Below are 165,830 nucleotides of genomic sequence, written 5' to 3' on the forward strand. Positions count from 1 at the left end.
GCCACAACGGTTATGTGCGATAGCATGGAAGCAATGTTTACCTAGGTCGATACCTAAAATATGAATAGAAGACATATGGTTCACCTCATTCTGAGAGCCTACTCTAAGCTTAAGGGCTTGAGAGTGAGGCGGACCATATAATTAAGCCCTGCTAATTTCGCAAGGCTTTCTCTTATTTCTCATTCTAATTATCTTTGAGAGCTATTTTTCTTCAAAACGCTTCGCTAGTTGATAGAACTCGTTCACTTGCTCTTTCAGCTCTGTTGAATGGTCTTTAACAGAATGCGTCGCAACCAGGTTTTGCTCAGCCGTTGAAGCGATAGACTGCATATGAAGATTTACATCACTCGATAGCTGACGCTGTTTATGCGCAGAGCTTTCTACCGACTGCATCAACTCGTTCATCGATTGCATCAGGTTCTCAACTTCCGATAAACGTTCTGAGCTTACCTTTGCTACATCGCCACACGCGTCTGTCTGTTCTCTGTTAGCCAGAATATCTTTTTGCCAGCCTTCAATCGTTGCGAGCATGGTATCAATGCTCTCTTTGATTTGAACCGTCGCCTTAGATGTTCGACCCGATAACGCCCGCACTTCATCAGCAACAACTGCGAAACCTCGACCTTGTTCGCCCGCTCTCGCCGCTTCTATCGCCGCGTTCAATGCCAACAGGTTGGTTTGCTCGGCAATGCCACCGATCTCTTCCATGATCTTACTGACGCTCTGCGCTTGGTCGCTCAATTGATACGTCGTGTGTGTTGCTTTCTCGGCCTGTGAAGCTAGGTTTTCAAGGTTGCGGTGAGTTTGGTTAATACTCTCTTTAGCACCCACACAGGTTTGTAGAGTCACATCAACAATCTGATGCGCTTCTTCAGTACGAGAAGAAACCTCATTTGCCGTGACTTCAACTTCTTCCGTTGCTTCACGCACTTGTAGAATGTCTTTGGTTTGTTGATCTAACGCTTCTGATACTTCAAATGATGTGGCATTCAGGTTATCAGCCAAATCTTGCAGTGGTTTCGCAGAATCGGTCATACGGCCGAGTACCGTGCGAATTCGAGCTGACAACAACTTTAAGTGAAAATCGGCCACTGAGAATTTGCTGTTACCTGAATAAACGAGGCGGCTCACACTATCAAATTTCGACTGCAGTTTTTTCAGCTGTAAAGGAGTATCAATCAGCTCTTGTCGGAAAAGCAGGGCTAATGCAGAAACAGGCAGCAAGCTAAAAAGCCATTGGGATACTTGCCCTACTTCGACAAGATTTGAAATCAGAGGCGCTGCCAGAGAGCCAAGCAACACGGCATAGCGAACACTATCACTAATCTGTAATGACCATTGGCGGCCAGATTTTTCAGCCTTCAATAACCCTTGGTAGGCCTTATCTGCAATCTGCACCCACTCATTCTTCGGTTTAACACGAACAGACTGATAACCACTCACCTTTCCGCTCTCGTAGATTGGGGTAACGTAAGCATCAACCCAGTAATATCCACCAGATTTAGTCTTATTTTTTACGATCCCGCGCCAAGCCTTACCTTGCTTAAGATTAACCCACATATCGGCAAACGCCGCCTTAGGCATATCACCATGCCTGACAATATTGTGGTGTTGCCCTAGCAATTCCTGCTGGCTGTATTCTGCGATGCGACAAAAAGCATCATTACTATAAGTAATCACGCCCTTAAGGTCGGTCGTCGAGACAAGTTGTTCGTTTTCGCTGAGAAGCGTTTCACGAGATTGAGAAGATGAGCTGACAGTCATTATATTAACTTTTGTTAATTATTATTTTAGGCGAGGAATATATACAATTATTAAAGTTATGACAAAATGTGAACATCACATTTTGTGTAAATGCCTGCTATTTAAACAAAAATAAGCCAGTGACCTCACAAACCTCAATGCATCACATATCTTCAAGCTAACGTTTATGACTCTTCTAAGTTTACTGCGGTACTAAACTTCACCGTTCTCATTGATACAGAGGTGTGGAACTTTCGTATGTTTAAATCTTTACGCAGCACCCGCTCCACAAAATCTTCATAGGCTTGAATATCTTTGACCGTAACAATCAACATGAAATCAAAGCTGCCAGAAATTTGATAACACTGAGTTACTTCCGCAGCCTTCGAAATAGAGTGACGAAATATCTGATAGATGTCCCCTCGATCTCGCTCCATTTCCACAGATACAACCAAAGTCACCTTACTGCCAGTAAGCTCAGGATTGATGATAGACACATCACACACGATCACGCCCTCTTCTCTCAGGCGCTTCACTCGCTTCAAGCAAGCAGGCGGTGATAAGCCAACAATCTCAGCCAGCGCTTGATTAGGAATTCGGTTATTCTTTTGAAGCTCTACCAGTATGCTTCGATCTATACGGTCTATTTCCATAATTTCTTAGAACCATAGTTTTGTGACTTATAATTTCTAATACTACGATAATTAAAAAATCTAACGCAACTTTACAAAGCCATTTCAAAATTACGATCACAACAATCGCGATAAGATCTTCTCATACAACACAATCGAATAATGGTCGTAACAATGAAATTCACTTATCAATTTTTTAAAGAACTCTTTAAAGAGATTTTCGATGTCACCTCGACGCTTTTTCGAATCATGATTCCAATCATTATCGTGATAAAAGTGATCGAAGAGCTCGGCGGTATCGTGATTCTTAGCGAATGGTTAAGCCCTATAATGGAAAGCGTTGGCTTACCAAAAGAGATGGGCTTGGTATGGGCAACCACCATACTCACTAACATCTATGCTGGGTTGATTATTCTCATCAGTTCCGATGTTCCCCTTACTGTCGCTCAAGCCTCCGTATTAGGCAGCATGATGCTTCTCGCCCATTCACTGCCTATCGAAGGTGCAATAGCCAAAAAAGCAGGCGTGAGTTGGTTGGCAACGTTATCAGTCAGAGTCGGCGGCAGCTTGGTATTAGCATGGCTGCTGAACCTCAGTTATCAATATGGTGACTTACTCAACTACCCCGCGACTGTGCTTTGGCAACCGGAAGTATCAACGGATACAAGTTACCTCACCTGGGCCTTGGATCAGATTAAGAGTTTTGCGGTTATCTTCATGGTGATCTCAGCTCTATTGCTGCTACTCAAGATCTTAAAGCTTGTTGGAATTGAAAAACTGATGGCAGTCATGTTGAGACCATTCCTGAGGTTGTTGGGAATCAGCAAAGACGCGACCAACCTAACCATCATAGGGATTACTCTTGGCCTTTCGTTTGGGGGCGGATTATTAATCAATGAAGCGAAAAAGGGACACATCTCCGCAAGAGACGTATTCACAGCGATCATGTTGCTCAACCTACTCCACAGTCTGATAGAGGATACTTTGTTGATCCTACTGATAGGAGCCGATTTCTACACCATATTCTGGGGAAGGCTCGTATTCTCTGTGCTCGTTATTGCTTTAATATCTAACGTCATCAAGCGCATCAACCCAAGTGTTTGTGAGCGTTATTTTTATCGCGATGTATCTCAATCTTAGAAACGCTAAACATTCGTTTACCTATTAAAAAAGAGCCTAAACTTGGGCTCTTTTCTCTCTTCCATCACCCCGTATCACTGTTCAAACGTCAATACCCCTCCGTGAAGTACTTTAAATCATGCTTGAATAATTAATTAATACTATTTCTCGTGAAAATAATTTGCGAATGAGTATTTACTAATCACTCAATTATTACGTGCATTTATTAAACGTGAAAAATAGAACATCACGCTAGTTAATTAATCTCCGATACCTTATATAAAGCACTCTCCGGCATAGTAACCATAAGCCTAACATTGTTATTAATTATTAAGACTATCAACTATTAATGCGTCCAAATTCACTAAATAACTGACAATAAAATAAATAGCCGATCTTGTTTGATATTAACTCTTAATGTTGAAAGCGGAACGGATAATGATTTGTGATAATTATCAGTTTGATTGGTTAATTTTATAAATATATTTTGTTACATAATCAAAACTGATGGCTTGATATAAAAATGTCGCACAAAACAATGGCTTTAATGGTTCTACTTTTTTCCTCACTGTCACAGGCTTCCACCATTGAGAATGATGAACTGTTGCTCAAGTCATTGATTGAACGAGGCGTTATTTGTCCCGGCTTAACCTACGAGGACAACCGCGAAGCTTTACGTATCTATCTCAACGCAAAGCATGTGAAAGGCAGTCAGTTTGATTTGAAAAATAAGCAAGAAATAGAAAGTACCAATGAGTCTGGTAATACAAACGAGATAGAAAGCAAAAACAAGTTAACTAATAAACGTCAGATACCTAAAACACCAAAAGAGTGTATTAAGCCAAACTCGGACAACCATTCTGAATAAGGCGAGTTGATTCTGATATCGACATGGAAATACAAAAAGGAAATGTAATGAAGATAATGAGAAAAACATTGCTAGCTTCAGCAATGCTTACTCTATTTAGCGTCAGTAGTTATGCTAAAACACCGATTGATTTAGGTGTTGTTAATGAAGACAAACTGATTGAAATGCTAGTAAGACAAGGCTTAGTCGAACAAGACGCAAGCGATATTGCAAAACACGATGCTCTTGACCGTTATTTAAAGAACAAGATCAACTCTGGCTTTAAAGGCGATGCTCAATTCGGTAAAAAAGCACTAGAGCAACGAGCGAAAATACTTAAAGCCATCGAAAAAGGGTCTGGCGTAAAAAAAGCGAGCGTATTTGCTTTGGAAGTCGGCACAAAGCGTACCGATAAAGTACTCGCGCTATTAGTCGATTTCCCGGATTTGAACTGGGATGACAACAGGCTAACCGAAGAGCACACACAAATGCTCTACGAGAGCTACAACCCTGAACATTATCAAGAATTGTTGTTTTCAAATTCGGGTTACACAGGGCCGAATGGCGAAAACCTAATCTCGATGCGCCAATATTACCAAAGTGAATCGGGTGACAGTTACAGCGTTGCGGGCCAAGCTGCGGGTTGGTATCGCGCCTCTAAGCCTGCGTCCTTCTATGGTGGCAACTCCCCGACTACCGACAATGACTTGAACGCACAAGAACTGGTTCGCGAAGCGCTCAATCAATTGGCTCAAGATCCGAGCATCAACCTAGCCGATTACGACATCGAAGATCGTTACGATTACGACGGCGATGGAAACTTCCGTGAACCCGATGGCGTGATTGATCACCTAATGGTGTTCCACGCATCTGTTGGCGAAGAAGCCGGTGGTGGTGTGTTAGGCCCTGATGCAATCTGGTCTCACCGATTCAACCTAGGTCGTACACATGTGTTAGAAGGCACCTCTAGCTCGCTTCCAGACCGCTTTAACGGCCAATACGCGGCATTTGATTACACGATTCAACCGATCGATGCCGCAGCCGGTGTTTGTGCTCACGAATATGGTCACGATTTAGGTCTGCCAGACGAGTATGACACGCAATACACAGGCAAAGGTGAACCTGTCTCTTATTGGTCTATCATGTCTTCTGGCAGTTGGGCTGGTCAAATTGGTGGTACTCAACCAACCGCATTCAGTTCTTGGGCAAAACACTTCCTACAGAAGTCGATTGGTGGTCGTTGGATTAACGATGATCAAATCTCAATTGATGACCTAGAAGACAACCCACAGGTTTATACGCTGTTCCAAACCACGGACAACAGCCGTCCGAACATGATTAAAGTGGATCTTCCAGAGAAACAGATCGAGGGTTTAAAACCGTTTGCTGGTGAGTACTCTTTCCACTCACAAAAAGGCGATGACCTTAAAAACAGCATGACTCGTAAGTTGGTGATTCCAGCGGGTGATTCAGCGCTGCTTTCGTTCAAAACTTGGTACGAAATCGAGAAAGATTACGACTTTGCACGCGTACTCGTGAACGGACAATCCATCGCAGGCAACATCACCTCAATGGATGACCCATACAACACGGGTCTAGTCCCTGCGATTGGTGGTGAGTCTGGCGGTTGGGTTGATGCTGAGTTTGACGTTTCACAATGGACAGGCCAAGAAGTAGAGCTTTCGTTTGAGTACATCACAGACGGTGGCTTGGCGATGGAAGGTTTCTATCTGGATAACCTTACCGTGGTTGTTGATGGTAACGTAACCGAGATAGACGATGGTGAAAGCAATTCAACCTTCGCCCTTAATGGCTACAAGCTAAGTAATGGATTCCATCAAGCTCAGCACTACTATCTACTGCAATGGCGCAGCCACATGGACGTTGATGAAGGCCTAGCTAACATCAAACGCATGGGTCAATTGATGTCATTCGATCCGGGTCTGATCATTTGGTATGTAGACGAATCTCTTACCGACAACTGGGTTGGCAAACACCCAGGAGAAGGCTGGTTAGGTGTTGTAGACGCAGACCAAAATGCCATGGTATGGGAAAACTCAGGCGAAGTTGCTCCAACTCGCTACCAAGTTCGTGATGCTGCGTTCTCACTCAAAGATCACACGCCAATGCGACTTGTAAACAGTGACAATGACGTACTCGAAGACACCAGTTTGGTGGGCAATGCCAGCTTCTCTGATGACCAAGATTACACATCACCTCAAGCACCCGATTCAGGGCGTATCCTGACTGAGTTTGGTTTAGCGGTTGATATTGTGAATCAGAGTGACAACAACGAGTACGGTGTGGTGCGCTTATCTAAAGTAAGCCAACACAACATCACGCCTACTGCGAACTTCGAGCTTAACGTTAATGGTCTCAATGTTTCTGCAAGCAACTTCAGTTCTGACCAAGACGGTGAAATTACTCGCTACCTATGGGACTTTGGTAACGGTGCAACAAGCAACGAAATGGCACCAACTTGGTCTTACGAGCAAGCCGGTGATTACACGGTGAGCTTGACTGTTGTCGACGACAAAGGCGCCACTGATTCGTTCAGCTCTGTAGTGAATGTTGAATCTCCAAACGCCCTACCGGAAGCAAGTGCGAAGTACATCCACTTGGGACGTTGGGTAACCATGTGGTCAACAAGCTCAGACAGTGATGGTCGTATCGTTGATACTGAATGGACGCTTCCAAATGGAAAAGTGAAACGAGGTCGCACATACACTTCTATCTTCCCTTCATACGGGAAACATGAGGTGACCTTGAAGGTAATCGATGACCAAGGCGGGATTACGACTAAGACCATTATGGTCGACCTGTAAGTCGCTCCAACCTCAAGTCATTGAAATAAGTACGTAACCAATAACGAGCGTACTGATAAACCAAGCTTAAGTACTGTTGTCATAGGATATAAGCCAAGACAGCAGTTTTAAGAAAACGTTATTATTTAGGCCGTAAGCAAAAGCCCTACCGACATGGTAGGGCTTTTTATTGGCTCCTCAAAACCACCGCCTAGGGCGGTGGTGATTGCTCCTTGAGGCTATAGCCTGAAGAAGTGCCCATGTTAGAAGTAACCTCTTATTCACCACAAGTAAGAGGAAACAACCACATGGGCGATTACAGAAGTTCATCACAGAAGTCATTCGACGATATGTACGGCACCAAGACAAGCAGGACATAGAGTATGAACAACAACTGCAGTTATTGAAGAACTGATAGCGCGGACGCCCCCTTCTAGGGGGTTATAAAGCAAAACCGCCTTCTAAGAAGGCGGATATTTTTTTGTCTGTATTCCAAGGAATCGTAATTTGCTCTCAGCAATAGATTGACTAATTCACACTCGATACTCGTTATACAGGCTGCTTTTGAATGCGTGATTTACGTGCGCTGAACGCGAACAGTAAGATAACCGCTAACACGAATGGTAATACGTAGATATTTAGGTTCTGCCACCCTGCAGTCGATTCTAGCCAACCAGATAGCAATGCCGTAACGGTCACACAACCAAACACAACGAATTCATTAAATGCTTGCGCCTTAGCTTTATTTTGAGACTGATAAGACTGGCTAAACAAGCCTGTCGCAGCGATGAACATAAAGTTCCAACCGACACCAAGTACCACCAACGCCGCTCTGAAGTGCCAGATAGATTCGCCATGAATATTGATAGCAATACAAACAACAAATAATACCCCACCCGCCAAAATCATCATTCGCGAACCGAACTTCTCGATAAGTGAGCCAGTAAAAAATGCCGGAACAAACATACCCAACACGTGCCATTCAATCACACCGGCGGCCTTAGTAAAGTCGAATCCACAGCCGATCATCGCCAATGGTGTCGCCGTCATTAGAATGTTCATCACTGCATAAGCGACCATGGCTGCAAACACAGCACCGATAAAGTTAGGCGCTTTCACAACCACACTCAGAGGATCGGCTTTGGGTGCCTGACTATTAAAAGAGACTTTCGGAAATTGAATGGTTTGTAAGATGAGTAACGCAAGAATGTTCAATCCAATCAAAGAAGCAAAGGCACCAATGTACAAACCATCTTGCGACCACTGCTGAGACATAATCGCTAAGTTCGGCCCCAGTACTGCAGCAAGAACGCCACCAGCCATCGAGATAGAAATGGCTCGATGTCGTGCATTTTCATCACACACTTCGATAGCAGCAAAGCGATAAAGCGTACCAAAGCCAATACCGATACCGAGCAAAAATGTGGCGAAGCAAAACAAGTAAAAATGTTGCTGAGATAACGCGTAAGTAGCAAGGCTTGCCCCTGTAATACCCACGACATTACCAATGCTAAACCCTCTCTTTCGTCCTAGCTTACCCGAAATTAAAGACGCTGGAATCGTGGCTGCCATTAAGCCTAAAAACTGAAGCGCAACAGGCAAAGTAATCATGCTGACGCTGGGTGCAATCTGCTTACCTATCAAGCCAATCACCGAGATCAGTAAGATGTTACCCGTCATCAATAAGGCCTGACACAGTGAAAGCAGCCAAACATTTCTATTCATCTTCGTTCCTAAATATGAGCACAGTTGGTCAATAGACCAAAAATCCAACAAAGTCGCAACACTTTGTTACTTCTGATGAGCTCACGAAAGCACTCAACCAAGCAACCACCAGTCTCAATTTCGAACAGTATTCCACCAAAGATGCAGTGTTCTTCTCGGCTTGACGTTCTGAACGTTGAAATTATCATGACTTAAGATAATAATAATTTTTTGTTATTCATAAGCTTTGTGATTTAGAGGCTCTATTACTTATAAGCCTTTATCCATAGGCATTAGCATTCAAAGGTGAGTATGATTAATCCACTTTGGCTCAATACGTTTAAGACTCTGGTTGAAGTTGGTCATTTCACCCAAACCGCAGAAAAGCTGTATATGACACAGCCAGGCGTGAGCCAACATATCAAAAAGCTTGAGCAAGCTTGCAACTGTGACCTACTCTCTCGGGAAAATAAGAGCTTCGAACTGACCGAACAAGGTCGGATTATGTATCGTTATGCACTCAAGCTAGAGAAAGACCAAGAAGATCTGTTCGAATCTTTGAGCTTCGATAATCCATATTCTGGGCAATGTAACGTCTCATGTTCAGGCTCACTCTCTTTGCGCCTTTATCCAGAGTTTCTTGAACTTCAGCAGCAACACCGAGAGCTAAACATCCACCTCGAAGCGGCACCGAACCAGAAGATATTGAACGACCTGCTGCAAGGCACAACGGATATCGGTATTGTAAGGCACTCACCTAACGACAGTTATTACCAAAGCCAAGTCATAGGCAAAGAAGCCTTGTGTCTTATTGTGCATCACAGCCTTGCTGGTCTAGAAATTACCCCACAAGTTCTGCACGAGATAGGCCTGATTGCTCACCCCGATTCCGCTCACTATCTGTCTTTGTACTTCGATCTCTGCGGGGATAAAGATCTCGCGAACATTAACATCAACGAAATACCGACATCTGGCTATATCAATCAGCTTCACCAGATTCTATTACCTGTTTCTAAGGGGCTGGGGTTCACTGTATTACCCGCAGGAGCCGTTGAGCACTTCGCTGAAAGGGACAAGCTGCACGTTGTGCCGCCGAAGGTGGAAGTGGAAGAAACCTTATATTTGGTTCAAAAGCGAAACCGAAAACTGCCACACCGATACAACACGGTGATTGATCTCATCAAGCAAAATGTCAGCCATTAGTTCAGCACATAGATAAGATTAAAGCCTTTAGTTAATTCGCTGTAAGAGTTAAAGGCTTTAATATTGAAGTGATATGTGTAATCGGCTATTCAGAGGTACTAAGCACTTCATTAGCTCGCTCGAAATCGTAATTCTCTAACGCACTTCGCACCTCTTTCAAGACATCCGAATGTGGATACTCGATGAGCAACTCCGACACGTATTGCGTCGCATCATTATCATAAGCATCCAGCAGTGATAATAACTTACTACGTTGCTCTGAGGTGAGGCTAGATGAGTCAGAACCATCATCAAGACTAATCTCTGCTTTCTCTGTGCATGACGTCTCAAACTCGCTCTCGACCGCTTGAATTAATTCGGCTAACCCAGAGTCTCCTTGTTTAAGGTCATGCTCATCACACGCCTTGTTGTGAGCTTTGCTTTCTAAATCACTGAGTAACTCTGCTAATCGTAACCCACCAATCGAAGCCGCCATGCTTTTCAGCGTATGCAGATTTCGTTCTAAGGTCACCCATTCGAGTTGCGTTAGGTTATCGAACGTTTCTGCCATAATCTCAGGCGCACCTTGGCAGAACCTATTCAGCACCTTGGCTTGTAATTCAACGTCATGATTGGTGAGCTGTTCAAATCGAAGCTTAGAAAAAATAGGCAAACTCGCGCCACCAGAGCCTAATTCAACCTCATGACTTAGTTTCATACCGTCTTTCTGCTGTGGTTTCGCAGATGTATTGGCTGACGGTTTCCCTTCGACCAGTAACTCCGGAACAATGTATTTAGAAATCAAAGAGGTCGCTTTATCAATAATGATCGGCTTATCCAAAAAGTCCGTGACGCCCGCTTCCCTTGCTCTTTGTTTAGAATCGGCAAACACGTTGGCCGACATCGCAATAATAGGCACTTCTTTATTAAACTCACGAATCAATCTTGTCGCTTCAAAGCCATCCATAATCGGCATTTGAAGATCCATAAAGATCATCTCGTAATCATTGTTACGAGCCATCTCTAACCCTTCTCGACCGTTCTGTGCAAGGTCAGCATCTAACTTTGAATTACTGAAGAAAGCCAAAGCAAGGTCTTGGTTGAGTTCATTGTCTTCAACCAGAAGTACCTTTTGCCCTTTGAACTCTATCTGATAATCCAACTGCAGCTCTTGGGCTTTAAACTGCGTTAACTCTTCATGAGTCGCTCTAGGTAATGTCAGCTCGAAAGAGAACTCACTGCCTTGTCCTAGCACACTCTCAACCGTTATTTTGCTTCCCATCGCGTAAACCAATTTCTGGCTGATGTTAAGCCCTAACCCAGTACCGCCAAATCGACGTGTTGTAGTGGTATCCGCTTGGCTAAACGCTTCAAACAGCTTGTGTAGGTTCTCATCTGAGATACCAATACCGGTGTCTGTCACACTCACCTTCATGGTCAAACTGTCTTCGTTTGATCTGACATGAGACACAGTTAACGCCACGCTGCCTTTTGCCGTAAACTTAATCGCATTGCCAATAAGGTTGAGCACAACTTGGAACAGCCTGAGTGGATCGCCTCGAAGGGGTGTGTCTAACTCGGGGTCTATCGACATCGACAAGCTGAGTTGTTTCTCTGTTGCCTTCGAGTCCATCAACTCAATCACATCGTGGAAAGTTGTCAGAGAGTTGAATGGGATATTGTCGATTAAGAGCTGACCTGCTTCTATCTTAGAAAAATCGAGAATGTCATTAATGATGCTTAACAACGAGTGACCTGAACGGTGAACCTTTTCAACATAGGTTCTTGCTACTGGATTAACGATCTCTCCCATCGCGAGATAAGACAAGCCAATAATCGCGTTCATTGGCGTTCTAATTTCATGGCTCATGTTAGCCAAGAATTCCGACTTCGCTTGGCTTGCGAGATCCGCTCTCTCTTTTTCCTCAGCCAACTGCTCATTGAGGTACTTCATTTCTGAGATATCGAACGCCCAAAACAGTGTGGCGATCTCCCCATCGAGTTCAAACAGGTAGTAGCTCACGAGCGCCACGAAGCGAGTGCCATCTGACTTACGCAGCACTAACTCTCTGTTTTCCACCTTACCGTTGAGTTTAAGCTCCTTGTGTACCTCTTCACGTACCGTTAACGAGTCATGAATCGCTGACACGTCAATATCATCGAGCTCTTCGCCTTCTACGACGAACAAGCGTTTTGCGGTATCGTTGGCATAACGAACCTGCTCCTTGAATACCACCGCAGCAGCAATCGGAGAGCTATTGAGCATATTGTAGAGTTGGTTCTGCGCCTTTTTGAGGGCTTCAGTCGCTTCATTAGCAATGCTGATCTGCTTCGCTAACTTACGGTTCCAGAAAATAATAAGCAGAAGGATAACCAGCGAGAAAGCCGAAATGGTGTAAACCAACTGGTAGTCGACTCTCTCTATCGCTTTAGGTGCCGCCCACTTTGCTGAGATCTTCTGATGTTCTTCTGCGGAAATGTTAGCAATTGCCTTATCCAAAATAGAATAAAGCAAAGGTTCTGACTTGGTCACATGTAAGGTCGGAGAAAGGAAAAAGTCCAGTCGCCCGATAATCCCCACCTCTCGGTGACCGTATGAATCAATCAGATAATTGAGGACATCAACAGTATCGATCATGCCGTCCAAGCTCTCATCATCCAGCATGGTAAGGCCTGTGGCGGTGGCGTCGACCAATACCCAGTCAACATTCGGGTATTTATCGACAATCGGATCGGTGTTGGCTGCATTCCTAAGAATACCAATTTTCCACCCCGTCGCTTCCTCAAGCACTAAACTACTCACGTCTCGTCTTGATGCGAGCGCTAAACGGCTTGAAAAGAAGCTCTTAACGGGTTTTACATTGTCTCCCAACGAGCGATTCTCTTGAGCTGCAGAGACGACATCGACTTCATCATGATCGACTAAACTTCGGGTCTCTGACCAATTCGCCACATCGACATGTTGAATTCTCAACCCTGTTTTCTGCTCGACCAAGGTTAAGTAGTCATCAATCATCCCGATGTATTCGCCAGTACTGGATACCGCTTCATAAGGCAGCGAATCCGGATCGATACCAATTCTCACATCCGGATTGTTCTTCACCCACTCTCTTTCAGCTTGGCTTAGGTTTAGGATTTCGCCCGTCAGATTATTTGCTTGATAAATGTCCGCAATGTAACGCTTGGCGGCGTCACCAAACGAACTGAACTGCTCAACAGCGGGGAAATAAACGTGCTTTTTCTCAAGCGACTTAGTATCAAAATAGAAAGTCATTGAGCCAGAATTAGTCGTGCCACCCTTTGTACGATAGCTCGCCACCTTGGTGACAGATGAAAAGTGAGAGGTATTCTTTTTCTCCCCTATATCATCAACAAGGTTACCGATGTACCAAGCTTTAATGGGGCGATTATTATTATCAGCTTGCGCGGTGATCACCTGGAAGGAGCTATCCGTATCGAAGATTTCGAACACCTCGGTCAACTCTTCAAAGCGGTCGTTAACGATGAAATACGCTGATATCTGCGCAATCACGTTCGCTTTCTTAAGCACTTGGCTTAAATCACCCTCAACATGGGTATCAATGATGGTGCTTAATCCATCTTCAGCGAGCTTTAGGTCCTCTATTGCCGCATTAAAACCGTCTCTCAGCTCTTCGGTCTTAAAGTCGACATAGATGGGGTACGTGACTTTATAGCTGTCGTGCAGTTGCAACTCGACCATCTCAATGAAACGAGTGTTAGTGACAAACCACTCCAAGACACGTCTCTCGACCATCAACACATCAACGTTTTGAGCCCGTAGTTGTGAAAACGCCGATTCAAGGCTCTCATAGTCTTCAACACGATCAATATCTAGTTTGTCCCTGAGCGTCTCAACGGATTTTTTTATTGGTGAAGTGTCATCAAATAAAAGTGCGCCTACTGAAAGATCTTTCTGAGATTGAAGCTTGAGATCACGTCGCACGAGAGACACAGGGACAAACTCTACATCAAGGACGCTATCACTTAGGAAGTGCGCTTCAGGATCATCAAACTGAACACCGGAAACAAAAGATATTGAGTTGTTGTTATCGATGGCTTTTCTGGCTGCACTAGGAGGAAGCGTGACAACGTCACCTAACTTGTAGCCCATGTCGTTCAGTGCACGTTGGATAATGTCGTGTTCGAGGCCTACTGCTGTACTGTCTGGGTACATGTACGGAGGGTTACCAAAACCAAATACGCCCTTTAGCGGCACTCGATAAGGGGAGCTGTCCAACCACTTTGATAAAATCTTATTCTTTTTGTCGATATCAAAGGTCGCTACCTGCTTGTTGAGGAGCGTCAGTAGCTCTTCCTCATCCGTTCGCACGACCATTGATGCTTCGAGTCTTTTCCAGTGCTCAAGCACGTAATTGATCGTTAAATCATGAACACCAATATTTTTAGCAAGATCCATGGTCGTAATGGGTTCACCAACGATCCCGTCGACGTCTCCCTCACCTAGGGCGCGCACCGCATCAATAACGTTATCAAAATCGACTCTTTCAATAGAGTTCAATTGAACGCCAGCTTTCTGTAAGTCTATGTTTTCATTGACCATCGCTATGCGGCGTTTGTGAGTCTGGTCTAAGTTAGTATCGATGACGTTGTCGATAGGCACAATCACAGCCACTTGATACGGAACATAAGGATCGCTTGCTAAAAAGCGGCCGCCTTCGCTTGGGTCAAACTGCTGAAAAGGGAACACATCGCCTCGCCCATCGAGTAGTGCGGCTTTTGCTTCTACACGTGAGTTAACGCTGATGAAACGAGCATGGACACCGAATCTGTCTTCAAGATCTATTGCCCAGTCTTTGATGATGCCAGACACTCTTCCATCATCATCGATGAATGAGTAAGGGTAATGGTTAGCCAGTGCGATGAAAGTAATCGTGGGTTTGTTATCGAGCCAGCGGTTTAGCTGAGCGTCTGTCACTTCGGCGGCGCTAACACTCCCGTTGAAGCATAGCCCCGCCAATAACCACATCGTGAATAGGACGACTCTGTTTTTTAACTCCAACACGAATGCACAACGTCTAGTGAAGAGATTAATCATCTTTGAATCTTTCTTTAATGGCTAAAATCTGAGGTAAGTTGTCAAACAACAGCTCTACGATTTTCGGGTCAAAGTGTTTGCCTTTCTGATCTTCAAACAAACTCAACGCTTCATCGACACTCCACGCTTTTTTGTAAGGTCTTTCTGCGGTCAAAGCATCAAATACATCGGCAACCGCAGCGATACGGCCGACTAAAGGAATATCTTCGCCTGCTATCTGATTTGGGTAACCACTGCCGTCCCACTTTTCATGGTGATATTGCGCGACTTGAATGGCTATTTGCATTAGTTTGGAATCACTCTGCCTGCCAAGTATCTCGACACCGAATTCAACGTGTTTCTGCATAATCGTCCATTCGTCAGCATCCAACTTACCCGGCTTAAGTAACACGCTATCAGGAATACCAATCTTGCCAATGTCGTGCATAGGCGCAGCATCACGCAAGGTTTCCGAGTCTTCGTCTGTCATGCCCAAGGCTTTGGCTAAGATCTCGCAATAATGGCTCATGCGCATAACGTGCATGCCCGTTTCATTGTCTTTGAATTCAGCCGCCCTACCCAAGATATTTAAAGTCTCTAGCTTGCCAAGGTTGATCTCTTGGGTTTTCTCTTTGACCTGACTGAACAAAGCGCGTTGTTGGTCATACAACGTAATATGGGTCTTCACACGCTGTAGAGCAATTTCAGGGGTAATAGGTTTCGTTAAATAATCAACAGCGCCTAAAGACAACCCTTTCACTTCAGCTTCAGGATCAATTTTGGCAGTAACAAATATAATCGGTATATGCGCGGTATTCGGCTGTGCTTTTAGCTGACTGCACACCTCGTAGCCATCGATGTCAGGCATCATGATATCGAGAAGGATTAGATCAGGCTGTGGCACCATCTTTGCTATCTTGATGCCAATGGTACCGTTAATGGCTACCTTTACTTGGTAGGTATCTTTGAGTATTGCAGTTAAAACATCCAAGTTACTTGGTGTGTCATCTACGACTAACACTATTGGTTTACGACTCATTGATGCCTCGTATAAAAATCAAACAGTTATAATCATAGTGTAGATGGCTTTTCACACCACTCAACATGAAAATGACAAATGATTGTTAAAAATGAAGAGTAGATCTTCGAGTGACATCAAACTAACGTTGAGCTCATATGCATGCCAGAATTTCGGCGGGCAATGTTTAAACAATTCACTGGTAAATTCAGTTGTTCTCCTTTTATGCAACTCACTTTATTTTGGGTAATCAAGCTTTCGACCATTAAAACGCGTTGGCAAAAGAACCGATAACGAGAAACAAAAAGAGCTCCTCATACGGGAGCTCTTTCCTTTCTGTAGCTAAATACTAATAAGTCTAACGACCCGAATAGTACATACAGATTCGAACGCCATCGAACTCACGAATCTCAAACGGGATCTCGTAGATCGATTCCATCACTGATTTTTCAACTACTTCCGAAACCTTACCCGACTTAACCACTTGGCCCTTTTTCATCGCGACAATGTTATCTGAGTAACAAGAAGCAAAGTTGATGTCGTGAATTACAATCACTACTGCTTTATTAAACTCATGCGCTAAACGACGCAGCGTCTGCATGATCTCTACAGAGTGTTTAATATCTAAGTTGTTCAGAGGTTCATCTAAGAACACATAGTCTGTATCTTGCGCCACAACCATTGCGATGAACGCCATTTGACGCTGACCGCCACTCAACTCATCAAGGTATTTGTTTTGAATATCAGTAATACCAAGGTGCTCTAGTGCAGTATCAACGATCTTATGATCTTCGTCTTTTAAGCGGCCCTGTGAGTGTGGGAAACGACCAAAACACACCAATTCGCGAATCGTAAATCGCATATTGATGTTGTTCGACTGTCTTAATACCGCGAGGTGCTTAGCCAGCTCTTTGGTATCCCATTCAGCCAGTAACTTGTCGCCAATGATCACTTCACCAGCATCACTGTCTGTTAAGCGACTCGCCATTGAAAGCAGTGTACTTTTACCCGCACCATTTGGGCCAATAATAGAAGTCACCTCCCCTTTCGGGAACATAGCGCTGGCATCATCCACCACGAGTGATTTGCCATACTTCTTACTTAAACCTGTTAATTTAATCACTACTTACTACCTTTACTGAATTCTGGTGCGTAACAACAAGAACATAAAATACAAACCGCCGACCAAGTTAATGATCACACTCACTGTGGTTTCAAACGACATCACTTTTTCAATGAACCATTGGCCAGAAACGAGTAACACCACTGCTAATAAGCTACTAGCAATGATAAGAGTACGGTGCTGATAAGATCTGAATATCTGACGAGCCAAACTCACAGTGATCAAGCCAAAGAAAAGCACTGGGCCAACCAAAGCCGTAGATACTGCCACCATTACCGACACAATCACCAAAGTAATCTGAGTCAGTCGCTTGGTGTTCACACCCAAGCTTGTCGCGTTGTCGACACCAAGCCAAAGCACATCGAGCTTAGGCGCCAACACCCATAATCCCAACAAGCTCAAACCTAACGGAACAAGGCTGAGATAAACCAGTTCACCTTTCACGTTATTGAAGCTTGCGAACATCACATTCTGCAGCACCGCAAACTCGTTCGGATCAATCAACATCGCCAAGAAGTTAGACAAGCTCGAGAATACGCTGCCACACACGATACCAATCAGCAGCAATGTGAATACGTTGTTTCGCTTGCTCTTAAAGTAGAAGTGGAACAGAGCAAAAGAGAACAAGATCATCACTGTCACAGACATCGAAAAGTTTGCGATGGAATCAATTACCCAGAAGCTCGTACTGCCAAATACAAACAGAAGCACCGTTTGAACCAGCATGTATAAACTATCAAAGCCCAAGATGGACGGGGTTAAAATTCGATTATTAGTGATGGTTTGAAAAACCAATGACGACGCAGAGATCGCCACCGCAGCCAACACAATCGACAACAGTTTTGGTAGTCGTAAAGACAGGAAGAACTCGTAGTTATCCCACGTAAGTCCCTGCCCCACAAAAACCGCGGTCATACCCAAAGACGCGATAGCCAGAATCGCAATTTTTACTGAATCACGCATTCGACTTATCTCTCATGATTAGGTAGATAAAAATCAAGCCACCAAAGATGCTGATTACCATTGAGATTGGAATCTCATAAGGGAAGATGACGATTCGCGCTAACAAGTCACAAGCCAACACCAAAATCACCCCCCAGTAGGCCGTCCAAGGCAGAATCTTCTTCATGTTATCGCCCATCATTAGCGACACAACATTCGGCACGATAAGGCCAAGGAATGGAATAACGCCAACAATCATAACCACAGAAGAAGCACAGATAGCGACAAGAGCTACACCAATGAAGACGATCTTCTGGTAATTCAAACCGATATTTTTCGCGAAGCTCTCACCGATGCTCGCCGCACTGAACTGGCTCGCAAAGTAATAAGCCAACACACAAGCAGGCACTGCGAGATAAAGAATTTCGTAGCTGCCTTGCAACACGCTCGCAAAGTTCGCCATGGTCCACGCCGACATGGTTTGTACCAAGTCATACTTGTAAGCGATAAATGTCGTCAGTGCGGAAACCACGTTGCCATACATGATGCCAATCAAAGGCACCAATACTGCGTTCTTGAACTTGAGGTGTTGTAGGAAGCGAACCAATAACATGGTGCCGAACACAGCAAACGCGAAGATGAAACCTAAGTAGCTCCATTGCGCAGCATTACCTAGCACTAAAATACCAACGATGTAACCCAACATGGCACAGTCGATCGTTCCCATCGTTGAAGGCGCGGCAAACTTATTTTGAACGATTTGCTGCATGATCAAGCCAGAGACACTCAAACCGGCACCGGCCAGTACAATGGCGAGCAAACGAGGGATTCGACTAACAATATAAATAGAGTTAGCGTGTTGGTTGCCATTGAAGAAGTCACTAAAACTGATTTCAGCGACCCCAATCATCAATGACGCAACGCATAACACAACAAGAAATACAGCAGCTGCAATGGGTTTCAACATAGAAATAATACTAAAGGTAGGTCTCGGATAGCCCGTATGAAAAGTGAAAAAGGGCTTATAAGAACGTTCTTATAAGCCCGAAAATCTAATTATTGGTTACTGTTGAATGGTACGTTCAATGTCACCCAACATTCTGTGAATCGCTGTCACACCGCCACCAGCTAGGTACCAAGCACTTGAATCAAGGTAAACGATGTTGCCTTGCTGTGCTGCAGGTGTTGCTGCTACCAATGGGTTATCAAAGAGTTGTGGTGCACGACCTTCTGACTTACCAATCGCTTTCTCACGGTCTAAGATGTAAAGCACTTCAGGTTTTGCATCTGCAATGTATTCGAAAGAGATAAGGTTACCGTGCGTACCTTTGATTGGTGCTACTGTTGCACTCTTTGATTCAACGTAACCGAAGTCGTCAAAGATGATTGAGAAGCGGCTGCCTTTGTTGAACATCGCAATGTTGTTGCCGTTGTTCATCAGCATCATTGCTGTGGTTTCGTCAGACGTTACTTTGTCGTTTACAGCTGCGATAGAATCTTGAGTTTCTGTGATGATCGCTTCAACTTCAGCCTGCTTATCAAATAGCTGACCTAGTGCACGCCAGTTTTCTTGAGCGTCAGCCCAGTACTTGTCACCTTCGATAGAGAACATGATCGTCGGAGCAATTTGTGCCAACTTGTCGTAAACCTTAAGCATACGGTTTTCAGCGATGATCACGTCAGGCTTCAACATGTAGATAGCTTCAAAATCAGGTTCGCTCAACGAACCAGTGTTTGCTGTCGTTTCTTTGTAAGACTCTAGGTAATCAGGCATAAGGCTATGAGGCGCGCCTACTGGCTTCACACCAATTTTATCTAGCACATCCAAGCTACCAAAACCCAGAACGACGACACGTTGTGGCACTTCATCAAACTGCGCTGTGCCCTTTACGTGTTCAATAGTCACGGTTTCTGCTTGAGCAGTAATCATGAATGATGATGCAAGAACGATAGCAAGCCCGCTCAATAACCGGCGAACTGAATTGATTGTTTTCTTCATGTTTCTTCCTTTGCCATTGAGACAAACCACCACTCATGACAATGAAAGTCTGATTACTCATAGGTGAGTATGGGGCCTACACAACTGCTAAATAACGATAATTTAAAGTCTGTCATTGATTTGACAACAAACTTGTAACGCAAGTGAGAATTATTATCAATTATATTTGCAGTAATTAAGGTACACAACAACTTTATTATTCAGAAACGTAAAAGTGATTATTCACATTTTGCCAAACCACTATCCAAAACGAACATAGCTGAACAGCATTGAAGAACAGAAAGGATAAATAGTAATCAAATGAAGGAAGAAATGAAGGATGAGTAGGCAAGGCTGAAAATTTCAAAGAGTGATATCACCATAAAGTCACAACATACGCGCCTTGAGCCATGAAAGAGCGAGAAATTTACAATGTAAAACTACTATATAACAGCGAGTTAATTACAAATGACAAGATAAGAAGACCGATAGTTCTTGAGGAGAGCTTATGTTCGAACAGCATAGCCAGTGGCACTACTTAAGAAAGAGTAAGTTCGCCACCCATTTCTCTCTTTAGCGCTAAAATTGTGGTGATATTTAAATCAAAATTATTTTAAATTAATTTTAAAATAGGGTTGTAATTCTGAAAACTAGGCGTATAGTTCGCCACCTGGCTCTAATCTATAGAGCTGTTAATGCTAAAGTAAGTCCAAGTTCCACAAAGACAGTTCTCGATTCCTCGTTACACCATCTCTGCGTCAGCTTTCACCCAGATAGTCATTCAATAGCTTCTCAATTAGATCCCACTACCGTTCTATTCGTCATTTGCTTTCTTTTTAGCGAATTCAAAATAGATCGAACACTTAAATATAAATGTAATAAACACAAGGCACAGTTATGTCACGCAGAACAACAAGACAAACCCATTGGTACCAACTATCACGCGAAAAAACAGTCAATAAACTAAAAGGTAATAAATGCTCAAGATCAAAATAGATTTACACAAAGAAGAACTTTCATGGGTCACCGAGATTCGACAGCTCAATAGCGATATACTCCACCGCCACATATTGCCCAAGCTACAACACAACAGTTATCTCATCGACTTTGAATTTAATGAAAGAGACAGCATCGGAACTATCGTTTCGCGCAACGGAAACACCCTAGGACATTTCACACTCCTATAGCATTTCCCAAAGGCGACAAAAAGAAACATCGCCTAGTTCCAAAGATATAAAAGATGTCACCCTCAATTCGCTCTAGCAGAACAAAATAGAGTAGAAGTAAAACAGATCTGAAACCTAGCCCTTTTTGCATTTCACACGCGGCTAACGCTAGCTAGGTTATCGTGCTTCTATTGAAACCAACTTATATCGAACTCTGAATCACCACTGCGTCATTATCAGTGCATTCACGGACTAATAAGTTAACGGCATCGACCTTAACTTCTGATCCAGAGTATATAAGTGTTCTGCAGCTTGCATGTGTTGAGGGTAATCACTGAACTTCTCACGATTCTCCTCATTCATCTTACATGTCTCATCCACCAGCATTAACTTCCAATACAGCTTTGTTGTATGCAGCATTGCCAGTAAAGGTTTGAACACTTCTTTCTCATAAGCTTGAATCAACTCTTCGATCAATTCATCACGCTCGTCTTCACTTGCGATTGAACCATTGGTTGCAGCCAACACTTTTTGATATTTCAGGTTGAGTTGCAGTTTATCCATGACCGTTTGGTTATCTTCCGCCAGTTCGACCAGCTTCGATTTAATGATACTCAGCCAATTTTCTTGGCTAAGAACCGCTTCATCGACACTCGAAAAGTCTTCGCGGATTTGACGTTCAACGTCTTTTTGAGCCTTCTTTAAAACGGCACGCACCTTTTGAAAAGGCAACTGAAATTCCTTACTTAGCTCGATAATCAGTTTATGAAAACCACCATTGGGTAGGTGTAAGTTTTCTTTAAACGTCGCCATTGCGGCTTCTTGCTGTTCTGTAAGGTTGCTCATTCTCTTTCCTATTCTTTATAACTCGCGGTGCTGAGCCCGAGATCATACCATTATTAGCCACGGTTTTTCGGTTACTTCAGGCGCTAACCCTAGGTAGGCGCTTAAATTCGCTCAACACATTCCCATTCGGCTAATTTTTAGACCACATGGCATTAAATGGTAAGTCCCGATCGGCGAATATTCGTACATTACGCACTCAGGGTATACAGCCAGACAGGAGTCTTTACTTATATATGCGAAATAACAGCGAGAAGTGAGAGAACACCATGACTTATTCAGAATACAAAGAATCCGATTTACATAAGTGCGTGAGCATTGCTGGTGAAGCAACAGTCTCTATTGCCAAGTTTATCTTTAAAGCCACCACCCTTTTATTCCGATTTTTCCGTTGGCTTGCGGTGAAGACTTATAACTATGTCATGAAGTAACCGCTGTTATTATCACGACTCTTCCTTTCAAAAAATTAAGCGCGCCCTTTTAGGTCGTGCTTTTTTTATGCCTGTATTTTCTGTAGTTAAGTTCCCCATAGCCAAATTTTGATGCTTCAAATGCGTGACCACTTTATATCGCCAATGGCGTTAAATGGTAAAACTGACCATCGAATAAAAACCATACTACACCTGTTCCAACGAAACAGACTTCTAACTTATACAGGTACTAAAATGAAAAAGATTGCACTTAAAATTGTAGGACTAACGGTTTTGGCTTCTGCGCTAACTGGTTGTATCGGCAGTAACGCCGTAACAGGGAAAGTGATGAAATTTAACGTTGAAGTTGTCGATAACCGCTATGCTCGTGCAGGTGTAAACTTCTTATTAGCGCCTGTGTACGGTATTACCACCGCTGCCGACTACGTAGTATTCAACTCACTTGAATTCTGGACGGGTAAAAACCCAATCAGCGGCGCGCCACACGTGTTCGATACGAAAACAGACACACACTTCAAAGTTAACGATGAACTTGACCCAAGTCTAAAAGAGGCACCTGTCGGCCCAATCTCAAACAACCGCACTATCGAGACTGGTGAGATGATTAAGATCGACGAAAACACGATCCAAATGGATATCGTCTACACCAGTGGTGAAACAGCAACGCTGACTGGTATCAAAGAAGGTCAGAACGTGACTTACTACATGGACGGTCAGTTAGTGTCTCAAACGACTATTGCTGAGCTAGAGAAGACCCAAGGCTCTGAGGCTTAAGGTGTTAGCTCGCACTGAGACCTAAGATTCGAAGCTCATAGCGAGCTCAATCTCAAAGCTACGTTTGACTTTGAATAGCGTAAAACAAAAGAAGCCCGGCGATTGCCGGGCTTCTTTGTATCTTCTCGATTAGGACTGGGATTGAGCTAGTCGAATACTCACCAAACTCGCCACCATAATCGCTAAGTAAAAACTGCCGATAATCGACTCCATAAACACAAAGAACTGAGCAATAGGCAAAGCAGGTGAAATGTCACCATAGCCTACCGTTGTTAGAGTGATGAAGCTGAAATACATCGCATTGAACAAGTTCGTTAGCCAAATTTGCTCTTCTAAGCCATTAAATGCATTGGGAAAGATTTCTAAAATCAACAAGTAGATGGTCGACCACGCAAACCCCAACAACAGATAAATACAGATGGACCCGATGATGTGATTGGGTGTGACGGTTTTAGCTTGTATTACCTGCCTTAAAGCCGAGTAAATATGTGAAAACAGAAAGATGGCCAAGGCAGTTAGTGTAACAATCGATAGGTTGTAGCCTTCTAAGAAAGAAAACACACCCGACACCGATGCGGTGATTAACAACAACCCATACCAAGAGCGATACAAAGAACGCTCTTTATGAATGCCGACAATCGAAACCGCTAAGGTAATAATGATCAAAAATAGAATCGTTTTTTGGCCTTGCGGATAAAACTGCTGCATCACCGCGCAACCAAAAAACAACACCAACAGTGCGTAGAATAAGAAGTAGAAGTTGTCGTCTTTCGAGACTGCCTTCATCTATTTCTCCTCAGTCTCTGCTTTGTTTGTATCTGCTTCTTCTTGGTTTTTCTCTTCAAGCCCAAGCCACGCCATCATTAGCTCATAGGTCAAACTCAGAATCACGGCACCAACAAACAAACCGACGATTCCTGACATCGCCATTCCGCCTAGCGCACCCAATAAAATAACCAGCATTGGAATATGAGAACCTCGGCTCAGTAGTACAGGCTTCAAGATAGCGTCACTACCACTCACCAAAATACACCACACTAAGAACAAGCTTGCCGCTAGCGTCGATTCAACACTGAACATGTAAATGATGGCTGGTAAGAGAGCAAGAATCGGTGGAAGTTGGATGATTGCAATTAACAATACCGCCAGTGCCCAAAACGCAGCCGCAGGCACGCCCGCAATCACCAAACCAATTGCCGACATCATGGATTGAATCACAGCAACACCAATCACACCTTGCACAACACTACGAACGGTCGATTTAGAAAGCTGAACCAATTCTTCACCTTTGCCGTCTGTTAAGCGCGCCACTAAGTGAGTCACACCCGTTTGGCATTTATCGGCGTTACTCATGAACGCACCAGCAATGATGGTCGAGATGATAAATTGAATGAAGCCACCGCCCAATGAACCCAAAACCGACGCTGCTTTGGTCGCGAATATCTTCAGCTCTTCCGCATACTTGATGAACACACTTTCTATATTGGACGAAGCGTGAACCAAGGCCGCGTAGACTTTTTCACCAATCAACGGAATGTCTTGCAAAGATTCTTTCGGTTTAGGCAGAGACAAAGTGCCATCTTGTAGCCCTGTCATTAGATCTGATGCACTGGTGTAAATACCAGATGAAAGCGCCACCAACGGAATCAGTAGCAACAACACACCAATAAAGCTCAGTAATGCACTCGCTTTGCCTTTCGACATCCCCGTTTTATTTGAAATTGCCACTGCCACTGGGTATAGCGCAGTCGCAATGATTGCCCCCCACACTACCAACAGAATGAATGGGCGTAGAATTGAAAAACACCAATAGACGAGCATGGCAATGGCTGCAATTTTTATTGCAGCATCAATCGCCTGTTTTGAAAAATCATCGGTTAACTTCATGAGACGTCCTTGTTAGGGCAAAAATTAGGGCTGATTTTGTAGAAACTTCCAATTCCTGGTTTCAAGGAAGAGTGAAGCCAAAATCATATAAACTCCAATTAACACTAATTGGAATATACGTATGAATGTGTTGCTGTCGATATCGCCTGAGCTCATCAATGTGCTTCCTACTAGTACCAATAAAGTACTGAATGCAGTGGCGAAAATCGGTGCTTTTTCTGGAACGGTATAGATCTTAGTAGCCATGAGAATGGCAATAAGTCCTATAAATAAAGAATAGAAGACAATATTGGGAACGATAGAAAGGATTGAAAAAGCAGCAATCGCCAACAAGCCTCCAATACCGTTACTGATGACAAGAAACGCGCTCAGTTTTACAGACTTTTCCGACGTGATCATTAATGACAACAACGCGATAAACATCATGGTTAGCAGTGCTTCAGATATCTGAAAGATAAAGAAAAAACACACCACAGGATACGAGATAATCATCGCCCTAAAGGCCGCATACCAACGTTGTTTCTTTTCGAGTGGCGCAGCCGCGAAACCTGAAAACTCCGATTTAGGCTCAGGAAAGAACACATGCACCAAAGCAAAGATCATCACTGAAACCACACCCGATGTTGCCAAGCCAGATGCCAGCAATACCGAGACACCCGGATTATCGATGGCCATGAATGGCAGCATCAATACGGCAATCAGCAGTATCGTGGCGAACAGATTCCACTTTGGATCGACAAACAAGTAGTAGCCCCACAGCATCATCAGCCCCACTAAAACCAACAGCGGGATCGGATAATGTGTAATACCACGAGACAGCAACAAACCTAAGGCCATAGTCGCAACCACTGCCAACAACAGTTCGTAGACGGTTTCTTTGTGCAGATTAGGTTTATCGATTAAGAACTTAGCGGTGAACACTGGCGCAACGAACGCAAGTGGCCAGTTAATCCACGCTGCCAAAAATACGGCCAACGTGACCCCGACGGTATACCGCAGGATCCGTTGCTGTGTTTGTTGGTCGAGTACGGGCTTATCGGACATAAGACAACACGCTAATAAATCGAATCCAAAGCTTGCCTATCGCATTGAAAATAAAGTTATCGCCGCTATAAACAATCACATCTGCCTGACCGCCTACACGTAACATACCTTGCATGGTGTCACGCTCAAATTCGATAGTGATTGGAAGCATTTGAGTTTGGCGCAACCAACCCGTCTGTTGGCTAGCTTGAGCAAGTTTACCCGCTTGGTCGTTCTGTCCCCAATCAACACCCCAATCGATGCTGCTGACACGCCCTTTGACAATTTGACCCGGAGCAAAATCGAGCGCGACTTCCACTTCATCACCCACCGCAACATTACCTAAGCTGTTCTCACGGTAGTAAGCTTCGATCCAGATGTCTTCTGTTGAGACAAACGTCATGATAGCTTGGCCTGCCGAAGCATAGAATCCTTCAGAAAGGCTAAAGTTAGACACACCACCTTGAGTCGGCGCTTTGATAACGGTACGTTCAAGGTTTAGCTGAGCCTGTTCCAACGCCAGTAATGCCGCTTTCACTTGGCTGTTCTCTTCACCCTCTTTACCCATCTGTTGCTTGGCACGTTCCAAATCCGCTTCAGCGTTAGTCACGCCTGCACGAGAAGTAGCTAATGCAGCTCTAGCCTCATCAGCGTCCGATTTAGACATCACGCCTTTTTCAGCCATTTCCAGCACACGTTTAGCTTGGAGCTGAGTGTTTTGCTTCTCAACCAGAGCAGAAGTTAATTTGGCTTGTGCAGAAGCGATGTTGGCAGTTTGAGCACCGACATTTTGCCCTGCAATCTCAAGATTTTGCTCTGCTTGTTGAACCGCAATTCGGTAATCAGATTCATCAAGAATCGCAAGTGTGTCACCTTGATTAACCAATTGATTCGGCTTAACTAAGATATCAAGCACTTTGCCTGACACTTCAGGCTTAATAGGAACGATGTAACCCTTCACGCGGGCATTATCGGTGATGGGTATAATTCGATCAGCAACAATACTGAACAGCAGCGTAAACGCCACAAACCCAAGCAGGTAGTTGGTTACCTTTCTTACCTTATCCTTGCCATTCTCTGGTTGGCTACTTTCTTCATTGTCGTCTTGCTTGTTCCCTTTAACTTCAGACATGGAACTCCCTTCTCAATAACTAACATCAACAAAATTAATATCTTAAAAATAAACCTGACCATGGAAAACTCAAGTAAATAGGGTTAGATTTACTAAACAAAGTGTCGTAAATGATATGCACGTCCAATTATGTATCAATGCACAAGGATTGATTGATCATGGCCAACAGCTCTTATCAAGTACCCGTTATACAAACCAGTTACGCCAAGATCTTAGTCCAAATTTTTACTGACTATGGATTAGACCTACACAAACTGCTCGAAGACTCGGGCCTACCACCTGATCTTATTGAGTCAGAGAGTGACTTTGTGCCGTCGGAATCCATCAAACGATTGATTTATCTGACCTCATCACAATTGGGCGTTTCCCGATTTACGGATGTACTTGGTCTTGCATTTAGACGAAGAATCATCCCATACGTCTTGCATCAATTTACCGAGTTCGACACCATTGGCGACTCGTTAAAACACATCAACACGATCTTCTCTTATGACTCGCCCGGCAGTAGTGTCGATTTCGTTGTTGAGCATGGCCAAAGCTGGTTTTGTCGAACATCGCCTGATGAACCCTCATCGATGTTCCAGTGGGGCGAAGTATTTGCCATCACCTACATCATTGAGCTAATCACGATTCTGTCTCACTCACCTTGGCAACCTACCAAGATACGTTTGCAAGGACATGACACCGACATCGTCAAAACGCTGGTTCCAAGCAATTGCCAATTGTTCATCGACCACAGTTCAACAGCTGTGATGATCCCTGATGAGATCCTACAGCTTCCCATTCGCCTCACTGCCAAAGACTTAAGCAATAAGCCCGCGATCATTGAGTGGCACACCAGCTTTACCGACAGTGTTTACGAGTTACTTAAGCCTTACATGAAAGAGCAAGACCTCTCACTTGAAGAGGCCGCAGAGCTGCTTAATTTCTCAGTAAGAACCTTTCAACGTAAGCTTAAAAACGAAAATACCACCTACCGAAAGATCAAAGAGAACCTGATGTTTTCTGTCGCTTGTGAGCTGATGGAAGAAGGCCACACGCTGACTTACATTTCTAGCCAACTGGGTTACACCAACATCTCGCATTTCTCGAGAGCCTTTAAGCGTGTGTCTGGTCTAACGCCGAAGATTTACCAACGATCAATTTCGGCTTAGACATCGTTAAGTTCGTTAGTTAAATAGATTAACCAAGCACAATCGGAGCTAGGGTGCCTGAACTCGAACTACACACCCTATTTCGACCATTCCCTTTGGCACGATAAAGCGCCCTATCCGCACTGCGATAGGTCGCTTCAGCTTGCGCCTGTATTTCAGACACACCGCTGCTCACGGTCAGGTTCAATGTAGTCCCTTTGGTAATCACTTCTTTCAATCGATACATGGCTTCAAACGCATCGGCCAAGTTGGTTTCTGGCATTAAGATGGCAAATTCTTCACCACCAACGCGTGCCACGATATCAGTATCTCGGCTGTTGTTTCTCAATAGTTCTGCGACCTCTTTAAGTGCCGCGTCACCTTGGTCATGGCCATGGTTATCGTTAATGGATTTAAAATGGTCCAAGTCGATCAGCGCGAGACAAGAATGCGTGTAACCGTAACGCTCCGCGAGGTTTGAATAATGGTTGAGATCTTTGTCGAAACGGCGTCGGTTCCAACAGCCTGTTAGCGAGTCTGTTTCCACCAGCATTCTTAATCGACGCTCTAAGATCTTACGTCGGCTGATATCAGTAAAAGTGACCACGTACTTTTCGTTATGCGGCAATAACTCGGTAAGCTTTTCGACAACCACGTTGACCGTAAAATGTTCACCAAGTCGGCTGACACCACTTAACTCACCTTTCCATCTGTGATTTTGTTTAAGCGAAATGGCAATGGTCGATATCAAGCCACTGTTGTTCATAAAGCAGAGGTCTGAAATAGGACGGGCTTCGACTTGGTCGAACGCATAACCAGAGACTCTAGAGAACTGTTGATTAACCTGAATTATTCTTAATTGATTATCGAGGATAATAAATCCGGCAACACCATCAATGATCGCCTCAGACAAGCTGTTTTGGCTCTGAGTCATTTCGTGTCGATACAGGCGTGCGGTGATCAGTGTGCTAAGAAGGAACAACGCGCACACAGAAAAAACCATAGCTGCGGTATAAGCAATGCTCAGCAACCACAAGCTAACCAACGTATTTAGGACAAGTGCAGACACCACGTATAACGGGGCTCTGCGGTCAAAATTCAACTTGTTCATAATGTGCTCGGGTGATGGACAGAGCGCTATGATGACTAAGTTTTATAAACAATATTTACCATTTTACGACACATACAAATTCAAATTATATGAGTACTTTGAAGATCAACAACTTATGCTAGTTATTGAGTAAGAAGAGCAAACTGCCACCACTGAGCGAGCTGCCGTAATTGAAGTTAATCCCGACACCGAAATTATCAAAGAAGTAAGAATCGTAAGGCACATCGAACACTAAACCTGCACCAAACTCATAGTAATAGTGTGTATCGAGTGGATCAGTAAGATCCCCTGCTACGTCGATTCTCCGCAGGTTATAGTGAATCTGAGGGTTCTTTAACGACCAAGCGTCCAATGCCACATTTTGTCTGAATTCAATCTCGTTAATAAAGCGCAAACCTTCAGGGTTACCGATATCGCCATCATTGGCTTCCCCCCAGCCTGTTCCATAGAAATAACGCGCCCTTGATGACACATTCCAACTTCCCCACTCCTGTTTCTGTAGGTATTTGAGTTTGACCGACGGCTCACCAATCAATGCCCATGCAGAAGTGTTCAGCGCGTATCCATCGAGCTGAGATTGAAAGGCTTGAGAGTAGCTATTTTTATATTCGTATTTATTGCGGTAGTAGAGCAAATGAGTGCCTAGACCATAAACGATAGACCAATGTTGGTTTAAATGGCTTTGAGCGCCGAAAAAGCCATACAGGCCCAAAACTGAGTCTTTATTGGGGTTAACTCGACGGTCTGATGTGACATCCGATGAAATCTCAATATCTTGCTCAGAGAGCGCATAAGACCCGCGCACCGACCAAACCAAATCTAGGTCAGGATCATCGGTTTTAATTACAGAAGAATAAGGAATAGAGCCGACACTCACTTGGCTTCGAGTGTCGATGGTTTTATCGGAGCCAAACCCACTGTCGTTTAGATTAATGAATGAGTTAGGGTCAAAATCGACAAAACCAATAGAGACGGCATCGCTGTCTGTAAGCGCAATAGAAACGGCGAATATCTTTTCCAAGCGATGTTGAATCGCTTCATTGGATGCATAGGCCGAGGAAGAAATCAGGCCCGTTAAAAGTAAAGCAATAGAAGGGGGATATAACGATTGGGGTGAAAGCATTAAGTTGACTCCATTCAAACTTATGCTTCAAGTGTAATTGGTAATTTAACTATTTCAATCAGATAGTTAATAGTGTGGTTGATACCCCTCTCAGTTCCGTTTGTAAGAGTGTCGCCAAATCTATTGAGCCCCAAAGCTCTTCTACGTCTTGGATTCTAAAGTGAATAATCATATCTACCTCTGTTTAAATCTTAGGCTCATGCCGAAAACTCATACTGAATCAATCTTGATCGGGATACTTACCATAATGCGCCACGCGCACTTTAAGAGCTGTTTCGCATCCTGAGCAATAAGCGTTTGAATATCCTATATTTATCTCCTAAGTTTTTTATAACCCTTTACTCAGGAAGAAGTAGATGAGCAATATTGAAAAAGTATATGGATTTAATACGCCCCAGCGACTCTTTGTCGGCTACACACTCGCAGTCCTCGTTGATTTAACCGTTCTCAATTTTTTTGATGAATACTGGGACTTCGTTAATATCGAGTCATTCACCATCTCATTTGCTGCCGCGATTTTGCTGCAGCTGTTGCTCAAACTCTCTATCGGCTTAGAACATAAGCTCGCGGATTACTTTAAATCGAAACCGGGCACTGCACCTAAGATCTACAGAGGCTTATCTAGCTACGTAATTCTGGTCGGTTCAAAGTTCGTGATGCTAGAAGCGATCAATATCCTCTTTGGTGACAAGGTCGATTTCACAGGCCCTTGGAACGGTGTGGTCGCCTTCTTTGCCGTGGTATTTACGATTCTGATTGCCGAAGTGATTGTTTCTAAGATCTACTTTGCACTGGATGACACGCAGAAAGCCGAAAAAGCCTAAGTGCTCGATTAGATAAGGTTTAATCGAACTAGAAACAAAAAAGTGAGCCACATGGGCTCACTTTTTACGTTTAGCTGTTAAGTCTAAACAAGGTAATACTTAACGGAATTAGATAAACACTCTCGCTCTAATACCGAATACCCAAGCGCTGCTCTCAGTAGAGAACGCAGGATCTTTGATGTACTGAATATCAGGCGTCACTTGTAGGTGATCACCAAACTGCATGTTGTAGTAGATCTCTGCTGTCCATTGTTCTGTGCTGCCACTTATCGCTTTCGCATCAGCTTCAAAAGAATCACCGTTCACTTCAGCCCAGTTCAGCGCGACACCTAGGTTATTGGTTGGTTTTCCTAACCCGAAATAACCCATACCAACAGAAATTGATTTATCGTAAAGGGCAACATCCCCTTCTGAGAAACCACCGCGAACAAACGGCATCACTTGCGGAGTCATAAACTGACTCCATGAGAAATTAACGCCTGAGCCACCTTCCGCTGCAAGGCTATTACTATGGCGAGTGTCGTCACCAAAGTCCCAGAAAGTCACGTGGAAATTATCGGTATAGATTTGCTCTTGCGAAGCTGTCCAACCTAATTCTAGTGTCGTAAAGTAAGATGCATCGCTACCAAAAGCGGTATCAAAGCCATCAAAAATATCGTCTGACTTACCCTTTGCATCGGCAATACCACCGACCACATAAAAATTCTCGCCCAGCATATGACCCGCAGAAAGAGCAAGCACGCCATCATCTGGCAGTCCCATAGCGCCTGAACCTGTCGAGAACGCTAAATTCGTAAAACCAGACCAAGGACTTGCTAGAGCATAAACATCGGCATAGTTCGTCACATCTTGCCAACCAACAACGATAGTGCCTTTGCCATCGTTGATTTTTTGCTTCCAATTTAAGTCCGTAACTCGAAAACCTTGGTCACTGAAAGCTGGTGCTATCATTCCTATGTAGCCTAGGTTCTCTTTCCCCTGGAAGCCATTGATAAAAGATAAGCTCTTTGGGTCAGTATTGCCATAAGCGTGCCTATGTTCCACCTTCCATACCAAGCTACCTGAGTTCTCTGTGCCATTTCCCAGTAAATGCCATGACCCGTATATTCGTGCGACGCCTGATGAAGCATTAACGTTATCGCCACCAACGCCATCTCCAGAAGTAAGGCCTAAAGCAAAGTAATCCGCGCCAAATGTAAAACCATCCGCAGCAAGCTTTTCACGCCAATCCAGTTGCTGATCTTTTTGTTTTGAAATTGTATTTTCAACCGAATCTGGACCTTCGAAGTTTGCGCTATATACCGCAGTGCTCATTGAGGTTGCTAACACCATCACCGCCATACTTACTTTAGATAATCTTGAATTCATCTTGTCACCAATGCTTTTTGAGTGAGTTCTATTTTATTCATTGCTCACATTGAAAATTGTCATTTGATGACAACCATTAATTTTCTTTCTCGTAATAGTCTTCAATCATCGAAGCTTTCATTTCATAACCCATGGTGAGGTTACTTTTGCCATCGACTAGAAAGACTTCTTCCGTCACTTTGTTCGAGCTAAAGTCACCTTCTACCCATACTGGATACTGAACATTCTGTACCTGAAAGCCTTCAGGAAAAGACACACGCACAATCTGATTTGCTGGCGGAGGTGGCATATGAATACACGCGCCCGCTACTGGCACTAAAAGAAACTCGATTGCGGTCATGCCTTCTGAGAACTCTAAAGGCACGATGAAACCAGGAACTCGGACTTTCTTGCCGTCAAATTCTGTCGTGATAGCTTCAGCGTTCGCCTTCATGGTTTTCATGTATTGGTCACGTAGCGCGATCATTTCGTCTGCATCAACGCCCTGCTCTTTTAGCGTTTTTTTAAGTAATAAAGCCTGTTGTTGAGCTTGCTCTTCCTCTGATGCACTCATTGCTATCACACCTTGTAATCGACGCATTTGCTGATCGGTGAGATCTGGCATTTCTAACTTCATTTCGTGAGATTCTGAATTCAGATCTTGCCACTCAAGATTCATCGCTGTTTCAGCAAAGGTAGGTAAAGCGACGATAGTCAGTGACATCATCGACAGGATAAGAGAAAGCGTTTTTTGCATAAGGACACCTTGAAGAGAGGTGACCTACCGAAGTAGGCCGCCTATTAAAGCTTAATTTTTAACTGAATAGTCGCGCTGTGTTACAGCGTGTTTTTGTAGACTTTGCCATCTTTCATGATGACTTTGATGGTATCGATTTCAGGGCTACGCGGCTCTGCGTCAAACCATTTTTCGTTTGCACCAATCACTGTTAAGTCTTCAAGTGGGTTGCCTTCTACAATGATGATGTCGGCGTATGCACCCGCTTCAATCACGCCCAATCTACCCTCTGGGTATGGGTCCATCACACCAGACAACTTAACGATCTCACCGTTTACTGATGTCATGCCTTTCAGAGTGAAGAAGTTACCAAGCTCTTTACCCGCAAGGTAGATCGTGTGGTCGGTTTGCTTAATACAAGAAACCACGTCACCAACACAGTCTGTGTGGAAGCCCCATTTAGGTTTGTATTTGTTTACGTTCGAGATGTAGTCTTTGAACGCTTTAGTTGCAGATTCCGCTTTGCGTTTAGATGCCGGGTTCGAGTTAATCGCTTCGATCTGTGTTAAGTAAGGCGAGAACGCAGTCATGTTGGTTGTGATGTAAGCGTCTTTGTCTTCCATCTTGTCGGCAATGTCACCATCGAACATAAAGCCGTGCTCAATCGTTTTAACGCCTGCATCCAGGTTACGCATGATCGCTTTTTTGCTGTAGGCATGAGACATCACGTAAGAACCGTACGCATCGGCAATTTCTACCGCCGCTTCAATCTCTTCCGCAGACATCGCATTCAGTTGCCAAGGGTCAAATGATGAAGCTACGCCACCCGATGACATGATCTTAATTTGAGTATTGCCTTGCTTGAAGTTTTGGCGTGCAGCGGCTTTGATTTCAGTAATACCGTCTGCGTTAAAGCTCACGCTATTGCGAGCCATGCTGGTCGTTGAACCGAAGAAGTGTTGGTTAGCCGTGGTTAGGTTACTGAAATCGGCGTGTGAACCCGTTGGTCCAATAAATGCGCCTGATGTGTAGAGTCTTGGCCCCGGCAACATGCCAGAATCGATCGTTTTACGTAAGCCTGTGTTTAAGCCACCAGCATCACGCCATGTAGTAAAGCCTGATTGAAATGCAGCATTAGCGTTGACTGTCGCACGAGCGGCCAGTTCTTCAATCGTACGGTTGTTTTCGTGATCGCTAAGGTTACCGCCATTCAACAACAAGTGACCGTGGCCTTCGATCAAGCCGGGCATTAACGTTTTGCCTGTGCCATCAATCACTTCAGCTTCACCAGCCTCGATCGGGCTTGCAGAGATTTGTTTGATAAGATTGTCTTCAACCAATACATGATGGTCTTCGTACAATTTGTTTTCCGTACCGTTGAACACATCTACGTTAGTAAATAGCGTTGATGCTGCATTTGCAGAGAGAGCAAATGAACACGAGAGCGCAACAACAGAAAGCTTTAAGCCTGAATTATTCATTTTTACACCTTGATTCCGTTTGTTAGTGGCGTCCACTTCCCATAACGATTCCGTAACTACTAATGAGTGTTATGAGGTTTCAAAGGTATTTTTATTGGTCGTAACACTCACGAAAGACTAAATAAAAACAACTTATCCACATTCAATAACTTAGTAGTGATACTGCCAGTCTTCAAGGTTGATAAATGGCCATTTGGTGACAATGATTAATTCTGCGTACGGTCTCCGGTTATCTATTCGATGATTTCATTGATATCTACAGCTTTGACTTATCGACCTTACCTGTGTTCTTTACGGTACTGCCTTGGAGTCATATTCATCTGTCGTTTAAATGCACGAGTGAAATGAGAAGAGTCGGAATAGCCCATCTTTACCCCCACTTGAGTGATCGATAAATCTGGTTGTTTGAGCAAATCCAAAACCTGTTCCAACACCATCTCTTCTATCAAAGCTTTGTACACCACCCCTTCGTTTTCCAAGCGGCGTTGAATGGTTCTGACATGAATATTCAGAATTTCAGATGCCAAGCTAATGGGTAATTTCCCCATGGTGAGATAAGGCTTAATCACTAACTTAAAAGCACTCAGAAATGAGCTAGGTAAAGGGCTGGCGAGTTCGATCTCTTGGGGTGCTTTGGGTAACACAATCGGCTCAAGCATGATCTCTTCAGGTATTTCAAACGCAGTCACAGGCCTGTGCGTGTAAAACTGAGCACCGCCCATTTGCGGAAGAGATTGAAAACAGTCGAGGTCGCCACTTTGAATACCGATCTCCGATGGTTTCCAACGGCCTTGCGTTAACACGGAAAGCAGCTCATTGATAAAGATAACCGAGAACAACTCTGCAAACTTAAACCAAGGCGCATTAGTGAAAGGCTTCTCGCGAACAAACCACCATTTGCCACCAGACTGCTTGGTGTAGAGGTGTGCGCCATTCGAGACTTGCTTTAATTGCTCGGAAAATTGGTCGAGCGCACTTTTTAGCGAATCCTGATTACTCAGTTTAGCGACAAACCTAGGCACATAGGTTTGCTTGCAAAAGCTCCACATAAACAGCGCAAACTCTTCTCGTGACGCCGACTCACCCATAATATTGACCACATTTTTAATGGTGGTCTCAGGGAGGTACTCGTAGTGATCACTGCTGGTGAGAATGTCATTGGGAATTTTGGCACTGCGTAGCAAGGTATAGATTTCGCCGTCGATATTTTTGAAAAGCTCAGCAAAAAGCTCGACTTCTTTCTTGTCTACAACCGTCATTTGAGGGGTATTAGGCATCCTTTCCTCTTAATCTGTTCTTTCACGAACTCAAGTTATCACCTTATTTAAGATAGCAGAATAAATGACGATTGACCTAGGCTTACTAACCGAAAACCTCCGCCAAAATGACGTATAAACAATCGGTTAGTAGCCAAACTAGCGTCTACTGACTTGGTAGATTACTGAACTGCTAGATCGGCTCTGCGCACCCAGAATGCTCGAACATGATCGTAAATCAGGTTGAATACAAACGCGTAAATGGTAATAAAAATGGTCACGCCGATATCCATTAAGAACGCCTGCCATATACCCACGTTAAGTAGGTAAGCCATCACTGGGATAGTCGCTATCAACAGACCAGCTTCGAACAGCACCACGTGAAAAATACGCAATTTCAGCGAACGCTTAGATTTTTCACCCGTGAAGTAGCGATCAAAAATGCGGTTAAAACAGTAGTTCCACATCATCGCGATGGTCGCGACAACTATCATGGTTCCTGATAAGGCATTCACATCGTGATCGGTAAATATCGCCAAGCCGATAATTGAAAGCGTTACGGCCAAAACTTCGAATAATACTGAGTGGAACAATCTTTCTAACGTACTCATACATTCCTCTAAATAATCTAGTATGTGTTGGATTACCTAGGATTATGTCATCGGAAATAATAAGAGAAAGTTAACAGCCATCACGAATAGTGATAGCCTAAACATTATCACCCCAATTTGGTTTTGAGCGAGAGATAGCATGTACAGTTTTGAGCAACTAAAAGTCTTCGTCACTGTGTGTGAAAGTGGCTCTTTTTCGGCGGCGGCACGCAAGCTGAAACGCGCTCAATCCGGCGTCAGCCAGTCCATCGCCAATCTAGAGATTGCCATTGACCAAGAGCTGTTTAACCGAGAGAAAAACATCCCTGTTTTGACCAACACAGGTAAAGCGTTATTGCCTGTCGCTAAGTCGATTCTCGACCAACAAAAGTACTTCGATCAAAAAGTAGAATCTCTGACACAAGAAGATGAGCACGAACTGATCATTGCTGTGGATGAGAGCATCATTGATAAGAACTTCATCAAGATAATCAGCTCACTAGCCGATCAATTTCCAATCACACACTTCGATATTATTACGACCTCAACCTTCGATGTGGAAGACTTAGTGAGGCGCGGAAAAGCTCAGATAGGCATCATCTATGCGGATGGTGAGCTTAAGGTAGATATGGACTTTTTCTTACTTGGCCAAGCACGTTTTCTGACCGTCAGTTCCGCCACACACGAACTCAGCCAAATGCCTGTGGTGCAAGACTCCGATTTAAAACGTTACCGCCAATGCGTGCATCGTAGCTCAAAGCAACGTGAGCTGTGGTTCACCTATGGAATTAGCTCAATGCTCTGGTATGCCAATAACCACAAGACAATTATTGATCTCGTTGAGCAAAACGTTGGCTGGGCCAATGTGCCTGAAATGATGGTGATGGAAGGCATTCAGAAAGGTGACTTAGTTGCTCTGCCAGTGGCACATGAGCATGGAGGCTGGATAACCCCTGTCGGTTGTTTGGTGTCGCGTAGCCACATTAATGGACCAGTGCTAACCAGTTTGATTGAGAAATTAGAAGGGTATTCGCTGCAATACAATCAATGGCAGGCAAACTAGCTCAACACTACATTGCAATATCGGTAGTGCGTTTCTCCGTACTACCGCATTTCTACACGTTTCACCGATAAATATCTTTGTCGTCTGGACAAAACACCCTAGTTGATGTCCCAAAGTGACCTAACTACACTGCGATCCCAACGGGTTAGTCTTTTCAAACGAATGTAGACAGACCCAAATCGCTCTTTAACACCACTGACCTAACTTCAAATCTCCCACATGAGTGTTCTGCATCGCAATCACTGATGACAGCTTCAAATAGATCACTTTTTGAATTTAATTCACCCCAGTTTATGAGCGCTCTTTGAGTGCTTTTCTATATCTAAATGAACCTTTTGGAAAATTTGTCGTGAACGTTTTAAGAAATATTTGCCCTGAGAAAATGGGTAAAGAGCGTAACAAACGAGAGTATGATTTACGCGTACTTAATTGTGTCAGTGAAAGCGAATATGAATCGCGTATGGCGGTTTGGAATAGCCTAGCGTTAACTGCTACTCCGTCTGCTTCGGAAACAAAAGGCTTCATCGATGAGTCTTTCAACAAGCTTCAGCAAGACCTGAAAGACGCTAGCCGTGAGTTATCGATTAACTACACCGACTTCATCGCAATGGCGCACGAAGAGATCAACTACATTAGGATTTTCGTTGCTGATAAAACTGCGCAATACGGCTGGTACGCTGCGATCGTTCTTATGATCATCGGCACCGTTGCTCTATGTATTCAGTAAGTTAGGCCATACTTTTTACTGGCTACTACATCGAGCGCTTTAAGGCGCTCTAACTAGAAAACAAATGACGAGTCTCATTTGTTTTCTAGTCTCTATCCCTTCACTCTCCCATTAGGGACAGCAAATCCTGCGTCGCTTGCTTCGGGTCTTCTGCGTGACATATCGCTGATACCAATGCCAATCCATGAATGCCCGTTTCAGTCAGCTGAGGAATGTTCGATTCGTTGATGCCGCCAATCCCAACAATTGGAAGCTTTGTTGTCTCCAACGCCATTTGAATACCTTCGTAACCCCAATGTTTCTTCAGGTTTGTCTTGGTCGGTGTCGCAAACAGTGCACTAAGGCCAATGTAATCAATCGGCAAACTATCAGCTTCTTGTAGCTGTTGCTCTGTCTCAATCGATAAGCCAAGAATCTTATCCGCGCCAATCAACTTGCGTGCTAACACGGCAGGCATATCCGATTGCCCCAAATGCAAACCATCAGCATCAACGGCTAATGCCACATCGACTCGATCATTAATGATCAAGGGCACACCCGTTCCAGATAAAATCGATTTAACGGCCTCTGCACGTTCAATGAACGCTCTTACGTCCCCATGTTTTTCTCTTACTTGAACCATAGTGGCGCCACCAGCAACCGCTTGTTCAACCACGAACTTAAGCGTTTCTATATCTTGTTGGTCGTCAGTCACCAGATAAAGTTTATAAGGGTTCATCGCGTACCTTTAAAGTCGATTTCTAAAATTGGTTTTCTGCCATTTTACCGACAAATCACATCCTATGCATGGAAGTTAGCACTTAATTCCTTAAGTTAGGCGGGGGAATTCAAATACGCAACTCGTTGAAAGCATATCGAAAAACCTGAATTTTTTAACAAAAGCGTTACTTATTACACAAACTATTCGCTTTAGCATGCCCAGAATGCTGTTTTATGAAATACTCCCCTATGAAGGAATCAGGTAAATATAGGGATAGTTATGCGCCACCTTTCTATAGCGCTCAAGATCAAGCTGGGTTATGCCATCTGCTTGCTCTTTTTCGTCATTTCAGGCCTTGTGAGTTACAAAGGTATTCAAACCTTGTCGAACGGCTTTAGCCAATACAGTGAACTCAGCCACAAGGCGACATTGTCAGGCAACATTCAAGTGCACTTTCTTCAGATGCGTTTAGCCTCTGAACGTTACTTAGAGTCATTGGATGATCAATATGAAGCGAATTATCAATCGAGCAAACTTGCGATTGATGAACTGCTGAACAACTTAATCCAAACCACCACCAATACTGATAGCTTGTCGAGCCTACAATTAGTGCAAGACAGCGTTGCGGCGTTTGATGCGGCTTATGGTTCAATGAAACAGAGCCAACTGCTCATTGACCAGTTAGTTAACGTGGAGATGGTCACACGAGAAACCAACGCACTAAAAGCCGCGCAGAGCTTGTTGTATGAGTCATACAACAACAACGATCCAAACGCGAGCTTGTACGCAGGTATGTTGATGGAGAACTTCCTCGCCGCCAAGATCACTGTGCTGAGTTACTCAAACAACAACGACCTTAAAACCTACGAAGCCGGTAAAGACATTTTTGAATATGCTCTGCCAGGTATCGAAGGCGATATTGAATCTCTAAAATCATCTCCTTATCAAAGTGAACTGATTGCGGACTTCTCTAACCAGCGCGAAGCGTACGCGAAAGGTTTTGAGCAAGTTCATCAGCAGATGATTGAGAACACCCAAAGAACCGCTACCCTCGCCTCTATTGGCGATAGCTTAGCTATTTCGGTAGCCGATGCTCAGAGCATTCTCGAACAACAGAAACAAGCGCTAACACCAGAGCTACAAGCCAGTGAAAAGCGCTCGATTCAGATCATCATCTTGCTCACCGGTGTCGCTTTGGTTATCGGCATGACAAGTGCCGTGTTAGTGACTAGCTCTATCACCAAAGGTATCGCACAGGTTAAACAGATCACTAATGAGCTTTCTCAGGGCAACCTGAATGTTGAAGTAAACATTGAGAGCAAAAACGAGATTGGCGAGCTACTAACCAACATGGAGATCACCATTGAATCTCTGCGCGATATCGTGGGCCAAGTGAACCGCTCTAGTGTGCGCATTGGTGAGATGTCTGAATCACTTAATCAAGTGACCAATAACAGCTCGACCAACGCAACACAGTTGAACAGTGAAATGATGAACATCTCATCCGCGGTTGACCAACTGGCTTCGAGTACATCAGAAATTGCTTCGAGTGCTAACCACGCCTCTCAAGTAGCGAACCAAGCGACCGAGAATGTCGCAATGGGCCTGAAAGAAGTAGATAAGACACTGCATGAAATTGGCAGCGCCGATGAAAGCATGCAGGTCAGCAGCCAGAAAGTAACCGACCTACACAAAGAGTCGATGAACATTGGTGCCATTCTTGAAGTAATCAAAGGCGTTTCTGAGCAGACCAACCTGTTGGCATTGAACGCGGCGATTGAAGCTGCGCGTGCAGGTGAACAAGGTCGCGGATTTGCCGTAGTAGCGGATGAGGTAAGAACGCTCGCTAAGCGTACCCAAGACTCTGCTAGCCAGATTGATGAGCTCATCACCTCGCTGCAGCGTGGCGCTAAAGATGCGTTAGAGTCGATCAAAGAGAGCCACAGCACGGTTTCCGATGCTTCAACTCAGGCACAGCAAGCTTCTCAGAACTTACATGTGATTAATCAACACATCCAAGATCTGAATCAGGCCAACAGCCAAATCGCAGTGTCGGTTGATGAACAAGATCGTCTCACCAAATCACTGGGTGAGAACGCGCAAGGTGCCAATACCATCGCGCAAAGTAACCAAGAGTCAGTCAGCAGCATTTCAGGTGCAGCAAGCGACTTAACTGAAGTTGCGCATCACCTAGAGAGCCAAGTGAATCGTTTTAGAACCTAGCCAGCCAGTCTATACACAGCTGACACAGTTCCAAACCAATAATAAAAAGCCCCCAGCACATAAGTGTCGGGGGCTTTTCTTTATCTAAAGAGATTTAAGTTAGGCTTCTAACTTGTGAGTTAGAGTTAGAGTAACCTTACTGAATCTTCAAACGTTGAATCAGCGTCTCTTCATCTAACTGGTACAACTCATCAAGCAAGTTCATTTGCAAGCTACCCGGGCCGCGTGAGTTTTCAGCTGCGATTTCACCAACCACGCCTAATACCGCCGCTGCTGCCAAACCACTTTCATCTCCAACTGCAGCAAATGCGCCCGTCAATGCCGTTAAGGTACAACCCATGCCAGTGACATAGGGCATCATTGGGTGTCCATTGTTTAACGTCACCACGCTGTCTTTAGTAACAACGTAATCTGTCTCACCAGAAATCACCACATTCGCACCATATTCAGCCACTAAGCACTGTGCAGCACCTAATGCAGCGTCACTGCTATCTAGCGCATCCACACCTTTGCTCTGAGCTTGCTCGCCCGCGAGTGCGATAATCTCAGACGCGTTACCACGAATGATCAACTTATCCGCTAAACGTGCGATTTCACGAGAGGTCTCAGTACGCAGCGTACTTGCGCCACAACCCACAGGGTCAAGAACCACCACCTTGTTGTTCGCATTCGCTTGTTCAACCGCAAAACACATTCTTGGCGTCCAAACACTGTCGAGCGTGCCGATGTTGATCACCAAAGCGCCAGAGAAAGACATCATCTCTGCAAGCTCTTGTTGTGAGTGCGCCATGATAGGTGAAGCACCAATTGCTAATAACGCATTGGCCGTGTTGTTCATCACTACATAGTTGGTGATGTTCACAACCAGTGGCTTTTGCTCTCGTACTGCGCGCAGTGATTGGATGATTTGTTCAGTTAGCATGGGGAAATCCTTATTCGTGAAAGTCGCTTTTAAACCGCTGTTGAGTCATCAAGTGCATTCAGACCTTGCTGCCAGAAAGCCACTTCCATACGTGTTGCCGTTTTAAATATATGAACGATGTTCTGACCGCGCTCGCTGTTGATATCAATTTCAGCCAGTAGCTGATTGAAATACTCAGCACCCGTTGCCACGCCAGACTGGAACTCTTCTCCGCCGTAAAGCTGTAACCAACTCGCGTATGGGTTACCTTCTAAAACAGTATCAGTACTTTCTAACAGCGCTTTACCAATCACGGCATAACCGATTGAGCACGGAGCCAATGCCGCATATAAGTCGACAAGATCACCCGTCATACCCGCATCTAGAACGTAGCGCGTGTAGGCAACAGTGCCGAAATCTTCAGGTTCGTTTTCTAAATCAGATTCCGTTAAACCCCACTGACCACAGTAAGTCACGTGGTGTGAAATTTCAGAATCTAACAGCGCATGAACACTTGGCAATGCACGACGCATATCAGCCAAGGTTTTAGCCTTGTAAATGGCCAATGCATATGCACGAGCATACTGCTTCAAAAACAGAAAATCTTGCTTCAAGTAATGCAGAAAACACGGCTGTGCAAGGGTGCCGTTTGCCAGCGTTTTAACAAAATCATGCTCGGTGTAGTCTTGCCAATCTTGCTGGCAGGCTTGGATTAAGTCTTGGTATTTCATTAGATTCCTTAGTCAAAAGTCGGTACGTAATCTGCGGCTTTTGGTAGTGATTTGATAATGCCTTTGTCGAACATGAACTGCGCGTAATCATCGTAACGCTTCATGTCTACTGCAGAAGGGCGAAGTGCAAAACGAGTCAGTGTGTCGTTCCATGCACGTTGGTTAAGCTCGTTGTTCAACGTATCTGGTGAATACGCCACAAACTCACTCCATGAATCTTGCGGGTGGTTCACGATGTAAGTGGTTGCTTGCTCAAGCGCTTTGTTGAAGGCTTTGATTGCTTCGTCGTCGTGTTTCTTTGCGTTCGCCACAAAGATCAGCTCATCGTAAGCTGGCACACCGTGCTCTTCTGGGAAGAACGCTTTAGCTTTAAAACCTTCAAGCGCTAACTGATTCGTTTCGAAATTACGTAGACCACCCCAAATTGCGTCTACCTTGCCCGATGCCAGTGAAGACGACAGCGCCCAACCGACATTGATGGTTTGAACGTCAGTAAACTCAACATTTTCTTGAGCTAGCATGGTACCGATCGTCGCTTCTTCGTTGCCAGCAATTGCGATACCGATCTTCTTGCCTTTCAGATCCGCTAACGAATCGTTCTTGCCGTTATCCAGCACCATTAGTGTGTTCAGTGGTGTTGCGATAAGGGTTGATGCACGAACGAGAGGCAGGCCTGCCGCCACATCCATGGTTAAACTTGGTTGGTAGGTGACTGCAAGATCGACCTTACCTGCCGCAACCAATTTTGCTGGTGTGCTTGGGTCAGCTGGCTCTTGGATTTCAACCTCTAGGCCTTGGTCAGCAAAGTAGCCACGCTCTTGAGCAATCACAATTGGGCCGTGGTTCGGGTTTACAAACCAATCCAACATCAGTGTCAGTTTCTTTTGTTCAGAATCCGCTAATGCATGACCTGAAACTAGCGAAGCAAGCAGTGCCACTGCACCTACCAATTTGGTGTTTTTCATAGTTAACCTTTCCTTTTGAATATTATTATTGTGTTTGTCGATCTAATTTCTAATGAGGTGTTGTTTAGATAAATAGCCTTGAGCGAAGCTTTATTAAACAAAGAGTTATTGAGCTAACCATCACTGGTTCTCCCAAGGGATAGCTTTTTTGAGTAATTTGTCTGTGATGAAGTAGAGCGAGATAGAGAGCACCGCCAAGATAAACAAGGCCGCAAACATCTCATCAATGATCATGCGTGCGTTGGCTTGCAGCATTAAGTACCCTAGCCCTTCACTCGACCCCACCCACTCGCCGACAACCGCACCAATCGGGGCAATAACCACAGCGACACGAATACCAGACGCTAATGTTGGCAGTGCAGCAGGAAGTTGAATGTGGCGTAGCAGTTGCCATTTTGATGCGCCCATCGTCTTGGCGAGGTCAAGATAACCTGCAGGTGTATTACGCAGGCCGTCATAGCAACAGGTAGTCACAGGGAAGAAGATTATGATTGCTGCCATCACTACCTTTGAGGCGATGCCATAGCCAAGCCACAACATCAGTACTGGCGCGATCGCAAATACAGGAATCGCTTGGCTAGCAATCAAGATAGGCAACAGCCAACGTTTCAACGGATCAAACATCAACATCTGCAAGGCGAAAAACAGCCCCATAGACAAACCTAGTAATAGCCCAAGTAAGATCTCTTGTGCGGTCACCCAAGTGTGTTTGAGTAACACGTCGTAGCGTTCAATAAGCTTGAGAAAGACTTCTGCGGGGGCCGGAAGAATGAAGCTCGGCATTTCGAAAACAACGACCACAAGTTGCCATAAGCCAAGAATCACAACACTGCTGATAAGCAAACGCATGACGGGATTCATCTGACGAGGATGTGTTGTGCTAGTCTTTGCGTTTGTTGAGCGAGCCACAGCTTCACTTCGCGTTAGATCATTCATAATCACGCTCCAACTGATCTAAGATGGCTTGTTGCAACTCGGCACATTCACCGTCTAGCACTCGTGGCGTCGACGTGTGAGGCACAGGTAAAGAGTGAGCGCTCGCAGGCGTGCCTTGCAACACATACAAGTTATCCGCCAAACGCACCGCTTCTTGTGGATCATGGGTAATCAACACAACGGTTTTATCTCTTAACAGTTCACACGCTAAGGTCTGTAACTTGTGTCTTGTTACCGCATCCAGCGCAGAGAAAGGCTCGTCCATCAAAACAACTGGCTTGTCTTGCATTAAGGTTCGAGCCAAAGCAACACGCTGACGCATACCGCCAGACAACTGATCCGGCATAGTATCCGCGTAATCAGCCAGACCAACAGAAGTCAGTAGCTCTAACGCCTGATTTTTATGCTCGATATTTTGATGCTTGTCTGCTGAATTTTGAAAGCGATGGCTCAAACACACATTGTCGATAACCGACAACCACGGCAGTAGCAAATCTTGCTGCGCCATGTATGCGATGCGGTCGGTTAGAGGCAGTTCATCAGACGTTGCCAATGTGCCCTGCCACTCAACTTTGTCATCGAGCAAACCTGCTAGGTATCGCAATACCGTGGTTTTTCCGCAACCACTGCGACCAAGTAGCACAGTCCACTTACCTGCGCTTAAGCTCAGTGACAAACCCGATAAGGTCGCATGCTCGCTATCTCGGTAACGCAGAGTCGCATTGCTGAGTTGAACGCCAATCGTATTAACGGACATTACCGTGCCCAACGAAGAAGTGATTTACCGGGCCGTGACCTTGACCAACTTGAAGTTCGTCAGCATGAGCAATCGCGCGTGAAATGTATTGTTTACCTAGGTCGACAGCCTCTGGAAGCGTGTTGCCTTGAGCCAAGAAAGACGCGATAGCAGAAGAGAGCGTACAACCCGTGCCATGGGTGTTTTTGGTAGGAAAACGCTTCGCGCTAATCAATGCAGATGTGGTTGGCAGAATCAATAAGTCGTTACTATTTTCATCTTTCTCCAAGTGACCGCCTTTCAGCAGGACGGCTTTAGCACCTAACGCACGCAGGTCATCAATCATATCCTGCATTTCCGCTTCGCTTTCAGGCACAGCTTTTCCTGTAAGTGCTGCACCTTCTGGCAAGTTAGGGGTAATGATGTCTGCGAGCGGAATCAGCTCTTGTTTTAGCGTGGTGATAGCCGAGTTTTCTAAAAGAAGGTCGCCACTTGTCGCAACCATTACAGGGTCAATCACTAGGTGTTTAGGCTGGTATTGTTTGATTTTGTCTGCGACGACTTTGATGATTTGCGAATCCGCCAACATGCCAACTTTTACCGCCACGATATTCAAATCGGTAAACACTGCATCTAGCTGGCTAGCGACATGCTCAAGCGGGATTGGAAAAATGGCTGACACGCCTTGGGTATTCTGAGATGTAATCGCGGTAATTACCGAACAAGCGAAACTACCCGTTGCAGACATGGCTTTAATATCCGCTTGAATGCCCGCGCCGCCGCCACTGTCAGAACCCGCGATGGTCAAAACAATCGGAGTATTGATCGAAGAAGATTGGTTTTCTGGTGTTTGAATGCTGCTAGGTGATACTTGAGAATTGGAATGCTGTGTCATGGTCGCTCCTACTGTCTAAAAGACGTAAGAGAACCGAACTTTGGCCGCAAAGAGAGTGTGGAGGTGAAACCAATGAGAGATCATTGTTGAACCACGCCGGCAAAGTAATCATAGTTCCCTACGCCAGTATTAACTGAATCAGGTTCAACGGGTCTCGAATAACGATCTCAGCAAACACCAACTAAGGTATATGCCCCCCGACTATTGATAGCGATAGTAACAGCACTCTTGCAACTGAGATACTCATTTTATTCAATTATAAGAATCACGCATGAATTTAATTCAATAAATCTCGCTTTAACGAATACTTATAACGGCTTTTTAGCAGGCTGAGATTGGATGAATAAACACATCACAATCAAGAACATACCTAGCCATCCAACTAATGGAATAAGCTCACCCACAATACACACGGCCAATACGGCGGCAACAACTGGCTCAAGCAAGGTAATCAAGTTGGCGCTACTCGCGGTGACATGTCGTAACCCAAAACTGAAAGCGATATAGCCCAAACATTGAGGAAGTAACACTAAGTAACTCACCACTAAAATGTTGGTATTCGATGCGAACAGGTTATCCCCTGTAAACCACAGCGTTGGCAGCAACAACATCGCTCCTAGCCCAAATATGCTGCCCATCGCCGCTTGCGACTTGATGCCTTCGTCTATCAGAGCTTTTGTCGCCCACGAATAAATGGCGTAACACAACCCAGCAACCAACCCCAACCCAATGCCCAAAAGCTTCAGGTCATCACCAGATTCACTCACCGATGATGATTCTGAAAATACCAGTAGCCCAATACCAACCACGCCAATGGCAAAGCTCGTTAACCAACGTTTGTTGATATTATTCTTTTTGCTAATAAGACACTCTAAAAGTGCAGAAAAGAACGGAGCAGTAGCGATCGACACCACCGTGCCCATCGCGACACCCGATAACTTCATCGAAGAGTAAAATGCTAAAGGATAGATCGCTAAAGCCAACGCACTCACCGCTAACAGCTTTTTGTTGAGCAAAAGCTTATCAAGTGAAGATAAGATCTTTCGATACGCCAAGGCCGCCTGCATTAAGCCGCCGACACCCATCGAAAATGCGCCAATCGCTAATGGACTGAGATCAGGCGCAAAGCTTGCGGCTGTACCTGTCGTGCCCCATAAAACAGAAGCAAACACGATGGCTAAAGTGCCTGTTTGGAATTCGTTAACGCGATTGATGGCAAGATTCATTGCTATTACCTAGTTTATTTTCATTTCTGAAATAGATAATAGTGAACATATACTAAGTTGAGTTTGCCAAAAGGACGCTATTATTGTTTTGGAAGACTCTCTTTCATCGAACCTAAAAACGCCCTTGGAGACATGCCAAAGTGCTGAGAGAAGCGTCGACTGAATGCAGAGAGATCACTATAACCCACATTCTCTGCGACCAATTGAACGGGTAAATCGGTATGACTTAGCAAGGCTTGTGCCTTCTCCATACGATAGCGAGTGATGTACTTAAGCGCACTGATTCCAATGCACTCTTTAAAGCGTTTCTTAAATTGAGTGGGGCTCAAACATGCCGTTTCTGCAAGCTGAGAAATAGAGAGAGGTTGGGCGTAATTATCCGCAATGAGCCTTTGCACCGCGCGGATACGAGGGTCGATACTTTTACTCACTTCTTGTTGCTCTAACAGCAGTGAAAACACATCCAAGATGGATGATTCAATGCCACTGTCGACTTGATATTCCAGCTGCTTTTCAACAAACAGCAAGAAGCTCATTAAAGGTGGCGTGATAGCAAACACCGAGAGCTCGTGCTCTAGCAAGTGCTGCGGTAACTCCACCATATCTGCAACAATAAACCGTGCTGCTTCATCCGCCTTAAACGCATGCGCAGTGGTGACAGGAATCACCACACATTCACCGACAGAAACCTTGCCAACATACCCCACCATTTCAATACTAATACTCCCCTGAATAGGCAGCACCAGTTGATGATAGCCATCATGGGCATGAGTATTAAATTGCTTGGTGTAAGATCGAATGCTTAAGCTAGATTTCATGAGCAACGCCGGAGTACATTTCGCTAGATTAAAGTAATAGAGACAACGTTACATTATCACTTCCCTAGAGTCACACTCAATGCTCACCAAATTCATGTTAGCTAGGTAACAAGATCAAAAACGGCCTCTAAATGAGAGGCCGTTTCTATGAAAAATCGTTATTCACATCAAAGTTAGAATGACACTTGGCTGTCTTGACCAACAGTGACTTGCACGCTGTTTTGAGCATCATAGATTTCGAACCCTGCGGCTAATGGTGCTGCATTGTCTTCATCACTGTCGTGTTGCGCGGTACAGGTATAACCTAACGAGTAAGTGCCTGGGTCGATGAAACCAAGGGAAAACTCATAGTTGGTCTGTGCTTGATTCATTGCCACTGATGCTGAAGTAATCGGTTTCACTTCATCACTGCCGCCAATCGGAGCCATGTCAGCCTTATCGACGTTGCCTTCATACAAGTACACCGACTGAACGAATGTATTGTCACCACCGTTACAAGTGTCATAAGTAGAAAGAGCAACAGTACCTTCAATGTTTCCTGTCTCAACCGTATTGATAAGGCTCACAGACGCTCTTTGAATGGTGTAATCAGGGAAAGTCGAACTGCTCTTTAGGCCACGTCGAAGGTCAAACTCGACAACAAAATCGTTACTTTGTTGGTTCACATTAAATGAATCATTAAAGTACAGTACGCCAGCGTTATCTTCTTTACCCACACCTTGCGGGCACGCGCCATTACCTTTCACCGTTAACTCACGATTCGTATCATCATTTTCTATCACGTAAGATGGATCTGTTGGGTGATCGCCATCATGAGCAAACACACACAACTTATAGCTACCTACTGGAACTACCTCATTTTCAATCAAAGGGAGCGCATCGCTGCCTTGGTAATCCAACAAATTCACACTTAACGGAATAGGATCTGCGCCATCAGGTAATGGATCGCCGTTCTCATCAACGTAGTCGCCGTTTTCATCCTTTTTATACACGTCATATACTAGTGGTGAACCTCCTTGTTGAGGAAGTAAAGCCACCTTGCTTAATGTCACCGTCACATCTTTAACACCATCGACCGGCGCATCACTCACGCTCAAGGTAATTGGTGTCGTGCTGCTTGATGATCCTGAATCACCGCCACAACCGACAAGCCCAGTAAGCACAAGGCTCGCTAAAGCGGTTTCCTTTAAATACTTCATAACTCATTTCCTATAAATCACTGCTCAATAAAGGACTTAGTTTGTTGCCCTCTTATTCTTTTCCTTAATGTGACTCATAAATAAACAGCGTTTATGCCGAAATCGGTTCCCCCTATTATCTAGGGATTTCTTCATCCAAAAGCACTGTTCATCAAGGTGCACATATCAGGTCGCACATAGGTTAATTAAGTCTAGTAAGTAAATTGTCAATAGTCGCACGTGTTTGGCAAGATTGCTGTCAATTGTGTTGAAATGGTCGGTGTGTATGGAGTCAGATAAGATAATTGAAAGCAACTCAACCAAAGCCCCAAACTACCACCAAGATCAAAAAAGGCCGTTAAGACAGCCTATTGCTGAACTTAAACGACCTTTTCATTGAATTTTGATTAAGCTAAGACGATATCAGCTCAGTCAAACTCACTTATTTCTGAAGTTGCTCTTTAGCGGCTTCAACCTTAGAAAAATCTAGGCCAAGCTCTTCAACTGCTTCTTTGATTAGCGCAGGGTTTTGCATTACCTGACCCATCAGCATTTGAAGCTTATCTTGTGGTAAACCAAGTTGGCTGATCGTCGCCATTGCTGCAAGAGGGTTCTCGGTCAACGTTTTGAATAGCTCGCTGATCTGCTCGTCGCTAATATTGTTCTCTTTCAACATTGCTAAAATCGGGTTCATTTTTTTGCCTTTGAAACACTAAATTAAGTAGGAGCACAGCATACCATCTAGCTGTGCTCGATTGTACTAGCAACTTATACTTTGCCTACGGTGAAGTAACCCTAAGCCTAGCGAGACTCTAATGGGTAAGAGCGGTAGCTCCACATACCATACGTTCTAAGCGCATCGCGGTAGATACCTAGTAGCTCACCATCGCTCGCCTTCTTAAGATCTGCGAGTGGCTTGTCTGGGTAAGAAACCGTATCAAAAGTAATGCCCTGAGGGCCCGTTTGCCAGCTAGCGATTTCAAATAGAGTTTGACCACGACGAACATGGCTTGCCGAGCTAATAATGGTCGCGTGCTTAATATCATGACGAGCAAGTGCATAGCTACTAAACAAGGCATTGCCTACTGTGCTGGTCGCGTAGTTCTCTTCGATGATGCGATCTTTGCTTACCCCTTTCTCGATAAGCCAATCCGCCATTAACTTACCTTCAGTCTTATGGTTCTTCGGCACGCCGCCTGTTAATACAATCATCGCGTCTGGGTTCGCTTTAGCCATCGCCAATGTTGTCTCAAGACGCTCAATCAAAATTTGATGCATCGAGCCGTCTGGGTTAAGCGCGTAGCCCAACGTAACGATCGCGCCATGATCATCGAGCAAGCCTTTATCCGCAGACTCTTTAAGCGGTGTTTCTAATACGCGGTCGACCGTAGCAAAAATGCGTTTGATGTCTTCTGCTTTGCCTTTATTCAGGCTCTCCAGTTTCTCCATGTGCTTATTGGATTCACTTTCATTGCCTTCAAATCTCTGCCAAACCGCAAGGTAAGCATGAAGGTCAACATCATCTGGTGCAACCGTCAGCGCTTGCTCAAACAACTCAATAGCGCGCTCTGCGTTCTTGTTGTAGATCTGAGCGTTCGCAGCCGAGATCAACAAGTCAGTACGGTAAGGTTCTAGCTGATAAGCTTCTAACAATCGGTTAGTCACAATTTCCATGTTACTTGGCATTTTAGCCGTAAAGCCCGCGTGAGAAATTCTTGCCGGAGACTTAAACGCCTGCAACGCATCAAGAAGTAATTGGTCGACAACTTGTCGCTTAGTCACCAACTGCGCGTAATCCGCAGAAGCCTGTACTGCGCCGTCGTTAGCAGCAAAAGAATAAGGTGTTGCGCCAAAAGCCAGCATGCCACCAAGAGCGAGGGCGATAATGTTCTTTTTCATGGAAAGATCCTGTGTCGTTAAGTGTTCACATCAGATTTGCTCACCAATGTAAGTCCCTAAGATTAAAAAACCGTGAAGCACTCCTGAATCTCTAACGTTTATATTCATTTGTTGCATAAGGTGTGGCAGCAGATCACGATTTTGAACTTACCAATAAGCCTGTGTATCCTGATAATTCTGGTTTGAACCAGTGCTCAACGTTTTTGTTGGAATATCTGACTGCGGACTTCATACGCCCTATCCCGCTAAAAACCCCCCATAACAAATCCGAACTCCGCATAAAACAACGTATCAAAGAAGCAGCTTTAAGCTCATTTTTTCAACAACTTAAAACTCTACACACTGAATCGCGCGATGTTAATCCTCTCTCAAATAACGAAGTTTTCAACACATAGATTTAAAGTACGCATCAACCGATTTTCAAATAATCTAAAATCAATTATTGAACGATCGTTCAAGTGGTGCTTTAATGAATTACCAATACAAGGAGTTACCCCATGCTTAAGTTCTATTTTCACCAAACACCAAACCCAATGAAGATCGCTCTGTTTCTAGAAGAGACAGGCCTAGATTTTGAACTCGTTCCCGTTGATACCTTAAAAGGCGAACAACACACGCCGGAATATCGCTTAATTAACCCGAACGGTAAAACGCCAGCCATTGAAGACGAAGGACAACGCGTGTTCGATTCTAACGCAATCCTTCTGTACCTATCAGAGAAAACTGGCAAGCTAGGTGGGCAACCAAAAGACAGAGCCGAACTGCTCTCTTGGATGATGTTTATCGCGAGCGGGCTTGGTCCATACTCTGGTCAATCGGTACACTTCCGTCATGTTGCACCAGCAGGCCTAGACTATGCTGTGAACCGTTACCTACGTGAAGCACAACGTCACTACGAAGTGTTAGAAAAGCATATGGAAGGTCGTGAATTTATCGTCGGAAATGAGTACACCATTGTCGATGTCGCTGCATGGGGTTGGATTGATAAAGCACCTGTCGTGCTTGGTGAAGAAGGCCTAGAACCTTACCCGAACTTGAAGCGCTGGTTTAACGCAATTAACACCCGCCCAGCCGCACTGCGCGCCCGCGAAACCGGCAAAGACGTTGAATTTAAAACCGAACGTGATGAAGAAGCGAAACGAGCACTGTTTCCTTCGAATTATGCGAAGTAGAAAAATGGAAAGTTAACGCTCTACTGAGCGATAGCTAAAACTCAAACATAAAGAGCCGCTAAAAAGCGGCTCTTTATGTTCAAATCATATTGAAACGTCATGATTTTATAATCCACTTATCCAAAACACATTTCTGGACAAACTGTTTCATGGTCTTACTAAATTAGCACTTAACGGATTACCTGAGGTGTAGCAAAGCCTTTAGTCAGTAGGCCGAAATCAGTCACACACGACAGAACGACTGCAACATCTTCTTTATCAAAATGAAATATTGATGTCATCATTGCATATTAATTTAGCGCATAATTTTTATTCCATATATAGAAGGACTTATGAAAAAGACTGGGATTTTTGCCACGATTGGCGCTCTGGCTATCTTCGCTTTACCCACTCACGCAAGCAATGTCTCTGAAGGCGATGTTATTAAGCTTGGTCTCCATGAGTTGAAACCAACTCAACCATCTGTGGGTTATGATCAGATTATGTACAAGCTGGGTCGTTACCAATTTGACCAAGAAAAGATGTTCGATGAAATATGTGAAGCCAATGGCCAAAAAGGCATAGCGAGCATCAAAGACCAAGCACACCCGAATATTCCTTCGACTTTCACCTGTGAAATGGAAACAGGTGCACGTAAACAAGACATGAAGACAGTGGTTATCGCACCCAACGATGAATACTACCTGACTGACGGTCACCATACGTTCAATGTGTTCTACCGTATGTCGCAAGGTGGCGCATCGTTCAATGTGAATGTGGTGGTTGATAAAGATTACCGCAACCTCAAAAACATGGATGCGTTCTGGAACCAAATGGTAAAAGACGGTAATACATGGCTGTTTGATAACAAAGGCGAAGCGATTAGCTATCAACAACTTCCAACCTCTCTTGGGCTAACCAACTTTGCTAACGATCAATATCGCTCACTGATGTACTTTTCTCGTGATGTGGGCTGGAACAAGCCAAATCAGCCAGTCCCGTTCTTAGAGTTCTACTGGTCTAAAGAGGTACGTAAAGCGGTTGATGCTGCAGACTTTGATCTAAATTCTACTGAAGGTTACGCAAAGGTAGTCAATGCGGTCAGCAACCATATCCTATCTATGGATACCAACAACGTTGGTGGCTCAAATCTTTCCGTTAAGCAGATGGGGCAGTTCAGCGCATATAACCAAAAAGGCTTCGATAAACTGTTCAAAGAGCGCGGTAAAGTTGACTATATGCTGCGTTACAAAACAACATCTACCGCCAATGGTTTAAGCTATGACTTAGCAGCGACATCAGCTCCTGCATTAAAGCAATTAGACCAATTTACCCTTGAAGCAAACTCAAGCTTTAATGATTACCCAGCAGCTTCTGCTGATGGCATTGTCAATGCAATTGTAGAGATCCCAACAGGTACTTCCGCTAAGTGGGAACTAAGCAAAGACAATGACAAGCAAGTTATCTGGGAACACAAAAAAGGCGAACCACGCGTAGTTAATTACCTTGGGTACCCAGGTAACTACGGCTCTATCCCACGCACAGCACTTCCAAAAGAGTTTGGTGGTGATGGCGACCCGTTAGATGTGATTGTTCTTGGTCAGTCTGTACCACGTGGTGAAGTTGTTCCTGTACGTCTGATCGGTGTGATGAAAATGCTAGATGATGGCGAGCAAGACGACAAACTCGTTGCCGTTCTCACTAACGATTCACCATTTAAAGATATTGCTTCGCTAAACGAGCTAAACGCAACCTACCCAGGTGTTCAAGACATTGTTGGTCTATGGTTTGAAAACTACAAAGGCCCAAGCGGTGGTATGGAACTGCAAGGCTGGGGCGACGACGTGGAAGCCAACAAGATCCTTGATGCAGCAAGAAAACACTACGCTGTGAATTAAACTTCGATTTGATTATTGGAATTTGATTAAGCCCTCACTGCGTTGCAGTGAGGGCTTTTTCTTGGAGCTGTGGAAATGTAGCTACATATACTGGATTTATGAAGCTTTTGGACAAAAATGAGTTTCGGAGAACTAAGTATTAGCAAATCACGGATTAGCATAAGTATGGGAAGTCACTAAGCTCACTGTCCGGTATTGATGGTGCACATCACTGTCTTGCTATCACACAAATCTGACATTGATTAATGCCATAAGCTATCGATATAAAGTTCAATATATTGTATTATTACATTTGTATTTATACTTATTAGGATTTTCTATGTTGATTCACGAATTTTCGAATAAGGACGTTACCGCTGAGAATGTAATTTTAGCTCAAGCAATACTAGCAGGGACTGCTCAAGGTGATAAAAGTAAAGCACAGCGCTTTATGATTTTTGTAAATGAGATTCCCGATGCGCCGACTGTGCAAAGCCTGATTCCACGCTTTAGTCAATTTATGAAGCGCTTTAAAGCCAGCTGACATCCAGAATACGTTACACTGGGATGTGTAATTAAGATCACCAATTCCCCCCTAACCACTACCTACTTTTAAACTCTATCTGACCCGATGCTCGCTCTATATCTAGTTAATGTTGTCGGAGTACAATAGAGTTTGATCAATTTTAAAAACGTTGCTGGACAAATATGAGTCAGGGGCTTTGCTAAATTAGCATTTAACGGATTACTTTAGATATTGCAAAGCCTCTAACCGACTGGCCAAAATCAATCACCCACTACCAGTGGATGCTCATTGGTGTTAATCGCTGTGGATCGAATTAACAATCGATCGTAAATTCTCCGGATCTTTTTCTGTGTTAAGCAATTTGTTTAGTTCCGGAACTCTGAGGGCTTTTTTTTGCGCTGACAGCGCTGCGATCCCTTCCTTTCTAAACGTTGGGTCACTTGATGTGGCTATCAACGCTGTGACCACGTGAATATCATCGCTGTTAATTTCATGCTTTTTAAAGGCTCGAAACACCTCTTTTCGAACATCATTGTTGGACTCACGATGTAGCATGGTTGATAGCTGGTGATACGCATCGGGTGTACCTAATTGACCTAGAGCGTAAGCTGCATTTCCTCTAACGTAACTTGATTCATCCTTGGTATAAGATTGAATTGTGTAAATGAGCTTTTCTTCTTTTGTGTTGCCCATAGAGATTAGCAGCTGCCCTTTCTTTGCAGGGCTATCTTCGCTGAGAAGTTTGTTTTCTAACGCCGAAATTAACGAGCGTTTATTGTCATCATCAGGCCGTCCCGCGATCACCAATCCGATGACCGGCATAAAACTCCCTCGCAACAGTTCTGAATCTGTTTCAATGTCATTTTCAACCAACTCTTGGATTAAGTCTGTCGCTTCTGGGCTCAGCCTATTGTCACCATACTTTAGCGCGTGCAATGCTCGGAATCGAGTGCTGTCTGGCATCTTGCTATTTCCAACGATACCAATTAAAAACTCATGGCTTTGTCGACTATCCATCAAACCGATAGCCGTAAGTAACTTCATATTTTTTTCCTTGGAGAGCGAATCTTCAAGGAATGTATCTGTTAAGGTATTCAGCGCATTCTCGTATTCCTCTAACTCTTTGGAGAGTTGATGCACTTTTAGTGAATCTAGCTCTCCTCGTGTTACCCATCGGTTCAACTTTTTTGCCTGCTCTTCAAGTTCTTCATCACTAATTTCAACGTCCTTGATAATATCCCACTCCGACAGTTCATTGGGTAGTGAAAATAGTGTACTGGCCACCATCTGTTTCTGCTTGATCAGGGAATAATAATGACTGGCTACAAAGCTGAGCTGATTGAAGTGTGACCGAGTATCTGTAACCTCTTCGCCTACTTGCTCAGTGAAAAAACAATTGTCTGGCTTAATCGATATACTCGAGTAGAGTATATTCATGCTTTTCAGATTATCTGGGAGCGCACCTTCCACCACATTTTTTTTGCTTTTATGCAGCACATGGCTATCGGCTTCTGTTTTGTAAACATAGGTGTATGACAAACCAGATTCCCTCTCTTGTACAATCTGATTGTCTTTCGGTGACCTTAAGAATTGATAATAAGTAGCGAGCCTAATTAAAGACTCCTCTTTCTCTCTACTCAGCAATCTAGGGTACCAATACTCAGTAATTAGCCCTTGATTGTCGAGCTTAAACGCAAACGGTAACTCAATATAGTCAGAAGGATTAGTGCCTTTTGCTATTACATTGTCGGCTTTAATTGCCCACCAGCCTTTTTGATGATCTAGCGTGACAGACTTAAGGGATAAAGTTGCTTGTAGGTCGTACACACTCGATTTGTTAGCATCAGGCTTTTGCATTTCTAATTGTGAGTCCAGTAGAAATTGCGTCTCACATGCCATCGATATCATCGGAGCGAAAACCAAAAGTATAGAACGTTTCATTGAACCCTCTTATAGATTGGCGCACACGGCATATGCGCCATGAGATTGCTACATTTCGAATATTGGGCTTGAAAATATCTCTTTATTTTCATGCTCATACAATGTGTAGAGTTTCGCTATCCAATACTTGTAGGTTACGGTTTCCTTCCCACATGGATATTTGAACCTTACCCCCCAGCGCTTCTTGCTACACCACTTTACTTTAGATATTGCTGAGAAAACCCCGACTTTACCCGAGAGAGTGGTAAGGTCTGTATACGCATAAGCTTTTGCAACAGGGTCTATACTTGACCCACCATCGATTCCCCAAGGGGCAATATAGCCCGTACCGTTGAGTTTGAAATCAATCAACTCGATGGCACCCATCACCCCAGCCTCTACGAGTTTGTAATCCAAACTACCACGGAGGTAGGCCTCTAGATTTGCAGATAAAATGTCACCCCCAACATAAAGAGCCGGCACTGTCTCCTCACTACCGACGTCTTGTGCTAGCGTCGCATCAAATCCAAAGTTTATATTGGCGTTGATCCCACCCTCTGCTCCGACAGCAATAGTTAAGCCTATTGGTCCAACTGGGTAAGTCACCTTAGCCATATCCATAGCTTCGTACCACTTCTCGCCAAAGGTTTTGGCCTGTTGGCAGGTTGGGTCGTCACAGTCTATCACCTCGGCTGGGGTGGAACTGTATACCTTGCCTTCAAGGACATAGAGACTGACTTCATACCCCAGCTTTTTTGCTTCAGTAAGCCCCGTACTGGCTTCTGCCTTGAGCAATTCATTTTCTGCACCGAACAGGGCCCCATTCAGAGCAGACTCAGCAAACACCCCAACCAGCACACCGTCATCTTCCGCTGTCGGTTTGTACGACAGTGAAATTGTATTTTCGAGAGAAACTGCGGCCGTGTCCCCGTCACCGGCTTCAAAAGATTTTGAGAACTTGAAGAAATCCGCGCTAGCGCCCGCTTCCGGATCAAATGCGGATTCGGCTGCATAAGCCTCTATTATTGGCTCGTCATCAGGTGTTACGTCGATTGCGTAGAAAGGAATGGTGATTTGCTGAGAAATGGCACCTTCAGTACTTGTTGCGTCTTCAAAATCCTTAAAGCCGCTACACTCGTCGCTATCAGTGATTAATTTAGGTGTTAACGTAACTATGAACGGTATCTCGTTGCCATTTAAGGTGTCATCCTCAGAAATGTCAAAGACTCGCACATACCAAGACCGTGATGGGTAATCTACATCCTCATACAAATCCATGGCAGGGATCATCGCCTCATAATCTATGAGGTGTTCTGTATTGTCGGTAATTTCAATTACATCATCGTAGCAATATTGCCCCGAGTCTTCGGTACTTCCGATAGCTTTATTCCATATTTTCACAGGTACATATTCATTTCTGTATATTGTATAAAGCCTTAAATGGTAATATTTGCTTGCTGATTCAGTATCATCAAACTCCAAAAACTCATTCTTATAACTAAAATTGTTTGGGATTGTCAGTTCATCATAATAGGGTAAGTAGTCTGAATCTAACTGGTAGGTAAGCACTATCGGATCCTGCTCTACGTTTACTAACATGACCTCTTCAGGAACATCAATATCTTCAATGTCGATTGCAATTGATTCGGATGTATCAGCTGCAAATTCAGTAGCGTCATAAACAATACCATCAACAATCACTTCCCCTTCTTCAGACACTACAGGCTCTGAGGCGGGTATGTGATCAGGGTAGTTATTTGCAAGATTTCTATCTTCGTAAATACCATTGGGATCGACCACAAAAACAAGCTCGTAAAAACCCTCTCCCAAGGTCACATCGTCAATGGTAAAAGAGGATGTATATGCATGACTGCCTATTTCTAAAGAACCATGTAAGATCCGTTGTATTAGGTATGCCTCGGAATCATCCAGCTCAACCTCTTCCTCGGTTTCTTCAGTTGCATATTGAACGGAAGTTTCATTTGAGTAGTCGGGAAGCAGGTATAAATCCACCTCTAGACCATCTTCTAAATTAGAGTCTGTGGAGACCTCGTACTCAACAGTTATAATTTTTTCGCCGGAACCTTCTTCACCATCACTAATCGCATAGCTATAACTATCCAGACCGATATCAACGACATTGACTGCTGCGGGTGTATCAATACCATTGCTAGAGTCATCATTATCATCAAAGCAACCAACTAGCAGTATCAGTGCAAGTGGCGCAAAGTACTTAATATTTACCATTATTGTACCTCTTATCTAAGTTCACCCTCACCAACGTGAGAATACCTTTTTGAGGCAAAATAGATGATTCATACCGCTTGTCTCAGTCATGTTGCATGACAACTCTTTACACTAGAACTTGGTTTTCAAGTTTATTTAAAAGACAAATATTTTTCAGAAACGCGTGAAGTTTACCATCCGTAGCCTCGCATACACTTCAAGGTTAGCAATAACCACATTTTTTGTATGGTTAAATTTCGTGCAGGTTGTTTTTTTACGTAAATAATGATCGCGATCAATTAGATACCACGTATTATTGGTTTTCATTGGCCAAAGCAGATGTTTAGGGGGGGCGGTCGAATAGCGCTCCACAAACAAGAAAAACGAATTTGCGCGAACAAGCGCTCTGTTAACTGGAGTTAAATACAACTAATGTTTCTTAGATTGTACTAATTTGATGAACACTGCTTATCGTCCGTCGGAGTAAACTCTGTACAAGAGCGTAGTGGATTAGCAAACATGACCACATAGTCAGATTTCTAGGCATAAGAAAAAGTAAGTCTAATTGCGGAGGTTGAAAATAGGAGCCACCACGCACTGACTCACAAAGGGGCACTTCTGAGTTAAGAAGTGCTATCTGTGAAGGTTCTGGACATAAATGAGTCAGTGAATTTGCTAAATTATCATTTAGAGGATTACCACAGGTATTGCAAAATCTCTAACTAAGTGGCCAATTTCACTCAGCCACTACAATGGAGTCTTGCAGTGATTATATGGAGAGAGTACTCATGCTAAACTGTACTTTGATCTGGTACGGGGTTTACGGGTTTGGCTTTATCCATTTTCTTACCACTAGTTTCAATAGTCCCTCCACCAAGCGGCAAAGTAACTTTATCTGCCGTCTTCAACAATGCTGCAGCAATTTGCTCCGCAGGATGGAGGAGCTCTTTGTTAGGAGCGTCCTTCGGCTTAAACAAACCTTCTGTCAGTGATTCCAGTAGTCGAGATGGGATTTCTCCATCTTTCTTCTCGTTCCATTCTAGCGACATCTCAACTGCAAGCTGCGCTCTATTTAAGTCTCGAATGAAAATCTGGTTGTCCAACTCTTGTTGAGCAATACGGTCAGCCCAATTGTTGAACCAGCGAATCAGATAGACAATAGAAGAAATCATCAGTGCACTACCTAGTACGATCCTTATGTAAAGGAAGTAGATAGTTTGCTTGGTCATGGCATCAGCAGCGGGAGCCACTTTTTCACCATTATCGATACCAGAAGTGTTTTCTATTAATAGGCTGTTAAGATAGTTAGTATATGTTGTCTGTGCTGTACTTAACTCAATTGAAGCCGTATAGACAGTTAAAGCACCGATAACAACAAGCAGGGCCCCTAACGCAAAAGCTGATGAAGTACGTCTGCCTACATTCGATGAAAAAGAGAATTTTCGAGCTTTTTCTTGAGCTTCTTCCAGAGTACGAGTAGTCGTTTTACGACGAGTAGATGTATTGTCAGCATCATCTATCTTCTTCTGCTTGTCATCTAGTTCTTCACTTCGCTTTTTATGTTGCTCTTCAAGATCATTAACTTTCTTTGAGTAAGCCTCATCTTGATCATTAACTTTCTTGACAAAATCCGCTCCTCGGTTATCAAGGAATTGCTGCTTATCACGCTCTAAGTCTTGAGACTGCTTAAATTGCTTTTCAATTAACTCAGCGCTAAGACCTTCAAGTCTTGTTAGCACTTCGTGGTGAGCAGAAGCTATCTGTAGGCTATTCTCATCTTGGTGGTCATAAACAGAGCTTGCGTGCTTATTTAGCCCCCTGTTTATATGACGAAATAACGTAGACGCTTGCTCAGTAATCGCCCTTTGTCCATTTTCAATTGTGCCAATCTCGTCAATAAATACATCGGAGTTACGTTTGAAGTAAACTATACAACCACTCAAGTTTACATCTTGTATCGTTAGCCGAGTAACAGAGGAACTTTGTAGTTGGTCATTGCGTAAATCCTCAAGAATATCTTTTTTGTTAGTTGCCCCACGTATATCAACTGTGAAATTGAAACCTCCTTGCGAAACGGTACAGGTAGCAGCTTCACTTAAGCCCAGTTCTTCATATTTCTTCAATGTCTCATCAATGAAGAGCTTTAACAGTTCACGATCACCCACTCTTGGGATAGAAACAGCACTCATTACCTTTCCTTGAATATTAGATACCTAATCTATGTTATAGATTACACAATTAACCTCATAAAAAACATTGAGTTAAGCCAAGCATGCTGGTTTTACCTTTGCTTCTGGTTTGATATTGCTCTAGATTTCACCGTTTTCGCAGTCTGATGCCGCCGCTTTGATTCGAGCAAATAAAGAAAAAGCCTTGGTAACAACATCACTTCAGTCTACAGGATTGTCATTACGCACATTACAGATAGAACGAAATGTACAATTAGAAAAAAATTGGCGATTTTGAGCCTGCATGCTAAGCGAAGAGCATCTACCCTAAGCTATTCTGAGGCACGTCAGTATTGCATTTGTAATTTGGCCTGAAGTTCTTGAGGAGGGCTGCTAATAATCATTGGAGACACATCTAACCGTCTTTAATTGCGATTTATAGTTGGTTATTGGCAGAGATAAATTTAAGCCACTGAAGCTTTGCATGAGTTGTTCTTTTGTAGCTATATAGAAAGGCGTTAGCTCAGGACATTTTTGTGCCATTTCTCTGGCTAAAACTCCAAGGATTCCGTCCTTGGCCTTCAGAACGCTTTTATTAGTCTTCCATACTCCCATAGGAGTCATGACGATTAGATGGGAGTCAACAGTGATTACTTCAGGAAAGCCCGTGTGGTAAGTTACAAAACTAAATAGTTGAACCACCTCTTTTACTTCGTTTTCGGTCAATGCAAAACACTCACTACTTCCAGAAAATTTAAACTGAGGCGAGTACGATTTTCCTTTGCCTTTGAGATGGTTGATTACGGTTACTTCTAATTGGTACGCAATAGACTCTTTTCGAATGCAACCATACCGATCACCTTCTAGATACCTACGAGCTATCGGCACTGCTACATACTTTCCAACGCTGCTCACAGATACATTGTAGCAGCGCTTGTAGGGTTGGTTGGAAACCCCTACCTTGTAAAAGAACTCGTTGTTAGAGATTCCAGCGCAAGCGAGTAAGTAAACATAATTCTTTTTCATTCGCACCTTTGAAGTACCTTGTCAACATGGCATCGTTCAAAGATGGTATCTATTAGTTCTGTCGCAAAAATTGACTAAACTCACATCTAGTTTGTTTGGCCACCACCTCGGATAAGAAAAAGTAAGTCATACTGCCCACATAGTAAGACTACTAGGTAAGCAACAAAAATTGAAATGGGGCAAAGACGTGCTAGCGAAGACCGTTCTGCCACGTTTATGGACAAAACTGTTTTACAGGTGTTACTAAATTAGCGCTTAACGGATTACCTGAGGTATAGAAAAACTTCTAATCAGTAGGCCGAAATCAGTTACCCACTATACTTCTTGCACACTCAATTTCGGCAACGATAAGGTGCAGATAACTAAAGAGTTTGGCGAGTTTTTGATTAACAAAATTGAGAGCCGTATGGCATAAAAAATAAAAGTCGAACGATACAGCATGAAACTATATGGTTCGACTTTACCCACCCCTATCCCTAAGAAACCTTGAACCGTTTCAGCTACTTGCCTCGGCGTTTTCACCTAGTCCGCGACAGATTACAAGGTTATCCGAATACCTATACACAACCTCAACTTTAAAGCTGAGGTGGTGATCCCTAAGAAAGGTATTATTTAGTTGCGCTGGTATCCAGCCCTGATTCTAGGATTAAGCCCCTCTTTAGCTATTGGGTTTTCGGGTACATCTTAAAACGGCAACAGATCGCTATGCAAACCAAGTTTCATTAACTTTTGATAAAATGAGTACTCTAGAGGTTGTACCTGTTTTGCAGAGAAAAATGAACTTTCGTAATTTGCCGAGTTATTTCCATAATACAATCTATCGACTGGATTAGTATTGTCCAGCAATGAAGTTTTAAAGCCATTAAAAGTTTCAAGTATACCGTCAAGATCTAATCGGGTACTGATACAGTACGAATACCAGTTAGCATCCTCGTTATCACTATGAAACACCTCATAATATAAACCTTTACTTAACTGCTCTCGTGTCAATCCACCCCGAAGTTGTTGAATAACATGAAAATTACGGTTATCTTCTAAAACAATAAAACGAAGAACAGCTGTACTACTAATTGCTCTACCTTTCTGAGACAAAACTCTGATTTGATGCTTAAAAACAACCTCTCCAGACAACTTTTCATACCGCGTTACTGCTGCGTCTGATATAGGGTCACAGAAACAGAACAGATGCTCCATCTTCCGTTTTAGCAAATGACCATACTCCTTAATAAAGTACGCCATCTGCCTTTCAGTTGCATTCTTACGTCCATTTCGCCATGCAGAAACTTGAGCAACAGATTTTCCGCTCAACCCCGCTTTAACTGCTATATCCTCGTTTCGATATCCTGCAGCATCTATTGCTAACCTGAGCAGCTGTCTTGTTAGTTTGAACTTCTTATCTGTTTCACCCATCGCCAACCAACTGTTTTTTTTAATGAAAAGCCGATGGCATTAAACCATCGGCTTTAGACTTAGTCATCCCCTAAGTAGTCATCATTATTTGGATTGTGAGCATCCGCCCAGTCATCCATATCAGACTCATTATTAGGGTTATTAATATCAGACCACAGGTCTAGCTCATCTTGTGACATATCTGAAGAATCCATCATAACTATTTCTTTCCTTGATAACGTGAGTTGTTTGGGTTTAGCTGATTTGCTCGATTATCTTGAGCCTTTTGGTACGTGGTGTTATGTCCAGGTGTACCTTTGTTGCCGTTGCCTTGATTTGCTTTATGGTTGTTCTGTTTGTTGTTCTGTTTGTTGTTCATCGTTCTATCTCCATTGTTGAATGAACGATGACATTGTATGAAAGACGGTTTCACAAAGACGAAGATAGAACAGTGATTATTCAGTGATTCTCGGTGATTCTCGGTGATTTTTGATTGGATGTTAGTTAGAGAAGCATACTCTCGCAGATTATCAGTTCGGATTGCTGCAACGTTTCAACGGCTAGATAGCCGAAGGCATAAATACCACACAGTTTTAATAGCTGAACAGGAGTCGGAACACTCAGTAATCACAGGTTGCTTCAAATAAGGTTTGATAGGGTAAGTCCGCTTCAACAGAATATGATTGAGCTTTTACTCTGAATGACAATGGGGCACAGGCTTTTCAGAAGAGAAGAAAAGCCTGTAGAGGCGCTAGTCAGCAGTCTGTGTTCTCAGAGAGCCTCAGAGCGTCTTCTAGCTCAACGCCAAGGTATCGAATAGTGTTATCTACCTTCGAATGTCCAAGTAGGATCTGAACCGCCCTAATGTTTTTCGTTCTAGCATAGATCAAAGTAGCTTTAGTTCGGCGCATGGAATGAGTACCATAGTAGTCAGCATTCAAACCAAGTTTAGCAGCCCAATTCCTGATAATTGAACGATAGAATGAATAGCTGATAGGTTGCCCTGAGCGTCGGGCACTCGGAAATAAAAAACTGCTTGCCTCAAGGGGTGCTGCAAAGATCCATCGGCTAATACTTTGCTGTGTTCTCGGAGTGATCTCATAATGGACATCGGTGCCAGTTTTTTGCTGGATGCACTGAACCCTTTCATAGATAATTCCTTGCGAAGAAACATCGTAAACGCGTAGCTTTAGCAAGTCACTCGCTCTTAACTTGCTATCTATAGCTAGGTTCAGTAGTGCGAGCTGCATCAGATCGTTTTCAATCTTCAGTCTAGTTCTGATTCGCCAAATTTCTTCAAGCTTAAATGGTCTTTTGATGCCACTGCATTTTCCAGAAGATAGCTTTCTCATGATGACCTCCTCTCAATGTTGTTGGTCAACATGAAGTTTGGCAGTCACATTTAGTAGGGTTCAGTAAGAGCTGAAACGGCTATGGACAAAACTAAGTTATACGGGTTACTTAAAGTATAGCAAGACCTCTAATCTAGTGGCCAAATTGTCTTATCCACTAAACATTTAACGGTGTATGTTAAGTATCCCAAACAACGTGAAAGATGACTAGAGAATGTTAGATGGCTATTCAAGCTGCTAAGTTTAACCAATCTACAACAGATTGGCTAAACTCCTTTATCTACTACATCTATAGTCGATTTGTAATGTTAAATTGCTGATAAGTAAGCTTTGTAAGATTTAAGCCTAACCGTTGCTGCACCGATAATATCCATGAAACCAAGCATTGGATGAGGTTTTGTTGCAGAAACCCATCCGGAACCAGTAGCCCCAATTGGAATGTTGTATCCCTCTGGTTCATCAAATTCAATCACAATTGTTCGGCCATGATCGTTCATATTGTTCCCAACGTGTTGGCGTACATGTTGCGAACCATTCATGACAGAAACACGTGCTTCACCCGTACCAGTGGTTAAACTATGTACACGGCCACGGAATATCTCACCTGGGTATGCATTCACATAAAACTCTGCAAATTGACCGACTTTGAGTCCGCGATAGGTTTGGTCAGCAATACGCATTTCTACAAATTTCTTATTCGTGTTGTATAAGTGCATGTTACCTACACGCGTACCATCAACAATGTTCGAGATTGAAAGCTGCCCATCAAAAGGAGCACGAACTTCTCTTCGCTCATTTTGCCATTCTGCTGTTGCAATCTGAGCCTCAATACTCAAAATTTTTGCATTGGCTGACGCAATTTGAGCGTTAGTAGTGTCGATACGTGTCCGTAGGTTATCTCGTTCTGATTCTTGTGAAAAGTCACCAAGTTGGGTTAAACGATCAAGGTTCTTTTCATCGTTAGCAATCTGATGAGTGAGTGCGAGTATTTCAGCTTTTGCCGCCTTCTTCTCTGCGTCTAATCCTATCATTTGAGATTCAGTGTCAACCGAACGCAGGGTGTATATTAAATCGCCTTTTTTGACTACCTGATTATGATCCACGAAAACTTGTTCAACTTCTTGTCCAATTAATGGACTTAAAACGGCATGTGGCGCTTTCACTGTCGTACTATCGGTTAGATCTGCAGGAGACCAAAATCGGTGTGCCGTAAACAAAGCAAACGCGAGCGTCAAACCTATCGCAACAATGATTGTAGCGTTACGTAGCGTCCATTTAACGACACCTATTTTAACTAAGATCCAACAAACTAGAATATATGGAAGCATTATTTCTTTCATCTTACTGCTCCTTATTCGTAGAGATCACAGTACGACCATTTCGAATTATGGACGAAATCGCTTCGGCTAATACGTCCCAACGCGCAAAAGCAATGATGATGGCTAAAACCCACCACGTTTTATCTATAAACAGACCACACAGTGAAAGAGCAAATACAATTTGAGTGTGAGCACTCGACATCTTCGCGGACTTATGCACTGCAATTTCATGCAATTCCCAAAGCAGATAAAGGACATACACAATAATGGCGACGGTTACAAAAAATACAAATCCCATAAACACTTCAGAATCAAGCAGCTTCAAAATAGTGGGGTAACCATCAATAAAGTAGCTCTCAGGGAGTGTTTTTCCATGAATATTACCAAGCTTAGACAAACCAATTGAACTACCAATTAATACCGTCAATATCACAATGGCTTTTATCAACCACATTGCGAATGCGATAATTTTATTTCCTTTATTTGTTTCCTCGACCCCATCCCTAGTATCGTTTTTCACTTTGCTACGAGACATACATTTTACCTTCGTAAGCGCCCCATATTTGAGGCGCTGTAGACTTACCTTAGACCATTACTTCACAAATATTGCGGCTGAACAAGTGTAAACCCCAACGATTCCGGGAAACTAAAAAACCATCCATCATACTTCCACGTCACTTTGAGCAATAACATGCTCCCCCTCCATCTTGGAGAGTTCAAAACCCAATAATTTCGCTAAGCCTTGCGCGTAATTACGATCGGCGAGAAGTGCATGTTGAACATGTTTCAGTTGCACTTTCCTAGAGGCAGAGCTAATTGAACGTGCTGTATTTTCAAATAGACTCTTCTGTTCACTCGATGTCATAATTCGGAACAAATTGCCTGCTTGAGTGAAGTAATCAGTGTCTTCACGATGATCCCAATGGTTCACTTCGCCCTCTAGTTCTAGCGCAGGTTCAGCATGCTCTGATTGCTGTGCCCATTCTCCATACTGGTTCGGCTCATAGCCTTTGGTTGAACCAAAGTTGCCATCAACACGCATCGCACCATCACGATGGTAGCTATGCACAGGGCAACGTGGCGCATTCACTGGAATTTGATGATGATTAACGCCCAAACGGTAACGCTGCGCATCACCGTAAGCAAATAAACGACCTTGCAACATTCGGTCTGGAGAGAATCCAATTCCGGGTACGATAGCGGCAGGGTTAAATGCTGATTGCTCAACTTCTGCAAAGAAGTTTTCTGGATTGCGGTTGAGCTCAAGCTCCCCGACTTCAATCAACGGAAAACGCGCATGAGGCCATACTTTTGTTAGATCAAATGGGTTGAACTCAACGTCGTTCGCTTCTTTCTCTGTCATCACTTGGATTTGCATCGTCCATTTCGGGAACTCTCCATTTTCGATGCTATCGTAGAGATCACGATGATGGCTTTCTCGGTCTTGACCAATCAGTTTCTCTGCTTCTTGATCCGTCAGGTTCTTGATTCCCTGCTGTGTTTTGAAGTGGAACTTCACCCAAACACGTTCGTTGTCTGAATTGATCATACTGAAGGTATGGCTACCGTAACCATTCATATGACGGTACGTTGCTGGAAGACCTCGATCACTCATCACAATCGTCACTTGATGGAATGCTTCAGGAAGTGACGTCCAAAAGTCCCAATTATTTTCGGCGCTGCGCATATTAGTGCGCGGATCGCGCTTTACCGCGTGATTCAAGTCCGGAAACTTGAGTGGATCTCGTAAAAAGAATACCGGAGTGTTGTTACCCACTAAGTCCCAGTTTCCCTCTTCTGTATAGAACTTAAGTGCGAAACCACGAATATCACGCTCAGCGTCTGCAGCTCCTCTCTCGCCTGCAACCGTTGTAAAGCGAGCAAACAGTTCGGTTGTTTTGCCAATTTCAGAGAAAATTGACGCCTTCGAATACTTGGTAATATCGTTAGTCACTGTGAATTTGCCATAAGCCCCAGAACCTTTCGCATGCATTCGACGCTCAGGAATCACTTCGCGGTCAAAATGTGCAAGCTTTTCCAAAAACCAGACATCTTGCAAAAGCATCGGACCACTTTTACCCGCAGTCATTACATTTTGGTTATGTGCAACAGGACAACCTGCTGCTGTGGTGAGTTTATTTTTCATTGACTTCGTTCCTTAATGATTGAAAATTAACACTTACTCAAAACTACGCCGTAATACGCTTTACGAACATGGGATAAACTGCAGCCGGGTGTCCTAGCTTGATTGCCTCTAGCATTGCGGAAAAATAAGGCATTGCGTGCACAAAGAATTTTTTATATCCAAAACATAAATGATTTAAACCCGGCTCAAGGTCTGCGGTAAGAGAAGTACGCTCTTTTGGGCAGCCGCCATTGCACATTGGTCTGAAATCGCACTCTCGGCACTGCTTAGGCAGTGACTTCCACTTGTTTAAACCAAATTCAACTTGCTTCGAAGAGGATGCTAGAGCGCCTAAATCTACCGATTCTATATCGCCAACTTTATGATTTTCATAGCTATAGTGGTCACAAGAGTAAATACTGCCATCATGTTCTAGCATCATTTGTTGGCCACAAGTTTCCGAATGGAAACACATTTGACTTGGTTGACCCGCAAGAATACCGAGCGTGTTCTCAAAAAACTGAATGTGTACTTTCCCCACGTCTTCTTTGCGCCACTCATCGAATACATCACACAAAAAGTGCCCCCACTGATGTGGGGTCAAAGACCAGTCTTTTTCCCCACGACGATCAAGGGAGTGCTCAACGCAAGGCTGAAACTGAATGACGTCAGAACCTAATTTTTTGAGTGTCTGATAGGTTTGCTTACCTAGATGCGCGTTGTCGTTATGCACAACGGCCAAGGTATTGAACTGTACTTTATGTTTTTGCAGCTTGGAGAGGCCACGTAATACTCGTGAGTAGCTGCCATTCCCTTTTACGTCAGGTCGGCCTAAGTCATGATTTAGCTCCTCACCATCAATACTAAGTCCGATCAAGAAATTATTCTTTTTGAAGAATTTCGCCCATTTCTCGTTGATCAGAGTTCCATTACTTTGGAATGTGTTTGAGATCGTCATACCTGAACGAGCATATTTTTTCTGCAGTTCTACAGCTCTTTCGTAAAATTCAAGACCGCGCAGTGCAGGCTCCCCACCTTGCCAACTGAAATCAACAAATTTGATGTGTTTTGGCTGAGCAGCGATGTATTGCTGGACGTATGTTTCCAAGAGAGCGTCTGACATCTGCATTGTCGCACCTGGCTGATAACGCTCTTCTTTTCTCAAGTAGTAACAATAGTGACAATCTAAGTTACATTTTGAGCCAACAGGCTTAACCAAAAGGTGGAATGGGTGTGGTGATGTCATCGTCATATCTGCGCTCCTGTTGGATTTAGGATAATTATCCTTAGGTGGCCTAAATTAGACCACTAGGACATTTCCTAACGGGAGGAGATATGGATTAGAGAGGTGGCGGGTAAGTTAGATGAACTTTCGACTGTGAGCCCAAGCAATAAGCTCAGATGCACTAGCAAGTTCAAGTTGTTCGATCATCTTGTATTTGTGGTATTCGACCGTTTTAGAAGAAATATTAAGCTCCAAAGCCACTTTCTTCGCAGAAAAACCTTGAGCTAATAGTTTAAGGATATCAACTTGTCTGGCGGTCAAATCCGTCTTTTGCTCAATAATGCTTTTCAACTCATCTGGTATGTAGCGTTCTCCGGCGAGTACATTTTTCATCGTCGCTGCTAGCTCAAAACCGGCTTGATGTTTCAGTACATACCCGTCAGCACCATATTGATATGCAGCCTTAACGATCTCTGGTTCATCATGCATAGATAAGCAAACAAGTTTACTGTTTGGCGAAGTTCGCTTAAGCAGTGAAAGCGTAGTGTTTAGCTGCATACCAGGCATAGAAATATCGGTAATAATTAAGTCGGGCTGATGTTGCTTAACAAGCTGAAGTAGCTCTGTTGCGTCAACGCTAATCCCGACAACTTGGTGGGTTAAGTCCACTAAGCGGGCAATACCTTCACTGACTATCTTGTGGTCATCTGCAATTACAACGGTTGCCATTTATACCTCACTTGTTTTTATGGATAATTTAACTGTAGTTCCTGCTTTTGGATCATTACGTTTAATAACCAATTCTCCACCAATCAATTCTCCGCGTTCAATCATAGATTGAAGACCTAGCGAAGGTGATTGAGTATATGTTTGCTCTTGATCGATTCCGATACCGTCGTCTCGAATCGACAATTCTACGCGCCCGCAGCTATATGGCTTTAACGTGATTGTTACTGCAGAAGCATTTGCGTGTTTCACAATGTTGGATAACGCTTCTTGGATAATGCGATAGACATGCAATGAAACATCATTGTTAAAAGAAGTATCGTCATCAAGCTCAATCGATAAGTACAACCCTGAGCGTTCGGCTACTTGTTCAGCATGAGATTGGATAGCGGCATTAAGCCCTACTCTTTCTATGACCACTGGGTGCAAATGACGAGACAGATGCTGAACATCTTTGGTGATTGATGCGAGTTCATTGGCGCACTTCATTAGCGCAGGTCTTGTGGTTTCATCACAAATACTAGAGACAAGACTGAGCTCGATCCCTAAAGAAGCAAGGCGTTGGCTGAAATCATCATGTAAATCGCGCGCAATATTCTGTCGTTCTCTTTCTCGTTCTCCAATGATGCGTTTGTTTCTCTCAACTACATCTTGGCGGCTTTTTATTAGCTGCTCATAATGACGTACACGCTCAATACTGGATGCAATCATATTACCCAGCACTGTCGCCGCGTTTATAAACTCTTCTGAATAGCCGTCTACCTCACTAAAATTTGCACAGGCCAATAAGCCCCATGGTTTCCCCATAGCAGTTATTGGAACCAATATATGACGCAGCGGATTTTCATCCTGTAAGTGACTAGCGAGCTCAAGCAGTTCTGGTGATTCCTCACTTGATACAACAACTCCCGCTTGGATATGCCGACGATATTCTAAAACCAAGGATTCCGGAAGTTGAGATTTGACTCTGGGAACGCCTTCTCCCGCAGCCTCATAAAATCGCCAGTCACGTATTCTGGTTTGTTCAATAGGCAAGCATGATATACGGTCGACTTTTAAAGCAATTCGACATTCATGTAGCGTCTCTATGATGGTTTCTTCCATTTGTGCTGTTGGAGAATTTAATAACCGACTAGACATGGATATTAATGCTGAAGTGATTGAATCAGATAGCATTTGTAAACCTCTTTTCATTAATGAACTTCATTACCATAAACAGCAACACCCAAAATACCTAGTAGTATTTTAAGTAAGTAGCTCAACTTCAATTCGTTTAGGAATTGTCCTAGTTCAGTTCATTTTGGAAAAAAAACATACTGTGCTCATCTTATTTCAGGAGCATCTTATGAAAACCCTTTCTAAAAGCTTACTAAAGAAAACCGTGCTCAGCACTGCTGCATTAGCTACCGTTGCTGCAGCACCAGCAATAGCAAAAAACACTTCAGAGAAACCAAATATACTCGTCATCATGGCCGATGACATAGGTTGGTCAAACACCTCTGCCTACAACCTGGGCATGATGGGCTACAAAACGCCAAACATCGACCGTATCGCAAATGAAGGCATGCTTTTCACTGACCACTATGGTCAACCAAGCTCAACTGCTGGTCGTGCAGCATTCCTAACTGGCCAACTTCCTGTTCGTACAGGTCTTCTAAATGTGGGCCTGCCAGGCTCTCCGGTCGGTATTCACCAAGATGATCCAACGCTGGCTGAAGTGCTTAAAGAGCAAGGTTACTTCAATGTACAACTTGGTAAAAATCACCTTGGTGACCGTGAGCACATGATGCCTCACCGCCGCGGTTTTGATTTCTTCTATGGCAACCTCTACCACCTAAACGCTGAAGAAGAGCCAGAACACCCAGATTACCCACAAGATCCAGAGTTTTTCGAACGCTTCGGCCCTCGTGGTATTGTCACGGGCACAGCCGATGGCCCAACTGAGTCGGCAGGACCTCTCACTAAGAAGCGCATGGAGACCATCGACCGTGAACTAACGGACATGGCTCTGGATTACCTAGACGACTTTGCCAAGACCGATGACCCATTCTTCATGTGGTATAACCCATCTCGAATGCACGTTTGGACTCACCTAAGCGAAGAGTGGCAAGGCAAAACTGGCTACGGTCTATATGCGGATGGTATGGCTGAGTTGGATCACTACGTAGGTGAGCTTCTAGAAAAGCTAGAAGAAACAGGCCAACGTGACAACACTGTCGTTATTTTCACTACCGACAATGGTGCCGAGAAAATGTCTTGGCCAGATGGCGGTAATACACCATTTAAAGGGGAGAAAGGTTTAACGTCTGAAGGTGGTGTGCGTGTGCCATTCATGGTTAGCTGGCCTGGTCACATCCCAGAAGGAGCTCGCAACAACGGTATCCAGTCTCACGAAGACTTGTTCACTACTCTAGCAACAATTGCCGGTGTTAAAGATGTTCAAGAGTCGTTCAAAACAAAACATGACGTTTACATTGATGGTTACGACCATACTAACGCGTGGTTCAACAACGAAGACACTGAACGTAACGAGATTTTCTACTTTGCTGAAACAGGTAACTTAGAAGCGGTTCGCGTTGGTAAGATCAAAGCAACATTTATTCACCCAACAGAAGAGAGCTGGTTCGCTCCACGTCTAGCCTCTACTTGGCCAGAACTGGTTGACCTACGTGCAGACCCATATGAGGAAGCGCCAGAACACTCAGGGATGTACCTACGTTGGTACGCAGAACGTATGTTCCACTTCGTTCCAATCCAAGTTGAAGTGGCAGGTCTACTACAGACGTTTAACGAATTCCCACTGCGTCAGGAGCCAACTGCATTCAACTTAGACCGAGTGCTGTCTTCACTACCTTACCGCGAGGAATAACCCCCCTCAATCAGCGAGTACATCAACACAGGTGCGCTTTATGCGCACCTGTGTTCATTTTGAGGTCCATTTAGTAATACTCCTAGTTCACCACCACCTTCACAGTTATTACTCTAACACCATCGAATAGTTCTACTCAGCCTTCGGGCTAAACGACGTCCCTAAGGAGATAACGTGAGCGTACAAAAAAACCACTTTATTACGTTACAAGAGAAAATTAATTTGCGCGTGCTTGGGCAGGAAAAATCTGTTGAACAGTTAGTGATCGCTCTGCTTGCCAACGGTCATGTTCTTCTCCAAGGTTTACCTGGTCTCGCTAAAACCCGCAGTGTAAGCGTAATGGCTAGCCAATTAGATTCCGATCTAAACCGCATTCAGTTCACACCGGATATGCTTCCTGCTGACATCACGGGTAGCGAAGTTTACGAAAGTAATACTCAATCGCTGACATTCAAAAAAGGCCCTGTATTTACTCACCTTTTGCTGGCCGATGAAATCAACCGAGCTCCAGCTAAGGTGCAATCAGCACTGCTTGAAGCGATGGCAGAAAAACAAGTTTCGATAGCAGGAGAAACACACAAATTACCAGAACTGTTCATGGTTCTCGCCACACAAAACCCAGTTGAACAAGAAGGTACCTACCCACTGCCTGAAGCACAGATGGATCGTTTCTTAATGCAGATTTTGATTGATTATCCAAGTAAAGACGCTGAGAAAAACATGCTCAAACTCTTGCGCATTGAGAACCAAGGCTCCACTAGCAGCAAACCGCTCATGACCATCGAACAAGTGCTAGAGGCACGTCGCCATATTGATAAGATTCATGTCGCAGAACAGGTAGATCAGTACATTGTCGATCTTATCGATGCAACTCGCTACCCAGACAAATATGACGAACAGCTTAGCCAGTGGATTGAGTTAGGGGCTAGCCCTCGTGCAACCATCGCATTAGACAAGTGTTCACGTGCTCACGCATGGTTAAATGGCCAAGATTACGTGACACCAGACAACGTAAGAGCAGTGGCTCATTCAGTATTTCGCCACCGTCTAGTTTTGACTTTTACGTCTCAAAATCAAGGGGTGGATGCTGAGCAAGTCATCGATAAACTGCTAAACAGCGTTGCATTTTCTTAATTGCGGGGAGGCTTTATGACCGTCGATCTTCGTATCTATCCGACTTCAGAAAGGCTTGCAGAGCTAACGTTACTAGGTCGTAAGATCTCGTGGCAACCACCTTATCAAAAGTTGACTCCTCTTACTGGTAAGCATCGCAGTCATCAACGTGGCAGAGGGTTGGATTTTGTCGAACTTCGTCACTACTACGCAGGTGATGATGTTCGCTGTATTGACTGGAAAGTAACACAACGAACGGGTCAACCCTATTTACGAGTTTACGCTGAGGAAAACGATAAGAATATCGCTCTGCTCATCGATCTTAGAACTCGTATGTTTTTTGCGTCCGATGGCCACATGAAATCTGCCATTGCTTGTGAAGCTGCAGCAATTGCTGCGGGCGCAGCTTGTCATCATGGCGATCGCGTAGGCGCTGTCATTCTTACCGACAGTGACATAGTCACGTTACCATTTCGACGCGGGAAAAGAGCGCTCATGGCTCTTTTATCTGCGATCATAGATCAATCAAACAAACTCCCAAATTGGATAGTGTCTAAAAAGGCCCCTAATTTAGAAGACGCATTAAAGCACTTAGTCGATCTTGGATTAAAAGAGAGCCAGTGTTTTATTTTTAGTGACTTCAGCGACTACGACCAACGAAATTCAAGCGTAATGATTGATAAGTTAGCTCGTCAAAATAGTCTAGTGGGCATCCGAATTACCGATCCGCTGGAAGAACAATTCCCTAAGCAGAATCTAGTCATGGGCAATGAAAGCTATCAAGTCGAACTGAAGAAAAGCGATCGACCTATCAGAGCTCGTTATGAACAGTACGTCCAAGAGCAAAAACAATCGCTATCAGAGCACTTTATACGCCATCGTTTGGCATTGCTTGATATGACGACTCAGCAGGATGCTTGGACACAATTACTTTCACTGACCAAACAATAGGCATTTTATGGGTAATTTTACACAAGGCCAAATTGTCGAGTTTGGTAGTCATCTAGTAAAGCGAGCGGAATGGATTTCTCCGCCTCAAGCTATTTCGTGGTATCCACAAACGATCACGTGGCTGTTCATTGGGCTCACAAGCATCGTTGTGGTATTTGGCTATATTGCTCATCGTTATCACCAATATCTTAAGCGTACCTACTTACGCGAAGCTTGGGCGTTGTTTCAGAAATACGAACACGAACAGAACATTGCCGCTATTGCGCAGTTAATGAAGCAGCTAGCACATCAACACTGGCCTAAGTCCGATATCGGCACAATGACCAACCAGGAGTTTGCTCAATTCATATGTCAAAGCAGTGCTACCAAACTACATTCAGTGCTGGTCTCTCAATTAATGGAAAGCAGCTATCGCGCATCACCCACTCTTACAGATCTCGAGCGACAAGCGATCAGACGTTGGTTTAAGGAGGTGACATGTTAACCCTCACTTATCCTCTATTCAGTCTGCTGATTTTGCTACCTTTAGTGATTTTTCTGAGTCCCAAACACTTCACTCGTCAGACCGCACTGCGTTTTAGTCACTTCGATAAGTTAGTTAAAGTCACAGGTTCTAAACCAACTTCTGGCGCTGTGGTGATGTCACCTATTTGGTGGCAACGTCTTCTTATTGTGGTGACATACCTAAGTTTGGTTATCGCTGCAACAAAACCTGTTTGGCTAGGTGAGCCCGTTTCAATAGAAAAAAGTGGTCGTGAAATGATGGTAGCGGTGGATCTGTCTGGCTCAATGGAAGCTCGTGACTTTGTCGATCCAGATGGCATCAATGTTCGCCGAGTTGATGGTGTAAAACTTCTGCTCGACGATTTTCTAGTTCAACGTGAAGGCGATCGAATCGGCCTTATCGCTTTTGGTGATGATGCGTATTTACAAGCCCCATTTACTGACGATTTCTCTATTATCACCCAATTGCTCAATGAAATGGATGTTCGAATGGCTGGATCTGGCACTGCCCTCGGTGATGCGATTGGTGTGGCCGTTAATCATTTCGAACATTCAGACAGTGCCAATAAAGTTTTAATCCTCATGACAGATGGCCGCGATACCACCAGCAACTACCCCCCAATTGACGCTGCCCATTTTGCGGGTGAAAACGACATTACTATCTACCCCATTGCCATCGGTGATGCAACCAACGTGGGTGAAGATGGTATAGATCTCGATATGTTAGATCGTATTGCCAATTATACCGGTGGGCAGGTATTTGAAGCGCTCAATGGGCAAGATTTAGTAGACGTGTATAAAGCACTTAACGAACTTGAAGAAACGCTTTTTGATAGCTACACCATTCGACCAAAAGTAGAACTCTATTACTGGCCACTTATTGTCAGTTTATCGCTCAGCCTATTGGCGCTAGTTATTGCTGCGCTGCGCGGGCAAAGTAATATGAATAAGGAGATATAAATGGCTGAATTTCATTTCATTCGACCATGGTTACTTTTGTTAGCCATTCCTTTAGGCATTTTGGTCTATGTCCTCAAGAGAAAAGTAGACAACAGTGAACGGCTTCCTATCGCCGCTCACCTGTTGCCATTTCTCAATGCAGGAGAAAGCCAAACGCGTTGGTTTTCTCCTCAGAACTTGCTACCACTTTTCCTAGGTCTGCTGACTATCATTGTGGCAGGTCCAACATGGCAGCCAGAACCTGATACCCACGCAAAAAACCAATCGCCGATTCTATTTGTGGTTGATTTATCACGTTCAATGGGTGAGTCCGATATTGCACCAAGTCGCCTTGAAAATGCTAAATTGAAGTTATCCGACCTATTAGAGTACAAATCTGATGGGATTATTGGTGCGTATGTCTATGCTGGCAGCGCTCATATGCTCATTCCACCGACAGATGATCGGGAAGTGCTTGAACTGTATCTTTCTTCTTTATCAACAAACCTCGTCCCTAGACAAGGGAAAAACCTGCCAGCTGTCCTGGATCAGATTGCCCAGCAACAGACAGAGAGTAGCATCCCAGCAAGCATTGTCGTTGTAACAGACAGCCTCGATAACAGTGCTGCTCAAGCCATAGAGAATTATGAACGTACCTACAGTGATCAAATGATCGTTTGGAAATTTGGTTACAACGAAACTGTCGGTTCTCCCTCGGATGTCCGTCTAATTCAAAGTACTCCTGACCATAGCGACGTTCAAAGTATTAGCCGATGGATAGACAGCTTCAGTTACTTTGATCCAATGGATGAAGATATACAATGGCAAGAAGCCGGATTTTATCTCGTCTTCCCTGCTCTGCTGTTTAGTTTACTTTGGTTTCGCCGAGGCTGGAGTATCCGTTGGGTTCCTAGCGTATTGATCAGCATTGTTGCTCTCAGTGCCTTTCAACCAAGCCCGGCTTTAGCAAAGTCGTCGACTGATCTCACCACGTGTGATTCACTGTCAATGAGGCTCTTCCTCACGCCAGATCAGCAAGGACAATGGTTTTATAATCAAGGCAATTATGCATGTGCTGCACAAGCCTTCATCGATCCTGATTGGAAAATTGAATCCCTCATGCGCAATCAGCAGTGGGAATGGGCGCTGACCATGCTCAACAATCAGCCGGACTCTCTCGAAAAACGCTACAAAGTGGCTCTTGCTTATTTGCATATTGACCGTTTTCGTTCATCAGAGCGTTGGTTTGAACAAGTATTAGAATTAGACCCACAGCACCCACAAACACTTCACAACCTTGATTTACTTGAAGAGATTTTCGACCTCATGGCTGATCGTGCGCAAGGCCAAGGCACCGCCGGAGAGGACATGACTGCCGATGTCATTTCCACACTAGAAGAAGATATGGGAATTGAAGAACCTGAAGACAAAATTGAAGTCATCAACAGTGCAGATTTAATGGCAGAAGAGCATTTGACTAAAATTTGGCTGGAGCAAGTTAAATCCAACCCTGAAGTGTTCCTTCGCAATAAGTTCTCTATTCAACTGCAGCAAATAGACAAACCCGTTTTGGTCGGCGAGCACACCCAACAGGAGGTGAAGTAATGGGCACGTTCAAACGTTTCATCGATGATATAGGGACCGCCATCGCTTTTGGCATGATACTCATGGCAAGTTTAAGTGCTCAAGCATCCATCTCTACAAATGATCCACTGTCGCTTGCATCTTCTCAACCGCCAAACACAGTGAATACGCAGTACCATGCCCGCTGGGCTCTAGGTAGTGAAACCTTTACAGAGAGGCAACGCCATACCGTTTTCCTAGAACTTCTCAGTGACGCAGCCATTACTGATGTCATCAACGTTGAAACGATTTCAGCCAAAGATCTCTTTTTTGAGCAAACCACCACATTTTGGCAATACACTAGGCCAACAGAAAACGGCAAACGTGTTGAAAAAGCAGCATTAAAGTTAGAACTATTTCCAGCTAAACCTGGAGAGTTCACTTTACCAGGTATCAACATCACCCTTGGCCGTAGTGACAACGTGGTTACTATTCCAACACAGCCATTGAAGATCACGGTAAAAGCACTTCCTGAGGCTGCGAAAGGTAAGATTACCTCTCCTAACGTCACAGTAGAGCAAACTGTCAGTGACGTAGAGATCACTGAAGGCGGCGCGGTAACCCGTTCAGTCTCTCTCAATGTTGCTGATTTGCCGGGGCACTATATTTCAGAACTGCCATTGATTAACCAGATTGAAGACGTTGAAATTCGTACTGGCAATAGCCAAACGACAACCCAAACATTCCGCGCAGATATGACTGGCACACGCATTACAGATATTCACTATCGATTTGTTCACAAAGGGCAATACACCCTACCTGAACTGTCATTCCAGTGGTGGAACACAACAAAACGTAAAGTAGAGAAAATTTCGCTGCCAGCCATAACGGTGGAGGTCAACTCTGCACCACCTTTGCCTTTGGATCAGCGTATTGAGCTATGGAGTTCAAATATAAAGCTGTGGTTGGAAGAACAACGTAAAACACTCATTTTAGGGTTGTTAGTTGTGCTTGGCTTATGGCGTTTACGTTTTAAGTTTTCTCACTTATGGAAAGTGTTAAAAGTGCAGAATCAAACTGCCCTTCACTCTTCTTTTGTAAAACGCTTAATAACCATTTTTTGGGTTGCTGTAGGGACAAAAAAATGTGCCAGCCAAGCACTTTATCAATGGTTTTCATATCATGGAATTTATGACCTAAACCATTACCCAACACTGAAAAATGGCATCCGTACTAACAAACAAGGTCAGTGGCATTTAAAACGCTGCATAGTTGTTTGGGTGTTAACGAATGAAGTCAGACAACAATGGCGAGTAAAGTACCGATTAAAGCCGATCAATCCTGCGTAAATTCGTAAAGCTAGGACTAGGGAAAGTCCTAGTTAATCTCTTTTAGTAATCAATGTAATGTTTGAGTTACTTACACGGTCAACCACAAAGAGTTGTTAATATGAAATTTAACAAAATCCTATGTTTTTTTGCCGCATTAACCTGCACGAATGCACTTGCAAAAGATACCGCTACGCCTGAAGCAGAAGAAAAGCGGCCAAACAAACCATTCGTTATTACTGGGGATGAAATTCAACCACTCTCAGATACTCACTGGCGAATTAAAGTCTCCTACGCAGAAGCCGTCAAAGTTCGTTGCATCGCGTTTGATGAAAAAGAACAAGCCGTTGCAATCGATTCTATCGCTGTGATTCCGCCTTTTTCTGTGTCTGATATGTATACACGAGAAGACGATGGCAAGATCGAGGAAGTAAAATGTTGGATCACCAGTACCCGCTCGGAAGATCTAGCCAAAGACTACATTCGTCATGATACTTAGAATGCACCAAAGCAGTTAGTGATTGGACACGATTACAGCATGCAGTGATGAATCTGAACGTAGAGAGAAAAGCTCGTTTTGGAGCGTAACCATATCGAAAACTGGATTAACAATATGAAGAACTTTGTCGTTAGTACCCTTGCACTCAGCATGTTATTTTCTTCAGGTACTGTCATCGCAAACGAAACCCAGCCAAAACTCATTCTGCAGCTTACCGTTGACGCGCTGCGTGGTGACTTACCCAATCGATTTAAACACAATTTTGGTGAAGGTGGTTTTAGGCTGCTCTTAGATGAGGGCGTTCACTATACGAATGCACACTACCAACATGCGAACACAGAAACGATTGTAGGACACGCAGCCCTTGCTACAGGCGCACCTCCCGCAGTAAACGGCATGATTGGTAATGTATGGTACGACCGAACTCAAGAACGTGTGGTGTACAATATCGAGGATACTAACTACAACTTATTGGCAATCGATGCTGACATCGATCAATCAACAGAGATCGATTCTACCCAACGCGCAGCACAAGGCGATGGTCGGTCACCGTTAAATATCCACACTTCTACAATTGGAGACGAAATTGTTAAAGCCTATCATGGTAAGTCTCGCGCCTTTTCTGTCTCTTTTAAAGACAGAGGGGCTGTGTCTTTAGGCGGTGAATTAGGCAAAGCTTTTTGGTTCTCTAAATCTGCCGGCGCATTTGTAACGAGTGATTATTACTACGACAAGAACCCAGCTTGGGTTGACGAATGGAATGCCAAGGATTTTACTCAACAGTACAGCGGTAAGCGATGGGAACTCACTCTACCCCAAGAAAAGTATCTATTTTCTGATGATGGTGATGTCGAATATAAAATTGACTTAGCCAATTTTAGTCGTAGTTTCCCTCACCCTTATGGCCCTGCTAACTACCCATACTTCACTACACTATTGAGCTTAAGCCCAGCAGGCGATGAGATCGTTGCAGATTTTGCAAAATCTGTCATTGACTCAGAAAGTTTAGGTCAAGGTGAATACCCCGATTACCTTTCGGTTAGTTTCTCAGCGACTGATTATGTCATCCATATGTATGGCCCTTCTAGTATCGAGGCAGAAGACAACCTAATACGTCTTGACCGTACATTAGAGGATCTATTCGCTCATGTGGACAAAATGGTTGGGCTTGATAACACACTTATAGTGTTGTCAGCGGATCACGGAGCCCCTGACGTCCCGGGCTACGTGAATGCGTTAGGTGGGAATAAAGCTGACTATTTTGGCATTGAAAAAATGAAACAGTCAGGCGTTTTTGAAGTGGTAAAGAAGCGTTTTGGATTAGGTGAGGATGTTGTTCGCCAATATGCCGATCCCTACCTATACCTGAACCATGAACTGATTGAATCAAAAGGCTATAAAGTGTCAGAGGTTCAGACTGTTATCGCCCGCGCATTAGAAAACATCGATGGTATTAATCAAACAATTACGGCGACAGATATTATGAAAGGTCAACTTTCAGATACGCGTATTAATCGACTAGTGGCTAACAACCATCACCCCACTCGTTCTGGAGATATCTATGTGGTTTACAACCCAAATGTTTACATCAACAACTTTGATGGTTTGAAAGTAGCTTCAGTTCACGGGTCTCCATGGCGCTATGATACTTTCGTTCCTATCTTTTTTGCAGGAATGGATATCAAAGGTGCTAAAGTTCACCGGGAAGTCACCCCTTATGATATCGCGCCAACTATCTCTCAATTTATGGAAATCAACTTTCCGTCAGGTTCGACAGGAAGCGTACTCACAGAGGTCGTTCCTTAACCCATAAGTTTCAGTTATGAGATACGTAGCGGATAAGAAAGCCTGGCCACATGGCTAGAGAATTTGTCATTAGAAAAAACAAGTCAAATTGTACAACTTAAAGTCAGGTTCAATCTTGCTCTGGCGCACTTTGGAACATAAATGTGTTGGGTGAACGTCTAGCATTCAAACAACTCATACTCGTGTTTTTTTGCATCACGTACTCGATAGGTTCGGCTTCCCATCGGAACACCAGTACTTAATATCATCCATGTAAAATCCAACCGGTTCTACCGTAAATTCCAAAAAAAGAGCCGCTAAAAAGCGGCTCAGATTGCTGACGAACCCCGCTTTTTAGCGGGGTTCTCTTTTAGTAAGCGACCGTTAGGGAGCGATCGAGATTTTTTACTTATTGAACAACATGACGTCTCAAAGCATTATTTTGACTCCAGAACGCCAACATTCGCCTTATTTGAGCCCTTTTAACCCCATTTTTTGCAGATAACTCATCACTAGAGCTATCTTCTTGATATTTTGCGCAGCGCTCGCCATCCAACATTGCATTTGTACTTTCGCCAAGCTGCGGAAGCGAGCATAGCGATGACCATGGTGTTGCTTTGCATCTGCGAAGCTCCGTTCTGCCGTCTCACTTCGACGCCGATAAGTTTTCCGACCGTAAGGCGATAGTCGCATCATATTTGCTCGCTCAACAGCATCACTGTCGATATGCCTCGTCACCACTTTCTTCATATTTTGACTCTTCGTGCAGTCATTTCGAACTGGGCAGAACGCACATTGCTTTGGGTCTGAGTGATACTCTCGGTACCCGCCTCCAGTTGTTGTCTTGTAATTAAGTTCTTGGCCCGCAGGACATAAATAGGTGTCCGTCTCTTTCTTGTACTTGAAGTGCTTTTTCTTATAGGTGTTTTGTGTTCTTGGTGGGCGGCGATAGCCGAACACACCTAAGATGTTTCGGCGCTCTAAACACTCAGCAACAGGAGCTGTGAAGTAGCCAGCGTCTAGACCCACTGCTACTGGGGTTAGCTTGAAGCGTTCTAAGGTATGGTCAAGGCGTTGGATATAAGGTTACGAGTCGTTGATATTCCCTGCACTCGCATAGGTATCGAGTATGATGCCATGCTTCCCATCCACGGTTCGATAGTCAAGATAGAAGAAGCCTTGTGGCTTATTATCCCGTGTCATGAAGCCACTCTCTGGGTCCGTTGTACTGACTTTAGTGTTCTTCACTTTAGGCTCTGCTTTTGTAGGCTTTAGTGGACGCTTTCCTTCTTCACATCGCTCTACCGCGACATCCTCATTAAGCATATCTAGGTAAGCACCAGCTCTAACCTGGCGTTCTTCATTGCTGTGCTTATTCTTGTTTGCATTGGCTTTAAGGTGAGTGCTGTCGGTAAATAATTCACGGCCATCTACTAAGCCTTTCTCCATCGCTTGGATAACGATGTTAGCGAAAATGCGTTCAAATATATCGGTGCCATTGAAGCGACGAATACGGTTTTGACTGAGTGTTGAGGCATGGATGACTTTCTCGGTTAGAGACATTCGAAGGAACCAACGGTATGCGACATTCACTTCGATTTCTTTAACTAGCTGTCGCTCGCTTTTCACCCCAAAAATGTAACCAAGCAGGATGATTTTAAATAAGCGAACAGGGTCGACAGGTGGTCGCCCGTTATCTTTGCAGTAGAGGTGAGCCACTTCGTCTCTGATGAACTCAAAGTCGATAGCGCTATCAATTTTGCGAACAAGATGGTCTTGGGGAACAAGCTGTTCCATGGTCACCATTTCCAGTTCATATTGTTGTGGAGAAGGTTCTTGAAGCATATCGGAGCATCCATATTTCGATACTCCTATTAGATCAAAGGTCTAGCTCGAAAGCTAGACCTTTGTCATCAGTCTGAGCCATTAAAAAGCGGCTCTTGATTTTCAAACTATTCGAATTCGTTCAGATTACTCTTTACCGAATACGTTGTTCTCTTGCTCTTGCACACGGATGAAAGTCGTACGCTTAGTTAGCTCTTTAAGCTTTGCTGCGCCTACGTATGTACAAGTTGAACGTACACCACCAAGGATGTCAGAAATTGTGTTGTGAACTGAACCACGGAACGGAAGTAAAACAGTTTTACCTTCTGCAGCACGGTACTTAGCAACACCACCTGAGTGCTTGTCCATAGCAGACTGAGATGACATGCCGTAGAACTTCATGTATTGCTTACCGTCTTGCTCTACAACTTCACCGCCTGACTCAGAGTGACCCGCTAGCATTCCGCCTAGCATTACGAAGTCAGCACCGCCGCCGAACGCTTTAGATACGTCACCCGCACATGAACAGCCACCGTCACCGATGATCATGCCGCCAAGGCCGTGTGCCGCGTCGCCACACTCGATGATTGCAGAAAGTTGAGGGTAACCTACACCTGTTTTAACACGAGTAGTACAAACTGAACCAGGGCCGATACCAACCTTAACGATGTCTGCGCCCGCTAGGATTAGTTCTTCAACCATGTCACCTGTTACAACGTTACCAGCAGAGATAACTTTGTTCGGGAATTCTGCACGTACTTTTTGTACGTACTCAACTAGGTGCTCTGAGTAGCCGTTAGCGATATCAATACAGATAAATACGAAGTCTTCGCTAAGTGCCATGATTTGCTTAGTTTTCTCAAACTCAGCTTCAGATGTACCTGTTGATACAAATACGTTGTTCAGTGTTTTCTTGTCTGCTGTTTTAGCGAACTCAGCCCACTGCTCTACTGTGTAGTGCTTGTGTACTGCAGTCATAACACCGTGCTCTGCTAGAGCAGCTGCCATTTCAAAGCTTGCTACCGAATCCATGTTAGCTGCAATTACTGGAGTACCAGACCATTGACGACCGCTATGCTTGAATGTAAAATCGCGGGTTAATTCAACTTGAGAACGGCTTTTAAGGGTAGAACGCTTCGGACGGAAGAGTACATCTTTGAAACCTAACTTAAGTTCTTGTTCGATACGCATGGTGTTTTCCTTGATTCATAAAATTATGTGTCTCTCGCGAAATGCGTAGTAAAACCGTTGGCAGACGAGTTTACTTTTCTTCGGACACAAAAAAACCGGAGCGTTGGCAGACGCTCCGGTTTTCAGCATTATAGGTCGTGATTTAGTAACAGCAAGTCTGATATTTCATTTTTTTTTGTGCTATCCTCTCGAAGATTCCATATCTGGTAAAACCTCCCAAGCAACACTTCCCTACTAAATTCTTACTAATTAATAACTTAGCGAACCAATCACGCAAACGCTGTCGGTTTATTGCGCAATCGTTTTCCTCTCTTTTTCACACAATATCGCCTTCATTAAGCAAATATGTGAAGAAAGTGCCTCGAGATCACATAAAAATCACACTTTTCTCCAACAAAAAAATGCCTTTTTTCTTAAATAAATTCGATTTTTTCCAAATTTTTTCTGTTTTCGTCCAAATTCGACAAACTCATCGTGCCTTTAGTTAAACTCACCTAAGAGAAACACGCTTCAATGCACTCGGTTTTGAAGGCAAGGTTCATTTGATTTCGGCAGTCTAAAGCACACGCTCTATTAAAAGCCCCCTAAAAAGCCAAACTTTATAAACCACTCACGGCCTAAATCATGCTTCTTTGTCGCCTTACCGTTCTCTCAATCGAAATTCTTGAGCAAAAAGCCTCGAACAAAAAGAGTTTGCTGAGGTGGTGAGCTGTGTAAATGAAGGAAATTTGCAATAAGCAGACGAAAAGATCGAAACCTTTAAGGTCAATTGAAGAATAGAAAGCAAAAAAATGGCTAAGGTGATTTACCTTAGCCATTTTATTCGATGTTTGGATTGCTCTTTTAAAGCTATTAAACCAACGCCTAGAAGATGTATTAGCCCTTTTGAGACATCAGCGCTTCTGCCGTTGCATCCTGAATAGACAAGAACAATGAGGTGACTTGGCCTGTTGGCGAGCGCATTGGGTTAAGCGTGACGTTCTGATACATGAAATCGGCTTGTTGAGTTACAGGCCTAACGTTACGACACTTAAACAGATAAGGCCTTTGTTGCCATGTAATGAAGCTACGACAGCCTAAATCATAAACGGGCTTGGTTTTGAGCCTAAACCACTCTTCAGGGATCTCAGGGAACAGTTCAAAGATAGATTTACCAATAGCATCATGCGATTGCTTACCGCTATGGTGCGTCATGAAGCCATTCCAAACTTGTACCTGAAAGTCACGGTTGATGACCACCAGCCCCATATCGACGTTTTGAACCATGTCCACCATCCAGTGGAACTGTTCAAATTCAGCAGGAAGATTCAGCATATTAAAACTCCTCCATTAGGTAGGCCAATTTGTTGTCTAGAAGAGGCAGAGATTCGTCAACGAACATAAACAGAAGGTCACAACGGATAGAAGTGCCATCAATGTTATAGCTGACTTCGAAGGTCATGGTCTTCTTGAACGAGCCACTGGTATTCTCAATCACAGAATCAATCGAGATGTGTTGCCCAAGCAGAACAGGCGAACTCTGGAAGAAGCGAACCTCAGATTGCTCCCCTAACCCGTTAAGGAAAGAACCAACGAGAATGTTCGACACATCCATCAGCAGTTCTAGTTCTTCAAGCTGTTCGCTTTCGGTTGGCACCTTCATGAGCTTCTTAAGATCGCTCACGCTGGAGTCACTCAATAATACTAATGCTTCTCCTGCGATGCCTTCTCCGCTGAAGCCTTGGCAAACACCCGATACTTGGTCGTTGTCTGCTAGGTCACGAAGTGCCATGTGCAATTCACTCACTTCAAAGATGTTCACGTTCGGCAATGGTAAGTGCACAAATACATTAAAGTGGCGCGCTAATGCATCGGCTGCACGGCCTATCGCAACGTTCGCGACTTCCATATAGATGTCACGTCGGCGAAGTATCGGGAGTTCTAAAGGTGAAGGCGTAATGAGCTGAGGCTGTTTTGGCGGCTCAACATGCTCACGTAAAATGGCTTTTAGCGCTTCTTTATCAATCGGCTTTTGCAAAAACGCTTTAGCACCAAGGTCCATGACCTTCTGCTGCGCTTTTGGTTGGATATCACCAGAAACCACCACAACAGGTGTGGTATCACCTAAACGTTGCATCTCTTCCAATGTGCCATAGCCATCTAATTCCGGCATGGTGAGGTCGAGGAACATCAGTTTGAACTGGTTTTGAGCGAGCTCTTCAAGTGCATTAAGCCCATGAACAGCAAAAGTTATATCTGCATTTAGAGAACTAGGCAGTGATCGAGCCATCTGCTTCCTTGCTAACGCAGAATCATCACATATAAGAACTGGGAACGACATAAATGCACCACCGAAAAATCAAAGCTAATTCGGACGAGTGTAACAGATCATTATGGTATCAGGTACGGGGTGAATGGATTTATGTGTAGATTATTAGTAAGAATGATGAAACAAGTGGGTAAGCTATTATCTCGCATTATTCTTTATGAAAAACAATATGCTACAAAGACAATAGCAACTCAATATTATTGAGTATTAGCACTATTTTATTAAATGGTAGCCTTAATAAGTGAGTTTATTAAGGCTTGGTTTACTCATGCATTTATCGCTTCGATATATCCAACACGTGAGAGCTAATGCCAGGTATCTTATACATCAAAGCAAATACAAAAAAGCTAGAACTGATAGGTAGGCCATAGGATCAACAATGCAAAACGGATAATCACGGCAAAAACCAATAATGCGATACCGAGTCGGTACCATTTGTATTCCGCAATATTCATTGGGATACGCTTGTAGAACATCGTAATTACGCCTTTCCAATCACTACTGCGTCTTCCGTACTGCATCATACTCGTCAAAACAAACAGTGCGCCAAGCACTAGCATCCCTTTTTCAGCCCAGAACAATCCAACTTCCATTTGTGTAATCCTTGATAAAACGGTGAGCAACTCAAATCATTCTAGTCACCTTTTAGCTCGGTTTCTGTAAGACCAAGGTCTAACCTGCTTCCCTGTCTATCTTCTTCTTTGCTTATCCGGATGAGCAGCTAGGCGTGAAGCAAGCTTAGTTAACTGAACAGCGTGTTCATATCGAGTTCAGCTTGCTCACCTATACTCTTATTTCCACTAACAGGAGAAACTCAATGAAATCACTGAAAAAGTCGCTTTGTGTATTAACTGCTTCAGCTTTACTCGTTACTGCTCCGTTTGTGAGTGCGTCATCACCACAACAACCGCCACAGCCAGCCCTTAGCCCACTGCAAATGGTTATTGCTTCTTTGAATCTAACTGAAGAACAACAAGCGGAAGTGTTCACTCTTGTGCAAGATTATCAATCCGATAGAACTGAAATTGATATGGATAGTGCGATAGAACTTAAGAAAAAGCAGATAGCCTTAGTGACTCAACCTGAGTTTGATGAAGCTGAGATGGAAACGGTCATCGACACGGTTCAAGCCACTGAGAAGTCGATGGTGATGCAAGAAATGCGTCTTAAGAACAACATCTATAACGTATTAACTGAAGAGCAAAAAGAGCAATTTAAGACGATGATGAAGTCAGCGCTCTCTGGTGGAAAATAGTTTGGTGAGAGAATTTGGTAGAGAGTTACCTGGTAATAAGTCATCTGGTAGAAACTAGCTGCCCCTAATCCTGATATTGATTCACTCCCCCCCAAGAATCAATTGAGATAAACAAAAGCCACAGACTTTGCTGTGGCTTTTTTGCGTTTCAATAAAGCTTAAGAATAAGCTGAACAATCTAAGTCTGGTGTCTTGCTACTCTTGTTTAGAACGACCATCAAATGGATAAGCAGCAGAATGCCTGTCACACCTAGGCCAACGCCGATCCCGCCCCAGATCCCTGCTAGCTCGAATTTCGGCATGAAGTACCAAGCAGCCGGCAGGCCAAACATCCAGTAACCAATGGCTGTCATCACCGTTGGCATAGAAACAATCTTCATCCCTCTTAGCAGGTTAATCGCCAGTAGTTGCCAAGCATCAACAATAAAACACAGTGCAACAACCCAGATAACCGAAGCCAATAGCGATGTCATTGCGCCAGTGCCATCATCCAACTTGAATATAGACGCGATCATTTCAGGCCAAATGATGAACACGGCAGACAAGGCGACACTCAACACTGACACCAATATAAAGCTTTGAATCGAGGTTCTTTTGATGCCTTCGTAGTTGCCTGCGCCATAATCACGGCCTACTAAAATTGCGGCAGCTTGCGAGAAACCGAAGTTGAAGTTCCACGTAAAGCTTAAGCATTGCAGCAAGATTTGGTGTAGCGCCAGAGAGGCAATACTGATCGTACCCGCCATCAAAGTGCCACCATAAATCAAGCCGTGCTCAAGTAACGCTGCCAAGCCGATAGGTAGACCCATCAACAACAACGGACTCATCAGCTTAATGGAGTACTCTTCGGTATTGAGCCAAGGGGCGAATTGTTTGAACTCATCACGCTTGAACACCCAAACCGTGTAGCCAACCATCACGATAAATGCCGCGATAGCCGTACCTAAGCCTAAGCCTGTTAAGCCCATATCTAACTGGAACGTGAGGAAGTAGCTGACGGGTACATTCAAAATCACAGTGATAATCGACATCACCAGAATAGAACGCACGTTACCAAACGCACTGGTTAAGCCACGCAGCACCAACAAGATAAGCGAAGGCAACATCACCCATTTTAGGGCGTGCACATATTCCATCGCTAAGGTGATCACTTCTTGAGGTTGTTTAGCCGCCTCCAATACAAGTGGCGCAAACCAGAAACTCGCCATTAAGGTCACGCTAAGCACGAACGCCAACATGGTTGCACCTTTCACGGCCAATCTAATCTGAGTATTACCAAACTCTGGCCGTGCGACACGCTGACCATAAGCAATAGCGATCAGGTTTGCGACACAACCGACTGTGCTACTCGCAATAATAAAGATGAAGAAGTAGATAGAGGCACCTAAGCCACCAGCCGCAAGGGCTGATACGCTGATTCGCGACATCATCCAAACATCAGTAAGGACTAAAGCCATGGATATCAGCTGTGAAATGATCAAAGGGAATGCAAGAGTGAGTATTTTTTTCATGAGCGCCTCAGGTAATTTCGCCCAAAATACGATCGATGGGGCTGGCGTTCAATTGATAAATTTGCGACTCTAGCATTCCAAAAACTCATGTGAACGAATTATGACCCCATATCCTAGCTTGCCATCCTCCCATAATGGCTTAAAAGCCTTCGAAGCGGCTGCAAGGCTGATGAGCTTTACGTTGGCTGCCGATGAACTCAACGTGACACAGAGTGCGATCAGCCGTCAGATCAAACAGCTTGAAGATGAGCTGAACGCATCTTTGATCATTCGTAAGCATCGAGCGATTGAATTAACGGTGCAAGGTCATGATTTGTATGTTGCTTTGCGTGAAAGCTACGGCAATATCGAATCCGTTATCGCTTCTTGGAGTGAGCCGAAACAGAAACGCATAGTAATCAAAGCAACCCTGAGTTTTGCTACGCGCGTGTTGATCTCTAAGGTTCGTGAATTAAACGAGCGTTACCCAGATTACGAGATCGTGATCGTTCCTGTGATTGAAGAAGATGAAGCGATTAACAGCAGCGAATACGACTTGTTGATCTTCCACACTCGATTCAAAAAACGCTATGACAACGCGCCTGACATCACTTTTTTGCGTGAAGAGTTCATGGCTCCAGTCTGCTCCACGAGCTTAACGAATGCAGTTGGTTTGACTAAGAAAGATACCGACCTCGACTCGATCTTAACCATGCCAAGGCTTCACCCAACCTTAGATCACCATGATTGGAAAGTATGGCTAGCTGATGTCGAATCGCCTCCGAAAAAGCCCGTGAGAAATACCAGCTTCTTGTCTTTGGATATGGCTCTCAGTGCCTGCTTATCCGGTGAAGGCGTCACGGTCACGGATCTGCTATTGGTTTTGCAGGATCTACAACGCGGTTTCTTATATTGCCCAGAGAATGCCAAGATCCAGAACAGTGCTTGGACCTATTTCATCCACCAGCGCACTCACTCACCTGTGATCAGTGGTTTGATTGATTGGCTTAACATAGAGACAGCGAAAGAGATCGAATTGTTGAAAGCACTATCCCACCAAAATCATTGGTCTGGTGTCATCCAAGATCATTAAGGGATCTGTGCCTAAGATTTAGAAATCGCATTAACCTTATCATTTATAACGTTTATTTATCGATTCGAATGACCTATCTTACGCCCTATGAACCAGTACACAGATACTGGCATCTTATTCTTAGGAGAAAGTCATGGAACAACAGCGTCTAAAAGTTGCGATTATCGGTGCGGGACTGAATGGTTTAGCACTCGCGTTATCACTGCGTAAATTTGGCATTCAAGCTCGAATATACGAGAAAGCCGAACAACCGCGTGCTGACGGTACTGGCATCATCATGTGGCCAGAGGGCATGCAAGTCCTTGCGGCGTTGGTGGGTGTCGATAAAGTAAAAGCCGCGTGTAACCAAGTTGATACCATCTCGACCTTAACGGCGACAGGGCTCCCCATCAACACGCTCAATATGAGTGACTCGCCAAGCAAAGCCAACGCGCCTATTGGTTTGTTTCATCGCAGCCGCTTATACCAACTGTTATTAAATGAAATGGGCGAGGACTGCATTGCAACGAACCAACACTGCACAGTAAACCAAGACTGTGAGCAACCGCAGATACTCATCAATGGCGAACCTCTTGATGCAGACATCATTGTCGGTGCCGACGGTGTGTTCTCTCAAGTAAGAAAGTTTGTCGCGCCGGATGTGGCTTTAAGACAACCGAACGTCTACTGCTGCCGCGGCGAGATCGATTTCAAAGCGCCTGAGATCAGTGATGATGAGTGTTATGTTTTTGCGGGTGATAAATCTCGTATCGTAACCTACACCTACGACCGAGAAACCCAAGGCAAGTACTGGTTCGCTGCATGCGCCGTTGAAGAAGGTGAAACGCTTTCTAAACAAACCGTGTTAGAGCAGTTCTCTCACTATCCGAGTTATTTGTTGGATATGATTCAAGATACTCCAGAATCGAAGATCTTACCTTCTCCACTCACTGATGTTGCACCATTCGATACTTGGTATCGTGACAACGCTGTTTTACTTGGAGATTCATGTTGTGCTGTATTGCCAACCATGGGCATCGGTTTCAGCTTAGGTATCGAGAACGCTTATGTGTTAGCACAGAGTATTGCTTCTAACTTTGAAGGGACGGAACAAGCGTTCAAACGTTACCAACAGCGTGCTCAGCAACGATCTCACGAGCTGCAAAACATCACGCACCGCCTCAGTGAACTGACTTACAAAGATGAATTCAACCCAGTTGAAGTGGCAGAACTTTATCAACAGTTCGCCATTGCCAATAGTCGTTCGCCTTTTTAACGGCTTAATGCGCTAGTAATGCGTTATCTACTAGAAAAGCCGCAGTATTAGCTGCGGCTTTTTAGGTTGTTGAGTCTGCTCTCTAGCTACACCAGATACTGCAGCGACAACAGATACTGCCGCTTAAAAGGCACTACAGCTTAAACATACGCGCACTGCGTGGAGGTAAGTTGAAGGTGTGATAACGAGAATTCACGGTTTCTGTCGCGCTGCTTAATACGTCTTTGTATTGAACATTCCAGTTAAACTCATGTTGGTAGGTATCAACCGTCACGTCACGCGTTTCGCCACACTTGTTAATACCAACAACTCCCTCTTTACCTCGCTTGAACAACAAAGTGCACTGGTCGCTCGAAATCATCGTCATTGTTTTGCCTTGCATCGCGTTATGGAAGCTCAACATGTTCTTCATTGTCGAACTGTTCCAAACATTGCTCCAACGACCGTTATCCTTGTCTTCAGAATCAGGAAGATCATCACTATAGATCAACGGTGTACCACCATCTTTACCAAGGATGTAAGCGTAAGAAAGCTGCTCGTCTTGTGGGTCCATGATTTGGTATCGGAAGCCGTCATTAGTTGGAATATCATGTGTGATAGCGAAAGTGATTGAGCGACTATCATCCAAAGCTTGTCCGTACGCTTGTGGATCATGCAGTTGGTTTAAACCGCCGCCCATAGAGAAGGCTGATCGAATTGAAGCAAACAGCGGGAAATCGTACGCAGAATGATTGGTGTTGTTCAAGTAAGGCGCTAAGAACGACTCATAACCGCTGTTCCCTGCCCCGCCGCTGGTAATCACTTCACCAAACACATGCATGTTCGCAGTGATTTCAGGCGTAAATACTTGGTCGATTTGGTACTGGCTCATGTGCTTCACCGCATCAATACGGAAACCTTTGATGCCCATATCTTTTAACGCTTTCAAATATAAACGTTGCTGTGACACTACCCAGTTATTTGGGTCTAGGTCAGGCAAGCCCACATCGCCGTCGGCACCACACAAACGCCAGTATTGAACATGACCCGGATCGTTCCAGTCAGTAATGCAGCCTGCGGCATGGAAATCGTTAGCTGAGACAAAACCCTGCGCTAAGTTGCCAAATAAAGTCTGGTCGGCATAGTAGCTTGAGCGGCTAGCATAATCGTTTAGCACTTCTGTGCCTGGGTAATCCAAGTCACTTCGCTTCCAGCTTTCATTCGCCATGTGGTTGAGCACAACATCAGCGTAAACATCAACACCCACACCTTTTAGTGCAGTGATCATTGCAGCTAAATCTTGTTTATTTCCCAGCGGAGAATCAATGGTGCGCAGATCTTGTGGTTGGTAACGCGCCCACCATTGGCTGCCGCTGGATTTCATTGCCGGAGCAACCAACACTTTCTTATAGCCAGCTTCGGCAATTTGGTTGGCATTGGCTGTCACATCTGAATACTTCCAGTTAAAAGCATGCAAAATGGTGTCAGCGTAAGTCGCTGAACTAAAAGAGCAAAGCGCGATTGTGGATATGAGTAGGGTATTTATTGGTTTCATAGAACATATCTCTCATTATAAATTCACAAGAATGATATGAGCGATAGAGACAATTAAAACGACCGATAAATCAGAGTTGAATTAGCGTCACCTTCTGTTGATGTTGATTTTATAAAATTGAGCTATAGCCGATATTCTGCGGGACAAAATGTGACATGCGTTTTATGGTGTTGTTCTCGTATGCGTAAAGAGTGAAAATGAGAATTAATTGAATCAAGTTGACGAGAACAGGACAAAGACTTTGGTCGCCTCTCCTAAACTAAGCTATCATTCCTTCTCCCTCAACCGATTGATATTTTTATGCCTTCTTTCTCTTTTTCAATGATCCCTGTTGGGGTTCGATTCATGATCCTTTCTGCTTTTGGATTCGCACTGATGTCAGCTTGTGTGAAATACATCAGTAACTACGGCATACCTGTATTTGAAATCGTTGCAGCGAGGGCGTTGGTGTCTTTGATCATCAGCTACATCGACGTAAAACGAAAAGGCATTTCTATCTGGGGTAATAACAAACCTCTACTGTTCGTTCGAGGTGCAGTCGGAACCGCGGCGCTGATGTGTGTTTACTACGCTGTGACCACGCTACCGTTAGCAGAAGCGACCATTCTACAATACGTGCACCCTGTCTTTACCGCATTGCTCGGTGTGTTATTCCTGAAAGAACGCGTCCAAAAGTCGACCATGATCTGCATTGCATTCTGCCTTGCAGGATTATTAGTGATGGTACAACCAAGCATGAACAGCGGTGCGAGCAGCGAATTACCACTGTTCAGCATTATGGTGGCGTTATGTGGCGCGTTTGGTAGCTCAATCGCTTATGTGATTGTGCGAAAGCTGAGCCAAACCGAAGACAGCTCTGTCATCATCTTCTACTTCCCATTGGTTGCCCTACCGATCTCTACAGCCCTTATCTGGAACGACTTTGTGTGGCCGAGCCTATTCCTAACCGTGATGTTGGTGCTCGTCGGTATTTTCACGCAAATCGGCCAATACGGTTTGACTAAGGCAATGCAGACACAAGCAGCGGGCAAAGCTTCGGCTTACTCATACGTTCAGATTGTCTTTTCGGCGCTGTTAGGCGTGTGGATCTTTAATGAAATCCCATCGGTTTGGACTTATCTAGGTGGTGGCCTGATTGTCACTGGCGCACTCATTAACGTGTTTGGTAAACAACTGTTAGTGCCGTTCAAGGCTAAATAAGTAACCCACTCAATATCAGCTGATAAATAGAATCTAAAAAGGGCATTGCGGAATATTCCACAATGCCCTTTTTCATTTATTCCTACTTATTCCGCTAGCTTGTAGCATTACGCAGCTTGGGATCATCACTCAGATATTCAACGAACTCGATTTCAAAGCCTGCCGGATCCACAAAGTAGACATTTTTTCGATAAGGTTCTTCGGCACCAGGTTTGGCAATAGGGAAGCCCGCATCAATAAGACGTTGAGTGACGCTTTCGATGTTATTGGTCACATAAGCGAAGTGCGCGAGACCAACCGAGTGCCCTGCCAAATCTCTATTTTCCCCCTCTCCGTGATCACTCAATGCGATGTATTGATACTCGTCGCCAAAATGCAGCCAGTTACGTGGCTTGCCTGACCATTCGCCTTTTCCTTCATCACGAACGTACCAGTGTGGAAACGCCGCTTTATAGAAAGTCAGCATTTCAGGGATGTCCTTAACGACTAAATTCACATGTTCAAGTTGGATCATTCTTCTCTCCTTAAAGTATTCTCGTAAGCAACGTTGCATATCCTAATACCTCAAGTTAAGTTGAGGTAAAGCACTAATTTGCATTTATTTCGAGAACGTTTTTAGAGCCCAAATTGTCGTATTTTGAAGCGATACAAACCCTAAGTTTAGACGACCTTCCTTGATGTCGTTTATTTGAAATCGAGAATAACAGAGAGACAAGCCGCTATGGTTTAGGCGGAGTAACCTCAACTTCTAAATCAGCTCTGTCTTTCCACTTGAAACTCTTCTTCCATTTAATCGGCATCATAGGAATGACGATGAGACTAATACCCACCAGCGTCAGGATGTCTGGAATCTCATCAAACCACATAACACCAAACAGTGTTACGAACACCAACCCGGAATATTCGGCAAGCGCAATTTGGTTGGCAGGGGCTTTTTTGTAAGCCACCACCACAAGCGCATGGTATCCAAGTACGAACAAGTTGATTGCCATGATCCAACCCACATGATGCCATTCAATCGCAGACCAAGTTGGTAGTGCAAATGCCAGTGCGAGTGGCAGAGTCATAATGCTGGTCCAGAACAGAGTGGATATGATGTGTTGCTCTGCGTTCAGGCGTTTGATCAAGATGTTACCCACGCCCATCGCAAGCGCACTGCCTAGCCCTGCAATTGCCGCCCAGTGGAATTGCTCAGGACGTAATACGATCAACACGCCCACAAAACCAATTAAGGTCGCGATCACTTTTGAAGATGTCGGCCTTTCTTTCAACAGCACTATCGACAAAGGCAGCATAAGGATTGGTCCAACATAGAACATCGCGTTTGCTGTCGCCAAAGTAAGGTGTGTAATGGCGATCATCGCGCAGCCACTCCCTACCAAGATAAATTGAGCCCTTAAGAAGTTGATTCGGCAACCGCCTTGCATACGCGTTTCTCTCGGTAACTTTAACCAAAATGGAAGCAGCAAGATCACGCTCAATAGCTGACGGATAAACACATACTGGAACGTAGGGACTTCGCCATTCAGTATCTTCAACGATACATCTGAAAAGGACGCAAGTAGGTTTGCGAACACCAAAAGTAAAATGGCGTGGTTAACAGCTTTATTCATACAGAAGGAAGATTACACATTTGTCATACAATTATGGGCGCACATCATACATGAGAATTTGAAATGTGTAATAGCAAAATGACTTAGGCTCAGATTAATGCAATTTTGAATTAAACCTCGATGAACAAATCACGGCTCTTCGCTCAATATTTAGCCGCATTAATATTCTCTTATTGACTGATACATCAAGTTACAAATCGCTTTCATATTAACCAAGAACACTGATCTGGGTTAATAAACTGGTTTCACAATAACCTTAATTTTAATGAGGTCAGATAATTACAAAAAAGGAAGTTACAGTGAAAAAATTATTAGCACTTAGTATTGCAGCAGTAATCTCGGTTCCAGCAGTAGCCGACCACAATACAATCAACGGAATGGATTTCGGTCCATTGGCAAAGCTAGTCGGCACATGGAAATCAGTCGAAACTGGCGGCGTTGATATATCCCCAGGTCAAGAAGGTACAGAAGTGGGTGCGGGTGGCCCTGCAGTCACACCGTTTTATGAAGTGATGACGTTCGAGGTTGCCGCAGACGCAACCAATGCCAGCGACCAATATCTTGTTGCTCTGTACTACAAGCAGGAAGTATTCAGAAAGGCCGACGATTCTAAATTCCACGATCAACGTGGTTACTTCATCTACGACCAAGAAAATCAAATCGTGTACAACTCTTACTGTGTACCACGCACCACATGTGTCACCGCAGAAGGCCCTGCTGGCGATACAATGACGTTAGTCGCATCTAAGCGCGGTATCGCTGAGTCTGAATACATGACAGACAACGCAACCACCACGGGCTTCACAATGAACATCAGTATTTCAGACGACACGCTAACTTACTCTCAAACAACGGGCTTAGAGATCTACGACAACGCTTTTGCTCATACCGATTCAAGCACGCTAATTAAAGTGAAGTAGATTCAAATACAAACGCCTTTCACAGCGAAGTGAAAGGCGTTTTTCTGTTGTACTTGTAACAATAAACAAGTTTAACTCGATTGTGTATCAACCTTGGCGTAACGGTTGGCTAGCACCGCACAATAAAAGATCTGAATCGGGTGATAGAGCATGATTGGCAGTAATATCATCCCTAGATTAGGGTTGTGAGCAAAGATAACCTTAGCCATAGGAATACCTGCTGCTAAAGTCTTCTTGGTACCACAGAACACAGCCGCCACTTCATCTTGATGATTGAATCCAACCTTACGGGCACTCCATTGAATACCGTGTACCATCACCATCAATACCACTAAACAAATCACCGCCGACACTAGCAACAGCATTGGTGAAAAGTCACTCCAAATCCCATGCTCAATGGAGTCACAGAAAGCACTGTAAACAATCAGCAGTATCACGTATTTATCTAATTTGTTGACCACTGACTTGTGTTTCTGAGTCCATTCAAAAAGCAATGGGCGCATCAACTGACCGACAATCATTGGCAATAGCAGCATTTTAGATATAGAGATTACAGACTCCATCAGGTTCAACTCTGCGCCTTCCAGTCCCATAAAGAGTTGGATCAGAAACGGCGTAATGAACACACCTAAGATACTAGAAAGTGATGCATTGAATATCGCACCCGGTAGGTTTCCTTTTCCAATCACCGTCATCGCGACTGAAGACGAAATCGTACTCGGCAAAACGAAGAGATAACAGAAACCAAAGGCCAAAGCTGCTGGCATATAAGCGACAAAGCCTTGCCCGAATATCACCCAAAGCAGTGGGTAAACTAAGAAGGTCGCGCTTTGTACAAAAACGTGCAGCTTCCAATTTGAAAGCCCCTCAAGAATGGCTTTGGGAGACAAACCCAAACCGTGTAAGAAAAACACCAAAGCGATGCCGAGAACAGTTACCGTATCGAGATGAAGTACCCCACCCGATTTACCCCAATCTGGCGTAAAAACAGCAACGACCATGGCCACCACCATCCCTACCAGAAACCATTCCTTTTTCAGTTTTTCTATCATGTTGACACGCACTTTCTGTAGATTCCATTTCAGCCAATAACCCGGCTCCGATGCTAATTATCCTATCGACTCTAATTTTAATTAACCACCATAAACGCAAATTAAGCTCGTCTTTATCTTGAGGGTTAACGTCGTTATTCGAGTTTGTTACACGCGTTTTGCTCTGGATTGAACGGATGTATGGAATGACGATGAAAACATTACAAAACAGCGGTTTATCGCAAAGATAAAACCCTTTCAGTGATCGGGGCACGGAGCCAAGCCGTAAGGATATGAAAGAAAGACGTAGTTAGTCTAAACACCAGAGTGCAGCCTATCCTCAAAGATGACGCAGCGGGAGCAACACATGGACAATAGAATCACCATTATTGAGTTTCTCAGAGTATTTGAGTTTATTCGCTCTTCCGGTGAGCAACTCGACAACAAATATCAAGTAGGCGAAATGACGGCTTGGCATGATTACGATGGTTACACCTGTTGGCTAAGCTATAAAGACGTCACTGTGACACTGATGTTTCATGGTTCGCTAAAAATTGAGTACGACAATGCTTCAAACTACTCTGAATTCATCGAACACTGTCTGGGTATGCTAGCCACTGAACCTTCTCCATAAAACGCGAATAGACTCACTACTAACGGCTATCGGCTATCGGCTATCGGCTATCGGAGAAAATCATGAACGAATCAGCTTTTAAAACGCCTGAGTTACGTAAGCGAATGGCTCCTTTATGGCTCATGCTCAGCCTTTCTTTTTTATGCTCTAAAGCGTCAACAGCAGGAACAGAGATGATTGATTTCACACAAGCGAACGAACATGAGAACTGGACAGCAACCAACGACAATGTGATGGGTGGAATCTCAATCGGCGGGCTTATTTATGACGGTGGTATGAGTCAGTTCAAGGGAGAGCTTTCATTAGAGAATAATGGTGGGTTTAGCTCAATCAACCGCTCTGTTGAATCGCTAAGCTCTGAAGTAGACAACGTAGAGCTGACGTTTGTTGGTGATGGTCGTACTTACCAATTAAGGTTCACCACATGGAAAGACGGTTATCGAACCAACTACAAGCACAGCTTTGAGACAATCAAAGGCGAGCAACTTAAGAAGGTCTTCCAACTAAACGATTTTCAAGCCGTGTTCAGAGGTCGATTACTCAGCGGAGCGCCGGAACTTAAAGCTCAAGACATCAAACAGATCGGCTTTTTGATTGCAGATAAACAGCCTCTGCCCTTTGAGTTAAATCTCACTCAGATTCAATTCAAAACGCTTCAAGAAACTGAGTAAAGCTTTGTTGTAATAAACACAGTAAATCACTTGATAAAAAAGCCCCTGGTATCTTACCGGTTCGCGATAAGTATCAGGGGCTTTCTAATCAAGCGTTCGGCCTATTCAAAAGATCAACGATTCAAACCCTCAAAGATCTAAATCATTAACTATTAATATTTGATAGCTGTTTTACCAATCGACGCGCTGCTTTCAATACGTTGGTGCGCATCTTTCAGTGTCTCAACACTAAAGCCATTCAATGTGGTGGTAAGCGTAGATTTGATGCGGCCAGAATCAATCAGGTTCGCTGCTTGGAACAGGATATCTTGTTGTTTCTGAATATCGTCTGTGTTGAATAGTGAACGTGTAAACATCAGCTCCCACACAAAACCTGCAGACTTACCTTGAAGCGCCGACAGATCAATTCCACCATCGAACTCAACAATAGAACTGATCATGCCTTGTGGTGCAATCAGCTCGACCATCGATTCCCAGTGCCCTTTGGTATCGGCAACATTGAAGATGTAGTCAACATGCTGAATGCCTTGCTCTCGTACAGACTCAACCAAGTTACGGTGATTCACCACATGGTCTGCCCCCATATCTCTTACCCACTGTTCAGTTTCAGGTCTCGAAGCCGTCGCAATGACAGTCAGGTTAGTCAGTTGGCTCGCCAATTGAATCGTGATTGAACCGACACCACCAGCACCACCGATGATCAGAATGGATTTTTTCTCTTCTGGACGCACACGTAGGCGATCAAACAAGGCTTCCCACGCAGTAAGTGTTGCTAGCGGCATAACAGCAGCAGCTTCATCAGAAAGGCTCTTTGGTGCTTTTGCCGTAATACGGTAGTCAACGGCTTGGTATTCTGCATTAGCGCCCATGCGAGTTACGTCACCTGCATAGTAAACACGGTCGCCTAGTTCAAAGCCTTCAACGTCTGTACCTTTACCGACAACTTCACCAACCGCGTCATAACCAAGGACTTTTGGTTGCTCGAGAGTTTTATCTTGAGCACTGCGAATTCGAATTTTTGCATCTGCTGGGTTGATAGACGTCGCGCTCACTTTCACAAGCAGATCGTGTTCTTTTAGTTCTGGAAGGTTTGTTTCAAACTCAACTAAGCTGTCTTGCTCTGCAATCGCAAGTGACTGAGTAAATCCGATAGCTTTCATTTTTGATGGTACTGACATTGTGCTTTCTCCTTGAATTAGACAAGTTAATCTTAGTTGACTCTCAATTTAGATAAACCGCCTAATGTTTGAATCATATTCAATTATTTTTTGATAATCGTGTTGTCACTGATTGAACAACACGAACAAGTAACCCTGTTAGCTGCTGCATAGAGTCATAGAGTCATAGAGTCATAGAAGTTAAATAAGACCTTGCTCAATCAACCAATCACGCGTTACTTCGTCTTGTGGCTTACCTTTACGGCAAACTTTATAATCTAGCTCTGCGATAATATCGTTCGAGAATCGCAGTGAATCTAATGTTTGGATCTGTTGTTCACTGAATAAGTGCTTCTTGTCATCTCTTAAAAGAAGTACCGCTCTATCCACAATACCAAGCAAGCCTTTTGGCTCTTTGAGCTCTCGAATGTCATAGCGATAGTGCAAGAATTGAGGTTTCCACAGCGGTACAACAACCCACTCATTGTTCGCTACGGCGCTTTCAAAGGCATTAAAACAATCGTCTTCACTACCAGGAAAAAACTCGTAACCCGCATCGCTCAGGCCATACTCTTTCATCATCTGAATAGAGAAGCGTGTAATGCCTGCACCGGGGTTAATGCCCTGAATGGTAGAGTTCATTTTCTCGATAACTTCAGGTTTTAATAGATCAGCGACTTCAGAAACGGCTTCTTCAGGGACATAATCAGGCACGCCCCACAACGCGTAAGGTTCATAGTGAAGGCCAAGTTCGATAAGTGGCTCAACTTCCTCAACGCCCGCTTTGTAGATACCGTGGCTGGATGGCAACCAAGCCGAAGAGAGCATGTCTACTTCACCCGCTTTGAGCTTTTCGAAGTTTTCTTGATGAGGAGAAAAGATACGTTCTACCTCGAAGCCCATTGCGTTTAATACATTGGTAACCAATGAAGCAGTGGTGCGGTGAAATGACAAATCTGTTACGCCAATTGTGATTTTCTTAGTCATCTTGTTATCCCCTTTTGTTCGGCTTGATAGAGATAGTACATGGCTAAAAATCAGCGAAAAACAGCCTAATATTTGAATAATTCTCAAATTATTTTTGTTAATCTAGCGTATAAGGCTAGCTTAAAAGAGATGAATTAGGATCAAGCCGCTTTGTGATTAGAAAATATTTCAATACAATGTTTAGAACATTATCAAACACAGGTAGATAATATGCTTCTTGAAGACTTGCAGGTCATTTTAAAAGTAGCGGAGTTTCGTAGTATCACGGCAGCAGCCACCAACCTAGACATGCGCACCGCAACCGCGAGTGCTGCCGTCAAACGTGTCGAAGCCGCACTGGGTGCTGAACTGTTTGTAAGAACCACTCGTCATTTACGGCTTTCCTCTGCAGGCGAGCGCTATTTACCTGAGTGTGAGCAAGCCTTGAAGATGTTAGAGCAAGCCAAACTCAACATGCGTGAAGAGCTTGGTATCTTGGATGGAGAAATCCGCATCGCGCTTTCTTCGGATTTAGGACGTAACCTCATCACTCCTTGGCTTGATGAATTTCTGCTTGAATACCCAAAGGCGACACTTCGCACCAGCATCAGTGACAGCAACATCGATTTTTACCGTGATTCTGTAGACATGGCTTTGCGTTATGGTTCTCCTAATGATGCCAACATGTACGGCTTTAAGATCTGCGATGTGCCGAGAATATTGTGTGCAGCGCCTGAATACTTGACCGAGATGGGAACACCAAACCAACCAAGCGATTTAGCAGAGCACAATGGTTTGCTGTATCAGCTGCATGATATGTTGCAAGACGAATGGGTGTTTAACGACGGTAAACAGGATCATAAAGTGAAACTAAAAGGGAATCGCGCCTCGAATGATGCTGACCTTGTTAGGCGCTGGTGTGTTGCAGGGAAAGGCGTGGCGATAAAGTCTTGTTTAGATATGTCGAGCCATCTGCTCTCTGGCGAAGTGGTTAAAATCATGCCCGAGTTCAAGCCAACCTCAACCGAGCTGTGGTTAGTGTGCCCGAGTCGTCAATCCATCACCCCGACCGTCCGTTTATTAAGAGATCTCTTCCGCGAGAAAACCTCAGAGATCCTTTCTCAACTAAGCGAGCAAGGCATTATAGAAACTCAAAAGTATTAACGACCTAAAGATAAAAAAGGCGTTAGTGAACTTTAACCCACTAACGCCTTTAATCATTTGAACATTACACCCTATCGATGGATGTATCGTCCAATACGAGTGTTTAGTTTGACTCGTCTTCAACATCACAGTCAGCACAACACTGAAGCGCAATTTCATGCTCGAAGGTGATCGTGTCTTTACCTTCTTCTAGTAGTTCTGCGATTTCATCAGCGACTTCTTTCTCATCATCCGCTTCGATGCCGCTTGCTAGCTCTTCTTCTGAATAACCAAAGAAGTTCAGCAGCAAGTATTCGCGAGCTTCTTCTTTCGTACAAACCACGTCAGCTGAAAGATCTGGCGTAACTTCACCTTGTGCAAGCGTCTCAGTTACTTGTGCTACAGCAGCATCTTTCATCGCAGGCGTTAACCAACCAAGATCAGTACTTACAGATGTCTTTTTACAATCGAAGCAAGGCAGTTGGTGAAAGTAGTATTGAAAGGTAGTCATAGGTAATTTCTTCTTTAAATGTTGTATAGCGAGATTATGCGCGTTTTGTAGCAAAATACTATCTCAATCACAACCAGAGACTGATTCGTGGGGGTTATTTTTACGAACACGGCTTAAGCTAGAGCCATTATCCAAGCAAACGCTGTTTTACCATTTATTACTCAGCTTTACGCTTGTTTACATTCGTGTCGGTATTATAGGTCCCATTCAGGAATAATCATGGTATCCCAGCAGATGATCTAGCTTCTGCTTAGTTTAATTGTATTTGGCTTAACTTACTTGCACTTGGCTTATTTTGAACCACGCTTATCTACATCATTCCACATTGGATCTCTATCAATGATCAACAAAAAACATCAGGCTCTTGCCATTTCATCTATCGCATTACTCGTGGCAGGGTGCTCACCATCATCAGACACACCGTCTGTCAGCAACATCAACGATTACCAAGGCTCAGCAAGCATTACTCAAGGCAGAGCCACTACCGTTGAGTCGAATCTATTTGAATGTAACAACGGACGCAGCCGAGTCGCCGGTGTTGGGGAAATTACAGACTCTGACGGAAAGGTTTGGACAGTTCCTGCCAAAAACAGCTTTGCGAGCGGTCCAAAAGCCTTCGATCTTTATGAAGAGTGTTCAAACACCACACCAAGCAGCCTAGCGGATGTCGATCAAACGTTGGTTCCGGTAATCGAAATTGATCCTGACGGCGAAGAAGTGACAGGCTATATTTTTGCCGATAACTATTTTGAACTGTACATCAACGGCACGCTAGTCGCAGTCGATACGGTTCCTTTTACGCCATTTAACTCAAACCTTGTTAAGTTCAAAGTTAACAAGCCCTACACGATTGCAGTAAAGGTGATTGATTGGGAAGAAAACCTAGGCCTAGGTACAGAAGACAACCGTGGTAAAGCGTATCACGCGGGTGATGGTGGTTTTATCGCGAGCTTTAGTGATGGAACCGTTACAAGCGCAGATTGGCAAGCTCAAACATTCTATACCGCACCGATTTACGACCTAACTTGCTTGAGTGAAGTAGACGGAAAACGTCTTTCTGAAAGTTGTACTACTGAAGGTACTGATCACGGGCAAGATGCGTACGCCGCTCACTGGGAAACACCAAGCAATTGGATGAACCAAGAGTTTGATTCAGCCTCATGGCCTCAAGCATCGGTCTACTCAGAAGACGATATTGGCGTAAACAATAAAAAGGCATACATGAACTTTATTGAAAAATTCAGTGGTGCCGGAGCAAGCTTTATCTGGTCGACGAACATTGTTCTCGATAATGAAGTGCTACTGAGATACGAAGTTAAGTAGCTTTCAACTGACGACAACAGATACAAAAAAGCGAGCCACTCAGGCTCGCTTTTCAATATTTGTCTTGCTTAGGCTTGAGCTTAAATTACAGAAGCTCTACCGACTGTTGAGCAATAACGAACTCTTCGTTGGTTGGGATAACCATTGCTACGGCATCTAGCATTTCAGACTTCGCGATGATGCCTTCAGCGCCAAAGCGAGCTGCTTCGTTGCCAGCTACATCTTCAACGAAACCAAGAATCTTAAGGTTGTTTAAGATCTCACGACGAATTGGTAGAGAGTTCTCACCGATACCGCCTGTGAAGATGATGCCGTCTAAAGAATCTAGAGTTGCTAAGTAAGAAGCAACGTATTTAGCTACGCGGTAAGTAAACACCTCAAAAGCCAGTTTAGCGCCTTCATGGCCCTCTTCCATTGCTTCTAAAATGCCACGAGCATCGCTCGTAAGACCAGACACGCCTAGGAAGCCAGACTCCTTGTTAAGAGAGTTGAAGACTTGCTCTTGTGACCAACCTTTCTTAAGTAGGTACTCGATGATGCCTGGGTCTAGGTCACCACAACGTGTGCCCATCATTAAGCCAGAAAGCGGCGTGAAGCCCATAGAAGTATCAACACTGTTACCATCTTTGATAGCACATACAGATGCGCCATTACCTAGGTGAACAGAGATGAAGCTCGACTTCTCGATTGGCTTGTTAACCATTTTCGCAGCTTCACGACTAACGAAGTAGTGGCTAGTACCGTGGAAACCGTAACGACGTACGCCGAAATCTGTGTATAGCTCTTTTGCGATTGCACCTGTGAATGCACGCTGTGGCATTGTTTGGTGGAAAGCAGTATCAAATACAGCGAACTGAGGTAGAGAAGGGAAAGCTTCAATTGCAGCACGGATACCGATAGCACCTGCTGGGTTATGAAGTGGAGCTAGGTCAGACAGGCTTTCAATTTCGTTCGTTACTTCTTCAGTAATGCGAACAGTTTGAGTGAACTTCTCACCGCCGTGAACGATACGGTGACCGATAGCCACGATATCTGCCGTGAAGCCTAGGTCTTCCATCAGGCCAACCAATTTGCCAATGGCAATTTTGTGGTGGTTATCTTCACCTTGAATGGCAATTTCAGTTTTCTCGCCTTGGAATTTCCAGCTCATGCGAGCATCTTCAAGACCAAAACACTCCCCTAGGCCACTTAATACTGCTTCACCAGAAACAGAATCGATTACAGCAAATTTTAGGGATGAACTACCCGAGTTAATAACCAGAACAAACGAATTAGACATTGGATATGGATCCTGTTTCAGTACGAATTGGATGAAGTGTTTACTTCAATTTTAGTTAAGCCCATTATTCAATAATTTTTGAATCTTTCAACTTTTGTTTTGAAAAAATCACTAAATGAACACAATTAAGTTGATCTTAGTCATTAATTTATTTATTTCGAGAGCGAAATTAAAAAATAGTTGAATAAGAAAATTGATAAACGAGTACCGCAAACGAATGCTAACGTTATTTTTAACTTGATTTAGTCGATTTAGCGGATTCGGTCAGAAAGGTCATTTCACGAGAGAAAATAGTAAAATTCACCTCACTAAACACCTGCGACTCCCAAAAACTCCCCCGCTCCAATAAGCTTTCTACACGGCAAATTAAGTGACTTTCATACATTTCGGTAAAACCTGTAGCACGTAATTTAAGTATAGCCTTACAACGCCATACAGCCACGCTAACGGCAGTTGATGCGCACTTCACGTCGTCTTGAAGTTGGTTTAATCATTTTGAGCTGAACTATCGATGAAGGCAGTCAATCACGGAGGTTGAATGGCTTGCTTTAAATGCGGGCAGCACAATCGGAAAGATGAATAAGCAGGCACAAAAAAGCCGAGCATTACGCTCGGCTTTTAAATTCAGTGTCTAGACTAAAGCGTCTAAGCAAAAGGTTGATTAACCTTCGTTACGCTCTGGACGACGACCACGGTTACCGCCGCCGTTACCATGGCCACGTTCGCCACGGTAGTTACCACGGTGATCGCCACCACGGTTACGGTCGAAACGACGCTCGCCATCACGGCCGCCTTCACGGTTACCATCGCGTGCACCATCACGGTTGCCACGGTATCCACCACGACCGCCTTCACGGTTGCCACCTTCGCGGTTGCCGCCTTCACGGTTACCACGGTAGCCGCCGCCATCACGACCGCCACGACCACGGTTGCCATCACGACCGCCGCCGCCACGACGAGGCTCACGGAAGTCGTTGAAATCAACAACAACAGCGCCAGCTTCTTTTTGACGAATACGTAGTTTGCTTAGCTTACCAGCAGTTTCAGAGTTCATTGCTTTTGGCAGTTGAACGTAAGTAGAACCTTGGTCTAGCTTGATAGCACCGATAGAACCTTTAGTTAGGCCAAGTTCGTTTGCTAGTGCGCCAACGATGTCTTTAACCTGAACGCCTTGCTCACGGCCAACTTGTAGTTGGTAAGTATCCCAATCTTGCGTATTGAAGTTGCGATCGCCACGACCATTTTCACGGTCTTCACGACGCTCTTTGCGACGGTTCTTGTCACGCTCAATAGCAGCGATCATTGGGTCTTCGCCAACGTAGAATAGTGGGCTCTTACCTTGCTGACGCTTAAGAAGCATTGCAGCTAGAGTAGCAGCATCAACTTCTAGAGACTCTTGAAGTGTAGAGATAAGACCTGCAAAGTTTTCTAGAGCTTTGCTTTCTTTCTCTGTTTCAAGTTCAGCGCCAAGCTTAGCAACACGTGCTGCAGCAACTTGGTCACGTAGAGGAAGTTGGATTTCTTCCATAGATGACTTAGTTACGCGCTCGATAGTGCGAAGCATGCGAATTTGGTTAGTGCGAACTAGTAGGATCGCTTTACCTTTACGTCCAGCACGGCCAGTACGACCGATACGGTGGATGTAAGATTCAACATCGAATGGGATGTCGTAGTTGAATACGTGAGTGATACGTGGAACATCAAGACCACGAGCTACAACGTCAGTTGCAACTAGGATGTCGATAACACCTTGTTTGATGTGATCAACAGTGCGCTCACGTAGAGACTGAGGAATATCACCGTGCAGTGCAGCAGCTTTGAAGCCACGTGCAGATAGCCAATCAGCTAGACGCTCAGTGTCTTGACGAGTACGAACGAATACGATTGACGCGTCAGTTTCTTCAGTTTCTAGAAGACGAGACATTGCTTCGTCTTTTTCTACGCCTTTAACAACCCAGAAGTTCTGCGCTACTTTGTCAACTGTGTGGTTAGTACCAGCAACGTCAACTTTTGCAGGGTTACGTAGGTAACGATCAACAATAGTCTTAACCATTGGAGGCATAGTTGCAGAGAAAAGTACACGTTGTGCAGTTTCTGGAGCTTGCTCTAGGATCCAAGTAACGTCATCTACGAAGCCCATTTTTAGCATTTCATCTGCTTCATCAAGAACAAATGTGTGTGCTTCATCTAGGTGTAGACGGTCACGAGTTAGTAAGTCTTTAACACGACCTGGAGTACCAACAACAATGTGAGCACCGCGGCTTAGAGCGCGCATTTGGTCAACGATTGATGCACCACCGTAGATTTCAATAACCTTAAGACCTTTGATATCACGGCCAAGGTTTTTGATTTCTGCAGCAACTTGAATCGCTAGCTCACGAGTAGGAGCCATGATGATTGCTTGTGGTTTGTGTTGGTTTAGGTTGATTTTGTTAAGTAAAGGCAGAGAGAATGCTGCTGTTTTACCAGTACCAGTCTGTGCTTTACCTAGTGCGTCACGGCCTTCAAGTAGAAGAGGAATAGCTGCTGCTTGGATTGGAGTCGGAGAAACGAAACCCATGCTATCAAGAGCTGAAAGAATGTTATCGTTTAGGGCTAATTCATTAAATTGAATTACAGATTCGGACATTGGGATCCCACTATATATAAGTAAACAAAAGGTCCCGGGAGCTCTATCAATTCCAATACTGATCCAATCAGATACTGATTCCATTCAGAGTTACGAAGCAGTAATAAAACACTTCAAGCCATTAGGGACGTCTAAGGGAGGCGGATTATTCCCTAAATGCATAAAAAAAGCCAGAAAAAATTGAAATACATCACATATTTTTCGGTTTTATATCAATACTGGCTATCATATCGTCAAAACTTGATGAATATCTCGTCATAGCGAAGGACATCCACCAAATTGACCTAGTTAAATAAGCCGACAATTAATTTACGCTCACCTCGGCTTTAAGTAGTAATCGGGCCTCGCAATGATTATAGTGTGCTCAATTGTTCTCGTTAGATAAAAGTAAGATGTTTCAAGATAATCCTCTACTCGCTCAGCTCAAGCAGCAAATCCAAGAAACCCTCCCTAAAAAGGAAGGTACTATCAAAGCCACTGAAAAAGGCTTTGGTTTTCTCGAAGTTGATAGCAAAACAAGCTTCTTTATCCCGCCTCCGTACATGAAGAAATGTGTTCACGGTGACAAGGTGATTGCCATCATTCGCACCGAGAAAGAGCGCGAAGTAGCAGAGCCAGAGGAATTGGTTGAACAAGGTCTTACTCGCTTTATTGCACGAGTTAAACTGTTCAAAGGCCGTTTGAACGTTGTTCCTGATCACCCGCAACTGAAAAAGCTGCAACTTAAAGCGAAAGCAATGAAGGGTTTAAACCCTGAAACGCTTAAAGAAGGTGACTGGGTTGTTGCTCACATCGTTCAGCACCCATTAAAAGGTGACAACGGCTTCTTGGCTCAGATCTCTGAAAAAATCACAGACGCTGATGACAAAATCGCACCTTGGTGGGTAACGCTGGCACAGAACGACCTACCAAACAGCGAGCCTGCAGGCATCGACAACTGGCAGATCAATGATGACGCCGATCTTGAACGTGTAGACATGACTCACGTACCTTTCGTGACTATCGATGGTGAAAGCACAAAAGATATGGATGATGCGCTTTACGCGAAGAAGAAAGAGAACGGTGATTTTGAACTGACGATTGCGATTGCTGATCCTACGGCTTATATCTCTCCTGATGATGCAATGGATAAAGTGGCTCGTGAGCGCGGTTTCACGATTTACCTTCCGGGTCGTAACATCCCAATGTTGCCTCGTGACCTTGCAGACAACTTGTGTTCACTTATCGAGAACGAAGTTCGCCCTGCTCTATGCTGCACAGTAACGGTATCTAAAGATGGCGTTATTGGCGATGACATCAACTTCTTCGCTGCAAACATCAAGTCTCACGCTCGTCTTGCTTACGACAACGTATCAGACTGGCTAGAAACGGGTGCTTCAGAGAAGTGGCAGCCATCCGAAGAGATCGCTGCGATTGTTTCTGACCTTCACCAATTCGCTCAAGCACGTTCAGCATGGCGATCAGCAAACGCTGTTGTGTTCCCTGACCGTCCTGACTACCGCTTTGAACTGAGCGAAGATAACGATGTTGTAGCTATTCACGCAGACATGCGTCGTAGCGCGAACAAGTTAGTTGAAGAGTCGATGATCAGCGCAAACATCTGTGCAGGTCGAGTCTTAAAAGAAAGCTTCAACCAAGGTGTGTTTAACTGCCACTCTGGTTTCAAGGCTGAGAAAGTTGCTGACGTTCTTGAACTGGTGAACCCGCAAGCGGAAACGCCATTCACTGAAGAGCAAATCGTTTCTCTTGAAGGATTCGCAACGCTACGCCGTTGGTTGGGTTCTTTAGACAACAGCTACTACGACAACCGTATTCGTAAATTCCAAGCGTACAGCGAGATCAGCAATGAGCCTGCACCACACTACGCTATGGGTTTAGACATTTACGCGACTTGGACATCTCCAATCCGTAAATACGGTGACATGATTAACCACCGCATGCTTAAAGCGCACATCCTAGGTAAAGCGCCAATTCAAACACCGGATGAAACCATCGGTGATGAACTTGCCCTGCACCGCCGTCACCACGGTATGGCTGAGCGTAATGTTGGCGATTGGTTGTATGCTCGCACTCTGGCGAACGCTCCAGCAGAAGAAACTCGCTTCCAAGCAGAGATCTTCGACATAAACCGGGCAGGTATGCGTGTTCGTTTACTAGAGAATGGTGCTGCGGCATTTATCCCTGGTTCTCTCATTCTTGATAATAAAGAGAGAATCGAGTGCAACAGTGATATGGGCACTGTATCTATCGATAAAGAAATGGTATACAAACTGGGAGACGTTTTAGAAGTAGTTCTCTCAGAAGTTAATCAGGAAAACCGTAACTTAGTCGCTAAACCGACTCAAGTATTTGCGGACTTGCCTAGCGAGCCTGAAACAACAAACGAAACCGAAGCTTAAGACCTTTAACGGTTACAGCTTCAAGGTTCACTTCTAAAGGCGCTAATTATTAGCGCCTTTTTTGTAAATGTCTCATGCTTAAACAATACTTAAAAAAAACAATCAATAAGCAACCTATTTACAACGTCAAAGAAGCGCACTATGTCATCAATCACAGTTACTCAGTTCAGAAACTTCATTCCCAGGAAACGAGAACGCTATCCCGCCTCTAAAAACGGTATTTTCATGGTATCGAAGGGCAGCATTTCTTTCGTGCTACCCAATGGCACTGAAGCTTCGTTACAAGCGGGTGATTTCACACTTTACAACTCTGGTCAGATTAAAGACATCACGGTTAACACTGAAAATGGCGAATTTAGCGCAACCTGCTTAGATTTCGACTTGGCTATTTTTCAGAAGTTCATCAACCAATTCAGCGATCTAGAATCCACTCGAATCCCAGATAAATACATCAAGTTCAATCAAACTGATACTGAAATCTACCAGTTGAAAGAGCTCATCATGTCGCTCGCCAATTCTTCTTCTCAGAATGACTACGCACTCACTCAACTAGGCTTAAGTTTGCTGTCACTGATGGTAGAGCAATACCCTGCCCTTTTGGTCATCATTGCTCGAGCTTCGAGATTAACCGTGACGCAAAAAGTCATTCACTACATTGAGCAGAACATAGAAAACAACATCTCTTTGGACACGCTCGCGAGTTACATGGGAATGTCGCCAGCAACGCTTAAACGTCGTTTGTCTGCGGAAGACCTGTCGTTTTCGAATCTACTGAAGATCAAGCGAATTGCCCACGCCGCTACGCAATTAAGAACATCGGATAAATCGATCACTCAAATTGCTTATGAATCAGGCTTTAAAAGTGCCGCTCACTTCAGTACTGCCTTTAAAACTTATCACGGAAAAACGCCAAAAGATTTCCGTTCGTTAATCGCACGAGCGCAACAACAAGGCATTAAACCGCCAATCTAATGTGTAGGGAAACAAGTTAATAAGGCGCAAGTGGTAAAGCTTTAGCGTTGCGCCACTCACTATGAGGTAATGCCACCAGCGACGTTGAAGTGATCGGTTATGACCAAAAATACGACTTAGGATCTTTTTCTATTTCAGCCAGAATAGCATCAAGATCCTTCGATTTAGGAAGGTAGGGATAAGGTCCCCAATTCACGGAATCAGTTTCGGCATCGTCTTCAAGCGGCACCATCACCAGCCAACAAGATAACGATTCATCAAAGGTCACGCAGGCGATCTCGTTTGTATAATCACAATGAGATGAGTCGAGCAGATAATGCGCCTGAGAAAACAGCACACCGCCCTCACACTCTTCATATAGGGATTTGCCTAGCTCTACCGGTAAATTGCTATTTCGAGAAGTACAGAGCCTCTCAGCTCCAATTAAAAGACGATTCAGTTCTATATGAATAACGGACATAACACCCCTTGTAACTTCATAGAAACTTCTAAGTAGTGAATTCCTCTACTTAGCTTAGGACTCAACGAACATTTTAGCGAACCAGCGAAAACAAAATAGCCGCCCCGCTCCCAGAAACGAATCCTTCTTATCCAAAGTTATCTTACTTTCAAAAACGAACCCGGCAGCTATACATCGAGCGTATAGAATTTCACAAAAGTGTCATATAACCGACCTATCATATGCGACAAATGTTATTAACTAGGAGTTGTTTATGTTACGAGTCGCGCTTGCCTCTCTTTTATCCTTAGCCCTGTCTTCTCACGCTGCTTTTGCACAAGAAACCAATATTTCGGGCTCCACTTCGGTATCACGAGTGATGGATGTATTAGCTGAGGAGTACAACAAGACTCACCCTGATAACTACATTGCGGTTCAGGGCATCGGTTCTACAGCGGGCATTACCATGGTTAATAAAGGTGTGTCTGATATCGGTATGAGCTCACGCTACTTAACGGATCGTGAACAGAGCGACAAACTGAAAGTGTTCCCGATTGCTTTTGATGGCCTAGCTGTCGTAACCAACCGTTCGAACGGTGTAAGTAACGTTACTCGCGAGCAGTTATTCGATATCTACAAGGGCAAAATCACCAACTGGAAAGCCGTAGGTGGTGCAGATCAGCCTATCGCAGTTGTGACTCGTGAAGCGTCTTCTGGTTCACGTTACAGCTTCGAGAGCCTGCTTGGTTTAACGAAAATCATTAATGACCGTCTAGTGTCTGACATCAACCCAAATAACTTGGTTGTAAACAGCAACAGCATGGTAAAGACGATTGTTAACCATAACCCACACGCGATTGGTTTTATCTCTGTAGGTTCTATCGACCGTTCGATTAAAGCAATCACATTTGAAGGCGTAGAGCCAACATCTAAGAACATTGCCAACCACAGCTATGAACTGGCTCGCCCATTCTTATTGCTGCACAAAACACATTCTGTTTCTGAAGAAAGCAAAGACTTCATCAAGTTCGTGAAGTCAGAGCAAGGGCAAGATCTTATCGAAGAGTACGGCTACACTCGCATTAAATAAGTGAGTGAGTTTTATCTTGTGAAAACAAAAAGAGAGAGCATTATGCTCTCTCTTTTTTTAAATCTTTATAAATCGCTTGTTTACAAACCAATTAGAAGTGAAGTTGAATCACCGAAACGATAACAGCACCAGGACGACGAATCCCTTCGATTTCTACACGGATTTCGCGCTCAATCTCTAGGCCTTTCTTAATTGGCGTCACTTTTGTTAGCGTACTTTTAGCACGAACGTTGCTGCCTGATTTCACAGGGTATGGGAAACGTACTTGGTTAAGACCAATGTTTACAACCATCTTCGCTGTTGGGAATTGAGACTTGTCAGGGTCAACGCTGTCAGTCAGGCGAGGAAGCAAAGACAAAGTTAAAAAACCATGTGCGATGGTTGTTTTGAACGGAGAGTCTGTTTCTGCCTTCGAAGGCTCAGTGTGGATCCACTGCATATCTTCAGTCACAAGGCCGAACTGGTTAATACGGTCTTGACTTACATTGATCCAGTCGCCAGTATGGATAACTTCACCGATCTGCTGATTAAGCTCGTCAAACACAAGCTGTGCTTCAGGCTTTAATACGATCGGTTGCTCCACAGGCATCTCTGGTGCATCTTCGTTTACTGCAGGTTTGTGGTGATCACGAACCCACGCAAAGAAATGGCTATTTTGCGTACGATTAAGAAAGTCACCCCAGTAATCTCTAAGAGCTGGAGACATCCATTGCATAAACTCTGAGTGTTGCGAAGACACGCTGTCGCCTCGGTGTTTAAATAAATCAATGACTTTCATAAGAACCTCAATGCACAAAAAATTTCAATATAACTTCGTAATTTTGAAACACTTCACACTATTGTGCAAATGTTTTCGAGCATACACCCGTTAGCTGAACCTTGCTATTTTTATAATAAACAGACACTTACTAATAAAACATCATTTTATTACAAAACCCAATTTAGAGTGTTAGCTCTATCACATAATAAACATTTGATTATATAAATAGCGTTTTTATTCACAAGTGGAATAAAAAAAGGCTTAGCGCAATGCTAAGCCTCAGTTTTTATAAGGGATTAATTTTCACAAGGGATTCGTTTGGGGCTTACTTTTACAAGAAAGCCACCTCCCTTCAAATTAACTTATCCTATTCGTCATCCAGTGGAATCAACTTGGTATTACCACCGTGTGCCTTCTCACGCTTACGTTGCACGAATGCGTAGAAGCCAGGGATTAGGAACGTACCCGCTAGTAACACACATAGCAGACCACCAATCAGTGAAATACCCAGAGAGTTCTGGCTCACGTGACCGGCACCCGCAGCGAAGATAAGCGGGAATATACCTAAGATGAACGACCAAGACGTCATGTTTACAGCACGGAAACGTAGCGTACCGCCCTTCACTGCCGCATCTTCGATTGGTGCGTCTTTCTCTTCACGTTCTACTTTCGCGAATTCCACAATCAAGATTGCGTTCTTCGCGGCCAAGGCTATCAAGAGAACCAAACCAATCTGTGCATATAGGTTCAACGGTGTGCCTGTTAGGTTCAACGCCAAGAATGAACCTAAGGTTGCGACAGGTACTACTAAGATAATCGCAATCGGTATGGTCCAACTCTCATACTGAGCCACCATGAACAAGTAGATGAAGATCAGTGCCAATGCGAAGGCAAAGATCGCTTGGTTGCCCGCGAGTACTTCTTGGTAAGCCATACCTGTCCATTCGTACTGGTAGCCTTGTGGCAGAACTTCTGCAGCCACACGTTCCATCGCCGCAATCGCATCACCACTTGAGTAACCCGGTGCTGGTTGGCCTTGGATTACTGCGCTGCGGTACATATTGTAACGCCATGCTACATCAGGTTCGAAGATCTGGTCGTAAGTAACAAGCGTACTTAGCGGGATCATCTCACCATTAGACGAACGTACGTGGAATCGTTGTAGATCGTCCATGCTGCTACGGTGATCACTGTCAGCTTGCATGGTTACGCGGAAGTTCTTACCGAACATGGTGAAGTCGTTCACGTACAACGAACCAAGGTTACCTTGTAGTGTTTGGAAGATTTCCGACAGTGGAATACCTAGTTGCTGCGCTTTCTCACGGTCAATGTCGACATAGTAATGAGGCACGTTCGCACGGAAGGTACTGAATGTGTGTGAAATCTCAGGCTGTTTGGTCGCCTCAGCAATCACGTCATTCATTACCATCGCAAGATCAGTACGGCTACGACCTAACGTATCTTCAAGAACGAACTCAAAGCCAGACGCTGCACCCATACCCGGTACTGCTGGCGGTCCCATCGCAAATACAATCGCCTGAGGCAATTCTGTTGCCGCTCGACCATTGATACGCTGTGAGATAGCCTGCGCTGAATGTTGACCATCCAGTGCGTTACGCGTGTCCCAATCATGAAGCTTGATGAACATCGACGCACCATTCGATGCAGATGCACCTGTCATGAATGCGTAGCCGTTAACCAGTGTTACACCATCAACACCCGGCTCTTGCTCAACCATCTCTAGCAATTGCTCAGTCACATCTTCTGTACGAGACAGTGATGCCGCGTCAGGAAGCTGCACGTTAACCAGCAAGATACCTTTATCTTCTTGAGGTACAAACGCCGTAGACGTTGTTTTCGCGAAGTAAGTAACAGCAGCCAAAGCAACAACGAAGAAAGTGAACAGCAGAACGCCTTTCTTAACCAAGAAGCCAGCAATTTGACCGTATTTGTTAGTAACGGATTCTAGACCACGGTTAAACGCTTGGTACCAACGAGCTGTGTTACCACCACCCTGCTTAAGAACCAATGAACACAATGCTGGTGACAACGTTAATGCGTTAATAGAAGAGATAACAACGGCGATACAGATAGTCAGAGCGAACTGACGATACATGATGCCGGTAATACCTGGCAGCATCGCCACTGGGATGAATACCGCAAGTAGAACCAAGGTAGACGTAATGATCGGGCCCGTTACTTCTTTCATTGCGATAAGCGTGGCTTTACGCGGTGAAATCGTTGGGTCTTTGGCCATCGTGGTATCAACATTCTCGATAACCAAGATCGCATCATCTACTACGATACCAATTGCCAGTATTAAACCAAACAGGGTTACCGTGTTGATGGTAAAGCCCGTCATCTGCATAATGGCAAACGTACCGATCAAAGATACTGGAATCGCGACTACTGGAATCAAGGTTGCACGCGCACTACCCAAGAACAGGTAAGTAACTGCTATAACCAGCAAGATAGCTTCGATCAGCGTTTTTACTACCCCTTTGATCGACTCAGCAACGAAGACTGTCGTGTCGTAACTCGCTTCATAAGCAACGCCTTCAGGGAAGTTTTTGCTTAGGTTGTCGAGCATCGCCATTACGGCTTTACCACTTTCCAGTGCGTTAGCGTCTGACTGAAGTGACAGTGTTACGATCGAAGCATCTTGACCACGGTATTTACCATTACCATCGTAGAACTTTTTACCAAGCTCAACACGTGCAATGTCTTTTAGATAAACCGTTGAACCGTCTTGAGTTGCACGAAGAACAACATTTTCAAACTCATCAGCCGTTTCTAGTCGGCCTTTGGTTACCAAGTTGAACTGCACTTCTTGCGCGTTGTTATAAGGTGCAGCACCAATACGTCCAGCAGCAACTTGAACGTTCTGCTCTGCCAAGGCGCGATTCACATCAGAGGTGGTGATATTCAGGTTAGCCATTTTCTCAGGATCTAACCAAACACGCATCGCGTATTCGCCACCACCCAACACATTAACTTCACTAATGCCTGACACACGTGCCAATTGATCTTTAATGTTTAAGTTAACGTAGTTGATCAGGAATTGATCGTCGTACTCACCGTTTGGCGAATAGAAGTTCAATACCATCAAAAGGTCAGGTGAACGCTTTTTAACGGTAACACCCACCATTCTAACTTCTTGAGGAAGCTTCGATTCGATTTGAGCAACTCGGTTCTGAACATTGACCTGAGCCATATCTGGATCAGTACCAACATCAAAGGTCACATTAAGGTTGTATGAACCATCATTAGCACTCTTAGAAGACATGTAGATCATATCTTCAACGCCGTTAACCGACGTTTCTATGGGGTCGGCGATCGCCTGTTCTACTACTTCAGCACTTGCACCTGTGTAGAATGCGGTAACACTCACAGAAGGCGGGCTGATTTTTGGATATTCCGCCACTGGCAAGATAGCGAGAGAGATAGCCCCCGCCAACGTTAAGATTATGGATATTACAAGGGCAAACTTAGGCCTTTGAATAAAGAAACGACTCAACATAAATAAGCCCCTTACTCAGCTTTTTCAGCAGCAGGTTGAATGCGAACAGACATACCATTACGCACACGCTGTAAGCCTTGAGTGATAACTGCATCGTCCTTCTCTAGTCCAGAGTGAACAATCACACCACCTTCAACCTGACGACCCATTTCGATGTTTCTACGCTCAGCCACAGGAGCCGCTTCGCCTTCAACCAGTACCATAACAAAGTCGCCTTCAAGGTCGGTTTGAACCGCGCGGCGAGGAATGGTGACGACATCAATAGATTGCTTCTCACGCAGATCAACACGAACGTGCTGACCAGGAAGCAATTGCTGGTCTGGGTTATCGGCAATCGCGCGCATCGCGATCGTACCAGTGTTTAGGTTGATACGGTTGCCCAAGAAGTCGAGCTGACCTAGGTGTTCGAACGCTTCACCATTTTCAAGCATGATTTGCACTTCAACACGATCAGAATCGCTGCTGCCATCACCTTCAATACGATCCATACCTAACTCAATACGCTCACGCTCACTGATGCTGAACGATGCATGGATTGGGTCTAGGCTAACCAAAGTTGTCAGTACACCTGAAGACGGTGAAACCAGGTCACCTTTACTTACTTTAGTGTCACTGATTCTTCCAGAGAAAGGCGCGATAATTTGGGTGTGAGAAAGTTGGACATTCGCGGCGTTTAACTGAGCTTGGCTTGCTTCTAACTGTGCTTGAGAACCTAATAGGTTTGCCGTCAATGCATCAAATTCCGATTGAGAAATACTGCCCTTAGGAAGTAGGTTCTTACCACGGTTGAAATCAAGTTCAGCTTTTTTAAGGTTGGCATTCGCTTGAGCAACAGCCGCTTTCGCACTTGCTACTTCTGCTTCAAATGATGAAGGCTCAATTGAGTAAAGCAATTGCCCCTTCTCGACCATTTGGCCTTCTTTGAAGTGACGGCTTTGTAGATAGCCAGAAACCTGCGCCGTGATCGCCGTGTCTTCTACGGCTTCAATACGACCGATGTACGACTTACTTTGCTGGTGAGAAACAACGCTAACATCCTGTACAGCTACGAGAGGTAAAGGCGCTTGCTTGGCATTCTGAGCATCTTGCCCACATCCAGCAAGAATAAGAGAGCTTGCAAGAGCCGTAAGGATTAACTTTTTACGCATGGTTATACCGTCACTTATGAGAAATTGAACAGCATAAAAGTTACGTAACACAATTGCTTCAAATGTCCGAGGAATATCAATTATAACTCGCAAAAGTGTTTCAACGTGTAACGAGAAACCTGATGCTTATAAAACACTTACAAGTAGATAACAAAATCACCTCAAATGCGCCTTTCTCGCTATTAGGAGTTAGGGCGTGTTGACCTTTCGCGGTTAAATTTTGTTCGAGATAAAAGCGGTTTAATCGCGGCGAGGGGGAAGTAGCCTAGTCATTCTAAGCAAATCTCCCTCAACAAAGAGTAAAACGCTTTTAGCCGAACCCTTCGGGCAGCGTTTGCTGGTCATTTCTACTGCGTTATCGGCTTCTCATGTAGGCTAGCTACACATCGACGCCTCTGCCTTGTATAAACACCCAGCAACTCGCTGCAAAAATCAGCTCGAAAGGTCAACACGCCCTAGGTATATTGATTAACATCATGTATCTTCGTAGATAAGTATTCATATTTAATTACTTAAGGTAATTCACATGATTTCAAAATGGGCTAAACGTTTTTATCAAATGGCGGAGCTGGTTGGCTCTTGGAGTAAAGATCCATCCACTCAAGTTGGTGCTGTGATCACCAAACACAACCGTATCGTTTCAGTAGGCTTTAACGGCTACCCTCATGGTGTATCAGATAGTGCTGATACTGATGATCGTGAGATGAAATACCTAAAAACCTTACACGCAGAAGAAAACGCAATCTTGTTTGCTAAGCGTGATTTAGACAGCTGTGAAATCTGGGTGACTCACTTCCCTTGTCCAAACTGTGCAGCGAAGATCATTCAAACAGGTATCTCTGCGGTTCACTGCCCTGAGCAAAGTGAAGATTTCCTTTCTCGCTGGGGAGACAAGATCAAGGTAAGCCAAGATATGTTTGAGCAAGCTGGCGTTCAAGTCGATTGGTTACCAATTGCAGACTTAGACTAGCTTCGGTTGGTTACTCTGTTTATTGATTGATAAAAGACACAAAAAAGCCGAGAGTCGATGATATCGCTCTCGGCTTTCTTTTTATTCGGCTAGTTCATTCACAAATGAAGCGAAGATTATGCGGTAGCTGGAAACTCTTCAGCGTACGCTTCCATGAAGTCTTTGCGGATGTCTTGCTCTAGGTGAATCGCTTTTTCAGTTGGGCAGAAAATCATGAAGTGGACTTCTTGCTCACCCGTTGAACTGCTCGTGATGTGGATGTGCGGCTCAGAACCTGGAAGGTCGACGCCAGCGTGCTTTTCGATTACACCATTATAACGACGAGCAACATCAATAAACTCTTCACAATGCTCTTCAATTTTGACGATAAGACCCGGCACCATTGGGTACAGGTTAACGAAGTCTTTCACTGTCACTGTAAAGCTATGGTAAACGTAGCGCTTCATGAAGTTGAGGTTCTTTACAGGGTAAGTAAAGAACATACTGTTAGGCAGCGTAGCGGTCTTGCCAGTGAAGTGGTATTGACCATGATACAAGTCGATTTCTTGAATCACAGTCGCCATCAGATTGTGTTCAATCACCTCACCACTGATTTTACCCACCTCAATCCAGTCACCGATTCGGAATGAACGTGAACTCGCACGTTGAATCGAGCCAGTAAAACACAAGATGATCTCTTTCGAAGCCACAACTATCGCAACGGCAATCGCAGTCACAGACAGAGCAAACTCACTGATTTCAGATTTCCAGAGAATAAACAGCGTAATAACAATAATCGCAAAGGTGCCGTTTTTGGTACGGGACATCCAGTTACGTTGGTCTTCGCTAAGGAAAGCGACATCACCTCTAATTCGAGACAAGGTGATTCGGCGGATGATTAAAATAAGACTGATAATCAGCGCACTAAAAATAAACTTATGAGCGAGTAGAAAATCTATTACTTGCCACACTTTTTCCATTACTTAATCCTTAGCATTACAACAGTGAGCTTTACAACGATTAGCTTTACGAGAAAGCCGCTAATATCAGAGCTATGAAAAAGCGCTCAACTCCGGAGCGCTCATGTTCATTCTGGTACTAGCCTAGCTAAGGCTATCATTTTATCTGGGCAGAAGTAATAAATTGGCCAAAAGTTTCACACCAAATCACAACGGTATTAAATCGATTAAGATCAACACCTTCTGGGAGATCAACCATAAATCGGTCGAATGTTTTTACATCTCCAACTCTCAATAACTCACTCTTGCTGTCATTGAAGGCTTGTTCGGTTTCAATAAATTTTGGAGAGAGGTAAACCTTGTAGTCCGGCCCCGGCGCCAACTCGCCTTCAAACGCAATCGCATTTTCAGAAACCGAGACGATGCCTTCTCCCCAGTGTAAGAAATCACTATCTTGGCGATCTTTACTGAATTCGCCTGTATAAATAGCTTGTTGTGAGATAGCTTCAACTGAACTCGAAGATGGAGAATCAGGTTCAATCAAGATAGGCAATGCATAAACACCAAGCCCAAAACCAACAGCACCCACGGCTAAGTGGGTGCAAAGTAAAACTAACTTTTTCATCGCGTACTCCCTTATGCTTAAAGAGAGTATTATTGAATACTCTCAAAAATACAAAGAGATATCGCGTTATAGGCTGCTATTTCTGGTAATGCAGAGCAGTACGTTGAGACAGTTCAACAATCACTTTCACCGCTTGTTCCATACCTTGGATGGTAATGAACTCATGAATACCATGGAAGTTATAGCCGCCAGTAAAGATATTCGGACATGGTAGTCCCATGAACGATAGGCGAGCACCGTCTGTTCCACCTCGAATCGGTTTGATCATTGGCTCAACATCGCACTCGATCATCGCTTGCTTCGCCAACTCAATAATGTGCTGATGAGGTTCAACCATCTCTTTCATGTTGAAGTAGCTATCAGTCAGCACCAACTCAACATGCCCTTTATCTAAGCGCTCATTCAATTCATCGACTTTTTGCTGCATGAATGCTTTACGTACTTCTACGCCTTCACGCTCAAAATCACGGATGATATAACCCAATTCAGAGCGAGCGACGCCCATTTCAGCCGATTTTAGGTGGTAGAAACCTTCATAGCCTTCTGTGCATTCAGGTGTTTCTTGTGCTGGCATCATCAATTGGAACTGCGCTGCAATGTTCATCGAGTTCACCATCTTACCCTTTGCGGTACCCGGGTGAACGTTTACGCCGTGGCAGATAACATCAGCACTTGTGGCATTGAAGTTCTCAAACTCCAACTCACCGACTGGACCACCATCAATGGTGTACGCCCACTCAGCGCCAAACTTCTCAACATCAAACAGGTTTGCACCACGGCCGATCTCTTCATCTGGCGTGAAACCAATGCAGATGTCGCCATGTTTGATTTCAGGATTCGCCTTTAAGTAACCAATCGCGCTGATGATTTCAGCGATGCCCGCTTTATTGTCTGCACCCAGTAACGTTGTGCCATCGGTCGTAATAAGGTCATGACCATGCAAAGCATCAAGATCTGGGTATTGGCTTGGGTTTAAGCATTCTCCACTTGTGCCTAGCTCAATCGCTCCACCTTGGTAATCTTTAATCACCTGCGGTTTCACGTTCGCCCCTGATGCATCAGGAGCGGTATCCATGTGCGTGACAAAACCAATCGCAGGTACTGGGAAATCGACGTTCGACGGCAGTTTTGCCATCAAATATCCATTTTCATCTAAAGACACATCAACTAACTCTAATGCGATCAATTCTGACTTTAAGGCTTCAGCAAAGGTGATTTGACCCGGTGAACTTGGGCACTGCTTATTAGAAGGATCGGATTTGGTATCAAAAGTAACGTAATTCAGAAAACGTTCTACTAGCTTTTCCATAATTCATCTCACCATGGATTAAGTAATTGATTTACTGACCTAATTATTATGTAGATAGGCGATGTATTGTTAAATAAATACGTACGCAGAGTCAGTAGCGAGGTTTTTCATCTTACGCCCCTGACTATCTATGTAATTGCTCTAAATCATTATTGTGCGAAATTAGACGAGCTTCCTATACTGAAATCAGAGGGTTTCGTCAGTTCCAATATTGCATACGGATGATAAGCGATCGCTTTGTACGCATTCTACGCCCTTCGCTCTCAGCCTAAAAAAAGTACAAAGTGGATGATGATCACAATTTATCTCTGATGCAGAATCTGTCATACGTTACACGGAGACACAGTTATGACGATTAATAAGTATTTTATTTTTTCTCCTCAAGCCTCTGAGGAAGCACTTCAACCAGTATTGACTGAGAAAGAAGTTCAAAGGCAGGAAGCTCTAAGGCTCGCGCAATCCCAAGGTGGGTTTGATACCAACGCGACCTCGTAACTTGATAATACTCAGAACGTATTTATAGAACCCCTAATAAAGAGCTCTACTTCTCTATGATGTAGAGCTCTTTGTCTATAGACCTTTCTCTATTTCCGATTAGCCTTATTCAGGCGGCAGCCTATTCGCACTCTTTCCTTTCCGACCTTCGCCCATGCCTGTATCTATACCTGCCCCTATAGCTACTCAAGTACATCGCCATCTCACTCGTCACGCTGAGAAATGACTCATTAAACTTCCCCAAGCCATACCTTGTCGTGCCATTTTGTGCTAATAATTCATATTCGTTTTCATTCCTCACTCGCCCTCTTTTCAAATACTTTTATGCGAGTACCAGAGAACTTAACCACAGGAATCCCGAATTCAATGGAATATTCAAAACTAGGAAGTAGTCAAATTCCCGTTTCCCGAATCTGTCTTGGTAGCATGACTTGGGGGCTGCAAAATACGCAACAGCAAGCCGACCAACAGATCGAATACGCACTAAGCCAAGGCATTAACTTTATTGATACGGCAGAAATGTACGCGGTTCCGCCTTCTCCGGATACCTACGGCAAAACAGAAGCGATTATCGGTAACTGGCTGTCTCGTAATCCGCAACGCCGCCAAGAGTTAATCATTGCGAGTAAAATTGCAGGGCCAGGACTGCCTTGGGTTCGAGATGGTGGACCGATAACGGGTGAAGCCGTGATTGCCGCAGTTGATGCGTCATTACAACGACTGCAAACCGATTATATTGATCTTTACCAACTTCACTGGCCAAATCGCACCACACCTCACTTTGGTAAGCATTTCCCTAATCATATTCGATTCAGCGATATCGACCGAAAGCAGCATGAAGCGGAGATGTTGGAGATCCTTCAAGCATTAGCGAGCTGTATTAAAGCGGGTAAGATTCGTCACGTCGGCCTTTCAGATGACACGACTTGGGGCATTAATACGTACCTTAAGCTGAGTGAGAAGCACGATTTGCCGCGCATGGTCTCTATCCAGAATGAGTTCAACCTATTGCACGCGAAAGATTGGCCATATTTGATTGAGAACTGTGTGCATGAAGATGTCGCTTACCTGCCGTGGTCACCTTTGGCTGCAGGCATGTTAAGTGGTAAATACATTGATGGTGCAAGACCGGAAGGCAGTCGCTGGACTTACATGCAGCGTAAAGGCATTTTCCGTGACACTGAATCTGCAAACGAAGCGGTTAAAGGCTATGTGGAAGTGGCGAACGCACATGGGTTCACACCGAGCCAACTGGCATTAGCATGGTGTAACCAAGTCGACGGTGTTACCTCGGCCATTATTGGCGCAACCACCATGGAACAGTTGAAAGAAAACGTAGCAGCATTCAGCAAACCGCTATCAGAAGAGATTCTGACTGATATCAACACGGTGTTTAAGCGCTACCCTGCTCCGTATTAAGCTGTCAGTTCAACGTAACCTTAGGTAAGTAATCCCATAAGAGCGCGCTATTTAGTGCGCTTTTCTTTTTTAAGTGGGTTGCTTTTGCTTTTTATATGGATCGCATTGAGTCATCACGCTTTTGGTTATCCAACCTTTGCTCTATAATGCGCGGGCTTATATCTAGGATAAAAACATGATTTCAAAAAACCAATTAAAACTCCTTCGTGCTTTGGGCCAAAAGAAACAACGTAAAGCCCACGGCCTGTTTCTAGTTCAAGGTGAAAAGAACGTTCTTGAACTGTTCAATAGTGACTTAGTCGTAAAGAACGTCTTCGCTACTGCTGATTTCTTATCTGAGAATCACGCATCACTGATTGAGTTTGATTGTGTTGAAGCCTCACTAGACGACCTAACCAAAGCAAGCACTCTAGTAAGTAACAATGCAGCGATTGCTGTGGTTGAGATTCCAAAGGTTGAATTACCAGAAGCGAAAGGCTTAATGATTGCGTTGGATGGTGTTTCTGACCCAGGTAACCTAGGTACGATTATTCGCGTGGCAGACTGGTATGGCATTAAGCATATCGTTGCGAGCAGCGATTGCGCAGACCCATACAACCCTAAAACGATCAGTGCAACTATGGGTAGCTTTGGCCGAGTACACGTAAGCCAAACGGACTTACCAGCTTACTTAGAGCAAGCGAACCTACCGGTTTACGGCGCGTTTTTAGAAGGTGAAAGTGTTCATAAGACTGACTTCACTGCCAACGGTATTTTGCTGATGGGTAGCGAGTCTCACGGTATCCGTGAACATGCGGCTAAATTCGTGACTGACAAGATTACGATTCCAGCATTCGGTGGTGCAGAGTCACTAAATGTAGCGATGGCGACAGGTATTATTCTTGACAATATGCGTCGTCAAAATAGCTAATCAATTCAAAGTTAACGACTAGCCAGAACTCACGAATATAAAGAGCAAGATTCCCTATCTTGCTCGTCCCTCGCAGTAGGGAATGACGTGAAAATACAGTTTCGAGATAAGTTCATATCAGCCGTCATCCTCGAGAAGGAGGGACGACTGAGTCGGGGATCTTTTTTAGGTGAGGTTTATTTCAGATAGCAGAATTACTTTTCTAGCATTGCCAACTTATCAGACACACCATTCCACTTTTCAGCGTCATCCATTGGTGCTTTAACTTCCGTTTGCACAGGCCAAATCTCAGCAAGCTCAGCATTCACTTCGATAAAGATCTTTTGATCTTCTGGCAGTTCATCTTCTTGGAAGATCGCTTGAGCATCACATTCAGGTACACATAAACCACAATCGATACATTCAATTGGGTTAATTACCATGAAATTCGGGCCTTCATGGAACGCATCTGCGGGGCACACGGCCACACAGTCTGTGTATTTACATTGAATACAATTATCGCCTACGACAAATGCCATGATGCTCTGCTCTATAAGTTAGTCAAAATTGAAGAATGGGGATAATACTCATCCCAAAGCAAAATTCAACATCATACGGCTCTAATATCGTGTCTATTTGCTCCATGTTTCCAAATTAGTATGACAGATAAATCAATTTCTCGTAAAATGCGCGCCATTGTGAGCTTATCGCTTCTTTCAACCTCAGCGTTTTCATCAAACCTGAGTCTAGAAGTGGTCTAGCTAAGACACCTATAAAAAACGAGACATCGAAATGATACGTTTAACCGAAATTAAACTTCCACTAGACCACGAAGAGTCTGCCATTCAAGACGCAATTGAAGCGAAGCTTGGTATTAACTCTGATCAGGTACTTTCTTTTAATATCTTTAAACGTGGCTACGATGCTCGTAAGAAATCGAAGATCCTACTTATCTACACGCTGGATGTTCTCGTTGAAAACGAAGCTGAACTGCTAGAGCAATTCATCAGCGACCCGCACGTAAAAGTTACTCCAGACATGGAATACAAATTCGTTGCTAAAGCTGTTGAAAACCAAACTGAACGCCCTGTTGTTATCGGCTTTGGCCCTTGTGGTTTGTTCGCTGGTCTAGTGCTTGCTCAAATGGGCTTCAACCCAATCATCGTTGAACGTGGTAAAGAAGTTCGTGAACGTACTAAAGATACCTTTGGTTTCTGGCGCAAGCGCACGCTGAACACAGAATCAAACGTGCAGTTTGGTGAAGGCGGCGCAGGTACATTCTCTGACGGTAAACTATACAGCCAAGTGAAAGATCCAAAACACTACGGCCGTAAAGTAATTGAAGAGTTCGTTGCCGCTGGTGCACCAGAAGAAATTCTATACGTAAGTAAGCCACACATCGGTACCTTCAAACTGGTTACCATGATCGAAAAGATGCGTGCTTCTATCATTGAACTAGGTGGCGAAATTCGCTTCAGTACTCGCGTAGATGACGTTCACATGGAAGACGGTCAAATCACTGGCTTAACGCTTTCTAACGGTGAAGAGATTAAGTCTCGCCACGTTGTACTAGCAGTTGGCCACAGTGCTCGTGACACGTTCGAAATGCTACACGACCGTGGCGTTTACATGGAAGCGAAGCCTTTCTCTGTTGGTTTCCGTATCGAACACAAGCAATCAATGATTGATGAAGCTCGTTTCGGTAAAAACGCAGGCAACCCAATTCTAGGTGCGGCGGACTACAAGCTGGTTCACCACTGTAAGAATGGCCGCACTGTATACAGCTTCTGTATGTGCCCAGGTGGTACTGTGGTTGCTGCAACGTCTGAAGAAGGCCGCGTAGTAACAAACGGCATGAGCCAATACTCTCGTGCAGAGCGCAACGCAAACAGTGCGATCGTAGTTGGTATTGACCCAGAACGCGATTACCCAGGTGACGCACTGGCTGGTATTCGTTTACAACGTGAACTAGAAAGCGGTGCTTATGTTCTTGGTGGCGAAAACTACGATGCACCAGCACAAAAAATCGGTGACTTCCTGAAAGGTCGCGATCCAAGTGCAATCGGTGAAGTACAACCGTCTTTCACACCGGGTATCCACCTAACAGACATTTCAAAAGCGCTGCCTGATTTTGCTATCGAAGCGATTCGTGAAGCAATCCCAGCGTTCGAGAAGAAGATCAAAGGTTTCTCTACGCCAGACGGCCTACTAACAGGTGTTGAGACTCGTACGTCTTCTCCTGTATGTATCAAGCGTGGTAAAGACTACCAAAGCATCAACCTTAAGGGCTTCTTCCCTGCAGGTGAAGGCGCAGGCTACGCAGGCGGCATCCTGTCTGCTGGTATCGACGGTATTAAAGTCGCTGAAGCTTTAGCACTGTCTATGGCAGAACAGAACCAAGCTGAGAAAATTGAGATCGCTTAAAATCTCGGCTTAAAACAAATATCAAAAAGGGCTCAATGAGTCCTTTTTTAGATCTTAATATCAGTGTTTCTACTAAAGCAGTTACTTTCCACCTGTTTCTAACTGCTCAGGATTCCACTTACCTTCATGAATCGCTGAATTCACACCTCTTCTTGGTAACCAACCCATGGTTTCAAGTTCTGGTTTATCTTTAAAGTGATCAACGTAGCCGATACATAAGTACGCGACGATATCGATGTTTTCGGGGATACCTAATGCGTCTCGCAGTACTGAATCGTGGAGAATACTCACCCACCCTAATCCGAGATTTTCGGCTCTTGCCGCAAGCCACAGATTTTGAACCGCACAGACTGTGCTGTATAAGTCCATCTCTTGTTTGATGGTTCTACCTAGCACGACCTTTCCGGTTCGATTACGGTCGCAAGTCACGCAGATGCCGATAGGTGATTCAACGATACCTTCCAACTTTAAGCGCTTATACATCGCCTGCTTTTCATCGGTAAACATTTCAGCGGATTCTGCATGCGCTTGATTGAAGCCCGCTTTAATTTGTTGCTTGGTTTCGATATCACGAACAACGACAAAGTCCCAAGGCTGCATAAAGCCGACACTAGGCGCATGGTGCGCAGCGGTTAACACACGCATCAAAACGTCTTCTGGAATCTCATAAGGAAGAAACTGTCCACGAACATCTCGGCGAGAAAAAATCGTTTTATATACTGCTTCGCGTTCATTCGGCGTAATTTCCATACATCCCTGTCTTATCGTCGTCTTATTGAGCCAGTATTATCCAACTAAAGTGTCTATGTTACTAGCGGTACACAAGCAACATGGTAGAATGCCGCCATTAATCTTATCCTTGTATAAGATTGTTGAACCTTTCCATCGCTATTTAGCCAAATCATACCGAGAAACTTATGCCATTTTCCAAGCTTGGATTAAGCTCACCTATTGTTAAAGCCGTTGCAAAACAAGGCTATGAAAAGCCAACTTCGATTCAAGAAAAAGCAATCCCGATTGTTCTTTCTGGTAAGAACCTTATTGCGGCAGCACAAACAGGTACAGGTAAAACTGCGAGCTTTGTTCTCCCTATCTTAGAAATGCTAAGCAAAGGCGAAACGCAGCGTAAAAAACGTATTCGCGCCGTGATTCTTACACCGACTCGTGAGCTGGCTGTTCAGGTTGAACAGAACATCACTAAGTACGCCAAGTTCCTAAACCTAACATCATTAGCGATGTACGGTGGTGTGTCTTACCAGCACCAAAAAGATCGTCTGATTGAAGGTGTGGATATTCTAGTTGCAACGCCTGGCCGTTTGATCGACATGTACGGACAACGTGCCGTTCACTTTGATGAAGTTGAAGTATTAGTTCTTGATGAAGCAGACCGCATGCTAGACATGGGTTTCATTGAAGACATCAACAAGATCATTGCGCGTTTACCACAAGACATCCAAAACCTACTGTTCTCAGCAACGCTTTCAACACCAGTTCGTGCGCTAGCGAAAAGTGCTATCAGTGAAGCGGAAGAGATTTCGATTGCCAAAACTGACGCGTCTAAAGCGAACATTGAGCAATGGTTGGTGACGGTAGATAAAGACCGTAAGTCAGCACTATTGAGCCACATGATTACCGAAGGTAATTGGGATCAAGCGCTTATCTTTATCGAAACCAAGCATGGTGCGGCTAAGTTGGTGGCTCAACTTGAAAAGCGTGGCATTCAAGCTGAAGCTTTCCACAGTGGACGCAGCCAAGCGATCCGTGAAAAGATCTTGGCTGACTTCAAGAAAGGTCGTCTAAAATACTTGGTAGCGACTGGCGTTGCTGCACGTGGTATCGATATCGATAACCTAAGCCGCGTAGTGAACTACGACCTGCCTTTCCCTGCAGACGACTACGTCCACCGTATTGGTCGTACTGGCCGTGCTGATGCATCTGGTGAAGCGATCTCTTTCCTATCAAAAGACAACTTCAAAAACCTGTGCATTATTGAAAAGCGTCTTGGTCACCTGATTGAGCGTCGTGTAGTGGAAGGTTTCGAACCACGCAAAGAAGTGCCGATTTCAGTGCTGAACTTCGTTCCTAAGAAGAAAAGAGAACAGCAAGAGAAAGAAGGCAAGTAAACTATCAAAGCTTAACTAGCAGCGATAACAAGCTAGCTAACCTATGACCTAAACGAAGCCCCATGTGGCTTCGTTTTGTTCTTTGATACACAGATAAAACACAGGTATCGAGATGATTACTCCTATCGCAACGAGATTAACCCGAGGCCAAGACCTTAAGCTTGAGATCCAGAGGCTAGTGACAGCGCACAATATCTCGGCAGGCTCAATCGCATCTTGTGTCGGGTGTGTTTCTCAACTCAATATTCGCTTAGCTAATGCCAACAATACCAAGCTAGTTCAAGCTCCGTTCGAAATCGTATCTGTGATGGCAACGTTAACGCCTAACCACCAGCACGTTCATATATCCGTTGCTGATGAGAATGGCGATGTGATTGGCGGGCATCTGCTGGAGGGAACGATTATCGCCACCACCGCTGAGTTGATTATTCACCGTTACGATACTTTGACCTTCAACAGAGAGCATGATGATTCGACGGGTTACACTGAGCTCACTATCAGCAGTAACACATAATGCTTCACTTATAGCAGCACCAAACGCCTCATATAAAACGATACCACCCAATAGTAATTAGGAAACACGATGGCTCCAAACTCCGCAGACTCCGTTATCGTTCTCGATTTCGAAACCACAGGCTTATCACCAAACATGGGTGACCGAGCGATTGAAATCGGTGCGGTGAAACTCATTAACGGCGAAGTCGTCGACACCTTCCAACAACTGATGAACCCAGGGTTTCGTGTCAGTGGATTCATTGAAGGTTATACCGGAATCAGTAACCGTATGTTAAGCACAGCGGCCAGTTGCAGTGAAGTAATGGACGAGTTTGCAGACTTCATTAAAGACAGCCAACTTGTCGCTCACAATGCCTCATTTGATAAGCGCTTTCTTGATGCAGAATTAGATAATATTGATCGCAATTACAATGGACAATTTGCCTGCTCAATGCTGATTGCTCGTCGTCTAATACAAGACGCGCCGACTCATAAGCTAGGCGACCTTGTGCGTTTCAAAAATATCGACAACGACGGCACTTTCCACAGAGCGTTAGCCGATTCAGAGATGACAGCACGCTTATGGTTATTGATGATTGATGAACTGCAAAGCGACCACGGAATTCAACAGCCAAGCTTTCAACTGATGCAAAAAATATCGAAGACAGCGAAAGGCTCTATTCCAAAGCTGTTGATGAGTAATCGAGGTTAAACTCTTACCATACGATAATGATTGAAAGGCTGATGGGTTTAACACGATCAGCCTTTTTAGTTATTAACGAAGCTTACTTGTACCCTACTCCTGCAGCGTCACCAGCGTTGATTTGAGACTCTCTAATTCATTCATGAAATAAGACCATTGCTTATCACTACTGGTTGCGGCGATATCCACCAAGAATTTGGCTGATGTCTGCATATTCTTATTAAGCTTAGATTCCAATTCGTCTGGATAATAAGCTTCGTTGTTCAGAAGCAAGTTCATAATAATTGGCTGAGCGATATGCAGGTCACTCTTCTTTTCCATCAATGTTTTGAGATCTTGGTAGGTATTATTTTGATATTGGCGCCAGTTATCGTTGGTATTTACCCACTCTTGAGACCAAGTAAAAATAATCTGCTTTTGTTCTTTCGATACCGACCCTAGCCATCGCTCTAGTCTCTCTTCTATCCGATTTCGATATCGCTCTCTGGAATCTTCGTCATTCAACGACAATCTTTCTTCGTAATAGTCTTGCTGCTTTTCTCTAAAGTTTGTTAAGAACTCGCTATCTTGCTTAGCGCTAAGTTGCATACTTAACGCGTAAACATCAGGTGCAAACTTATTAACAATCGCGCGAATATGATTTTTAATTTGCTCACTTTGGTCGACGATAAAGGCAGAGTTCATATCAGGACGAGTAATACTTTGAATCGCTTCTAATTGCAAAGTGTACAATGGGAGTTGAGTTTCTTTATGCCAAGCTTGCAATGAGTCTAGGCGGGCTTCTAGCTCAGACTCTTGGCTATTGGATAACGAAACAAAGTCTTCGATATAGCTGACCGCAAACCAACTGATATTGTTATAGGCAAATTTCGTCCCACACCCAGCAAATAGAAAGCACACCAATAACATTAACCAACGGCATCTTCTCATTACACCCTCTCACAACCCTTTACTGATCTGCGAACCTGTAAGCAGCTTTATCAGATTCACTCTTGATCTTATAACATTAGCTATAAAAGCAGCTGATCGTAAAAACTTTCAGATAAATTGAGACTTCACCTTGCTAAACCGTCTATTTAGGCAAATGATTAAACTAAAAATAATTAACGGCAGTGATGTAACTTGAATTTTATTACTCATTTGACGTAATACGAACCCTATAAAAGATAACGGGTTAACATATTTCAAATGATTGATATTTGGGAGGCAAGCTATGGCCGCTATTCCTGAGCACCCAAGCGATTTAGAATATGAGCTTTGTTATTTTGACGATGGTTCAATAACCACAATCACGATATTCGTTCACAATCGACAGGAAGCGATGAATTGGTATGTTAGCGAAGGAAAACATATCAACGATCTTTATTCGATAAGACCCGATGAATAATGCTTTGATACAGAGGACTAGGTCGATAAACCTGAGAGAAGAAACTTGAGTGAGACTTTGTGGAAAACCCTTTACCGCTTCGCCGTTAATAATGGCAGCTCGCAGTAAAGGGATTCAGTCTCGAATTACTTCAGGATTCGGGCGCGGAATTGACGACCCTTCATTTTGCCTGATTCGATCTTGTTCAGTGCTTTCTTAGCTACAGAGCGTTCTACAGCAACGTAAGCGCGCATTGCGAACAAGTTGATCTTACCTACTGATTTACCATCAATACCACCTTGACCAGTCAATGCACCAAGAATATCGCCTGCACGAAGCTTAGCTTTCTTACCGCCATCAATCTGAATGGTTACCATGTTTGAGTAGTACGGCTTAGCAATAGGTTTTGCTGGAAGCTCAGATGGCTCAATCGGCATATCCATGTACTCATCAATTTGAGCAACACGGTACATCTCTTTCTCGCTAAAGAAGCTGATAGCGACGCCTTTACTTCCTGCACGGCCAGTACGACCAATGCGGTGCACATGAACTTCAGGGTCACGAGACAATTCAAAGTTGAATACAGCATCTAGGTTATCAACATCAAGACCACGAGCTGCAACGTCTGTCGCCACTAGAATCGAGATGGTTTTGTTTGAGAACTGAACCAATGCTTGGTCACGTTCACGTTGCTCCATGTCGCCATGAAGCTCGATCACGCTGAAACCACGGTGACTTAGCTCATCGTTTACATTCTGAACTTCTTTCTTCGTGTTACAGAACACAACCGCTGATTCTGGTTGATGATGAAGTAACAACAACTCTAGAGCATCATCACGAGCTTCAGAACCTTCTAGCTTATAGAAGTGTTGCTGGATGCTTGAGTGATCGTGCGTTGATTCAACCTTCACCATTTCTGGGTTACGCATAATGCGGTCTGCAACAGATTTGATCTGTTTAGGGAAAGTTGCACTGAATAGCAGAGTTTGGCGTTCTTTTGGCGCCGCTTCAATCACTGCGTCCAAAGCGTCTTGGAAACCCATCTCTAGCATGCGGTCGGCTTCATCTAACACAAGTGTGTTCAGCTCAGACAGGTCAATGCGACCTTTCTCTAGGTGGTCAAGGATACGACCAGGAGTGCCCACAAGAATGTGTGCGCCATGCTCTAGTGAACCAATCTGTGGGCCCATTGGCATACCGCCACAAAGTGTCAGCACTTTAATATTGTGAATACCACGAGCAAGAGTACGGATCTCTTTTGCTACTTGGTCTGCAAGCTCACGAGTCGGACATAACACTAAAGACTGAACACGGAAACGCTTAACGCGTAGGTTCTGCAGCACGCCTAAACCAAAAGCAGCTGTTTTACCTGAACCCGTTTTACCCTGACCGATAACGTCCTTGCCATTTAGGATAGTAGGAAGACTTAACGCTTGGATCGGCGTCATTTCAGTATAACCAAGAGAATCTAACGTATTTAGAAGCTCTGGTTTAAGGGCGATTGAAGAGAATTTTGAAGTGCTCAATGGAAATATCCAACTGGTGAAAAACAGAGTGCATTATGAGTGTTTTTGAAAATTATTCCACCTTAATCACAGTTTTGAAGCAACATGTTAGGCGAACACAAAAAAGCCAGCTTTGTCAGCTGGCTTTTGCTTTATACGAATTGCTTTCTATGGCACACCGTGACCTTTAGATGCAACCCATACGCGGTACCACTGCTCGCGAGTCAGTTCAATTTTCAGTGAATCAACAGCCGTCTTCACACGTTCAATCTTACCTGAGCCAATAATCGCAATTGGATTAGACGGTAAACGGCGAACCCAAGCGTAAATCACTTGATCAATGCTGTCTGCACCCACTTCTTTGCGAATCGCTTCGAGTTCATCACGAACACGAATCGCTTGTGCTGAATCGCCACTGAAGATGCTACCGCCACCAAGACAAGACCACGCCATTGGGCGAATGCGGTTCATCTGTAGTTGATCTAAGGTGCCATCATGGGCAACTTCGAAGTTCAGTGGGTTAATTTCAACTTGGTTGGTTACCAATGGCTTACCAAGGCGAGATTGAAGCAGTTCGAACTGACGCGGTGAAAAGTTAGAAACACCAAAGTGCTTAACTTTACCGACCTTATGCAGCTCTGCGAACGCTTCAGCTACTTCATCTGCATCCATTAGTACGTCTGGGCGGTGAATCAACAATACGTCGATATCATTAACACCGAGGCGCTCTAGTGAGTTATTTACTGATTGGTAAATATGGTGTGCGCTGGTGTCATAGTGATTGATCTTACGATCAGGAGTGTGGTCACCACACAAGTTGATATCGCACTTGGTGACGATTTGAATATCATCACGAAGGCTTGGCTCAAGCGCTAATGCTTCACCAAACAACTTTTCACATTGGTAATTACCGTAGATATCCGCGTGATCAACAGTTGTGATGCCAAGATCAATGTGCTGCTTAAGGAAGGTCAGGCGTTGTTGCGGGGTCATGCCCCATTCAGCTGTACGCCAGTATCCTTGCACCAACTCAGAAAGTTCTGGGCCTTGTGGCGCTGTCGTTACTCTTGCAACCATGGGTTGTCTCCTTTATCAATACTGAACGTATCCTAAGCTCGTTTTACCGAAGGCTCAACGTATAACAAATGGCAAAAGTAAACGCTTGCCAAAAATGTGAGAGCCACAGAAAAACGAACACTTAAATGAATAATAACTTGCTGTCTGCCCGTGAACCGTTATTCCAAAAGGCTTGTTCTCTCTAATGAACTACAAAATAATGAATTACGAAAGCATCTATAAATTTGAGCAATTAAAAGCGATTTAGTTCAACCGTTAAGTTATCACCATCACTCTGTAACTGAACCCAAGGAGAAGACGAACTAGCAGACGATGAGTTAGGAACGTTCCATAAACTCACTTGATCAGATGAATGGTGTGGCGCATTAATAAATTCTACGAGCTGCTTATCTACCTCATCAAGACCAACGCCCTCTCGTTTTGCGTGTTCGAGTTGAGCGACGACATCGAACTCATCTTCCCCAATACGAATTGAACTGAGAGCAAAGCCATCTTGACGAAGGTAAGCCTGAAGCTTGGTGTAACTTAGGTTTGAATACGGCAAGCTTAAGCGAACCACTTCAATGCTTGATTCACCTAGCTCCAGTTCAACATAAACATCTAGATCGTAATATTTGGTTTGGTCACTACAAAGCAGAGTGCCTTCTATGTCACCACAATCCATAAGATCGATATCGTTGATATAGTTTTGAGCACTTGGCTGATCTGAACTTGTGTTGAATAACGTTCGCAGCCACCAGCTTTCGGTTGCTTGTGCGGAGAATGCAATGGCATTCAAAACCAATAACAAAGGTAAGATTAAGACAGGAAAAGTTCTCATTGATTGTGCTTATTTTGCGCGGTAAGAATCCTCCATTATACGCGACCGATCAGTAAACAAACCCCAGAACCACAAATTTTAGGCGAAAAAAAACGGGCATACATGCCCGCTAGATAAATTCTATCGCCGAATAACGTAATCCGTCACGTTGAGAACCATTACGGAACTAACAATATCATTCCCATGTTTCAGATACAATACATCATACCAATTATTTATAGCCACCTTCTATTGCTGGCTCTTCAAGCGATAGCCTTACTTTATTACGTTGAATGGCCTCTGGCGGCAAACTGATGAAACCGTATTGGTTTAGCACGCTTTGATGTTCTTCCGACAAAGTCAGCCCAACAAAGAACTTCTCTTGCTCAGTAAACCCTTTACGATGCGCTGGAATATTCAAGTACATATAATAAACCGTTGCTAATGGGTAACGACCAGAGAGGATTGTTTCTTTGTTTAAGTCATAGTTCACACCTAGATTATCAACCACACTCAGCCATTTCACATCTGAGATTTGATCTGAGTAGACGGTATAACCAATGGCGGCATCCTCGTCTTCAATCTTGTTAATAAGATCAGGCAAATCCGCTAAGAACTGAGTATGAGCGTATTCTCCCTCCGTTCCACACTCGACCCAACTTGAAAAGGTGGTATGCCCCTTCAGGTTATGATCAATGGCAAAGGGCAGCATATGAGTATCTAGGCTTTCACCATTACGGATATCACTGCTTGGTGACCATTTGGGATGTTTAGGGTCGTTAGAGCAACCAAACACATCGATAAGCTCAGCAACACTGATGGATGTTGCAGGGTTATTCTCATTCGCTAGAATCGCAATCACGTCGGCGGTAAACATCAGCTCTGTCGGTCTATAGCCGTAGCGCATGTCGAACCTAGCCATCTCTTTGTCAGTCCACTTTTTGGAAGTAATACCAACACGTGAGCGTTGCATGATCATCTGCTCTGGGACGCTGTCACTCAGCAAGATCTCTAAGTCGATCTCTTGGCTCTTGAGTAAGTCTTCAACAAGGCCCTGCATATTAGGCTCAATCGCGACCAAACCAATTTCACTGGCATCATTCGCAAACGTCGATGCCGAGAACAACATAGGTACAGCAGCAAGCAGTAAGCCCGATTTATTAGATAGACGTTTCATTACTGGCCTCCTACTGGGTCAATCGATGTCTTAGATTCCACATCGCTATTACTATCGAGCTGCATCTCTGAAGTGAAGATATTCCAAGATGGATTCACTTCCATACTCTCTGTTTTTAATACTGCAATGGTTCTTCGCTTACGCTTATGAAGGTGCTGAGTTAAGCTGGTTATCTGAGTAAATTCTTGTTCGAAAATTCGCTCACCATTGATGCCTCTGTCAATCAGTGCATCTCGAATCACGCCAGTCCTTTTCTTCGCCAGTGCCTTGTTATAAGTGTTTGTACCCTCAGAACTGGTATCGCCAACCAAAGTCACCGATGCGTCTGGCTGTTCTCCCAGTAAACGAACAAGTTCATTGAGTACCGCAGTGTGTTCAGGTTTAAGGGCGTACTTATCGAAATCAAATGCCACGCTTAACACTTCAACATCTTCGACGATTTTCCAATTGGCACAGCCTTTAATGTCTACCGTCACGCCTTCTGGAGTATCGGCACAAAGATCGCGTTGGTTAATCACTCCGTCACGGTCATCATCCGCTAGATCATCAATTTGATGACGAGTCATTGTCGTGTCGGGCGTTTCTGCACAACCCATTAGCAAGATAGAACTAAGTAGCGCTAGTTTAAAATATCTCATTACTTGTTCTCCCCTTGCCACTCTTCTGGGTGTTCAACCCTTAATGCGTAGGTCAACATGCCCATCGCGTTCAGTACGCGGTATGCCGCTAACGTTTGATCGTATTCTGTGCTGATAAAGTTTCGTCGAGCCAAGAACACTTCCACTTTTGCATCCAGCACATCTAACAGGCTTCGTCTGCCCACATTAAATTGTTGGATGTAACCCAGTTCTGCAATTTTGGCCGCGTCCACGTTCTGTTGAAGTAGAGACTTTTGTTGTTCAAGCATTTTGTAAGCATTCCAAGCCAGTTGGGTGCCCTCTTTCACTTCACGCTCGGTTCTCACACGAATCGCTCTTGCCTCTTCTACACGCCACGCTGACGATTCAACACGAGAGTCGGTAGAGAAGCCGTTAAACAGATCATAATCCATGGTCAGCATGATTCTCGCGTCTTCATCAACACCACCCGGTGGATTAGACACGTTGTCATTTTTGTTGGCATGAAGTTCCAGTTTTACTTCTGGATAGTAATCGCCTTTCTCTCTACGCATCTCTTTACGAGCGGCATCAATATCAAGCAAAGAGGCTTTGATTTCTGGGTGATTCTCGACAGCTTGTTCAAGTGCAACCTGTGCTGAGCTTGGTAGTAGAGCGTAATCAAAACGGGGATAAACCAAGTTCACAGCAGGCTTGCCCACTAAACGTAGATACTGAGTTTGCAAATCAAACAGGTTGTTTTGAGCGGCAATTAATGAAGATTGCGCTGTCGCAACACGAGCAGAGATCTGAGCCAGATCCGAGTTACTACTGAGGCCTTTGCTCTTTTTGTCTTGGATATCTTGATAGATTTCTTGGTGCTCTTTTACGTTACGTTTAGACAGTTCAAGCAGCGTCTCGGCTTTTAGAATATCGAGGTAGTTTCTCACCACATCTAACGATACATTTTCAGCACGTGAAATAAGGGTTAAACGTTCAGCCTCAGCTTCGAACGTGAGTCGATCTACATTCGATGTCGTTTTAAAACCATCGAATAGTAACTGGGAGACTTTAACGCCAATTTCCGTTCGCGTTAGACCACGGTCATCGGTGTCGAGTTTGCTACCACTGTTGTAGCGCGTCTCTTCATAACCTGCCGCTGCGTACAAATTAACTTGCGGCATATACAAACCACCCGCAGCGTCACCGTCTCTTATCACCGATTGGTATCGGGAATACTGCGCCAATATCTCTGGGCTATAGTCTATGGCAAAGGCCACGGACTCTTCCAATGAGGCTGCTTGAGACAGCCCGCTCATCAGTAAGCAAGAAGAGAGTAAGAATTTTGAATGCATTACACTTCCTTTTATATTTATGCTTTAACCCACTTCATCGTTCCCGAAGTGAGTTTTCCTTAGCTCGTAAAATAGGTTTTAACCAATAACTCAATACTGTTTTTTCGCCGGTCAAGATATCAACCGCGACTTGCATCCCTGGGATAATGCTAAAGGCAGAGTTTTGTTGCTGGTCTTCGTTTAACTGAATATGGGCTCGGTAATAGGCATTGCCATCTTCTGTTTGTAGAGCATCCGCACTGACATAAGTCACTTCTCCTTTAAGCCCGCCATAAATGACAAAATCATAAGCAGTGAATTTAATCGTGGCGCCCAAACCTTTATGCACGAAGGCGATATCCTGTGGCGAGATTCTGGCTTCCACAATCAACTGACTGTTCGACGGAATCAGCTCAATAATCGGCTCACCCGGCCTTACTACACCGCCAATAGTACGTACAAATATCTCTTTCACCGTGCCATCGACAGGCGCTAAGATTTCCGTCCGTTTCAATTGGTCGGCAATCGCCTGTTGGCTTTCGTTCAATTGCGCGATTTTACTGGCCACTTCATTCAATTGACCTTGTACCTTGGCACGAAAGTCGAGTGCGATGCTGCGATGATCCGCTATCGATTCTGAGTACGCGGCAATCTGTTTTTGAGCCGCCACTTTTGAGCTGGCAATATCGCCCTTTAGTTTCACCACATCGCGGTTCAGTTTCAGCAGTTCAACCTCAGCAACCGCGCCGCTCGCGACCACATCTTTGAGCATGTTGCGCTCTCGAATAACGATATCGAGACTACTTTCTAGAGTCTGGATATTATTCAGCGTATCAACACGCGCTTGGTCTTGTTGCTCAATGCGAAGTGCCGCCTCTTCAAGCTCAGATTTCAACTGACCTAAACGCTCTCGGTAGTTCGCTTTTGCATTCATTAACGCAGGATGGCTTGATACATCAACAGCAATATCTTGTGGCACCAAGACCACTCGCTCATACCACTCTTTCGCATCGTTATTTAAAACAACCGTCGACAGTTCAGCCTTTAATCTTAATTGTTGAGCAAGTAGGGTATCCGCTTGTTGAGCCGACTCTAAAAATGCCGCTTTAAAACGCGTGTCTTCCAGCTTTGCCAGAGGCTGACCTTTCACGACAGATTGACCTTGTCTTACCATGATCTCTTGAACTAAGCCGCCTTCTAAGCTCTGAATGGTTTGAACTGAAAGGCTAGGCACAACTTTGCCTTCACCGATCACGACTTCTTCTAGTGTTGCCCATGTCGCCCAACCGATGATAGACACAATCAATAGCGCACTTAACCAGATCAGCTTGCGAGAGCGAAACGCCAAATGATTGTTGGTCCACTGAATATCATTACTCATGACGACCTCCCTTCACCACTGAAACCGTCTTAAAACGACTGGTCCCTTTGGGTGCGCTTTTCTTTTGTAGAGAGAGGATATCTTTTGGCTCACCCTCAGCCACGATCTGACCTTTATCCAACACAATCACTCGGTCACACATCATCAAGAACGAAGATTTGTGGGAGCTAATCAGCATGGAGGTTTCTCTCGGCATGCTTTGTAGTGCATTGAAGAACTGTATCTCGGCTTGATTATCAAGCGCGCTGGTTGGCTCATCCATGATCAATAACTTTGGACAACGATAAAGTGCCCTTGCGATAGCCACGGCTTGGCGTTGGCCTCCTGAAAGCAGTCGGCCACCTTCACCGACTGGCGTTTCTAAGCCATTGCTTAAGCGCCCCATATAACCATTCAAACCCGACTGCTGTAGTGCTTGTCTTAGCTTCTCTTCATCAACATTAGTCGCTCCAAGCGTAACGTTGTCGTAAACGCTGCCGAAGATAAGGTTGGTGGTTTGTCCTACCCAGCCCATGCCACTGCGTAGCACACTGGTTGGCCATAATTGCCCATCGATTTCTTGATAGAAAGCTTGGCCTGTTGTGGGTAAATACTGGCGAGCAACAATTGATAAAAGCGTGGTTTTTCCGGCTCCTGCCGCACCAATAATGCCAACACGTTCGCCCGGTTTTATCTCAAGAGAGATTTCCTTTAACACAGGGCTTTGAGTTTCTGGATAGGTAAACGTGACTTCATCCAACCTAACCCCGCCATCAAAATCACCCTTATCGATCACTTGGTGTTTAGACTCTTCTTGAGGTAACTCCATGATTTGATTCAGGCCTTCGACGGCCGACCGTGTTTGTTGGAATCTCAGCATTAAAAGAGAAAGTTGATTCACCGAGCTCGCAGCGCGTCCACTCAACATCACCACAGCTATCAAGCCACCCATGCTCAATAGACCTTCAGAGATCTGATAAACACCGAAGATGATCAGAGTGATGGTGACAATCTGCTGACTCGACTGGATGGAGTGCGTCACGATATTCGAATAGTGGCGAGATTGAGTCTGCCATTGAGAGAGCGATGAAATCGTCTGCTCCCAACGCTTTTGAGTAATACCTTCAGCGTTATTTTGTTTGATGTCCGGAAGCGTTGTTAAACAATCAAACAGCTGCGCTTGTCTTTGTGTTGATAAACGTGCGGTTTCATCGAATGTTTTCTCGACTTTGCCTTTCATCGCTATACTCAACACAATCAGCACCAACATAATTGCAACTGGGATGAACATCATTGCGCCACCAAGCCAACCGATCAGGAAAAGGAACAACAAGGTGAACGGTAAGTCGACTAACGTGACCAAAGATATGGAAGTGAAGAAATCTTTCACGCTGTCGAAATCTTGAAGCTGTCTGGCAAATGCACCTACCGATTGAGGTCGATTTTCCAACTTCATACCGAGCACTTTAGAGAACAGTTGTGAAGACAACTTGTTATCAATATAGCGTCCAGCCATATCAGTCACAGAGCTTCGTGAGCTTCTCAACACCCAATCAAAAATTACAACAATACACACACCTGCCGCCAACACCCACAAGGTGTTAAACGCTTGGTTTGGCACAACACGGTCGTACACGTTCATGGTAAACAGAGGTACAACTAACGCGAGTAAGTTGATCAAGAATGAAGCGATAAACAAGTCTCGATACCAAGGTTTCACTTCTTTGACGACACGCCATAACCAACGAGTGTTAGATTTACTGTCACTGCGTTCATGGGACTGTACACGGGCATCATCAAGCGCTTGAGCACCCACTTGCCACACATACGGTTCCACTTGAGTAACCAAGTCTTTTAAGAGGGTTCGTTGGCTTGAATTGGTTTCGCAATCCAATACATGAAAGTCACCACCGGAACTTTGGGTGACGACAAGAGGAGTCCCTGTCGCAGAATTAACGGCAACAACAGGGAACTGACATTGAGTCAGTAATTCTTTTTTAACGTAGCTCAGCGTTAACCCCGATTTCTCAATCGCTCTTGGAAAAAGGGATTCATTGAGCCGGCCTTCATCTAAAGGTAGGCCAGACACTATTTTGGAAGGGTGGCTGCGAACATTAAAATGCTCACACAACCACTCAACACAACCTAGCCAGCTGTCTTTTTGTTCTACCAATCTAAACTTCCTTTTATAGACTGTACATCTAACTTACAGCGTTAAATTATTGTCTTCTATCATTTTTTGCAAAATTTGTGCTTCTAATGCACTGCTGCTGTCACCTTGATACAGATCATCGTACGTGACATCGGCAAGTAAGATGTTTTGTTGAACGTCTTCATCGCCATTCGGTTTGATTGAAATGGTTACGCCTTCTCCAGATTCTTCTAAATCTAGGTATTGTGTTGCTCCTACTCCGGTATTCAGCCCAAGGCTTCCTAGAATACCTGAGAGGTCAATTGCATCGGTATTTGGAGACGCATCAAAATCTTGAACCACATCGTAGCTTGGAGCTTCTGTACTTCCTAAACCTGACGATTCAAATACAAAATTATCCGAGCCTGCGCCGCCAATCAGTAGGTCGTTGTCCTCTGTTGCGGTAATCGTAGAGTCTCCTTCAGCGACAAATTCAACCGATACCGTTTGAGGCAAACCTACCGCTTGGTTGTTGCCTATCTCTGCAGACGGCTCAATCGTTAGCTCAAATTGATCACCACTGTTGTATCCCCCTGTTATCGCTAGGTTAGGCACATCAGCCAGGTCCACCACGTACTGTCCGCCGACCATCGAACCATGAGAGAAGGTCAAACCTACAGGTATGTCATAGATGGTGATAAACCCCTCTTCGGAATCAGCGGGGTTAACCAAAGAAAGATCTAAGCCTAGAGGAATCGTGCCGCTTGCTTCCGCGACTATTGATGGGTATTCAACGCTCAGTAACGGAGCGTCAGGTTCTGGTGTGATAACAAGTGTCATGTCTTGAGAGCTTGGGTCACCCGTGTCGACCACTAACTCACCAAGTACAGTATTTTGATCGACCGTTCGGCCTGTAATCGTAATATCGAGATTGCCAAACGCATCGCCTGCAAAGAATTCGAGCTCATCGACAGAGCTTGCTTTTACGATAATCGTCGCCTGTATAATGCCACCAACACTGGTGAAAGAACTGGTTTCAGAGCCAATTCGAATTCGATCTAGCCCAACTAAACCTGATGGATCCGAAGTCGAATTCACCGTGACCGTAATTGATAAGAATTCATCACTATTCGTCTCAAAGCTATTCGCATCAAGTGGAATAACAATGCCTTCATCTTCACTGCCCGTCAGTTGTTCAGGTAAATCGAAGAACTCAACCTTGTCACCAATAGGGTTCACACCGACCGTGAATTCAGATTCGGTATAACGAATTTCTGTGGTGCCGATTTCTTGAGTAATCGCCTCAAGTACAAGATTCATGTCACCACTGAAATCTCTTGGCGGCATGATAACGAGGTCTGCGAGCTGACTTGGATCTAACTGCCACTCATAAGTTGGATTACCATCAAAGGTACCGCCATCAACACCATTATTCGGTACCAATTCGTAACTATCGCCCACTTTTATCGCGACAATTGCGCCTTCAGGCACGCCTTTCAATGCCAAGGACATATTTTCAGAGCCGTCTTGGTCAATCAGCTCTGCGCTAAGTGATGACAATGAAATATAGTTGTCTTCATCGCCGACAACATCTTGCGTTATTAAGTTTGCCGCATCAGCAACAGGTTCAACGGTGATCGTCACTACGGTCGTTTTATCTTGTGTATCCGTTTCAGTTACGCAATCCGCTTCATCGGTAATATTAGCTGTTACCGTTAAGGTAATTTCACCACTGTAGTGTTCTGGTGGCGTCACCAACACATCACTCAAGCGGCTAGGATCGTTTACCGTCCATGTGCCATTGCCGTTATCAACCAACAAGCCAGTATCGGCGGGGCTTTCCGACAGTGTCACGCCATTTGATACTGTAATGGTCAGAGAGTTAACAGTCTCTTTACCAGTAGCGCTGTTGCCTTCACCCGTGATTAACTGGCCGTCTTCAACGCTATCTCCAAGAACAAGCTCAAGGTTAAGATCCGTAGTGATGTCTTCTTGGATTGTTGTCGAATCCGTTGCAACCGTAATGTCATCGACAACAGGCAGTACTTGAATACTGATCGTTTGATTTGTCGTGACTGTATCACCATTACACGGTGAGGTTTCGACCGTCTCTATAGTAAAATCAATACATCCTGCAAAGTCTTCATCTAACCCAGTTAGCGTTAACTTCGATAGGCCATCAGCAGTAATCGAGTAACCAACCACTTCGCCAGCCGCGTCATATTCCGCAATAACACCATCACCTGAAATCTCGACACCTTCAGGCAGAGAGTCAGCAGGAATATAGAATGAGATAGTGTTGTCTGGGTCACTGGCAACATCAGTATTTAATAAACCCGTTAGATCGATATCTTCACCTTCTGGCGTTTTAATATCGCCATCCGGTTGGATTGGACTTGGTGGGCCAACAGGGTCGCAAGAGCCGCCCCCGCCGTCATGACCAGTGATCTGGATTTGGAATGAGGTATCAATATATTTCGAATCTTCGCCATCAATAACCCGAGCACGCACCACAATATCTAATACAGGGGTGTCGCTTGGGCTAGAGATCGTCATACCGCTCAGGATTTCTTGAGCCAGTTCTTGGATAGAATCACTCGTAAGGCCGTTCGCAGAGATGATCCAGTTTCCTGAAATATCTTGAGCGGCTCCGTTCGGGTGGTCAATAATCAAAGAATAACCATCAGGTACATCGATCAAGATATAATCTAAGTATTCTGAGCCATCCATATCAGCATCAACAAAAGTAACCGCATCTGACACGTTGACCGAAGAACCGTCATCACTGGTGTACAGCTGACCCGAACTTTCTAAACGTGTATCTGACTCGACCCTCGCATCAACGGTGACACTAATGGATCCCGAGATATCTTTTACATCGGTCGCGCCGGTTGGCGACGTATCTGTCACTTCATAAATAATTGGGATTGAGAACATGCCGCTCAAATCTTCCGTTGCCGTTACCGACAATCTGCCGCTGTTTAAAAGCTCCGATAATGTTGGCGTCGTGCTATCCAATAGGCTCTCTAAATCCAAACCTGTATCAGGAACGGCAATCACACTGCCATCAAAGTAGAGAGTCAGATCAGCAGGAAGACTATCAATCACATACCCAGTTAAAGACTCACTGCCATCGACATCTTGATTTACAGATGGCTCAAGGTTCAATCCGATTTGGCTGTCTTCAATCCCTTGAGTGCTCACCGTTTGACCATCTTCTTGATCGACAACAGGCGCTAACTCTACCTTCAAGGTCATCGGGAATTCGCCCGAATCACCGTCAGGTTCAGTTGAGATCGCAATAACGGTAAGTTCCAGTTCCCCACTGAAATCAGCAACTGGCTTAAGATACAAATCATTCAATTGTGCATTAGAGACTTGGAATACTGCGCCAGTAACATCATCGATATAAGCAATCGTCAGTGACACTGGTTCACCCAGAGCATCTACCAACAAAGTGCCTTCAGGGATGTTGGTCAGCAGTATGTTGATCTCTTCTGAAACATCGTCGTCTGAGGTTTGAACAACAAAGTCGAGTCGAATCAAACCATCTTCATTGAGAACAGATTGATTGCTGATGACTTTAGTGTCGCTATCATATTCCCAGTGTGCATTACCTCCGTCCACGACAACTGGCTCGTCCACCACACCTTTGAGGAAAATATTGATGGTTTTGGTGTCGCTAAGCGCAGTCACATTAACAGGGTCTAACGAGTCAATGGTTGATTCATAAGAAACGGCAGTCACGTTAATGAATAGGTCTTCCGTAAAGGAGCTGATGTCTTCTTTTGGTATTAAATAAGCGGTGCCGTTCTCTATCGCTTCAGCAGAAACGAGATAAGTATTAGGACCAATTAGGTCAAACAATCCACCTTGAATCGCCCAACCGTCTTGCACTTCAATCTGATAACTTAACGATTCAGAACCATCGGTATCAGTCAACGCACCATTGATTACGTTCTTTAAGAAGATGCTTTCATCTTCAAGACCTTTGTAATCTTTAACAGATAAAATTGGCGTATCCGCATCCGGTGAGATCTCAACGACTACAGTATTAACAATATCGGCAGTTCTATCATCTGGATCCGCAAAGGTATTTCCGGCTTCAGTCGCAATCGCAGTAATTTCAAATTCAAATCGACCCGCTAAATTTTCATCAGCTCTGATTTCCATTTTGTCGATTTGATTCTGAGTGTACTCCTTACCCTCTTTAACGGCATTTCCGTTCAAGGTGATATTCAGACCATCTGGAATACCACTTATCGTATAAGTTAGTGTTTCCGACGAATCTTGGTCAACGAGTTGAGCGGTAATATCAAGCTTGATAGGGTCGGCATCATCTTCCACTGATTGATAAGTGAAGACCGAATCAGACCAATCAGGTGCGTCAGCTACAGGTAAAACAGAAACAGCAATATCAGCGGTCAGCTCTTTTGGTACAGTGTCGGTACTAATGATGGCATTGATCGCCAAAATAACCGTCGACGTAGTATTGGATTCATGCAGAGCTGGACGATAGGTCAACTGTCCATTTGGGCCAGTAAACTGGCTATCAATCGCTGCTAACTGACTTCCAGACAAGGTGACTTTGCCGTCGACAACTTGAAGCAATACGCCATCGAGGTACAAGCTACCACCGTTTAGCGATGCTTCGGAGAACTCGATAGCCGTAACAGTTTCGCTTTGGTCTATATCTCCTGTTGAGACACTGACGACAATAATCGCGTCGTTATCTTCTGTGGTTTCCGAATCTTCATAACGAATAAAACCTTCGTTATCATCCAGTATGAGCTCAGCGTTACTAATGACTTCATCGCCATCGGCATCTCGAACCAAATAGTCAATGTCATCTACGATTTTGGGATCGTCAGGGTCAGTCGTTACATTCGGGTTCGTCGTTAGCTGGTAGCTACCATCAGATGAGAGGGTAAACTGACCGTATACGCTACCACTATCAAAATCGTTGATTAGATCAATAGTTATTGGAGTATCAGCATCTACAAAGGTGTAGGTAGTACCGCGATAATCGAAACTAATAATGATTGCGCCATCAGCACCAGCAAACTCTTCCGTTAAAAACTGTCCGCTAAGGTTATCGCCTTCCACTAATTCAATAGAACCACTTCGCGCAGTTGGAACTGCGTCAGTTACGTTAACAGAATAAATGGCGGGATCAGAGCTATCACCGTCGGCATCTGTGACAACCAATTCAAAATTCACAGCAAGGTTATTTTCACCATCACCCGTGGCATGATCGAGCGGTCCATAAAGGTTAAACTCAGTAGTGCCATCGTTATTGAAGCGAATTCGGAAGATATCGTTACCCGACGAGTCTTGCGCGTAATACCAACCATCGGCATTCACTTCCTGTAAGGAGATTGTTCGCCCGCCACTGGTGTAACCGAGAGCATCAAATGCATCGATATTAATTGATACGGAAGCAATATCGTCTGAGCCTTGAATAATGGATATTGACGGACTCGGCTCTTCAGTACCGGCTTGTTCGTTGTCACCAATGAGTCCATCTTCATCAACAGATATACTGCCTACAATTGAGAATGCAGGATCTTTACCATCGTATATTTTAATGTCGGATTCTTGCGTGGAACGTGAGCCATCAGAATCAACCACCACAACTGTTGTCGGAATGCTCAATTCAGTATCTTTTAGTCCTGTACCATGATCGATGGATCGGTATAGGTCTATCTCAACAGTAACCGTACCGGACGCATTAGCTTCTAGGAAATAGTCCGAAGGCAAGCGAATCTGCATAATGACATCGCCATTACTCAATATCGCATCAAAACTGCCATCGCCATTATCTCTCCAAGTTAACGCTTCACTATTATGAGTAACGGCTTCCCCGTCACCATCTAGAACCGCCTGACCGTTTGTCACATCAATACCAAGATAAACGATAGGATCATGTGACGCAGTGATATCCAAATTAACTACAGCACTTTGTTTTACGCCATCTGGGGTCGTATTGGCGATAGGGGTTTCAGACAATTCAACCGTGCCACTCCCGATGAATGGTTCACCACCATCAGTAATCGAGACGTTGAGATCTAGTTTGGTATTATCGTTATCTGAATCACGAGCAGTAACGGTAAAAGGAAGAGAATCTGTACCATTAGTTTGGTCTAAGCCTTTGTAGAGTGTGAAGACGTAATCCACACTGCTATCTACATCATCTGATACCGGCGCGGCGAAACTCACCGTAAAGGCAACATCACCACCAGCGACTGGCCCTGCGTAGCCAGTCAATAATGTACCATCCTCAGAAACGGTGTAATAAATCTGCTCGCCGCCACTAAAGAGCTGAGGTTGATCGGCTAACTCAAAGAACACGCTATCTAAGTAATCACTGCCAATCCCGACACTGAAAGTTCCGGTGCTACTCACCTCACCAACAGGATCGTTGCTTAGATCAGACTCGTTAACTGAAGCATTTGAATCGAGAATTAAACTCGGATCATTACCATCCTCGATCACCCATGATATTTGACCATTTTCTAAAGCAGTACCATCGGTGTCTGTACCAATAATATTTAACGGAATCGTGAGTAAATCACTGGTCAGCACATGGTCGAGTGGGCGTTCAATCACCAATACGATATCAGCAAGTACATTATTCCCATCGACCGTTGTCGTCATTGAAAACGAAAACACATCCTCGTCACCTTGCTTGGCTGTAATAGTACGACCGTCAGCGCTGAGGGTGTAAGAAAGTGCCGTAGAATCTCCTCCCGAAGTAATTCCTAATGCTTCTAATTGTGCTACGGTTTCAGGACTAAATTGTATCGAGTCTGGGTCTGGATTATCCGAACCACCTAATATCGTAAATTGAGCGTTGATGGTTTGCGCTCCAGTGGTCACATCGACTTCCGTTACCGTTTTCGAATCATCCAATACCTGTCCTGCGGCACCATCAGTGATATCAATAGTCGCCGTGGCAGAACCGAAATCACCGCTGGAATCAGCGGCAACATAATTGAAAGTAACGGTATGGTCTTGGGTGTGGTCTAAGTTTCGATTGGCTTCAAAGGTCCACTGACCATTGGCAAATACCATTAATACACCATCACCTGTATTAAATACCGCAGGAGTTGCACCTGATATATCCTTACTAACACCTCCCACTTCGACACTACTAATGGTCAACGCGGTATCAAGGTCAATATCGTTGCTCAGAACGTTACCTGATGATGTTTCACCTTCAACCATCGTGTAAGACTCATCGAACAACAAAGGCTCAGAATCTAAAATCGTAATAGGTAGTTCACCTAAAACTAGCTCAGTAGTTCCATCGTCATCAATTTGTAGACCTTCGATAATGATCGCCGTTTGAAGCAACTCTTCGCCAGCTTGTTGGTCAACCGCTTGAAAGAAGGTGATCTCAACGGTATCTCCGACAATTTTTGCTTCGAATACCAGTGTTCCATCGGTTCGTGTTGCTTTTAATACCTGCCCGTCAGACTCCAATGCAATGGCAATAGATTGGCCTTGAGACGTGATACCTTCGGCAGAAACTTGATTTGCACTAAAGGCAAACTCGTCAGCAAACTGAATATTGATATCAGCAACTTGGGTTTGATCTCCGAAGATCCCGACCGTACTTTCAGAAAATGAGACTGAACCTGGCAATACAATACTTGGCATGTCATCACTGGCTTCATTACCAATCGAGTTAACAACTCTCGCATCGATAATCCACTCAGTCGATGGGTCTAAGGTAGAGACATCAATATTCTCAACTAGCCAGCCACCGGACGCATCAACTACACCTTCAAAAGTCAGCGTTTGCGTACCATCATTGATCTCTATGTAGACAGGTAAACCTTCGGATACATCGGTCGTTCCCTGCATGGTGGTTAAATCACCACTACGAAAATCTAAGATGTTGAAACCAGATAAGGTATCAATATCGATAATAGGTGGGACGGTATCAATTTGTCCTGTCGAGTCAGTGCCCGTTGTTTCATTACCTGCAATATCAACGGTAACTGCTTCTACGGTAATGTTGCCATCCGCAAATGCAGACAGATCGACATCATCGATGCTCCAAGCACCCGCAACAACCACGGTTTGTAACGTGATAGACTGATTATTGCTATCGGTAACCGTGACGGTAATAGGTTGTCCTTCTTCGACATTTTGTACAACACCTTGTAGGCGAACGGATTGAACTTCCTCGGTGTTGAGTATGTTGTCGGCGTCATCGAATTCTGCTGTGATACTGGCTAGTGTATCTTTCACTATGGTGTCGCTAGAAGTGACCGTATTTCCCGCGACATCCGTGACACTTGCTTCAACGGTCAAAATGCCTTCTGCAAACCCCGAGTAGTCTTGGCCTGTTAGCGTCCATTCACCACCGGTCACTATCGCGGTATAATTTTCTGACTTGCCATCAACATCAGTGATAATGATTGAAACTTCTTGGCCATCTTCAACATTGGTCATCGAGCCAACTAATGCGCCATTACTGACCTCAGCAGAGTTGTAATACTCATCACCAAAACCATCGAAATTGACACTGATGTCCGCTAACGTATCTTTCACTATGGTGTCGCTAGAAGTAGCAGTATTACCTGCAATGTCGGTAACTGTAGCCTCTACAGTCAAGATACCTTCTGCAAAACTCGAATAGTCTTGGTCGACTAATGTCCATTCACCACCAGTGACTGTCGCGGTATAATTTTCTGACTTGCCATCAATATCGGTGATGGTGATAGTAACTTCTTGGCCATCTTCAACATTGCTCACCGTGCCAACTAATGCGCCATTACTGACCTCAGCAGAGTTGTAATACTCATCACCAAAACCATCGAAATTGACACTGATGTCCGCTAACGTATCTTTGACGATAGTATCGCTAGAAGTAGCAGTATTACCAGCAACGTCCGTAACTGTAGCCTCTACAGTCAAGATACCTTCTGCAAAACTCGAATAGTCTTGGTCGACTAATGTCCATTCACCACCAGTGACTGTCGCGGTATAATTTTCTGACTTGCCATCAACATCGGTGATGGTGATAGTAACTTCTTGACCATCTTCAACATTGGTCACCGTGCCAACTAATGCGCCATTACTGGCCTCGACAGAGTTGTAATACTCGTCACCAAAACCATCGAAATTGACACTGATGTCCGCTAACGTATCTTTGACGATAGTATCGCTAGAAGTAGCAGTATTGCCTGCAACGTCGGTAACTGTAGCCTCTACAGTCAAGATACCTTCTGCAAAACCCGAATAGTCTTGGTCGACTAATGTCCATTCACCACCGGTCACTGTCGCGGTATAATTTTCTGACTTGCCATCAACATCGGTGATGGTGATTGATACTTCTTGGCCATCTTCAACATTGGTCACCGTACCAACTAGTGTGCCATTACTGATCTCGGCGGAGTTGTAATACTCGTCACCAAAACCATCGAAATTGACACTGATGTCCGCTAACGTATCTTTGACGATGGTATCGCTAGAATTGGCAGTATTGCCTGCAACATCCGTAACCGTAGCCTCTACAGTCAAAATACCTTCTGCAAAGCCCGAGTAGTCTTGGCCTGTCAGCGTCCATTCACCATCGGTGACTGTAGCGGTATAATTTTCTAACTTGCCATCAACATCCGTTATCGTGATTGATACTTCTTGGCCATCTTCAACATTGGTTACCGTGCCAACTAATGCGCCATTACTGACCTCAGCAGAGTTGTAATACTCGTCACCAAAACCATCGAAATTGACACTGATGTCCGCTAACGTATCTTTCACTATGGTGTCGCTAGAAGTAGCAGTATTACCTGCGATGTCGGTAACTGTAGCTTCTACCGTTAAGGTGCCTTCAGCGAAGGCTGAATAATCTTGGCCGATTAATGTCCATTCACCACCAGTGACTGTCGCGGTATAATTTTCTGACTTGCCATCAACATCAGTGATAATGATTGAAACTTCTTGGCCATCTTCAACATTGGTCACCGTGCCAACTAATGCGCCATTACTGACCTCGACAGAGTTGTAATACTCATCACCAAAACCATCAAAATCGACACTGATGTCCGCCAACGTATCTTTTACGATAGTATCGCTAGAAGTAGCAGTATTGCCTGCAACGTCAGTAACTGTAGCCTCTACAGTCAAGATACCTTCTGCAAAACCCGAATAGTCTTGGCCAACTAATGTCCATTCACCACCGGTGACTATCGCGGTATAATTTTCTGACTTGCCATCAACATCGGTGATAGTAATTGAAACTTCTTGGCCATCTTCAACATTAGTCACCGAGCCAACTAGTGTGCCATTGCTGACCTCGGCAGAGTTGTAACACTCATCACCAAAACCATCAAAATCGACACTGATGTCCGCCAACGTATCTTTGACAATTGTGTCACTGGAGGTCGCTGTATTGCCCGCAATGTCGGTAACCGTAGCTTCTACCGTTAAAGTGCCTTCTGCGAAGGCTGAATAATCTTGGTCTGTTAGCGTCCATTCACCACCGGTCACTGTCGCGGTATAATTTTCTGACTTGCCATCAACATCAGTGATAATGATTGAAACTTCTTGGCCATCTTCAACATTGGTCACCGTACCAACTAATGCGCCATTACTGACCTCGGCAGAGTTGTAATACTCATCACCAAAACCATCGAAGTTGACACTGATGTCCGCTAACGTATCTTTCACTATGGTGTCGCTAGACGTAGCAGTATTACCTGCAACGTCCGTAACCGTTGCTTCAACCGTTAACGTACCTTCCGCGAAGGCTGAATAATCTTGACCAGTGAGAGTCCATTCACCACCGGAAACTGTCGCGGTATAATTTTCTGACTTGCCATCAACATCGGTGATAGTAATTGAAACTTCTTGGCCATCTTCAACATTAGTCACCGAGCCAACTAGTGTGCCATTGCTGACCTCGGCAGAGTTGTAATACTCATCACCAAAACCATCAAAATCGACACTGATGTCCGCCAACGTATCTTTTAATATTGTGTCCACTGAAGTCGCCGTGTTTCCTGCGATATCCGTAACACTGGCTTCAACCGTTAATTCACCTTCGGCAAAACTAGAGTAATCTTGATCAGTAAGCGTCCATGTACCGCCTGAAACCGTTGTTGAATAATCTAAAGATGTGCCTGCACTATCAGTGATGGTAATAGAGATTGTTTGACCGTCTTCAACATTGCCAACAGTACCAACCAACACACCATTCAGGACCTCTGTTTGGTTGTAAACCTCATCGTCAGATCCAGAGAACTCAACTCCAATCTCCACTAACGTATCTTTAATAATGGTGTCAGTGGACGAAATAGTATTACCCGCTATATCTGTAATACTCGCGACGACGGTCAACTCACCTTCTGCAAAGCCAGAATAATCTTGGTCTTTTAAGCTCCATAAATTGCCTGAAACAACCGAGGTGTAGTCGACAGAAAAACCGTTACTATCAGTAATCGTTATGTTTATCGCCTGACCATCTTCAATATTGAATGTGGCACCGATAAGGGCACCCTTACTCACTTCACTTTGATTGTAATAGTTGTCACCGAAACCATCGAACCGAACGAGAATTCTATCCAGAGTATCTTTAACAATGGTGTCTGTAGCGGTGGTAGGGTTGCCAGCTATATCCATGGTGCTTGCGACTACAGTAAGTTCACCTTCTGCGAAGTTTGAATAGTCTTGATTTACTAATGTCCAACTGTCGCCAGACACAACTGTCGAATAATTTACGGATAAGCCTTCACTATCCGTTATTGTGATTGAGATTGTTTGCCCATCTTCGACATTTGAAACAGTACCAACCAAAGCTCCATTATTTACTTCTAATTCATTATAAAACTCATCACCAAAGCCATCGAAGTCAACATCAATACTCGCAATCGTATCCTTAACGATGGTATCGGTCGCTGTGGTTGGGTTTCCGGCAATATCGATAGTGCTGGCGACGACGGTAAGTTCACCTTCGGCGAAATTGGAGTAATCTTGATTTTCGAGCGTCCAGCTATTCCCTGAAACTACCGTTGAATAGCTTACTGACAGACCTTCACTGTCTGTAATCGTAATTGAGATAGTTTGACCATCTTCAACATTGGTTACTGTACCTACCAAGGCACCATTATCGACTTCGAATTTGTTGTAAAACTCATCACCAAAACCATCAAAGTCGACATCAATTGTCGCTAGAGTGTCTTTGATTGTGGAATCGTTTGCAGTAATGCTATTGCCAAAGTCATCGGCGATGATCGCGTCGACCTTAAGGTCACCTTCCGCCAGCGAAGAAAGATCGACGCCATTAACGACATAGGTTTCGTCATTTGTGATTGCGATCGTGGTGACTTTGTTGCCATTAACATCGGTGATAGTCAGAACAACCGTACGTCCATCTCGAACATCAACGGCGGTACCTGTAATCGTGACAGAAGGTACTTCGAACTGGTTTTCATAACCGTCACCACCATCCAAAATATCGACGGTTAATATTGCACTCGGTAACAATACATCGAGTTCGCCATCGTTGGATGTTGTGTCTTCTTCAAAATATTCAGTCGGGCGAGTGTCAAAACCAGCTTCTGCCAGCGTTTCGTCTAATGTGGAGCGGACATAAGCAATAAAAGAAGCGCTGGCGCTAGGTTGATCATTGGCGGAGTTCTGTTGCTGAGGATCGCTTTCGATATTGTTGACAAGCTGAGTAACCACCTCTTCCAACTGTTGTTCTACAGCGGCTATTTGCGGTTCGGTGAGAGGTTGAGTTTGGTCCAAATTCTGAGGCTCTATGCTCACAACTTGCACACCTTCAACTTTAGGTTGTGATGCGGGCACCTGAAGCCAAGTACCATCAGCCAGCACCTGCCATACAACGCCACCAACTTCGATATATAAAATAGGATCCATCCTAAACCTCTTCCTTACAAAAACGCTGACATTGAGAACATCAATTTACTCAATAAAAAGGGATAAAAATCAGCGAACATTCCCTAAACAATACTAGCAAAAAACAAAACATTAACAGTTCATTAATTATCACTCATACGCCGTAATGTAAACCGACATCTTGTGACTTACATTCCGATATACGCAATGTCACAAAATACATCGTATGAATGTGTCATAATCTTGAAATTCAAGCGTTATTTTCAAGGAATATCATGACTGCTACGAACTATCTCAACGAATTGAATCAAAAGTATCTTGCGACTCATAAAGCAAAAGAAGACTTCTTTTGGGATACTTACATGGGAATAAGTGACGACCATGATGGCTCGACACAAGCGCAAACTCAGTGGACCGAGTTTCTTAGTGCAGCTGAACAAATTACGGCTATCGAAAAGCACATTTCTGCCATTGACGAGATTCAAGACGTTCAAGAAAAAGAGAGCACGTTAACAGGGCTAAATGGCTGGTTAGCCACCTTTAGATCTCACGCTATCGAATCCCAACAATCTCAGGCGCTAAAAGCAGACCTCATCAAGTTCGAAGCAGAGCTGTTTGAGAAAAAACAGAATCACGTGATGACGTACGTTAATGAAGCGGGTGAGGAAACAGAAGGATCGTTACCGGTTCTCGGTTCAGCAGTAAGAACCAATAACAATGAAAAAGTTAGGCTTTCGGCGCATCAAGCACTATTAGGACTTGAACAATGGCTTCTGGCTAATGGTTTCATTGAGCTCATCCAAAAGCGTAATCAATTTGCTCAATCACTGGGTTTTAAGACCTTTTTTGATTACTCAGTCGTGAAAACTGAACAGATGACGACCGAGCAGCTGTTTACGATTCTGGATGACTTTGAAGCTCGTACACGCGATAGCCATCAAAAAAGTCTAACGAACTTAGCTCAGCAGAAAGACACAAGTGCACTCGAAGCGCATAACTTTACCTACTCTTTTGCTGGTGACGTTATGAATGACTTAGACCCTTATGTTCCCTTTTCAAAATCACTGAGACGCTGGATAGAATCTTTCGGCCGACTGAACATCGAATACTCTCAAGCGACATTGAAATTGGATCTGCTTGATCGCAAAGGAAAATACCCAAATGGCTTCTGTCATGGGCCCATCCCTTCTTTCTATGACCAAGGTGAATGGGTTGCCGCTCAAGTGAACTTCACTAGCAACGCTAAACCCGATCAAATCGGCAGTGGTTATGATGGGATTAACACCTTGTTCCACGAAGGTGGTCACGCAGCTCATTTTGCCAACGTGAAAATGAACGCTCCTTGCTTCTCTCAAGAGTTCGCCCCAACGTCAATGGCATATGCGGAAACTCAATCGATGTTCTGCGATAGCTTGTTAAATGACGCCGATTGGCTAAAACAGTACGCGCTAAATTCAGAAGGCCAAGCTGTACCAGATGAATTGATCAAGGCCATCATTGATAACAAACAACCGTTCCGCGCTTACCAAGAACGCAGCATTCTTGTGGTTCCTTACTTTGAACGAGCTCTATACGAGATGGCTGATGAAGACCTGACGCCTGAAAAGATCACGGCGCTTGCTCGCAACAGTGAAAAGAAAATTCTAGGATTAGATTGCAGCCCTCGCCCACTGATGGCGATCCCGCACTTATTGTCTGATGAAGCATCTTGCGCATATCAAGGTTACTTGTTAGCTCATATGGCGGTGTACCAAACGCGTGCATATTTCACCGAGAAGTTTGGCTACTTAACAGATAACCCAGAGATCGGGCCTTTGTTGGCTGAGCACTATTGGCATCAAGGCAATAGCGTGAACCATAACGCGACAATACAAAGTCTTACTGGGGAAGGCTTCAATGCCAAATACCTTGCCGACGAGTGTAACTTATCACCAGAACAGGCATGGGCGATTGAAGAGCAAAAGATCAAAAAACTGGCTTCTCGTGAACGCGCACAAGTCGCTGATTTGAATGCGAAGATATCTATTGTCGACGGGCCAACTGAATTAGCGAATAACGCAAAGTCGAATGACCAAATGTGTGATGATTTTGAGCAGTTTATTGTAGAGCAATACGGGCGATAATCAGCGTGTAAGGTCAGCAAGCCCCTACGCTCTAAAAAATCAGAAGCAAAAAAGCTAAAACGCAAAAAGGACGATATTTCATCGTCCTTTTCTTTTAAATCTTGGCACTACATCGAAACGCAAGCTGACCGAATTTCGGTATCAAACTCAATATCAACCGATTCAATGCTTCTCAAAGACTTTCTATGGATGCCGTACACCTGCCCCGTCAAAACAATATAAAACTTCTCAGTTTTAAGTAGCTCCCACGCTTCATCTAAAGATTCAACGTACACCTTGTTTTGCGAGTCTTGCGGGCGAGTACCAGCAACTCTTCCATGCTTACGTGCTAATTCAAACAATCCATTGCGATTAGGTTTACACGTAAACAGAGTGTCATTGCCATAAATGACACCCTTGCCAGTCATACTCTTAACCATTGTATTTCTCCAGATAATAATCCACTCGTCAAACTTGAGTGGCATACCACATGTCGAACAGTGGATGCTTAAGCCGCACAAAGAAGAAAATATGGTGTAAAGACCGGGCAGCAATTACACCATAGCGTTCAATTTCGAGTATTTGAGTTCTAAGGACTTAAGTTCTTAAGTTCTTAAGTTCTTAAGTAAATCTAAGCTCTTAGAATTGCTTATGTTCTTAGAAGTAGTAGTAAGCTGCTGCGAATACGTGTGTTTCTTCGTCGTATTGCATACCAGTTGAACCAATGCGAGAGCCTTCAATGTCTTGTTTGATATCGATGCCCATGTCTGCATTTTCGGCGATACGGTACATTGCTGCGATGTTGATGTAAGAAGCATCTACATCCGCTTGTCCGTCAAGTTCGTTGTTGCTAGATGCGTAACCAGCAGCAAGCGTTAGGTCTTCAGAAACTGTGAAGCCACCTGATAGGTAGTAACCTGTGTTTTTCTCAGAATCACCCTCTTCAATCCAAGAGTTCACACCTAGCTTAAGCGCGCCAACCTTAACGTTACCTGTCACTGTGTAAACTTCGAAATCATCTTCGTAGTCACGGTTCTCGTAACCAGCGTATAGGTTGAATACTTCTTGCTCTAGACCGATGTAGCCGTTCACACCTTTGTCGAAATTATCATCGTTGCGAGAGTCTTTCGTTTCAAAGTAAGAGATACCGTAAGCGATACCGCTTGTTGCACCTTGGAACTTAACTACGTTGAATGCATCAGAAGCATCGCCAGCAGAAGCACCAAACTCGTAAGTGTTGTCGCCTGCGCCGTCGACTTTATCTAGCGCCGTGTCATTTTCCCAACCAAATGAAGCAATACCGTAACCAGTGTCAAAACCCAACCACGCTTTATCTACGTCTGTCGCAGGGCCAGTATCAATACCGTTTACCCAAGCAGATGTCGCTGCGTCGTTCGCTGCAACGTTATCGTCGGTCGTGTACTGAAGCATCATGTCCGTTTCGAAGTAACCAACAAAACGGTTGTTACGGTAACTTACCGCAAGCGTTAGGCCTGTCGCCCAATCATCGTAAAATGCTTTAGAACCTGTGTCGTAGTAACCACCAACACCGAAAGAACCTGCTACTGAGAATTGATCTTTGTGCATAGAATCAAAAGCAAACATCTCTTCATTCTGGCTGTTTTGGCTGCTTGTGTTTACAGCGAATGCTGAAGTTGAAATGCTTGCAATCGCAAGTGCTACTAATGTTTTTTTCATGGTTACCACTACCTATATATTGATTCGGCCTTGTTAGTCCGGCCTTTTGGAGTGGCGCTATTGTTCAAAAAATCACGTTATTGATATACCGTAAATTTACTGAAATTTTATAGCTTTGATGAATTAAATTACATAATGATATGTTGATATGGCTTTTATATTGAGAAGCGCAGCCCAAGCGTAAACCCGATGTCGGTACTGTTGTCCATGTTACGGATGTTTTCGATCATCAAAGCCTCAATCGCAAGTTGATGTAGGCGATAACGGTAACCCACGACCACTTCATTGGAAGGTTCAGAAAAATCTGGATCGTTACTCGCCCACCCTTGATAGTTGAGAGATTCAATAAGCAAACTATGACGCTGATTCAGTCGATACTCATACCCTACCGCCCAACTCGCGCTTACGTTTTCGAAACTTAAGTCTTCTAGGCCAACAAAGGAGTTATCACCATTTCGATGCACTAAACCGACGGTTGAAAAAATACTGTGTTTGGGTGTGATATAGCTGTAGTTAAGTTGAACGCCTTGCTCAAAACTTGTTCTCGCTAATTGTCCACTTCTTACGTTGTTGTAATACAAAGAACCACCAGCAGAGAGCGACATAGGCCCTCTGGAATACAGCAACAGCTCATTGTAAAAAGTCAGCGCATTGGTTAAGTCATCACCTTCAAAATCAGAGACATGAACGCCAGCATTATGAAAGTCCATGGTGAATTGATCTTCTGCTACCTCATTACGTCCATTCTGCCCAATGCCAAATAGGTCATGAAACCCCATCACAAAACTATCTAAGCCGTTATCTTTGGCAGTGACGACACGATAATCCAGTTCTGTTTTCCAGATGGGAGACGCTTGCCACTCAACAGCAATATTGGATTGGTTTTGGTAGTAGTCGAGCGAATAGGCTTTCGTATGAGCCCATATACTGGCCTGCGTGTAAGAGGATTTGAACTCTATCGTGCCGACTCTATTCGGTTGGGCAGAACGCAGCTGAGTTGAGAGAACGTTTGAATGAATTGGAGACTGCGCGTAAACAAACATTGGCGACGCTATGGCGCTAGGAAAAGTGAGGATCAGTATGGACGAAGTGAGTAAGACTCTAAACGCTATCACGGTTTTGCTCGATGATATAAAACGTCCGATTCTCTTAAAATCACAGACTGATTTATGCAGCAAATGTACTGCTTTTGACTAGAATAGATAGAACAAAGTGTTATAAAAAAAGAGAATTAAGAACACCTTAGTTATCTTATCGCGTTAACTTGCGCTGTCACGAGTTAACGAATATCTTCACCGCGTGAATGAATAGCCAAACTTTTAATAAGGATAAAATGTGAACGCCTCTAACCAGAGCTTTGAACAATTGTTGATGAGTCAGTCTGCAACCTTGATCAATAGTGACCCAAGGGATTTTAACGCGACTTGGTCCACTGCAAGCTTTGATGTTCTAGACTGGTTCGATATCGATAGGCTCACGCTTTACCCGAATTCGATGGTGTTACTGGAAGATGGGAAAACCTGTTCAGTTTCCAAATCGCACATCCCTTCAATCAACAAAAGAGACTTTGTTGGTTGTAACCACCTTGAATATCTAAAACTTCTTAAAACGTCCGAAACCTACTTGGAGTTTTCAGAGGCACAACTCGCGATCAGTCAAAACGATGTGTTGAGTCAAATACACAAACAAGGTGGGAAATGGCACTGTATTATCCCTCTGCAACTGTTTAACCAACGCTGGGGTGCCCTGTCTTTTACCAACTTTCATGACAACAAAACCACCTTAGGTTTTGAAGACATCAAACGACTCAAACTTGTGTGTGAAATGTGGCTTTGTTATTGGCAGCATTCAACCTTAGCGAGGACGCTGAATCAAAGCGAAAACTTGTGGGAAGATGATAGCGATAAATTGCTGTTACTTACGAAGAAGCAAACCACGGTGCTTTCCCTGATTGCTCAGGGTTTTACCGCCAAAGAGTGTGCCGATAGGTTGCACTTAAGCCCACGTACCATTGAATCCCATAAATACAGAATGCTTGGGCTAATGGAGCTCAATAATCACAACGAGTTAGTGCAGTTCGCCTTACGTAACGGCTTAGGCATCACTGAAAACCAACACACCACTCGCTAACCTTATTTAGCTTGAACCTAGCTTATTCGTTGCCTTCACTTAGCGCGAATTTAATCTCATCGGATGAAAAGCCTTTGCGGCTCAACATGGCGTAAGCCTTTGAGCGTTCCTTATGATCGTTAAGGTCATAAGATTTTTTCTGAAGCTGTTCCAAACAAGAAGAGTAAAAGTCCAATTGCTCTTCATTGATCAATCGCTCAATCAACGATGAAAGCTCAGTGGTATCAATTTGTCGCTGTCTAAGTTCTTGTTGGATAGCCGTTAAGCCTTTCCCTTTACGAGCGTACTTGAGCACTTCCTTCTCCAAATCCGCTTTGTCAGCCTTGATTTGGATATTACTTTTCAGTTCGTGCGCTTGTGGGTGCTGATCGATGGCAACTTTGACCTGCTGATAACTAAAGCCACGTTTTTGCAGTGCGGCAACCAGCTTTTCACGGCTCATGGTAAAGCTTGTGTAATAGTTGTTGATTCGCTCTATCAATATAGTCTGTTCGTCGATATTTTTTTCCGCAGAAACCTTGTGAATGGCATCAGCAATAATCGAATCGGAGAGCCCCTTCTTCTTCAGTTTCTCTACGATGTATCGAGATCCAAATTCACCGAAGAAGGCTTGTTCAGCGAATTGTTCAGCAAAATCTTGGTCGGATTTAAGATAGCCGTAACCTTTCAAGTTGCTCAAGGTTTCATTGATCCAATCTTGATTGTCCGTTTTCACTTTCAACTTCGCAATCAGCTCGCTTTCCGTCATGTCCCTTTGGGTTAAATGCCACATCGCAGAGTTCATGACACTTTCGATTCGCGTCGCTTTTCTTACCGTTGTATTTCTAGTTTTAGGGTTTTGTTGTGAATCATCCATTCGATTTCAACTATCCAGACTGAGCGTGCCCCATGATAACGTAATTCTGACTAGCGTGAAGTGACATAAAAGAACGAGATTCAGATAAACTGGCCTCCAACAAAAATGGACACCTATTCGGCGTCCATTTGATTATCACATGAAGAAATCGACTTTTAGACGAATTAACTCTCTTCGTGATTGTAGATATGCACATCTCGTTGCGGGAATGGAATCGTGATACCTTCTTCATCGAAGCGTTTCTTCACAGTTTCCGTCACATCCCAATACACATCCCAGTAATCGTCTGTCTTAACCCACGGTCTTACCACGAAGTCTACAGAAGACGTATTTAAGGTATGCAGCTTAATCATATGCTCAGGCTTTTTAAGCACTAGAGGGTGCGCAATAATGATGTCGTTCAATACTGCTTTTGCTTTATCGATGTCATCTGAATAACCGATGCCAAACACCATATCCACACGTCTCACGCGCTCTGCCGTGATGTTATTGATAACGTCACCCCAGATCTTGTTGTTCGGGATCACCAAGCGTTGGTTATCGATGGTTTGAACCGTTGTCGATACTAAGCTCATGTCTTTTACTGTGCCTTGAACGCCCGCGACTTTAACCATGTCACCAACATCGTAAGGACGGTAAATCAAGATCATCAAGCCAGACGCGAAGTTAGACAGCGTATCTTGCAATGCAAAACCGATGATGACACCCGCAACACCGAAACCGGTTAATAGCGGTGCTAGCTCTATCCCTATTTGAGATAGGGCGATAAGCAGACCGACAAACACGACTGCTTTGGATGCGATTGATACAAAGAAGTCTTGCATCAATACACTAAAGTCCATTTTAGAGTGCGAAACACTCTTACGAACCGTCTTACGAGCTACGTTTGCAATTAGGCGAGTGACATACAAAATACCGAGAAACAGAGCGAGTTTAACGATAAAAGAAGGGGTATTTTCAAAAGCCCATGAACTGAACGAACGTAGCCAACCGTCCAGTAGCTCTAGCGCGACATCCACATCCAACACATCGGCATTAATGTCGCCCGTCGTTGCTAATAGCACTCTCTTGTAAGAGGTCACATCAACGCCAAACGGTTCCATCAAGGTGATGGTTTCTTCTAAACTCGCCACCATAACGCTGGTACGCTCACTGAAGCGTTCCAGCTCCTTCTTAATGACCGCTTTCTCTTCTTCATTAACAAAAGACAGACGCGCTTCAAGATCTTGTCGCTGCGTATCAGTGTAAAGAATGGCGTTAGTCAGATATTTAGAACGAGCCACCAGCGCCGTTTTGAGATCAGCTTCAGGAACAGCAACATCAATACCACGCTCTTTTGACCAATCAAGTGTCTTAGCCAATTGTTGATAATAAACATCCATCATCCCGATTCGTTTTTGAATGCGAAGCTCAAGACGTTTCTTAGCATCACCCTCTGTCGAACGGTTTTCTTTGCTCATTGAAACGATTTTAATATCATTCAATGACAATAATTTTTGTAATAGTTCAACCTGCTGAGCAAGAACAATATTGAGTTCTTCTTTCTTATCGGATGATAACTGGGTGAATATATCTTCGCGCAAGCCTTGGTTCTTACGCCTTAATATATCTTCAAGAAAGGGTTTCTCAGCATCGTGCGCCGTTTCTAGTGTTGCCAAATCGAGCATCAACTGATCTTGTACTTGTGCTATTTTCTCGACGCTTTGTGCATAACTTCCAAATGCGACAAACGCCAACATTAACAATAGACAACGCCAAACCTTCATCATATTAATTCCTATTATTGTCTAAATTGACCCTATAAATAGTAGTAAAAAGAATATGGATAACAAGCATTTAAAGGTATGTTGTGTTAAAAATTCGCAAAATATCAGTCCGCATCTAATATTTGAGAGTTCCAATCCCCTCTTATGACCTGTAGAGTACGCAACCAACAAAGAACAACGGCCAATATCTTCACCTAGGCACATGCATTAAAATGCCTTGAATCCGATGTTGGCTCACAGCAAGAGAGCAGAAAAATGAACAACGAACTTGATGTTATTGAGTCTCTAGAAGAGCTAGAAAAATTCCTAATTTCAGTGGAAGCTGGCGGTTTGGGCCTTGAAGGGGTAGAAGGCGTAGGCATGGCAACCAATAATTCAGATGGTCGTCACTTCGTTGCTGTATTCAACAGCAGCCACAAAGTTCTACTTGCTCGTTGGATCACTCAAGAAGTGTTTGAAAATGGTAAAGACCTAGTGCGTAACGGCCCACGTCGTAATCACTAAGGTTCCCCCATGAGAAGGCTTGGAGTTCTGAACTTCAACGCTAGCGGAAGAAGCCCAATCGAGTTCTTAACGAACGGTTGGGCTTAATTATATGGTCCGCCTCACTCTCAAGCCCTTAAGCTTAGAGTAGGCTCTCAGAATGAGGTGAACCATATGTCTTCTATTCATATTTTAGGTATCGACCTAGGTAAACATTGCTTCCATGCTATCGCACATAACCGTTGTGG

133 protein-coding genes, 1 pseudogene and 1 riboswitch are annotated in these 165,830 nt (G+C 44.2%); of the genes and pseudogenes, 48 read left to right on the top strand and 86 right to left on the bottom strand.

Annotated elements, in window-relative coordinates; all coding sequences use genetic code 11:
- Positions 1-201: 201 nt before the first annotated feature.
- On the bottom strand, positions 202-1,764 hold the full coding sequence (locus L1D37_RS16210) for a PAS domain-containing methyl-accepting chemotaxis protein (protein WP_239848460.1): 1,563 nt from the start codon (positions 1,762-1,764) through the stop codon (positions 202-204).
- Positions 1,765-1,928: 164 nt separating this feature from the next.
- A complete protein-coding gene (locus L1D37_RS16215) occupies positions 1,929-2,396 on the bottom strand; it encodes an Lrp/AsnC family transcriptional regulator (RefSeq protein ID WP_239848461.1) in 468 nt (155 codons plus the stop codon).
- Between the two features lie 153 nt (positions 2,397-2,549).
- On the opposite strand from L1D37_RS16215, the gene L1D37_RS16220 reads away from it, so the two are divergent.
- The 3 genes from L1D37_RS16220 (at position 2,550) to L1D37_RS16230 (ending at position 7,166) form a co-directional block, all read left to right on the top strand.
- Complete coding sequence (locus L1D37_RS16220) at positions 2,550-3,515, top strand: hypothetical protein (RefSeq protein WP_026084336.1); 966 nt, start codon at positions 2,550-2,552, stop codon at positions 3,513-3,515.
- Positions 3,516-4,017: 502 nt separating this feature from the next.
- Positions 4,018-4,362 carry a hypothetical protein gene (locus L1D37_RS16225; RefSeq protein WP_239848462.1) on the top strand — a complete coding sequence of 115 codons (345 nt, stop codon included), beginning with the start codon at positions 4,018-4,020 and terminating at the stop codon, positions 4,360-4,362.
- Between the two features lie 47 nt (positions 4,363-4,409).
- Entirely contained in the window at positions 4,410-7,166 is a 2,757-nt protein-coding gene (locus L1D37_RS16230; RefSeq protein ID WP_239848463.1) for an immune inhibitor A domain-containing protein, read from the top strand.
- A gap of 528 nt (positions 7,167-7,694) precedes the next feature.
- On the opposite strand, the gene L1D37_RS16235 is transcribed toward L1D37_RS16230, so the two are convergent.
- Positions 7,695-8,870: an MFS transporter gene (locus L1D37_RS16235; protein ID WP_239848464.1), complete on the bottom strand. Its 1,176-nt coding sequence runs from the start codon at positions 8,868-8,870 to the stop codon at positions 7,695-7,697.
- Between the two features lie 291 nt (positions 8,871-9,161).
- On the opposite strand from L1D37_RS16235, the gene L1D37_RS16240 reads away from it, so the two are divergent.
- Complete coding sequence (locus tag L1D37_RS16240) at positions 9,162-10,052, top strand: LysR family transcriptional regulator (protein WP_239848465.1); 891 nt, start codon at positions 9,162-9,164, stop codon at positions 10,050-10,052.
- Positions 10,053-10,137: 85 nt separating this feature from the next.
- Here the strand turns inward: L1D37_RS16240 and L1D37_RS16245 are convergent, their stop codons facing one another.
- From L1D37_RS16245 to L1D37_RS16270, 6 genes are all read right to left on the bottom strand, one after another.
- A complete protein-coding gene (locus L1D37_RS16245; RefSeq protein ID WP_239848547.1) occupies positions 10,138-15,039 on the bottom strand; it encodes a transporter substrate-binding domain-containing protein in 4,902 nt (1,633 codons plus the stop codon).
- Positions 15,040-15,100: 61 nt separating this feature from the next.
- Positions 15,101-16,126 carry a two-component system response regulator gene (locus L1D37_RS16250; RefSeq protein ID WP_239848466.1) on the bottom strand — a complete coding sequence of 342 codons (1,026 nt, stop codon included), beginning with the start codon at positions 16,124-16,126 and terminating at the stop codon, positions 15,101-15,103.
- A gap of 337 nt (positions 16,127-16,463) precedes the next feature.
- Positions 16,464-17,228, bottom strand: coding sequence for an ATP-binding cassette domain-containing protein (locus tag L1D37_RS16255; protein WP_016794500.1), 765 nt, complete (start codon positions 17,226-17,228; stop codon positions 16,464-16,466).
- Between the two features lie 12 nt (positions 17,229-17,240).
- A complete protein-coding gene (locus L1D37_RS16260; protein ID WP_239848467.1) occupies positions 17,241-18,191 on the bottom strand; it encodes an iron chelate uptake ABC transporter family permease subunit in 951 nt (316 codons plus the stop codon).
- Positions 18,184-19,137 carry an iron chelate uptake ABC transporter family permease subunit gene (locus tag L1D37_RS16265; protein WP_176679493.1) on the bottom strand — a complete coding sequence of 318 codons (954 nt, stop codon included), beginning with the start codon at positions 19,135-19,137 and terminating at the stop codon, positions 18,184-18,186. Before L1D37_RS16265 ends, L1D37_RS16260 begins: the two co-directional genes overlap by 8 nt.
- A gap of 96 nt (positions 19,138-19,233) precedes the next feature.
- Positions 19,234-20,169 carry an ABC transporter substrate-binding protein gene (locus L1D37_RS16270; protein WP_239848468.1) on the bottom strand — a complete coding sequence of 312 codons (936 nt, stop codon included), beginning with the start codon at positions 20,167-20,169 and terminating at the stop codon, positions 19,234-19,236.
- A 956-nt stretch (positions 20,170-21,125) separates the two neighbouring features.
- Between L1D37_RS16270 and L1D37_RS16275 the strand changes: the two genes are divergently transcribed.
- Complete coding sequence (locus tag L1D37_RS16275) at positions 21,126-21,335, top strand: hypothetical protein (RefSeq protein ID WP_017631719.1); 210 nt, start codon at positions 21,126-21,128, stop codon at positions 21,333-21,335.
- 231 nt (positions 21,336-21,566) lie between these two features.
- On the opposite strand, the gene L1D37_RS16280 is transcribed toward L1D37_RS16275, so the two are convergent.
- Complete coding sequence (locus L1D37_RS16280; RefSeq protein ID WP_176679491.1) at positions 21,567-22,160, bottom strand: hypothetical protein; 594 nt, start codon at positions 22,158-22,160, stop codon at positions 21,567-21,569.
- A 266-nt stretch (positions 22,161-22,426) separates the two neighbouring features.
- Between L1D37_RS16280 and L1D37_RS16285 the strand changes: the two genes are divergently transcribed.
- Together L1D37_RS16285 and L1D37_RS16290 are read left to right on the top strand one after the other, a co-directional pair.
- Positions 22,427-22,588: a hypothetical protein gene (locus L1D37_RS16285; RefSeq protein WP_239848469.1), complete on the top strand. Its 162-nt coding sequence runs from the start codon at positions 22,427-22,429 to the stop codon at positions 22,586-22,588.
- A gap of 234 nt (positions 22,589-22,822) precedes the next feature.
- Positions 22,823-23,362, top strand: coding sequence for a DUF3332 domain-containing protein (locus L1D37_RS16290; RefSeq protein ID WP_239848470.1), 540 nt, complete (start codon positions 22,823-22,825; stop codon positions 23,360-23,362).
- Between the two features lie 129 nt (positions 23,363-23,491).
- Here L1D37_RS16290 and L1D37_RS16295 read toward each other — a convergent pair whose 3' ends face one another.
- From L1D37_RS16295 to L1D37_RS16310, 4 genes are read right to left on the bottom strand one after another with little or no spacing between them, the layout of a single operon-like run.
- Complete coding sequence (locus tag L1D37_RS16295; RefSeq protein ID WP_017629922.1) at positions 23,492-24,148, bottom strand: potassium channel family protein; 657 nt, start codon at positions 24,146-24,148, stop codon at positions 23,492-23,494.
- On the bottom strand, positions 24,149-25,249 hold the full coding sequence (locus tag L1D37_RS16300; protein ID WP_239848471.1) for an AI-2E family transporter: 1,101 nt from the start codon (positions 25,247-25,249) through the stop codon (positions 24,149-24,151). It abuts the gene before it with no gap.
- Between the two features lie 24 nt (positions 25,250-25,273).
- Complete coding sequence (locus tag L1D37_RS16305; RefSeq protein ID WP_026084145.1) at positions 25,274-26,293, bottom strand: DUF2955 domain-containing protein; 1,020 nt, start codon at positions 26,291-26,293, stop codon at positions 25,274-25,276.
- Positions 26,283-27,404, bottom strand: a complete 1,122-nt coding sequence (locus tag L1D37_RS16310; protein ID WP_239848472.1) for an HlyD family secretion protein — start codon at positions 27,402-27,404, stop codon at positions 26,283-26,285. The genes L1D37_RS16305 and L1D37_RS16310 overlap by 11 nt, the downstream gene beginning before the upstream one ends.
- A 158-nt stretch (positions 27,405-27,562) precedes the next feature.
- Here L1D37_RS16310 and L1D37_RS16315 point away from each other — a divergent pair, with 158 nt between their 5' ends.
- Positions 27,563-28,558: a helix-turn-helix domain-containing protein gene (locus L1D37_RS16315; protein ID WP_239848473.1), complete on the top strand. Its 996-nt coding sequence runs from the start codon at positions 27,563-27,565 to the stop codon at positions 28,556-28,558.
- Between the two features lie 28 nt (positions 28,559-28,586).
- Here L1D37_RS16315 and L1D37_RS16320 read toward each other — a convergent pair whose 3' ends face one another.
- The gene (locus tag L1D37_RS16320; protein ID WP_239848474.1) at positions 28,587-29,648 is read right to left on the bottom strand and encodes a sensor domain-containing diguanylate cyclase; all 1,062 of its coding nucleotides are present in this window, start codon (positions 29,646-29,648) and stop codon (positions 28,587-28,589) included.
- Positions 29,649-29,766: 118 nt separating this feature from the next.
- Positions 29,767-30,771 (bottom strand): Solitary outer membrane autotransporter beta-barrel domain, encoded by a 1,005-nt coding sequence (locus L1D37_RS16325; protein WP_239848475.1) that lies wholly within the window; start codon positions 30,769-30,771, stop codon positions 29,767-29,769.
- 356 nt (positions 30,772-31,127) lie between these two features.
- Between L1D37_RS16325 and L1D37_RS16330 the strand changes: the two genes are divergently transcribed.
- On the top strand, positions 31,128-31,595 hold the full coding sequence (locus L1D37_RS16330; protein ID WP_239848476.1) for a hypothetical protein: 468 nt from the start codon (positions 31,128-31,130) through the stop codon (positions 31,593-31,595).
- A 108-nt stretch (positions 31,596-31,703) separates the two neighbouring features.
- Here L1D37_RS16330 and L1D37_RS16335 read toward each other — a convergent pair whose 3' ends face one another.
- From L1D37_RS16335 to L1D37_RS16355, 5 genes are all read right to left on the bottom strand, one after another.
- Positions 31,704-32,936, bottom strand: coding sequence for a carbohydrate porin (locus L1D37_RS16335; protein ID WP_239848548.1), 1,233 nt, complete (start codon positions 32,934-32,936; stop codon positions 31,704-31,706).
- A gap of 103 nt (positions 32,937-33,039) precedes the next feature.
- Positions 33,040-33,699: a DUF3299 domain-containing protein gene (locus L1D37_RS16340; RefSeq protein WP_239848477.1), complete on the bottom strand. Its 660-nt coding sequence runs from the start codon at positions 33,697-33,699 to the stop codon at positions 33,040-33,042.
- Positions 33,700-33,779: 80 nt separating this feature from the next.
- Positions 33,780-35,159 carry an amidohydrolase family protein gene (locus L1D37_RS16345; RefSeq protein WP_239848478.1) on the bottom strand — a complete coding sequence of 460 codons (1,380 nt, stop codon included), beginning with the start codon at positions 35,157-35,159 and terminating at the stop codon, positions 33,780-33,782.
- A 278-nt stretch (positions 35,160-35,437) separates the two neighbouring features.
- The gene (locus L1D37_RS16350) at positions 35,438-36,418 is read right to left on the bottom strand and encodes a helix-turn-helix transcriptional regulator (protein ID WP_345779449.1); all 981 of its coding nucleotides are present in this window, start codon (positions 36,416-36,418) and stop codon (positions 35,438-35,440) included.
- A gap of 179 nt (positions 36,419-36,597) precedes the next feature.
- Positions 36,598-37,026: a PACE efflux transporter gene (locus tag L1D37_RS16355; protein ID WP_017631327.1), complete on the bottom strand. Its 429-nt coding sequence runs from the start codon at positions 37,024-37,026 to the stop codon at positions 36,598-36,600.
- A 139-nt stretch (positions 37,027-37,165) separates the two neighbouring features.
- On the opposite strand from L1D37_RS16355, the gene L1D37_RS16360 reads away from it, so the two are divergent.
- Together L1D37_RS16360 and L1D37_RS16365 are read left to right on the top strand one after the other, a co-directional pair.
- Complete coding sequence (locus L1D37_RS16360) at positions 37,166-38,068, top strand: LysR family transcriptional regulator (protein WP_239848480.1); 903 nt, start codon at positions 37,166-37,168, stop codon at positions 38,066-38,068.
- A gap of 382 nt (positions 38,069-38,450) precedes the next feature.
- Complete coding sequence (locus tag L1D37_RS16365; RefSeq protein WP_008216337.1) at positions 38,451-38,795, top strand: hypothetical protein; 345 nt, start codon at positions 38,451-38,453, stop codon at positions 38,793-38,795.
- A 100-nt stretch (positions 38,796-38,895) separates the two neighbouring features.
- On the opposite strand, the gene thiE is transcribed toward L1D37_RS16365, so the two are convergent.
- A complete protein-coding gene (gene thiE / locus L1D37_RS16370; protein WP_239848481.1) occupies positions 38,896-39,513 on the bottom strand; it encodes a thiamine phosphate synthase in 618 nt (205 codons plus the stop codon).
- Between the two features lie 261 nt (positions 39,514-39,774).
- On the opposite strand from thiE, the gene L1D37_RS16375 reads away from it, so the two are divergent.
- Positions 39,775-41,718 (top strand): methyl-accepting chemotaxis protein, encoded by a 1,944-nt coding sequence (locus tag L1D37_RS16375; RefSeq protein WP_239848482.1) that lies wholly within the window; start codon positions 39,775-39,777, stop codon positions 41,716-41,718.
- Between the two features lie 136 nt (positions 41,719-41,854).
- On the opposite strand, the gene thiM is transcribed toward L1D37_RS16375, so the two are convergent.
- From thiM to L1D37_RS16430, 11 genes are all read right to left on the bottom strand, one after another.
- Positions 41,855-42,640, bottom strand: coding sequence for a hydroxyethylthiazole kinase (gene thiM / locus L1D37_RS16380; protein WP_065678825.1), 786 nt, complete (start codon positions 42,638-42,640; stop codon positions 41,855-41,857).
- 29 nt (positions 42,641-42,669) lie between these two features.
- Positions 42,670-43,350 (bottom strand): thiaminase II, encoded by a 681-nt coding sequence (gene tenA, locus L1D37_RS16385; RefSeq protein WP_239848483.1) that lies wholly within the window; start codon positions 43,348-43,350, stop codon positions 42,670-42,672.
- Positions 43,351-43,358: 8 nt separating this feature from the next.
- A complete protein-coding gene (locus L1D37_RS16390) occupies positions 43,359-44,315 on the bottom strand; it encodes an ABC transporter substrate-binding protein (protein ID WP_171731433.1) in 957 nt (318 codons plus the stop codon).
- A 120-nt stretch (positions 44,316-44,435) separates the two neighbouring features.
- The gene (locus L1D37_RS16395; RefSeq protein ID WP_239848484.1) at positions 44,436-45,251 is read right to left on the bottom strand and encodes an ABC transporter permease; all 816 of its coding nucleotides are present in this window, start codon (positions 45,249-45,251) and stop codon (positions 44,436-44,438) included.
- A complete protein-coding gene (locus L1D37_RS16400) occupies positions 45,244-46,008 on the bottom strand; it encodes an ABC transporter ATP-binding protein (RefSeq protein ID WP_239848485.1) in 765 nt (254 codons plus the stop codon). Before L1D37_RS16400 ends, L1D37_RS16395 begins: the two co-directional genes overlap by 8 nt.
- Positions 45,998-46,882: a bifunctional hydroxymethylpyrimidine kinase/phosphomethylpyrimidine kinase gene (gene thiD, locus L1D37_RS16405; RefSeq protein ID WP_239848486.1), complete on the bottom strand. Its 885-nt coding sequence runs from the start codon at positions 46,880-46,882 to the stop codon at positions 45,998-46,000. Before thiD ends, L1D37_RS16400 begins: the two co-directional genes overlap by 11 nt.
- A gap of 98 nt (positions 46,883-46,980) precedes the next feature.
- A riboswitch (TPP riboswitch) is annotated at positions 46,981-47,092 on the bottom strand.
- Between the two features lie 98 nt (positions 47,093-47,190).
- A complete protein-coding gene (locus L1D37_RS16410; protein ID WP_239848487.1) occupies positions 47,191-48,108 on the bottom strand; it encodes an EamA family transporter in 918 nt (305 codons plus the stop codon).
- An 80-nt stretch (positions 48,109-48,188) separates the two neighbouring features.
- Positions 48,189-48,926 (bottom strand): AraC family transcriptional regulator, encoded by a 738-nt coding sequence (locus L1D37_RS16415; protein ID WP_239848488.1) that lies wholly within the window; start codon positions 48,924-48,926, stop codon positions 48,189-48,191.
- Between the two features lie 173 nt (positions 48,927-49,099).
- The gene (locus L1D37_RS16420) at positions 49,100-50,125 is read right to left on the bottom strand and encodes a DUF4382 domain-containing protein (protein WP_239848489.1); all 1,026 of its coding nucleotides are present in this window, start codon (positions 50,123-50,125) and stop codon (positions 49,100-49,102) included.
- A 421-nt stretch (positions 50,126-50,546) separates the two neighbouring features.
- Entirely contained in the window at positions 50,547-50,798 is a 252-nt protein-coding gene (locus tag L1D37_RS16425; protein WP_004731647.1) for a DUF2999 family protein, read from the bottom strand.
- A gap of 107 nt (positions 50,799-50,905) precedes the next feature.
- Positions 50,906-52,003 (bottom strand): YdcF family protein, encoded by a 1,098-nt coding sequence (locus tag L1D37_RS16430; protein WP_239848490.1) that lies wholly within the window; start codon positions 52,001-52,003, stop codon positions 50,906-50,908.
- A gap of 497 nt (positions 52,004-52,500) precedes the next feature.
- On the opposite strand from L1D37_RS16430, the gene L1D37_RS16435 reads away from it, so the two are divergent.
- The 3 genes from L1D37_RS16435 to L1D37_RS16445 all read left to right on the top strand — a co-directional run bounded on the left by L1D37_RS16435 (position 52,501) and on the right by L1D37_RS16445 (position 55,575).
- Positions 52,501-53,175: a glutathione S-transferase family protein gene (locus L1D37_RS16435; RefSeq protein ID WP_239848491.1), complete on the top strand. Its 675-nt coding sequence runs from the start codon at positions 52,501-52,503 to the stop codon at positions 53,173-53,175.
- Between the two features lie 332 nt (positions 53,176-53,507).
- A complete protein-coding gene (locus tag L1D37_RS16440; protein WP_239848492.1) occupies positions 53,508-55,052 on the top strand; it encodes a ParB-like protein in 1,545 nt (514 codons plus the stop codon).
- A 319-nt stretch (positions 55,053-55,371) separates the two neighbouring features.
- The gene (locus tag L1D37_RS16445) at positions 55,372-55,575 is read left to right on the top strand and encodes a pyrophosphatase (protein WP_117232650.1); all 204 of its coding nucleotides are present in this window, start codon (positions 55,372-55,374) and stop codon (positions 55,573-55,575) included.
- Between the two features lie 276 nt (positions 55,576-55,851).
- Here the strand turns inward: L1D37_RS16445 and L1D37_RS16450 are convergent, their stop codons facing one another.
- The 14 genes from L1D37_RS16450 to L1D37_RS16515 form a co-directional block, all read right to left on the bottom strand.
- A complete protein-coding gene (locus L1D37_RS16450; protein WP_239848493.1) occupies positions 55,852-57,498 on the bottom strand; it encodes a HEAT repeat domain-containing protein in 1,647 nt (548 codons plus the stop codon).
- 48 nt (positions 57,499-57,546) lie between these two features.
- A complete protein-coding gene (locus tag L1D37_RS16455) occupies positions 57,547-59,724 on the bottom strand; it encodes a hypothetical protein (RefSeq protein ID WP_239848494.1) in 2,178 nt (725 codons plus the stop codon).
- A gap of 770 nt (positions 59,725-60,494) precedes the next feature.
- Complete coding sequence (locus L1D37_RS16460) at positions 60,495-61,892, bottom strand: hypothetical protein (RefSeq protein WP_239848495.1); 1,398 nt, start codon at positions 61,890-61,892, stop codon at positions 60,495-60,497.
- A gap of 372 nt (positions 61,893-62,264) precedes the next feature.
- Positions 62,265-62,897, bottom strand: a complete 633-nt coding sequence (locus tag L1D37_RS16465) for a hypothetical protein (RefSeq protein ID WP_239848496.1) — start codon at positions 62,895-62,897, stop codon at positions 62,265-62,267.
- Positions 62,898-63,581: 684 nt separating this feature from the next.
- Positions 63,582-64,307 carry a hypothetical protein gene (locus tag L1D37_RS16470; protein WP_171762028.1) on the bottom strand — a complete coding sequence of 242 codons (726 nt, stop codon included), beginning with the start codon at positions 64,305-64,307 and terminating at the stop codon, positions 63,582-63,584.
- Between the two features lie 59 nt (positions 64,308-64,366).
- On the bottom strand, positions 64,367-64,504 hold the full coding sequence (locus L1D37_RS16475) for a hypothetical protein (RefSeq protein ID WP_171762029.1): 138 nt from the start codon (positions 64,502-64,504) through the stop codon (positions 64,367-64,369).
- Positions 64,505-64,506: 2 nt separating this feature from the next.
- Positions 64,507-64,665, bottom strand: a complete 159-nt coding sequence (locus tag L1D37_RS16480; RefSeq protein ID WP_171762030.1) for an alpha-amylase — start codon at positions 64,663-64,665, stop codon at positions 64,507-64,509.
- A gap of 376 nt (positions 64,666-65,041) precedes the next feature.
- The gene (locus L1D37_RS16485; RefSeq protein ID WP_239848497.1) at positions 65,042-65,638 is read right to left on the bottom strand and encodes a tyrosine-type recombinase/integrase; all 597 of its coding nucleotides are present in this window, start codon (positions 65,636-65,638) and stop codon (positions 65,042-65,044) included.
- Positions 65,639-65,946: 308 nt separating this feature from the next.
- Complete coding sequence (locus L1D37_RS16490) at positions 65,947-66,978, bottom strand: efflux RND transporter periplasmic adaptor subunit (protein WP_239848498.1); 1,032 nt, start codon at positions 66,976-66,978, stop codon at positions 65,947-65,949.
- A 1-nt stretch (position 66,979) separates the two neighbouring features.
- Positions 66,980-67,492 (bottom strand): magnesium transporter, encoded by a 513-nt coding sequence (locus L1D37_RS16495; protein ID WP_239848499.1) that lies wholly within the window; start codon positions 67,490-67,492, stop codon positions 66,980-66,982.
- A gap of 126 nt (positions 67,493-67,618) precedes the next feature.
- Positions 67,619-69,103: a catalase gene (locus tag L1D37_RS16500; protein ID WP_239848500.1), complete on the bottom strand. Its 1,485-nt coding sequence runs from the start codon at positions 69,101-69,103 to the stop codon at positions 67,619-67,621.
- Positions 69,104-69,146: 43 nt separating this feature from the next.
- Entirely contained in the window at positions 69,147-70,334 is a 1,188-nt protein-coding gene (locus tag L1D37_RS16505; protein WP_239848501.1) for an anaerobic sulfatase maturase, read from the bottom strand.
- 108 nt (positions 70,335-70,442) lie between these two features.
- Positions 70,443-71,036, bottom strand: a complete 594-nt coding sequence (locus L1D37_RS16510; protein ID WP_239848502.1) for a response regulator transcription factor — start codon at positions 71,034-71,036, stop codon at positions 70,443-70,445.
- Positions 71,037-72,227, bottom strand: coding sequence for a GAF domain-containing sensor histidine kinase (locus L1D37_RS16515; RefSeq protein ID WP_176681072.1), 1,191 nt, complete (start codon positions 72,225-72,227; stop codon positions 71,037-71,039).
- Positions 72,228-72,378: 151 nt separating this feature from the next.
- On the opposite strand from L1D37_RS16515, the gene L1D37_RS16520 reads away from it, so the two are divergent.
- From L1D37_RS16520 to L1D37_RS16560, 9 genes are all read left to right on the top strand, one after another.
- Complete coding sequence (locus L1D37_RS16520) at positions 72,379-73,902, top strand: arylsulfatase (protein ID WP_239848503.1); 1,524 nt, start codon at positions 72,379-72,381, stop codon at positions 73,900-73,902.
- A gap of 174 nt (positions 73,903-74,076) precedes the next feature.
- A complete protein-coding gene (locus L1D37_RS16525; protein ID WP_176681070.1) occupies positions 74,077-75,036 on the top strand; it encodes a MoxR family ATPase in 960 nt (319 codons plus the stop codon).
- A gap of 15 nt (positions 75,037-75,051) precedes the next feature.
- On the top strand, positions 75,052-75,966 hold the full coding sequence (locus L1D37_RS16530) for a DUF58 domain-containing protein (RefSeq protein ID WP_239848504.1): 915 nt from the start codon (positions 75,052-75,054) through the stop codon (positions 75,964-75,966).
- A 7-nt stretch (positions 75,967-75,973) separates the two neighbouring features.
- Complete coding sequence (locus L1D37_RS16535; protein ID WP_239848505.1) at positions 75,974-76,450, top strand: DUF4381 domain-containing protein; 477 nt, start codon at positions 75,974-75,976, stop codon at positions 76,448-76,450.
- Positions 76,444-77,430 carry a VWA domain-containing protein gene (locus L1D37_RS16540; protein ID WP_239848506.1) on the top strand — a complete coding sequence of 329 codons (987 nt, stop codon included), beginning with the start codon at positions 76,444-76,446 and terminating at the stop codon, positions 77,428-77,430. Before L1D37_RS16535 ends, L1D37_RS16540 begins: the two co-directional genes overlap by 7 nt.
- A complete protein-coding gene (locus tag L1D37_RS16545; protein ID WP_239848507.1) occupies positions 77,431-79,014 on the top strand; it encodes a VWA domain-containing protein in 1,584 nt (527 codons plus the stop codon). It abuts the gene before it with no gap.
- Positions 79,014-80,321, top strand: coding sequence for a BatD family protein (locus tag L1D37_RS16550; RefSeq protein ID WP_239848508.1), 1,308 nt, complete (start codon positions 79,014-79,016; stop codon positions 80,319-80,321). The genes L1D37_RS16545 and L1D37_RS16550 overlap by 1 nt, the downstream gene beginning before the upstream one ends.
- A gap of 100 nt (positions 80,322-80,421) precedes the next feature.
- The gene (locus tag L1D37_RS16555) at positions 80,422-80,799 is read left to right on the top strand and encodes a hypothetical protein (RefSeq protein ID WP_239848509.1); all 378 of its coding nucleotides are present in this window, start codon (positions 80,422-80,424) and stop codon (positions 80,797-80,799) included.
- Between the two features lie 114 nt (positions 80,800-80,913).
- Positions 80,914-82,605 carry an alkaline phosphatase family protein gene (locus L1D37_RS16560; protein WP_239848510.1) on the top strand — a complete coding sequence of 564 codons (1,692 nt, stop codon included), beginning with the start codon at positions 80,914-80,916 and terminating at the stop codon, positions 82,603-82,605.
- A 388-nt stretch (positions 82,606-82,993) separates the two neighbouring features.
- On the opposite strand, the pseudogene L1D37_RS16565 reads toward L1D37_RS16560, so the two are convergent.
- The 5 genes and pseudogenes from L1D37_RS16565 to L1D37_RS16585 form a co-directional block, all read right to left on the bottom strand.
- Positions 82,994-84,429, bottom strand: a pseudogene (locus tag L1D37_RS16565) (IS1182 family transposase).
- A 126-nt stretch (positions 84,430-84,555) separates the two neighbouring features.
- Complete coding sequence (locus tag L1D37_RS16570) at positions 84,556-85,599, bottom strand: GMP reductase (protein WP_048659894.1); 1,044 nt, start codon at positions 85,597-85,599, stop codon at positions 84,556-84,558.
- A gap of 876 nt (positions 85,600-86,475) precedes the next feature.
- Positions 86,476-86,913 carry a PAS domain-containing protein gene (locus L1D37_RS16575; protein ID WP_017058076.1) on the bottom strand — a complete coding sequence of 146 codons (438 nt, stop codon included), beginning with the start codon at positions 86,911-86,913 and terminating at the stop codon, positions 86,476-86,478.
- A 1-nt stretch (position 86,914) separates the two neighbouring features.
- Positions 86,915-87,919, bottom strand: coding sequence for a response regulator (locus L1D37_RS16580; protein ID WP_010430576.1), 1,005 nt, complete (start codon positions 87,917-87,919; stop codon positions 86,915-86,917).
- Positions 87,920-88,254: 335 nt separating this feature from the next.
- On the bottom strand, positions 88,255-88,500 hold the full coding sequence (locus tag L1D37_RS16585; protein WP_017630837.1) for a hypothetical protein: 246 nt from the start codon (positions 88,498-88,500) through the stop codon (positions 88,255-88,257).
- Between the two features lie 224 nt (positions 88,501-88,724).
- Here L1D37_RS16585 and L1D37_RS16590 point away from each other — a divergent pair, with 224 nt between their 5' ends.
- Complete coding sequence (locus tag L1D37_RS16590) at positions 88,725-89,162, top strand: Spy/CpxP family protein refolding chaperone (protein ID WP_239848511.1); 438 nt, start codon at positions 88,725-88,727, stop codon at positions 89,160-89,162.
- A 158-nt stretch (positions 89,163-89,320) separates the two neighbouring features.
- On the opposite strand, the gene L1D37_RS16595 is transcribed toward L1D37_RS16590, so the two are convergent.
- Positions 89,321-90,673: an MATE family efflux transporter gene (locus L1D37_RS16595; protein WP_239848512.1), complete on the bottom strand. Its 1,353-nt coding sequence runs from the start codon at positions 90,671-90,673 to the stop codon at positions 89,321-89,323.
- Positions 90,674-90,773: 100 nt separating this feature from the next.
- On the opposite strand from L1D37_RS16595, the gene L1D37_RS16600 reads away from it, so the two are divergent.
- Positions 90,774-91,745: a LysR family transcriptional regulator gene (locus L1D37_RS16600; RefSeq protein WP_239848513.1), complete on the top strand. Its 972-nt coding sequence runs from the start codon at positions 90,774-90,776 to the stop codon at positions 91,743-91,745.
- A gap of 133 nt (positions 91,746-91,878) precedes the next feature.
- Positions 91,879-93,000, top strand: a complete 1,122-nt coding sequence (locus tag L1D37_RS16605; protein WP_239848514.1) for an FAD-dependent monooxygenase — start codon at positions 91,879-91,881, stop codon at positions 92,998-93,000.
- Positions 93,001-93,133: 133 nt separating this feature from the next.
- On the opposite strand, the gene L1D37_RS16610 is transcribed toward L1D37_RS16605, so the two are convergent.
- The gene (locus L1D37_RS16610) at positions 93,134-94,534 is read right to left on the bottom strand and encodes an alpha-amylase family protein (protein WP_239848515.1); all 1,401 of its coding nucleotides are present in this window, start codon (positions 94,532-94,534) and stop codon (positions 93,134-93,136) included.
- A 300-nt stretch (positions 94,535-94,834) separates the two neighbouring features.
- Here L1D37_RS16610 and L1D37_RS16615 point away from each other — a divergent pair, with 300 nt between their 5' ends.
- Entirely contained in the window at positions 94,835-95,734 is a 900-nt protein-coding gene (locus L1D37_RS16615) for a DMT family transporter (RefSeq protein ID WP_081090052.1), read from the top strand.
- A 94-nt stretch (positions 95,735-95,828) separates the two neighbouring features.
- Here the strand turns inward: L1D37_RS16615 and L1D37_RS16620 are convergent, their stop codons facing one another.
- Together L1D37_RS16620 and L1D37_RS16625 are read right to left on the bottom strand one after the other, a co-directional pair.
- Complete coding sequence (locus L1D37_RS16620; protein ID WP_017065925.1) at positions 95,829-96,248, bottom strand: VOC family protein; 420 nt, start codon at positions 96,246-96,248, stop codon at positions 95,829-95,831.
- Between the two features lie 205 nt (positions 96,249-96,453).
- Positions 96,454-97,347, bottom strand: a complete 894-nt coding sequence (locus tag L1D37_RS16625; RefSeq protein ID WP_239848516.1) for a DMT family transporter — start codon at positions 97,345-97,347, stop codon at positions 96,454-96,456.
- Between the two features lie 299 nt (positions 97,348-97,646).
- Here L1D37_RS16625 and L1D37_RS16630 point away from each other — a divergent pair, with 299 nt between their 5' ends.
- Positions 97,647-98,267 carry a heme-binding beta-barrel domain-containing protein gene (locus L1D37_RS16630; RefSeq protein ID WP_239848517.1) on the top strand — a complete coding sequence of 207 codons (621 nt, stop codon included), beginning with the start codon at positions 97,647-97,649 and terminating at the stop codon, positions 98,265-98,267.
- A gap of 71 nt (positions 98,268-98,338) precedes the next feature.
- Here L1D37_RS16630 and L1D37_RS16635 read toward each other — a convergent pair whose 3' ends face one another.
- On the bottom strand, positions 98,339-99,319 hold the full coding sequence (locus L1D37_RS16635) for a bile acid:sodium symporter family protein (RefSeq protein ID WP_275665526.1): 981 nt from the start codon (positions 99,317-99,319) through the stop codon (positions 98,339-98,341).
- Between the two features lie 346 nt (positions 99,320-99,665).
- Here L1D37_RS16635 and L1D37_RS16640 point away from each other — a divergent pair, with 346 nt between their 5' ends.
- Both L1D37_RS16640 and L1D37_RS16645 read left to right on the top strand, forming a co-directional pair.
- Entirely contained in the window at positions 99,666-99,932 is a 267-nt protein-coding gene (locus tag L1D37_RS16640; protein ID WP_239848518.1) for a DUF3081 domain-containing protein, read from the top strand.
- A 62-nt stretch (positions 99,933-99,994) separates the two neighbouring features.
- Entirely contained in the window at positions 99,995-100,603 is a 609-nt protein-coding gene (locus L1D37_RS16645) for a CIA30 family protein (RefSeq protein ID WP_239848519.1), read from the top strand.
- A 152-nt stretch (positions 100,604-100,755) separates the two neighbouring features.
- Here the strand turns inward: L1D37_RS16645 and L1D37_RS16650 are convergent, their stop codons facing one another.
- Positions 100,756-101,781: a zinc-binding alcohol dehydrogenase family protein gene (locus tag L1D37_RS16650; protein ID WP_239848520.1), complete on the bottom strand. Its 1,026-nt coding sequence runs from the start codon at positions 101,779-101,781 to the stop codon at positions 100,756-100,758.
- A gap of 180 nt (positions 101,782-101,961) precedes the next feature.
- Positions 101,962-102,747: a glycine betaine ABC transporter substrate-binding protein gene (locus L1D37_RS16655; RefSeq protein WP_239848521.1), complete on the bottom strand. Its 786-nt coding sequence runs from the start codon at positions 102,745-102,747 to the stop codon at positions 101,962-101,964.
- 210 nt (positions 102,748-102,957) lie between these two features.
- Between L1D37_RS16655 and L1D37_RS16660 the strand changes: the two genes are divergently transcribed.
- Positions 102,958-103,890 (top strand): LysR family transcriptional regulator, encoded by a 933-nt coding sequence (locus L1D37_RS16660; RefSeq protein ID WP_239848522.1) that lies wholly within the window; start codon positions 102,958-102,960, stop codon positions 103,888-103,890.
- Positions 103,891-103,993: 103 nt separating this feature from the next.
- Here L1D37_RS16660 and L1D37_RS16665 read toward each other — a convergent pair whose 3' ends face one another.
- Positions 103,994-104,380 (bottom strand): hypothetical protein, encoded by a 387-nt coding sequence (locus tag L1D37_RS16665; protein WP_239848523.1) that lies wholly within the window; start codon positions 104,378-104,380, stop codon positions 103,994-103,996.
- Positions 104,381-104,719: 339 nt separating this feature from the next.
- Between L1D37_RS16665 and L1D37_RS16670 the strand changes: the two genes are divergently transcribed.
- Positions 104,720-105,703 (top strand): hypothetical protein, encoded by a 984-nt coding sequence (locus L1D37_RS16670; RefSeq protein ID WP_239848524.1) that lies wholly within the window; start codon positions 104,720-104,722, stop codon positions 105,701-105,703.
- Positions 105,704-105,788: 85 nt separating this feature from the next.
- Here the strand turns inward: L1D37_RS16670 and L1D37_RS16675 are convergent, their stop codons facing one another.
- Together L1D37_RS16675 and L1D37_RS16680 are read right to left on the bottom strand one after the other, a co-directional pair.
- Positions 105,789-106,982 (bottom strand): acetate/propionate family kinase, encoded by a 1,194-nt coding sequence (locus tag L1D37_RS16675; RefSeq protein WP_176679406.1) that lies wholly within the window; start codon positions 106,980-106,982, stop codon positions 105,789-105,791.
- 661 nt (positions 106,983-107,643) lie between these two features.
- Positions 107,644-109,695, bottom strand: a complete 2,052-nt coding sequence (locus L1D37_RS16680) for a DEAD/DEAH box helicase (RefSeq protein WP_239848525.1) — start codon at positions 109,693-109,695, stop codon at positions 107,644-107,646.
- A 308-nt stretch (positions 109,696-110,003) separates the two neighbouring features.
- Between L1D37_RS16680 and rnb the strand changes: the two genes are divergently transcribed.
- Positions 110,004-112,010 (top strand): exoribonuclease II, encoded by a 2,007-nt coding sequence (gene rnb, locus L1D37_RS16685; RefSeq protein ID WP_017633339.1) that lies wholly within the window; start codon positions 110,004-110,006, stop codon positions 112,008-112,010.
- Positions 112,011-112,151: 141 nt separating this feature from the next.
- Entirely contained in the window at positions 112,152-112,982 is an 831-nt protein-coding gene (locus tag L1D37_RS16690; RefSeq protein ID WP_239848526.1) for an AraC family transcriptional regulator, read from the top strand.
- Positions 112,983-113,079: 97 nt separating this feature from the next.
- Here L1D37_RS16690 and L1D37_RS16695 read toward each other — a convergent pair whose 3' ends face one another.
- Positions 113,080-113,442, bottom strand: a complete 363-nt coding sequence (locus L1D37_RS16695) for a DUF3024 domain-containing protein (protein ID WP_239848527.1) — start codon at positions 113,440-113,442, stop codon at positions 113,080-113,082.
- Between the two features lie 253 nt (positions 113,443-113,695).
- Between L1D37_RS16695 and L1D37_RS16700 the strand changes: the two genes are divergently transcribed.
- A complete protein-coding gene (locus tag L1D37_RS16700) occupies positions 113,696-114,511 on the top strand; it encodes a phosphate ABC transporter substrate-binding protein (RefSeq protein ID WP_239848528.1) in 816 nt (271 codons plus the stop codon).
- A 91-nt stretch (positions 114,512-114,602) separates the two neighbouring features.
- Here L1D37_RS16700 and L1D37_RS16705 read toward each other — a convergent pair whose 3' ends face one another.
- From L1D37_RS16705 to L1D37_RS16715, 3 genes are all read right to left on the bottom strand, one after another.
- Positions 114,603-115,289, bottom strand: coding sequence for a MaoC family dehydratase (locus L1D37_RS16705; protein ID WP_123300660.1), 687 nt, complete (start codon positions 115,287-115,289; stop codon positions 114,603-114,605).
- A gap of 349 nt (positions 115,290-115,638) precedes the next feature.
- Entirely contained in the window at positions 115,639-118,791 is a 3,153-nt protein-coding gene (locus L1D37_RS16710; protein WP_239848529.1) for an efflux RND transporter permease subunit, read from the bottom strand.
- Between the two features lie 11 nt (positions 118,792-118,802).
- Positions 118,803-119,939 carry an efflux RND transporter periplasmic adaptor subunit gene (locus L1D37_RS16715; RefSeq protein ID WP_239848530.1) on the bottom strand — a complete coding sequence of 379 codons (1,137 nt, stop codon included), beginning with the start codon at positions 119,937-119,939 and terminating at the stop codon, positions 118,803-118,805.
- Positions 119,940-120,465: 526 nt separating this feature from the next.
- Between L1D37_RS16715 and L1D37_RS16720 the strand changes: the two genes are divergently transcribed.
- Positions 120,466-120,909, top strand: a complete 444-nt coding sequence (locus tag L1D37_RS16720) for a cytidine/deoxycytidylate deaminase family protein (protein WP_017058015.1) — start codon at positions 120,466-120,468, stop codon at positions 120,907-120,909.
- A 116-nt stretch (positions 120,910-121,025) separates the two neighbouring features.
- Here the strand turns inward: L1D37_RS16720 and L1D37_RS16725 are convergent, their stop codons facing one another.
- The 3 genes from L1D37_RS16725 to pepT all read right to left on the bottom strand — a co-directional run bounded on the left by L1D37_RS16725 (position 121,026) and on the right by pepT (position 123,781).
- Positions 121,026-121,868: a mechanosensitive ion channel family protein gene (locus L1D37_RS16725; RefSeq protein WP_213865138.1), complete on the bottom strand. Its 843-nt coding sequence runs from the start codon at positions 121,866-121,868 to the stop codon at positions 121,026-121,028.
- 136 nt (positions 121,869-122,004) lie between these two features.
- Positions 122,005-122,472 (bottom strand): DM13 domain-containing protein, encoded by a 468-nt coding sequence (locus tag L1D37_RS16730; RefSeq protein ID WP_239848531.1) that lies wholly within the window; start codon positions 122,470-122,472, stop codon positions 122,005-122,007.
- Positions 122,473-122,548: 76 nt separating this feature from the next.
- Positions 122,549-123,781, bottom strand: coding sequence for a peptidase T (pepT, locus tag L1D37_RS16735; RefSeq protein ID WP_239848532.1), 1,233 nt, complete (start codon positions 123,779-123,781; stop codon positions 122,549-122,551).
- 348 nt (positions 123,782-124,129) lie between these two features.
- Here pepT and L1D37_RS16740 point away from each other — a divergent pair, with 348 nt between their 5' ends.
- The 3 genes from L1D37_RS16740 (at position 124,130) to L1D37_RS16750 (ending at position 126,605) form a co-directional block, all read left to right on the top strand.
- Positions 124,130-124,276, top strand: a complete 147-nt coding sequence (locus L1D37_RS16740) for a hypothetical protein (protein WP_008215590.1) — start codon at positions 124,130-124,132, stop codon at positions 124,274-124,276.
- Between the two features lie 366 nt (positions 124,277-124,642).
- Positions 124,643-125,695: an aldo/keto reductase gene (locus tag L1D37_RS16745; protein ID WP_239848533.1), complete on the top strand. Its 1,053-nt coding sequence runs from the start codon at positions 124,643-124,645 to the stop codon at positions 125,693-125,695.
- 175 nt (positions 125,696-125,870) lie between these two features.
- Complete coding sequence (locus tag L1D37_RS16750) at positions 125,871-126,605, top strand: RNA methyltransferase (protein ID WP_239848534.1); 735 nt, start codon at positions 125,871-125,873, stop codon at positions 126,603-126,605.
- A gap of 194 nt (positions 126,606-126,799) precedes the next feature.
- Here L1D37_RS16750 and fdxA read toward each other — a convergent pair whose 3' ends face one another.
- A complete protein-coding gene (gene fdxA / locus L1D37_RS16755; protein WP_017631334.1) occupies positions 126,800-127,123 on the bottom strand; it encodes a ferredoxin FdxA in 324 nt (107 codons plus the stop codon).
- Between the two features lie 253 nt (positions 127,124-127,376).
- Between fdxA and L1D37_RS16760 the strand changes: the two genes are divergently transcribed.
- Complete coding sequence (locus tag L1D37_RS16760; protein ID WP_017631335.1) at positions 127,377-129,008, top strand: NAD(P)/FAD-dependent oxidoreductase; 1,632 nt, start codon at positions 127,377-127,379, stop codon at positions 129,006-129,008.
- A gap of 81 nt (positions 129,009-129,089) precedes the next feature.
- Here the strand turns inward: L1D37_RS16760 and bluB are convergent, their stop codons facing one another.
- Positions 129,090-129,758 (bottom strand): 5,6-dimethylbenzimidazole synthase, encoded by a 669-nt coding sequence (gene bluB / locus L1D37_RS16765; RefSeq protein WP_239848535.1) that lies wholly within the window; start codon positions 129,756-129,758, stop codon positions 129,090-129,092.
- A 167-nt stretch (positions 129,759-129,925) separates the two neighbouring features.
- Here bluB and L1D37_RS16770 point away from each other — a divergent pair, with 167 nt between their 5' ends.
- The 3 genes from L1D37_RS16770 (at position 129,926) to L1D37_RS16780 (ending at position 132,338) form a co-directional block, all read left to right on the top strand.
- Positions 129,926-131,131: a DEAD/DEAH box helicase gene (locus L1D37_RS16770; protein ID WP_017630130.1), complete on the top strand. Its 1,206-nt coding sequence runs from the start codon at positions 129,926-129,928 to the stop codon at positions 131,129-131,131.
- Between the two features lie 112 nt (positions 131,132-131,243).
- A complete protein-coding gene (locus L1D37_RS16775; protein WP_239848536.1) occupies positions 131,244-131,645 on the top strand; it encodes a DUF296 domain-containing protein in 402 nt (133 codons plus the stop codon).
- Positions 131,646-131,714: 69 nt separating this feature from the next.
- The gene (locus L1D37_RS16780; protein ID WP_239848537.1) at positions 131,715-132,338 is read left to right on the top strand and encodes a 3'-5' exonuclease; all 624 of its coding nucleotides are present in this window, start codon (positions 131,715-131,717) and stop codon (positions 132,336-132,338) included.
- A gap of 84 nt (positions 132,339-132,422) precedes the next feature.
- Here the strand turns inward: L1D37_RS16780 and L1D37_RS16785 are convergent, their stop codons facing one another.
- Positions 132,423-133,259: a DUF6279 family lipoprotein gene (locus tag L1D37_RS16785; RefSeq protein WP_239848538.1), complete on the bottom strand. Its 837-nt coding sequence runs from the start codon at positions 133,257-133,259 to the stop codon at positions 132,423-132,425.
- A gap of 283 nt (positions 133,260-133,542) precedes the next feature.
- On the opposite strand from L1D37_RS16785, the gene L1D37_RS16790 reads away from it, so the two are divergent.
- Positions 133,543-133,716 carry a hypothetical protein gene (locus L1D37_RS16790; RefSeq protein WP_017630126.1) on the top strand — a complete coding sequence of 58 codons (174 nt, stop codon included), beginning with the start codon at positions 133,543-133,545 and terminating at the stop codon, positions 133,714-133,716.
- Between the two features lie 125 nt (positions 133,717-133,841).
- On the opposite strand, the gene dbpA is transcribed toward L1D37_RS16790, so the two are convergent.
- The 9 genes from dbpA to L1D37_RS16835 form a co-directional block, all read right to left on the bottom strand.
- On the bottom strand, positions 133,842-135,221 hold the full coding sequence (gene dbpA, locus L1D37_RS16795) for an ATP-dependent RNA helicase DbpA (protein WP_017064348.1): 1,380 nt from the start codon (positions 135,219-135,221) through the stop codon (positions 133,842-133,844).
- 147 nt (positions 135,222-135,368) lie between these two features.
- The gene (locus L1D37_RS16800) at positions 135,369-136,277 is read right to left on the bottom strand and encodes an aldo/keto reductase family oxidoreductase (RefSeq protein ID WP_239848539.1); all 909 of its coding nucleotides are present in this window, start codon (positions 136,275-136,277) and stop codon (positions 135,369-135,371) included.
- Positions 136,278-136,509: 232 nt separating this feature from the next.
- Positions 136,510-137,097, bottom strand: a complete 588-nt coding sequence (locus L1D37_RS16805) for a hypothetical protein (RefSeq protein ID WP_239848540.1) — start codon at positions 137,095-137,097, stop codon at positions 136,510-136,512.
- A gap of 211 nt (positions 137,098-137,308) precedes the next feature.
- Positions 137,309-138,253: a substrate-binding domain-containing protein gene (locus L1D37_RS16810; protein WP_239848541.1), complete on the bottom strand. Its 945-nt coding sequence runs from the start codon at positions 138,251-138,253 to the stop codon at positions 137,309-137,311.
- A complete protein-coding gene (locus L1D37_RS16815; protein ID WP_239848542.1) occupies positions 138,253-138,891 on the bottom strand; it encodes an OmpA family protein in 639 nt (212 codons plus the stop codon). The genes L1D37_RS16810 and L1D37_RS16815 overlap by 1 nt, the downstream gene beginning before the upstream one ends.
- Complete coding sequence (locus L1D37_RS16820; protein ID WP_048661132.1) at positions 138,891-140,204, bottom strand: TolC family outer membrane protein; 1,314 nt, start codon at positions 140,202-140,204, stop codon at positions 138,891-138,893. The genes L1D37_RS16815 and L1D37_RS16820 overlap by 1 nt, the downstream gene beginning before the upstream one ends.
- Positions 140,205-140,238: 34 nt before the next feature.
- Positions 140,239-141,564, bottom strand: a complete 1,326-nt coding sequence (locus tag L1D37_RS16825; RefSeq protein WP_107898391.1) for an HlyD family type I secretion periplasmic adaptor subunit — start codon at positions 141,562-141,564, stop codon at positions 140,239-140,241.
- Positions 141,557-143,716, bottom strand: coding sequence for a type I secretion system permease/ATPase (locus L1D37_RS16830; RefSeq protein ID WP_239848543.1), 2,160 nt, complete (start codon positions 143,714-143,716; stop codon positions 141,557-141,559). Before L1D37_RS16830 ends, L1D37_RS16825 begins: the two co-directional genes overlap by 8 nt.
- A 33-nt stretch (positions 143,717-143,749) precedes the next feature.
- Complete coding sequence (locus L1D37_RS16835; protein ID WP_345779448.1) at positions 143,750-156,568, bottom strand: Ig-like domain-containing protein; 12,819 nt, start codon at positions 156,566-156,568, stop codon at positions 143,750-143,752.
- A 254-nt stretch (positions 156,569-156,822) separates the two neighbouring features.
- On the opposite strand from L1D37_RS16835, the gene L1D37_RS16845 reads away from it, so the two are divergent.
- A complete protein-coding gene (locus L1D37_RS16845; RefSeq protein WP_239848544.1) occupies positions 156,823-158,670 on the top strand; it encodes a M3 family metallopeptidase in 1,848 nt (615 codons plus the stop codon).
- 107 nt (positions 158,671-158,777) lie between these two features.
- On the opposite strand, the gene L1D37_RS16850 is transcribed toward L1D37_RS16845, so the two are convergent.
- From L1D37_RS16850 to L1D37_RS16860, 3 genes are all read right to left on the bottom strand, one after another.
- On the bottom strand, positions 158,778-159,089 hold the full coding sequence (locus tag L1D37_RS16850; RefSeq protein ID WP_176679383.1) for a hypothetical protein: 312 nt from the start codon (positions 159,087-159,089) through the stop codon (positions 158,778-158,780).
- A gap of 217 nt (positions 159,090-159,306) precedes the next feature.
- The gene (locus L1D37_RS16855) at positions 159,307-160,347 is read right to left on the bottom strand and encodes a porin (protein ID WP_239848545.1); all 1,041 of its coding nucleotides are present in this window, start codon (positions 160,345-160,347) and stop codon (positions 159,307-159,309) included.
- Positions 160,348-160,502: 155 nt separating this feature from the next.
- Positions 160,503-161,423: a DUF3187 family protein gene (locus L1D37_RS16860; RefSeq protein WP_239848551.1), complete on the bottom strand. Its 921-nt coding sequence runs from the start codon at positions 161,421-161,423 to the stop codon at positions 160,503-160,505.
- Positions 161,424-161,682: 259 nt separating this feature from the next.
- Between L1D37_RS16860 and L1D37_RS16865 the strand changes: the two genes are divergently transcribed.
- Positions 161,683-162,477, top strand: coding sequence for a LuxR C-terminal-related transcriptional regulator (locus tag L1D37_RS16865; protein WP_017630110.1), 795 nt, complete (start codon positions 161,683-161,685; stop codon positions 162,475-162,477).
- Between the two features lie 22 nt (positions 162,478-162,499).
- Here L1D37_RS16865 and L1D37_RS16870 read toward each other — a convergent pair whose 3' ends face one another.
- Positions 162,500-163,333, bottom strand: a complete 834-nt coding sequence (locus L1D37_RS16870; protein WP_239848546.1) for a RecX family transcriptional regulator — start codon at positions 163,331-163,333, stop codon at positions 162,500-162,502.
- A 164-nt stretch (positions 163,334-163,497) separates the two neighbouring features.
- A complete protein-coding gene (locus L1D37_RS16875; protein WP_017630109.1) occupies positions 163,498-165,102 on the bottom strand; it encodes a mechanosensitive ion channel family protein in 1,605 nt (534 codons plus the stop codon).
- A 252-nt stretch (positions 165,103-165,354) separates the two neighbouring features.
- Here L1D37_RS16875 and L1D37_RS16880 point away from each other — a divergent pair, with 252 nt between their 5' ends.
- Positions 165,355-165,603: a hypothetical protein gene (locus L1D37_RS16880; RefSeq protein ID WP_210442077.1), complete on the top strand. Its 249-nt coding sequence runs from the start codon at positions 165,355-165,357 to the stop codon at positions 165,601-165,603.
- Positions 165,604-165,830: the final 227 nt, after the last annotated feature.

This window comes from Vibrio sp. Isolate33 (assembly GCF_022397895.1).
GTDB classification, from domain to species: Bacteria; Pseudomonadota; Gammaproteobacteria; order Enterobacterales; family Vibrionaceae; genus Vibrio; species Vibrio pomeroyi.

Bases quoted from the DNA above. Each gene is read 5' to 3' on its own strand.
- L1D37_RS16585 (WP_017630837.1), bottom strand. From the start codon at position 88,500: ATGGAAGTTGGATTGTTCTGGGCTGAAAAAGGGATGCTAGTGCTTGGC.
- L1D37_RS16475 (WP_171762029.1), bottom strand. From the start codon at position 64,504: ATGATGGATTCTTCAGATATGTCACAAGATGAGCTAGACCTGTGGTCT.
- L1D37_RS16210 (WP_239848460.1), bottom strand. From the start codon at position 1,764: ATGACTGTCAGCTCATCTTCTCAATCTCGTGAAACGCTTCTCAGCGAA.
- L1D37_RS16625 (WP_239848516.1), bottom strand. From the start codon at position 97,347: ATGAATAAAGCTGTTAACCACGCCATTTTACTTTTGGTGTTCGCAAAC.
- L1D37_RS16805 (WP_239848540.1), bottom strand. From the start codon at position 137,097: ATGAGAACTTTTCCTGTCTTAATCTTACCTTTGTTATTGGTTTTGAAT.
- rnb (WP_017633339.1), top strand. From the start codon at position 110,004: ATGTTTCAAGATAATCCTCTACTCGCTCAGCTCAAGCAGCAAATCCAA.
- L1D37_RS16780 (WP_239848537.1), top strand. From the start codon at position 131,715: ATGGCTCCAAACTCCGCAGACTCCGTTATCGTTCTCGATTTCGAAACC.
- L1D37_RS16740 (WP_008215590.1), top strand. From the start codon at position 124,130: ATGACGATTAATAAGTATTTTATTTTTTCTCCTCAAGCCTCTGAGGAA.
- L1D37_RS16580 (WP_010430576.1), bottom strand. From the start codon at position 87,919: ATGTCGTTCCCAGTTCTTATATGTGATGATTCTGCGTTAGCAAGGAAG.
- L1D37_RS16290 (WP_239848470.1), top strand. From the start codon at position 22,823: ATGAAAAAGATTGCACTTAAAATTGTAGGACTAACGGTTTTGGCTTCT.
- L1D37_RS16335 (WP_239848548.1), bottom strand. From the start codon at position 32,936: ATGGCGGTGATGGTGTTAGCAACCTCAATGAGCACTGCGGTATATAGC.
- L1D37_RS16215 (WP_239848461.1), bottom strand. From the start codon at position 2,396: ATGGAAATAGACCGTATAGATCGAAGCATACTGGTAGAGCTTCAAAAG.
- L1D37_RS16555 (WP_239848509.1), top strand. From the start codon at position 80,422: ATGAAATTTAACAAAATCCTATGTTTTTTTGCCGCATTAACCTGCACG.
- L1D37_RS16225 (WP_239848462.1), top strand. From the start codon at position 4,018: ATGTCGCACAAAACAATGGCTTTAATGGTTCTACTTTTTTCCTCACTG.
- L1D37_RS16815 (WP_239848542.1), bottom strand. From the start codon at position 138,891: ATGAGATATTTTAAACTAGCGCTACTTAGTTCTATCTTGCTAATGGGT.
- L1D37_RS16230 (WP_239848463.1), top strand. From the start codon at position 4,410: ATGAAGATAATGAGAAAAACATTGCTAGCTTCAGCAATGCTTACTCTA.
- L1D37_RS16300 (WP_239848471.1), bottom strand. From the start codon at position 25,249: ATGAAGTTAACCGATGATTTTTCAAAACAGGCGATTGATGCTGCAATA.
- L1D37_RS16880 (WP_210442077.1), top strand. From the start codon at position 165,355: ATGAACAACGAACTTGATGTTATTGAGTCTCTAGAAGAGCTAGAAAAA.
- L1D37_RS16305 (WP_026084145.1), bottom strand. From the start codon at position 26,293: ATGTCCGATAAGCCCGTACTCGACCAACAAACACAGCAACGGATCCTG.
- bluB (WP_239848535.1), bottom strand. From the start codon at position 129,758: ATGGAAATTACGCCGAATGAACGCGAAGCAGTATATAAAACGATTTTT.
- L1D37_RS16650 (WP_239848520.1), bottom strand. From the start codon at position 101,781: ATGTCAGTACCATCAAAAATGAAAGCTATCGGATTTACTCAGTCACTT.
- L1D37_RS16375 (WP_239848482.1), top strand. From the start codon at position 39,775: ATGCGCCACCTTTCTATAGCGCTCAAGATCAAGCTGGGTTATGCCATC.
- L1D37_RS16440 (WP_239848492.1), top strand. From the start codon at position 53,508: ATGAAAAAGACTGGGATTTTTGCCACGATTGGCGCTCTGGCTATCTTC.
- L1D37_RS16520 (WP_239848503.1), top strand. From the start codon at position 72,379: ATGAAAACCCTTTCTAAAAGCTTACTAAAGAAAACCGTGCTCAGCACT.
- L1D37_RS16250 (WP_239848466.1), bottom strand. From the start codon at position 16,126: ATGAGTCGTAAACCAATAGTGTTAGTCGTAGATGACACACCAAGTAAC.
- L1D37_RS16460 (WP_239848495.1), bottom strand. From the start codon at position 61,892: ATGAGTGCTGTTTCTATCCCAAGAGTGGGTGATCGTGAACTGTTAAAG.
- L1D37_RS16645 (WP_239848519.1), top strand. From the start codon at position 99,995: ATGAACGAATCAGCTTTTAAAACGCCTGAGTTACGTAAGCGAATGGCT.
- L1D37_RS16435 (WP_239848491.1), top strand. From the start codon at position 52,501: ATGCTTAAGTTCTATTTTCACCAAACACCAAACCCAATGAAGATCGCT.
- L1D37_RS16395 (WP_239848484.1), bottom strand. From the start codon at position 45,251: ATGAATGATCTAACGCGAAGTGAAGCTGTGGCTCGCTCAACAAACGCA.
- L1D37_RS16480 (WP_171762030.1), bottom strand. From the start codon at position 64,665: ATGAACAACAAACAGAACAACAAACAGAACAACCATAAAGCAAATCAA.
- L1D37_RS16710 (WP_239848529.1), bottom strand. From the start codon at position 118,791: ATGTTGAGTCGTTTCTTTATTCAAAGGCCTAAGTTTGCCCTTGTAATA.
- thiD (WP_239848486.1), bottom strand. From the start codon at position 46,882: ATGACACAGCATTCCAATTCTCAAGTATCACCTAGCAGCATTCAAACA.
- L1D37_RS16600 (WP_239848513.1), top strand. From the start codon at position 90,774: ATGACCCCATATCCTAGCTTGCCATCCTCCCATAATGGCTTAAAAGCC.
- L1D37_RS16690 (WP_239848526.1), top strand. From the start codon at position 112,152: ATGTCATCAATCACAGTTACTCAGTTCAGAAACTTCATTCCCAGGAAA.
- L1D37_RS16540 (WP_239848506.1), top strand. From the start codon at position 76,444: ATGTTAACCCTCACTTATCCTCTATTCAGTCTGCTGATTTTGCTACCT.
- L1D37_RS16720 (WP_017058015.1), top strand. From the start codon at position 120,466: ATGATTTCAAAATGGGCTAAACGTTTTTATCAAATGGCGGAGCTGGTT.
- pepT (WP_239848532.1), bottom strand. From the start codon at position 123,781: ATGGAAAAGCTAGTAGAACGTTTTCTGAATTACGTTACTTTTGATACC.
- L1D37_RS16420 (WP_239848489.1), bottom strand. From the start codon at position 50,125: ATGAAGTATTTAAAGGAAACCGCTTTAGCGAGCCTTGTGCTTACTGGG.
- L1D37_RS16220 (WP_026084336.1), top strand. From the start codon at position 2,550: ATGAAATTCACTTATCAATTTTTTAAAGAACTCTTTAAAGAGATTTTC.
- L1D37_RS16675 (WP_176679406.1), bottom strand. From the start codon at position 106,982: ATGTCTAATTCGTTTGTTCTGGTTATTAACTCGGGTAGTTCATCCCTA.
- L1D37_RS16530 (WP_239848504.1), top strand. From the start codon at position 75,052: ATGACCGTCGATCTTCGTATCTATCCGACTTCAGAAAGGCTTGCAGAG.
- L1D37_RS16390 (WP_171731433.1), bottom strand. From the start codon at position 44,315: ATGAAAAACACCAAATTGGTAGGTGCAGTGGCACTGCTTGCTTCGCTA.
- L1D37_RS16410 (WP_239848487.1), bottom strand. From the start codon at position 48,108: ATGAATCTTGCCATCAATCGCGTTAACGAATTCCAAACAGGCACTTTA.
- L1D37_RS16425 (WP_004731647.1), bottom strand. From the start codon at position 50,798: ATGAACCCGATTTTAGCAATGTTGAAAGAGAACAATATTAGCGACGAG.
- L1D37_RS16415 (WP_239848488.1), bottom strand. From the start codon at position 48,926: ATGAAATCTAGCTTAAGCATTCGATCTTACACCAAGCAATTTAATACT.
- L1D37_RS16850 (WP_176679383.1), bottom strand. From the start codon at position 159,089: ATGGTTAAGAGTATGACTGGCAAGGGTGTCATTTATGGCAATGACACT.
- L1D37_RS16315 (WP_239848473.1), top strand. From the start codon at position 27,563: ATGGCCAACAGCTCTTATCAAGTACCCGTTATACAAACCAGTTACGCC.
- L1D37_RS16310 (WP_239848472.1), bottom strand. From the start codon at position 27,404: ATGTCTGAAGTTAAAGGGAACAAGCAAGACGACAATGAAGAAAGTAGC.
- L1D37_RS16610 (WP_239848515.1), bottom strand. From the start codon at position 94,534: ATGAAACCAATAAATACCCTACTCATATCCACAATCGCGCTTTGCTCT.
- L1D37_RS16760 (WP_017631335.1), top strand. From the start codon at position 127,377: ATGATACGTTTAACCGAAATTAAACTTCCACTAGACCACGAAGAGTCT.
- L1D37_RS16550 (WP_239848508.1), top strand. From the start codon at position 79,014: ATGGGCACGTTCAAACGTTTCATCGATGATATAGGGACCGCCATCGCT.
- L1D37_RS16495 (WP_239848499.1), bottom strand. From the start codon at position 67,492: ATGTCTCGTAGCAAAGTGAAAAACGATACTAGGGATGGGGTCGAGGAA.
- L1D37_RS16660 (WP_239848522.1), top strand. From the start codon at position 102,958: ATGCTTCTTGAAGACTTGCAGGTCATTTTAAAAGTAGCGGAGTTTCGT.
- L1D37_RS16515 (WP_176681072.1), bottom strand. From the start codon at position 72,227: ATGAAAAGAGGTTTACAAATGCTATCTGATTCAATCACTTCAGCATTA.
- L1D37_RS16750 (WP_239848534.1), top strand. From the start codon at position 125,871: ATGATTTCAAAAAACCAATTAAAACTCCTTCGTGCTTTGGGCCAAAAG.
- L1D37_RS16285 (WP_239848469.1), top strand. From the start codon at position 22,427: ATGACTTATTCAGAATACAAAGAATCCGATTTACATAAGTGCGTGAGC.
- L1D37_RS16505 (WP_239848501.1), bottom strand. From the start codon at position 70,334: ATGACGATGACATCACCACACCCATTCCACCTTTTGGTTAAGCCTGTT.
- L1D37_RS16365 (WP_008216337.1), top strand. From the start codon at position 38,451: ATGGGTAAAGAGCGTAACAAACGAGAGTATGATTTACGCGTACTTAAT.
- L1D37_RS16340 (WP_239848477.1), bottom strand. From the start codon at position 33,699: ATGCAAAAAACGCTTTCTCTTATCCTGTCGATGATGTCACTGACTATC.
- thiE (WP_239848481.1), bottom strand. From the start codon at position 39,513: ATGAACCCTTATAAACTTTATCTGGTGACTGACGACCAACAAGATATA.
- L1D37_RS16635 (WP_275665526.1), bottom strand. From the start codon at position 99,319: ATGATAGAAAAACTGAAAAAGGAATGGTTTCTGGTAGGGATGGTGGTG.
- L1D37_RS16270 (WP_239848468.1), bottom strand. From the start codon at position 20,169: ATGAAGAAAACAATCAATTCAGTTCGCCGGTTATTGAGCGGGCTTGCT.
- L1D37_RS16350 (WP_345779449.1), bottom strand. From the start codon at position 36,418: ATGACGGTTGTAGACAAGAAAGAAGTCGAGCTTTTTGCTGAGCTTTTC.
- thiM (WP_065678825.1), bottom strand. From the start codon at position 42,640: ATGCTAACTGAACAAATCATCCAATCACTGCGCGCAGTACGAGAGCAA.
- L1D37_RS16775 (WP_239848536.1), top strand. From the start codon at position 131,244: ATGATTACTCCTATCGCAACGAGATTAACCCGAGGCCAAGACCTTAAG.
- L1D37_RS16715 (WP_239848530.1), bottom strand. From the start codon at position 119,939: ATGCGTAAAAAGTTAATCCTTACGGCTCTTGCAAGCTCTCTTATTCTT.
- L1D37_RS16500 (WP_239848500.1), bottom strand. From the start codon at position 69,103: ATGAAAAATAAACTCACCACAGCAGCAGGTTGTCCTGTTGCACATAAC.
- L1D37_RS16535 (WP_239848505.1), top strand. From the start codon at position 75,974: ATGGGTAATTTTACACAAGGCCAAATTGTCGAGTTTGGTAGTCATCTA.
- L1D37_RS16855 (WP_239848545.1), bottom strand. From the start codon at position 160,347: ATGAAAAAAACATTAGTAGCACTTGCGATTGCAAGCATTTCAACTTCA.
- L1D37_RS16835 (WP_345779448.1), bottom strand. From the start codon at position 156,568: ATGGATCCTATTTTATATATCGAAGTTGGTGGCGTTGTATGGCAGGTG.
- L1D37_RS16445 (WP_117232650.1), top strand. From the start codon at position 55,372: ATGTTGATTCACGAATTTTCGAATAAGGACGTTACCGCTGAGAATGTA.
- L1D37_RS16265 (WP_176679493.1), bottom strand. From the start codon at position 19,137: ATGTTGAAACCCATTGCAGCTGCTGTATTTCTTGTTGTGTTATGCGTT.
- L1D37_RS16490 (WP_239848498.1), bottom strand. From the start codon at position 66,978: ATGAAAGAAATAATGCTTCCATATATTCTAGTTTGTTGGATCTTAGTT.
- L1D37_RS16705 (WP_123300660.1), bottom strand. From the start codon at position 115,289: ATGAAAGTCATTGATTTATTTAAACACCGAGGCGACAGCGTGTCTTCG.
- L1D37_RS16670 (WP_239848524.1), top strand. From the start codon at position 104,720: ATGATCAACAAAAAACATCAGGCTCTTGCCATTTCATCTATCGCATTA.
- L1D37_RS16785 (WP_239848538.1), bottom strand. From the start codon at position 133,259: ATGAGAAGATGCCGTTGGTTAATGTTATTGGTGTGCTTTCTATTTGCT.
- L1D37_RS16235 (WP_239848464.1), bottom strand. From the start codon at position 8,870: ATGAATAGAAATGTTTGGCTGCTTTCACTGTGTCAGGCCTTATTGATG.
- L1D37_RS16695 (WP_239848527.1), bottom strand. From the start codon at position 113,442: ATGTCCGTTATTCATATAGAACTGAATCGTCTTTTAATTGGAGCTGAG.
- L1D37_RS16360 (WP_239848480.1), top strand. From the start codon at position 37,166: ATGTACAGTTTTGAGCAACTAAAAGTCTTCGTCACTGTGTGTGAAAGT.
- L1D37_RS16810 (WP_239848541.1), bottom strand. From the start codon at position 138,253: ATGAAACGTCTATCTAATAAATCGGGCTTACTGCTTGCTGCTGTACCT.
- L1D37_RS16330 (WP_239848476.1), top strand. From the start codon at position 31,128: ATGAGCAATATTGAAAAAGTATATGGATTTAATACGCCCCAGCGACTC.
- L1D37_RS16875 (WP_017630109.1), bottom strand. From the start codon at position 165,102: ATGATGAAGGTTTGGCGTTGTCTATTGTTAATGTTGGCGTTTGTCGCA.
- L1D37_RS16770 (WP_017630130.1), top strand. From the start codon at position 129,926: ATGCCATTTTCCAAGCTTGGATTAAGCTCACCTATTGTTAAAGCCGTT.
- L1D37_RS16260 (WP_239848467.1), bottom strand. From the start codon at position 18,191: ATGCGTGATTCAGTAAAAATTGCGATTCTGGCTATCGCGTCTTTGGGT.
- L1D37_RS16820 (WP_048661132.1), bottom strand. From the start codon at position 140,204: ATGCATTCAAAATTCTTACTCTCTTCTTGCTTACTGATGAGCGGGCTG.
- L1D37_RS16455 (WP_239848494.1), bottom strand. From the start codon at position 59,724: ATGGTAAATATTAAGTACTTTGCGCCACTTGCACTGATACTGCTAGTT.
- L1D37_RS16450 (WP_239848493.1), bottom strand. From the start codon at position 57,498: ATGAAACGTTCTATACTTTTGGTTTTCGCTCCGATGATATCGATGGCA.
- L1D37_RS16680 (WP_239848525.1), bottom strand. From the start codon at position 109,695: ATGGAATCAGTATCTGATTGGATCAGTATTGGAATTGATAGAGCTCCC.
- L1D37_RS16400 (WP_239848485.1), bottom strand. From the start codon at position 46,008: ATGTCCGTTAATACGATTGGCGTTCAACTCAGCAATGCGACTCTGCGT.
- L1D37_RS16465 (WP_239848496.1), bottom strand. From the start codon at position 62,897: ATGAAAAAGAATTATGTTTACTTACTCGCTTGCGCTGGAATCTCTAAC.
- L1D37_RS16590 (WP_239848511.1), top strand. From the start codon at position 88,725: ATGAAATCACTGAAAAAGTCGCTTTGTGTATTAACTGCTTCAGCTTTA.
- L1D37_RS16665 (WP_239848523.1), bottom strand. From the start codon at position 104,380: ATGACTACCTTTCAATACTACTTTCACCAACTGCCTTGCTTCGATTGT.
- L1D37_RS16325 (WP_239848475.1), bottom strand. From the start codon at position 30,771: ATGCTTTCACCCCAATCGTTATATCCCCCTTCTATTGCTTTACTTTTA.
- L1D37_RS16655 (WP_239848521.1), bottom strand. From the start codon at position 102,747: ATGACTAAGAAAATCACAATTGGCGTAACAGATTTGTCATTTCACCGC.
- L1D37_RS16605 (WP_239848514.1), top strand. From the start codon at position 91,879: ATGGAACAACAGCGTCTAAAAGTTGCGATTATCGGTGCGGGACTGAAT.
- L1D37_RS16280 (WP_176679491.1), bottom strand. From the start codon at position 22,160: ATGAGCAACCTTACAGAACAGCAAGAAGCCGCAATGGCGACGTTTAAA.
- L1D37_RS16470 (WP_171762028.1), bottom strand. From the start codon at position 64,307: ATGGGTGAAACAGATAAGAAGTTCAAACTAACAAGACAGCTGCTCAGG.
- L1D37_RS16730 (WP_239848531.1), bottom strand. From the start codon at position 122,472: ATGAAAAAGTTAGTTTTACTTTGCACCCACTTAGCCGTGGGTGCTGTT.
- L1D37_RS16725 (WP_213865138.1), bottom strand. From the start codon at position 121,868: ATGGAAAAAGTGTGGCAAGTAATAGATTTTCTACTCGCTCATAAGTTT.
- L1D37_RS16545 (WP_239848507.1), top strand. From the start codon at position 77,431: ATGGCTGAATTTCATTTCATTCGACCATGGTTACTTTTGTTAGCCATT.
- L1D37_RS16485 (WP_239848497.1), bottom strand. From the start codon at position 65,638: ATGAGAAAGCTATCTTCTGGAAAATGCAGTGGCATCAAAAGACCATTT.
- L1D37_RS16320 (WP_239848474.1), bottom strand. From the start codon at position 29,648: ATGAACAAGTTGAATTTTGACCGCAGAGCCCCGTTATACGTGGTGTCT.
- L1D37_RS16240 (WP_239848465.1), top strand. From the start codon at position 9,162: ATGATTAATCCACTTTGGCTCAATACGTTTAAGACTCTGGTTGAAGTT.
- L1D37_RS16595 (WP_239848512.1), bottom strand. From the start codon at position 90,673: ATGAAAAAAATACTCACTCTTGCATTCCCTTTGATCATTTCACAGCTG.
- L1D37_RS16575 (WP_017058076.1), bottom strand. From the start codon at position 86,913: ATGCTGAATCTTCCTGCTGAATTTGAACAGTTCCACTGGATGGTGGAC.
- L1D37_RS16745 (WP_239848533.1), top strand. From the start codon at position 124,643: ATGGAATATTCAAAACTAGGAAGTAGTCAAATTCCCGTTTCCCGAATC.
- L1D37_RS16615 (WP_081090052.1), top strand. From the start codon at position 94,835: ATGCCTTCTTTCTCTTTTTCAATGATCCCTGTTGGGGTTCGATTCATG.
- L1D37_RS16790 (WP_017630126.1), top strand. From the start codon at position 133,543: ATGGCCGCTATTCCTGAGCACCCAAGCGATTTAGAATATGAGCTTTGT.
- tenA (WP_239848483.1), bottom strand. From the start codon at position 43,350: ATGAAATACCAAGACTTAATCCAAGCCTGCCAGCAAGATTGGCAAGAC.
- L1D37_RS16570 (WP_048659894.1), bottom strand. From the start codon at position 85,599: ATGCGTATCGAACAAGAACTTAAGTTAGGTTTCAAAGATGTACTCTTC.
- L1D37_RS16825 (WP_107898391.1), bottom strand. From the start codon at position 141,564: ATGAGTAATGATATTCAGTGGACCAACAATCATTTGGCGTTTCGCTCT.
- L1D37_RS16620 (WP_017065925.1), bottom strand. From the start codon at position 96,248: ATGATCCAACTTGAACATGTGAATTTAGTCGTTAAGGACATCCCTGAA.
- L1D37_RS16640 (WP_239848518.1), top strand. From the start codon at position 99,666: ATGGACAATAGAATCACCATTATTGAGTTTCTCAGAGTATTTGAGTTT.
- L1D37_RS16510 (WP_239848502.1), bottom strand. From the start codon at position 71,036: ATGGCAACCGTTGTAATTGCAGATGACCACAAGATAGTCAGTGAAGGT.
- L1D37_RS16800 (WP_239848539.1), bottom strand. From the start codon at position 136,277: ATGGTTGCAAGAGTAACGACAGCGCCACAAGGCCCAGAACTTTCTGAG.
- L1D37_RS16345 (WP_239848478.1), bottom strand. From the start codon at position 35,159: ATGAATAATTCAGGCTTAAAGCTTTCTGTTGTTGCGCTCTCGTGTTCA.
- L1D37_RS16870 (WP_239848546.1), bottom strand. From the start codon at position 163,333: ATGGATGATTCACAACAAAACCCTAAAACTAGAAATACAACGGTAAGA.
- L1D37_RS16355 (WP_017631327.1), bottom strand. From the start codon at position 37,026: ATGAGTACGTTAGAAAGATTGTTCCACTCAGTATTATTCGAAGTTTTG.
- L1D37_RS16430 (WP_239848490.1), bottom strand. From the start codon at position 52,003: ATGAAAAAGAACATTATCGCCCTCGCTCTTGGTGGCATGCTGGCTTTT.
- L1D37_RS16845 (WP_239848544.1), top strand. From the start codon at position 156,823: ATGACTGCTACGAACTATCTCAACGAATTGAATCAAAAGTATCTTGCG.
- L1D37_RS16275 (WP_017631719.1), top strand. From the start codon at position 21,126: ATGCTCAAGATCAAAATAGATTTACACAAAGAAGAACTTTCATGGGTC.
- L1D37_RS16560 (WP_239848510.1), top strand. From the start codon at position 80,914: ATGAAGAACTTTGTCGTTAGTACCCTTGCACTCAGCATGTTATTTTCT.
- L1D37_RS16700 (WP_239848528.1), top strand. From the start codon at position 113,696: ATGTTACGAGTCGCGCTTGCCTCTCTTTTATCCTTAGCCCTGTCTTCT.
- L1D37_RS16245 (WP_239848547.1), bottom strand. From the start codon at position 15,039: ATGTGGTTATTGGCGGGGCTATGCTTCAACGGGAGTGTTAGCGCCGCC.
- L1D37_RS16295 (WP_017629922.1), bottom strand. From the start codon at position 24,148: ATGAAGGCAGTCTCGAAAGACGACAACTTCTACTTCTTATTCTACGCA.
- fdxA (WP_017631334.1), bottom strand. From the start codon at position 127,123: ATGGCATTTGTCGTAGGCGATAATTGTATTCAATGTAAATACACAGAC.